We start from the raw sequence: 230,686 nt of genomic DNA on the forward strand, positions 1-230,686 counted from the left end.
CGTCGTCCGCGGCAAACACGCCGCCCCATCAGACGACGGGATGGGACGCGCCGCTGGCAGCGGACCCGGCCGTTAGACCCGGTCGCCCCGGCGGTGCGACCCTACCTCCGCGGATCGCTGCGAAGGTAGGGTCATCTCGCCGAGATGACCGGGCGGTGGACGTCGTCCGCGGCAAACACGCCGCCCCATCAGACGAAAGGATGGGACGCGCCGTTGGCAGCGGACGCGGCCAATTAGACCCGGTCGCCCCGGCGGTGCGACCCTACCTTTACGGCCCGCCTCTGGAGGTAGGGTCATCTCGCCGAGATGACCGGGCGGTGGACGTCGTCCGCGGGAAACACGCCGCCCCATCAGACGAAGGGATGGGACGCGCCGTTGGCAGCGGACGCGGCCTCTTCCCCCCGGTCGCCCCGGCGGTGCGACCCTACCTCCGCGGACCGCCTCACCGCTTCCCCGCGAATAACACCACCGTGGAAAGCGGTCCCACCCGGAGATCCCCGGCTTCCACTTTCTTTCCGCTCACGAGGTCGACCGCGTCCTTGTAATCCTCTGGAACATGCAGCGTGTAGTTCCGATCCTCGGTCGTATTCAGGCCGATGAGGTAGTCGCCATACGGCAGCGTGTAAAAGGCCGCCTTGCCGACGAACGGCCCCCACTCGCCATAGGCCGGGGATTTCGCGTCATCGGGCCGCTTCGAAATGGGCAGCACCTCACCGGCCCAGGCCTGGTGGAGATCCTGGCCGGGTGGCACCACGCCGCGGCTGCGGATGCGGTCGATCCAGTCCGGACGGGTGTAGGTTTCCCCGCTGCCGATGATTTCCACCTCGCTGCGGACCGTCGCGATGCGGGTGATGTCCGGCGTGAGTTCGAACACGCGGGCCACGCGGTTCACGCCACGCTCGGCACGATAGTAGAGGTTCACGAAGAGCCGCGTGTCGCCATGCTTGAGCGCGAGCACGGCGTTCTCCTCATCGGCGAACACGAAGTCGGGCTGGCCCGGGGTCATCGGCAGCCGCTTCGGGCTCTTCGGCAGGGCGGACACCTTCTCCCAGTTGGTGACGTTCCGCATCATCCCCACCGTGTCGCGATCCTTCAGGCGCCCCGCGATGTGGTCGAAGTACTGGCCGTCCTCCACCGATTGCTGCGCCGCACCCACCACATAGGGATCGTCCGGCAACAGCGCCGCGGTTTCCATCCACCACGCTTCCCGTACATCGGGGGAATTGTAGGCGCTGCCCTCGTAGGGATAGTGGGCGACGCGATTGTCGATCTCGCTGGCGAGCTTCATGCAGCGGTAGCCGTCGCCATCGGTCGAGGGATAGCGGAAGGCCAGCCGCGCCAACTGCATCCGGCGTGCCTGCTCGCGCAGCTTGCGGTCGCCCGTCAGCATCGCCATGTCGCGCGCGAAGGGCAGAATCGTTTCGCCATACGACGCCACGTAGCCGAGCTCGCGGGACAACCCCTTCCGCGTGATGAGCCGGTAATCCTTGCCGAATGGCATTTCGCTGCCGCCGGAAACGAGGTCGCTGCCGACCCACGGTTCGATCCCCACCGATTGATAAAGGAACTCCAACGTGCGGGACCGCGGCAGCGCGCTCTTCGGATCGAGCAGCGCCACCGCCTCGTTCGCGGAGTAGATGCCCGCGTCCACGATCATCGACTGGTTCGTGTAGGAACGGCGGTGGGTGCGCCAATAGTCCACGCTGTACTTCAGCATCGCCACCCACGCGTCCTTCCGCGAAACCTTCGCCCCATTCAACATCAAGCTGCCGTTCAGCACCGGACGCAGGCCGTCCCACGCGTGCATCACCGCCTGGCCGAGCGCGCCGGTGCCCCCCCAATCGTCATCGATGAACTTGCGATCCTTCGCGAAGTCCTGCGCCATCGCATCACCAAGGCGGAGAATCCTTTCGACCGCCAGCCGGTTCCGGTAGGCCGGAGTCCACGGCGTCTGGTAGGCCTCGGAGAGCAGCATCAATTCCTCGGCGCGCCCCTTGTGGGTGGCTGGCACGTCCTGGCTCGCGAGCAATTTCGAGATCCGCTCGATCACCGTCTTCTTCGTCTGGTCGATCACCTCCGGTCCAGCCGTCGAGCGGACCACCGCCTCCGGCATCCGCCCTTGAGTTTCCGTGTCCGACGGCACGAAGCGGTTCACCGTATGGGTGTAGGCCCGGTAGATGCCGCGCGAGGGCCCGGTGAAACCCTTCTGATACTGCGGGAAATTGCTCCCATAGAACCAGATCGGCCCGGTCGACACGATCTTCAGGTCGAGGCTGGTCAGGCCCTTGGTGAGCATCGGCGGCAGCGGCACCGTGACGTACACGAAACGCCCGGCGGCCAGCGGATCGGCGTCGCACTGGTTGAGGAGATCGTGGTCGCTCTCATGCCGGTAGCCCACCTGCAGGCCGTTGGCGAAGAGGATCAGCCGCCCGGTCTGAAGGCCCTTGTCCGAGCCCCACAGTTTCACGGTGACGTAATTCTGCTGCCCGGGATCGACCTTCATCGTCCACTCCACCGCGCCACCCTCCCACGAGTTCGGCCCGCCCGCGACCAACCGCCGCGCGCGCTGCTCCAGCCCGCCGGTGACCACCTCGCTCCGGGTTTCCTTGAACGCGTGGGCCCGCTCCGACGCCGCATCCGCGAACACCACTTGATCCAGGCAGAACGCGGGCAGCGCCGCCAGCGGGGAAGACGTTTCCTGTTTCGCCTCCGGCTTCCACTCCGCACGCGGGAGGATCGTCTCCTGCGGCGATGGCGATGATTCCTGCGGCACCGCCACCCCCGCGGTCGCTCCCGTTTCCGGCGCCAGCCCGGGCGTGGCGGATGGGCAGCGGACCACCACCGGCATGCTGAAATACTTCAATCCATAATAGACGCCCGCCCCACTCGCACAGAGGCAGACGAGACCGGTGGCGATCCTCGCCGCAGTGCCTCCCGACCGCGCGCGGAGGCTCCCGGCGGCCGACCGCGCCTGCACTTTCCGCACCGGTGGCTCGGCCCCTCCGAGCTGGAACGAGCGCTGGCAATTCGGGCAATCGAACGCTTCACCGGGACGCGGATCCTCGACTGAAAGCTTCTGGGAGCAATGGGGACATTGGAACTTCATGGCTTTTGAAAAGGGGGATGATTTTTCACCTCGAAGGTCGGCTTGCGGGGACCTCAACCCGACAAGCGGTCACCACCACGGGATCATCATCATTGGCTGGGGACGGCGCGCATGAGGGCCTTGGAGAAGGAGAGGCGGATGTAAAGCGAAGCAGCCTAGAGGTCGCCACCATTCCCCCACAAACGCCGCCACGGTTACCCTGTTCATCTCCACCCCGCCCCGACCGACGCGAGTCATGCACAACACGGAAACCTCACCAACCCGTTGCCGATCGACCACGCGACCGTGCCAGCGTGCAAGGTGAAATCCCGTCCTCTCATCCGCCCCACACCCATGTCCGGGCGGACGGTGGCGGGATTCATCCACAACCCAAAACCCGAACATCCGAAAACCCATGACCATCCATCGCACCCTGCGCGCCACGCTGTGCCTCGCCTCCCTCTGTCCGGCCGCCTTGTCCGCCGCCACCGCCACCGTGAACCCCGGCCAGAGCATCCAGGCCGCGCTCGATGCCGTCGGCAATGCCGGTGGCGGCACCGTCTATGTCCAGCCCGGCAACTACGACATCACCGCCTCGCTGAAGGTCCCGAACAACACCCGGCTCAAGGGCGTGACCACCCGCCCGGTCATCACCATGGCCGCGAACGCCGACAAGCCGGTGATCCTGCCGAAGACCGTGCCCTTCACCGCCGTGACCTGCGATTACCTCTCGCTCAACGGCGGCCTGACCAATGCCCAAATGGACGCCGGCACCTACTGGGGCGCGGTGGGCATCCAGTTCGGCGGCGGCAACAACGGCACCGCGGGCTACATCTACAACTGCAACATGACGAACTGCACCGCCGGCGTGGTGATGGGCTACGTCACCGACGGACTGATGCAGGGCGTGAACATCACCAACTGCGGCTGCACCGGCACCACCACCCCGGGCATGCACAACGTCTACATCAGCAACACCGATCCCTTCCGCGCCAGCTACTGCACCTCCACCTACTGCCGCACCGGCATGGGATTCAAGATCACCGACTTCTACGGTGACCGCACCGAGACCAGCCAGATCGTGGACCACTGCAACTTCAGCAACAACCAGGGCGGCCGCGGCACGGCCATCTACGACATCTCCCCGATCGTCTTCAAAAACAACACCTGCGACAACAACACCCAGAGCGGCATCAACATGATCCGCTGCGGCAATGTCACGCTCACGGACAACCACGCCACCGGCAACCCCGACCAGGCGGACGTGTCCTACGACATCTGGCTGAACAACTGCACGGCCACCACCATCAGCGGCAACGTCTACGGCACGAAGCGCGGCTTCTAAGCCATCGCCCGCCTCCGTGCACCACACGCTCCACCCGCCCCGCGCGGGTGGAGCGTCTTTCCATGCCACCCTGATGAACACCCGCCGCACCCTCGCCGCCGCCAGCGGCTGTACCCTCCTGCTGCTGGCCTCGCTGGCCGCACGCCACTTCCACGGACCCTCCTTCCGCGGACCCTCCTTCCGCGGACCCTCCTTCCGCGGACCCTCCTTCCGCGGACCCTCCTTCCGGGACGCCGCCTCCCGCTCCGCCTCCGCCCATCGGCAGCCGGAGCCCTCCGGCGACCATGATGCCGACCTCAACCTGCTGGCGAAGACCCGCGCCCTGGCCACCGCATTCGAGCGTTTCCACGCCCACCCCGACGACATCGACCTGTTCCGGAAGGCCGCCGAGATCGAGAACGAATTCACCCAACACCTCGATCCGCGCTCGGCCGCCATCCTCGTCCGCAAGATGCCCGCCGGATTCGTCGACACCCGCTTCGGCACCCTCGCGCTCGCGAAATGGGCCACCGCCGATCGGCTTGAAGCCGCCGGTTGGATGGCCGTTCATCCGGGAACCACCCCCACCGCGACCTCCGCCCTGGCCCGCGGCTGGTTCGCCGAAGCCCCCTGCTCCCTCAAGGCCCACCTTGATGCCTTGCCCAGCGGCGATTGGAAATCGCACCTCGCTCTAACAGCCAGCGAGGACGCGCTGGTGTCCCGGGATTCCCAGGCCACGCTCGATCTCCTGGACCGCGTGGACACCCGCGATCCGCACCGCGCCCAACTTCAGGAATGGACGTTCACCTCGTGGGCCACCATCGATCCCTCCGCCGCGGCCTCGCAAGCCGCCCGTGAACCGGATGCCAAGCGGCGCGAGGTCCTTCTGGCCGCGGTGGTCATCGGCGAGGCCAATCTCTCTCCGGAGGCCGCTGCTGAAAACCTCGCTCGCCAGGTGATGACGCCGGAAACCAGAAAGCCCGCGCTCGAGGCCATCGCCCGGATCTGGGGCCCTCAGGACCACGAAGCCGCGTACCGATGGATGCAGAGCCTGCCGCCAGGGGAAGAACGGGAGTTTGTCCGAACCGAATTGATTCAAACCACCGAAGCGCCCTGACATCCGCTGGGCGGAGCGTTGTCCGATGCGATCCCCTTCCTTGTTTGCCCGCCGGTGGGTCTGCTCGCAGTCTGGTCACCTCACGGACCGCCCACTTGAGGGCGGTCGAGGTGCACCGGCTTGGCCTGGTCACCCGCAATCTCGGGCGAATCGAGAAAGGGATCGTAGGGCACGATGCCCCTCCCCCTCAACACAGGCAGTTCCGCGTGCAAGCGCCGCTGGAACCCCGCGAAGCTCTTGCCCGTTTTCGGCGTCCAGGCGGATTCAGCCATGGCGATCAACCGTGGCCAGACCAGAAACTCGCGGCGTTCACGGCTCGCGGCATTCTCCGTCCAGAGGCAGGCCTGCATGCCAACCACCTGCCGCTCCTGTTCCGGTGAAAGTCCCAGCGTATCCGGGAAGGCATACACGTCCTCAATCGGATTGAATCCATTCCAGGTCCGTCCGGACTTGTGCGCGGCGTTCTGGATGAAGTCGAAATACAAGGGCCGCCGTGGGCAAAGTACCACCGGATATCCCGCGGCCAAGGCGTCCTTCAACACTTCCGGCTTGTCGTGCCGCCACCAGAAAACCGTCGTGCGATCCGCTGGCAGCCCGTAGCCCGTGATTTCATCCCAGCACGCGGCGTGAACCCCCAGCTTGTACAGGGAGGCAGCCGTTTCACGTGCGAACCAGCGCTCGACCGCGGCATTGTCCGCCAGACTCTCACGGGTCATCAGTTGCCGCACCTCGGGAAAGGTCTGCCAGGCACCCCAGCCGAAATGCACCTCATCGCCACCGAAGTGGATCATGCCCGCGTCTGGGAACAACTCCGCGACCTCCCGGAAGACCTTGTCGCGGAACTCCCACACGGCCGGTGAACCCGGATTGTAGGTGAATCTCGGCCATTTTCCCGGGGAAGCCGGCTTTTGATAGCCGCCTCCGTCCAATTCCGGATAGGCCCGCACCGCGGCATCCGCGTGCCCCGGCAGGTCGATCTCCGGGATGACCTTGATCTGGCGTTCCGCGGCGTATTTCACGATCCCACGGATCTGCTCCTTGGTGTAGAAACGCGCGCCGCCCTTCCCCTCGGGATCGCCCTCGTTGCCGCGACCACCCACCTCGGTCAGCTTCGGATAGGCGTCGATCGCCAGGCGCCATCCGGGGGAATCGGTCAGATGCCAATGGAAGCGGTTCAGCTTGTAGCGGGCCATTGCATCCAGCAGCCGTTTCACTTCGGTCTCCCCAGCGAAATAGCGGCTCTCATCGAGCATGAATCCCCGCCAAGCGAACCGGGGAGCATCGGAGATGGTCAGGCATTTCAGGCGAACCCGGCCATCCTCCCGCGGGGAGGCCGCGATCAACTGCGTGAGGCTCATCGTCCCATAGAACAAACCAGCGGCATCACCGGAGATACGGATTCCCCCACGGGTGATCGCCAGTGTGTAGGCTTCCGTCGGCGAGCCCGGAGCGGCGTTCTCACGAACGAACTTCACACCCGGAGCGCCATCATGGCGGGCACCCTTTCCGCGCTCCCCCAGTGCCTCGGCCATCCACTTCACCAACCGGCTGCCATCGGGCAGGCCTTCCATCGAGATCGGGGCGTCCGGAGCCAGCAACAGCTCTCCTTCATGCTCGGCAACTTCGACCGGAGCCGGTATCAACGGTAGTTCGACAGCGGCGACGGGAAGGGCGGCCCACAACAAGACCCATAGAATACGGTGTGGCATGAGGCCTGAATCATGCTCCCGGGCAGGCCCCCCATACAGTCGGGTAAACTACCCATCCGCACGCCGGGGGGAGCCCATCTTTCCCGCCGCCCTCCCCATGGGCAGAAATGCCAATTACGCGAAAACCGGGCCAGGCGCATGGTTTACGGCGTAATGTACCCGAAACCCCTCATCGCCATTCTCCTCGCCTTGGCCGCCGGACCGGCCACCGCCACCACCTTCACGTGGACGAACACCGCCGGAGGCTCCTGGGCCACCGCCGCCAACTGGAGCAGCGCGCCGACCTTCGCCGCCGACGACGTCCTCGATTTCTCCACGCTCAACATTACCGCCGACAGGACGGCCACGCTCGATGCCGACCGCATCGCCGGTGCGCTCAAGTTCGGCGATGCCACCACCGCCTCGAACAATTGGATCGTGAGTGCCGGCACCCCCAGCACCAGCAAGCTGACCCTTTCCACCACCAGCGGCACACCGACCATCGAAGTGGTCAATCAAACAGCGACCATCAGTGCCCAGGTCGTCGGCACGCAAGGCTTCCAGAAGATCGGCGTCGGCACGCTGTCGATCAACAACGGCAGCAATAACGGCACTTTAAGCGGTCTCATCACGGTCAGCGCCGGCGTCTTGTCCGCCGCAGCGGGTTCCGTTACCACCAACCAATTGGGCACAGCGACGGTCACGGTAAGTGACGGAGCCACGCTCAACCTCAACTCGTCCCGCGGGACTTATTCAGCCATCACCCTCAATGGCGCTGGAGCCTCCGGACTTTCCGGGGCTCTGCTCCTGGGCGGAAGTTCGTCATTTTCCAGCATCACCGTCACCAACCTCACCCTCGGCTCCAATGCCACCATCGGCACGGCCAATTCACAGGGCAACGGCAACGGCATTGCAGGGGCCATCTCCCTCGGTGCCAATACGCTCACGTGCAATCCACTCACCCCTGCCGGTGCCGAAACCAGCGAAGCGCTGACCCTCAGCGCTGCCATCACCGGGACGGGTGGCATCGTTCAGAACGGCCCCGGACAAACGACACTCAGCGGCACCAACGGCTACACTGGCACGGCCACCGCTTTGGCGGGAGCCTTGATCGCCAGCAAGTCGGCGGCACTGCCCGGATATGACGCGGCGGGCAAGGTCGTCTTCCTCGGCGGCACGGTTGGCGCGCAGATCGGCGGTGCCGGTTGGACGACCGCCCAGGTGGATACCCTGCTGACGAATGCCACCAAGACCAGTGGCGCGCTGGGCATCGACACCAACAACGCCAACCTCACCCAGTGGACGGCCTTCACCACCAGCAACCTGGGCCCCCTCGGCCTGAACAAGCTCGGCAGCAACACACTCACGCTGAACCAGGCGAACACCTACACCGGAAACACCATCGTCACGGCGGGAACGCTGTTGCCCACCACCGCGGCGGCCCTGCCCGGATATGACGCGGCGGGCAAGGTCGTCTTCCTCGGCGGCACGCTGGACCTGCAGGTCGGTGGAGCCGGTTGGACCACCGCCCAGGTGGATACCCTGCTGGCGAATGCCACCAAGACCCGTGGCACGCTTGGCCTCGATACCACCAACGGCAACGTCACCCAATGGGCGGCCTTCACCAACACCAACCTCAGTTCGACCCTCGGCCTGATCAAGCTGGGTAACAACACCCTCACTCTGGTCCAGACGAACACTTATACCGGCGTGACCACCGTCAGCGCCGGCACGCTTCAGTTCGCCAAGAAGGCCTCCCTTTACAACGGCACCACGGCAAGCTGGACCGCCACCAACGTCAACGTGAAGAGCGCGGCAACGCTGGCCCTCAATGTCGGCGGCACGAATGAATTCGCCTCCGGCGATGTGGACACCCTGCTGACCAACATCTCGGTGGCAGGCAACGCCAACGCGGGCTTGCAATCCGGCGCGATCCTCGCCTTCGACACCACCAACGCCACGGGTGCCACGTTCACCCAAGGCAACCTCATTGCGAACTCGACCGGGACTAGTGGCGGAGCGATCGGGCTCACCAAACTGGGCACCGGCACACTGGTTCTGGACAAGACCAACACCTACACCGGCGTGACCAAGGTTGGCCGGGACGGCGGCACCAGCGGCGGCACGCTGACGGTCAGCGGCGATCCGTCCGCGGCCAACGGCGGCTGGGACATCCAAAACGGCACGGTGAACTTCCAGAGCGGGACCACCATCAACGTGGCCAGCGGCAAAAGCATCAACACCGGCGGCGGCACCAACAACAATCTGCGGAACCTGAATGTGGCCGGGACGGTGGTGAATGCCGGATCCTTGGGCCTCAACGGCGGCGCCGTCTTCACCCTCAATTCGGGGGCGGGCTGGACGCAGTCGGGGACGGTGAACATCAAGCCGAACACCACCTTCACGAGCAACGTCCTGACGGTGAACACGGGTGCCATTTTCAAATACACCAACATTTCCACCGCGTTCGGTCTTTCCGCCTCGGCGGGGAGCAACGGCGGCAGCTCCACGCTGTCCATCGCCGGCGGCAGCTTCGAGACCGGGATGGGCTTCGTGAACAGCGGCGGCACCAATGGCTCGGCGAACCTGCAGATCTCCGCTGGCGGCACGCTGAAGCTGACCGCCAATGTGCCGGACTTGGCCTCCAACAGCGGCACGACGACGCCCTTCAATGTCCAGGTCGGCACCGGCGGCGGCATCGTCGACACCAACGGTTTCAACACCACGCTGAACCTGGCGATCACCGGCACCGGCGGTCTCACCAAGGCGGGTGCGGGAACCCTGACCACCGCCGTGGCCAACACCTACACCGGCAACACCACCGTCACCGGCGGCACGCTCTCGCTCGCCGCCGCGAACCTCGATGACGCGTCCTCCGTGACCATCGCCACCGGGGCCACGCTGACCCTGAACTTCGCCGGCACCGACACCGTCGCCGCCCTCTCCATCAACGGCAGCGCCCTTCCCGCCGGCACCTACAACAGCACCACCCACCCGGGATCGATCAGCGGCACCGGCCAGATCACCGTGACCGGTGGTGCCAACTTCGCGAGCTGGGCCTCCGGTCTCGGCCTGAGCGGCAACCCGAACGCGGACTACGATCACGACGGTATCTCCGATGCCGCCGAGTACGTACTGGGCACCGATCCGAAGGTGGCGAACACCGGAGGTTCCGGCATCCAGATCCAGAAATCCGGGAACAACCTGGTCGTCACCTTCAACCGCACCGATGCCTCGGAAACCTCCGACATCACCCTGACCGTGGAAGCCGGTAACAATCTCCAGACCTGGACCCAGGTGTTCCAGATCGGCGACACCACCGCCCACTCCACCTCCGGCGTGGTGGTGACGGAAAACGGCGCTTCACCGGACACCGTGGTCGTCACGATCCCCACCGCCGGATCGCCCAAACTCTTCGCCCGCCTCAGGGTCGCCGTCAGCGGCTCCTGATGAGGCACGATCTTCCTGGCAGGTAATCGGCTCGGGGGGGCCGATCTGGAAGAAGCATGGATGCGCTGGCTTTGCCCGATGAGGGGAACAAAGCCGGCGCATTTCATTTCCAGCCCTTTCCCGAAGCATGGGGAGAATTGCCCACTAGCAGAATATCTACCCGGAAATCACGCTGGCCGACGCAATGGGTCAGAACCGTTCCTTTCCCCTTTCCTTGGCATGTCCACCCGATCCCAAGCGGCGGCGTGCCCGACTCCTTTGCCCGCCCCGGAGCCCGGATCATCCACCCATGATCTGAAACGAACCAGCATCCCGCTGCCAGGCTCCGGGGGGAGGCCGACACGGAAGACACACGAATGCGCCGGTCTTTTGCCCCCCGCGGCAAGACCGGCGCATTTCGTTTTCCAGAGCCATTGTCCGTTCCCCGCTCGCCATCCCCACTCATCCGAAAAACCCATGACCAAAAAACCGAAACCCACCGCCATCGTCCCGGCGGCCATCCTGGTCCTGCTGCCATTCGCGGCATGGTCCACCCCGGCCTACACCTGGGACCTTCGAACCTGGCACCCGCACGCGGAGGCACTGCCATCGAGCCTGACGTCCCAGCAACTCGCATCGCTCGACCAGCTCGATGCCTATTACCCGACAGCGATGACCACGGCGAATGGCACGGGGCTCACCGCTGCGGAACTGAACGAAGTGGCGGCGATGCCCGCCTACTTCGCCTTGAGCCGCGATCCTTCCACAGGGGCTCTCACCGGCCGCGACATCGTGATGGATGGGGATGAAAGTGCCGTCGCACAGCCCGACGTGGGCAAGCCCGCGAGCTTCTACGCCGACTTCACGCTCAAGGTGGAGCGGCTCACCGAGCTCTACGCCAAGGCCACCACCGCGCAGGCCCCGCAGCTCGAGCAGGTGTATTCCGACCTGATCGAGCACTTCCTGGATCTGAACTACCTGCCAGGAGGGCGGGTGCCCGGCTATCTGCCCGTGGGCAACGGCTACCTCTGGCGGGACCATGGCTGGAAGACGCTGCGGATGATGAACAAGCTTTCCGCGGACAAGCGTGACCTCTATGCGATGAGCCTCGCCCACGTCTGCGGGTTTTCCACCCTGCTGCCGGAGAACTCGTGGTCCTCCACGGATGTCTATTACAACTACTACGCGACCGCGAACAAGGCCCTCGCGCTGATGTCGGACACGCCTGCCAAATGGCAGCTCGTGAGACTGGTGCGCCGCGGCATGGATGTCTCCACCATCGGCTGGGAGGATGACCCGGTTTCGCCTCTGGTGCCACGCGATGGCTCCGTCATCCACCACAATGGCTACGCCAGCAACTACACATCCTATTCCTATGCCGGGCAGTTGGTCATGCACACCAACTGGACCACGGCAGGTTTCACCAGTTCCTATACAGCCCAAGCCATCTCGAACATGCGCCGGGCTTCGCTGGCGTGGTGCTTCACCACCACCGGTGGACTGAACCCTTTGCACCAGATCAGGGAAGGAAATTTTCCGTCCGGGACCTCGTTGGGGGACGGTGGAGCGGGCAACGGCCCGGACTTCGCCCTCAAGGCGGCCAATCTCACCAGCGCCTACTACGGCACCCCCATCGCCAATGACCTGGAGATGGCTTATGCCGCGATTTCCAAAACGGGCGTGGGCAGCACGACGCTCCCCACCCAATGGCGGACGATCACGCCGCCCTCCAATCCCGAGCCCAACTCGCCGCTCTACACCGCCACCCTGCAAGGACACTATTCCCGCACCACCACCGGTACCTCCATCCAGCGCGGACCAGGCAATTGGGTTGCCTCGCTCCGCGGCCAGCCCTCCCATTGGACCGGTGCCGAGTCCCGCTCCGCCATGGGGCTGCCGCCTCATTTCATCAAGAAGATGCTGCATGGGTCGCTGGAACTGATCACCACCGGCAAGAACGGTCGCAAACCGAACGAGGTGGATTCCGGCTACCGCTACGAGGGCTGGAATCCCAGCTACTATCCGAACGTGACCTGCCCGGACTACGCGCCCGGCGATCTCCTCTATTGGCAAGTCTGGGCCTATTTCGGCGGTGAAAGCAATCTCATGGGTGGTGCGAACCTGCGGGACAGCGGCATCTGGATGAACGCGGGCACGGCCAGCAAGAGTGCCTTCTTCCTGGGCAACCGCATCGTGCTGGTGACCAACAACATCACCGGCAACGGCCTTCACACCGGCCTGATCCAGACCGCGCACGATACCCCGGCCTCCGAGCCGCTGGTGCTCGACGGCACCTCCAACACGGCCGATGGCACCTGGACGCTGGCCGCCGGTGGCAACCACAAGATCGTGGACCCACGGGGCAATGCCTACTACGTGCACGCGGACCCCGCCACCCCGCAGATCCAGGCCCGCCGTGGCAACCAGGACTGGACCTACGCCCTCGCCAGCCAGTGGACCGGCACCGGCACCGCGCCAACCTTTACCTACGCCTCGGATTTCCTCGCCCGCATGAACGAGTTCACGCCCACCACGGCGAACTACTCGCGGGTGTGGTTCGACCACGGCGCGACCGCGACCAACCAGGCGCTGGAATACACGGTGCTGGTGAAGCCCCAGGCGGGAGATCTGGACACCTACGCCGCTGCCATGGCCAATCCGGCCACCGCTCCGGTCACCGTGACCCAAAGCGCCAAAATGCACCGCTACCGAGACCGCTCCACCGGCACCCATGCCATCGCGGTGTTCGATCCGAATGAAGCTGTGCAGATGGGCGGACTCGCCACGGTGAATCGTGCCGGCGCTTACATCTGGCGCACCGATGGAGATCTGCTGCGTCTCAGCGTCAGCTCCTCGGAGACGGAAAACACGGCGGCTTTCCAACTCGCGCTCACCGGCGAATGGACGCTCGATTCGCAGCAGGACACCTACAGTGTCACCGTGACGCCGAATGCCGGAGGCACGGCGGTGTCGATCTCCTACCGGGACACCCCTCAGAGCCTCGTCCTACGCCGGGTCATGCCGCAGGTGGTGGTGACCGTGCCCGCGAACAATGCCACGGTGAACGCACCCGTCAGCCAAACGATCGGCGCGGATGTGACCACCCATGGCCACACCATCGCGAAAGTGCAGTTTTTCGATGGCACCATCTTGATCGGGGAGGACGCCACCGCGCCCTATTCCGTGACATGGACGACGACCACGCTCGGCAGCCACAACCTGAGCGCCCGCGCGGTGATCTCGGCGGCATCGTCCGTGGACTCGGCACCGGTTGCCGTTTCCGCGGTGAACACGGCACCGGTCTTCAACTCGGATCCCGTCCAGGCACGGGCGGTCGTAAACACCCCCGCCACAGGCCAGCTCGCGGCCACGGATTCCGGAGCCTCCGAAACCTTGACCTACGCGAAAGTCTCCGGTCCCGCCTGGCTCACGGTAGCGGCGGATGGCACGTTGGGAGGAACGCCCTCCAGCGCCAACCTGGGAAGCAACACTTTCACCGTCCGGGTGACGGACAGCTACGGCGCACAGGCTAGCGCCACGCTGACCATCACCGTGGGTCAGACAAATGCCGCCCCGGTCTTCACCGCCAACCCGATCACCAAGCCCGCAGCCATCGAGGATACGGCCTACACGGGCACCTTGGCAGGTTCCGCCACGGACGCGGACGCCGGTGACTGGCTCACCTACTCGAAAGTCAGCGGCCCGGCTTGGTTGCAGGTGGCGGCGAACGGCGCGCTCGGCGGCCCTCCTTCCAACGGCGATGTCGGTGCGAACACGTTCGTCGTGAAAGCAACCGATGGCGCCGGTGCTTCCGTCCAAGCCACCTTGAATCTCAACGTCACCAATGTGAACGATGCTCCTTTGTGGACGAATCCGGTCCTCACGAAGGTGGATGCCACGGCGGGAACCCCCTATTCCGCCAGCGTCACAACCGACGCGAGCGACGCGGACCCGGGCGACACGCTCTCGTTCAGCAAGGTCGCGGGCCCGGCTTGGCTGAACGTGGCGGCGAACGGCGCGCTCTCGGGCACACCCACGACTCCCAATGACAGCGGGCTGCCCTTCACCCTCCGGGTCATGGACTCCGCAGGGGCCAGCGCGGACGCCACGCTCACCCTCATGGTAAACGTCAATACCGGAGATGGCACCTGGCTGAACGCAGCAGGTGGCACTTGGAACACGGTCACCAACTGGAACTCGGCCACCCTCGCCGATGGAGCGAACCGGATCGCGGACTTCAGCACGCTGAACCTCACCACCAACGCGATCGTCACGCTCGATTCGCCACATACCATCGGCCAATTGAAGTTCGGAGACACCACACCCAGCCACAATTGGACGCTGAATGGCTCCTCGCTCACACTTTTGACGACGACCGGGAATCCGACCATTCAGATCACCAGCGGCACCACCGGCATCGGCACGGTGCTCACGGGCTTCCAAGGCTTCACGAAAACCGGTGCCGGAGCGCTAACCCTATCGGGAGCGAACACCTATACCGGCGTCACGACCATCGCGGACGGCTCCGGACTGGTCACGGTCAATGGCAACCAGACCGCGACGACCGGCGGTTGGCTTATCGGATCAGGTTCCAGCGCCACCACCACCGTCACCTTCGCCGCGGGAAGCCAGATCAATGTCAATGCGGGCAAGCAAATCCGCATCGGCAACACCAGTGCCACCGGCACCTCAAGCCAAACCCTGAATGCTGCCGGCACGGTGGAGAACGCTGGCAGCCTGCTAGTCGGTCGTCCGGCGGTGCTCAATTTGAACACCGGCGGCACTTGGGATCAAAGCGGCACCATGAGCGTGGCGGCACAGGGCGGCTATTCAGCCAGTTGCTATGTGAAAAGTGGCTCCATATTCTCATATTACGGAACTTCCACGGTGAAATTGAACGCCGCCGGAGGGTCCGCATACCTGACGATCGATGGCACATTCGCCACCACCGCCGGCTTTGAACAACCCAATGCGCAGGCCACCGGAGTCGGACGAACGACTTTGCAGAATGGCGGCACGCTCAAACTCGCGGCCGACGTGTCGGCGCTGTCAACCGGCGTGCAGTTCACCCTCGGCACCGGTGGCGGAGTGATCAACACCAACGGCTTCACCGCCACCCTCAACCAGCCGCTCACCGGCAACGGCGGCTTCACCAAGGCGGGCGCGGGCACCCTGTTCCTCACCTCTGCGAGCGCCTACACCGGACCGACCTTGATCGGCGGCGGCTTGCTGGCGGTGAATGGCTCGCTTTCCAACGGAGCGGTCACGGTGGGCAATACCGGCACGCTTGGCGGCGGCGGCACCATCGGCGGCGCGGTCACCGTGCAGGCCGGCGGCACGCTTGCTCCGTCCGGCGCCATGACCGTGAACAACACTGTCGGCCTCGCGGGTAACACCGTGATGACCCTGGGCCGAACCGGCGCCATGCATTCCAACACCCAGGTGAAGGGCGTGACCACGCTCACCTATGGTGGCACGCTCACCGTCACCGACGTCGGAACGGATGCGCTGGCCATGGGGGACACGTTCCAGTTGTTCAGTTCCTCCGCTTACACGGGAATCTTCAGCGGCTTCACGTTGCCAGCGCTGCCCGGCGGCTTGAGCTGGCACACCGGAAGGCTCGCCATCGATGGCACCATCACCGTGGGCTCGCTGCCGCTGGCGGTGAATGACAATTTCACCACCACGGAAGACACCGCAGGCACGTTCGCGGTGATGGCGAACGATAGTGATCCGGATAACGACACCCTCACGCTCCTCTCCGTGACCCAGGGGGCACACGGCAGCGTGACGATCTCCGGAAGCAACGTGACCTACACTCCGGCCGCGAACTACAACGGTACCGACAGCTTCACCTACACCGTCACCGATTCCAGCGATGGCACGGCGATGGCGACCGTTTCGGTCACGGTCACGCCGATGAACGACGCGCCGACCTTCACCGCGAACCCGATCACCGGCGGCAATGCCACCGAGGACAGCGCGTATTCCGGATCGATCGCCAGCTACGGCTCCGACATCGACGCGGGCGACACGCTCACCTTCTCGAAGGTGTCCGGTCCGTCGTGGCTCACCGTGGCTTCGAATGGCGCGCTCTCCGGCACGCCGCTCAATGGCGACGTGGGTGCGAACGCCTTCACCGTGAAGGTGACCGATGCCGCGGGTGCGAACGTCAATGCGACGCTGAACATCGCGGTGGCGAACGTGAACGATGCTCCGGTCTTCACGGCAAACCCGATCACCGGCGGCAATGCCACCGAGGACAGCGCGTATTCCGGATCGATCGCCAGCTATGGCACCGATGTGGATGCGGGCGACAGCCTCACCTTCTCGAAGGTGAGCGGTCCGGCCTGGTTGTCCGTTGCCTCGAATGGAGCGCTCTCCGGCACGCCCGGAAATTCCGACGTGGGAGCGAATAGCTTCACCGTGAAGGTGACCGACGCCGCGGGTGCGAACGTCAACGCGACGCTGAACATCACCGTGGTCAACGTGAACGATGCCCCGACCTTCGCCTCCGCCCTCACGGCACCGGACGCGACCTCGGGCATGCCCTACACCGGCAACACCATCGGCAGCTCCGCCAGTGACGTGGACGCGGGTGACGCGCTTACTTACTCGAAGGTTTCCGGTCCATCCTGGCTGGTTGTCGCTTCCACCGGCACGCTTTCCGGCACCCCTGGGCTCGCCGATGGCGGCAGCGCCAACGTCTTCACGGTGCGCGCCACCGATGGAACGGGGGCCTATGCCGAGACCACGCTGACGATCAACGTGATCATCCCCGACCTCGCCGCCGATCCGGATGGCGATGGCTCGCCGACCGGCTTGGAGTTCACCGTTGGCACAGCGCCGTTCGACAACGCTTCGGTTCCGGGTTCGATCTACACCAACCTCCGCGGCTGGTGGAAACTTGACGAAACCTCCGGCACCAATGCCGATGACGCCACCGGCCGCGTGCAGGATGGCACCCTCGCCGGCAGCCCGGCATCCACCGCCGGCATCGTGGGCAATGCCCTGAACCTCGACGGCACCGATGACGGCATCACGCTCGGCAACGCCCCGTCGCTGTCCGGCACCGGTGACTTCACGGTCGGTGCCTGGGTGAAGATCGCTCCGGGCTCCGGCACGGGCGTGATCATCCAGCAGCGCGATGCGACCGGCTCCGGCTACAACGGGGAGTATGGACTCCAGGTGCTGTCCAACGGCACCGTCGAGTTCTACATCTACAACGGCGGCTACCAGTTCGACATCACCACCCCGACGACCTACGGCCTGGTGAACGACAACCAGTGGCACTACGTCGCCGCCACCCGCAGCGGCACCACCGGCACCGTCTATGTGGATGGCAACCCGCTGGCCACCGCCTCCGGCACGGCCAAGAGCCTGGTGTCCACGCTCACCATGTCGATCGGCTGGGACCAGCGTGACAACAACAAGCGCTTCAAGGGCCTACTCGACGAGGTCCGCCTCTACACCCGCGCGCTGAGCGCCAGTGAACTCAATGGCATCCATGACGGCCTGATCGCCAACCGCGCCCCGGCCTTCACCGCCGGTTCGTATACCCTCACCAATGCGACCGTGGGTTCCACCTACGCTGGCACCCTGGTGGGCAAGGCGACCGACGCCGACACCGACGTGCTGACCTTCGCCAAGGTCTCCGGCCCGTCGTGGCTCACGGTCGCCTCGAATGGCACGCTGTCCGGCACACCGGCGGCGGGCGACGCGGGCACCGGCAGCTACTCGGTGAGCGTCACCGATCCGGATGGCCAGAGCGCCACCGCCTCGCTGAGTGTCACGGTCTACGGCGCGTTGCCCTCCGGCTGGACCGCCGGGGACATCGGCAGCACCGGTGTCGTGGGTTCCAGCGGCTACACCTCGGGCACCGGCCTCTACACGATCAGTGGAGCAGGCGCGGACATCTGGGGCACGGCCGATGCGTTCCAATATGCTTCCACCTCGATGACGGGTGACGGTGAGATCCGCGCCCGGGTGACCTCGCAGTCGAATACCGGTGGCTGGGCGAAGGCCGGTGTCATGATGCGTGACACCACCGCCGCGGGTTCCGCCCACGCGATGATGGTGGTGACGCCGTCCAACGGCTTCGCCAACCAGTATCGAGCGACCACGGGTGCAAGCAGCAGCCACATCGCCGGACCGGCGCTCAACGCCTACCCGAACAACTGGGTGCGCGTGACGCGCTGCGGTTCCCTGTTCACCACCTACGTGTCGTCCAACGGCACGACGTGGACGCAGGTCGGCCAGGAAACGGTGACGATGGGCAGCACGATCCGCGTGGGTCTGGCGGTGGACTCCACCTCCACCACCACGGCCAGCACGGCGACCTTCGACAACGTGACGGTGACGCCGTATCCCTCGCCGTGGGTCACGGCGGACGTCGGCACCACCGGTGTGGCGGGCCGCTCGGAGTTCTTCAACAACGTCCATACCTTGAACGGCGCGGGCGTGGTGGGAGGCACCGCGGACGGACTGCGCTACACCTACCAGGCGCTGACCGCGGATGGCGACATCACGGTGCGTATCCCGAGCTTCGCCAACACCGGCTCCAGCTCGCGGATCGGGGTGATGATTCGTGACACGCTGTCGGCGAATTCGGCGCACGTGTTCCTCGGTACGGATGGCTCGGGTGCCTTCACCTGGACCTACCGCACCACGGCGGGCGGCAGCACGACCACCGCGAACAGCGGCACGGCGACGGCTCCGAACGTGTGGGTGCGCCTGACCCGCGTGGGCAATGTCATCACGGCCTACAGCAGCACGAATGGGACGAGTTGGACGACGGTGGGCAGCCAGACGGTGACGATGGCGAGCAACTGCTACATCGGCCTGGCCGTGGGCAGCGGCAACACGACCGGGCTGAACGCCTCGACGTTCGACAACGTCACGGTCACTCCGTAAACGCTCGATCGAATCCACGCGGGCGGCGGCTCCGGTTTGCATGATGCGAACTGGTCCGCCGCCCGCTTCGCTTCCGTTCCACTGGACGAGGGCTACTCCTTCCTGTCGTTCTTGCGGTCCCGGTCCGCCTCAGACTGGGCGGGTGTCTGCCACACCCGAACATAATCCACGATGAATGCATCCGGTAGCGCGGCCTTGGCGATATCCCCAGCCCATTTCTCACTTTCGCAGGAGAGGATAAGATATTCCGGAGCCTTGGAAATGGGGACGCTCTCCGGCCAGCGGCCCGTCTCCGCGCCATCGATGTAGAACGCATACCCCTTCTCGTCCCATTTGACGGCAAAGGTGTGAAACCCCTTCGTCATCCCCGGCACCTTCGCCTCGATTCCGACCGACTTGTGGAATTCCTTGTAGCCGCCCCAGTGCGCGGTGTGGTGCATCACATCCCCATTGTAGGCTAAGTGCTCCATCACATCGATTTCCACACCGGACTTGGCCGGATCCTCAACCGGCTTCCCGAAAGTCGGCGAAGCGAGCCAGAAGGCGCTCCAAAACCCGTTTTCCTTCTGCAACTGGCACCGGCATTCGAAATAGCCGTGCGTGGCTTCGAATTTCCCCGCCGTGCCGATGTAGCCGGTCTCATAGCGGTCTCCGTTCTTCCGCACCACGATCTGAAGATGGCCCTCACCATCCTGTCGGCAGGCGTCCTCCATGTTCCACAGGTCCCGCCATTTCCCGCCCATCATGGGTGACCAAACCTTGGGATCGGGAGGAGCACCTTTGGCACCATTGAATTCGTCGCGAAACACCAGCTTGTATCCCTGATCCAGGATCGGCTTCGGCACCTCGGCCTCGGTGGACGCCTTGGCGGCGGGCATGACGGCGAACAGGGCGATGGCGGGCAGGTGACGCATGGAGCCGATATGACGTCCGAGGGTTTCGCGAACTTACATGAGATCCCGTCAGATCCCGGGTCCGGTCGATTTACGGCCGAGCTTCCACACCGGCCCGGAGGGATCGAAGGGCGCGGCCATCTCCTTCGCCTTCACCTCGGGCAGACCGGAATCGAGACGGAACAACGGCAGGATCGGCGCGCCGGTCGACGCCTTCTGATAAGTCGCGCCGATCTCCTCGATGTAAAGCAGAGCCCCGAACGATCCGCCCGGCACCTCGCTGATGAGGATCTCCAGTTCGTATTCCGATCCGGCGTTCGCCTCGAACTCGGTCCCTACCGCCAGCCCGCCGATGGCATCGTTCCATCCGCCGAGCGTGTCGTATTGATAAAACGTCACCGGAAGCTTCATCGGATAGTCCCGGCGGATCGCCTTCTTGAGATCCTGGTTCTCCGCTTCGCCACGCAGCACCGCCCGGGTGTTCTTGTCGGAGAACGACATCGGCGCGGTTCCGGAAGTCCAGCCGTGATCGAGCACCGCCTTGCGGTTGAACCGGACCACCATGATGTCATCGGCGGCTCCCACGAAACGGTAACGCGCCGTCTTGGGCGGAATCACGCTGCCCCGGTAGAGCACCATCCAGCGGCTCGGCTGAACCTCCTTCTCGCACTTGAAGGCGGCCGGTGCCGCATCCGCGGACATCCTTGGAATGTAGACACGGGTCTGATAAAGCTTCTGCGGAGCCTGATAGTATTTCCTCAGGGTGCTGTCCCGCCAGCCATCGTTCACGAATTCGCGGACGATCTTCACCATGTCACCGGGAGTCACATCGGTGGACTGCCGCTTGTCCGTCTGCTTCATGTCATAGAAGGTGCCGACCATCGCGCCGGCATTGGGATCGACGAGGCCGAAGGGGCTCATCCCTCCCGCGGCACCACCACCGAGGCCCGGCCCCATGCCGCCGCCGAAACCGCGGCCATTGCCATCCCCGCGGCCGCCACCGGCGCCGCTGCCACCCAGCCCGCCGGACAAAGCACCCGAGCTCAGGGAGCCCACCGAGGACATCGACGCGGCGGGATCGACTTCCGGCAGGGTGAACGACGAGGACGATCCCTTGGCGGAGAGACGTGGCGCGTTCGCCGTGGTCATCGTGGCGCGCTTTTTTTTCTGGCTCACCTCCTTCACCCCCGAAGAGCCCCCTCCACCGCCCTTCGGCATGAAGTCGATCTCCGCTTTCTTCGCCGGAATGATCTGGAACACCCACACCACTCCCACCGCGAGCAAGATGGCGTGGACGATGATCGACACGGACAGCGAGCCTCCCCCGAGCTTTCGCCAGACGGACGGCGGGCGGTGCTTCGGGCGGACGGTTTCAGGGAAAAGATCGAGGGACATGGAGGGGCTGGGTTGTGGGAACCACAGGGGGATTCCCTTTCCGTCCACTGTATCCTCCTTTCCCATCCCCGGTAGTGGGTAAAACTGCCAGTGCCTCCCGGGATGGCGGCACATGGAAAGGGGAGGCTCGAAGCCTCCCCTTTCTGGATGGCCCGCCCTCTGGTAAGGACAGGCGGAAACCACCCGCGGATACACTTAGGCAATAACAAATGAACGGAGCCAACCTACCTTCCGGCTCCAGTGCCCCACCATTGGCAATACTGCCCATGGGAAACCGCCGCTTCCCCGAATTGGAAAGATGGGTAGAATTGCCGAATTGCACGAACCCTCCCACATCGCGATACTTGACTGAATCATGAGCACACCCGATCACCCGAAACCCGCCTTCGTGGGAGACAAGGCGGCCACCACCCCACGCCCGCCCATCACCGTCGCAGTCGTGGAAGATGACTCCCGTATCCGCTGGAGCCTCACCGCCATCCTGGAAGAGGAAGACGATCTTGAATGCGTGGGCGCCTTCGCCAGTGCCGAAGAGGCCCTGACCCATCTGCCGAAGCTCGCCCCCCAAGTCGTGCTGATGGACGTGAACCTTCCCGGCATGACCGGGATCGACTGCGTTCGGCAGCTCACCGCCCGCCCGAAGCCGCCGCAGATCATCATGCTGACGGTGCGCCAGGACGCCGAAATCATCTTCGATGCACTGGCCGCCGGCGCCAGCGGCTACCTCCTGAAGCCCCCCACCGCCGGTGAACTGGTCAATGCCGTGCGCGACGTGTCTTGCGGCGGGGCTCCGATGACCGCATCGATCGCCCGCCGTGTCGTCCAGTCCTTCAACAAGGTACGCCCCAAGACCGCGGAGACCGAGGCCCTGTCGCCCCGTGAAATCCAGGTGCTCGAACTGCTCGTGAAAGGCTTCGCCTACAAGGAAGTCGCCGCGGAACTCGGCATCAGCTACTCCACGGTCCAACGCCACATCGAGAGCATCTACCGAAAACTCCACGTTCACTCGCGCACCCACGCGGTCACGAAGTATCTCGGGGCCTGAGGTCCCCATGGGCAGTTTTGCCCGCTACCCGCAGCCCGGTTTTCCAGGATGATGGTCACATGCACGCCAATCCGCCTTCCGCCGGATCCGCGTGAACCCTTCATCCCATGTCCAACTCCCCTTCCTTCCCAAAGTGGGGCCTCGCCCTGGCTCTCCCCGCGCTGCTCGCCACCACCGGATGCGACTCCCCGGCCAAGGCCAAGCAGGCATCTTCCCCCGGACAAAACACCCGGGCGGATGAAACCGCCGTGCCCCCGGGCATCCAGCCCGCCGCCGCGGACCAATGGCAACTCGTGTGGCGGGATGAATTCGAGGGTGCCGCGTTCGACCCCACCAAGTGGGACTACCGTTACCTCGGCCCGCGCGACGGCGCCATCATGACCAAAGACTGCATCACCGTGGAGAACGGGCTGATGCGCGTGTGGGTCCGCGAAAAGGATGGCCAGCTCCTCAATGGAATGGTGAGCACGCACAAGAAGTTCGAAACCCTCCACGGCATCATCGCCGGGCGCATCCGCTTCCCGCGGCAACAAGGACAGCATGGCTCCCTCTGGATGCAGCCGTCCAAGGGCGAGAAGATCCCGGACAATCCCGCGCGCAGCGGCGCCGAGATCGACATCGTCGAATGGTTCGGCCATGGCCGCAAGGATGGCGGCATCGCCTCCAACCTCTATTGGCCCGGCGTGAAAGACGGCACGCTCGACATCAAAGCGAACCACGCCGGCGGCACCCATCCCTACCCCCTCTTGCCGGCGGGCGAAATCCTGAGCGACAACTTCCACGTCTTCTCCGTGGAATGGACGCCGACCGAATACGTCTTCCGGATCGACGGCAACGAAACCCAACGCGTTTCCCAAGGAGTCTCCCAAGTGCCGCAATATCTCATTCTCAGCCTGTTCTCCGCGGCCTGGGAAGCCCCGCGCCTCGACCGCACCCAGCTCCCCAACAGCATGGATGTCGACTGGGTGCGAGTGTGGCAGCGGAATTCCGCGCCGGCCCAGGAGGTGACGCGAAAGTAATCGGGCGAAAGGACCGGAAGTTCGCAGCGCGAAGCCGGGCTTCGCGCTGCACTCACTTTGTCTCCCACGCGATCGTCGGCAGCAGCGTGAACGCCAACTCCCCGTCATTCGGACGCTGGTAAAGCAGCCCCAGGTTCCTTTCATCGAAACGGATCGCGCGCCGTGTGCTCACACGGGAAACCCATTCCTCCTTCTCCCGGTCGAAGATCTCGATCGGCATCTGGTAGTCCGTGAAGGCCGCCACCGAGAACACCGCGAGACTGTTCGGCGTGAGCACCTTTTTCTCGATTCCCACCCGGACCCCCAGCCCGCGGTTCGCCGCATTGAACAAGAGCATCTGCCCTTTCGCCACGCTTCCGGCATCGTAGGGAAACACCAGGAGCCGTGGGGCCTTCACCCCGCCGTCCATGAACAGCACGTAGCGCCCGCCGCCGGTGGGCAGCAAAGTCTCCGCCACCGGTACGAAGGCCGCCTCGTCTGGAGTTCCGCTCCCCTTGCGGAAGAGTTGGAACTTCCGTGGTCCTTGGTAGTGGATCGGCTCGGAGTAGGACTGGGGCACGCATTTCACTGCCTCGTATTCCTTGCCCTTTGGCACGAAGTACTCCCTCTGCGCGGTGCCATCCTCCTTCGCGGCCGGAGCCTTCGCTTTTTCCGTCCACAGGGCGCTGCCCACCGTGTTCCAGAGATACAGCCGGACCTCGGCCTGCACGGTCTCGTTGTCGGTCGTGGCCTGGGCCTTGGCCGGCACCGCGCTCCCACTGGCAAGCAGGCCCGAGGCGAGAAAGGAGCGGAGGATGGTTGAAATGGGTTTCATTGGATTTTCAGATTTCATCGGAGGTCATCCAGCGGAAGGACACCACGCGGAAGGTTCGCCCGAAGCGCTCCTCCATGGAGCCCGCCGCCGGTTTCGCGGTCGGTTCCAGTCCACCACCGACCCACTGCGGCTCGCGTTGCACGATCGCCTCGCAACGGGCGCTCGCCAGCAGCTTGCCGGCCGAATCGCGGGCTTCACCGTAGGTTTGGATCCGGAACGTGTCCGAGCGCACCGTCAGGAACGGGCCGATCTTCGCGAGGATGTCCGATGGCATCAGGTAGAGCGGCGCGCCGAATCCGCGGGCACCGGCCGCAGCCTCCGGATACACGTGCCCGGTCTCGCTTGATCCGTAGAGTTTGACCGAGGGGCTCAAGTCTCCCGGCTTCACCCAATCGGAGCGGGAGATCGACTGGTTCACATCCTCGCTGCCGTCCGATTTCTTTCCATCCAGCGCCGCCTGCAGCGCCCCTTGGTTGCAAACCTGGTCCGCCGTGAGCCCGCTGCGGCCGTGCGATGCCGGATCGATGCTACGGTTCACGAACGCCGCGAGCGTGGGAAACGGTCCGCGCAATTTCACCTGTTCCACCAGGTGCTCCGCCAGCAGATCGAGCGAGCGCTCGTCCAGCATGCGGGCATCCTGCAAATAGGGATCCGCGCTGGTCGCTGTCATGCCACCATCGATCGAGCGGAATGCGGTGTCCGCCTGCGGAATCCGGTTGTAGCCGGGCAGGTCCGCCGCCTTGCCGTCCGCCGTATTCCGGATGCCCACCGTCGAGGCCAACAACGCCTTCCACGCCGCCTTCGAAGTCGAGTTCACATTGAAACCTCCATCCAGATACACCTTGGAAAGGGCGGCCAGCGGGTCGTTCATCGCCGCCTTGGACTCGCGATCCTCATGCCCCCACTTCAGTCGGGCGTTCAGGAACCGTCCCTTGTCCTGCTCGTAGCCGCTCAGGTAGTAGGTGTCCCACAGCGCGTTGTTGTAGAGAAACGAGGTATCCGCCCGGTAGATGTAACCGACTTCCTTCGGCACGCCATGGTAGTTCACGGACCAGTCCCATTTCGCGACGGTATAGGCCCGCAGTTGGTCGGCCGGATGGTGCGGCGGACGCACCGAGTTGCCGATGGGATAGGTCGGCTCCAGATCCTCGCCGCCGCTGCTGCCACGGTGGGCCTCGGCGTTGTAGTCGAAGGGACGCACCAAGGCCGCATGGCTGAACTGCGCAAGCGAAAGAACCGGCTCCGAATCCCGCGGCACATGGAACAGCACGCAACGGTCCGCGCCCCCAAGATCGGAACCGCCCACGAAGGTGTAGTGGGGGCCGGCTGCGGAAGGATTCGTGAGCTGCGGCTTCAAGTAGGACGAGACATCCGTGCCCGCGCGGAGCGTTCCGGTGACGAACTGCGGGGGCGTGCTGGCAGCATCGCCGACGTAGGAATAGTGGTGAGCCCGGAGATTGTAACCCGCCAGGCCTTTCGCCGGATAACCGTTCGCCTCGGTCGGGGAGGCCAGCGGCTGCAATTGGTTCTCGATCAGCTTCCGCGCCATGACCGCGCCCCACCGCGGCGTGCTCGGCCCCATCAACGGGGCGGCGGCAGGACGGATCTGCGGGATGAAGGCACCGGCCGCATCGGCGGCGTCATCGATGTCCCAGGCAAGCCCCGCCACGTGGATCCCCAGTTCATTGGATAGAAGGCGTGTCTCGCTCCCATAGTTGTTGTTGGTCGCACTGTCGCCATCCGAATCCGTCCGGGTGACTTGAATCGAGGGAGGGGACGCGGGAGCGAAGGCCACCGTGGCTGCCTTGGTGTATAGGCCGAACCCGTCCTGCCATTCCGGCACAAGCTCCTGTCCGGCATTGGAGGTGTTGAAGGGGATGTGCTTCTTCGGCGTGGTCAGGATGATGGACTTCCCGGCCGGGATCTCGATCGGTTTCGAACTGAAGAAGCAGAGCGGCCTGAATGTCACCGTGGAGGATCCCGGCGAACCCACGAAGGAATAGGTGCCCTTCAACTGGTACCCGAAGGTCAGTTCATACCAGCCGGTGGAAGCGTTCTTGTTCGCCATCAGGTTCACCCGGAACGGGGGCACGCGCATCGGCTGATCATAGGGATTCCACAGCACGATCATCGGAAAGAGGTGGAACATCACGTCATAGGTCCCCGCTCCCACCTCCTGGTAGGAAACGTCGAAGAACATCTGCGCGCGGTTCAGCACCGGGTAGAACTGGGACACCGCACCCAGTTCACGGCCGGTGATGTTCGGGCTCTGGTTCGCGCCCAGCGTCGGCACCTTGCCCAGCCAATCCCGGACATCCATCACCTGGGAACCGGACGAGATCCGCTTGCCATAGTTCACATAGTCCTGGAGCACCGACCACGGCACACCGCCGGGACGCCAGGTCAACGGCCTGCCGGTCTCCCCATCCGCGGGCGTCCCCTGCTGCGGGAAGATGAGCTCGGAATCGAACACCTTCTTGTCGATCATGCCCTGCAGGTCGCCCTGACGAAAAGCCGCCGTCAGGTCGCGGCGGAAGCCTCCACGCTGCATGTCCACCAACAGCGAGCGGGAACTGGTTGTCAGATCCGACCGCAAACGCTTGAGATCCTCCCGGCACGCCATGGGATCGTTGCCAGCGAGGGCGACCGTCTCCATCGACGCCAGTTTGCCATAGACCGGATCGTCTCCGCCCTTGGGAAGGGATGCCAAAGTTGCTCCCGGTGGGTTACTGGAACCCGCCCCCTTCGTGACCCAGTCCACCCGGTTGCGATGTCCCAGCGCGCCGCCAGCCAAAGCCCCCACCTTGTCGCTCGGCTCGTCATAGGGATGACGCAGGTCGAGCCGGGCTTTCACTCCCTCATCCTCCACCCAATAGGCATAGCCCCCCTGCGTCGAGTTCGCGGTCTTCACGGCCATCAGCGGAGCGCGCACCACCTGCTCGCTCCCCGCCCGGGAACAATGTCCCACCACGACGTCTCCCGGACGGTCGGCTCCCCCGGCAGGCAACGATTGATCGGGCGTGAGGTAACCCGTCGGATAGCCATTTGCCTGCCCCCCGGCGGACGAAAGGTCAAAGCGCTCGTTTCCCGACACCAGATACGCCGGAAACTTCTGCGGACGCCTCAGGTGCAGGTCCCGCCCCAGCTTGTCCGAAAGCGGGTTATCCTCCGTCCTCCACACTCCCGTCAGCCATGGCTGCTTCAACGCGGCGCTGTTCCCGGCGGGCTCCATGATGTCAGCCCGCGCGGTGACGCGCTGGTCCGCTCCGGCGTGTTTCTGAAGTTCCGCGATCGCCAGCATCAATCCCAGGCGCGCATTGGCCCGTGCCTCCTCCCGTGCCACCCCCGCTTGGGAGCCCCGCAACGAGATCGACGAAAGCGACAGCAATCCCAGCCCCAGCATGGCGAGCAACATCATCAGGAGCAGGACACACACGAGAGCGAAGCCCTGCTTTCGGCCCTGCCCGTGGTGAATGGAGACGTGGGTTTTCATCGACTGGAGTTTTCTTGCGATCCCGCGCGTCACCGTTCAGAGGAGCGCGTTTTCACGAGCGGACCGCTTCCTTTCCCACCACGGAAAAGAAGCCGCCCGTCGCGATTGAATCATCCACCCACTCCCCCATCCTGCCTATTGGCAGTACTGCCCATGTATTTACCAACGTGGACCCTGCGACCTCTTTGTCGCAGGGCCAGCCGCCTCCCGGATCCCATCAATAGGAAACCTGAAGGCGAAGGAAGCGCCTCGGACTCGTGCCGATGGTCTGGACATCCGTCACCGTCACGACCCCGGCGGTATTCTGCGCCCCGGTGCTGGACCAAATGGTGGTCCACGTGTCGGCAATCGAATCCGCGGCGAGCACCCGGTAGGTCAGGGTGCTGTCCGCGATGCGGGTAAAGGTCAGGGTGAAGCGGGTGCCATCCGTGGTTTTTCCGAGGACGGCGGCCGCACCGGAGGTGGTGACATCGGGACGGGTACCCGTCGCATACTCGAGCAGATTCGAGCGACCATCGTTGTCGGCGTCCGCCGTATCGGAGGCGGTGGCGCTCCCCAGATAGGCCGTCCTCCAGGTCTGGATCGCGGAGGGCGGCGGAGCGGCGGCGGCGACATTGAGGGTGAGCACACCGGAGGCAGCGCTCAAGGAGCAGGCATAGCCGGACGGCTGGGTGCCGATGGCAAATCCGGCGGCACTGATGCCGGTGGCCGTGGCGAGGGTGTAGCTGCCGCTGGTGAAGCCCGCCCCGGCGGTGACGTTCACGGTCACCGTGCCGCTGGCGGGGCCCGTGTAGGCGCCTGCGATGACAAGCTTGTCCGTGACGGTGCCCGCCTCGACCGCGAGCACGGCTCCGCCATTAAGCGTGGCTGCTCCGTTGCACGTCAGCGTTCCCGCGCCCGCGTTGCCCGGGGCGATGGTGCCGCCGCTCGCGACGGTGACCGCACCGGTGATCGTGCCGGTCCCCGCGAGCGTGCCGCCCGCATTCACCGTGACCGCCCCGGCCCCGGTGAGGCTGCCGGTCAGGTTCAGGGTGCCCGCGTTGACGGTGGTGCCGCCGGTGTGGGTGTTGGTGCCGCTGACGGTGAGCACGCCGGTGCCGACCTTGGTGAGCGCGATGCTGCCGGTGTTGCTGAAGGTCCCGGCCCATGTGCTGTTGGTATTGAGCGCGCCCGCGCTGACAGTGGTGGTGCCGCCGCCGCTCTGGCGCACGTTGCCCGCGCTGCCGCTGAGCTCGCCGAATTGGATGGTGCCCGTTCCGAAGAGAAACGAAGGCGAGTCGGTGGTGCCATTGAGCACCCACTTCGCCTGCGTGCTGCCCGCGGAGGCGCTGCCGAACTTGTTCCGCGCGGCATTCCCCGCGTTGAAGGTAAAGGTGCCGGTGAAGTTGCTGTTGTCGCCATAGAGACGGGTGCCGCCGTAGTTCACCGCGGCGCTGGTGGCGAGGTTGCCGGAGCCGGTGATCGAACCATAGAGGTCGAGGTTGTTGCCGGTGGAAACCTCGTAGATCGTGGTGGTCGTTCCCGCCTGGGCCACGATGTTGTTGTAGAGCACGCAGCCCGAACCGTGCTGGAGATTCCCCCCGGCCAGCGTGAGCGTGCCGGTGCCGAGCGCGCCCGCGGTGGAGGTCCCGGTGCCGGACACCGCCAGGGTGCCCGCGGACAGGGTGACGCCTCCGCTGAAGGTGTTCGCGCCGCTCAGGGTGAGGAGTCCCGTCCCCGCCTTGGTGATGGCGCGGCTGCCGCCCGATTCACTGATCACGCCGCTGATGGCGATCGCGCCGGTGTTGCTGGTAACGGTCGTGTTCTTCAACAGCACCAGCGGCAAGCCCAGGGTCTGGGTCGCGGTCGAGTTGTTGGTGATGTCCCCGTAGAGCTTGAGCGCGTTTCCGGTCAGCGTGTAGGCGCTCGCGCCGCTGTTGAACGTCAGCCCACGGGTGGTGAACCCAGTGAGATCGTTGGACAACGCGGTATTCGCGGAAGTGCCGAAGGAGAACAGATCCTGCTCGAGCGGCGCGGTGCCTCCCCAGTTCGCCGCCAAGGATAGACTCCCCGAGGTCGTGCCGGTCCAGGTGGTGGCGACGGGCGTGCGGATGGTGAGATACAGCGTGGTGCCGCTGACCGAGAGCGAGGCGATGTGGGTGTCCGGCAGCGAATTGAGCACGAAGGTGCCCGCGACGAGGCCGGCGGCATTGGTGAGGATCGGATAGGTGCCGCTCGCGAAGCCCGCAATTGGGCTGACGTTCACCAGGACCGTGCCGCTGGCGGGAGCGGTGTAGCTTCCCGTCGCATCGATCGTCAGACAATCCGCCGTGGCCCCCACCTCGATGGCGAGAATGCTGCCCGCGGCGGGCTTGTAGGCCCCGGTAAGCGTGAGGGTGCCCGCCGAGGTGGCAGCGGCGGTGTTGTGATTGCCCGGGGAAACGAGGCTGCCCGCGGCGGCGGTGACAGTGCCCGCCACGCTGCCGGTGCCCGCCAGGGTGGCCCCGCTGGCGATGTTCACCGCGCCCGATCCTCCCGAGGTGCCGGTCACGTTGTAAATCCCGGCATTGATGCTGGTGGTGCCGGTGAGACCGATGCCGCCGGAGATGGTCAGCGAGCCCGCTCCGACCTTCGTCAGCGCGACATTGCCCGGAGAGCTGCTGATGCTCCCGGAGAAATTCGAATCGGTGCCAAGGTCGCCGATGCGGAGCGTGGCCGTGGAGCTGCCGACATCGTTGCGGATGCCGCCCGCCCCCGCCAGCGACCCGAACGAGATCGTGCCGTTTCCAAACGAGGTGGCGGTTCCGGCCGAAACCGTGTTGTTGAAGATCCACGCCGCGGAGGCGCTCCCGGAGTTCAAGGTGGCGAGCTTCAGCCGGTTGGTGCCGCCGCTGTTCTGGGAATTGAACGTGCCGGTGAATCCGGTGTTGTCCCCGGACAGCACCAGCGAGTTGACGTTGCCGCTCTCGATGACCGTGCCACCGCCGGTGAGATTCCCGGCCAGGGTGCTGGCGGAGGATTTCACGAGGTTCGCGGTGACCCCGGTGGGAACGACGATCGTGTTGTAAACCGTGGCTCCACCGAGTTGGAGCGTGCCGCCATTGAGCGTGACCGTTCCACTTCCCATTGGCGCGCTACCGGTGACGACGAGGGTTCCCGCGTTGACCGTGGTGCCACCGGTATAGGTATTGGTGTTCGAAAGCGTGAGCGTGCCGGTTCCCGCCTTGATGATCGAAGCATTCATTCCCGCGTCGCCAAGCGATCCGCCCAGCGTGATCGCGCCGGTGTTGGCGGTCATCGTGCGCGTGCCCACCAGCGTCATGTCCAGATTCAGGACCTGCGCGGTGGTGGAGTTGTTCGCGATGTCACCGGTGAGGGTGATGGCGTTTCCGGAGATCGTGAAAGCGCTCGCGCCACTATTGAAGGTGACGCCACCCAGCGTGAGCCCGGAGAGGTCGTTGGTCAGGTTCGTGGCGGATGAGCTGCCAAAGGTGAGTGCGGCATTGTTCACCGGCGCGTAGCCGCCCCAGTTCGCCGCGAGACTCCAGTTCAGCGATGTCGGCGCGGCGATCCAGGTGTTGCTGGCGGGCATCGCCGCGACCGCGGTGGATTGCGCACTTTCACCATAGGAGTTCACGCCGCTGACCACATAGTAATAAGTGGTGCCATTCGTCAGCGATCCATCGGTGTAGGAGAGAGTGGACGAGGTGCCGACCTGGGCATAGCTGCCGGTGGTCTTCCGGTAGATCTTGTAGCTGGTGGCACCGGTGGCGGCATTCCACACCAACGACACGGAGGTGCTGCGGGCGTAAGCCGTGAGTCCATCCGGGATCGAAGGCGGACCGGTGACGGTCAACGTCAGCGTGCCCGAGGCCGCGGAGAGCGCGTAGGTGTAACCGGACGGCGCGGCGCTGCCGAGGGTGAAAGACGCGGCGCTGATGCCGGAGGCTCCGGTGATCAAATTGTAAGTGCCGGGTCCAAAGCCCGCGATGGCGGAGGGCTTCACCGAGACGGTTCCGCTGGACGGCCCGGTGTAGCCGGTGCCGCCGATGGCGATCCGGTCGAAGGTGGCCGCGTTTCCGATCTCGAAATCAAGGATCGCACCGCCATTCAAGGCCAGGCCCGCGGTCGTGAACGCGCCCGCCCCGGCATTCCCCGGAGCAAGGTGGCCACCGCTGTTCACGGTGGTGGTTCCCGCGGTCGAACCGTCCCCGGTGAGAATGGCGGTGGAGTTCACCGCGATGCCTCCGGCGTGCGTGCCGAGGATGGAAAGCGTGCCTGCACCCACGGTGGTGGAGCCGGTGAAGGTGTTGTCGCCACCGAGGGTGAAGGTTCCCGCACCCGCCTTGACCAATCCACCGGTGCCGCTGAGGACGCCATCGTAAACGGTGTCCGACCCGTCGCCGCCGACCGTCAGCGTCACCGAGCTGTTCGTGGCGACCGGCCCCGCACCATGGACCCCGCCATCGGTATTGAGCATCACCACCGCCCCTTCCACCCCGGACAGGCTGCCGATCACCGGCGCGGTGGTGTCGAACCAGACCGATGCATTCACCGCGTTCACGTTCTGGATGTCCACCGCCGCGTACTGCAGCGCGGTGTTGTGGCCGATCGAGAGCGCGGCTTTTCCGGAAACCGTGTCATCCAGCACGATGGTGCCGTTGTAGGTGTTCGAGCCATTGGTGAAGTCGATGGCCGAAACCTGGTTGCTGTTGGCGTTGTTCAGCACGATGGTCCCGGATCCGGTGACCACGCCCGCGAGCTGCATCCACTTCCCGGACCACTTGCTCTGGAGCGTCACGTCGCCATTGATCGCAATGGTGCGGGCGCTGGTGCCGAGCGTGATCTTCCCGTCGCTGGGCAACACCAGCGAGCCGTCGTTGAAGACGAAATTGTTCCCCAGCGTGTTGTTCGAGTTGCTGCCCATCTGGAAGCGCAGCGTGGAGGCATTGAGGGTGACGGTGCTGCCCGCCGCTCCCAGTGAGGTCACCGAGCCTGACGCGCTGGAGCTGGTGGACGTGCCGAGCTGCACCACGCCGCCGCTGACGGTGAGGCCGCCATCGAAGGTATTCGCGCCGGTGAGGGCGAGGATGCCGGGGCCGGTTTTGGTGACCCCATAAACACCGCTGCCGTCGCCGATGACGCCGCTGAGCACCAGAGTGCCCACATTCGCCACCACCGTGCCCGGCCCGGTGAGCACGAGCGGCAGGCTGATGGTCTGGGTATTGACGGCATTGTCCACGATCGAGCCACCGAGCGAGAGCGAGTTCCCTGCCAGGGTGAAAGCACTGGCCCCGGTCTTGAAGGCGATGGCGGAGACCGACAGGCCCGTGATGTTGTTGCTCAGGCTGACATTGGTGGCGGTGCCGAAGGAAAGTTGGGCTCCAGAGGCAGGCACGAGGTTCCCGCTCCAATTCGTGGCCGTGTTCCAATTGGCCGAAGTGGTGCCAGTCCACGTGTAGGTGGATTGGACCGCGCTGGCCGTCGACGAACCCACGCTGGTGCCGCCGCTGTTTCCAGCCGTGACGTAGTAGGTGTAGGTGACACCGAGCGTGAGTCCCTGGTCGATGTAGCCGGTGTCCGTGGTGGTCCCCGCCAACACGTAGGCACCGCCCGATGCCGAGCGATAGATCGAATAAACCGGCACGCCCGTGGACGCATTCCACGCCAGGCTCATCTGCCCGGAGTCCGGTCCGCTGGCAACGGTGAGGCCGGTGGGCACCGATGGCACCGGGGTGCCATAGACCGCGCTCACGTAGGAGGTGGCGGCGCTGGCTCCACCCGTGCTCACCGCATTCACGGTGTAATAGTAGGTCCCGGACGCAGGTGCCGTGGAGTCTTGGAAATAGGGACGGTCACAGGTGCCGATCTGGGTGTAGCTGCCACCGGACGAGGTGGCACGGTTCACCCGGTAGGACGTTGCGCCGCCGGAAACGTTCCATGAGAGGAACACCCGGCTGCCCGAAGTGGCAGCGAGTCCGGTGGGCACCGCCGGAATGGGCACGGTGCCCTCCCCGCTGGCGTAGAGCCCCAACTCCGCGACCTGCATCTCGTAGCCGATGCCGCCGTTCACGGCCGTGACATTGAGCCGATGGTAGCGGTAGCCGGTGGTATTGGTGAAGGTGTAGCTCTTGGTCAACGCGCGGGTGGCGAAGGTTTCACCGCTGCGGCTGTCGAGCGTGGTCCATGTGGTGCCATCGTTGGAACCCTGGAACTGCCACGTGGCGGGATCGCGGAGGGTGGTGTCCGCGCTGGTGATGTCATAGCGGGTCACCGCCCACGTCATCGCGAATCCGAAATCATACTGAAGCCATCCGCTGACTCCGGAGACGCCGTTGTTCCACTTGGTGGTGGTGCTGGCATCGAAGGCCTGCGAGGCGGCATAGCCGGAGGCGCTGGCACTGGCGGAGGCAGTGCCGCCGCTCGCGCGGTTCAGCAAACCCGCCGTCTTGAGCGTGGCGGACGCTTCAATCGAATCCCCGCCATCACCACCGGCACTGACACCACAGACGACGTAGTAATAGGGCGAGGCACTGGCCGGTGGAGTGTCCACGTAGTTGCCCACCGCCCCCACCGTGGTCACCAGCGTGTAGCTGCCGCCGGGAGTGGTGGAGCGCTTGATCTTGTACGACGTGGCTCCCGCTGCGGGCGACCACTGGAGGACCACCTTGTTCACCGAGGAGGCCGCGGTGAGCGTGACCGGACGCGCCGGACGCGCGGAGACATCGACATCGTCCGGCAGATAGAACACCACGGACGTTTGCGGCTGGAGCGTGACCGTTCCCGTCTTCGTGGTGTTCGAGATGAGGTCCGTGGCCGAGGTGAAATTCGACGGCAGGATCATGTCATACGTGGCGCTGTAGTGGCCGTTGATCCCCACCAGCCAGTGGCCGTAGCGCAACGTGTAGCCGGTGCCGCGGCCCGCGTCCGGATTTCCCCCGGAAATGCTTGTCAGATCCGAGCGCATCGGGATCGGACAAACGATGCCATTGTAGGCGTTCGTCGGATTGTCCGGAGGCGTGCGCGTGGAGTTTCCCTCCACCGCGGGCCCCAGCGTGCGGAAAGTGCCGCTCGGCTTGTAACGCACGTCCTCCATCTGCACCTCGGCGAGGCGCGGCGTGTTTCCGGCGAGGTGGAAAACCTTCGCGAAGCCATTGATGTGGTCCGGCGACCGCCAGTAGAGGTTCGCGAAGAAACGTTCCTCGCCATGCTTCGCCGCCACCACCATGTTCTGCTCGTCCGCCCACGCGAAATCCGGCGCACCGGGATGCATCGGCAGGGGGATGTTCGTGGCGGCCATCGCCTTCACCAGCGTGTAGTTCCGGGCCGAATACGGCCCGTAGGAGGACGCCAGCATCTGGAGCTGCTGGCCATCCGCCACGGAGGTCTGGTAGTAGCCGAGCAGGTCGGAGATATCGAAGTTCGTCGCGCCAATGGTGAACGACGGGCCTTTCGAAACCACGCCGAGCCCGCCATCGCCACGCTCCAAATAGGCCCAGTGGCCGGGCATGTCGTTGTTGCGATCGCCGATGGGCTCCGCGCCATACATCATCAGCGCGCCGCTGCCATCGTAGTTCGGATAGCGGAACACGCAACGGGCGCGATAGACTTGGAGAGCCTTTGCCATGAGGGCCGCATCACCGGCGGAAAAGGCGACATTGAAGAGATTGCCCCCCATCTCGCCGTAATCGCTGGCCACGAATCCTCCACCATCCTTCGTCGTGCCGCGGCTGGTGGTGATGTACCAATTCTGGTCCGTGCCGCGCACGGGCGTGGGTCCGGAGCCGGTCTGGTCGCTCCCCTTGTAGGTCTCAACACCGGCGGCCTCCCGCATGTAACGGGTGGACTCGGTGAGATAGAGCGCGTTGACCGGATCCACCACCAGCAGCCCGCTGTTCGCGAGGTAGATGTTCCTCGCCACATCGATCTCCTGGTTCGCGGTGCGGGACTCGCCCCGGCGGTTGTAGCGACCGTAGTCCACGCTGGCCCGGAGCGCCTTCGACCAACCGCTCGTGCGGGTGATGGTCCCGTAGGTGCCGCTGTAGGCCACCTGCGTGGACATGATCGCGCCCGCGCTCAACTGCGGCCACAGCAGCTTCGCCGTCGCCCCCAGCGGCGCGAATCCCCCTCCCCAGCTATCGTTTCCGAACGCAGCCACCTGGCTGCCGGTGATGCTCTGCTTCGCCACTTGATAATCGATGGCATCGACGATGAGGTTGAGCAGGTCGGTGGCCGTCTTCCCGCTGGGGTAAGTGATCCAGCTTTCACCGAGGTTCTCCTTCGCATCATAGCACTGGGCCATGTAGAGGATTTTGTTCGGAATGAGGCCGCTGGCGGCGGTGCCCATGTAGCCGGAAAGCGTGCTGTTCACCCCTGCCTTCACGGTGGCCAGCGTGGTCGCCTCGCTGTCCCCGGTGCGCGCCACGAACGCCGGTGCCGGCGTCTGCGCCTCGCCGGACACATCGAGCTGCGACCCGACGTGTGAGTAGAGCCGGTACAACCCGATCGAGGGCGAGTTCATCAGCTTCTGGTATTTGCTGAAATACGCGCCCGCGTCGTAATCATTCAGCCAGCCGGTCGAGCGCAGCTTCAGCGCCACGCTGGTCTTCCCCTGCGTGAGGTGCAGCGGAAGCGGGACCGTGCGGTAAAGGAACTGGTTGGCCGCCCAGCTCACGCCATCCGCAATGAACTGGTCCGGCGCCGCCGAACCTCCGCTATGCCGCAGGCCCACCTCGTAGTCCTCCACATTCAGGATGAAATAATGCTGCGGATTCGGATCCGATCCCCAGATCTTCACCGTGAGGTAATTCTGTTTCACCGGATCAACAGCCATGCTGAGCGATCCCTCTCCGCCATAGATGTCCGCATACGGCGTGCGCGGCAGGAACCGCCGGGCCGTCTGCCCGAGCGCCCCGGTGATCACATCGCTGGGATCGTCGCTGGAAGGATCGGACGGATCGATGCCTCCGGCCTGGGCCACCCACGAGGAAGGCGTCACCGGCCCCCAACCCAAGGTAAGGCCGTGGGCACTTTCCGAGGTCGAGTTCCCGAAGACAACGGTGTCCACCGTCTGCGCAGGCAGCGGCGACATCATGCCGGTCGCGACGAAGGTCGCGAACGCAGCTCGCCGCAAATTGGAAATCCAACGACGGGTGCTCCTGGACACGATGGTCCCGGGGCCATGACACGGTTCATCCGTAATCCTCATGGGAAGTTTTTTCCTAACAGGGTTTTGAAAAGCAGGCGGCGGAAAATCCGCATGACATGCCCGCGGTGGGTTTTGTGAGACGTATGGCATTAGCCAGTTCCGCCCGCATCGATGCAATCCCGCGCCTGAAACATGTGGTTTGAACTGGTAACCCGATAACGACACCGGACCATCCACACCTTCACGTCCCGTTGCTGACCAATCCGCAACAACGACCGTGGGGCCACCATCGAACAAAAGGACAGGCGATCCGGTGATGGAAGCCATGACATCGGATCGTTCAGAAAGAACACATGATCTCCTTCATCCACCCGTCTCCCCGGAAGCGCGCGCTCCTCGCTCTGGCCACGGTTCTCTCCGCCGGTCCGCTCCCGGCGGCGACGATCGACACCTTGATCCTCGGCTCACACGACTCCGAAGACCTCCATGCGGTGAAGGCCGACCACGCCGACATCATCGCCGGCGGACTGGGCACCGTGGCGCGCCGATTGCTACCGCTTGAAGAGGCCACCTGGCTCGGAGGCAAACTCACCGCCACGTTGAAGGTCGATCCAGTGAAGCAGAACTACGTCACCGTGCGGCTGTGGGGATCGGACGTGAACCACAACCTGCTGATGCTGGAACTCGATGGCAAACAGATCGGCTATCGCCACCTCGGCGACTACGACTGCCTCGATGTCGGCGCGGACGCCCCGGCTTACAACGATCGCTTTTACTACAAGACGCTGCCCCTCCCCCTCGACAAGACCACGGGCCGCAACACCGCGGAACTGACGATCCGCGCCAATGGACCGATCTGGGGCTATGGCAAGTCGTTCGCCGAATACCAGAAGCCGATGACGGAACCGACGCGCGGCATCTACGCGGTCTACACCCATGACGACGGCTGCTTCATTCCCTCCTCACTGGAGAAGCAGGGCGTGTTTCCGAAGGATGCACCGCTCCGAAAGGAACCCGGCGAGGAACTGATGGCGCAAGTGAAGGACCGGGTGAACGGCGAACTCACGAACCTGCTCAAGCCGGACCGCATGCCGAACCAAATGCAGACCCTCTTCCTCGCCAAGGCCTACCACACGAAGTGGACGGTGGCCGCGGGCAAACCGGAAACGGCGGCACAAGCGCTGCGTTCGCTCGACAACCTCTACCGCGGCTACAAGAAGAACCCGAAGCTCGCCCAGGAGGAACCTTCCACCTGGAATCCGGATTGGTTCGGCCTTGGACCGAGCGGGCAGGTCATCACCTTGCTCGCGGAGCCATTGAAGGCCGAGTTCGACAAGACCATCGACGACGGCACCGGCACGCAAATCACCCGCCGCGCGGCCTACACCGAGATGCTCCTCGCCTGCCGCGACTGGCACCGCGAGAACCGCCGCCAGTACACGAACCAGTCGATGATCAACGACCTCTACGGCATCTATCTGGCGAACCGCGGCATCGCCGTGCTCACTCCCGCGAAGGCGCTGCCGGAGAAGCAGGTTCAGCGTTACCTGCGCGAATCGATCGGCCTCGAGCCGTGGCTTGGCAGCGAGGTGAATGGCAAACCGGTGGAACCGCTCGGCAAGGACTTCATGCAGATCACGAAAAAAGGTCTCACCCGCGAACTCGGCTTCGTGGGGAATTACGGCGAGGTCATCGACTGGGTCAGCCAGATCTACGAGGCCACCGCACCCGCGTGGGGAAAGCCCGGGGACCCGGCGATCAAGGCCCAGCTCGTGCGCATCGCGCGGGCACGGGCCCCATTCCGCTACCCCATGCTCGATGACCAGGGCAACCGCACCATGGTTCAGGAAACCGTGGTCGGCTGGCGGGACACCCACTTCCCCGGCAACGTGACCTACGGCCAGCGCCCGTCGTGGGACGGCTCGCCCTTCGAAGCCGCCGCGCTCACGCTCGATCCGAACCTCGTCGGCTACGCGCAACAGCAGATCGCGGACAACCAGTATTTCTCCACCGTGGCGGAGCAGGCGAAGAACAAGGGCTTCCGCGTCACCTTCGGCCTGCTCCAGGTGCCGGAGCAATATGAGAAGATCAAGGGCCAGCCGCCGTCGGCGAAGCGCCTGCCGATGTCGTGGGACCAGCCGGACTTCGCCTTCACGGATGAGGAGGACGGCGTGATCGCGATCAAGCATGGCAACGAGATCTTCTACGCCTCGCTCTATTGGCGCGCCCGCCACGCGGTGAACTTCCTCGCCCGCGTCCATTACCTCACGCCGGACTTCGACCGGGTGGCGGTGGTGAAGCAAAGCACGCTCTACACCGCCAGCGGCATGGAATACACCCGCCCGGATTGGACGAACTTCGGCTTCGGCAACGGCGGCCACCGCTATCCGGCCGCCATCGTTTCCGCCCATACCGGCGAGAAGCTTCCGATCGCGAAGATCCCGGACGGCATCAAATTCAAGCCCGGCGACGAAAACCTGTATGCCGGCCGCGGCGATCTCTACGAACTGCGGTATGGCCCTTACTTCGTGGCCATGAACATGTCGAAGGACAAGACCTTCGACGTGAAGGTGCCGGAGGACGGGGGCAATGCCATTGAGCTGGTGGACGACCGCAAGGACGTCAAACCGGGCACCGTCTGCAAGGTCGCACCGCGCACCACGCTGGTGTTCCGGTTCGAAGACAAAAAATAACCCCGCAGGGAAAGGGCGCCCACGGCGGGGATCCGCGGGCGCTCCGATGTCATCGGGACGCCCCCCGAACGGATGGTGTTCAAACCCCAACAAACACGGTAGGCTGTCCTTCTGCGCCCCTGCCGTGACCCCACCCGGGCGGCCACGAGAAAACCCTCCACATGGTCCGCCCGCTTTCATTTCTCAAAACTTCATGCGTTCTCGCGATCGGCTGGCTGGCCGCATTACCCGCGGCGGCCAATGAGGGCCGGGCATATCTGAATCGATTCTGGCAGACCAGCGAGGGCATGCCGAGCAACGTGGTCTCAGGCGTCGCCCAGGATCACGATGGATTCATCTGGGCCGCCACCGGCGCGGGAGTCACCCGCTTCGACGGAGTGCGCTTCGAGGTGATCGGTACTGCGGCCGACTTGCCCGACACCCACATCCACTGCATCCTGGTGGATCGGGCCGGCCGGGTCTGGGTCGGATCCCGCCGCGGTGTGGCGTATCGCGAGAACGGTGTCTGGAAGATCCCCGCGAACAGCCCGAATGAAACGGTGTATGCGCTGGGGGAAACCACCGATGGCACGATCTGGGCCGGCTGTTTCCGCACCTGTTTGACGATCCGCAGTGGCATCGCCAGCAAAGTCGACCTCGGGGTGGAACCGGATGTCCGCTGCCTGCTGCCGGATGATGCAGGCGGAATGTGGATCCTCACGCGCAATCACCTCCATCACCGCACGGCGGGCAACAATGGAACGGAACTGACCGGCCCATGGAGTGGCCGCGACCTGACCGGATTGACCAAGGACGCACAGAACCGGCTCATCCTCTGCGGCAGTGGCGTCCTGTTCCGCCAAAACGGGACGGATTGGGAAAACCTGAACAGCCTCATTCCCGGCAGCGAGGCGAACTCGAACCTCGCCTGCGCCGTCGATCACGAGGGCACGCTCTGGATCGCCACCCGCAACCGCGGCGTCACGTTCCTGCATGGAACCGAACACGGTCGCATCGACGCCTCCGGCCAGCTTTCGCTCGATGACGTCCGCGGCCTCCTCGTCGACCGGGAGGGCAACGTCTGGGCCGGCACCAATGGCGGCGGCCTCAACCGGCTGCGCCGCCGCGTATTCGACACCTACGGCGTGACGGAGGGCCTCGGCCGGACCGTGACCTCCGCGATCACCGTGGATCCCATGGGAAAGGTCTTGGTCGGCACGGATGGCGCTGGCATATTCCGCCATCAGGACGGCGGCTTTGTGCCGGACCTGCGCGAGACGGGACTGCCGGAGCGGGAGCCCATCTGGTCGATGCTCCATGATTCGCGCGGCACCCTGTGGATCGGGACGTTTCGCGCCGGACTTTACCGAGTGACGAACGGCAAGGCCGAAGCCGTTCCCGCATTCCTGGACGATCCGGCTTCCGAAATCTGCACGATCCAGGAATGTCAGGATGGCAGCCTCGTTCTGGGGCTCTACGGCAATGGCATGAGGAGGCTGAAGGATGGCCATGTCGAAAGGATCACCATCAAACCGGAACTCGATCACGCCACGGTTCTGAGCACGCTCGAAGACCACCGCGGCCGCCTGTGGGTGGCCGCCGGGCCGGCGGGCCTCTGGCTCCGGGAAAACGGCACATGGCGCGATCTGCGCACCGTGCCCGGCGCATCGGATCTCCAACCCACCATCCTCGCGTCCACCCCGGACGGGGATATCTGGGCCGGCACCCTCGGCCAGGGATTGATCCGCTGGCACGACGACAAGCCCACCCGCTGGACGGAAGCGGACGGCCTCATCAGCCCCACCATTTGCCAGATCGAATCGGACGATCATGGTTTCCTGTGGCTGGGCTCCGACCGCGGATTGCAACGAATCCCGGTAGTCGAGCTCGTCAATCCTCCCGGAGGCCCCTCCGGTGGGAGAATCCACGGCATCCGCTTCAGCCGCCCGGACGGACTGCCCACCCCCCAGTTCAGCGGCGAGCATGGCAACCTTTCGACAAAAGGCCCGGACGGCGCGCTGTGGTTTTCCCTGGCCGCGGGAGCGATCCGCGTGAATCCGGCCGAAAACCTCCAGGCTTCCGAGCCGCCGGTCGTGCACATCGAAAGCGCCACCACCGACAAAGGACCGCTTTGGCAAACCGATCTCCCGTCGACCCGCAACCGGATCGTCAAGGAGCCCGGCACCGGCACCCTGCAAATCCGCTTCACCTCGCCGAGCTACAACCGGCCGGAAGAAACCCGCTTCCGCTACCGCATGGATGGCCTGGAAGAGGAATGGCAGGACACCGATGGCAACCGCCTGGCCAGCTACGCCTCCCTTCCGCCAGGCACCTACCGCTTCGACGTCATCGCCTCCACCCCGGACGGCCGCTGGAGCGCCAGCCCGGCCTCGGTCACCCTGGAGGTCAAACCGTATCTCTGGCAAACCCTCGGTTTCCGCATCGTGGTCGGCACCTTGGTGCTCGCGGCGCTGGCCATCCTCGTCCGCAAATGGTCGGTGCGGCGATTGAAGCGACGGATGGCCCGCCTGCTGGAAGAGAGCCGCCTGGAGCGGGAGCGAACCCGCATCGCACGGGACCTCCACGACGATCTCGGAGCGAGTCTCAGTGAGATCAATTTCCTCGGCACTTTGGCCGCCGACACCCTGGGCGAGCATCCGGTCCGCCCCCGGGTGGAGGGCATGGTCGATCGCGCGCAGAGAATGGCCAAGTCCCTCGACGAAATCGTGTGGACCGTGAACCCCGCCAACGACAGCCTTTCCTCGACCGCGAACTACCTCTGCTCCCGCAGCCAGGAAAGCCTGCGCACCGCGGGCATCCGTTGCCGCCAAGACGTGGCGGATCATCTGCCGAACATCTCCTTTGACTCCCAGCTCCGCCATCACCTGCTGATGGCCGTGAACGAAGCCGTTCACAACGTGTTGAAGCACTCCCGCGCCACCGAATGCACGCTCACCATCCGTCTGGACGGCCCGGACCTGCTGGTCCAGGTGGCGGACAACGGCAAGGGCTTTTGCCCGGAAGACGTGCCCCCGAATCGGAACGGTCTCACCAACCTGGCCCGCCGCATGGAGTCGTCCAAGGGCAGCGTGGAGATCACCAGCCACCCGGGCCAAGGCACGGTGGTCACGCTCCGCACCCCGGTGGCACCCGCCGCGTGAGCGGGCGCTCAATCCGGAAACAACACCTTCACCAGCCGTTTGATTTCCTCGGGGTCGGCGGGTTTCGAGAGATGCGCGTCGAACCCGTGCTCCGCACAGCGATGGAGCATTTCCTGATCATCGTAGCCGGTGAGGGCAATCACCACCACCCGCTTGGTGAAGGGATGGCGGCGGATTTCACGGGCCACCTCGAGCCCGTTCATTTCGGGAAGCCCCAGATCCATGAGAATCAGGTCCGGAGGCTCCACCACCGCCTGCTTGAGCGCCTCCGCGCCGTCATACGCCACCCTCACCCGATGTCCCTCGGCCTCGAAGAACATTCCGAGAATGTCCGCGGTAGCCCGGGCATCCTCCACCACCAGCACGGAAAGCTCGGTGGGAACAGGACCTTCGCCCCGATCGGATAGGTCAGCAGCCGGATTCTTCAGGAGGTGCATGGCAGGCTTCCACACTAGTAAGGGCTCCACCTGACAGCAATTCAATACCCCGCGACGGCGATATTTCGAGCCCGCATGCCTGCCGTCTATAAGGAGATGGTGAGAGACGAGCCCGTGTATTCCACCACCTTCGCGGTGCCCCCGGGAACCAGCTCGATGCGGAATGCCTGCGGCTTCGTCTGGCGGGCCTGGGTCGAAACCCGCGGCTCGATCACCAGTTTGCGCTCCCGGTCATTCCAGGAAAACGAGGTCACCGCCGCTTCGCCTTTCAGATAGCCTTGGCTGCCTCCGTCGTCCTCATACAGGACGCCGCTTCCATCCGCGCCCGTGTGCACCCGGATCACGCGCGGCTCAGTCACAGGCTCCGCCGTATACTGCCGGACCGGATCGAGCGGCAGGATCGCACCGGCTTTCACATAAAGCGGCATCGTCCCGAGATCAACCGGGCGGGAAACCGTGCGCCCGCCGTCCACGATCTCGCCCGACCAAAAGTCATGCCACTTGCCCACGGGCAGATAGACGTCCCGCGAAGTCGCGCCTTTTTGGAACACCGGCGCCACGAGCAGATCGCCGCCCCACAGGTATTCGTTTCCGATTCCCCGGGCCTTCGGGTCCTCCGGGTAATGGAGCCACAGCGCGCGCATCATCGGCAGGCCTCCGTCCCGCGCCTGCCAGGCCGCGGTGTAATTGTAGGAGAGCAGACGGTAGCGGAGCTCCGCGTAGCGCCGCACCAGCGGCTCGATGGCGGGATTGTTCAGCTCCGAAACCTTCGGCGGCTCGCGGTCCTCGACCGGACCCAACGAATCCAAGCCCCACCCCCACGGCAACCGTGTCCACCATGTCCGCCCATGCGAGCGGAACGACGGGCAGAACGCGCCGAACTGGAACCATCGTAGATACAGCTCCCCGGTCAGCTCCGGCGTGGAGAAGAACCCGCCGATGTCGGAACCCCAGAACGGGGACAGGCTGAGCGAATGGTTGATGCCCACCGCGATCTGGGCCTCCAGGCTTTTCCAAGTCGATTGCGTGTCGCCGGACCACACCCACCCGCCCCACCGCGCGATGCCGAGGTAGCCATTGCGGTGCAGGCTCCACGGCCGCCGGTCCGGCTGGCTGCTCAACGGCCCCTGGTAGTATAGCTGGTGGCGCGTGAGCCGCTCATGGAGATCGAACCAATCGCCCTCGTCCGGCCACCAGCCGTCTACGCCCGCCTTCACCAGCGCCTCATGCTCCTTCCAATAGGAGCCAAGGTGGGCGTCATCGAGAACCGGCAGGCGGTCGCGGTCCCACGGCACCATGTGCAGCACCACTTTCGTGTTCCGGGCATGGAAGTCGGAGAGCACCGTGGCCGGGTCGTGCTTGAACACCTCCGGGTTGAACTCGAAGGAGGGCTGCGGCTTGTTCCAGCCTCTCGGCGTGAACCCGGTGCCGAGATAGATCACCGCATCCATCGGGATGTGCTTCTCCCGGAAAGTGTCCACGATCTGCAGCATCGCCACGTCGTCCTCCAGCGTGCGGTGGGACTGCATGTAACCCAGCGCCCACTTCGGCGGCAGCACCGCCGGTCCGCTGATCGCGGCAAGGTCCTTCATGAACACCGCCGGCTGGCGCGCATCGAACACGAACACGTCGAGCAACCCAGTTACCACCGATTCCGCCGGAGGCAGCCCCTTGCCGAGCTGTTGCTGCTGGTTGCCAACCGTCTGACGTGGTCCGGCCACCCTTGGTTCATTGGGAACGAACAAGCCGCGGTCGGGCTTCGACAGGTCGATCTTTCCCCATGGGGCCGCGAAATAGAGCCCCCATCCGCCTGTCCCCGCCAGCACCGCCACCGGATTGCGCGAACCATAGGCATCGGACTGCCAGCGCGGCACCATGTCCTCCATCCGCCCGCGCCGGTCGAACTCCACCGGTGCGTGCTGCCAGTCCTTCCCGGGCCGCGGGCCGCCCTCACCCAGTCCCAGCACCGGCTGCCCATCCAAGGCGAAGGCCACCTTTCCCGCGGCATCCACCACCAGTTCCTGGATCAATCGCCCACCCGCTGCCGTCACCCGGACGGTCAATGGCACGGGCCTAACCAAAATTTGCAGCTCCCCCACCCTCGCCTCCTGCGGGCCATCGAGATCCCGCCAGCGCGCCACAGGTGCAGCCGTGGAATCCAACAACGCCGGGTTCGCGGGCAGCTCCGGCGCGAATTCCACCGGCTTGAGCGTCAGCCGCACACCCCGCTCCCCAGCGGCGCGGACGCTCAATTCCACCGGCTTCCCCGCCGTGGTTAGAAGCTCCGCGGCCAGCGGGCCGGAGAAGAAGATCAGGAGCGGAAAAGGGAGCAATGGCAGTTTCATGGGCACGGTCTAACCGGTTTCCGGGGATTACAGGCGGTCCGGGGACACTTTTTCGGCCTCCTCCGTCCGCTCCATCCTTGACTCCAGTGGATTCCTCGGAGAATCGTTCGACGAACTATGGCTAAAAAAGCAGCTCCCGTAAAAGAACGTTTCAGCAAGACCCAGATTCTCGATGAGATCGCGGCCAGCACGAGCCTCACCCGCAAGCAGGTGTCCGCCGTGCTCGACAGCCTCACCGACGTCATCGAAAGCCACGTCAACAAGCGTGCGGTCGGCGAGTTCGTCCTGCCGGGCCTCCTCAAGATCAACACGATCAAGAAGCCGGCCGTGAAAGCCCGCAAGGGGATCAACCCATTCACCAAGGAAGAAGTTACCTTCAAGGCCAAGCCCGCCTCCACGGTGGTCAAGGTCCGTCCGCTCAAGAAGCTCAAGGACATGGTCCTCTGAGCGGTCTGACGAACCGTTTCCATTCCCGGCCGCCGCGACCTCGTGTCCGGCGGCCTGTTTTTTGCCCGTAGGGCTCAGAGCTGCTGCTTGAGCTTCTGGAACTTCGCTTCCAGCGCCGTCAGCTCCTTGCGTCTCGCCGCGATCTCGTGGTCCAGCGAAGCGAGCTGCCCCAGCAGCTTCGAACGCGCGCCATCGCCGCCCTTGGCCGCGGCCTTGCCAGCCTTGCCGGGTTTCGAGGCAACACCGCCCTCGGCTTTGACCCACGAGGCGACAGTCAGCGCGCTGACTCCGAACTTCTTCACGGCGGCGGCGACACCACCGCGGCCCTTGTCGCCGTTGGCTTCGCGCACGAAATCCACGATCTGCTGCTTTTCCTCCGCGGTGTAGCGTTTGCCCTTACCTGGTTTCTTGTTGGCCATAAGCGCGATACTTCGTTCAGACTTGTTAGAATTGCAAGTCATCCGGGCCGCAAATGTTGGAAAACATTCCATCGGATAGCGATATCGACAATCGCGGAACTCCCTATTCGCGCAAGGTCGACACCTCCGCCAGATAAGCAAATGGCAATATCCACACCTCATCCAATGGCACAAAAACGGCCAATCACTGGAATATATATTTTCCCAAACAAGATGATTGCCACTCCACGCTGATCCATGACAGATGAACCATCATATTCATCTCTAACAAACCATATCAGCACCCACCCGATTGCATGAAAAACCTGGAAGCCACGCCCGATGACGCGCCCGTCTGCGACTGCGCCACGAACCCCGACAACTCGCTGGTCACCATGTTCGTGGACATGGTTCAGAAGGGCCGGATCAAGGCGGGCCAATGCCCGGCGCTGCGTCCCGTGTTCCTGAAGCCGCACTGCGTGGCGCACGGGGTTTTCCGCATCAATCCGGACATTCCAGAGGTTTTCAAGGTGGGCGTCTTCGCGGGCGGCGAGTATCCGCTGTGGGCCCGCTTCTCGTCCGACACCCTGCCCACCCGCAACGACTACGAAAGCACAATCGGCATCGGCCTGAAGCTCTTCGGCACCCCGACCCCGAAGATCTTCGGCCTGCCGGATGACACAACCTTCGATTTCATCATGCAGAACATGGACGTGTTCTTCGTGGATACGGCGCGGGACATGTGTGAGTTCACCAAGGCGGGGGTGATCGATGGCGACTACGGCCCCTATCTGGAGGCCCATCCGAAGACCAAGGAGATCCTCGACGCGATGGCGAAACCGGTGGGCTCGGCGCTGGCCTCCCCCTACTGGGCGATCCTACCCTTCGCCCTCGGCGGCAGCCACTATGTGAAATACAAGCTGGAGCCCACCATCGAGGTGCCAGTTCCTTCCACGCCGCCGCAGGATCCCTGCTATCTCGCCGCGGACCTTGCAAAACGCCTTTCCGAGGGAGACGCGGTGTTCCGTTTCTGCATCCAGCTCCGCACGAACCCGGCGACGATGCCGCTCGACCAGGCCACCGTGGCATGGCCGGAGGACGAAAGCCCCTTCGTCCACATCGCCGACGTGATCTTCCCGAAGCAGGACGTGACCGAGCGCGGTCAGGCGGCCTACGGCGAGAACCTGAGCTGGAACATCTGGCGCGTGACCGCGGACCACACCCCGCAGGGCTCGATCGCCGACGCCCGCAAGGTGGTCTACGCCGCCTCCGCCAACGAGCGCCGGAACGTCAACGGCATCCCCGATGGCGAGCCCACCGTGCCGAAGCCCGCCGAGGACCTGCCACCGGGCAAGGACACCCGCGTCGTCCGCGCCGCGATCCATCCGGCGATCGGCGTGGCACGGGTGGGTGACGCCGAAACCGAATACTTCATCGGGCCGGAGGTCACCGAGCCCCCGCTCGGCGAATACACCAACCAGTACCGCACCGCCGGTGGCGAGCTGAAGCGCCAGGCCGCGCGCTTCCGCCTCTATGGCTACAATGCCGCCGGCGAAGTGGTGCGCGAGCTCACCCCGGACAACGCCGACATCTCGTGGACCGTGCACGTGGCGAACCGCAAGGCCGATTGGTTCCGCTTCATCACCGCGATGGATATTCCGGCGACCAAGAACCTGACGGTCCCCCGCCGCAACGCCAGCATCACCGGCCCGGCCCGCGCCCAGCTCGTGATCGATCCCGGCCCGCGCAGCATCAGCGGCCGGAATGTTTCCGGCGGAGCCGAGCACCGCTTCGATACCGGCGAGTTCAAGGGTGTGACCGTTCCTCTGGGAGAATTGCAGACCGACGACCAGGGCCGCCTGCTCTTCCTTGGCGGCCACGGCAAGTCGGCCTCGCCGAGCGGTGCCCCGCCCTTCGATCCCGCCGATCCGGACACCTTCAACAACGCGGACGATTGGTACGACGACATGTCGGACGGCCCGGTGGACGCCACCGTGTCGATCAACGGCCGCTCGATTCCCGTGGAAGGCTCGTGGGTGCTGTGCGCCCCTCCGAACTATGCCCCGGACGTGATCGGCTGGCGGACCCTTTACGACCTCCTCGTCGACACCTACGTGGACGCCGGAATGCTGCCGCTGCCGGACCAGACCTCGTTCACCCGCGACATCCAGCCATTGCTCGGCCGCCTTTCGAACCTGCAGTGGGTGAACAAGGGCTTCGCCGCGATGTATGGCAAGGGCCGCCCGATGGACTTCGAGGACCCGGCGTTCATCCGCGAGCTGTCGCTCAACGGCGAGTCCGGCAAGCCCTACGAGGAACTCCGCCGCACCATTCTGAACACCTTCCGCGCCTTCGACACCGAGGTGAACGAGCCGCGCCTGTGGCCGTGGATCTATGGCGATGACTTCGGCGGCGATCTCTTCTCGCCCTCGCCGCAGACCATGCTGGCGCTGCCGCAGCTCCAGCAACTCCATCTCCAGCGTTGGGTGGCCGGCACCTTCGTGGATGACTGGGATCCCGCCGCCACGCCGCCGCACACGCTGGCGGACGTGCCGCTGGCCGAACAACCGGCGATGCTCGACAAGGCCGCGCTGCACTACTGCCTGGCGGACGCATTCCATCCCGGCTGCGAGACCACCTGGCCGATGCGCCACTCCACGCTCTACAGCGCGCCATTCCGCATTCGCCGCCGCTCCGATGAACCGGCCGATACCTACGGCAGCACCCTCGACCAGCAAGAGGCGCTGGCCCTCACCGGCCCGCTCTATCGACAGGGGCCCGGCAACATCACCTGCTGGATGGGCCTGCCGTGGCAAGGTGACACCGCCTACTGCCGCTCGGGCTATGATCCGCAATACGATCCCTTCCTTCCCACCTTCTGGGCGGCCCGCGTGCCGAACTGGGTGCTGACCGAAGAGGACTACGTGATCGTGATGAACGAGTCGCTTCCGCGTGAGGAACGCATCGCCGCCTACAACCGGCGTGCCTACTGGTTCCGCGCCATCGATGAGGCTCCGGACATCCCCGCGCGCATGGAGAAGATGGTCGCCGAGTTCGGTGCCCAGGGCATCGTGGAAGCCCGCCCTGGCATCGCCGATGATCCGGATTTCCCGGCCACCATCTTCGTCGAGAACCTCAGCAAGGACCAGCAGCAGCGGTTCGCCGCGGCCAGGGCCAGCCTCAAGGCGCTCCGCACCGCCGCCGCTCCGAACTCTTACCAGGAAAAGGTGCACGCCGCCGGTTGGAACAGCGAGCAGCACCTCCGCGAAGCCATCAACCTTCGAGCCCGCCGCAAGTCATGAGCCAAACCTGGGATGCCATCATCGGTGGTGCCGGACCGGCTGGACTGATCGCCGCGACCACCTTGTCGCGGGCGGGCGGGAAAGTCCTGCTCCTCGATCCCCAATCATCCGGCCGCCACAAGGTCGGCGAAAGCGTGCCGGGCGCCATGGCCCGACTGCTGGCGAAACTCAACCTGCCGCCCATCGGCGGGCCGGGTAGTCCCCACCGCTCGGTCGGAGGCATCGTCTCCCACTGGGCGGGCGAACTGCGGACCGAAGATCACCTTTCGAAACCCGAGGGTGGTGGCTGGCGGCTCAACCGCGGCGCGTTCGAAGCCGAACTCGCCCAGGTGGCCGCCGCCGTGGGAGTCATGAGAAAACCCGCGCGCGTCACCGGTGTGGAACGCATCAACGGTGTCTGGCAGATGGACACGGAGGCCCACGGCAAACTCGCCGCGGATTTCCTGATCGATGCCACCGGCCGCAATGCCGCCATCGCCCGGCGTGCCGGAGCCCGTCAGATCCACGGCCCGCCCTTGGTCGCCGTCTGGACCATCGGCCGCAACACCCGCGAAACACCGCCCAACCGCACCTTCATCGAATCCACCGCCGAGGGTTGGTGGTATGCCGCGTATCTGCCGGATGGTCGACCGCTCACGGTCTTCCACACCACCCCGGCCCTGGCCGCGGATCTGCGCGCCCATCCCATGCGATGGCTCGAGCAACTGCGCGCCACGCGCCACATCGCGGCACAGGTCGATCCCGAGGCCTTCTACCGGATGGCGCTGAAGGTCCACGACGCCCGGTCCTGCCATCTGGAGTCACCCTGTGGCCCGGGCTGGGCCGCCTGCGGTGATGCCGCGCTGGCATTCGATCCCCTCGCCTCGCAGGGCATCTTCAATGCCATGGCCTCGGCCGACATGGTCGCCACCGCGCTGTTGGGAAATACGACCTTGGAACACTACCAGCGAACGGCCGAGGAGGTGAGATCCCTCTATCAGCGCCGCAGGAATCCGCTCTACGCCGCTGCCGCGCGCCACTTCGGCACACCGTTCTGGCAACTCCACGCGGATCGGGATCCGATCGCGGATGGCGTGACGTCATGATCAAACGACGCCCGGAGGTCTCGGCCTCCGGGCGTCCTCATCGCAGTTACCCGATTAAAGCATCAAGGGATCACCGCCACCCGTTTGCCGGGACTGGCGTTCGCGGACGCAAAGGCTTCGTTGACCTGTGCCAATGCGAACGAGCCCCCGGCCAGCGACGCGTAAGGATAACGCATGCCCGCCGTCGCGAGGAAATCCACCGCGGTCACCAGATCCTCCGGTGCGTAGTTGTGCAGCCCTTTCAAGGTGAGCATGCGCCGGACGAGATCGTTCGGATCGAGTGCCACCGGCTTGTCTGGCATCGTGGTGCCCGCGATCACCGCCGTCGCGCCGGTCCTCATCACCTCGATCGCCGTGGCGACCGACTGGGACGCACCGGAAAACTCCAGCACCAGATCCGCACCGCGGCCGTGGGTGGCCTCCAGAACCACCTCGCGCAAGCGCGCCGGATCGCTGAAGCCTGTGGCCCCGAAGGCACGGGCCGCCTCTTCACGGGCCGCGCTCAGATCACAACCGATCACCTGCTCCGCTCCCGCGGCGGCCGCCATCGCACAGGCGGTCAAACCTAGAACTCCACAGCCGATCACCACCACGGTCGCTCCCTCCGCCGGTTCAGCACGACGGTAGGCCGCGGCCACCGTGGCCACGGCACAATTCGCAGGTGCGGCGATGGCGTCCGGTAACTCCTCCGGCAAGCGCAGCACCCCGGTGCCCGCGGTGAGAATGCAGCACTCCGCGAAACCACCGCTGAACTCCCGGCCCGGAGAGATGGCAGCGTGGCCATACTTGAACAAGCTGCCGCACTTCTGCGGCAAGCCACGCTTGCAATAGAAACACTCCCCACAAGAGGCCGCCAGCGTCCACGTCACCCGATCGCCCACGTGGAGCGGAACTCCCCGCAAGTCCACCCGCGAAGCGCCCTCACCGAAACCGGCGACGCGTCCGGTGATCTCATGACCGAGCACGCATGGCGTGGGTTCATTCCGGCGACCATGCCACGTGTGCACATCGCTGCCGCAGATGGTGGCACAGGTGATCTCCACCAGCAGCTCACCGGGTCCCGGGCGGGGCACGGCAAACTCCATTAACTCCAGCGGCAGACCATGCCCCCTGAAGACGGCGGCCAAGGCCTTTCCATTCGATCGTTCGGTTTTCATCGGATTAACGGCGGACAAAAAGCATGAGCGAGGCCCCCGCCGCGCAGGCCACCGCGATCACGGTGAAAGCGATGGAGGTGGTGTGCGCGTGTTCGATCAGGGCTCCGATCAACGGTTCCCCCAGACCAGCGAAGAGATACGCGCAGAAATTCATGATCCCGATGCCGGTGCCAGCGAAACGGCGACCGAGCAGATCCGGGCACAGCGCCCAATAACCGGACTGCGGCCCGTAGACGAAGAAACCGGTCAGGAACAACAACGGCAGCGACCAATGGGATTCCCTCGGCACCTGGCTCGTCAGCCCGGCGAAGATCGCCGCGAGGAACAGGAAGATCACGATCGCGCTGGAGCGCCTGCCCTTGAACACCCGGTCCGACATCCAGCCCGCGCTCACCGCCCCGATCGCCATGCCCAGCGGCAAGGCCATCGCGACCCACCGCATCGGCGAGTTTCCCTTGTCCCAATCCGTGCCCAGCAGGTGGACCGGAACCCACACCAGCAATCCGTAGCGCGCGAGATTTTGAAAACCGATCGAGAAACACCCCAAGAGGAACGGCACGCAGGTGAGGCCAACCCGGTAACGCTGCCAGATCGAAAGCCCGGCGATCGATTCCACCACCATGCCACTATCCCCCTTCTCGTCCTCCAAATCCGGAAACCCGCTGTCCGATGGACGCTCGCGCGCCACCAGCCAAAACACCACCGCCCCCACCACCAGCAGGATCACCGGCAGTCGGAAAATCCACCGCCACCCAAGCGGGAGCACCAGAGCAGCCAGACCATAGGTAAGTACCGAGGAACTGCCCGCGGCGAATAAATACCAGCCGAACACCCGCCCTCGATGCTGCTTGTCCCACCAGTTCGAAAGGATCCGGCTCCCCGGTGCCCAGCCCATCGACTGGGCCATTCCATTCACCGCCCACGGCACCATGAGCGTCGTCAGGCTGGTCGCGCCGCTCAGCACGAGATTCAGCACGAATGAAAAACATGCCCCCATGGTCATCATCCGCTTGCCGCCAAAGCGGTCGGCGAGCTGCCCGTTCACCGCTTGCCCCAGCGCGTAGCACCACAACATCGCGGTACCGCACCAACCCAACTGCGTCTTCGTGAGGCCAAGCTCCTTCATCATCCCGGGGATAGCGAATCCGAAGGTCTGCCTGCCGGTGTAATAGAACAGGTAGCAGAACATCACCGCCATCAGCGTGCGCAGGCGCGCGGTGCTGAACTCGGGGGAAACAGAATGGAGGGATGGCGACGTCATCGAAGCGACTGGGTGGTGGTCACACGTTTCCAAATCACTTGCAACTTTGTTTCCCAAAAAACAACTTCAATTCGGTGTCAGTTTTGCTTCTCGAGGGGCATTTTTCTCCAACTCCAACTTGCCCCGTCATCATTCTCCTTCACGGTCAACTCACAGCCAATAGGTTGGGAGCAGCCCCTCCCATGGATGCAAAACCGGACCGACCAGCGCACTCTTGACAGTTGACGGCGGATGAAAGGAAGTTTCCCGAAATGAATCTCGTGGAATTGGCATCGCGGATCCGGAACACCCGCCTCAGCCGCGGCTACACCCTCGATCGCGTCTCCGAGCTTTCAGGCCTGGGCAAGGGACTGCTTTCCAAGGTCGAGAACTTCCGGGTGACCCCATCCCTGCCGACCCTCGCCCGCCTCTGCGAGGCTTTGGGAATCCGTCTTTCAGAATTGGTCGAAGGCTTGGATGAAAGACCCAATCTCAGCATCATCCGCCGCGGCGAACGCAAGGCCGTGGATCGGGACAGCGACCAATCCGACATCTCCTATGAGTCGCTGGCCCATGGTCGCCCGGATCGCAAGATGGACCCCTTCGAGCTGACGATCCCAGCCGGGGGCGGCCGTCGGGATCCGATGCCTCACGAGGGCGAGGAGTTCCTGACCGTGCTCGAGGGAGCCGTGACTTTCGAGTTCAATGGTGAGCTCCACCAATTGGTGAAGGGCGACAGCGCCTACTTCGACGCGGACATCGCCCACCGGGTTTTCAATCCGGGTGCGACCGAGGCCCGGATCCTCTGCGTGTTCCTCGGCCGGTCTCTTTGACCCCGCGGTTCGCCTGTATGTTCGCGAAGCTGACGTCGGAAAGATACTAGTGTGACCACTGGACTGGGTGTAGGGGTCCAAAAGCATGCCTTTGCATGCATCTAAACCCACCTTGGTCATTCAGCTCACCTGCCGTGGTGTCTTCTGAAAAGACATCCTCTTCCGCCGTTGCCCGATTGCGGAGCCCCATGGCGAGGCGAGTGTTCCATGGATCGCCCCGTCATGCTCGTCCGCCTTCTCAAGCTCGTTCCTGTTCCGCTGTGCCTTGCAGTCGTCCTCTTCTCAGGCCGCCTTCACGCACAAGTCACCTATGTCGATGCCAGCACCGGAAACACGACTAAGGCCGACGGCAGCTCGCTGGGCACGCCACCCGCGACGGCAAACCTCTACACCGACAGCCTGTGGTCAATTCGCACCGGTCTGGCCAGCGGCGGCACCATCTTCGAGGCAGGGGGCGGTGAGGCCGCTCCAGTCCTGCGTCAAACACTGACCAACGTACCCGCCGGCACTTACGACATCCACGTGTTCTTCTGGGTCTCCACCGGCGCGCGTTGGCAGATCAACGCCGGATTGAACAGCGGATCGCTTTCCAATTTCTACGGCTACGGCATCCAAACCGATGGTTCGCTCACCACCTCGCCGACCGGCTCAACCGCCTACGCGGGCTCCTCGACCTACACTGGCGGCTCGGCACCGACGACCTTTCTCGAAGTGGACCGCACGCTGGTGCGCGCGAGCATCGGACAAGCCACCGTCGGCGCCAATGGCATCCTCCAAGTCTATGTCTCGGTGGGGCCCGTGACCACCGGCGGCCAGACCGGCCCGCAGGCGACCCGCACCTGGTTCGATGGCGTCGGCTACAGCGTGCCGATCCCGCTCCCGGGCAATGCCGTTGAAATCGCTCCGGACGGCGCGTGGACCTGGTTCAATGACGAACGCTCGATCATCCACCAGGGTTCGCTTTATGCCGGTTACATGAAAGCGAACGGACTCGCCGGAGTCACCCGCTACAATCTCTCCACCGGCACGAGCCAGCACATGGTCCTCGGCACCGCGACCTCCCAGCAAGTCGACGACCACAACAACCCCTCCTTCACGGTCCTGCCGGACGGTCGCATCACCGCCCTCTATTCAAAGCACGCCGGACCCGCCGTCTTCTACCAGCGCACCTCGACCATCACCCAACCCTCCACCGACGCCGACTGGGGAGCGGAGCAAACCCGCACGGTGCCCGCCTCGAACACCTACGCCAACACCTACCGCCTCAGCGGCGAGAACAACGCGATCTACAACTTCCACCGCTGCATCAACTTCAACCCGACCCTGACCATCTCCACCGACAACGGCCAGACCTGGGGCACCTCCCGCCAGCTCGTCGGCACCGGCAGCGGCTCCACCCGCCCCTATCCGCGCTACTGTTCGAACGGCGTCGACCGCATCGACGCCATCTACACCGATGGCCACCCGCGCGACGTCAACAACTCCGTCTACCACCTCTATTACCAGAACGGCGTGCTGAGAAAAACCGACGGCACCGCGATCAAGAACCTCGCCGACATCCCGCTGGACCATGACGGAGGCGAACGCGGCAGCGTGATCTACCAATACTCCGCCGCCGCCTGGGGCACGGGCCAGGGGCCGGACGACTGGATCCCCACCGGCCGCGGCTGGACCTGGGACGTCCACTACGGCAAGGACAACGCGCCGGTCTGCGTGTTCCAGGTGCAGAAGGACGAGGCCGCGGGCACCGGCTGGAACAACGACCGCATCTATTACTACTACGCCCGCTGGACCGGAACCGCGTGGCAGAAACGCTTCATCGCGCAGGGAGGCCGCCCGATCTACTCGTCCGAGGACGACTACGGCGGCGGCATGTGCCTCGATCCCGAGGACCCGCGCATTGTCTATATTTCCACCAACGCCGCTTCGCCCTTCTCGCTCGGCGAGATCAACGCCGTGCCGCTTCGCAGCGGGGAAAAGTACGAGATCTACCGTGGCTTCACCGCGGATGGAGGCCTGACCTTCACGTGGACGCAGATCACCGTGAACTCGACCTCGGACAACCTGCGCCCGATCGTGCCCGTCCACCACGGACGCCAGGAGTGCCTGGTGTGGTTTTACGGCACCTACACCAGCTACACCAATTACTCGGCGAAGGTGCTCGGACGCATCGGCGCACCGGTGGTGTCCTACGCGGACTGGGCCGCGGGCTTCGGACTCTCCGCCACCTCGGGCAACGACGATCCGGACCACGACGGGCAATCCAACATCCTCGAATACGCGCTGCAGAACCACCCACTGAGCGCGCAGAACGCGGAGCGTCCGGTGTTGGCGGGGAATACGTTCCAATTTTCAATCGATCGCAGCCGCGCCGACGTGGAGTGGGCGGTACTGCAATCAACAGATCTGGTGAACTGGCAGGAAGCGGCGGTGATCCGCTCCGCCGGCCTGCCCACCACCACCGCGGCGGGCTTCAACGCCACTGTCCCGGACACCACGGGAAGCGCCGCGGTGTCCACCGTCACGCCACCAGCAGGCGGGAAGAGCTTCTTCAAACTCACCACGCGCGCCGTGCGCTGACGAGACCCACCCGGTTGGGGGGTATACGAAAGATCACCGCCGACTACCTTGTAGTTCGCAAACCCATGACACACCTCCTTCCTTCCGCCTGGTTTTGTGGCACCCTTCTTCTCGCCTCGGGAATGCTTTCCGTCTCGGCCAAGGAGTCCGCTCCCGCCTCCGCGGCCCCCGTCACGAAGTTCCGCCCCGGGGCGGTGTGGCCCGACACCACCGGAAAACCAATCAACGCCCATGGAGGCGGCCTGCTTTATCACGAAGGCACCTACTACTGGTATGGTGAGATCAAGCAGGGGGAAACCTACCTCCCGAAGGTGAACGCCTCGTGGGGCGGTACCCGGGTCGATGTCGTGGGCGTCTCGTGCTACTCCTCGAAGGATCTCCTCAACTGGGAACCACGCGGCAACGTCCTGCCCGCCGTGCCGGGAACCGATCTGGATCCGAAGAAGGTGCTCGAGCGGCCGAAGGTCGTCTACAACGCGAAGACCCGCAAATTCGTCCTCTGGTTCCATGCCGACAGCGTGGACTACGCCGCCGCCGCGTGCGGAGTGGCCACCTCGGATTCCCCCACCGGCCCCTTCACCTACATCCGGAGCTTCCGGCCGAACATCCAAAGCTGGCCGGTGAACCTCAAGGAGGGCGAGAAGGACGCCAAGGGCAGCCAGCTCGTCAAAGACTTCCCCGTGGGCCAGATGTCCCGCGACATGACCGTGTTCGTGGACGACGACGGCAAGGCCTACCTGTTCTCGGCTTCGGAAGGCAACCCGACGATGCACATCTCCGAGCTGACCGACGACTACCTCGGCACCACCGGCAAGTTTCTCCGCATCTTCGAAGGACGCTCGATGGAAGCTCCCGCCGTCTTCAAGCGGAATGGCAAATACCATCTGATCGCCTCCGGTTGCACCGCCTGGGAACCGAACGCCGCCCGGTCCTGCATCGCCGACTCCATCTGGGGTCCGTGGAAGGAACTCGGCAACCCGTGCAAGGGCGACAAGGCCGGGATCACCTTCCAATCCCAAGGCACCTACGTCCTCCCCGTGGCCGACAAGCCCGGCTCCTTCATCTTCATGGCGGACCGCTGGAACAAGGACAACCTGGCCGATTCCCGCTACATCTGGCTTCCGATTGAATTCGACGACAAGAACGCGCCGGTGATCCGCTGGCAGGACGAGTGGCGCTGACCGCCCCTCCGATGGGCGGAAATTCCCCCCGCATGGGTGGTTTTTATTTCCCCATCGTCTGGTACACTCGCTGTGATACCATTCGTCATGCCATCGAAAGTCGTCATCGTGGAGGACAATGACATTGTCCGCGGATGCTTGGAGGAACTGGTGAATTCCGTTCCCGGTTGTGAATGTGTCGGCACCTTCAGCACCGCGGAGGATGCGATCCGGATCGCGCCCCGGCTGGCTCCCGATCTGGCGATGATGGACATCCACCTGCCGAACCTCTCCGGCATCGAGTGCGCGTCCCGCCTGAAGACCGTCCTCCCACAGCTCCAGATCCTGATGCTCACCGTCTATGAGGACGAGGACAAGATCTTCCAGGCCTTCAAGGCCGGTGCCAGCGGCTATATCCTGAAGCGCAGCAGCCCCCATGAGATCACCCGCGCCATCCAGGACATGCTGGGCGGCGGCGTGCCGATGACCAGCGCCATCGCCCGCAAGGTCGTCGATTCCTTCCGCCCCACCGGCGTCCGCAATCCGAACGACCCCGAACTCTCCCGCCGCGAGACCGAGGTCCTCCAGAGCCTGTCCAAGGGACTCTCGAACAAGGAGATCGCGGACGACCTCAGCATCACCGTGGAAACCGTGCGGTGGCACCTCAAACAGATCTACGAAAAGCTCCATGTTCACGGTCGCACCGAAGCGGCCCTGAAGTTCATGGGGATGCAGGGCAATCGCTGACGGCGGCCCTTCGATCCCACCTCCTTTGATGAAACCGTCCCTGTCCCTTGCCCTTTTCATCACGCTGGCGAGCCAAGCCTCAGCCCGCACCTATCATTTCGACGACACCTCCGGGGACGATGCCAAGGACGGCCTGACGCCCGCCACCGCGTGGCGATCGCTGGAGAAATTCAACGCCACCCGCTTCACGCCCGGGGACGAGATCCTCTTCAAGGCGGGCGGCAAGTGGCTGGGCCAGATGAAGCCGAGCGGCTCCGGCACCAATGACTCCAAGCGGGTCCCGATCATCCTCGGCCGCTACGGCAAGGGAGCGGCTCCGGAGATAGCGGGCGAGGGCAAGGTCCTCGACACGCTGCTGGTGGAGGACGTGGAGCACTGGGACATCACCGGCCTGGCCATCACCAACCAGGGAGCCCAGACCGCTCCCGGCCGAACGGGCATACGGATGCTCGCGAAAAAGCTGCCGGTGATGCACGGCATCGTCCTGCGCGGCCTGTGGGTCCACGACGTGAACGGCGACCTGCGGAAAAGCCATGAGGGCACCGGCATCCTCTTCGAGGCCGACGCCGCCACCGGTGCCAGCTACGACGGCATCCTGATCGAGCAGTGCAAGGTGGAGCGCACCGACCGCAACGGCATCTGCCAGCGCGCGACGGGCCGCGCCCGCAGCCGCAACGTGATCATCCGCGGCAACACGCTCGACGACATCGGCGGTGACGGCATCAAGCTCTGGGGAACCAATGGCGGACTGATCGAGCGCAACATCGTCCGCAAATGCCGGGCCCGCGCCCAAGATATGGCGGCGGGCATCTGGCCCTTCGCCTGCGATGACACCGTGATCCAGTTCAACGAGGTCAGCGGCACCAAAGGTACCGCCGACGGCCAGGCCTTCGATTCCGACTACATCTGCAACCGGACGATCATCCAGTACAACTACAGCTACGAGAACGAAGGCGGCTTCATGCTGGTGTGCTCCCCTTCCCGCTCGTTCAACCGGGACACGGTCATCCGCTACAACGTCAGCGTGCACGACGGGGTCAACAGCGGCCGCGTCATCCAGATTGGAGGCAATCCGTCCAACACCCGATTCCACAACAACACGATCATCCTCGGAGCGAACCAGAACCTCCCGATGGTCTCCTTCAACGAGTGGGACGGGGGCAAGGCGAGCGGCACGCGGTTCGACAACAATCTCTTCATCGTCGCCGAGGGCGGCCGCGCCACCTACCGGCTCGACTCCAGCACCGGGACGGCCTTCACGAACAACCTTTTCCTCGGAAAACACGAGGGCTTTCCGGCGACGGCATCGCCTCCAGTCTTCACCGGCCCCATCGTTCCGTCGGAAGGCGTGGCCTTCTTCCGCAGCCTGAACGCCACCTCGCGTTCGAAATTCCCCAAAGGCATCAGCACGCCGAACAGCCCGGGCAAAGACCTGTTCGGCAGCGTGATGGGTGATCCGTGAGACCTCCGGCGGAATAACTTCCCGCTCGAACATGCGAGAAGCCGGGCAGCCATATTGCCCCTCGCCCACACAAGCCCGGCGCCTCAGATCGAGGTCTGAGTCGACCGCTTTGACGATCGGGCCCGCGCCACGGAGGCCAACTCCACCCTGAACGGACGCCTTCCGTCCGATTCCACAATCCCGACGAACTCGATGAACCCGCCCCCGTGTTTCGCACTGGGGAGTGCGGCACATCGCTCCGGAACACGTCCGAAGAACGGTCCACCGGGAACCATCCGCCCAAAAAAGTGGCCGCCGTGGAACCCATGACCCACGGCGGCCGGCACACACTTCGCGCGAAAAAACGCGTCTTACTTCGTCGCCTTGAGACGGACGAACAACTTGCCATTCACCGCATTGCTCTTCGGAATGGCCACGCTGACCGTATCGTCGAACGCATCGTTCTCCTGGACGAAGACAGAGGACGAGGTGGTGGCGGTGACGGGAATGTCTGTCCAGGTGATGAGGTTGGCGCTCCACTCGACGTTCAACGTCACATCCCCTTCGGACGCATCGGAGCGGGAGAAGGTGAGGACGATGTTGGAACCGTCATCCGACTGCACTGGCCGGACGGACGCCAGCGAAGCCAAGGGATTGCCGCCGAGCACATACTCCAGCAAGTTCGGGATGCCATCGTTGTCCGGATCCTGCGTGGGGCCGTTGTTGGCGTTGGTGAGGCCCTTGGAGAGTGCCCAGGAGTCGTAGGCGGTGGGGCTGCTGGTGACGGTGAGGACGCCGGTGCCGCTGAAATGGGTATTGTCGATGAAGGTGGCCCCCGAGCCGGTGGCACCGTAGGTGCCGGCGAGCTGCTGGGTGGTGCCGAAGAAGAGCTTGTCGACGACTTCGTTTCCGGTGACATCGACAAGGCCGCCGTTGACGATGAGGGCACCGCCATTGGCGAGGGAGGAGCCGTTGACGGCGAGCTTGCCCGCATTGACGGTGGTGCCGCCGGTGTAGGTGTTCACGCCGCCGAGGGTGAGGGTGCCGGCGCCGTCCTTGGTGAGGCCACCCGAGCCGGAAATGACATAGGAGGCGGTGTGGTCGGTGGTCCAGTTGTAGGCGAGGGTGCCGTTGTTGGCGACGCCGCTGGTGGCGGCGATGGTGCCGTCGGTGGTGCCGTTGCCCAGTTGGAGGATACCGCCGTTGATGAGGGTGGCACCGGTGTAGGTGTTGGTGCCGGTGAGGACGAGGGTGCCCGCGCCGGTCTTGGTGAGGAAACCGGTGCCGGAGATGACGTAGGGAGCGGTGTGGGCAGTGCTCCAGTTGTAGACGAGGGCGGCGTTGTTGGTGACGCCGCTGGTGTTGGCGATGGTGCCATCGGTGGTGCCATCCCCAAGCTGGAGGGTCCCGGCGCTGACGGTGGTGGCGCCGGTGTGGACGTTGGCCCCGGTGAGGGTGAGGGTGCCGGTGCCGACCTTGTTGATGGCGATGATCTTGGTGGTGCCGTTGGCAAAGAGACCGGCGAAGGTGGTGCTGGTGTTAAGGTTGCCGATCTGGAGGGTGGTGGTGCCGGAGACGGAGTTGCCGCCGCGGAAGAGCGAGTTGGTGACCCCCGAGAGGGAGCCTAGCTCAAGGGTCTGGTCCCCTGCCCCCCCGGCGATGAAGCCCTGGGCGCTGCCCTGGTTGGAGGCGAGGACGTAGGCGGCGTTCTTGCTGGTGGCGGTGGCGTTGGAGAACGAGGTGGAGGCGAAGCTGTTATTGTGGGTGACGGTGCCGGAGAAGCCGCTGAAGTTTCCGGAGACCGTGGCGCCGGTGGTGGCAATGGCGCCGGTGCCGGTGACGGTGTTGGACAGCGTGTAGTTGTTCCCGACGGACCAGGTTCCGGCCGCGCCGATGGCGACGGCGCCGGCACCGACGGAGCCGGTTGAATTGGTGGTGAGGGTGCCGCCGTTGATGGTGGTGCCGCCGGAGTAGGTGTTCGCGCCGGTGAAGGTGAGGTTGCCCGCACCGGTCTTGGTGACGACACCGGTGCCGGAGATGATGTAGGGGGCCGTGTGGTCGCCGGCCCAGTTGTAGGCGAGGGCGGCGTTGTTGGTGACCCCGCTGGTGTTGGCGATGGTGCCATCGGCGGTGCCGTTGCCCAAGGTCAGGGTACCGGCGCTGATGATGGTGGCTCCGGTGTAGGTGTTGGCGGAGGTCAGGATGAGATTGGCGGCACCGGTCTTGGTGATGGCACCGGAGGCAATGCCGAAGCCGCCACTGCTGCCGATGGTGTAGACCTTCGTGGCGGTGTTCACGGTGACACTCGCGGTGTTCACGTTCGCCGCGGAGATGTCGACAGTGGTGGTGCCGGTGGCGGTGTCGTCGAAGAGGACTTCATCGCCGGCCAAGAAGTCGGTGGGTGTGCCGGAGGACGGGATCTTCCAGTTCTTGGCCCCGGCGATGGTGTTGGTGCTCCATTCGCCGCTGGTGGCACCGGTCCAGGCGGGCTTGTCGCCGGTGATGGAGACGGCGATGGCGGAGCCGGTATCCACAAGCGAGGCGGTCTGGCGCGGACCGAGGCCGGTGAGGGTACCGAGGGCGAAGTCGGCAAGGGTGCCGCTGAAGCTGGTGTAGCTGATCAGGTTGTAGGTGGAGCCGATCGACCAGTTGTTGACCGGAGTGAGCACCACCGTGCCGTTCGCGCCAGTGGTGGTGAGCGCACCGGTGGTGATCCCGGCGGTGGTGCCGGCGGTCTTCAGGTTGACATTGGCCCCGCCATTGAAAGTGAGCGAAGCGGTGGCGAGGGCGGTGGTACCGCCATTGCCGTGGGTGAGGATGGCCCCGCTGTCATCGCCGACGGTGACCGCGCCGACCGAGCCGGTGCCATCGAGTGTGCCGGTGGTCACCGTGATGGGGCGGGTGCCAGCGGTGGTGCTGGCATGGAGATACTTCGCGCCGGAGCCGTTGATGGTGATGCCACTCGTGGCATTGATGGCACCCGTGCCGGTGACCGTCAGCGTGCCGCCGGTGATGTTGGTCGCGCCGCCATAGGTATTGGTGCCCGCCATGGAGAGGGAGCCCGCCCCGACCTTGTTGAGGGCGAGAACCTTGGTGGTACCGTTGTTGAGAGTGCCGGTGAGGGTGGTGCTGGTCCCGAGGTGGCCGACCTCGAGGGTGGTCGTGCCGGTGGCGGTGTTGCCACCGCGGATGTTGCCGGCGGCGCTGGCGAGCGAGCCGAACTTCACGGTGTAGTCTCCACTGGTGGCAAAGATCAATTCCCCGGCGGTGAGGGTGTAGGCGGCGTTCTCGCTGGCCGCGGTGGCGGAGTTGAACTGGGTGTTGTTGCTAGCCGCATTGTGGGTGAAGGTGCCGGTGAAGCCGGTGTGGTCACCGGTGAATAGAACGGTGCTGCCGGTGTCGTTGAGGATCGCACCCGCGCCGGTCACGGTGCTGCTGGACGTCTGGCTGGCGTTGAAGGTGAGGGTGGTGCCGGTGCCGATGCTGATGGGGCCGCCGTTGAGACTGTTCGGTGCGGCATTCAGGCGACCACCGCTGATGGTGGTGCCACCGGTGTAAGTGCTGGCCCCGGAAAGGGTCAGCGTCCCGGCACCCTGCTTGGTGACGCTGCCGGTGCCGGTGATGGGATAGCCCGCGGTGCGGGTGCCGGTCCAGTTGAACACCAGGGCTCCGTTGTTGGTGACGGAGGCAGTGTTGGAAATGGTGCCATCGGTGGTGCCATTGCCCAGCGTGAGCGTACCGCCGTTGATGGTGGTGGTGCCGCTGTAGGCGTTGGTGGTAGTGAGGGTGAGATTCGCCGCGCCGGACTTCACGAGGCTGCCGGAGGAGATCCCGAAGCCGCCACTGCTGTTGATGGTGTAGGCCTTGGTGGCGTTGTTCACCGTGACCCCGCTGGTGTCGACGTTGGCGGTGGAGATGTCGATGGTGGTGGCTCCGGCGGCGGTGTCATCGAAGACCACATCGTCCGCGGCGAGGAACTCGGTGCCGGTGCCGGCGGTCTGGGTCTTCCAGTTCTGGATGCCGCCGATGGGGTTGGTGGTCCAGGCACCGCTGGCGAGGCCCGTCCAGACGATCTTTTCACCGGTGATGGCGAGGCCGATCGCGGTGCCCGTATTGACGAGGGTGGCGGTCTGGCGCGAGCCGAGGCCGGTGATGGTGCCCTTCGTGAAGTCAGAGAGGGAGCCGCTGAAGCTGGTGTAACCGATCAGATTGTAGGTGGCGCCGGTGCTCCAGGTGTTGGTGGCATTGAGTACCACGGTGCCGTTCGCGCCGCTGGTGGAGAGGGCTCCAGTGGTGAGGCCGGCCGCGGTGGTGGCGGAGCGGACATTGACGGTGGCACCGCCATTGAAGGTGAGCGAGGAGGTGGCAAGCGCGGTATTGCCGCCGTTGCCATTGGCCACGACCGCGCCGGTGTCATCCCCCACGGTGACCGCACCGACCGTGCCTGTGCCATCGAGGGTGCCGGTGGTGAGGGTGATGGCGCGGGTGGAGGCGACGGAGCTGGCGTGGAGGTACTTCGCGCCGGAGCCGTTAACGGTGATGCCGCTGGCGGCATTGATGGAGCCAGCACCCGCAACGGAGAGCGTGCCACTGGAAACGGTGGCGGGGCCCGTGAAGGTGTTCACGCCATTGAGGGTGACCGTGTTCGGCCCGCTGACAGTGATACCAGCACCGGCGGCACCGGAGATGATGCTGTTGATGGTGAGGCTGGCGGCCGGGGTGGCGAGCACGAGTTCATTGGTGCCGCCGATGGCGACATTCAGGATGCTGCCGCTGCCGGCGGTGGTCTGGACGACGAGGGTGCCAGAGCCGGCGTTCATCAGACCATTGAAGGTGTAGGTCTGGGTGGAGTTCGAGGCCAGGGTACCGGCGGGGCCAGTGTAGCGGACGGTATTGACGGAGCGGCTGGAGCCGAAGGGGCCAGCAATGGCGGTGACCTCGTAGTTGGCCGCGGCGTTGGTGGTGTAGCCGAAAGTGGCACCTGTGGTGCCGATGACGGGAGAGCCGCCGGAGGCGGCATAGGTGCCGCCGACGATGGAGGAGCCATTGACGGTGGCGTAGCGGGCGGAGGTGCCGGTACCAACGATGGCCCACGGGCCGAGGATGTTATTGGTGAGGGCGGAGAGGCCCGTAAGGGAGGACGTGACGGTACCCGCGCCGCTCAGGGTGAGGACGGCCTTGCCATTGCGCGTGAAGGTGCCTCCGCTCAGGGCGAGCGTGGAGCCGGTGCCGACATTCCACGACTGGCCGGAGGAAAGGGTCAGGCCGCCGGTGAGGGCGGTGGTGCCGCTGGAGAGGGCGCTGGCATCGATGCCGGAGGGCCCGAGGGTGAGGGTGCCGCCGCTGAGCGTGTACCCGGGGGCGGTGAAGACAAGGCCCTTCGCCGCCAGAGTACCGGAGAGCGTGACAGTGCCGGCAGTGCCGCCGAAGGTGGCGGTGTCCGCGTAAGAGACGGTGTCCGTCCAAGGCAGATCAGACGCTCCATTCGACCAGTTCGCGGTGACTAGATCCCAAGTGCCGGCACCACCGGAAGGGATGGCAGGAGTCAGCGAGGGATCCCAGGACAACTGGGCGGCATGACCTAGCTGCAGGGAGGAGGCGACTGCGAGGAAGACAATCAGCTTGCGGGTTTTCTTCATGGGTTTCCGGGTAGGCTAAGGTGGAAAATAATTCCGAATGCCCCCCTTCGCTACCCCCCAACCGGGTGGATATGAGCCACTCTCTTATCCGAACCCATTCGACATGAATGATTTTCGGACATCCATTGAACCCGCCACTTTATGCACGATATTGCTCACAGATTGGCCTCATGCGAACCGTGCATTCCGCATCCCGGAAACAAAACGCCCGCCACCCCAAAAGGAGCAGCGGGCATTTGGGATAAGCTGGATCACTTCGCCTCGACGGCGACCTCCGTGGCCTTGAGTCCCTCGGACTCGGCCTTCACGCGGATCGTTCCCGCCTGCCCGGGCTTGGCGCGGACAATCACCAACGCGAGCCCGTTGTAAGCCTTGCGGTCCGGGGATTGGAACGACTCGAAGCTGGTGGCGTCGCCATTGTCGGTCGCCACGATCTCGCCCGGGCCCTGCACGCTGAAGCGCACGGCATTCTGGCTGCGCGGCACGGTAAGGCCGTCCTTGTCCTCGATACGGAGGGTGAGGAAAGACAGATCCTTGCCATCGTCCTTGATCGTCGCACGGTCGGCGGACAGGCCGAGCTTCGCCGCCTCCCCGGTGGTCTTCACGACATCCTTGGCCCACTCCTTGCCGTCCTTGTACGCCACCACCCGTACTTCACCGGGTTCATACACCACGTCATCCCAGCGCAGGCGGCATTCGCCCGGGGCCATCGACTTCTTTCCGAGCGACTTGCCGTTCAAGAACACCTCGGCCTCGTCTCCGGAGGTGTAAACGTGGATCGGCGTGACCTGTCCGACCCGCTCCGGCCAATTCCAGTGCGGCAGGATGTGCGCCATCGGCAGGTCTTTCCGCCACTGGCCCTGGTAGAGATAGAAGCGGTCCTTCGGGAACCCCGCGAGATCGACAATCCCGAAGTAGCTGCTGCGGGACGGCACCTTGAGCTTGCCCAGTTCCTTCAGCTCCTTTTCCAAGGCCGCACGCTTCGCCGGATCGCCGCTGAAGTTCAGCAGGTTCGCGGCATCGCCGTCATAGGGCGTCGGCTCGCCGATGTAATCGAAGCCGGTCCACACGAACTCACCGAAGAACTCCGGATGCTTCTGAAGCGCGCGGAACTGCGCATCCGGCTCATAGGCCCAGCCCGGGGCATCGACGTCGTAGGAGGAAACCTGGAAGTTCACCTGCGAATCGCGGCCGCGCTTCACCGGGAAGAAATACTCGCCGCGCGAGCTGACACACGAGGAAGTCTCGCTGCCGTAGACCGGTTTGTCCGCATAGCGCGGGTTCTTCAGGAACGGCTCGTAGAAGGACAGATGGTAGTTCACCCCCATCGCGTCCACCTCCGAGATGAACCCGCTGGACGCCGCCTTTTCCGGATTGTGGCAGCCCACGCTCACCGGCCGGGTGGTGTCCTCGGAATGCACGATGCCGACCAGCTCCTTCGGAAACGCGGGCTGGTCCTGCTCCACCACCTCGTTGCCGATGCTCCACATGAAGACGCTCGGGTGGTTCCGGTTCTGCCGCACCATGTCGCGCAGGTCCTTCTCATGCCAGTCCTTCCAGAGGCGGTTGTAGTCCTTCGCCACCTTGCCGTGCGCCCAACAATCGAAGGCCTCCACCTGCACCAGGAAACCCATCTTGTCCGCCAGGTCGAGCAACTCGGGCGCGGGCGGATTGTGCGAGGTGCGGATCGCATTGCAGCCGAAGCTCTTCAGGATCTCGAGCTGGCGCTCCAGCGCGCGGTCGTTCAGCGCGGCCCCGAGCGCGCCAAGATCATGGTGGTTGCACACGCCGCGGACCTCCACTCGCTTGCCGTTCAGTTTGAAACCCTCGCGGCTGAAATCGAGCGTGCGAATGCCGAAGGGGGTGTCGTAGCAGTCGACGGCCTTGCCCCCCACGGTCACGGTGACACGAGCGAGATAGCGGTTCGGCGATGCGGTGTCCCACAGCTTCGGCTTTGAGACTTTCAAGGTCACCCCGGCAGCGGGAAGATTCCCATCTCCTCCCGAAGACATGGCGCTACCAATTTCACCATTGCCTTTCGCCACCACCGCTCCCACGGAGTCGTTGGCACCCAATTCGTGAAGTGCCACCTGCACTTCAACCTTTTGAGCGGCATCCACCGAGGTCGGCATCCCTTCCAAACGGGCCACCACCTTCACGGTAGTCGAGTCCGGGGTCACCTCCGGAGTCGTCACCGTGGTGCCATAGTGGGCCACGTGTACCGGCTGGGATTTCACCAACCACGTATGCCGGTAGATCCCCGCACCCGGATACCAACGGGAATCCCAGTTCTCCGTATTGAGGCGCACCGCGATCGTGTTCTCGCCACCGAAATTCAACGCCTCACGCAAGTCCACCCGGAAGGCCGAGTAACCGTAAGGCCGCGCTGGCAGCTCCTTCCCGTTGACGAACACCTGCGCGTAAGCCATCGCCCCATCGAAATCCAGGAACACGCTCTTCCCCTTGTCCGCCGCTGGCAGGGTGAACATCTTGCGATACCAGCCGATCGCCTTCCACGGCAGTTTGCCGGTGCCGCCCGGCAGATCCTGGCGGAACGGTCCCTCGATGCCCCAGTCATGCGGCAGGTCGAGCTTCCGCCATGCGGAGTCATTGAACTTCGGATCGCTGGGAGCGGGCGACCCGTCCTGCAGCTTCTCCTGCTTCACCGGCTGGCCCTTGTCATCCAGCAACTCGATCTCACGGATGCTCGCCCACTGGCCCGTCGGCAGCGAGGTGGTGCGCACCCGCAGGAACCGGCGCGCGGCGGAAGGAGACTCCCTCGTGGGCTTCACCTCGGTCCAAGCCTTGCCATCCTCCGAGGTTTCCAGCACGGCGACATACGCGCCTTCCTTTTCCCAAGTCACCTTGATGTCTGAAAACGCGGTCGGCTTCGCGAACTCCAGTTGCAGCCATTGCGCGGGAGCCGGACCGGAGGCACACCAGCGGGTCTCCGGATTGCCATCGAAGGCGTTCACCGCCGGGTTGCCCTTCTCCCCTTCCTCCGAGGACGCGAGCACCGTGACGGCGAAGTTGGAGCCGCCCGGCTCCGCCTTTCGCGATCCATCCGCCTGCAAACCATAGCGGGAAAACGTCCAACCGGAATCGAACGACTCACGGGTGCGTAGGGCGGCGAGCTCCGCCGGTTTCGGGAACTCGAGGTTGGTGGCGGACGCAATCAGGGGCGTCATGATCGCCAAAGCCGCGAGCGTGGTGAGTAACGGAGGGGTAGTCATACAATGGAGTGTTGCGGAAATACCGAATGTACCGGTGCTTCGCAAGAACGGGCGGGAAATGTCGCAGATCGTGGCATCCATCACCTCCCGCAGCCCTATCCCCCGGAACGCAAAAAGCCCGGTGGCGCATGGCACCACCGGGCCGGAGAAACAGTCCTTACACTCAGATCGCGGCGAGGATGCCATTGAGCGTGGCGCTCGGGCGCAGCGCGGCGGAAGCCTTCGCATCATCCGGCTGGTAGTAGCCGCCGATCTCGACCGGCTTACCCTGCACGGCGATGAGTTCCTCCACGATCTTCGCCTCGTTCGCGCGCAGGTCGGCGGCGGCCTGGGTGAAGAGCGACTTCAGCTCGGCGTCGTCGTTCTGGGCGGCCAGCGCCTCGGCCCAGTAGAGGGCGAGGTAGAAGTGCGAGCCACGGTTGTCGATCGTGCCGAGCTTGCGGCCCGGCGAGCGGTCCTCATCGAGGAACTTGCCGGTGGCGGCATCCAGCGTCACCGCCAGCACCTTCGCCTTCGCGTTGCCGAAGGTTTCGCCAAGGTGCTCGAACGAGACCGCCAGCGCGAGGAACTCGCCGAGGGAATCCCAGCGGAGGTAGTTCTCCTCCACGAACTGCTCGACGTGCTTCGGAGCGGAACCACCCGCGCCGGTTTCGAACAAGCCGCCGCCATTCATGAGCGGAACGATCGAAAGCATCTTCGCGCTGGTGCCCAGCTCGAGGATCGGGAACAGGTCGGTGAGGTAGTCGCGCAACACGTTGCCGGTCACCGAAATGGTGTCCTGGCCCTCCTTGATGCGCTCCAGCGAAAACTGGCAGGCAGCGGCCGGAGCGAGGATGCGGAGGTCCAGGCCGGTGGTGTCGTGGTCCTTCAGGTAGGTGTTCACCTTCGCGATGATCTGCGCGTCATGGGCGCGGTTTTCATCGAGCCAGAACACCGCCGGAGTGCCGGTGGCGCGGGCGCGGTTCACGGCCAGCTTCACCCAATCCTGCACCGGGGCGTCCTTGGTCTGGCAGGCGCGCCAAATGTCGCCTTCCTCCACGGCGTGCTCCAGCAACACCGCGCCGGAGGCATCGATCACACGGACGGTGCCGGGGGACGGGATTTCGAAGGTCTTGTTGTGGGAGCCGTATTCCTCGGCCGCCTGCGCCATCAGGCCGACGTTCGGGACCGTGCCCATGGTGCGCGGATCGAAGGCGCCATGCTGTTTGCAGAAATCGATCGTGGCCTGGTAGATGCCCGCGTAGGAGCTGTCCGGAATCACGGCGAGCGTGTCCTGAAGCTTGCCTTCCGCGTTCCACATCTGGCCGGAGGAACGGATCATCGCCGGCATCGAGGCATCCACGATCACGTCGCTCGGGACGTGGAGGTTGGTGATGCCCTTGTCCGAGTTCACCATCGCGAGGGCTGGACCGGCGGCGTAAAGCGCGGCGAGGTCAGCCTCGATCGCGGCCTTCTGATCGGCCGGAAGCGCCTGGATCTTGGCAACGAGGTCACCGAAGCCGTTCTTGAAATCGACGTTCAACGGCGCGAGCACGGCGACGTGCTTGGTCACCAGGTCCTTGAAGAACACCCCCACGGCGTGGCCGAAGATGATCGGGTCGGAGACCTTCATCATCGTCGCCTTCATGTGCAGTGAGAACAGCACGCCCTCGGCCTTCGCCTTGGCGACCTGCTCTTCTAGGAAGGACACGAGCGCCTTCTTCCGCATCACGGTGGAGTCGAGGATCTCACCGGCCTTGAGCGGGGTGCTGGCCTTGAGGATGGTCACCGCACCATCGGCGGCGGTGAACTCGATTTTCACATCGGTGGCCGCCGGAACGGTCACGGACTTCTCGTTCGAGAAAAAGTCGTCCTGGCCCATGGTCGCGACCGTCGTCTTCGAGTCGGCGGACCACTTGCCCATCGAGTGCGGGTTCTTGCGGGCGTATTCCTTCACCGCCTTCGGCGCGCGGCGGTCGGAATTGCCCTCGCGCAGCACCGGGTTCACGGCGGAGCCCTTCACCTTGTCATAGCGGGCCTTCGCGTCCTTCTCGGCGTCCGTCTTCGGATCTTCCGGATAGTCCGGCAGGGCGTAGCCCTTGGCCTGGAGCTCGGCAATCGCCGCCTTGAGCTGCGGGACGGAGGCGCTGATGTTGGGAAGCTTGATGATGTTCGCCTCCGGCTTGGTGGCGAGTTCGCCCAGCTCGGAGAGCGCGTCACCGATGCGCTGTTCGGCGGGCAGCAGGTCGGCGAAGTTGGCGATGATGCGGCCCGCGAGCGAAATGTCCCGGGTCTCCACCGCGATGCCGGAGTGCTTCGTGAACGCCTGCACGATCGGCAGGAACGAATAGGTCGCGAGCGCGGGAGCCTCGTCGGTCTGAGTATAAATGATGGTGGGGACCTTGGACATGGGCGTGGGGTCGGATTTGACCGGCCACCGACTAGGCCATCCGCCCCCCCGGGTCAATCCCAGTCGACACCCGGCCCCGTGCTTTCGCATCCAGGAAACATTTTTTCCAATCGACCGTTTGACTTTCTAACATCTCGCGCCACTTTTCGGCGGCTTCCGGCGCTCGGCCTGGCTTTTTTCATGACAAAAAATCGCCCGGTTCAGTACGGGCCCGGCTAGCCACCTCCTTTCCGGAGGAGCCCTCCTCCGAAACGTATTTCCCCCGGTTCCCTCCTCCTGACGGAGCCGGGGGATTTCTTTTGCCCGAGTTCAGGCCAATGCCTTCTCCCAATCCGCGGCCTTGAACCCAGTCAGCGCCACGCCCTCGCCGACCACGAACGGGCGCTTCACGAGGTTCCCGTTCGACGCCAGCAGGGCGAACGCCTCGTCCCGCGACATCGTCGGCAGCTTGTCCTTCAACCCCAGCTCCCGGTAATCGCCGCCGGAGGTATTGAAGAGCTTCTGGAGCCCCACCGCATCCGCCACCGCCCCCAGCTCCCCGACCGCCGGGGGCGTTTCACGGATCGCTTTTTCCTCAAATTCGATTCCCCGGGCCTGCAGCCATTTCTTCGCATCCCGGCAGGTGGAACAATTCTTGTACAGGTAAACCTTGAGCACGGCGCAGTTTCACCGTCCTCTTCCCGCCACCGCAAGCGCCGATGTCCGCCCTCCTCTCCGCCAACGAACTCCGCCTGTCCTACGGTTACCAAACCCTCCTGGACGGAGTGACGCTCGCCGTCTCCGCGGGGGAAAAGGTCGGCCTCGTCGGGCGCAACGGCTGCGGCAAGACCTCCCTGCTGAAGATCCTCACCGGTGCCCAACAGGCGGACTCCGGCGATCTCTCCCTGCGCCGCGACATCCGCGTGGGCTACCTGCCGCAGGAGTTCGAACTCGATCCTACCCTCAGCGTCCACGAGAACATCGCCGCCGGGGCCGCCGACCTCGTCGAGGCGATCCGCCGCTATGAACACGGCGAGGGCAGCGACTCCGAACTGGCCGAGCTGCTCCACCTCATCGAGCACGCCGATGGCTGGAACCTGGACGCCCGCATCAAATCCATCTCCACCGCCCTCGGCACCGCGCCGCTGGAGGCCCCGGTCGGCCCGCTGTCCGGCGGGGAAAAACGCCGCGTCGCCCTCTGCCGCGCGCTCGTCTCGCAGCCCGACCTGCTGCTGCTCGACGAGCCGACCAACCACCTCGATGCCGAGTCGATCCGTTGGCTGGAGGATTTCCTCAAGGGCTTCCCCGGCGCGGTGATCTTCGTCACCCACGACCGCTATTTCCTCGATGTCATCGCCACCCGCATCATCGAGATCGACCAAGGCCGCGCCTTTTCCCATCCCGGCAACTACACCGCCTATCTGGAATCGAAGGCCATCCGCAACCAGATCGCCGAGCAAACCGAGCGCCGCCGCCAGCGTTTCCTCCGCGAGGAGTTGGAATGGGTGCGCTCCGGCGTGAAGGCCCGCGGCACCAAGTCCCGCCACCGCCTCGACAAGTTCTACGAGATCGAAGGCCTCCAGGCCCCGCCCGAGGAGCGCGAGATGGACCTGCTCATTCCCCCGCCCCCGGAACTTGGCAACACCGTCGTCGAGTTGGAAAAGGCAGGCATCAACGTCGGCACCGCTGCCAACCCGCGCTGGCTCTTCCGCCACCTCACGCTCTCGATGCGCCCCGGCCAATGCACCGGCATCGTCGGCCGCAACGGCGTCGGGAAGACCACCCTCATCAAGCTCTGCCTCAACCAGCTCCAACCGAGCGAAGGCACCGCCGAACTCGGCAAGAAGGTCCGCGTCAACTACATCGACCAGACCCGCATGGCCCTCGATGGCACCGGTTCGCTGCTCGATGAAATCTCCGACGGCAACGAGAAGCTCCAGTTCGGCAACCAAACGCTCGGTGCCCGCGCCTACCTGCGCCGCTTCCTCTTCAACGACCAGCGCATCAACGAACGCGTCGACCTCCTCTCCGGCGGCGAGCGCGCCCGCCTCATGCTGGCGAAGGTGCTGAAAACCGGCGGCAACCTGCTGGTGCTGGACGAACCGACCAACGACCTCGACCTGCCCTCGCTGCGAATGCTGGAAGAAGCGCTCGCGGACTTCGACGGCAGCGTGCTCGTCGTCTCCCACGACCGCTATTTCCTCGACCGCATCTGCGACCAGATCGTCGCTTTCGAAGAGGACGGCATCGTCGTCCAGCCCGGCAACTACTCCTACTATCTCGAAAAGCGCCAGGCCCGCGAGCAGCGCGACAAGATGTTCGCCGCGGCCGCCGCCCGGGAAGCCGCCGCGCGCCAGAAGGCCGTCGAACCGCCGAAGCCGCGCAAGCTCACCATGGCGGAGAAGAAGGAACTCGAGGGCATGGAAGACGCCATCCTCCTCGCCGAGGAAAAGGTCGCCGAAATCGAAAGCATTCTCAACGACCCGGACTTCCAGATGAACCGCTTCGCCGAGATCCCGGAGACGATGAACCGCCTCGAACTCGCCCGCGAGGACGCCGCGAAGCTCTACGCCCGCTGGGAAGAGCTGGAGGCGTTGAAGTAGTAGCGCAAGTTTCCAACTTGCGTATGGGTGCACCCACCCCCACGCAAAAACTTCCGCTGGGCATCTAGCGCCCCCTCACCTCAACCGATACTCTCCCTCCCTCAGCTTCGCCTTCGCCGGATTGTCCCTCACATATCGCACAAACCCCTCCAACGATCCTGCATCGCGCACCAGATGATCGAAGGATTCATGCTGCCATAGCTGACCATCCCGCCCGATCAGCCGGTTGATCTCCCGCGCCGTGAACCTCTTCCACGAATGCAGTACCTCCGTGAGCGAATGCCCCTCCCGCGGAGCCACCAACACGTGCACGTGATTGGGCATCACCACGTAGTCGGTCAGATCATACCGCTCGCCATCGAAGTGTTCCAAGGCATTCGCCACGATTGAGGAACAATCGGGATCCCGAAGCACACAAGCACCGCTGCCTGCATCAAGCAGCTCATGGAAGCGCCGGCCGAACTCGCGGAAATAGCGTCTTCGCTCCTCTTCCACCAATCCGAGCAGTGTCTCCGAAAGCCCGCCTTCTCCCGATACCCCTCTCGCCAACAACCATCGCCTCCGGTCCTCCGCCCACATCCGCATCGACCGTGCTGGTATCGCATCGGCGAGCCGGAACGTCACGAACGTGATCGCGTCTGTCTGCTGCCAGTGCGGAAGGTTCCGGAGACTTCGTTCGATTGGATTCTCGGGATCGAGAAACATGCTGGAGAAGTAGCGCAAGTTTCCAACTTGCGTGATCTCAAAGCGGACCTCGAAGCAAAATCCCGACCGCCTCCCCTGATCGATCCGTCCCCATCCGCAAGTTACAAACTTGCGCTACTTCACCAAATCTTCCCGTCGCGGATCACCAGCTTGCGGTCGCCGTTCGCGGCGATGGTTTCGTCGTGGGTCACCACCACCAGCGTCACCCCATGCTCGGTGGCGAGGTTGAGCAGGATGTCCATGATCTGCTTGCTGTTCACCGAATCCAGGTTGCCGGTCGGCTCGTCCGCGAACAACACCTTCGGTTCGTTCACGATCGCCCGCGCGATCGCCACGCGCTGCTGTTCGCCGCCCGAAAGCTCCGCTGGCAAGTGGTCGGCACGGTTCGCCAATCCCACCCGCTCCAACGCGGCCATCGCCGCCTCGGTGCGGTCCTTCTTCCCGAGCAGGCCCGGCACCAGCACGTTCTCCAAGGCCGTCAGTTCCGGCAGCAAGTGGTAGTTCTGGAACACATAGCCGATGCGGCTGTTCCGGAAACGCGCCTGCTCACGGCCGCTGAGACCGTAGAGGTCCTGGCCATCGATGTGCACCGAGCCCTGCTCCGGCCGTTCCAGCCCGGCGAGGGTGTAAAGCAGCGTCGACTTCCCCGCTCCGCTCGGACCGCAAAGGAACACCTTCTCACCACGGGCGATCTTCAGATCAATGCCGTGAAGCACCTCCACCAGCTTCTTTCCGAGGCTGTAGCTGCGGTGCAAGTTCCTGGTTTCGATCATCGGCGCGTCGGACACGCGGCGAACCTAGACGCCCCTGTTGGAAACCGGAACTGAAATTTCTCCTCACAACCGCCCACAAAGAGAAGGACCGCAGATGACGCAGATTTGAATAAGAAGATCATGCTTCGATCTTATCCTCTTAATCAGCGTCATCTGCGAAATCCGCGGTCATCGCCTCCTTCCCTTTATCAGCTCAACCGGTCCCCCATGAAAATCGACACCCGCGCCGGCGAACCGGACGCGGGTGTCTTTCCTTGCCTCCCTGAGAATGGAATCCCGGTTTACTGGTCGATCAGCGGATCGGGAGCGCGGGAGCCGAACTGGAGCCGGAGCCCGCCGCCTTTGAAATTCATGTCGAGCTTCAGCGCGTCCACCCGCTGGCGGACGTCATCCGGAGCCTTGCCGCGGTCCTTCTCCGTTTCCCACGGACCGGACCACACGACCGATCCACTCTTGTCGAAGACCTTCACTTCCTTGGCGCCGTTCTTGTTCTTGATCTCCACGGAACCCTTGTCGTCCATCAGGCGGACGGTGCTCTCGCTGTTCAAGTTGAACTCCTTCGGCGCGACGGCATCTGCTCCCGGATTGCCTTCGAGCATCCTCTGCATGCGGTTCTGCATCTCGCGGACCACCTGATCGATCTCGGGCACCTGCGTGTCCATGCCCATGTCACCGGACAAGTCATGGATTCCCGCACGACCGCCGAGACCGCGTTCGAAGGACTCACGGAACCGCTTCGCCTGCTCCGGTGGCATGCCCTGCAAAAAGCGTTCGTAGGACGGCTCCTCGCGTTGCGGCATCATGCCGATCTCGTTTTCCGGGCGGGTGCCGAGGATCACCTTCCGGGAATCCTGCTTGCCCGCGTGGATGAAATCGACCGCCAGCTCGTCGCCGGGATGCTTTGCCGAGACGGCACCGGAAAGTTCCGCGTGGCTCGCGATCGCCTTGCCATCGATCTTGAGGATCACGTCGTTGATGGCGAAGCCGGCCTTCGCCGCCGGACCGGTGGGATCGAGCGAACGGACGATCACGCCCTCGCCGGGTTTGAGCCCGATGTGGGCGGAAAGGATTTCGGGAACGGCACCACTGCCGAGGCCGAGGTAGGCCCCGTTGGCCACGGCCTGGCGGACCTCCGGACGGCGCTCGACGCGACCGCCGCGGAGAGGGACCACGGGCGCCGGATCTTCGGCGGCGGGTTGGGAGGCCTCGGCAGGCGCCTGGATGGACGGCACTTCTTCCGGCGGACCTTCGATCGCAAATGCCGGAGTCACCAGCGCCACAAGGCTGGCGGAAAGAATGGCGTGTTTCGCGGTTTTCATCGTTGACATACTAGGAGCGTCGTAGCAGCCCGGATTTGTCTTTTTTGATATCAGTCGATTTTCTCGGGCACCAGGATGAGCTCCTCGCGCGGCTGCTCGAACTCCACCTTCTTGCCCTCGGCATTCGTGAAGCTGGCCTTCTCCTTGTAGGTCGTGCGCATCACCCGGTACGGGCGGCCGTTCTTCCAGACCACGCCCTCGTCCTTCGCGTCCTGCACATCGCGGCCGTAGCCGGAGGGAGCGAAGGAAGCGGAAGCCACCCCGTCACGCGCGCCGGACACCATCGCGGCGGCCGGATCGGACTGGGCCACGCGGGGACCATTGCCGGAAGTCGTCTTGCCCATCGGCATGAACAAGGCCGTGAGTCCACCCAGCAGCGCCACCGCTGCGGCAGCAGCCATCGGGCGATAGCGGCGGGCCTTCTCCGGCGCGGCGTTCGGCTTCGTGAACATCACGATCTTCTCGTCCACCTGGAACGGAGCGGCGGCGACGATGTTCTCCAGCGAGCGCATCAGGTCCGGCGGCAACGTCAGCGGCTGATGGTTGCCCAGCAGGGCCTCCATCCGCAGCTCATCGGCGGTCGGCCGGACCAGCGATCCGTGCGCGGCCTCTTCAAGCCGCGCGAGCAACGCCGCGTCGGGCACGGCGGGCCGCAGGGAGGCCAAGCATGCTTCGATGTCGTGGAATTCGTCGTTCATGGATGTTCAGATGGAAAGGTCGCCTTTGCGGCGGGCACCGCCCAGTTTTCGTTTAAGGGCTTCAAGTCCATAGCGATACCGGGAGGCCGCTGTGTTTTGGGAAATGTCCAGAGCCTCACCTATTTCCGCAAAGGTGCGCTCGCCCCAGATCTTCATCACGATCACTTCGGCGAATTTCGGAGGCAGTTCTTTCAAGCCTGCTTCAAGCAAGGCGCGGGTCTCATCGTCCGAAGCCTCGCTCTCGAACCACGGGTGGTAGGCGTCCTTCTGGTCGCTTTCAATTTCCACGCCCACCGTGTCCTCGCGGCGCTTGCGGCGATCGTCGCGGCGGCTCAGGTCGATCGCCAGCCGACGGATCGCGGTATAGAGATAAGGCATCCAGGCCTCTTCGCCGCCCACGAATTCGCCGCTGTTGAGCTTGTCCACCAGCTTCACCAGCGCATCCTGCAGGATGTCCTGGGCATCCTCGTTCGACCGCGTCTGCTGGCGTGCAAAAAGCAACAAACGCGGTCCATGCTCCTGCAACCACGAACGCCAGGCGGTCGCGGAGGGTGAGAGATCGGTTGCAGCGGTCACCGGTGGGGAAGCTTCTTCCATGGAGCGATGCCGGTTTCAGGATTTGTTTGTCCGAAGCCGCGCGAAATGCCGCTCCAGCGCTACCCCGGTGGGAGAACCGGTCTTTTTCGCCAACTGCGCCGGGGTTCCCTCCCCCACCAGATGGCCACCGTGGACCCCGCCTCCCGGCCCCAGGTCCACCACCCAATCCGCCGCCGAAATCACATCCAGATGGTGCTCCACCACCACCACGCTGTGCCCGGCATCCCGCAGCCGGAAAAACGCCGCCAGCAGCCGCTCGACGTCGCCGAAATGCAGGCCGGTGGTGGGTTCATCGAACAAATACAGCGTGTGCGGAGCCTGCGGTTTCGCCAGCTCCACGGCCAGTTTCAGCCGCTGCGCCTCCCCGCCCGAAAGCGTGTTCGCGGCCTGCCCGAGCCTCACGTAGCCCAGCCCGAGATCGACCAGGATCTCCAACAGGACCCGCAACTTCGGTACCGCCCCGAAAAACGTCCGCGCCTCCGCCACTGGCAAATCCAGCGCATCGGCGATCGACTTGCCCTTGAACGTCACTTCCAGCGTCTCGCGGTTGAACCGCCTCCCGCCGCACGCCTGGCACGGCACCCACGCGTCCGGCAGGAAATTCATCTCGATCTTCAGCCGCCCCGCGCCCTCGCAGCGTTCGCAGCGACCGCCCGCGGTGTTGAAGCTGAACCGCCCCGGACCGTAACCGCGCTGCTTGGAAAGCGGCAGTTTCCCATAAAGCTCGCGGATGTGGTCGAAGGCCCCGGTGAAGGTCGCCGGATTCGAGCGCGGGCTGCGGCCGATCGGCGATTGGTCCGCCACCACGAACTTCCCGATCTCCTCCAGCCCGTCGATGCCATCGTGTTTCCCCGGCACATCCCCCGCCCCGTTGAAATGGCGGGCCAGCACCCGCCGCAGGATGTCGTCCGCCAGCGTCGACTTGCCGCTGCCGCTCGGCCCGGTGATGCACACCAGTTTGCCCAGGGGCAGCGAAACATCGATCCCCTTCAAGTTGTGCTCGCACGCGCCACGGATGGTCAGCGAGGCCAGGGGCAGCCCCACGGCGGGCACATTCGGATACGGCGGGATCTCGCCGCGCAACCACTGCCCGGTGGGAGAGGCCAGCGTGTCCGGATCCCCCTCACCGGTGATGAGACCGCCCTCCACGCCCGCACCCGGCCCCATGTCGATCACGCGGTCCGCCGCGCGGATGATCTCCTCGTCGTGTTCTACGACGACCACCGTATTTTCGAGATCGCGGAGACGTTTCAATGCCCCGATCAGCCGCTGCGTGTCCGCCGCGTGCAGCCCGATGCTCGGCTCATCCAGCACATAGAGCACGCCGGACAGCCCAGCCCCGAGCTGCGTCGCCAACCGGATGCGCTGCGCCTCGCCGCCGGAAAGCGTGCCGCTCGCCCGGTCCAGCCCGAGATAGCCGAGGCCCACCTCCTCCAGGAACGACAGCCGCTTCCGCACGTCGTCCGCCAGCCGCTTGCAAATCTCCAGCTTCGCCGCGTCGATCACGATCCCGTCGATCCACCCCAATGCGTCGTCCACCGGCAGCCCGCAGAAATCCTGGATGCCCAGCCAGCGGCCGCCACCGCCCTCGATCCGCACCGCCTGCCATTGCAGCTTGAGACGTTTCCCTTGGCACACCCGGCACGGCCGATGCGCCATCACCCGCAACAGCCGGCGCCGCGCGGCCTCGGACTTCGCCAGCCCGATCTTCCGCTCGGCCTCCTTGCACAGGCCTTCGAACGCCTTCTTCTGGCTCTTCTTTTCCCGCCCCACCTTCCAGCCGGTGTCCAGCTCGCCGCCTTCGAACAACAGCCGCGCCAGCTCCACCGGCAGGGCGTTCACCGGAGTCTCCGGCTCCACCGAAAACATCCGCCCCATCGCCTCCGCCTCACGCTTGAACTGCGTGTGCCGTGGCGAACCGTCTTTCCACCAGCCACGGATGCCCCCGCCCGTCCACGGCTTCGCCGGATCGCCCACCAGCAGCGCCGGATCACAGAACGATTCCGTGCCCAGCCCCTCGCAGCCCGCGCAGGCCCCGAGATGCGAGTTGAACGAAAAGTGCCGCGGCGAAAGCTCCTCCACGATCAGCCCGGTCGTCGGATTCCGGTAGCTGGTTTGGAACGAAAGGTCCTTCCACAGATCCCCCTGCTGGATCGAGGCCCGCGCCTCGCTGCCGCAAATCTTAAGCGCCGTCTCCACGGAATCCGCCAACCGAGCCTCACCGCCGGGACGCACCACGAAACGGTCCACCACCACCTCCACCGCGACCGGCTTCTCCGGCCACTCCGCCGCCGCTTCCTCGATTTCCAAAAGCGAGCCATCCACCCGCACCCGCACGAAACCCTGCCGTTTCAGGTCCCCCAGCAACCGCTCCGGCTCGCTCGCCTCCTCGATCGGCACCGGGGCCAGCAGCACCACCCGGCTGCCCTCCGGCAGGGCCGAAAGCGCCGTCACGATGTCCGCGGACGTCATCCGCTCCAGCCGCTCGCCCGTGGCCGGATCGTGCGGCACCCCCACCGCAGCCCACAGCACGCGCAGGTAATCGTAAATCTCCGTCGCCGTCGCCACCGTGGAACGCGGGCTCAGGCCACCGCTCCGCTGCTCGATCGCGATCGCCGGGCTCAGCCCCTCGATCGAGTCCACGTCCGGCTTCTCCAATTGGTCCAGGAACTGCCGCGCGTAGGCCGAAAGCGACTCCACATACCGCCGCTGCCCCTCGGCATACAGCGTGTGGAAAGCCAGCGACGACTTCCCGGAACCGCTCGGTCCCGTGATCACGACGAGTTTCCCGCGCGGGATGTCCACATCGACATCCCGCAGGTTGTGCTGCCTCGCCCCTCGGATCCGGATCGCTTCCACTCCGTTAGGAAAAGGCCCCGCGTCCCGGCTGCCAAGTTCCCAGCGACGAAAAAATCCCCACCTTCCGCTTGGCAGGACGCCCCCGCCGCTCTCTCTTTCCCGCGTGCTTCTCGAACGCTTCCTCGACCCCGGCTCCCCCTCCCTGAAAATCTGCGGCGTGACCCTCGCCGAGGACGGACAGCGGCTGGTCGATCTCGGTGTGGAGGCCCTCGGCGTCAATTTCTGGCCGAAATCGAAGCGCTACCACAATCCCAAGGCCGCCACCTGGCTCAAGGACCTGAAGGGCAAGATCCTGCGCGTCGGCGTGTTCGTGAACCCGGACATCAACGACGCCATCGAACTGGTCCGCGCCGGCATCATCGATGCCGTCCAGCTCCACGGCGATGAATCGCCGCTCCAGGCCAGCTTCCTCGAGGACTGGGCCATCCCTTTCTTCAAGGCCTTCGGCGTCAACACCGCCGCCGACCTCACCCGCGCCGGCGACTACCACGCCACCGGCATCCTCCTCGATGCCCCCGCACCGGGCGTGTACGGCGGCACCGGTGAAACCTTCGATTGGTCCGTCGCCGCCTCCTTCGTCCAGAACCACTCCGACCTCCCGGTGATCCTCGCCGGCGGCATCGTCCCGGACAACGCCGCCACCGCCCTCACCAAGGTCCGCCCCGCCGCCCTCGACGTCGCCTCCGGTGCGGAAATCTCCCCCGGCATCAAGGACTTTGACAAGGTCGAAGCCCTCCTCAAGGCCGTCCGGAGTTGAGCCTTCAAGCGAGGAAGGTCCTCCGGGAGGCGAAGGCCACGGGGATTTTAGCCGCAAAGAGGCTCAAAATTGGCAGAAGGAAGAGCAGAAGGAAAGGGCGGGAGATCGTGGCCAATTCTCCGCACCAACCACCCCTCTTCTCTTCCTGAAAACTGAACACTGCCAACCAGCAAACTCCCCGCACCCTCTCCCTTCGTGAAAACCCCCATCTTCACGTACGGACCTCTCCTCGACACCCGCCCCAACATCGGCGATTCATACTCACGATGAGTGCCCGGACCCGCTCCGATCTGTGCGATTCCCCCCGCGAGGAACTCGCCAGCAGCATCACCCACGGCATTGGGGCCGCCCTCAGCATTGCCGCCTTGGTGGGCATGCTGCTCGCTGCGAAGGGCGAGCCTTACAAGATCGTCTCCGCCTCGGTCTTCGGCAGCACCCTGGTCCTTCTCTACCTCTCCTCCACCCTCTACCACGCCTTCAGCGGTCCTCGATTGAAGGCGCTGTTCCAGCTCTTCGACCACGCCTGCATCTACCTCCTGATCGCGGGCTCCTACACCCCGCTCACCCTCGTATCGCTCCGCGGCCCCTGGGGCTGGTCGCTGCTCGGCATCGTCTGGTTTCTTGCCCTCGCCGGGGTGATCATCAAGAGCGTCTTCGTCGGCAAGAAGGACCACTGGATCTCCACCGCCCTCTATATCGCCATGGGCTGGCTGGCGGTCGTCGCCCTCGGCCCGATGATGAAGGCCCTTTCGCCCGGCGGCCTCGCCTGGCTGGTCGCCGGCGGCCTCTGCTACACCCTCGGCACGATCTTCTTCGCTTGGAAACGGTTGCCCTACAACCACGCCATCTGGCACCTCTTCGTCCTCGCCGGTAGCGCCTGCCACGTCGCCGCCGTCCTGCTGCACATCCTCCGCTGACATCGTGCCGGAACTTCCCGAAGTCGAAACCACCCGCCGGGGCATCGAACCCCACCTCGTCGGAACCACGCTCCGCGAGATCATCATCCGCCGCCGCGATCTCCGGGAGCCGATCCCCGAGTCCATTTCCCAAGCCGAAGGCCGCCGGGCTCTCGCCATCCGCCGCCGCTCGAAATACCTCATCGTCGACCTCGACGACGGCTCCTCGCTACTGATCCACCTCGGCATGTCCGGCAGCCTGCGGGTGATCCCGCCGTCCGAGCCGTGGAAGACCCACGACCACGTCGGCCTCACCCTCTCCTCCGGCCTCCAGGTCCGGTTCCACGATCCCCGCCGCTTCGGCATCTTCCTCCATCTCCCGTCCGGCGATCCTCTCTCTCACCCGCTGCTTGGCAACCTCGGCCCCGAGCCCCTCGAAGACGGCTTTACTGTCGACATCCTCGCCAAGGCCTGTGCCCGCCGCTCAATCCCGATCAAGCTCGCCATCATGGACGCGAAGACCGTGGTCGGCGTCGGCAACATCTACGCCTCCGAAGCCCTTTTCCGCTCCAAAATCCGCCCCGACACCCCGGCGAGCACCGTTTCAAAACTTCGATTGAAACGACTCACCCAAGCCATCCGGGACGTCCTGAGCGATTCGATTGCCGAGGGCGGCACCACCCTGCGCGATTTCCTGAAATCCGATGGCGAGCCCGGCTATTTCCGCCAGAAGCTCTTCGTCTACGATCGCAAGGACGAGCTCTGCCGCCTCTGCGGCACTCCGGTTCGCCACGCTGTCATGGGACAGCGCTCCACCTACTGGTGTCCGAAGTGCCAGAAATAACGCGGCTTCACGCCCCCGTCACGATCTCGCAATTCGGCAGCTTCTTCTTCAGCTCATCGATCGCCTGCGGCGTGACCTTCGTCTGCCACAGGTAGAGATGCTTCAGGTTCGGCAGGCTGGCGAGCTTCTGCACGCCGCCATCCGTCACCGCGGTGCCGTAGAGGTTCACGGATTCCAGCTTCGGCAGCTTCACCAGTGCGTCGATCGAGGCATCGGTCACGCCGGTTTCGGACAGGCGCACCATCCTCAGGTTCTCCGCGCCGGACAGCAGCGCCACGCTCTTGTCCGTCACCTTGGTGGCGGAAAGGTCGGCCGTCACCAGGTGCTTCACCACCGGAGCCAGCTTCTGGAACGCGTTGTCATCGAGGTGCTCGCGCAGCGACACCGCCGTAAACGTGAGCAGCGGTGACTGCTGGGATTCGAACGTCAAGGCACCCGGGAAATCCTTCGCGAACCCGGCCACCTGGTTCTTCAACGCCGGATCGGCCGGAGCCGCCTTCGGGGCAGCAGGCTTCCCGGCAGCCGGAACACCGCCGTCGTTCTTCGCCACGGCTCCGGACTTGGACGAACCGCCGCCCAGCTTGGCCAGCGCGGCCTTCACATCGGCCGGGGGATTCAGTTCCGCCACCGTCTTCTTCGGATCGGCACCGGACGCCACCCACCACTTCAGAACGGCGAGCTCATGCTCTTCCACCTGGGGCTTTTCCTCCGGCGGCATGTGCTCTTCATCGTCCTTCGGCAGGAGGATTCGCGCCACCAGGTGGCTCTTCTCAAGATTGCCGGGCTCGATCGACGAGCCGTTCTTGCCGCCCTTCACGATCAACTCGTAGGTGTCGAGGCGCAGCTTGCCCTTCGACTTGTCGGCATTGTGGCAGTTCGTGCAGCGCTTCTCCAGGATCGGAGCGACGAGGTCCGTGTAAACGACCAGTTGCTCGGGCGATGCCGCCGGAGCCCCCGGAGCATCGCCCTCGGACTTGCCCTTGCCGTCCTTCGCGGGAAGGCCGAGCACCTTGCGGATCGGCGCGGGAGCCTCCTCCGTGAGATAGTTTTCGCCGTGGGTGAGCGAGCCGCCGTCATGGCTGGCCAGGCCCATCACCACCGAGGAACCGAACAGGCCCGCCTTCGAAAGCCAGGCCCCGGAACCGCCCGCGGCGTCCGACCACATCTTGACCAGGAAGGTCACGACCATTGCCCCGGCGAAGAAAATCCCGCGCCACATGTGCTGCTCGGCGAGCTTCGATTCATCCCAGCCGCCGCCTTGGTAAAGCAGGAAGCCCAGGATCACCGCCACCACCGAGGAGGCCGCGGCAAAGCCCAGCACCAATGCCCCAGCGCCACCGCGGGACTTGTCCTTGTCCTTCGAAAAGAAGCGGGTGATTTCCAAAAGGATCGCCAGCGTCACCATGCCGATCGGCAGGTGCAGCACCAGCGGGTGGAAACGGCCAACAAAGCGGACGAGGTCCGGCACCTTGTCTCCATCCGGTTGTCCGGCCAAGAGGGGCATGGCGACCATGCCTGCAATGGTGATCAGACCGGCCAGCGTGAAGGCGACCGGTTTACGTGGAGAGGAAGACGATTCAGCCATGGGACGAGTTACGGAGCAATTACCACCGGACTACCCGGATCTTACACCGCATCTTTCAACCCCGCGAACGGGAACAGTACTCAAATATCGACAGTCTGTTCCGAGGCTTTGGCCGGTTCAGTCCTTGTTTTGCGTCCCAAAAACGGCACGAACCGCGAAACATCGATCCCCAGGACCGACAACGACTTCACCAAAATGAGCAGCGCCGTGGCCTCGTCCACGAACGGCAACGGATCGGGCGCGATGCCGAGGGTGAGCAAATAGCCCCCGGACATGAGCGCGGCCAGGAGGGCAAAAGCCTTTTTCATGGCACCATGGTCGCACCGAAATCCCCGAGCGCAATTGGACAACCCGCCGGATTTTCGAACCGCCATACGGTCGTTCGGCCTTGCCTCCCGGTCCCCCGCCCGGAAACACTGGCCGGGCAACCACCTGAACCATGGACCCACTTCTTCTCAAGACCCTCCACGTCGCCGGCGTCATCGGCCTTTTCACCTCGATGGGCTCGATCATCGCCGGAGCCTGCGAGGACTGCAAAAAGAAGGCCGCCATGCTCCACGGCATCTCGCTGCTGGTGATCCTCCTCATCGGCTTCGCCATGCTGAAAAAGCCCCCCATGGGCCAATACTGGTGGGTCGCCAAACTCGTGATGTGGCTCTTCCTCGGTGCCGCCCCGGCCCTCGCCAAGCGTGGCGTGGTCGCCCGCCCGGTGCTGCTCGTCCTCTGCCTCGCCGCCGGCATCTTCGCCGCTTGGCTGGGCCTGGCGAAGCCGTTCTGAAGTAGCGCAAGTTTCCAACTTGCGCATGGAAACGGCCACCCCACCGGTGCGTCCGGTTGTCGCAGCCGTGCTCGATCGCGGGATCTGCAGCGCCAAAGGCGCGCTCCATACCAGCCCAGGCCGCAAGGCCTGATCTTTATGCACCTAGTCGAGACTGGGCACTCTTTCGCCCCGGCAGGGGCAGGAGAAATTAGCCGGTCGGCAAGGAGCGTAGCGACGCCGCCACCGGGTGACCCACGGACCAATGATGGCACCCCGGAGGGCGTGCGAGAAGCGTGCCTCGGCTCCGCGGAAGGAATGGGAAAGGGAGACATTCCCAGCCCTCGCGGGCTGGGCTGGCATGGAACGGATCGCAGGCCCTGAGAAGGCCTCCGAGGACACTTCGAAGCTTCACGAGAAGGAAACGCCGCTGATCACCCCAGCAGCCACCGTTTCCCAGGCAACCGCGACACCAGCTTCGCCACCACCCACGAGGCCGCGAAGGTCGTCGTCGCCACCAGCAGGATCGCCGGGCCCGCGCCGAGCTGCGGCAGCACCTTCACCAGCGCCCAATCCCGCATCCAAAGCAGCATCCAGTAGTGGATCAGGAAAATCCCGAAGCTCATCGACGCGAGCTTTGTCATCGCCGCGCCTGCCGCCCCGGACAGCGGAAACGCCCGGCACAGGATGAACAGCCCGGCGGTCATCAGGGCCACGTTCGGGGACAGGAACTCGATGAAGAACTCCAGGTCCTTGCTCTTCGTCTGGTGCAGCACCGTCCACAGGAAACCCTGGTGGGTGATGGTCCATCCCAGCGCGAACATTCCGACCGCCAGCGGCACCGCCTTCCCCGGCGACAGCGCGGGCAGGCGCGTCAACAAATGCCCTAGGACCAGGTAACCGAGATAGCCGCCGAAGTAGTAGGTCATCCCGCGCGAATTCCAGTCGCACTCGCCGTGCAGCGCCGGGAACCACTCGTGACCCGGCACATGCTGGAGATACGGGAGGCACAGCGTCACCACCCACACGCCGAGAAACGCGCACAGCCCCTTGATCGAAGCCTGCCGCACCCATGGCGAAATCACCGGCACGAACAGGTAAAGCCCCAGAATGATGTAGAGGAACCAGAAGTGGATGTTGCTGTTCGTGAAATTGATCGGAAGCATCCCGATGTTGTAGAGGATCTTCCCCGGCGCGCTGTGGGGCAGGTCGTGCACCCGCGCCTCGAACGCATTCACCGGTGCCCATTCCGACTCCCCCTTCGGCAGCGGCAGCAACGCGAGCACCACGCCCCAGATCAGGAACGGCACGATCACGCGGGAAAAGCGCCGCTTGAAGAACTCCTCCGCCGAGCCGCGCATCGGCAGCAACAACGCCCCGGAGATCATCACGAACAACGGCACGCAGGCCCGCACCCCGCTCACGAACAACGCCGCCGTCCCATCGATGCTGCCGTCCGGCGTCTGGACAAAGGCATCCGTGGAATGGCAGACGACCACCAGGAAACACGCGAGGACGCGGACGGTATCGAGCCAGGAAATACGGGCGGCGGGAGCGGGAAATGGAACGAAACTCATGAAAAAAGCGGAAAGGCCTAAAGAACCTTCCCGCTACGGGTTCGCTCCGCCACATGTTGCGGCCGCGGGCTACGGGTTTTCCAGTAGCCCTGTCTCCGGGAAAACTCCCGGCCTCCCCTCAATACTGCCAGCCGGGCTGGTACTCGGTCGATTTCACCAGACCGCGCTCGTCCTTCAGCGGGCCTTTTTCCGCGGTTTCATCACGCTTCGACCACGAGGCACGGCCCGGGGAATCCTCCGGCGCAAGCGAGGCGCAGGAGACGAAAAGGGAGGACAGGGCGGCGGCAAGAAAGAAGCGGGTCACGTCCGATTCTCTAACGCCGCAGCCGGGGTTTGTCTAGAGGCGGATCGCCCGAATGGCTCCCATCGGACACAAAAACGCCCGCGGGAGAGTCCCGCGGGCGTTTTCTCGAAAGTCAGTCGATTGGTCCGGAAGATCAGTCCTTCTTCTCCTTGTGGGTCGACTGGACGTAGACCTCGCGGAGCGTCTTGAAGTCGACCTGGCAGGGGCTGTGGGACATCAGGTCCGCACCCTTGTTGTTCTTCGGGAAGGCGATCACCTCACGGATGCTGTCCTCACCCGCGGCCAGCATGGCGATGCGGTCCAGGCCGAGCGCCAGACCACCGTGCGGCGGCGCGCCGAAACGGAAGGCATCGAGGATATGGGAGAACTTCTCCTGCTGCTCCTCCGGGCTGATGCCCAGCACCTCGAACATCTTCGCCTGCAGGTCCTTTTCGTGGATACGGATCGATCCGCCACCCAGCTCGTAGCCGTTCAGGACCACGTCGTAGGCCACGGCGCGAACCTCCTCGAACTTGCCGCCGTCCATGAGCGGCACGTCGTCGGCGTTCGGGCGGGTGAAGGGGTGGTGCACGGCGGCCCACTTGCCGGTCTCGGTGTCGAGAGCAAGCAGCGGGAAGTCCACGACCCACAGGAAATTGTAGGCGGTGCTGCCCTTGGTCAGCTCCATCATCTCCGCGATCTCCAGGCGGACGCGGCCGAGGATGGTGCTCACGGAATCACGGCTGCCCGCGACGAAGAAGACGATGTCGCCTTCCTCGATGTTGAGCTTGGCGGTGAGCGCCTCCTTCTCGGCATCGGTGAAGAACTTCCACAGCGGGCTCTTGAACTCGCCGTTCTCCAGCTTCACGAACGCCAGCGTCTTCACCGGCAGGCCGGCCTGGATGGCGATCTCGTTGAGACGGTTCATCTGGCCGGTGGTCACGCCGGCGAAGCCCTTGGCATTGATCGCGCGGACCACGCCACCGTTGTCGAAGGTGCCGCGGAAGATCTTGAACTCGGTCGCGCCGAAGACATCGGCAAGGTCCACGATCTCATTGCCGTAGCGGGTGTCCGGCTTGTCGGAACCGAAGCGGTCCATCGCCTCGCGGTAGGTCATGCGCGGGAACGCCTGCGGCACATCGATGCCCAGACCGGCCTTGAACATCGAACCAAGCAGGCCTTCGACCAGCTTGATGATGTCTTCCTGCGTCACGAAGCTCGCCTCGATGTCGATCTGCGTGAACTCCGGCTGGCGGTCGGCGCGCAGGTCCTCGTCGCGGAAGCAGCGGGCGATCTGGAAATACTTCTCCAGACCGGCGACCATGAGCAGCTGCTTGAACTGCTGCGGGGCCTGCGGCAGCGCGTAGAAGCGGCCGGGGTTCAGGCGCGACGGCACGAGGAAGTCGCGGGCACCTTCCGGGGTCGGGTTGGAAAGGATCGGGGTCTCGACCTCGATGAATCCGGCCTCGTCCAGGAAACGGCGGGCGGCGGAGGTGATCGTGTGGCGCAGACGGATGTTCTTGTTCATCCGCGGGCGGCGCAGGTCGAGGTAGCGGTACTTCATCCGCAGGTCCTCGTTGGACAGCTCCTTGTCGAGCTGGAACGGCAGCACGTCCGCCTTGTTCACGATGTTCAGTTCCGTCGCGACGATCTCGATCTCACCGGTGGCCAGCTTGTCGTTGGCGGTGCCTTCCAGGCGCTTCGTCACCCGGCCGACCACCTGGATCACGTCCTCGTCGCGGAGCTTGTGGGAGACCTTGGTCGCATCGGCATTCTCCTCCGAACGGAACACGACCTGGGTGACGCCCTCGCGGTCGCGGAGGTCGACGAAGATGACACCGCCCTGGTCGCGGACGGTATTCACCCAGCCGATGAGCGTGACGGTTTCACCGATGTGGGAGGCGCGGAGTTCGTTGCAGTGATGGGAGCGCATGGGAAGAAAAGGGGCCGGGGGCCAGGGGCTAGGGATCAGGAAGAGAAGAAAAATGAAAAGCGGAGCGGGCGGCGGATGGGATCTCTTTCTGACCCCTGAATCCTGGCCCCCAGCCCCTCAGACGAGGAGCGGACCATCGGGTTCGAGCAAACGACCGGTGATCCACTCGACGGCGTTGTCCGCCTCACCGGATTCCTCGGTGCGGGCAGAAAGGACCTTGAGCTTCAGCAGCGGGTATTCGTTGCCGACGACGAGGGCGAAGCGGGCGCGGGATTGCTCGGCGCGCTTGAAGAGCTTGCCGACATTGCCGGGGACCAGCGGGAAATCGACGGACACCCCCGCGCGGCGGAGGTCGGTGACGAGCTTGAGCGCGTTCGGGCGCTTGGTTTCGTCCGCCACCACCACGTAGACATCGCACGCGGCGCCCTGACGCTGGAGCCAGGCCTGCATCTGCATGTTCGTGTGGGTGGTTTCCTCGATGAGATTGCGGATGACGTAGTCGCCCATCGCGAAGCCGGTGGCGGGAAGGTCCACGCCGCCGTCCGAGATCGTGGAAACGAGGGTGTCGTAACGGCCGCCACCGGCAACCGCGCGCATCGACTTCTTCGAGTCGAACACCTCGAACACCACACCGGTGTAGTAGGCCAGACCACGGACGATCGAGAGATCGAGCTCCAGATAGGAACCGAGCCCACGGGCGGTGAGATCCTCCTTGATCGCGTTGTACGCGGAGGAAGCGTTCGCCGGATCGGCGATGAAGCCTTTCACCAGATCGGTGGTCAGGCCGAAACCTTGGAGCTTGGCCTCCAGCGCATCGGGTTTCTCACGCTCGATCTTGTCGACCACGTTCAGGAAATCCGGGATCACCTCCTCGGCCACGCCATGCTGCTGGGCAAAGGCCACCCACGCCGCGCGGTCGGAGACGCGGACGACGAAATCGCCCTCCACAAACCCGAAGGCGAGCATCGTTTCGATCGCCAGCGAAATCAGCTCGGCATCGGCCACCGGACCTGCTTCACCGAGGATGTCCACGTTGAACTGATGGAATTCACGGCCACGGCCCTTCTGTGGGCGCTCGTAGCGGAAGCACTGGCCGACCTCGAACCACTTCAGCGGCTTCGGGAAATCGCGCTGGTGCTGTGCGGCCAGACGGGCCAGCGAGGCGGTCACCTCCGGACGCAGGGTGACATCGCGGCCGCCCTGGTCCTCGAACCGGTAAAGCTGCGAGGAAAGCTCGCCGCCCGACTTTTTCAGATACAGGGCGGTGTCCTCCAGGATCGGAGTCTCATACTCCACGAACCCGAAACGGCGGGCCACCGAGCGCCAGGTCTCGAACAAATAGTTCCGCACCGCGCATTCTCCGGGGGAGAAATCGCGGAAACCGGGAAGTGCTTGGAATGTAAGGCCTGCCATGGACGGGCGGCGAGGATGCACGGGAGGACTTGGTTTTCAACCCCGAATGGCCGCCGGGCACCCTTGAGCCGACTTTCTGTTTCCCGCGCCCGCCATTCCCGCGTAAGCCCTGTGCGTGGTTCGCACCCTGCGATTGTTGGATTTCCGCTGTTTTTCCGGTCTCGATCTCGAGCTCCCGGCGGCGGGTGGCGTCTTCACCGGCGAAAATGCCCAGGGAAAAACCTCGATCCTGGAGGCAATCTGCGTCCTGACCCGCCTCCACTCGCCCCGCACCCACCGGATGGCCACCATGGCACGGGTCGGCACCGGCCATTTCGGCATCGCCGGGGAAACCTGGGACCACGAGCGGAAGGTCCGGTTTTCCAAGGACGGCCTGGAACTCACCGTCGATGGCGAGCCCCGCGACGGCCAGGCCCGCTACCTCGCCGATGGCGGGCTGGTGGTGTGGATGGGCAATGAGGATCTCGATCTGGTCCGTGGCTCGGGCGAGATCCGCCGCCGCTACCTCGATTTCCTCGGGGCCCAGCTCGATCCCGGCTACCGCCGCGCGTGGTCGCGCTACAAGGTGGCCCTGCGATCCAAGAACCTCCTGCTCAAGGAGCCCCGCCCCCGCGATGCCGAAATCGCCTCCTACGAGGAAATCCTGATCGAGCATGGCACCGAGCTGACCACCAGCCGCGCGAAACTCGTCGCCGCGCTGGAACCCCTCGCCGCCGCCGCCCAGGCCGCCGTCAGCGGCAAGGCCGAGCCCCTCACCCTCGCCTACCGCCCCGCCGGCGGCACCTGCCTGCGGACGTCCCTCGAACAGGCCCGCGAGCGCGAGCGCCGCCTGCGCCAGTGCATCGTCGGCCCGCACCGCGACGACCTCGAACTCCGCCTCCACGGCCTGCCCGCCGCCGATTTCGCCAGCGAGGGCCAGCAGCGCACGCTCGCCCTGGCCCTGAAGCTGGCCCAAGGCACCCTCCTGGAACAACTCGGCGGCAAGCTCCCGGTCTATCTCATGGATGACATCTTCGGCGAGCTCGACCCCGGCCGCCGCAACGCCCTGATGGCCCATCTCCCCGCCGCCGCGCAAAAGTGGATCACCACCACCACGCTCGACTGGCTGAGGGAAACCCCGGAGTTGGAAAATCTCGCGAGGTTCACAGTTGGCAGCGGTCAGGTGACCCGCTAATTCCAGCGCCAATGCCGCTCTCCTTCGCGCTGGCGTCCCTGGCCGCCGCCACCCTCTGGCTGGTGCTCACCGGATGGATCTGGATATCGGTGCCTTGGAAGCGACGCATCTTGAAGATCACCCTTGGCGTCATCTCCCTTTCCGGCACCGTGGCGATCATCATCGGGGGATCGGTCGCCTCCTTGTTCCTCAATGACCGCGGCAAGGCCCGGCAGGAACTTTCGAATGCCAGCGACTACGCGGCGTCCGAGGTCAGGTGGACTCCCAAGCAGCGCCTGCAGATCGAAATCATCGATTCCAACCGCGTGGCCCTCAATGGCACCACCGTCCCGATCGACCGGCTGGGCAGGCAATTGAAAACCGACCTCAAGGTGCCGCCGTCGCAGGCTTCCGTCTCGTTGTCCACCTCGTCCGCCGCCACCGCCCAAGACGTGGTCGCGGTGAAAAAAGCCTGCTCCCGCGCTGGGATCACCGAGGTGACGGAAGCACCGAAAGAGCCGCTCGCCCGCTCCTCGCGCCTCTGACATGGACCCGCTCGCTCTCCCCCTCTCCTACCACGCCTGCTACCTACTGGGCGCACTGGCGTGGCTGGTGGCGGCCGGGGCCGTATGGCGCTCGCTACGGAGTCCAAATTTGAAGATCATCGTCGGCATGGGCGTGATCGGCACCACCGTCTGCCTGCTCATCGGTGGCCGGATGATGGCCAATCTGATCTGGGCCTCGAAGCTCGTCACCGAAGCCCGCTCAAAGATCGCACCTCCCGCCAAGACCGCCGAAGCGGAAACGGCTCCGCTACCGGTGGACATCCGGATCGAATGCCTCGACGACAACCAACTCCGATGGAATGGCCGACTCATCCCTCTGGCCGATATGGAAAACACCCTGCCGGAGCTGTTGAAAGACGCGCCGCCGGACCCGGAGATCGAGATCCTCGCCGCCGCCAGCGTCTCTTACTCGATCGTAACACGGATTCTGGAACTCCTTGAAAAATCCGGTATCCACCGCGTCAGTTTCCAAGCTGGCAAGCAGTCCTGAGGCACTTGACCATTTGCCAAGGTCCACCTGCCCAAATCGCCAATCCCGGCGGGCGCTGAAATATCCGGGCCGGACGAGCCTTAGAAGGTGAGACCTTCCGTTTGTCCGCCATGTTCTCCCGACGCGATTTCCTGAAACGAGCCGCCATGCTCTCCGGCGGCCTCGGCACCCTCGCCGCGATTCCGCCCTCGATCCTGAAGGCGCTCCAGATCGATCCCGCCGCGGGCAGCACCTTCCTGGATGCGGAGCACGTGGTGATCCTGATGCAGGAAAACCGCTCCTTCGACCACGCCTTCGGCACCCTGCGCGGCGTGCGCGGGTTCGAGGACCCGCGGGCGATCACCCTCCCCGATGGCAACCCGGCCTTTCTCCAGACCAATGCCGCGGGCGACACCTACACGCCCTTCTGGCTGGACCTCCACGGCTCGAAGGCCACCTGGATGAGGGACCTCCCCCACGACCGCGGCTCCCAGGTCGCGGCCGGAAACAAGGGCAAGCACGACCGCTGGCTGAAGTCGAAGAAGCCCTCCGCCAGCGCCTACTCCGGCATGCCGCTCACGCTCGGCTACTACGACCGTCGTGACATCCCGTTCTACCACGCCTTCGCCGATGCCTTCACCATCTGCGACCAGCACTTCTGCTCGGCCCAGACCTGCACCACGCCGAACCGGCTCTTCCTCTGGACCGGAACCTGCCGCGATCCGCGCGATCCGAAGGCCGCCGTGCGCCTCAGCAACGGCCAGATCGACCACGACTCGCACGCCGATTGGACGACCTTCCCCGAGCGGCTGGAGGATCTCGGCGTGCCGTGGAAGATCTATCAGAACGAGCTCGACCTCCCGACCGGTTTCCAAGGCGCGGAAGAGTCGTGGCTGGGGAACTTCGGGGACAATCCGATGGAGTATTTCTCCCAGTATCACGTCAGCCAGCACCCGGCTTACGGATCCCACCTCAAACGGCGCGCCGCCGTGCTGCGGAAGAAGCTCGATACCTCGCCGGCCTCCGACGAATCCCCGGAAAAGGCCAAGGCCGCCCGCAACCGGGCCGCCAAGGAACTCTCGGAGATCGAGGAGAAACTGCTGCGCCTCGCCCCCGGGGATTTCTCCGAACTCACCCCGCGCGAGCAATCCATCCACCGGCGCGCCTTCGCCACCAACACCGGCGACCCGAAACAGCGCCAGCTCGCCAAGCTCCGCTACCGCGAGGGAGCGGAAGAGCGCGAGATCCAAGCCCCCGCGGGCGATGTCTTCCACCAGTTCCGCAAGGACGTGAACACGGGCAAACTCCCCACCGTGTCCTGGCTGGTGGCCCCGCAGAACTTCTCGGACCACCCGAGCGCCCCATGGTTCGGCGCGTGGTATGTCTCGGAAGCGCTGGAGATCCTCACCCGCAATCCCGAGGTCTGGAAGAAGACCATCTTCATCCTCACCTACGACGAGAACGACGGCTACTACGACCACGTCCCGCCGTTCCAGCCGCCGCATCCCGATTTCCCCGGCAGCGGCGCCGCCTCCGCGGGCCTCGATACCCGGTTGGAGTTCGACGAACGCGGGCACCCGGTCGGCCTAGGCTACCGGGTGCCGATGGTCGTCGCCTCGCCGTGGAGCCGCGGCGGCAACGTCTGCTCGCAGGTCTTCGACCACACCTCGGTGCTCCAATTTCTCGAAACCTTCGTTGGCCAAAAGCTCGCGAAGCCCCTCCACGAATCCAACATCAGCGACTGGCGGCGCACCGTCTGTGGCGACCTCACCTCGGTCTTCCGTCGCCATGAGGGCGAAACCGATGCCCATCCCCTGCCGCTGAAGCGGGACGAGGTGGTGGAGCAGATCCACCGCGCGAAATTCAAGGACGCACCCTCGGCCTACAAGAACCTCACTCCCGCCGAAATCGCCGACGTTCACGCGAACCCGAAGACCTCCCCCGCCCTGCCCCTTCAGGAACCCGGCACCCGCCCGTCCCGCGCCATCCCTTACGAACTCCATGCCGAGGGAGGCTTGAACCGCGCCACCGGCGTTTTCGAGATCACCCTGGAAGCCGCCAACCAAGGCTTCGGCGACAAGGCCGCCGGAGCACCCTTCCAAGTTTACGCCCCGGGCGGCTACCGCCCCGATGACGCCGCCAGCTACACGGACGCGGAATTCACCCACGAACGCGCCCGACGCTGGTCCTATGCCGTGAAGCCCGGGGACCGCGTCAGCTACTCGTGGCCGATCGACGCCTTCGAAAACTCCATCTACCACCTCCGCACCTACGGCCCGAACGGCTTCTTCCGCGAATACCGGGGCGGTGCCACCGACCCGCAGGTGGAAGTCGCCTGCGCCTACGGCAGCCATTCGGGATCCCACCTCGTCTTCACCCTGACCAACCGGGACACCTCGAAACCGGCGACCCTCGTTCTCACCGACACCGCCTACGGCACCGAGCCGCTGACCCGCACCCTCGCCCCGGGAGAAACCGCGCAGGTCCCCGTCGATCTCTCCTCCAGCACCCGCTGGTACGAGCTCGAACTGACCGTGGACGGAGCCCCGGACTACATCCGCCGTTACGCCGGCCGCGTGGAAACCGGCGAGGACGGCCAAAGCGACCCCCAGATCGGCCGCCGCGCCGCCCTCACCGCCCGCCGGGAAACCCCGGCTGGCGATGCGAGAAAGGACTGAGCCCGGAGACCAAGAAGCCTGGAAGTCTGCCTCTTTACCCCGGTAGGGGTATGGGATGGTAGCCGGTGGCGGAGGAGCCCAGGCGACGACCCCACCGGTGTGGCGGGAATATGGATCGGCGCTCCGGCAGGAGCGCGGGAGGCCCCCGTCGCGGATGAACGACCGTCCATAACGCGAAGAAGCCCTCCTGCGTCCCTGCCGGGACGCGAAATTCACAACGACGTTTACCGGTGGGAGCGTCGCTTCGCTCCTTGCCACCGGCTACCCTCCCATGCCCCTACCGGGGCAAAGAAGGAGAGCACCATCCAGAACCGCTCCAAACAAAACGCCCCGTCCGGCCGAACCAGACGGGGCGTGTTTGAAAAACAAACCGATCAGACTCCGGCCGGAACCGACGCGGGCGGGAGGCTGGCGGCGGCGACCGCTTGGCCATGGCGCTTGGTCTTCTCGTCCGGCACCACCAGCTTGATGCGGAGTTCCGGGAACTCGTTGGCGAGCACGGTCTCCGCCTCGTCGATGATGATCTGGCCACCGTCACCGGAGGTCACGCGGCCGAGGATCAGGAGGTTCGAGATGTCGTAGAACTCGGCATAGTGGGCGATGGCGTAGCCGAAGCAGACACCGATCGTTTCATAGATCTGGGCCGCGCGGGAATCGCCTTCCTTCATCGCTTCCTGGACCTTCACAAGTTGCTCCGGGAACGGCATCTTGCCGAAGTCGAAGCCCGCGGCGGGAGCCAGGCGGGCCACGGCCTGCTGGGAGAAATACTGCGCACCGCAGCCGATGTCGCCGGACCACTCGTCGGACGGGGCATCGTCGCGGTAGTCCACCGGGGCGAAGGCGAGCTCATTGAGCCACGGCAGGATGTGGCCCTTGCCATCGACGTAACCAGCGGCCTGGGAAGTGCCCATCGCCACGCCGAGCACGCGGTTGGCATTGAGACCCATCGAACCGGCCAGCGCGGTGACTTCACCGTCGTTGACGACCTCGAACGGGATGCCGCCCCAGCGCTCCTTCAGGGTGAAGAACACGCCGCGGATGTGCTTTTCGAAATCTTCCTCGCTCACCCCACGGAACAGGGAGGCCGCGCGGACCTCGTTGTTCACGTAAACGCCGGCGGAGGAGCCACCGATGGCATCGACACGCGGCAGGTGAGCCGCGGCACGCTGGAGGGAATCGTGGATGCCCTCGATGTGATACTGCGGGTCGCTCTGGAAATAGGGATCCCAGACGACCTCCTCGGAATACACCACCTCACCGTCGATGAGGGCGGCGCACTTGCGGTCGGAACCACCGAGGTCGAAACCAATGCGGCAACCTTCCAGATTGCGGCCCAGCGTCATCGCGCCTCCGTTTTCCTCCGGCAGGTCGTCCGCGGAGGCCACGGTTTCGATGGCGATCGGCTCGCCGAAAATCTTGGTACCGATAAACTCGCGGTCGAACTGGCGGAGGCCACCCGGCGCGTAGATCTCGGTGAGGGCCGCGGCGACATCCGGCGCACCGGCCACGAGGATGCGACTGCCACCCTTCTGCCAGAGCAGGAACTTGACGAGGCGCTCGACGAACTTGCGGGTCAGGGCGTCGTTTTCACCACCGGCGGAGAGCACCTTGCCGGACCAACGGAAGGCCGTGCCGTCCTGGCGGACGAGGGCCAGATCGAGCGTGCGGGCACCGGAATCCTTCGCCGCTTTCACAGCGTAGGCGCGGTTCCAAAGCACGGCGGGAACGAAACCGGGATCAAGCACCGGCTTGAATTGAGGCGATACGGTCAGTGACATATGCGTGTAAGACAAAAAAACGGAACGCGGGAAGAATGAGCCAATGTAGTGGAAATCCAAGCCGAAAGCCACGCGTTTTGGAGAGGTTTGGATTCCCGACCGGACACTCCCACATTCCCCGAAAGAGGTGGAATTTTCGTATTGCAACGACGTCTCAATAGAGGATTCTTTCCCGCACCCATGCCCCACGCGCTCGCCAACGAACTCGCCGCGGACAGCGCCATGACGCTGAACCAGGCCAGCGTGGGCTGTGATCTCCGGATCAAGCTGCTGAGCGGTCCCTCGTGCGATCGCCTCCGGGATCTCGGTTTCTGCGAGCAATTGCAGGTCAGGAAGTTATCCGGTGGCCGAAACCTGATTTGCTCGGTCTGTGGAACGCGCATGGCCATCAGCCGCGAGCTGGCCGAGCAGGTGCTGGTCGCTCCGGTCGCCTGAAACACGGCGGTTTTCCCGCGCTTTCCCCGATGTCCGCTCCCACCTTCGAAACCATCGCCCTCGTGGGCAATCCCAACGCCGGGAAGACGACTCTTTTCAATGCCCTGACCAAATCGGCCGCCCACGTGGGCAACTACGCCGGGGTCACCGTGGCGGTCAAATCGGGCGAGATGTTCACCCCCCACGGCAATAAGCTGCGGGTGCTCGACCTGCCGGGTTGCTACTCGCTGCGCTCGACCTCGCCGGACGAGAAGATCGCGCGGGACGCCCTGATGGGCGAGCTGGAAGGCACCCCGAAGCCGGACCTCGCCGTCTGCGTGGTGGACGCCTCGTCCATGGAGCGCCAGCTCAACATCGTGCTCCAGACCATCGAGCTCGGCGTGCCGGTGGTGATCGCGCTGAACATGGTGGACGTGGCCGAGAAGCAGGGTCTGCGCCTCGATCCCGCGAAGCTTTCCGAGGAACTCAACGTGCCGGTGGTGCCAATCCAGGCGAACGCCGGCAAGGGCCTCATCGACCTGAAACAGGCGCTGCGCCACCCCTTCCCTCCTGCCGCGGAAAGCCCGTGGATCGAAGGCGCGGAGGATCCCGAAGCTGCCCGCCGCGAGATGATCGGCCGGCTCTGCGAGCTGACCGCCCGCCGCCCCGGCGAGCACCAGCAGACGCTCTCGGACAAGCTCGACCAGGTCTTCCTGCACCCCGTTTTCGGCTGGGTCGCGTTCGTCGCGATCATGTTCTCAGTCTTCTGGGCGATCTTCTCGTTCGCGAAGATCCCGATGGACCTCATCAACGGCGGCATCGGCAACCTCGCCACTTGGATCGGCGCGAAGATGCCGGAGGGCGACCTCCATTCGCTGATCGTCGACGGGGTCATCCCCGGCGTGGGTGCGGTGGTGGTGTTCGTGCCGCAGATCGTGCTGCTGTTCCTCTTCATCGGTCTGCTGGAAAGCTCCGGCTACATGGCCCGCGCGGCCTTCCTGATGGACGGCCTGATGGCGAAGGCGGGCCTGAGCGGCAAGGCCTTCCTGCCGCTGTTCAGCTCCTACGCCTGCGCCATTCCCGGCATCATGGCCACCCGCACCATCGACTCCGCCAAGGAACGGCTGGTCACCATTTTCGTCGCGCCATGGATGAGCTGCTCGGCGCGCCTGCCGGTGTATTTCCTGCTCATCCCGCTGCTGCTGGATGGCAAGGGCGGCACCTGGAAACAGGCCGCGGTGCTGTTCTGCTTCTACGTGCTGGGCACCCTCTCCGCCTTCGTGGTGGCCCGCGTGCTGCGTGGCCGTCTCGGCCCGGACGAGCAACCGAACCACTTCATGCTGGAGCTGCCGCTCTACCGTGGCCCGCAGTGGAGCTACATCCTCCGCCACGTGGGTGACCGCGCCCTGGCGTTCCTGAAGAAAGCGGGCACCCTGATCCTCGGCATCTCGATCCTGCTGTGGGCGCTCCAAACCTTCCCGAAGACCGACAGCGAGGACAAGGGCGAGCAGCTCGCCCACAGCGTCATGGGCCGCGTCGGCGCCTTCATCGAACCGGTGGTGAAGCCGCTCGGCTTCGACGGCCGCACCGGCACCGCCATCCTCACCTCCTTCGCCGCCCGCGAGACCTTCAACACCACCATGGGCGTGATCTTCCACGTCGAGGAAACCGGCGACGAGGAAGCCGATCGCGAGAGCATCCGCGGCCAGATCTCGGCGGCGACATGGCCGGACGGTCGCCCGCTGTTCACCCCGCTCTCCGTGGTCTCGCTGCTGGTGTTCTACGTGTTCGCGCTCCAGTGCCTGGCCACCTCGGCGGTGGTGACGCGCGAGGCCGGTTCGTGGAAATGGGCGGCAGGCCAGTTCGCGTTCATGAGCGTCTTCGCGTATGTTGCCTCGTTGATCGTGTATCAAGGCGGTCACCTGCTCGGCCTCCACTGAAATCCCTGACTCCGGATCCCCATGCCCCACTGGCAATCCCTCGTCGCCCTCGGCATCGTCGCCGTGACCCTCCTGATCTTCTGCGTGCGCCTGCTCGGCCCGAAGAAAGCCAGCGGCTGTGGCAAGGACTGCGGGTGCGGGAAACCGCAGATCGGACCCAAGGAGTAGGGACATTCTTGTCCCGTTCTTCAGCTCCTTGGAAGCCCTCCACCTCCACGCTCTTTTTTGCAAAGAACGGGACAAGAATGTCCCTACTCCTTGCTTCTCCCTCCGATCACGGTCCCACCACGATCCGGTAGAACCATTTCGCCCCGGTCACATTCGTGTCCGAGAAGGTGAGGACCGTGGCAGATCCATCGCTCTGCGAAACCCCGTTCTGGACGCTTCCGACGTCCTGCCAACTGCCGGCCCCGGCCATATTCAGACTCCGCTGGAGCTTGTAGGTGTGACCGGTGTAGGAATTGACCGTGAGGGTGAAGGCCGAACCGGATTTCTGATACGATTTGACCTTCGCTTGGCTGGAATCAATCACGACCCCCTTGTTGACGAGATTGGCGGGCAGGGCGCTGGCACTGGTGAGGAGGTCGAGGACACCGTTGTTGACGAAGTTCCCTTGGGCGCTGAGCTGGCCACCGCCGGTGAAACGCATGACGCCATCGTTCACCACATCCCCCTGGACGTTGATGGTTCCGCTGGCGCAGGTGACCGTGCCGCCGTTGTTGAAGTCGCCCTTGATCGTGCCATTGCCGGAAAGGCTCGATCCCACCGAGATGTTGAGCGCATCGGACGCCAACGTGCCCCCGGCGAGCACCATCGCCGCGCCGGAGTTCACGTTGGTGGCCGCCACGCAGGTCACCGAACCGCTGATCTTCAGCGTGCCCTGCTCGACGGTGGTCCCGCCGTTCCAGGAACAGGTACCGCCGAGGGTCCACGTTCCCGCACCGGTTTTCACGAAGCTGGTGGTCGTGCCGGTGTTCTGTTCCTGGATTGCTCCGGCGAACACCACCTCGCCGGCCACCGCGGTTTTGCCTCCGATCCGGTAGGTGAAATTGCGGCCACCGGTAGCACCGCCCATCAGCTTCGAAAGCGATCCGCCCGCGAGCTCCCCGATTTCAATCGTCGTGCCCGCGCCTTGGGAAAGGGTGCCAATGTAATACGCCGAGACCCGGTCGGCGAGGTTGACCGTGGCCAGAGGAAAGCCGGGGAAGGAATAATTGGTGCCCATCCGGAAATCGCCGCCATCGGCGTCGGTGGTCACGTTGATGACCCCGGTGAAGGCCGACCAATCGCTGAAAAGCGTGGTGCGCACCCACGGTGCCCGGAAGTTGAAAGTACCGCCACCGGTGAGCGTGCCATAGAAATCGCAGCGGGAGTCCGCGTTGACCGTGCCGGTCTGCCCCGCGGGCACGGCGAGGTTCAGCGTCGCGTTGTTGTAGCTGCTCGCGTTGTCATACAGCGTGACCGTCCCGCCATTGAGCGTGACCAGGCCGGTGCCGAGGCCGCCCGCGTTCGCCGTGTCGTTGCCGAGGAAAATGGTGCTGCCGGCGTTGACCGTGGTACCACCGGTGTAGGTGTTTGCACCGGAGATCGTGAGGAGACCGGTGCCGGATTTGACCAAGCTGGCAGCGCCGGTGATCGAACCGGTGCCCCCCAGCGTGTAGGCGGTCGTGGTGTTGTTCACGGTCACGATCCGCGGGGAGACCGCCCCACTGATGTTCACGGTGCCGACTGATGAAGTGTCGTTGAACGTGACGGTGTCGTTGTTGAAAAAGGTGGCGGTGGGACCTCCGGACCAGTTCGAGGTCGATTGCGCGTCCCAGGTCCCGCCGTTGTTGGCACCGGTCCACACCAGCGCGGCGGTGTTGCCGGTGACGGACAGTCGGAGGGTCGTTCCCACCGGTGTCAGGCTGAAGGTCTGCCGCGTCCCGGTCGGCAGGTTGTGGGCGAGCGTCGCCGTGCCGGTGAGCGTGGCGGCACCGGTGATCAGATCGTAGTCACCCGCGGTGAGCACGCCCTCCAGAGGCAGGATCTGGAAGGTCTGCGTGCCGCTCAACGCCAGCGTGCCGCCGTTCATCTGGATTTTGTCGTTCGCTCCCGACGCCGAGCTGGAAAGGTCGATGTAGAGCGTGTTCCCATTCAGGGTCAGCCCGTTGTTCAGCGTCATGGTCGCCCCGGTGAAGGGCACGGTGCCCGGCGACAGGAAAGCACCGGCGGCCGCGGTGACAGCTCCGCCGAAGGTGCCGCCGCCCGCGAGCGTGGTGCCGCTGGCGAGGGACAGCGCATTGGCCAACGAGCCCGCCACGTTCAACGTGCCGCCATTGACCGTGGTCGCCCCCGTGTAGGTGTTCGCGCCGCCGAGGGTGAGCGAGCCGGTGCCGGTTTTCGTGAAGGTGGCGTTGCCGGTGATGGACCCGGCGAAAGTGGTGTTGGTGTTCTTGGCCCCCACCACGTAGGCCACCGTGCCCGCCGCGCCACCCGCGAGGTTCGCTGTGGCGCTGGAGCCTGAGAGAGCGCCGATGTTGAGCGTGTTGCCCCCGGAATTCGTCTGCGGCTGGACGCTGACGCTGCCGCCGATGTCCACCGCCGAGTTGTCGAAGCCATTGAACGAACCACCCACGTAGAAGAGCCGCACACCGCCGCTGTTGGTGAAATTGATGTTTCCCGTGAAGGCCGCGGTGGCGCTGTAGATGTCATTGCGGGTCACCGTGGTTTCGGCCCGGTAATTCAGCGTGCCCGCGCCTGTCCAGGCCCCGGTCATGCTGAAACGGTTGCCCGCCTTGATCGTGGCGCTGCTGCCGGCCGGCACCGTGATCGGCGCGGCCAGAGTGAAGCTGTTACCGGTGGGATAGAGGTTCGCAATGGAGGTGCCATCGAGCATCGTCACCGCCCCTCCCCCCAGGCTGCCGCCCGAGGTGATATTGATCGCCCCTGCCTCCAGCGAACCGCCCGCGGCGTAGGTCTCCGCATTGGCGATGGTCAGCGTCCCGGTGCCGCGCTTCGTCAGCGCTCCCGAGCTGTTGATGCTACCGGACGACAACGTGTAGTTGCCGGTGGCGTTCACCTCCACGGTGCCCGGAGCGAGTGCCCCGGAAAGCGCGACGTTCGGCTGTCCGATGCCGCTTTGGTCGAAGGAAACGCGGTCGCCATCCGAATACACCACCGTGGTGTTGTTCGACGGCCGCAGCCAGTTGGTGGTCGTGGTGGTGTCCCAGGCGCTGCCGGTGGCCTTCCAGATCAGGTTCCGCGGCAAGGCGGTGTTCGCCACCACGATGGCAAAGGTCTGGGTCCAGGTGCTGCCCTGCGAATCGGTCACCGTGAACTCGAAGCGGGCACGACCGGAAGTCCCGGCGGTGGGCGTGAAGGTCGCCTGTGAGTTGCCGGTGCCGCTGAGCGCCACCGTGCCGCCCACCACGTTCGACACCGTGAACGAGGGAGTGGAGGAAAACCCGGCGGTGTATTTGCCGAGGTCGATGGCGAGCGTGGTCGGCGTGTCGCCGCTGAGGTATTTCGCGACCATCCCGTGCGGGATCGCGAGGTAGTGCAGGTACTCCTCCAGGCGGGTGTAACCGGAGGGCGTGCTCGCCGGGAAGAACGTGGTCCCGGTGATGACGCCGCCGCTGTTCGCGAGCGCCGTGGTGTGGTCGTCGACCGCCTTCGACCAACCCAGGGCATCCTCGTAGAAGTCCGGCATGCCGTCCTTGTCGGTATCGACCGGGGCGGCGGTGCTGGACAGGACGCCGAAGCCGCTGTTGCTCGCACCGGTATCGCTTTCGCGCGTGACGTGGAAGGTGGTCTGGCTGGTGAGCTTGTTGAAGAGGATCGTGTCCACCTCGTCGCGCAGGGCTCCGCTGTAGCTGGCATCGAGACGGAGCGCCCCGGCGTTCGAGACGACCTTCTTGTAGGCGGTAAGCGGGTTGTCGGTGGTCACCGCGGCGGTGGATCCCGTGGCGATGCCCGGCAGTTGGTAATAGGCTCCAGCACCCGGCGTCAGGCCCGTGGTTCCCGGCGCGTAAGCGGTGCCCTCGACGATCGAGTATCCCTTGTCGGTGCCATTGAGGAGGCCGTCGCCATCGGTATCGATGTAGTTGCCGCTGAGGAAGACGCTGAAATTCGGCTTGCCGTTGTCGGCCACCGTGCCCTTCACCAGCGCCTTCGAATGGGTGTTCCCCGGCGGCCCGATGAAGTAGTTGTTGATGACATTGGCCGTCCAATTCTGGTTCGACTGCGAGTCGCCCATGATGAAGCCGATGTCCCAGTCGTAAGTGACGTTGTTCACCCACTCGAGCAGCCCGTTCGGACGCGCCTTCGGATTGCGGGTGTGGTTGTGGGCCCACAGGTTGTGGTGGGAGGTGGCGTGGTTCTGGTCCCACAGGCCGCCGCAGGAGTGGCTCTCCAGCCCCCAGGCATTGAGCGAGTACTGGAGCGTCAGGTTCTCCGGCGGGCTGCCGAAGCTGGACATGTTCTCGTCCGTGCTGAACTGCATCGAGACGTGGTCGAGCACGGCATTGAGACAGCCGCTGTCGAGGTCCACGCAGTCGCCGCCGGAGCCGTATTTGCCGTGGCGGAAACGGACGTGGCGGACCACGACGTCATCCCCGGAGATGCGGAAGAAATTGTTGTAGAACCCGATGCCATCCCCCGGCGCGGTCTGGCCGGCGATGGTCACCTTGGAACTCGTCAGGCGGGTCCCGTTCGAGCCGCTGGGCAGGCGGATGTAGCCGCTGACGTCGAACACGATGGTCCGCCCCGCGCTGGGCACCGTGGAAATCGCCTCCGCGAACGACCCCGCCCCGGAGGCGTTCAGATTGGTGACATGGTAGACATCGCCATTCCGGCCACCGGTCGCGTAGGCCCCGTAGCCCTCCGCCCCCGGGAAGGCAGGGATCGCCGCCTGCGCGCGGTCCGGAACCAGCACCAGCGTCCCCCAGGCCGGGGCCAGCAGGGACAGGGCGAATCGCCAGCGGGAACGGCCGGAGCGGACGGACTGGATCAAAAATTGCATGGGTTTACCCGTTCATCGGCGCATGCACTCCAAACTTAGCAGAAAATCTTCAGAACGGGGAAACCGGGTTGGCGGCCCCCCGGCCCGGAAGGAAAATCGAAGATTCTTTGCTAAGTCCCCCGCTTTCCGTGGATAATCGGTAGATGCCGGACGCCCCGTCACCCGAGCAAACCGCCCACGTGCAGGGACAATTCGTCCAGCATCTGCCCGCCCTGCGCGGCTTCGTGCTGTCGCTGGTGAGCAATTTCAGCCTGGTGGACGACGTGGTGCAGGAAACCTTCATCACGGTGACGAGGAAGGCCGGGGACTACGAACCGGGCACCAATTTCCGGGCCTGGGTCTGGACCATCGCGCGCTTCAAGACGCTCCAGTTGATCGAGAAGCACGGCAAATCCGAGGAATGCCTTTCGCCGGAGGTCATCGACACCCTGTGCCAGCATGAATCCGCCGAGGAGTGGCCGATGGAGGAGCTGCTGGGCAAGCTGCCCGGTTGCATGGCAAAGCTGGCCCCGAAGGCCCGGCAGGCGATCGACCTGCGCTACATGCAGGCGATGCGCCCGCCGGAGATCGCCGAGGCGATGCGCTGGACCGTCGATGCCGTGCACGTGGCCCTGGCCCGGGCGCGGGTCACCCTGCGGGATTGCGTCAACGGAGCCATCGCCGCTGATGCCGCGGCCGAACACTGAACGCCATGGACCACGACCGCTTGGAATTCCTGCTGAACCGCTACTTCGACCAAGCGCTCGCGCCTGACGAAAAAGCGGAGTTCGAGGGACTGCTGCTGGCCTCCAGCGAGGCCCGCGACTTGTTCTGGGAGCGGTCGCGGTGGAACAGCGCGATCCGCCAGTGGGCGGAGGAAGAAGGCGGCCGGATCGATCCCGCCGCCGAGCCGCTGCCGGTTCCCCAACCGGCCCGCGGCGTCCTGCGTCCCCTGCCCCGTCGACCGGTGGCGGCACGCCCCGTTTTCCGATCGAAGCCCCGCACTTCCCACGCCGCCACTTGGGCGCTGGCCGCCGCGGCCGCGGTCGTGTTCGGCTTCGTGGGGTGGCAGCATTGGGGGCCGAAGCCGCCCGCGAAGGCAGCGGGCTTCGCGAAGCTCGTTCGCAGCGAGGCAGTCGCGTGGGCGGAGGGCGCGTCCCATTCGGATGGGGACACGCTGCGCGGCGAGGTGCTGGAATTGAAGTCCGGCGTGGTGCAGCTCGATTTCTCCCGCGGGGCGCGGGTGGTGGTCGAAGGCCCCGCCCGTTTCGAGATCCTTTCCGACAACTCGGCGGCTCTGCGCGAGGGCAAGCTCCACGCCACCGTGCCGCCCTCGGCTCACGGCTTCAAGGTCGAGGCCCCCGGGTTCGTGGCGGTGGATTACGGGACGCAGTTCGGCTGCTCCGTCACCCCTATGGGAACGCCCGAGGTGCATGTGTTCGAGGGGGCCGTGGGAGTCGCTGCGAACCAATCCAAGGAGGTGATGCTGAATCAAAACCACGCCGTGCGTCTCGCCGGTCAGGCATGGGATGACATCCCGGCGCGGCCGGATGCCTTCGTCAACGAAACGACTTTCTCCGGCTACGAGGAGGCCAAGCGGCAGCTCGAACAATGGAGTCGCAATCACCACGAACTCAGCAACCTCCCGGGGACGCTGGTGCACTACGATTTCGAAACGCTCGAGGGGGAAAGCCGCGACACGCTGGTCAACCGGGTTCCCCAGGCGCTGCCCGGGACCAACGGCAGCATCACCGGCTGCCATTGGACGGGCGGCCGCTGGCCGGGCAAGCGGGCGCTGGAATTCAACTCGCCGGACGACCGGGTGAGGCTGGCCCTGCCCGGCGACTATCCGGCCATGACTTTCCTCGCCTCCGTGAGGGTGGCCAACACTTTGCTGCGGGTGAACAGCCTCGTTCGCTCCTATGACGAGGAGCGGATCGGCGAGGTCCATTGGTTCATCTCGGACAAGGAAACCATGGCCTGGAGCGTGCGTGTCAGCCCGCGCGGCACGGCAAATCAATTGCAGCACGCCTTCTCCGAGCCGGTGATCCAAGGCGACGCGGTGGGATCGTGGATCCTGCTCGCCACCGTCTACGACGGCCACCAGGTGACCCATTACCTCAACGGCCAGCCGGTCGGCACCGCCGAAGTTGACCAGACAAAATCCGTCAGCCCGAGCCAACTGGACATCGGCAACGGCAACCTCATCCGCGCGCCACGGTCGGAACGCGAGACCGCCACGAATTTCTCCGGCTGCATCGACGAGCTGGCCATCCTGTCCGTGCCGCTTTCAGGCGACGATATCAGGCGGCTTTACGAGCGGAATCGCCAGGCTCAATAAACGAAGACCTACGACACCCACCGTAGGATCGGCGGCAGGGCCTGCATCCAGACCTCGGCCTCGGCGCAGGCGATGACCGCATCCTCGTCCTCGCGGCGCGGAAACAGGTGACGCTCGCGCGCGATGCGGCAGGCCACCGCCACCGCCTTCAGTTCGGAACCGATCGACACCAGGCCGAACATCGTGGCTAGCGCGGTGGCGGCCATCACCACGGCCAATCCCGTGAAAATCGCCAGCTTCGCGACCATCACCGCGAACACCACCGCGACGAGCGTGAACGGCGGCACGCCGAGACCGAAACGACGGGCCGCCTCGCGGGCACGGGCCGCGGGCGGGTCGTCGCGATGCCAGCGTTCCAGGGCAGCCTCGCGGAGCGCACGGCCATGCTCTTCCGCCGTGGCCTCGGCCGGAAGGGCCTTCGGCTCCTCGCCGAAAACCCCGCGCCAGACCTCGACATTCACGCGACCGCGGCGGCCGCCGTAGCCGATGAGGATCCGTTTGCCATACCAGCCGCGGGCCAGGATGGCGCCGGCGATCAGGAGGGCGGCGAGCAGGAAAAGAATGCGTGGCATGGGATCGGGAAGCGCAGGGTTTCACTTCTTGCCGCCGGAAGCCAGCCAAGCCTTCGGGTCATCCGGCCAGGGATGGCGCGGATAGCGGCCCGCCACCTCCTTCTTCATCTGCGCGTAGCCGCCCGCCCAGAAGCTCTTCAGGTCCTTCGTCATCTGCCACGGCTTTTGGCCCGGCGTGAGGATGTGCACCACCAGCGGCACCCGCCCCGCGGCGATGGTCGGGGTTTCCCACACTCCGAAAAGGTGCTGGGCCTTCACCGAGATCCACGGGTCCTTCCCCGGCTCGTAGGTGATCTTCGCGGACTGGCCGCTGGCCAGATTGATGCGCTCCGGTGCGTAGGAATCGAGCGCCGCGCGCTGCGTGCCGCTCAGCCACTCGCGGAGCACCGGCCAAACGGAACGCTCCTTGATGTCCTTGTAAGCCACCGCGCCGTGACAGATCTGAGCGATCGCGGCGGCGCGGTCTTCATCGCCCCAGCCGGGCATCTCGAGCTCCGGCATCCACTTGCCGAGGCCGGACAGGCGGGCGGTCCATTGCTCCACCTGAGCGTCCCAGTTTTTTAGGATCAATTCGCCGGACAAGACGCGGGCGGCGAGAATCTCCGCCGCGGCATCGAGGTTCACATGATGATCGCTCTCCTTCGCCTCGATCACCAGGTCACGGAACTTGGTTTCCTTCCGCGACACCACCCGGCGGCGGGTTTCGTCATACGCCGCGCCATCGGTGAGGGAGAAGTCCTCCGGAAACAGTTCGCGCAGCCATTCCGGGTCGATGCCAGTGGCACGACGGAGATGGACGATGATCTCGCGGGCCTCCACCTCGGTGATCTCCGCCGCCACGAAGGCGGGCGAATGGCGGGCGCAGGAATCGTCGTCGAGCTTGCCCTTGCGGCCGCCGACCATCTTGCAGGCGAGCGTTCCCTGCCCCAGCCGGATGCCGAGGCGGTCGCTGAACGAGGCCAGCATCGCTTTCGCGACGCGCTCGCGGTTGCCGCGGAAATCGATCGCGTTCCACTCCCAGCCCGCGCGCTTGGCGAGGGCGGCGAGGCGATCGAAACCCTGGGCCACCTCGCGGGCGCCGCGGCCATGGATGCCGAGTTGACCACAACGCTGGGGATCGAAGTTCATCGCCTCGGCGGACTCGAAGGCGCGCCACTCACCGGCGAAATCGCTGCCATCCTCGGCGAAGATGAAATCCTTCCGGCCCGCGCTGCCCGGTCGACTGGCGAAAATCCCCTCCCCCTGCACCGCCGCGGCGATGAAGGCGGTTTCAGCGACGCAGCCCTGCTCGGTGCCCGCCAGCATGAGCCGGGAAAAGCGCGGCTCCAGCGGCAGGGCGGCCATTTTCCGGCCTTCGTCCGTGAGCACTCCGTGGACATCGAGCGCCCCGAGGTCGTGGAGCAGATGTTCGGCCCGCTGCAGCGCCTCCTCGGCGGGGGCATCCAGCCAGCGGAAGTCCCGGATCTCCGGAACGCCCGCCGCCTTCAGCAGCAGGACGCACTCGCCGAGATCGACACGCCGGACCTCGGCCGCCTCGAAGGCCTCGCGGCGCGCATGCTCGGCCTCGCTCCACAGCCGCAGGCAGCGGCCCGGCGCGGTGCGGCCCGCGCGACCCGCCCGCTGTTCGGCGGAGGCACGGGAGATCTTCTTGATGTGGAGGGTGTCGATCCCGCGGCGGGGATCGAACGAGGCAACCCGGGCCAGCCCGGAATCGATCACGGTGCGGACGCCATCGATGGTCAGCGAGGTTTCCGCAACATTGGTGGCGACGATGATCTTCGGCCGTGGCCCCGGCGCGATGGCGGCCTCCTGGGCGGCGGGCGGCAGGCTGCTGTAGAGCGGGAAAACGTCCCATCCACGGGTGAACGAACTGTTCTGGAGCGCCTCGATGGTCTTCCGAATCTCGTGGGTGCCCGCCAGGAACATCAGGACGTTCCCCGGATCGGGCATCGCCATCGCCTCCCGGCAGACGGCGGCCATGCGCTCCCACACCGGCGTTTCGCGCGGCGGGCCGCCCCGGCGATCGTGCTGCGGCGCACGCTCCGGCCGGTAAAGAATCTCCACTGGAAAAGTGCGGCCACCGGCTTCCAGCGTCTCCGCAGGCGCGAGGTAATCGGCCAACCCGGCGGTTTCGAGGGTGGCGGACATCACCAACACCTTGAGATCCGGGCGGCGGCCGTCCTGGAGGTCCAGACAGCGGGCCAGCGCCACATCCACCGCCAGACGGCGTTCGTGGAATTCATCGAACACCACCGCGCCGACATCCGAGAGCAGCGGATCGTCCTGGAGCCAGCGCTGGAACACGCCGTCGGTGACGTAGACGATCTTCGTGTCGCGGCCGTAACGGCTGTCGAAGCGGACGGAATAGCCCACCCCGGCCCCGAGCGGCGTGCCGCGGAGCTTCGCCACCCAGCCCGCCAGCAGGCGGGCGGCCATCCGGCGGGGCTCGATCACCACGATCTTCCCGGGGATCCCGGCGTCCGCGATCATCCCGGGCACGGCGGTGGACTTGCCGGAACCGGTGGGGGCCTTCAGCAGAAGCCGGGCGCGGTCCGGCACGGAGACGGCGGAGCGAAGGGCGGCTTCGATTTCGAAAACAGGCAGCGACACAGGCCGGATTTGCCGGAAATGGCGGAAAATCGTAATCGAAAAAGACGCCGATTCCTTTTTCGCTGAACAAAACCGGAATTCCGCGACGGTCCCTCATCGACGGCGGTCATGCGACGGGACCATAAATCCATTGCAAGTCCGCCCCCCGCCACTACGTTTCTTCCCGACCTCAAACCATCATGGGACCGCTCGGCACACCTGAACTGATTCTGATCTTCATCGTCATCCTTCTCCTCTTCGGGGCGAAGAAGCTTCCGGAGCTGGCCCGCGGCATCGGCAAGAGCATGGGCGAATTCAAGAAGGCCCGCGACGATTTCGAGCGCGAGATCACCCGCTCCGCGGATGAAAGCGCCCGCGTGAAGGAAGCTCCGAACAAGGAGCCCCGCCAAGAAGGCGAATACAAGAAGGACGCGACCGACGCCTGATCGGATGTCCCGCAAGGTTTTCCACCACATCAACGCTCCGGGGTTCCTCGGGGCGTTTTTGTTATCCGCCCTGTGCCTGGTTTCCGGCGGGTGTGAACGGAAAGCCACAGGCACGCCGGACTGGAGCGCGGCGGGCGCGACGGAACCCGCCCCGGTGGCCACGCCCCCCGCCCGGGTTCCAGCCCAAGCGGCGGACGCCACCGCCACGGGGCCGCTGCGGTTCGTGTCCTACAATGTCGAGAACTGGCTCGACCGCAGCCGCTACTCCGGAAACCCGGCCACCTCCGGCGGCACCAAGCCCGAGAAGGCGAAGCAAGCGGTGGTGGCCGTGCTGGCCGCGGTGAAGCCGGACATCCTCGGCGTGTGTGAAATCGGCGAGGCCGCGGACCTTTCCGACCTCCAAGCCCGCTTGAAGGCAGCGGGCTGCGACCTGCCGCATGTCCACCACACCGGCGGAATCGATCCGGCCCGGCGGCTGGCGTTGCTGTCCCGGTTTCCGATCACCGCCACCGCGAAGGCGGAAAAGACCACTTACCTCCTCAATGGCCGCACCCACGGCATGCAGCGCGGCATTCTCGACGCCACCGTAAGGGTGAACGGCAAGGACTACCGCTTCCTCGGCGTGCATCTGAAATCCAAGCGCGACGTGCAGGACGGCGACCAGGAACAGATGCGGGCAAGCGAGGCGCATCTGCTGCGCGATCACATCGAGGGGATTCTCGCAGGCCAACCGGAGACCCGGCTGGTGGTCTACGGCGATCTCAACGACACCAAGGCCAGCGCCGTGGTGAAAACGATCCAAGGCTCCGGCAACCGCGCCGATTCGCTGGTGCCGCTGGCACTCAAGGACCACCACGGCGAGGCCTGGACCCAGCATTGGGACTACGAGGACATCTATTCCCGCTTCGATTGGATCCTGGTGAGCAAGACGCTCAAACCCGAGGTCGATGTGAAGGCATCGCGCGTGGTGGACGAACCCGCCTGCGACGACGCCTCCGATCACCGGCCGGTGATGATGGTCCTCGAGTGATCCCTCAGCGGCGGCGGCGCAGGATCACGAGCAATCCGAGACCACCGAGGACGGCGGTGCAGGGCTCGGGAACCGCGGTCCAGTTCAGGGTCACGCCGGTGGTATCGTAGCTGAGTCCCCACGATCCCTCGGCGGCGAAATCACCCGCGCCGGTGGTGACGAGGGTGAAATTACCAGAACCATCGTAGCTACCGGTGCCGCCCACGTTCACCACCTTGAAACTGCGGTTCGCGTCCCAGACGGATGCCGTGTAATCGGTGCCGGAGGCGAGCAGATTGAGGATCGCGCCGGTTTCCAGCGTCAGGGTGCCGCCGGTGACGTCCACGCCGTCGTAGTCCGTGCCACGGGTCGCGAGGGTGTCGCCGCTGAACTGCCAGTCGAGGTTCGATCCGGCCTGGAGGGCGAGGCTGTTGGAAAAGGTGATGATGCCCGGCGAGTTGCCGGGGGCCAGGGTGCCGCCGCTCTGGATGGTGGTGGCCCCGCCGATGGTGCCGCTGCCCCCGAGAGCCGCGCCGTTCTGGATGGTGGTGGTCGTGTTGCCGAGGCTGCCATTCACCACGAAGTTGCCCCCGGAAATGGTGGTCGTGCCGGTGTAGCTGTTGATCCCGCCCAGGGTGGTGGTGCCGGACGCCTGCGAGAAATTCCCGGAGCCACCGAGGCTGGCGGAAATCGTGCCTCCAGTGGAGGTGTAAGAGGAACCGGTGAGCGTGCCGTTCTGGATCGTTCCGCCGCCGAGGGTGACCGCGCCCACCGTTTGCAAGGTGCCACCGAGATCGAGGATGGAGGAGCTGCCGGAAACCGACACCCCGACGGTGGAAGCCCCCAGCGTGCCGGAACCCGAAAGCGCGAGCGTGCCGCCCGAAACCGTGGTGGTGCCGGAATGGGAGTTCGCACCGGAAAGCGTCAGCAGCCCCGAGCCGGTCTTGGTGAGCGAGGCCCCCGCCGCAGCCTCGCTGATGACACCGGACACCGTGCCGGCGCGCCCCGTCCCGATGTCGAAGGCGTGGGTGCCGGTGGCCGCGAGCTTCAGCGCGCTGCTGACGGAGAGATTGGTGGACGCGTCGTAGTTTTTGATCGTGCCATCGTTCCAATTGAACGTGCGGGTGGCGGTGCCGCTACCGTTCTGGATGGTCTGCGCGGCGAGAATGGCGCCGCCGTTCAGGTTGAAGGTGGCGGCCAAGGTCCCCGCGCTCTGCGTCCCCATGGTGAGCGTGCCCACCTTCACGGTGCCGCCGGTGACGGAGAAGGTGGAATTCAGCCCGGTGCCGCCGGAGATGTTCCCGAGATTGATCGCCGTTGCGTCCAGCGTGCCGCCGCCCATGCTGAAGGTGGCGGAATGGGTGCTGCTGCCAGCGGTGCGGCTTCCCACCTGCAAGGTCCCGACCATCGCGTCCAACACACTGGTGGTGGCACCGGTGTAGAGATCCATGCTGCCCGTGCCCGTGCCGCTGTTGGTGCCGTTCGCACCGGTGGCGATGTTGATGTTGGCCCGGTCGGAGTCGGTGCCACCGGTGCCGCGGATCTTCAGCGTGGGGCCGGTGGCCAAGCCGGTGCGGAACTTGAGATTGGCGCTGTCCTTGCTGTTCCCACCGAGGATCGTGATTGTGTTGGCATTGATGGTGGTATTGTTGCCAAGGAGCACCTCGCTGAGACGGGCGTCGCCGCTGGGCGCGCCCACGTTCTGGATCTCAAAGCTGCTGGCGGTGAACTTGGCATTGGCACCCAACGTCATGCGGGCCCCGCGGTTGTTGGCCGTGGCACCTCCATCCACCCTCACCTTGTTGGTGGAACCCTTGTACTCGAAATTCGTCAGCCCCGACATGTCGAGGTGCGAAATGGCATCGCTGGTCGTGCCTTGGCTCCCGCCGCCATTATGGGTGACCACGAGGTCGGACGCGCCATCCACCGTCAAGGTGCCCGTTCCCGTGATCAGGGCCGCGGACGTCTGGCCCGCGCTCGGCCCGTATGAAACGGAAAGGCTTTTGATCGTCTGGCTGGTGGAACCAATGGCCAAGGTGCCGAGCGTGCCGCCGGTGGCCGCCGGACCGCTAAACGACACGCCGGACGATTGGGCGATGGCGTCGTTGACCGTGAGCTGCAAGGTTCCGCCCGCCGTCGTGGAGTTTCCGATGATCGTGGATCCGGTGTAGGTGTTGACTCCGGACAACACGAGGGTGCCGGTCCCGACCTTCGTGAAGCCGGTGGTGCCGTCGATCACCGCGCTGATGGTGGCGGACTTGCCGGTGCCCAGAGCATTGACGGTGATGGTCGGCGTGGTCCCGGCCAGCGTCAGGATGTTGGCCGCGTTGCCATTGTTATCGAGAATCCAGCTGCCGGCGGACGAGGTGGTGGTGTCCCCGAAGATCAGGTTGGTGAGCGTCCGCGCGCCATCGAGGTGGACGGTGTTGTCCGCGGTGATGTTCAGCGTGTTGAAGTTGGCGGTGGAACCCGAACCATCCGCCACTGTCCCGCCCGACCAGTTCGCCGTATCGCTCCACAAGCCCCCCGAGGTCAAGGTGGTCCAGGTGCCATCGGCGGCCCGGGCTTCGAGGGAAAGGCACATGACCACACACAGGGGGAGAAAACGAGACTTCATGGATACCGATGCAGTGCGCTGCGAAATTGCACGCCACCTGCATCCGGATCAAAACCGGCCCTCTCCCAAAATCTGCACAAGCGGGTCTAGCAGATACCCGCCAGACCCGCCCTTCTAAATGCTGTTAGAACGCCAGGATGCGGACCTCGAACGGGGCGAGATCCCCCACCGGCAGACCAAGACCCGGCAGGCTCTGGGTGAAGGCATCGATCTCCAGTGGATGGGACAGCCGCTCGGAGAAATGGATGGACGCGTCTTGGTCCCGGCCGAGCCCGTGGAGGGCATCATAGGGAATGCGGACATGGACGTTCCGCAGCGTCTCGCGGCCATTGAGGTTCGTGATCACCAGGAAGGCCTGGCCGCTGGCCGCATCGTGGCGCAGGAACGCGAACAACCAGTGACCGCTGTAGGACTCGTTGCCGACGCGGCCGAAGTTCGGGTTGTCGCCATTGGCGAAATTCAAGCCGTAGAAGTCACCGGCGGTGAAAGCCGGTTCACCGACCAGCCCGAGCAGATCCGCATACCACTGGCGGAGATCGATCTGGGACGGGGCGAGCCCGCCTTGGCGCATCTTCACCACCTCCGGCATACTGCCGTAGTCGAAGATGCTGGTGCGTCCGTCGCCACCGCCGAAGCCCATGCGCTCGGTCGCCTGTTCCCCGACCTCCTGGCCGTTGTACATCATGATCGGACCGCGGCTCATGCCGAGCAGGATGGCGGACACCGGCTTCCCGACCGGCAGGCCGAGCCCGCCCCAGTGGAGGAAACTGGCGAGGCGGACCTCGTCGTGGTTCTCCGCATAGCGGACGGAATGGTGGAAGTGGGTTTCGAAGGGCAGCGGGTTGAGATCGTTCGCCCAATTCGAGCCGTCGTAGATCCCCTTGAGCACCTTGTAGGGCGGGTGGTCGTAGATGGCGTCGAACCCGGCATCGAGCAGCCCTTGCAGGACGTCCGAGTCGGTGAGCTTCATCGGATCGCTGTCGTAGGCCTCGCCGAAGAAGAAGACATCCGGATCGCGCTCGCGGCAGCGTTTCACCGCCCAACGCCAGAATTCCAACGGGATCATGTGGGACATGTCGGTGCGAAACCCGCTGACGCCGAATTCCTGCCAATGGGACAGGATCGCGTCCATGGTGCGCCAGGTCTTCGGCACCTGGTCGATCGGCGCGTCGATGCCCGGCAGGTGCGAGGTGTTGCGGCCGGTGGTGAAGTCATGACCGTAGTTGAGTTTCACCGTCTCATACCAGTCGTTGATCGAGGGTGCCCAGGAGATGAGATTGTTACCCGTCACCTTGCCCACGAAACGCTCCGGCTCGAACAAGCCGTCGGCCACCGGCAGGCGCAGCGGCGGGCCGCCGCCGGGATCGGTGGGGCGCAGGTAGAAGAAGTGGTTGTCGGTGGCGAAGAACACCGAGGTGTCGTCCCCCGCCCCGAAGGTAAGCTCCGGGCGAACGTCCGAGGCGTAGGTGCGGGCCACGTGGTTCGGCACGAAGTCGATGACCGGCTTCAGGCCGTGGCGGGCACACCGCGCCAGCAGGGTCTTGAATTCATCGAGACGCTTGGTGGGATCGACGGCGTAGTCCGGGCAGACATCGAAGTAATCGCGGATGGCGTAGGGGCTGCCCGCGATGCCCTTGAGGATCGCCGGATCATCGGCCGGGCGGTCCGGATAGGAAGTGCCGGAGGCCTGCTCGAGCACGCCGGTGAGCCAGACGTGGGTGAAACCGGTGGCGGCGAGGTTCGCGAGAGCGGCATCGTCGATGTCGTTGAACTTCCCGCAACCGTTCTGGTCGAGGGTGCCCCCGGGCACGGTGGGACGGGTGTTGCCGAAAAGGCGGACGAAAAGCTGATAGATAACAGGTCGGCGGGACATGACCTATCTAACAAAGCAGGGACAGGGCCAACCGGCAAACCGGATCATGTGGCGATCGCGGAAGATTTGCGGGCCCTCCTCAGGACGACGCCGCCCCCTTTTGTTCGTCGCTCCTGCGTATTTTCCGGCGGCATCCGGCGAAAAGACGCCTTCCGCGCGCAACTTCGCGATTTCCCGCGCGTTCTTGAAACGAGCCGGGGCCTGTGAAACGCTATGGGGTTGGGAAATCTCCTTGCCGGTTCCTGTGCACCGAACAGCATTGCCAAGCTCAGCCTATCATCCGATGACGACCGAAGAATTGCAGGATCAGATCGCCGCGACCAGCGGCTGGCTCCACGCCGTGAAAGATGAAATGGCCCGCGTGCTCGTCGGGCAGGACCGCCTGGTGGACCGCCTGCTGATCGGCCTCCTTTGCAACGGCCACATCCTGCTGGAAGGTGTTCCCGGCCTAGCGAAGACCTTGGCGGTCAAGGCCCTGTCCGGCTCGCTGCACGCCAGCTTCGCCCGCTTCCAGTTCACCCCGGACCTCCTGCCGGCGGACCTGCTGGGTACCATGGTCTACAACCCGCAAGAGGCGACCTTCGCCCCGAAGCTGGGCCCGATTTTCAACAACCTGATCCTGGCGGACGAAATCAACCGTTCCCCCGCCAAGGTCCAGTCCGCCCTGCTGGAAGCCATGCAGGAACGCCAGGTCACGCTGGGCGACCGCACCTACAAGCTCCCCGAGCCGTTCCTGGTGCTGGCCACCCAGAACCCGATCGACCAGGAGGGCACCTACCAGCTCCCGGAAGCGCAGCTCGACCGCTTCCTGCTGAAGGTCACCGTGGGCTACCCGACGAAGGACGAGGAGCTGACCATCCTCGACCGCATGGCGACCTCGGCGCCGACCTATCAGACGAAGTCGGTGGCCACCCCGGAGCAGGTCGGCACCTCCCGCTCGCTGGTGAACCGCGTCTACATCGATTCCTCGGTGCGCGAGTACATCGTCCAGATCATCCACGCCACCCGCTTCCCGCTCACGGTGGACGCGCCGCTGAAGAACCTGATCCGCGCCGGCGCCTCGCCGCGCGGCACGATCAACCTCGCGCTCACCGCCCGCGCCCGCGCCTTCATGCAGGGCCGCGCGTTCGTGACGCCGCAGGATGTGAAGGACATGGTCCACGACGTCCTGCGCCACCGCATCCTCCTCAGCTACGAGGCCGAGGCGGAGGAAACGACCACCGATTCGATCCTCGACCGGATCATCTCGAAGGTGCCGGTGCCCTGAGCAAAACCCCGCTTTCCGGAGTCCAGAATCCAGACAGACAGGACATGCTGACGGACGCCCAGATCGAGGAAATGATGTCGCGCGTGCGGAAGCTCGAGCTGAAGGCCCGCAGGCTCGTGCGCGAATCGTTCTCCGGCGAATACCACTCGTCCTTCAAGGGACAGGGGCTCGATTTCGACGACTTCCGTGAGTACCAGCACGGCGACGAGGTGCGCTTCATCGACTGGAACGTGACCGCGCGGATGAACCAGCCGTTCATCCGCAAGTTCCGCGAGGAGCGCGAGCTGGCACTGGTGCTGGCGGTCGATGTCTCCGGATCGGCGGACTACGGCAGCGTGGGCCTGAGCAAGCGCGAGTTGGCGGCGGAAGCCGCGGCGATCCTCGGATTCAGCGCCTTGCAGAACGGCGACAAGGTCGGGCTGCTGGTGTTCGCGAAGGAACCGATCCTGTTCGTGCCACCGGGCAAGGGCACCCGCCACCTGCTGCGGCTGGTGCGTGAGATCCTGATCGCCCGGCCGGCGCAACCCGGCACCTCGGTGGCCGAAGCCTGCGATTTCCTGGTGCGGACCCTACGTCGGAAGTCGCTGGTGTTCATGATTTCCGATTTCCAGGACGACCCGATCGAAAAGCCGCTCGGCAAGCTGGCGCGCAAGCATGAGACGCTGGCACTGCGGGTGTCCGATCCGCTCGAATCCGAACTGCCGAAGGCGGGCCGCGTGGTGATGATTGATCCGGAAACCGGGCTCGGCCTTCAGGTGAACACCAACAGCGAACGGGTGCGCCGGGAATACGCCGAGCTGACCCGCCGCCAACGCGAGCAGGTCTCCGCGGTGTTCAAGAAGCACGGCATCGACGTGGCCGAGCTGGACACGCGGACCGACTCCCTGCCCGCCCTCCACAAGCTCTTGAAGAAGCGCAGCCGCAAACGCACGGCCTGACCATGGACGCGAAACCGTCATTCGAGCTCCGTCCCCCGCCCTCTCCGGAAAAGCTGCTGCCCTCCGGGGGCACCGGCATTCCACCATGGCAGATCGCCCTGGCCGGCACCGCGCTGCTGTTGCTGGTAGCGATCTTCGTGCTGGTGTTCCGCAAGAAGAAGCCGCTCGACGAAATCTCCATCCGCAAGCGCGCCTACCGCGATGCCCTGCGATCGCTGGACGAGGCCCGCCCGACCGGCAGCCGCGAGGCGGCCACCCTCTCCTCCTTCATCCTGCGCCGCTACCTGGCGGTGGTGGCGAGGGATCCCTCGCTTTACGAAACCCACGAGGAATTCGTGGGTCGGCATGACGTGCTCGCGAGCTTGTCCCCGGAAACCCGCGAGCAAACCGTGGCGGGCTTCGGCCATCTCGCGTCCTTGAAATACGGCAAGGAAACCCGGGCCGGAGAAGGTGCTCCCGTGATCGAGTCCTCCCGCACGCTGCTCGAAACCCTCAACCGCGCGCTGGCGGCATGACCAACCTGCTCGAACATTTCCGATTCGCCCAATGGCAGTGGCTGCTGCTCCTGCTGCCGTGCCTGCTGCTGCTCGTGCTGCGGCGTGGCCGCGGTGCCTCGGCGGCGATTTCCTTCCCGAACGTGCCGGTGCTCGCCGCCCTGGGTTCGAAGGTCCGCCAGGGAGCTTGGAACATCGGCCTCCCGCTCGCCTGGATCGCCCTCGCCGCGGCCATCGTGGCCCTGGCCCGGCCGGTGTGGCGGAACGAGTATCAGAGCCGCAGTGCCAGCGGCATCGACATTGTCATCGCCTTCGACCTCTCGCTGTCGATGGAGATCGATGACTTCATCAAGGAGGACGGCACCCCCTTGCAGCGCATCGATGCCGCGAAGTCGGTGGTGAAGGATTTCATTTCCGGCCGTCCGGACGACCGCATGGGCCTGGTGGTATTCGCCGGCAAGCCCTACAAGGTCAGCCCGATCACGCTCGACCACCAGTGGCTTCTCAATGGCTTGGCCAAGCTCAGCCTCGGCGGGCCGAACAGCCCGGAACCCGGCACGGTGACCGAGCAAGGCACCGCGATCGGCTCGGCCCTCGCCGCTTCCGCGCTGCGGCTGGATGCCCGCGACGCGAAGAGCAAGGTAATCATCCTGGTGACGGACGGTGCGAACAACTCCGGCAAAATCGCGCCGCTGGAGGCCGCCGAACACGCCAAGACCCTCGGTATCAAGATCTACACCGTGGCCATCGGCACCAAGGAGGGCCGCGTGGCGGGCAACGTCCAACGCTTCCCACGCCAGGAATTCGACCTGCCCACCCTCCAGAAAATCGCGGAGATGACCGGCGGCGAACACTACTACGCACAGACCTTCACGAAGCTGAAAAACGACTTCAAGACCATCGACCGCCTCGAAAAAACGGAGGCCAAGTCGCTGACCGTGGTCGATGATACCGAGTTGTTCCCGTGGGCTGTCGGGGCGGCCACCATGCTGGCGCTGCTCTCGGCAGTGATCCTGGCCCTCAACCCGCCGCTTTCCTCCTGACATGAGCCTCGCCCACCCCCAATGGCTGTTCCTGCTCGCATTGATCCCGGTGCTCGGGATCGTGGCGCTGCTGACCGCACGGCTGCGGAGCCAACGCTGGCAGGCGTTCGTGGCGAACCGGCTGCGCCCCGCCTTGCTGCGGAAGACGGCGGTTTTCGGCCGCTGGCTGTCGCTGCTGTTCCTGCTGGTGGCGCTCGCCCTCCTGGTTGTCTCGCTGGCCCAGCCACGCGGGGATGCCGGCACGAAGTCCGAGACGGTGAAGGGCCGGAACATCCTCTTTGCGCTGGACCTCTCCCGCAGCATGCGGGTCACGGACGTGAAGCCGGACCGCCTCTCGCAGGGCAAGGCGATCATCTACGAGATGATGGAGGCGATGCCGAACGACCGAATGGGCCTCGTCGGCTTCGCGGGCAAGCCCTACCTCTTCGCCCCGCTCACCGTGGACCACGGCGCAGTGAAGGAAACGGTGGAGCAACTCGATGAAACGTGGATTCCCACCGGCGGATCGGACGTGGTGGGAGCACTGAAGTTTTCCATCGAAACGCTCAAGAAAACCGGCGTGCAGAACAACGCGCTGGTGTTCATCAGCGATGGCGAGAAACACGACGGTTCGCTCGACGCGGTGCTGGCCGAAGCCGAGAAGGCGGGCGTCTACATCTTCACCGTGGGGGTGGGTACCGAAAACGGCGCCTACGTGCCACAGACCGGCATGCCCGACGACAAGTTCCGCGACCGCGGCGGTCGCACGGTCCTGAGCCAGATGCACCCCGAGATCCTCAAGCAGATTGCGGACGGCACGAAAGGCCGCTTCGTCGTCGCAGGCTCCGGCGTGGACATCCCCGCCTTGGCGGAAACGGCGCTGGCGGGCATCGACCAGTTCGAGCTCCAAGGCCGTGAAAAGAAGGTCGTGATCGAGTTCTATCAATGGCCCCTCGGGATCGCGATCGTCTCCCTGATCATCTCCATCCTGACCGCCACCCGCTGGCGTCCGATCGCCGCACGCACGGCGGTGGCCGCCACCATGGCCGGCACTATCTCGACTTCCGGGGCCGCCACCCCGCAGGACGCGACGGCCTCGCTCGCCGGCGGGCATTTCGATGAAGCCCGGCAGCATTTCCACGATCTGGCGGAAGGCTCGAAGCGGGAGGAAGACGCGTCCCGCTACCGCCTCGGCGAGGCGGAGGCTTCCTACAAGGCGGGCGAATACCGCAAGGCGGCGGAGGCTTACAGCCGCGCGCTGATGTCCGACAACAAGGCGGTCGAACGGAACGCCCACCTCGGAGCCGGAGCCTCTCTTTTCCACCTCGGTTGGCAATCGCTGGGCAGCGGCGAATCCTATCCGGACCCGGCTCCGGAGGACACCAAGGCCTTCGACGACCTGGTGAAAGCGAAGCTCAAAGAGCTGGCGGAGAAGGAAGTGCCCGATGGTGGCGAAACCGAAAGCTTCACGTTCTTCAACGCGCTGATCGTCAACTGGACCGACGCCGTCCGCCATTTCAACTCCGCGCTCAAGTTGTCCCCCGGCGACAAGGATGCCTCCCAGAACCGCGCCCTGACGGTGCGCTATCTGGAACGGCTGGAGGAACTGCTCAAGGAGCAGTCCGAGGAATCCCAACAGCAGATCCCCCAGGATCAAGGGCAGGGACAAGGCCAGCCGCAGGAGCAGGAAGGCGAGGGCGAAGGCAAGGGCCAGCCGAACGAAAACGGCCAAGGCGGCGAAAAGGACGACAAGGGCCCGAACGGCGACAAGGACCAGAAGGACAAAGGTCCGAACGGCGACAAGGAGCAGGACAAGGGCAAAGGCAAGGGCGACAAGAAGGATCGCCCGGGCGAGACCCCACAGGAGCGCGCCAAGCGCCTGCTGGAGGAGAACGAGGACATGCAGAAAGGTCCGCTCGCTCCCGGCCGCAGAGAGTTTCAAATTCCCGAAAAAGACTGGTGACATGATGATTCCAGATTTCATCCGCACCGCCGGACGCGCCCTCGGGGTGCTGGCGATCCTGACGTCGGTGGCAGCCGCCCAAGCGGCGGTGCAGGCCACCATGTCGAGCCGTTTCCTCGCCCGCGGAGAGACAGCCGTTTTCGAGATCGCGATCTTGAACGGAATGCCCCGCATCGAATCGAAACCCGCGGTCGCGACGGTGCCGGACGTCAAAATCGAAGCCGCGGGATCGGGACAGCGAATGGTGCCAGGTCGCCGCATGGCCTACGTCTTCCAATACTCGGTGTCTTCCTATGCGGTGGGGCACCACGTCATCCCGGCCGTCACCTTCCAGCTCAACGGGAACCCGGTCACCACCCAGCCGCTCGAGTTCGAGGTCTTCAATCCGGACGACCTGAAGTGGGCGGAAGCCACGGTGAGCCAGCAGAAGTTCCGCTACTCGGCCTCGTTTCATCCGCTGAAAAGCAATCCCTACGAAGGCGAAACGGTGCCGGTGGAGATCAAGCTCTACGTGCCGCGCGACCTAGCGGTGGCGGACTGGGGGATTCCCGAGTTCGAACGCGACGGGGTGGCGTGCTGGCGCTTCGAGCCGAACGACATGGCCGGTGACATCAATGTCCTCGGACGCGCCTACAAATCCATTTCCTATCCGAGTTCGATGACGGCCACCCGCTCGGGCACTGTCAGCATCGGCCCGGCCAATCTCCGGCTCATCATCCAGGAAACCGGCCTCTTCGGCCGCTGGGACCACACCGAGGTCTTCCTCGCGATCCCGAAATCCGACCTCCAGGCCAAGAAACTCCCGCCCGGCGCACCGGATGGCTTCGCCAATGCGGTCGGCTCCTTCACCATGACCTCCCGCACCACCCAAACCGAACTCCGCGAGGGCGACCCGCTTTCGGTGGACGTCACGGTGAGCGGCCGGGGCAATCTCGACGGCATGGCGGCCCCGAAGCCGAAGGATTCCCAGGGTTGGAAGATCTACGAGGCGGCCGCCGGACAGCGTGGCGACGAGCGCCGACAGGAAAGCGGCACCATCACCTTCAGCCAGTTCATGCGCCCGCTCGGCGACAAGGCGGCGGTGCCAGCCTTCCAACTGGTCTATTTCGATCCGGCACTGGAACAGTACAAGACCATCGAAACGCCGCCGATCCCGCTGAAGCTGCTGCCCTCGCTGAAGGAAAAAGCGCCCGCCGCGGCCGCGCTCGCTCCCCCGCCCGCCTTGGACATGCCGGTGGAGAAGATGAATGACATCCTCGGTCTGCTCCAACCGGCGCAGGTGCTAGTGCCCGGCACCACCGTGCTTCCGCCCTGGACCGGCCATGCGGTGGCCGGACTGGCTGCCCTTCTCCTGATGATCAAGGCATTCTGGATGCGAATCGCGCCAAAGGTGCGCAAGGATCCCGCCGAACTGGCCCGCCGCCAGGCGCTTCGCGATCTCGAACGCGCCCCGGCCAACGACCACCCGGCATTCTTGCGCTTGGCGGGCCGTTTCATCGAGCAGTGGCTCGGCAAGGCCTCCACCCAGAATCCGGCCCTGCACGCGATCCTGGAGGAACGCGATGCCACCTGCTACCGGGCGGAATCCCGTGGCAGCGATGCCAAGACCGATCGCTCCCGCCGCAGCGAGATCCTGAAGGTGCTGCGGAAAGCGACCTGGGTGTGGCTGGCCGTGGCATGGATGGGCCTTCCCGTCCGCTCGGAAGCCGCCGGGGACCAGCAGCTCCAATCGAACGCCGTCTCCGCCTACGACTCCGCCGAGTATGAGAAGGCGATCCAAACGTGGCTGGACGCCGGTCCTTTCGACCGCCTTTCCGCCGACACCCTCTACAACATCGGCAATGCCTGCTACCGGCTCGGTGCCCCGGGCCACGCCGCGCTCTACTACCGGCGGGCGCTCCAGAAGGACTCTTCCCACGCCGAAGCGCTGCAAAACCTGCGCTTCATCGAGCGAAAGAACGGAGCCGTGACCGTGAAGTGGAAGGAATACCAGTACGCGCTGGCCAAAATCCGCCTCGAATCCTGGCGGAACACGCTCTGGACCGGCGCGTGGATGGTCGTGCTCGGCCTGCTGGTGTGCCTGGCCACCCGGACAGGCTCGAAGGCCCGTGTACCCGCGGTGGCGGCCCTGATTTTCGGTCCGATGGTGGCGGCGGTCGGCGCACTGGGATGGCACTACTACCCGGACGACTCGCGCTTCGCGCCGGTCGAAAGACAGGCCGTGGTGGTGGGCGAAAAGGCCACCCTGCATTCCGAGGCCTCCCGGACCTCGTCGGAAATCATCGACGCGCCCGCCGGCTCGCTCTGTGAGATCGTCAAGGATCGCGGAAACTGGCTCTACGTGAGCTTCGCGACCAAGACCCACGGTTGGATCCCGGTGGAGAACGTCGAGAAGATCATCCCGGACAAGAAGCCCGAGCCGCCGAAGCTCCACAAACCGGACGCCGACAGCCGCAGCACGTGAAGCGGCCCTGCGGGACGAAATTCAAAATCCTAAATCTAAAATTCTAAACGGAAGAGTCGCCGAAGAACTCCATCTGGGCGGTGGCGTCCGGGTCTTCGAAACGGAGGGCGACGCCGATCAGGCGAACCGGCTTTCCCTCTCCCCGCTTCCAAGCCTCGGCGAGGAGTTCCTCGAAGATCTCCTCGTCGATCCGGGGATGAGCCCGTTCGGCGGTGGTGCGGGTGAAGTCGGAGAACTTCAGTTTCACCACCAGGCTCTTCACCACCCGGTCGGAGTGGTGGCGGGCGAGATCCTCCTTCAGCCCCTCGAGCAGCGCGCGCATCGGCGGAATCGCCGCCTGGGCGGTGAGCACGTTCTCGGAGAAGGTTTCCTCGGAACCGAGTGACTTGCGGGTGCGGTCGGGCTGCACCACGCGGTCGTCGATGCCGCGGCAGAGGTTCCAGAGTTCCAGCCCCCACTTGCCGAACCGGCGGGCGAGTTCGATACGGTCGAATTTCCGAAGGTCGGCGCAGGTTTCCACGCCCAGCACCGCCAGCTCTTCCCGGCCGCGCTTGCCCACGCCCCACAGCCGCCCAACCGGCAGGGCTGCGACGAAGGCATCGACCTCTTCCGGCGTCACCTCGAACTGGCCGTCCGGCTTGTTCCAATCGCTGGCGATCTTCGAGACCATCTTGTTCGGCCCGATCCCGGCGGAGGCGGTGAGGCCGGTTTCCTCGCGGATCTGGGCGCGGATTTCGCGGGCGATGGCCGCGCCGCCGCTCTGGAGGTGGGAGACGTCGAGGTAGGCCTCGTCGAGCGACAGCGGCTCGATGGCATCGGTGAAACGACCGAAGATGGCGCGGATGCGGGCGCTTTCCGCCCGGTAGAGGTCGAACCGGACCGGCACCAGCACGAGTTGGGGGCAGAGCTCCAGCGCCTTGAACACCGGCATGGCGGAGCGGCAGCCGAATTTCCGGGCCTCATAGTTCGCGGTGGTGAGGACCCCGCGGCGGCGGCTCCCCCCGACCGCGACCGGCCGACCGCGCAAGGCCGGGTTCTCCCGGACCTCAATGGCGGCGTAGAAGCAGTCCATGTCGATGTGGATGATTTTCCGCATGAGGGTCTCTTGCGCGGGCGGCGGGTTTGACCTAGGGATGTAGACGATGAAACGACGTTCCGCCATTTTCGCGCTCGCCCTGCTTCCGCTTTGCTCGTTCGCCGAGGAAGCCAAGGACAAACCAGCCGCCGAGGCCAAGCCGCAAGCCCCCGCGAAGGTGGAAAAAGTGCGCTTCAAGACCAACAAGGGCGAGTTCGTGGTGGAACTGAACCGCGAAAAGGCCCCGATCACGGTGGAGAACTTCCTGAGCTACGTGAACAAGAAGCATTACGACGGCACCGTCTTCCACCGCGTGATCCCCACCTTCATGATCCAAGGCGGCGGCTTCTCCCAGCAGTCCGGCCGGCTCTTGGAAAAGGCCGTCGACAAGCCGATCAAGAACGAGGGCCAAAACGGCCTGAAAAACCTGCGCGGCACCATCGCCATGGCCCGCACCAATGACGTCGACAGCGCGACCAGCCAGTTCTTCGTGAACGTGAAGGACAATCCGGATCTCGATTACCCGACCAATGGCGGCTACGCGGTCTTCGGCAAGGTCGTGGAGGGCATGGACGTGGTCGACAAGATCAAGGCCGTGCCGACCCACACCGCCGACATCTCGATGAAGCATCCGGTTACCGGCCAGGCGATGCGGATCCCGGCCCAGGATGTACCGGTGGAGGACGTGGTGATCGAATCCGCAAAGGCGGAATAAGCCCCCGAGCGGCGCAGGCATTCCAAAAGGCACGGGCCGCGCGGCCCGTGCCTTTTTCGTTCCCGGGGAGGCCAGCTAATGGGGGTGACAGCGGGGCGGGTTTCCATTACCCAAGGCGCCGATGCAACTCTGGCTCTGCCCGCTCATCGCCTTTCTCCTCGGTTCCGTGCCCTTCGGCCTGCTCATCGCGAAGGCGAAGGGCATCGACATCCGCCAGCACGGCTCCGGCAACATCGGTGCCACCAACGTGCTGCGGGTGGTGGGCAAGAAATACGGCATCACCTGCCTGTTCCTCGACGCGCTCAAGGGCCTGATCCCGACCATGTTGGGCCTCACCCTGATCCGCTACACCGGGGCGTCCGAGGCGATGACGATCAAACCGCTGCTTTCCCAAGCGCTGGAGCTCCCCTCCGATCTCCAATGGAAGGCCCAGTTGTTCCAAGTGGTGACCGGGCTGTGCGCCATCCTCGGCCACAACTACTCGCCGTGGGTTGGCTTCAAGGGCGGCAAGGGCATCGCCACCTCGGCCGGGGTGCTGATCGCGTTGATGCCCGCCGCGGTGGTGATCCTGATCGTGGTGTGGTTCATCCTGTTCAAGACCACCCGCTACGTCTCGGTGGCCAGCATCGGAGCCGCCGCGTTCCTGCCGATCCTCACGATCGGAGGCTCCGCCTATCACGGCAAGCTGGCGAACGGCAACTGGAACAAGCCGTTGTTCGCGTTCTCCGTGGTGATCGCCGTGCTGGCGATCTGGAAACACCGGGCGAACATCCATCGCCTGATGAAGGGCACGGAAAACCGTTTCCAGCCGAAGTCGAAGCAGACCAACGCCTGATCCCGATTTCATGTCCGCCATGACTTCCGCCGCCATCCTCGGCTCCGGCTCCTTCGGCACCGCCCTTGCCACCCTGCTCGCTCCGAAGCTGCGTGAGGTGGTGATCATCAGCCGCGATCCCGCCACCGCGGAGACGATCACGACCGGGCACCGGAATCCGCATTACCTCAAGGACGTGACGCTCGCGGACAACATCCGCGCCACCACCACCCTCGCTACCGCGGTGGAGCATCCGCTGGTGGTCTTCGCCGTGCCGACCTCGGCCACCCGCGGTATCGCAGTGGACTTGGCGAAGCTCGGACTCCCCTCCTCCGCCGTGCTGCTGTCCTGCGCCAAGGGCATCGAAAAAGCCACCGGCGAGCGCATGAGCCAAATCCTGCGCGACGTGTTTCCGGGCAATCCCATCGCCGCTCTTTCCGGCCCGAACCACGCCGAGGAGATCGCCCACCGGCTGGCCACCTGCGCCGTGATCGGTTCGAATGATGCCGCCTTGGCCATTCGCCTTCAGGAGCTCTTCACCCTACCGCATTTCCGCTCCTACACCAGCGATGACGTCGCCGGCATGGAGCTGGGAGGAGCGGTAAAGAACGTCTTCGCCATCGCCGCAGGGATCGCCCACGGATTGGGAGTGGGCGACAACGCCGTGGCGGCGCTGGTCACCCGTGCACTGGCCGAAATGACCCGCCTCGGCGTGGCGCTCGGCGGCCAGATCGAAACCTTCGCGGGACTGTCCGGGATGGGTGACTTGATCGTGACCTGTTTCTCCGAGCACTCGCGGAATCACCGTGTGGGCTTCGCCCTCGGCCAGGGCAAGACGCTGGAAGAAGCCGTCAACTCGCTGGGGATGGTGGCGGAAGGCGTGCCTAACACGCTTTCGATCCACGACGCGGCCCGCAAGGCCGGTGTCCGCACCCCGATCATCGACGCCGTCCACGGCATCCTCTACGAAAACAAACCGGCCGCCCGGGCCATGCACGAGCTGCTGACCCGCGATCCCCGCCCGGAGACCGATTCCAGCCAGTCCTGACCCTCTCCCCACCATGAAGGAAATCCTCGATCTTTTCCTGCACCTGCAGGATCACCTGAACGATTTCACCCGCGACCACGGTTCGCTGGTCTACGGGCTGCTGTTCCTGATCGTGTTCTGTGAAACGGGGCTTGTGGTAACCCCCTTCCTGCCCGGGGACTCGCTGCTCTTCGCCATCGGCGCAATCTCCGCCAACCCGGCCTCCGGCCTGAACGTCTGGATCGCCGCGATCACCCTGCTGGCGGCGGCGGCCATCGGCGACACCACCAACTACTGGATCGGTCGTACACTCGGCAAATGGCTCACCCGCCGGTTTCCGAAAGTCGTCAAGCCGGCCTATCTGGAGAAGACCCACCGGTTTTACGAAACCTACGGTGCCAAGACCCTGATTATGGCCCGCTTCGTGCCGATCGTCCGCACCTTCGCCCCGTTCGTGGCGGGCAGCGGCACAATGCCGTTCCGCAAGTTCATCTCGTTCAGCTTCTGCGGCTCGCTGCTGTGGGTGGGGCTGCTCGTCCCCCTGGGATGGTTCCTCGGGGGATACGAATGGGTCAAAGCCCACTTCGAATCCGTGGTCATCATGATCATCGCCATCTCGCTGCTACCGATGGTGATCGAGGTGATCCGCGCCAAACTGCGCGCGAAGAAGAGCATGGAAGGCGCGGCGGAATAAACGCCGCGCCATGGGAGCCCGGAACCAGTTACCGGCTCAGATCCTCCTGATACATCAGCTTGAAGCCGCTGGTCTGGAGCACGGTGACGGCGAATTCGTAGTCCTCCACGTGCATGGCCAGCATGGAACGCCCCTCCGGGCCGGGCATGAGCGAATAGGCGAAGTCGATGTTCGTCTCCGCGCCCATCAGGTGGTCCAGACACTGGAGCAACCCCGGACCGGATTCACGCAGGGCGACGACGATGACCTCGCAGGTGGTGTGCGGGATCCCCTTCTCGATGAAGATGTGTTCGGCGGTGTCCGGATCGCTGAGAATCAGACGGGCGATGGTGGCATCCCGCGAGTCCTGGACGCTGAGGCCGAGGACCTCGATGGCGGACGTGCGGAGCAGTTTCACAAGCGCGGCCAGAGCTCCGGCGCGGTTCGGCAGCATGACGGCGAACTGCCGGACAGGGGAGCCGGGTTCAACAATGACGGGTGGTTCCATGGATGAAAATCGTTTCAGCCGCGCGGGCCACGGAGCGGCAGGGTCTGCACCGCGCCGGTTTCCTTGTTCTCGATGACGATCTGGTTCGGCCGGACGTCGGCGACCGTGTAGTGGCTGCCGTCCGCACCGGTGAAGCGCTGGCCGGGGGAAGCGAGGTAGCGTTGGCCGGTGGCCGCGTCCTCGACGAGCGCGACCGGATCATGAGCGCTGGAAGGCGTCCCGGCGATCAGATTCCGCCGAACCCCGCTGGCGGTGTCCTCGACCTCCACGATGGAGACCTCGGCGGGCTTCGCGGCGCTGTCCTTCACGCTTTCATAGCGGCGCTGGACGCGGATCACCTTGAGGCGGGAGCCGGGAATCACCTCCCCTTCCGACACCTTGATTTCACGCGCCCCGCCACCGCGCACCTGGAGCCGGGCGGTGGTCCCCTCGACATGCTGGACCTCGATCGGGAGTTCCCGCTGGCGGAAATGGCGCATCACCAGACCCACCGGACCGGTGGCCGGGGAAGTCGCTGGAGCAGCCCCCACCGGGCTGGAAACCCCGAGGGCGCGACCTTCGATGGCAACCGCCGGGTCATGCGGACGCCCCTGACGGGCTTTGGGAGAAGAGGAGCCGGTTCCAGCGTCCACCGGAGCATCGCCCGCCTCCGCTTCATCCACGAACGAGGTCATCTCCTTGCCGATTTGCTCGTCGGACTTCAGGGCGAAATCCTGCTGGCCGGGCTCCGAGGAAAGTTGCTTGGCAAGATCGGCATGGCCCGCGGCGGCAGCCAGATCCGCGGCGGTGTGCCCCTCCGGATCCTTGGTGAAACGGTTCGATCCGATGTCGACGAGCAACTTGGCCGCCTCGGCGTGACCGTTTTCCGCCGCCACCATCAGCGCGGTGCGGCCATCGTCCATGCGGGCATAGACCGAAGCACCGTATTTGGTGAGTTCATCGATGACGGCTGCCTTCCCGAGCAGGGCGGCGGCGAGCAAAGCGCCATCGAGGTCGTCGCGATCGGAGGCAGCGAGATCGCCGATCATTTCGGCACGGCCCTCCTTCACCGCCAGCATCAGCGGCTTGTAACCCTCGGCGTCCTTGGCTTTGGGATTCGCTCCCTGGCGAAGCAGCCAGCGAACCATGTCCACCTTCCCCGCCCGGATCGCCTCCATCAGCGGGGTTCGGCCACCGGCACCGGGCTCGTCGATGGCCAGTTTCCGGTCGAGGAGAAACTTGGCGGCCTTCTGGGCACCCGCCGCCGCCGCCACATGTAGGGCCGTATTGCCCTCCGGATTCTTCGCCCCGAGGGCGATTCCCCCTCGGAGGAACTTCTCCAAGGCGGCCGCATCGTCGTCGGCCGCGGCCCGGAACCAATCGTTCTCGGTCAGTTGGTACCCAGCGTCGGAGAGATCCCGCTTGCTCGCCTTCTCCTTGTCTCCACAGCCCGCCAGCGTGACCGCCGTGGCCAGGAGCAGAATCCGGGGCAACCGCTGGAGATTCGCCTTCATGACGGGAGATTACTTAGGGTTTGTTAATCATGCAAGACGGGCCTGCCCGGTTTCCCATCATTTGAGGCGGGAAAGGGAAACGATCTCACAACTCCCGCCGGTGATGCGGAATTGCACGTCGTGGCCACAGAGTTTCGCCCCGAAAACCCGGTCCTCCTTGGCGGTTTGCACGGCGGGACGCGGGTCTTGGGCCAAGCACTCCCGGAGCACGGCCTGGGCGCGGGCCGGGAGGCGCTCGAACGCCTTTGAAGCAGCGGCCGAAACGATCACCTCCAGCATGGGAGGGGCCTCCGCCGCGAACCCGCCGACCGCGTCCGGCAGGGCCTCCGCGTAGGGCAGGTAGGGCTTGATGTCGTAGATGGGCGTGCCGTCGATCAGGTCCAAGCCTCCAAGCCGCAGGATCGGCCCCTCATCCGTGGAAGGCTCAACCGCCTCCAGCCGGACCAAGGACAAGCCGAGCCCATTCGGACGGAAGGTCGAGCGGCTGGCGAACACCCCCACCCGCTTGTTTCCTCCGAGCCGCGGCGGGCGCACGGTGGGAGTCCAGCCCTGTCCCGCGGTCCCGTGGAAGCCGAAGACCAGCCACACATGGGAGAATCCCTCCAATCCGCGAACCGTGGACGGATCCCGAAAATCCTCGTGGAAGACCAGTTCGCCCCACGCGCTGGGGCACAAGCCGGGCTGACGAGGAACGGCGAACTTTTCGCCGAAACAGGAGCGCACGGTGCCGATCGGGACGATTTCCATGGGGAGTGAAATGAAACAGCGGAGCCATCCCCGGGGACGGCTCCGCCATGGTCGAGGTCACCGCCTTTCCGGCGGGACCGTGATTGAAACTCAGTGGGTCTTGAAGTGGACCGTGCCGCGGAGGCGGCCGTCCTCACGGCGGACCCAGCTCGAGACCGAGTCGTAGTCCTCAAGGGCCTTGATGGCCTTTTCGATCTTCGGCTTGTTCTCGGTGAACTGCTTGAGCTCGTCCTCGTTCTCCGCGAAGAGCTTGGCGGAGTTCTCATCGACGAGCTTCACCCAATCGAGGCTGAACTTGCGGAGCGGATCGAAGCGGAAGGTCATCGTGAAACCGGTGCCCGGGGTGCTCTCCTTGTCGGCGGCCTGGCCGAGCTCGATGGCGTGGACCTTCGAAGTGGAGGCGATGAACCACTTGTCGCTGACCGTCACGGACGGCATGAACTCCTCGTTGAAGAACGGCATCGAGAAGAACCAGGTGGTGAACCCGGCCTTCTCCGAGCTGACCGGCTTCTGCATCGGGATCTCCTTCCCGTTGATCTCGCTGATGGTCTTGAGGATGTTGGTGGCGGAGCCGTTGATCTTGTTCCAGGAGCTCTCGATCTTGCTGCGGTCGGCGACCGGAGAGATCCACGAGGCGCGGACGAACTTGCCCTTGTCCGCGACCTCCTGCGGAATGCCAGGAACGGTCGGCACGCCGCCCTTCAGGTCCACTACGATGGCGGACTCGTTGCCGAGGGCGTCGGAAAGGTCACCACGCAGGGCATCGACGAGGGACACCGTGTCCGTGCGGAACTTGGTGTCGAACAGCTTCATGCCTTCCTGGAACTTCTTGAACTCCGGGTTCTCGGTCTTGATCGGCGCGTCCGAGAATTTTTTCGCCACGGCGTAGCTGGTTTCCACGAGGGACTCGGCGTATTCGCGGGCCTTGGTGTCGTAGGTCGTGTCCGTGCCGAAGTTCGCGAAGAACAGCACCTCGTTCGAGCTGCCGAGACCGCCGAGGCGGGTCGGGGTCTTCCAGTCGATCACGCCCTTGTCGATGCCGCCGAAGGTCTCGATCTTCAGGCCCTGCTCGAAGAACGCCACCACGCCGGAGGTGTCGGTGGTGGTCAGCTTCTGGAGCGCCTGTTCACGCTCGCCGACGATCTGGAGCATCGCCTCGATGTCGCGGGTGTCGCCCAGGCCCTCGGCACCGGCGAGACCGTCGCGCAGGCCGTTGGTGAGATCGGACAGGCCGGTGTTGAGCTGGCCGGCAACCTCCGAGAGCGACTTGGTGTTGTAGGTCAGCGCGGCGAGTTCCTTGCCCGCGTAGCCATCGACATAGGAGATATCATTGGAGGCGGCGAGGCCGTCCTTCGCCTCGGCGACGAGCTGGCAATCCTCCGTCGAACCGCCGATGAAGGCGATCACGTAGTCACCCACCACCGCGGAGGCGCCCACGATGTTCTTCTTCGCGATGGCGGCGAGCATCTTGTCCACGGTCTCGGGATCGAGGTCCTTCTCCATGTCCGCGCGGGCCTTGGCGAGCTGCTTGGAGAACTTCTCACCGAGCAACTTGTAGCCCTTGAAGGTGGCACCGGCGGAGGTGAACTCGACCGGCTCGACCATGTCCTCGGCCATGCCCATGTATTCGACGACGGAGGCCACCATCTGGGCGACCTGTTCACGGTCGGCCTGGGCGGTCTTGAAGCCGATGTAAACCGGCGGGAGCTGGACCTTGTCGAACAAGGCCATGCCGGACTGCGGATCCTTCGCAAGGTCCAGGAAAGTTTGCTCGCTGAGCTTGGAGGACTCCTCCATGCCCTTCTCCTCGCCCTTGGCGGCGGCCACGAGCATCTTGGCGAACATCTTGCCTTGGAAATAGTTCATCCGGTGGCTGACGGTCACGAGGTGGCCGAGCTGGTCGGACGTGCCCTTGCCGGTGGCGAGGAACACCTCGTGGCCGAGCAGCGCGCCCGGGCCGGAGGGGGCATCCTTCGCCTCGCCGTCGGCGGGCTTGTCCAGGTTGTCCAGGGCACCGTCGGACTCCTCCTTGATGACCGTCCAGAGTTTGGTCTTCTTGAGGCGGTCCGCCATCTTGATGCCGTCATAGACGGAGAGAAGGCTCTCGGTGTTCTTCGGCAGGTGCTTGATGATGCCGAACTTCGCGGCGCGCTCGTCCGCGGAAAGGGCCGGGACGGCGGGTTTCGCGGCGGGAGCGGCCTCCGCTCCCTTGCCAGCGGCAGGTGCCGCCTTCTCGGCGGCGGGTTGATCCTTCGCGGCGGCGGGCTCTTCCTTCTTGCAGGAAGCGGCGATCACGGCGCAGGCGGGCAGGGCCAACCAGAGGGGACGAAATTTCATAGGTGCCCAAGCCTAACAACAGATCCCCCAACTTCGCAAGGAGAATGGTTGGACTCAAAAATCACTCCCCACCGCCGCCACATCCGCTAACATCCCCCGCACATGGCGAAAGGATACGAGATCCATCAGGCCCGGGCCGCGGCCCTGCAGGCGCTGGGCAAGGACCTGGCACGGCGCGCGAAGTCGAAATGCGAGCTGACCGGCGCGGCCGGGGTGCCGCTGCGTGCCTACGAAGTGCCACCGGTGGGGGCTGAACCGGACCTCGACCGCACGCTGCTGGTGTCCGAACCCTGCCTGGAGGCGCTGGAGCGCCCGAAATCGCTGGCGGGCCAGGAATGGCGTTGCCTGGTGGAAACGGTGTGGGCGGAACTCCCTGCCGCCCAGGTGGTGGCGTGGCGGATGCTGAAAGTGCTCGCCGCCCGCGAGGACTGGGCCCGCGACGCGCTGGATGAAGTTTTTCTCGATGACGCCGTCCAAGAATGGGCGGAATCTTCACCATTGGAGCCCTAATCCGCAACTTTCCGGCGCGCCGCGGGTTGCACACGCAATCATGTTGAGCGCCGGAGTCGCCACACTGCCGCAGATCGCCATGGCCGACACGGACACGCCATCCCTACCCGCTGAGGAATCCCTCGACGCGGTACTGATGGCGCGTGCCGGCAACGGGGATCACGCGGCCTTCCGCCAGATCGTGGAACGCCACCAACACGCGGTGGTGGGCACGGTGGCGAAGATGCTCGGGGATCCGGCCGAGGCCGAGGACATCGCCCAGCAGGTGTTCCTGCGGCTGTGGCGCCACGCGAAGCGCTACCGCCCCGAGGCGAAGTTCACGACCTATCTCTTCACCATCGCCCGCAACCTGGTTTTCAACGAAAGCCGCCGCCGCGGACGCCGCAAGGAAGTCTCGGTGGAGGAACGCGAGGACTCGGCGAATTTCCATCTCCCCGCCCCCACCGAACGCGAACCGGATTCCGCGCTGCTGCAGGGCGAACTCCAGGCCGCTGTCGACAAGGCCATCCAATCGCTGCCGGAAGCCCAGCGGGTGGCGGTGATCCTGCGCCGCTACGAGCAGATGCCGTATGAAGAGATCGCCAAGGTATTGGAACTGACCGTGCCGGCGATCAAGAGCCTGCTGTTCCGCGCGCGAACGACGCTGCGCGAGGCGCTGCGGGATTATTTGGACGATTGATGGGGAGCGCGGCGAACAATCGCCGCACTCCATGAAAGAAGACGGGACAAGAATGTCCCGTCTTCCAGCTATCATCACTTCCGCCTGCGGCGGAACAGCACCACCGACCCAACGCCGAGCAGGGCGAAGGCCGAGGGCTCCGGCACCGCGACCACGGAGCCGACGGTGATCGCCGAGCCGTTCGTTTCGTAGGCCCAGTCCCGGATCAAGCCCGCCGAACCGTCGTTGGCGAAGGTGACGCGCATCCAGCCGTAGAAGGTGCCGCTGTTGTCATTCGGAGTGAACTGGAACCCGATGTAGCCCTCGCCGCCGGAGGTGAACTGCCCCGGGCCCGTGCCGACATGCGTTTCCGACCCGCCAAAGCCGGTCAGGAAATTCAGCGAGCCATCAACCGTGGAGCCGAGGGCGAGATTGAGGATCGGGGCATCGAGTGCGATGGTGGTGCGGGCGGGCTGGAAGGCGGCGCTGTTCGCCACGCCTTCACCGCCGAAGAAGGGATTGATGTCCCAGCCGGTGGTCTCGCTGCCACTGGTGGTGCCGGCATCGACGTCGAGATAGACGCCGTCGAAGGTCGTGGTGACCGGGATGTCCCGCAGGCCGCTGTAGACGATGGCCGCATGGGATGAAGCCGCGGAGAACAGGGCAGCGAAGACGAGGGAGGAGATGGTTTTCATGACAAGGAGAGGTTTCAGGGTTTCCTCAGTGGCTGGTGCTGACCTTCACCCGGAAGAACCGGGCCTTCTTGCCTCCCACGAAGAGCGGATAGCGGATGCTCACCGCCTCCACATCACCGCCATCCGCCACCACCGTCGGCGTGGCCGTGCTGTCCGTCCAGGTGGTGAGGTCACCGCTGAACTGCGGAGTATAGACGAGGCCCTCGTCCTGATAGGTCTTGCGGCGGACAAAGAGCACGCGGAAGTCGGTGCCGTTGTTCGTGGCCTGATACCACGTGGCCGGCATGCCGCGCTTCGTCAGGGAGTGGGAGCCAACGTTCACGTCGATCGGGGTGGTGTCGCCGGTGACACTCGCGTTCAGGCCGAAGGCGAACTGGAGGAAGTTCGAGACCCCGTCGGCATCCTTGGTGGAGGACGCGTCGTCCGAGTAACGGTTGAGGCCGTTGGCGAGCTCGTATTCATCCGGAATGCCGTCGCCATCGGTGTCCGCGGCACCCTTCTTGATGATCGTGAAGTTGTCGGGAGTGGCGCCGCCGGACTGCACGTAGGTGGCCTTCAGCGTGGTGCCGTTGACGTCGATGTTCACCGTGCCGACGGTGTTGTAGGAGATGTACATCGCGGCGTGGTTGATCGATCCGGCGTCGGCCAGACCGGACATGCCGGCGGTGTTGTAAACGGTGCCGAAGTGGTCGCGCGGGCCGGTGAGGGGCTTCACATAGGCGCCGTCACCCGGGATCACGGTCCCGGCGGTGGTGGCGGTGGCGGTGAAGTTCGGAGCCTGGCGGATCACGCCGGACGCGCCGGTGGTGATGCCGGTCACACTGCCGTTGCCGGCGTTCTTCTTCATGCCGCTGGTGATCGTGCCGCTGGTACCGTAGTGGCCGTCGATGAGGAAGCTGCGCTCGTAGTTGTGGCTGTGGCCGACGAACACAAGGTCCACCCCGCCCTGCTCGAGGATCGGATTGAAGCGCGTGCGCATGTTCACCATCTGCGTCTCGCTGTCCGAATCGTGGCTGCCCTTCGAATACGGCGGATGGTGCCAGAAGGCGATGATCCAGGTGGCGGTGGTGCTGGCGAGGTCCTGGCGCAGCCAGGCGGCCATCGGGCCGTCCTCGTTCACGCCGGTGGTGGCGGCGTTGTCCACGGTGGTGTCGCTGGCCTGGGAGTCCAGGCAGATCATGTGCACGTTGCCGTAGTCGAAGCTGTAGTAGTGCTCCGTGCCGGACGCCACGCCGCCGCACTCCGCCGCCTTCGGGAAGGTGAACATGTCGAAGTAAGGGAAGTTCGCCGTGGTGCTGGTGGAACCGTTGTTCGCGTCGTGGTTCCCGAGCGTGCTCCACTGCGGCATCTTCCGGAAGTAGTCGGCATACATGTTGAAGTAGCCGGTCTGGTATTCAGTGTCGGTGCCGCTGTTGTAGGCGTTGTCGCCGAGCTGGAGGTTCAGGTCCGGGACGCGGGAACCGGCGAAGGTGTAGTAGGCCTCGCGACCGTTCGCCTGGATCTGGGTGCCGCGGCCGCAGTCGCCGACCACCCAGATGCGGGTGTCCACCGCCGTGCCGGGAACCGGCGAGGTACGGAAGGTGTAGTCGGCCGCGGTTGGCAAAGGAGAGCCGGTCGGCTTGAAGGATGTCGTTTCCGCGGATTCCGGCGTGAGGGCGTCCTGCGACGAACCGACGCTGTAGTAGTAGCGGGTGTAGGGCGTGAGGCCGGTGAGGCGGATCTCGTGGTCCGTCTTCGCGCTGGCTTCATCGGTGCTCAGCGTGAGCGCATCCGGGGTAAGGCCGTAGCGGACACGGCCGATCACGGACTGGCTGCTGCGCCAGCGGACGACGATGCTGTTCTGGTTCGCCATGTTCAGATACGGCCCGCGCTGGAGCGTGCCGGACGGACCGGTGCTGACGGTGATGCTTACCGCGGACGAGGTGCCGGTGCCGCCAAGATCGTCCGTGGCGACCGCGGTGAGGCTGTAGGTGCCGGCGGTGACGCCGTTCCACGTGTATTGCCACGGGGCACTGGTCGCCTGGCCAAGCTTCGTCGCACCGTTGTAGAACTCCACCTTGGTGATCGTGCCGTCGCTGTCGCTGGCGTCCGCGGTGATCTGCACCGGATTGCCGAGGAACGACGTGCTGCCATTGGCCGGGGACGTGAGCTGCACCACCGGCTTGGCATTGCCGCCTTCGGTGATCACGTTCAGGTCCATGTCGAACCCGAGGTCCGAGCTGGTGTTGTCCCGCTGGTGGATTTCCACGGCGATGGTATTGGTCCCGGTCACCAGCGAACCGAACGGCATCGTGAGCGGGAAGAAGGTGGTCTCATCCGTGCTGTCGACGATCGTCGAGGAATTGGTGAGATAGTTGATTGCCCCGGAAGGCATGTTGCTGCGGGCAACCTCCACGCCATTGATGTAAATCACCGCGCCATCATCCCGCTGGAGCGTGGCCGAAAGGCCGATCACCTTCGACACGTCCGCGACGGTGAAGGTCTTGCGGAAGTAGTAGGTGATGTACTTCGTGCTGCTGGTCATGCCGGACGGCCCCTGGCGGAGCAGCGTCACCTGCGTGTCCCCGTATCCGAGACGGGCCGCACCGGAAGCCCAGGCGCTGTCATCGAACGCCGTAGCCGCCCAGGCGGTGCCTTGGTCGGTGCCGTCATCGAGGTACTTCCACGTCGCACCGCGGGCGAGCGCGGCGTTGTCGGTGTAGGCGGTGGCGATGACGTTCACCACGGTGGAGGTGGTGATGCCGCCGTCGTTGTCGGTCGCCTTCGCGGTGAGGGTGTAGTTACCCACGGCGATGCCGGGCAGCGTGAGGGTGTAGGGCGCGGTGGTGCTTTCACCGAGCTTGGTCGCGCCGTTGTAAAACTCGACCTTCGAGATCACGCCATCGGTGTCCGAGGCGGAGGCTGTGAGTGTCAGCGACGACGCGGGAATCTTCTGGCCGTCCGTGTGCGAGGTCAGCGCCACCGTGGGAGCGACGTTCGAAGGATTCGTCACCGTGATGTTCACCGCCGTGGAGGTGGTGGACGCGCCGTCGTTGTCCGTGGCCTTCGCCGTGAGCGAATAGGAGCCGGAGATCATGCCGGTCCACGAGTATTGGAACGGCGACGAGGTGGCCTCACCCAGCTTGGTGGCGCCTTGGTAGAATTCCACCTTGGCAACGGTGCCGTTCGCGTCGGCGGCGCTGGCCACGAGATTCACCGGTGCGGGGATGGCCACGGTGTCTCCGTTCGTCGGAGCGGTCAGGCTGACGGTCGGGGCTGGTTGCCCGCCGCTGATCACCACGTTGTCGAGGCCGATGATCTGGTCCGGGGAAGTCTGAGTGGCGTTGTCATCCACCCAGCGCAGCAAAAGCGTGGAACCGGCGGCCCAGTTGGCCGAAAGGCTCACCGTCGTGGCCGCCACGGAGGTCACGCCCGTCGTGTTCGGCACCACCACGCCGGAGGAGCCGGAAACCGTGGGGTTCAGCGCGGAGACGTTGGTCCAGGTGGTGCCGTTGTCGAGGCTGTAGAACAACCAGTAACCGGGCAATTCGTTGACCGTTCCAGCGACCGTGTAGCGCCGGGTATCGTAGGCCACCGAAATGCTGGAAACCGCGCCGCCGGTGCCGTTGGTCAGGGAGAGCTGCGACGCCACCCCCGAAATGCTGGTCGGGGAAGTCGCGAACACCCGGTCGGAGGACGACGCGCCTTGCGCGTTGTAGCCACTGTTGTTTGAGACTCCCGATGGGGCATTGCTCACCGTGAGCGCGCTGGCGGTGGTGCCGGTGGCGGAGAGGGAACTCGCGGTGATGCTGGATGTCCAGGTGGCATTCGTTCCAGAAGGAGCGATCCAAGTGGTCCACCCGGTAGGGCGGGTGGTGCCGGCCGTTCCCATCGAATCGAAGTTCTGGGAATACGTGCCGGTGAAGCTGACGGACTGGGCGCGCGCCACACCGGACAGCGTGGCGATGGCGACCGCCAGCGGTGGGAGGAATCGGAGGTTCATGGGGCTTTCGTGGAGACGAAGGGATTGGGGGAGGTCTGGGGGGAAAGGGAATCGAGCGCGGCGATCGCCTCGCGGGCCTGCTGGGCCAGCTTCGACATCGAATGCGAACCACGCTCGGCCTCGGGCAGCGCCTTGAGGTGATCGGAAAGCGCCAACCATGCGGCCCGGGCTTCGGTCAGCCGGTTCGCCTCGGTGAGAATCGACGCGCGGCGCGCCATCCACGGCTCCGGGCGCGGGGCGAGGCGCTGCAAGGTGGACACGCGGACCAGCGCGGCATCGAAACGCTCCGCCAGCACCTCGATCTCCAGCACTTTCATCTGGAGCGACGGAATCGGGCCGAGACGCTTGAGGCCGTTTTCCAGCACCTTCACGGCTTCATCGGTGTGGCCGTTCGCCGCCATGCACGCGGCGGTTTCCTGCACGAGATCCGGCTCGGCCTCGCGGTTCGAGGCGAGCGCGGCGGCGTAATCGAGCAACGCCTTCTCGTGGAGGGACAGCTTCGTTTCCACCCGGGCACGGGAAGCCAGCGCGCCCCAATGGGTGGGGTTCGCGGCGAGATGGGTATCGAGAGCCGCCTTCGCTTCCTCGGGCTTGCCCTGGGCATCGAGCACCTGGCCCTTCACCCACAGCACCGGGAACTTGCCCGGCGCGCACTCCTCGGTCTTCTCCAAATCGCGCAGGGTTTCCTCGTAATCCTCGTGCTCCAACTCCAGTTCGGCCCGCCGATACCACAGCTCGCCGTTGCGGGGCTCTTTCTCTAGCTGCGCGTCCACCAGCGCCATCAGGTCGCTGTGGACCCCATGCGCGTGCGAAACACCGGCCAAGGAACCGATCACCGCGACCAAACACATCAACGCGAGGCGTTTCCGTGAGATCGAGGCACGACATTCCAAGGCCGGCTTTCTTCCACACAAAAAAATGAGAATCCCGGGGGGCAACACGGGTGCGAAATGAAGCACCGATTCCCCATCCGCCTAACATTCCATCGTGACGGAATAATCAGTGAACACCGCGTCACCTCCCGGGAAAAACCGCGAAACGAAACCGTCACCAACGAACGCGCATTTCCGCGAACCCGCCGGATTATGAGAACGCCGTGTCCCGTCGCTCCCCCGCCCTGCTGCTGCTCACTGCAGCCGCGTTGATCCTTACCGCGCTTCCTGCCCGCGCCTGCCCGTGGTGCCAGGTGAATCCGGTGATGAAACCCACCGTGTTCGAAGGCGACCCCGATCCCGGCGGCAAGTACTTCGGCCGGACGCCCGACCCCGCGCGCGTCCGCCACTACTACCTCGCCGCTGAACCCGAAATCTGGAACTACCTCCCGGAAGGCAAGGATCCGGTGATCGGCGCGAAGATCCCGCCGCAGATCACCGCGAACCCGAGCTACCCGAAAATGCGCTACCGGCAGTACACGGACGCGACCTTCACCACCCGGTCCCTGCCGGACGACCGCCTCGGCATCCTCGGTCCGGTGCTGCGCGGCATGACCGGGGACTACATCGTGGTCACGCTGCTCAACCGCCTCTCCACCCCCGTTTCCCTCCACCCCCACGGCGTCCGCTACGACAAGGACAGCGAGGGCTCCAGTTATCTCACGGAACGCGGTCTCGGTGCCGCCATCGCCCCGCAGGCCCGCTTCACCTACGTGTGGTATCTCGACGAGGCCAGCGCACCCGGACCGGACGAACCGAGTTCGAAACCCTGGCTCTATCACAGCCACGTGCTGGGCGATGAGGAGATCAACTCCGGACTCTCCGGGTTCATCGTGGTGACCGACGCCAAACGAGCCCGCCCGGATGGCACGCCCGCCGACATCGACCGCGAGATGGCGATGCTGCTCCAGAACTACGATGAAAGCGGCATGAAGGAGAGCACCGAACTCTACGAACAGGTGACCGCGCCGGATGGCAAGGGCATCGACGGAGGCCCGCCCCCCGCCGGTCCACCGCCGTGGGCGGAAGCCGCGGAACTGCGCGAACTGGCGATGCGCCACGCGATCAACGGTCGCATCTTCGGCAACACCCAGGGCTTCGACATGAAGGAGGGAGAACGCGTGCGCTGGTATCTCTTCGCCCTCGGCAATGAAGCGGACGTCCACACCGCCCATTGGCACGGTGCCCGCTTGCGCGGACCGGGCGGGCACATGACCGACGTGGTGGAGCTCATGCCCGGCACCATGAAGGTGGCGGACATGGTGGCGGACAATCCCGGCAGTTGGATGATCCACTGCCACGTGGGCGAGCACATGATGGAAGGCATGTACGGCCACTACCAGGTGCTCAAGAAGGACGGCCCCGCCATCGAGGCAGCCCCCTTCTTCGGCCTCCTGAAGGAAAACCAGAGCGTCGAGTGGATCTCGGCCGAAGGCAAACTCGACCCCGCCAATCCGTCCCTGAAACTGCGCGCCACCCTCACCGCCTACGCCAATCTCCCGCTGTGGAATACCCGGCTCGGCCTCACCCTCGGCGAGCGCAAGGCCGGCACCCGCCTCGACCGCAGCGGTGCCGGCGCGAACAACGGCGTGAAGTTCAAGGTCCTCAATGGCGATCCCTCCGGCCTGGTGCAGAGCGACAAGCTGGACGTCGAAATCACCTTCGAATCGAAGGAATGGGGCGATGATTTCAAAAAGCGGATGGAAGACAAATCCCCGCAACCACTTCCCGTGAAACTCTCACTCGACGATACTGTGCACGAGGTTCCGCTCTCCATTGAGATCAAGGACCAGGCGCTACGACTCAAGGCGCTTCATTGATCCCACATCCCGGATCCCGTGCCTCCGGCCGGACTCGAACCGGCACGCCCTTGCGGGCAACGGATTTTAAGTCCGCAGCGTCTACCATTCCACCACGGAGGCGTGGGATTCCCGGCGCGGGCCGGTCAGGTGACGGGGACGCTAGCGGTCCGGCCTCCGGGCGTCCAGAGGCGAACCGCGCGGACATGAAGATTCCCGGTTACCTCAACCGCGCCTCGGGAATCACGAGCGTCTGCACCGACTTCTCCGGCATCGGAAAGGACAGCACGGAACCCGCCAACGGCACCTGCGGCAGCACTTGATAGCGCGCTTGTCCCTCCGGCTGGGTGAGCCACACATCCGCCTTCCGCCCCACCGCCGCGAATTTCGAAAGATCCACGCGAACGGTCCGCGCCTGGGAGTTGTCATTGAGGCAAACCAGCGTGAGACGGCTCTGATTGGCCTCGTAAGCAGCCACCACCGACTCGTCCCCGGTGGTGAGAATGACAGCCCCCTCCGGAATGCCACGCGTGTAATGCGCCAGCACCTGCCACTTCGGGTTCACCTGGACCATGCGTGCCCGCCGCAGATCCCCCGCGATGAGCCCCCAGCCGCCGCCATCCACCACCTGCCAATACGACCACGACACCGGCTTCAAGTGGGACACGTCGCGATGGAGATTGCGGGCCATGTTCAGCCCGGTCGGATCGCCATCGCCATATTCCGAGTTCCACACCACCTTGCCATCGGCCTCGGCCAGGCGATGGAGTTCCGCCCGGTTGCCCTTCGCTTCCTGATACCCGTGCACGTTCAGGTGGCTGACGAGGTTCTTCACCGCTGGCGTGAAACTCCGCCACGTTTCGATCGCATGATCGTAGTAGGTCTCCTCCGAGGCCGTAATGGGCAACGACTTCAAGCCGCGGCGGTCCAATTCCTCCCGCACCAGCGGGAGGATCCGGGCCTGCGCGGGCGCGGACACATGGCAGCCCTCCTGCTTGCAATCGGCGAACCACCAGTCCGAGCGGGGCTCATTGAAGGGCGCCACCGAGGTGAACGTGATCCCCCAATGGTCCGCGGCGCGGCGGGCGACGGTCGCCAGATAGATCGCGAAATCCCGCTCATGGGCCACGGCGAGGTTGTCGTCCGTGGGCTTTGGACCGCCGGAGGGATTGTCGTTCTTCGTCATCCACCACATCGGCGAGTTGGAGAACAACTCGAAGTGCTTCACTCCCCGCTCCTTCGCTTTCCCCAGCATCAGGCGTTGGTTGGCATCCACCGACCAGTTCCAGGATGACGACTCCGGATCGGAACTGCGGCCATCCAGCCAGAATCCTTCCATCTGGCGGTAGCGGTGGATGATCTTGGAAGCGACCATCTTCCGTCCATCGATCTCGTTCCAACTGCATGCCCCGGCGTTGTAGCGGACGAAATTCAGCCCGAGCCCGGGAACCAGCCCCGGCCCCACCTTCACAGCCTTGGTCGTGAAAAGCGCGTCGGCCAGATCGTCCCGATCGCCGAAGACCCCGGCCCACCAGGCAAGCGAAACACCCCAGCCCTGCCAGTTGCCCTGTCGTGCCGCCGGATCGATCGTCACCACTCCGGAACCGGACTCCGCGGCGGATGACACAACCGGCAGAGCCACAAGACCGAAGCAGAGAAGAATGGAAGAGAAGCGGATCATCGTTCGGCCTTTGGGTCCGGAAACAACGATTCAACCCCGCTCCACGTTTCGCGGATCAGCCAAAATGCCGATATTGTGGTTTTCCTTGGGTTTCATCCTTCACCGATAAAATCGGCCCCCTCCCACGGGTGGAGGGGGCCGATTCATTGCATCGTACCCGGGAAAGCCGTGTCGCGCGCGAGTCAAAGCGCCTTCATAAGGGAAGGGCGGCAATCCACGGCGAAACCCGACACCGGCGTATGACTTTATCGGCAGGACTGCCCTATTCCCCTACGGGAGCCGCCAGATGGCGGCTCAGATTCTCCAGCTCGTCCCGTGCCCGCGCACGAAGACCCGCATCGGTGAATCCGTCCGCCCAACGACCTGCCGCGGCGGGATCCCGGAGACCCCATTGGTGCAGGACCGCCATGGCGGCCTCGCCCTGCAATGGCCCCGGCTCAAGCCCCGCCACCAGGCCTGCCGCCGCCATCGGGTCCGATTTCGCCACGACAAACGATGCCCTGGCCAGAATGCGATCCCGCCAGAGGCCCGGAGGCTGATCCCGGCCCCATTCCACCACGGCCTCCGGCTCCCGGGCCGCCCACTGCATCGCCAGGTTTTCCAACAGGCTATCTCCCCCCGCTTCATCGGCATGATGGGCCACGGCGCGCTCGATCGCTACACGGGGGTCCCGTTCCGCCACGGCATAACAAACCACGGAGCGGGTGGAGCGGCGTTCACCGGAATCCTCCAGCCCAGCGCTCCAGGCCAAGGCGTCATCGGGCGCTTTCACCGCCCACCCGCGGAGCAGATCCCGCATCAAGGCGGTTCTCTCCTCCCCTGCCACGAGCCCACGGGCAAACGCCATGGCCCCCTGCGGATCGGCATCGATCCAGCGGGACGCCAGTCTCCGCCGCGCTGCGGCCGCCGCCACGGAATGCCTATCCGCCATGATACGCCGGTATTCCAACTCCGGTGCAAACCGTACTTGGACCCGTCCACCCGGAACACGGCCCTCCGGAACGGTAAAGCCGCTTCCCTTTCCCGAGGTGAAAAGAGCTGCCCACACGCAAAGCGATGCAACTCCGGCGAGCGGGACCAACATGATCAGGCGTTTCATCTCCAGAAGAAAAGCCGCGCCCCGGATGAGGCGCGGCGGTGGATAAGTAGTGGATTCAAGGAGCGATGGAGATCAGCCATTGCTGGTTGGTTCCGCCGGTGTAGTTCCATTGGATCACGGACGCGCCATCGGCGGTGCTGGCACCGCTCACGTCCGCGGCCTTGCCGGTGGCGTGCATCGGGGTGAGGCGGTAGAACCCGTCGCCCGCCGGGGTCACCGTCCACTTCTGGTTGTTGCCGCCATTCCACGGCCAGATGTCGATCGCGGGCCCGTCACCGGTTCCATTCCCCATCACCTCGAGCGCCTTGCCACTGGCCACACCCAGGATTTGATACTGGCCATTGCCCTGATCGGTAAATGTCCACTTCTGGTCGCTGCCGCCATCATAGCCCCACTGGACCGCCGGGGTGCCATCGGCCGTGGAACCGCCGTTCACATCGAGCGCCTTGTTGCTTTTCCGGTTGAACAACCGGTAGGTGCCGTTCGGAACGGTGCGGCCCTGGTTGGTTTCCAACGCGATCTCGCCGACCTGCAAACCGGTGGCATCACCGTTGTTCGCGGTGACGTTGAGGCGGTAGTAGCGGTAGGCGGTGGTGTTGGTGAAGTCGAATGACTTCGTCTGGTAGCGGTAGGTGAAGCTCTGGCCGCTCCGCGTATCCAGCGTGGTCCATGTGGTGCCATTGTTGGAACCCTGGAATTGCCAGGCCGCCGGATCACGCCCCGCGACATCGCCCGCGCTGGTGATGCCATAACGCTTCACCGTTTGCGCGAGGCTCGCTCCGAAGTCGTATTGCACCCAGCCGGTGGTGCCCGCATTGCCATTGAACCACTTCGAGCCCGGATTGCCGTCGAACGCCTTCGCCGCGCCCTCGGTGCCGGAACCACCGTTGGCACTCGCGGTCGCGGAGCCATTGACGGCGACGTTGGTCATGGCGGCGATCGGAAGCGCGGCGTCCTGCGGGGAATTCGAGCTGTCCCCCGCGGCATTGGCCGCGGTGACGACATAGTAGTAGGTCGTTCCATTGGCCGCCGTGGTGTCGATGTAGGCCGTATTGCCCACCGTGGCCAGGGTGGTGTATCCGCTGCCGCTGGTGGTCGAGCGCTTCACCTTGTAGCTGGTGGCTCCAAAGGACTCGGTCCAACGCACGGTGACCTGATTGTGGCCGGGAGAGGTCACGATCGCCGAAGGTGACGCCGGCGTGACCGCGCCCTGCCCGCCATCCCCGCCGGTCATGCAGACGTTGGTGAACGTCGAGGTGCTGGAGGCGCCGGTGACCTGCGAGGTGCCGAAAAGGCCGGCATACACCGTGGATGGCATCCCCGAGAAATCCGCCGTGCCCGCGGGACTCCAACAACCACCGTCCTTCGAAACGAAGGTCTGGATGCGGTTTCCGACACGCTCCATTTTCACCCAATACGGCAACGACTGCACGGCGAAGGACAGCGAGGCGGCATTGCTGCCATAGGGCAGGGTCGTGTAACCGCGCATCCCGCGCTCGTAGGTGCTGTTGGGCGTGATCGCGACAAATACCTGCCGCGCCGCGGTGCCGGTGGCCACGTCACGCAGCAGGATGCCCGCCTTCGCGCTGGTGCTGCCGACATTCGCCACCGAGGTGACCTTCGCCAGCAGTGTGAAGTCACCCGTGACCGCGCGGTAGCTGAAGTGGACCGAGGGAGCGCTCGATCCCCAGATATCCACCCCGTTGTAACCGCCGCCAAGCGTCCAAGTCCCGCCACTGTATGAACCGCTGCCCGCGGGCGTGCTGCCGTTGAGATCGGCATTGGTGAGACCGTTCGTCACCGTCGCCACCGCGGGGTAGACGGGTAACGTCGGCGGCGTGGCGGTGGAGGAATCGGCGCTCTTCAGAAAAAGGAAGCTGTTGCCATCTTCCGTCTGATCCACCCGGTAACGCTGGATCCACGGTGCGCTGATCCCCTTCCGCACGGCATAGGCTCCGTGCAGGAGGTTCAGGGCTCTGCGTCCCTGCACCGTGGAACGCGGCGCGCCGCTGATGCTCGGGAACGTGCCCCAGAACGGCGCGCCGAAACTCACGAAACCCGGCGCGGTATCCGGCAGGTTATAGCGCGCATAGTATTCCCCCGCCGCGAGGATGCGGTTGTCCATGATCGAAAACACGTCGATCCCTTGCTTCCAGAGGATCTCCCCGATGAACGCGAGGTTGTTGACGAATAGCGAGGTGTGTCCCTGATCGCGCCCGGTGTCGCCGACCTGACCATTGGGAAGGGTGTCCCGCAACCCGGCGTCCCCATCCCTGAGAAGCGCCGACACCACCTGATCCAGCTTCGTTTGGTCATCGTTGAACACCGCGATCGCCGTGGCCGCCAGCAGCGGCTCCATGCCCTGCGAGCCCGTGGTCAGCGGTCCCGGCAGCGAAAGATTGGGCCAATACACATTGGAAAAAAAGTTCTGCACCGTGGTGGTATCACTGGCCGTCCAGCCGGGCCAGGTTCCGCGCAGGATGTCCGCCCCGCCCACGTAACAATAGGCGTAGTCGCCGATATCGAAGGAGCTCTCCACCCCGGTGAATGCCGTCTGGGTGGTGGCCCACGCCAGCAGGATGTCATGCGCCTTTTGCGCGTAGGCATTGTTTCCGGTGAACTGCCACATCAGGGACAGGTTGAAGATCGCCTGCATGTCGTTCTTCCACGCCCCTTCATTCGCATAGGATCCCGCGTCATTCCGGCTCACCGTCGCGAACGGTCCCTGCATCGTGTAGCTGGCGGAGGAACGGCCATCCGCCTGCAAGGCCGCGTAACCGGACTTCCACGGTTCGGTGTTCAGATTCGCCTTGAGGGTATTCAGGTCATCCACGGTCAGCGGGATACCGGGATGGGTGAAGGCATCGGCGGTGGTGATACCGGCCCCGGCCAATGGCCAGGCGACAGCGGCAAGCGTCCTCACGGACGCCAGGAGGCGTTTTTTCATGTTCTGGGTTTTGGGTTGGGTTTGGGGAGAGCCACCAGGCGGTCACCCTCCACCACCTTGCCGGAGGAAAAGGCTCCACTCCGTCAACATGGCATCTAACACCTGCCCAATGGCCCTCGCCGAAACCACCGCCCCGGCAGGCACACTGGTAAATGCCGTCTTCACCCATGCCCGGCCGGTCTTCCGGAAACCGAGCCCTTCAAAAAATTGGATGAAACAATTACCCTCCCGGATTCGTTTTGAGGGATGGTCTTCCATCCGACCGGTCCATGATGAATCCCGTCCTTCGCTCCGTGCGACGATGCGCCTTGAGCCTCGCCGCCCTCCTGTTGGGAACACCCGCGTATTCCGTGGAACCCGCGCACAAGCCCAACCTCGTCATCTTCATCTCGGACGACCACACGGCGGGCGACTCCACGGTTTATGGCTCCAAGGACATCGCAACGCCGAACATGTCGCGTCTCGCCGCCGAAGGCATGACCTTCGACCGCGCCTTCGCCGCGTCCCCCACCTGTGCGCCCAGCCGTGCGGCGATGCTCACCGGCCTCATGCCCGCCCGCAACGGTTCCGAGGCGAACCATTCGGCTCCCAAGCCGGAGATCAAGAAGCTCCCCGCCTACCTGAAGGAACTCGGCTACGAGGTGGTCGCCTTCGGCAAGGTCGGGCACTACCAACAAACGAAGGACTACGGTTTCGACCTCAGCGAGCACAACGGATTCCACGACGATGTCGCCGTGCCCGAGGCGCTGAAATGGCTGGAAGCGCGGAAGAGCGACAAGCCGCTCTGCCTCTTCGTCGGCACCAACTGGCCGCACGTGCCGTGGCCCGACACACCCGAAGGCCACGAGCCAAAGGACGTCAACATCCCTCCGAACCACGTGGACACCCCCGCCACCCATCAGGCACGGGCGCGCTATTACGCGGCAATCACCCGCATGGACAACGAGCTGGGGCAGGTGCACGACCTCGCCCGCAGGAAATTCGGGGACGATCTGTGTTTCCTGCACTTCTCCGATCAGGGGGCGCAATGGCCCTTCGGCAAATGGACGCTCTACGACGAAGGCATCCGTGTTCCCATGATCGCCGTGTGGCCGGGCCATGCCAAGGCCGGCTCCCGCAGCAACGCGTTGGTCTCGCCGGTGGACGTGCTGCCGACCTTGGTCGACGTGGCCGGAGGCAAGCCACCGGAGACCATCGATGGCCGCTCGTTCGCCGGAGTCCTCACCGGAAAGACGCAGGATCTCCGCGAGCGGGTCTACGTCACCCACAGCGGCGACGGCGATTTCAATGTCTATCCGGACCGCTGCGTGCGTGACGGGCGTTGGAAGTACATCCTCAACCTCCATCCCGAGTTCAAGTTCACCAGCCATATCACCAAGGCCGGGGAAGCCGGTTCGAAATACTGGGAGAGCTGGATGAAGAAAGCCCAGGATAACCCGGTGGCGGCCGCCAAGGTGGAGCGATATCAACGGCGTCCGAAGGAGGAGCTTTACGATCTCCAAGGGGATCCGCTCGAGCTGCACAACCTGGCGGAGGAACCGGCCCAAGCCGACCGGCTTTCCTCCATGCGCGCCGATCTGGAACGGTGGATGAACGAACAGGGCGACCAGCGCACGGTCTTCGGGAAGCCGACCCTGTTGGAGGCAAAGTGACTCAAACGGGCTGCCTGGCAGGCGCGACGATCGCTCCCGCCATTTGCCCATCCGAGTGAAGAATCGCCAAGTTGTAGCAATCCACGACATCCACCCCAGTCACCGCTGCACGAGCTGGATCGCTGGTTAGTCGACGAGGTGATCTTGGGGGCAGGGGCTCATCAGGGAAAGCGCCAAACCGTGGTTGCAAGCCTGGCCAGTCTTTTCTGGCGCTCATTGATCGCCGCCGGAGTCCATTCATCCAAGCTACCGAGTTCTTCAGTCAGCCCATACTGGCTCGTTTCGAAAATAGCCGTTTTATCGGCGAACGGCTGTTGCCCGATTTTTTTGTTCTTCCCGTATTCCAAAAGGGCGTAATTACCGAGCCGCTCCACATAACGGTCGTGTTCGACCTCGGAAAAAATCGTCGCCCAATGATCATCTAGGCTATCAGGAAGGATGTGCTCGATTGTTGCGTTCGCGCTGCTCCAGCTCAGATCCTGACCGGAGTTCTGTCGCTCAAGTTCACAGAGAATATACCGGATAATCTTCTTTCCCTTGCTGTTGACGGACTGCCGAAAAACCTCGAAATCCGCCCGAAACTGGTCGTCGTCCACATAGACCGCGTGCAGTAATCCACGAACCTCCGACGCCTTGGTCACGCTTCCATTTTGCAACCCGAGGGCGGCTTCGTTGAAACGCTTCTCCAATTCGTGTGTTCCTAGCCGACTGATTACATTGAAACGGAACGAGAGAGTCACACAGTCTTTGAGAACCTTTACCCCTTCATCGCCCCCAAGCTTTCGAAACGCAGCCAACGCAAGCGGCTTGTATTGACTCACGCCAAACAACACCAAAGCGCGAACCTGTTCCGTCGCGCCGGGGAAATCGAGCCAAAACTCGTCTTCAGCGTCGCCAAGCGCACGATAGCATACTGAAGCCCGTTCCAAATCCTTAACCAGTTCCATCGCACCCTCCGCCGAAGAAACCTCCTCACGGATTCTGCGGAAAAGTCTCTCCTGCCGGACAAATCGATAAAGCGAGTTGAAATAGTGCCTCAAAAACTCCGGCAGCCGCCGCACGCCGATCTGGCCAGTCACCCTCTGCCAGCGCTTGAGCACATGTTCGAGATCTCCCTTGCCCTTTTTGGACACGAGCGACATCAGGTAGTTTTTGATCAGATCGCTGGCCGTAAGTTCCAGTCCGCGCGCATTGAGTGTCTCAAAAACCGTGTAGGCTCCCATATCGTCCTCAACGACGACCTGAATGAAAAGCAGCCGCACTGATACCAGCGCATCGATCCACTCCGCCAATTGCTGCCCGCTGTAATCCGAAAGCTCCTCACCGATGCGTTTGGAGAAATATTTGAATGCTCCCCACAGCTGCTTTTCGGAATCACCCAGCGAACGCTCGCTGACCGGCTTCTCAAGCTGCACCAGCGTGCCTTGATAAAAATCATCGTCGTTCCGGTTAAGCGTGAGTTTGCTCGCCTCCACCAGCGAACCGGGTTGCTTGGCTCCAATGAAGCTGCCCCGCAACAACGTCGCCCGCTCCCTGTTTGCGTCCGGCTCCACTCCAGCATCTGCGAGTTCCCTCAACCTGGCGATCACGCAAAGAATGAGAATGCTCAAGGTCGCGATCCGCTGCTGGCCATCGATGATGGTGTATTCCTCCGGATTCTCGTTCTGCATCAGAACCAGCGATCCCATATAATGCTGCAATGATCGCTTGGCCGTGAGATCCTGCAAATCCAGCCACAGATCCTCCCAATGCTCCTCCTTCCATGAGTAGTCCCGTTGAAACGACGGCACCCGGTAAGATCGCCCATTCCCAAGCAGGTTCTTGAGGTTCGGGGTGCTGGTGGCGAGAAGATTTGAGGCAGCCATCGCGTTGGGCCTGAACTTAGTGGAAAAATGGTAGGTTGCCAGTCTCGGAATCAACGACCTCAAACTCAGCGTTTTCGGAAGCTGAGGCGGCCTTTCCTTGCAAGGGTGGGCGGAATCCGAAGCACGCATAGCCCCCTGTAGCAGCCCCCAAAGTATCAAGCTCCATTGCCGAGAAAAAGGCGAAGGCCCTGATTCGTTGAGAATCAGGGCCTTCAATTGGCTCCGGCGGTAGGGCTCGAACCTACGACCTAGTGGTTAACAGCCACCCGCTCTACCGCTGAGCTACACCGGATTTGCCATTGTCGCCCCGGCTTGCGGGGCGGGCGGAAGATGATCGGGGACCCGGGTTTCGCGCAAGGCAAAAATGACACGAAACCCGATGATTTTATCCCTTCGCGTAACGTTCGCGGAATTGACGCAGCAATTCATCCACGCGATCGGTTTCCGGAGCGGGAGTATCCGGGGAAGCCGAAGGCGAAACCGGCACCGGCGGAGGAATCACGGCGGCCGTCTCCAGCGGGGTCGGAGCGAAAACGGGCACCACGGCGGGCACCGGAGATTCCCCCATGGGCTGGAATGGAGAAGGAGAAGACTGCCCCACGGGAGCAGCCTGCGGAGAAGGCCAGGACAACGGAGGTGCCTCATGCGCGGCTTCCGAGGCCAACACATCCGCCAATGGAGTTTCGTGGAACGCGGCCGGCGCGGGAGCGAACGAAGGTTGAGGCGCTTCGTCCACCACGGGCCAAGCCGACGGCAAGGACGGCTCGGGCGCGGAAACCGGCGCCGCCGCCTCTGGAACCAACGTGGCCACTGGAACTGGAGCCGCTTCCGGAACCACCGGCTCGTACACCACCGTCGCGACCGGGATCGGAGGCTCCGGAAGTGGCGGAGGACTCACATTCCAGACGATCGCTTCCGGCTCCGGAGCAGGAACAAACGCCGCCACGGGTTCGGGAGCGGGTGGCACCTCGGGTAACACGACCGGCTGCTCGACGGCGTGGGCCACCACTTCGTCCCGTGCGAGGACGGGAGGCGTTTCGTCTCCGGTTTCCGAGGCTACGGCGGCGGAGGCAGCCGCCATCGCGGCGGCCACTGCGGCCGGAGGAGTCACCGTGACCGCATGGGCAGGCTCCGGAGCGGGAAGATCCAATTCGGGCTCCGGCACCTCCTTCACGTGATGGTTCGGCTTGGACTGTGGTTTGTTCTGACGGGCAGCCTGAACCCAAGCCTCGCCGGCGGAACGCAGGATCCCGCGCGCATGATGAATGCCGTTGGTGAGGTCCAGCCGGTCATAGACCCGCTCTCCCAGTCCGGGCGCGCGGGCATCCAGCAAAGCAACAATCTCATGGCGCGTCAGTGGCTCCAACTCCACCACCACCTCGGCCAGTCGATCCGCCAAACCGGCACTGAGCCGCGGCAAGAACGCGCTGTCCCAGATGTCCCGGTTGACCGACACGATCGCGTCGATGCGGCCCGCGGCGTGGCGCAGCGAACCAAGGAATGCGGCCAAACGCAGCGCCGAGGATTCATCCGCCGAAAAGCCCTCGAGGTCGTCCGCCACCAGCACCACACGCACAAGCTGGCTCACCAGATCCAGCAGCGTCGCAAGGCGCTCGAAAACCTGGGCGTCCGGCTGGCCGGGAACGGACACCGCTTGAATCAGGGCACCGGTACGCAGCGGATGATCGACCGGGGTGGAAGCGAAGCGAAACAAGGCGTCCACCCAGAACATCACCTCCCGCAGCGGGGTGCCATCGCGCTGGGCCAGCTCAAGGGCCAAGCGCGGCCCGAGCACCTCGAAATTTTCCTTCGCCCAATGGGCGGTCACCGCATTCGGATGATGGAAATCAAAGGTCTCCACGGGACGATTGCGGAGCGCCGCCAAAGCCCCTTCCCGATCCTGGCAAGGCACCTCGCCGGATCGCACGAGCGGCTGGAGCGCCTGGGCGAACAACCGGCGCACCAGTAGATCGAGTACCGTCAAACCACCGCCAGCCGGCAACGCGCGGCCCAACCGGGCAAGGGTGTCCGCCATGACGGTGGAAGCATCGATATGGCTGCCATGCGCCGCGTGGAGGGCGATGAACTCGTGCCCCTGCCCGAGATGATGCTGAAGACGGGAAAGGAGATGGGTCTTGCCATGACCGGCCCGGGGCGCGCGCAGGAGGATGCAACGCCCGGGATGCTCCGTCTCGACGGCGAGCAGATCCCACAATTGCTCATAGGCCTGCTGGTTGACGGGCTCGGCATGAACGACCGGCAAGCGGCCGAGGGTTTCGAAAAGAGCTTGGAACGGGTGCTCGATGGCCATGGGGATCTAGGTCCGAGTCGGACCCGAACACCATGGCTGCGGGGACGGTTTCTCACAAGGAAGAAACAACCTTGGCACTCTCCAACAATCCGTTGGATCCCTTACCGGGGCTGGGTCAGCTTCTCGAACTCGGAGGCAGCGGGCTCCTTCGGAGCTTCCCCTGAAGAGCGGATCGCCCCTTGGGCAAAAACCTTCTTGTCGAAATCATCGACAGGTGCGGCGACCGTTCCGGACACCGTCACCTCCAGCCAGCGCATATCCTCGCGCTTCGGGCCGAAAGCCGCGTCAAGCCGCGGCTTCCCCGCCACCAGAGGAGCGGGGAGGCCCACTTCCAGACGCCCCGAGAGCGCCTTGCCGGCGGACATCGAAATACCTCCTCGGATCATCAAGCGCCCTTTCGATTCAAGGCGCAGATCATCCAGCGAGGTCTCCGCGCCGTTGATCCGGAGCACCCCGGACGAGCCGCTTTCAAGATCCAGGTCCTGGAACCCCTCATCGTTGAACATCGTCCGCAATTGCGCCAAAAACGGCAGTTGCGCCAACTGCATCGAGGAACCGAACCCGCCTTGAAAGGAAATCACCACACGCTGCGCATCCGGCTTCGCGGGATCGAAGGTCAGGAAATTCGAGTTCGGCGTGCTGCGGGTCTCGATCCGGCCATGCAGCAGGCGGCCAAGCTCCGGTCCAGCGAGATACTCCAACGGCAGATCCTTGGCGGCGACATCCAACGTGGTGGCCCGGCCCGATCCGCCGGATTCCACCTGCCCGACCAACTCCACCGAGCCTTTCCCGTCACCGGACTCACGAAGACGGAGGCTCACGATATCAAGCTGGCGTCCCGTCACCCCGATCAAGGCGCGATCCAGGGCGAAGTCCGGCAGGTTTTTACGGAACTTGACCGTGCCACGGTTGAGACGCAGCTCCGGACGGCCGTCCGAACCTTTCGGATAGAGCGAGACCTCGCTGCCCAGGATCGACATCGCCGGCCCACGGGGATCGCCGAAATACATCGAAAGGTTCGAACACCGGAACCGGTTGAACTTGAAATTGGAGCCGCCGGTGCTGGCGATTTCACTGCCCTCCGAAGGAACACCAACCAGCAGCTCGCCCTTCTGGGCCGTCACCTCCTCACCTGTCCAAGGCTGGCCGAGGAAGCTCGTAACCCTCAGCTCCGCCGATACTCCCTGGAGATTGAGTTTTTTGAGCGGCACGGAATCGGGCCAATCGAACGAAAGGGTCATCGCGTTCGCTCCGATGGGCGTCACCCGGAACTGGGTGGCATCCACCTTGGCTCCGGAAGCGGCCCCGGCCTTCGCCATCACGCCGTTCCGGTAACCCGAGCCATTCATGTACACCACCACGCCCCCGGCCACCACCAGCAGCAATCCCAGCACGACCACGACGGCCACAAGCTGGACGGCGCGCATCCGCCGGGCCCGCTGCTCGTTCTCACGGTGCGGCTGGTGGCTCCGGCGCTTGCGGCTCCGGACCTTGATGGCCTGGGTGCCATCGGCGCGGGTGACCAGTTCGCCGTTGGAACGGTCACCATTGGACCGCTCCTTCAAGCGGTCCATCATCTCACTGATGCTGTAGTTCTCCGGCTCGCGGGGATCGGAAGACATGGTCTCTTGGAATGATATCAAATCCCGGTTTGCCCCGGGGCAGCGGAACTACTGATCAACGCTGATTGATCGGCCGTCCAGTCGGATCGACCAATTTCACGTTGACCATGAAAAGCACGACCTTCTTGACCGGAGCCTGGACGTGGGACTGGAACATCCGTCCCACCACCGGAAGATTCCCCAGCAGCGGGGTCTTGTCCTCCACCCGTTGCGCGCGCTCCTGCACCAATCCGCCGATCACGACGGTGGCACCATCGGCCACCGCCAGGCTGGGCGTGTTGATCGCGATCTTGCTGAACACCGGCATCAGGATCGCGTTCTGCGTGATCGGGGTGTTCTGCGCCGCACCGGTGGCATCGAAACCGATCGTGTTGATCGGAGTGCCGTAGTTCACAAAGCCATCGAAGTCCTTGATCGTCGGCTTCAACTGCAGGTCCACCGTGCGCTTGTCCGCCGAAACCGTCGGCAGCACCTCGAGAACCGTGCCCACTTCCGCGGTCTCAAACGCCGTCGGATGGGACGGCGTCACCGGGAAGATGCCCCCGCTGTCACCGTTGTTGTTGTTATTGCCGTTGTTGTTGTCGAGATCCGAGAACCCCACCCGGTTCGGGACTTCCGGGGGTTCGTATTCGGTCGGATACTTCATTTCCTTCACGACCCGGATGCTGGCCGCTTGGCCGCTGCGGGTGACCACGGAAGGAGTGGACATCAGGTCGATCCCGCGCTTCTGCGCAAGGCCGCGCATCACGCCTTCATAGGCGGTGCCATTGAGCATCCCGTTCAAGCCGAGCACACCAGGTGCGCGCTTGGGGGTGCTGGCAAAACCCTGGGCGTTGTTGGCGATCGCTTCATCGATCGCGTCCGCGGTCACCGCGTAGTCGCCGCTGCGGTTCCCCGCCGTGATCGGGTGGCGGTTGACGCCGGTCGGCACCGAAATGTCGCTGAGATCGCCGCCGTTCCCCTGGGTGCCACCGGAAAGGATGAGTTCGTTGGAGATCCCAGACTCGTTGAGCAGCCAGTCGAACCCGAGTTCGTCCATGCGGTGCTCCTCGGCCTTCAGCATCGTCACGGTGACCACCACCTGGACCGGCTCGGTCTTCGCGACCAGCTCCACCAGTTGGGCCACCATGTCCTGGTTCGCCTCGGTATTGCGCACCATGAGCAGGTTGGTGGAGGCATTCAGGGTGGCCGTGGCCCCCTCCGGGAAGGTGATGCCCTTCGACTTCAGCACCTCGAGGATGCCGCGTCGCTTGGCCAGCAAGCCTTCCGCCGGTTTGTCGCCCGTGCTGGCGAAGGGATCCTGGGTCGTCGAGGCCGAGCCAGCGGTCGCGCCACCCTCGCTGATGTTGGAAAGGAAATCCGGCGGCACCCGGTAGGTCCGCGTGGTCAGCTCGGTGGTCATCGCCCCGAGGGAACGGATGATCACGGAAAACTCGTCGGTGGTGTAGGCCGTCTGCGTCAGCTCGTTGATGTATTTCAACGCACCCGAGATCGGAATGTTCTTCAGACGGAGATTGAAGCGCTTCTTGGAAACCCGGTCCGCGACCTCGCTGCCCGGCGGGCCGAGGTCGATGTTGATGTTCACGCCCTTGTGCTTGGGATCCAATTCGAAGGTGTCGAGCTTGGTCGCCTGCGCACGCAGGTATTCCACGGCCTCTTCGAGGTTCACCTGCTCCAGGGTCATCGACGGCAGGATCATCCGGTCGATCTTGTTGGAAATCGAAATCCGGCCCGCATCCGCCGCCTGACCTTCCGCCAGGCTGCTGATCTTATCGCCCACATACGGCGGTTGCAGCTCCCAGGCCGCGTCCACCTGCCCGAGCATCTCGCCGCGGGTGTTGTCATAGGCGGCGCGCAGGTAATCGCTCTTCGCCCCGGCCACGCGCTCCATGCCACGGCGGGCGGCGGAGTTGGTGGCATCGATGCGGAGCACCTTCTCGTAGGTGGACTTGGCCTCGTCGTATTTGCCGAGGTTGAAAGCGCCTTCGGCGGTATAGAGCAACTTGCGGACCTCCTCGACATTCTTGCCGTGGTCGCCAGTCATCGCCGGATTGGTCCGGATCGGATCGTTGAGCTGGTTCTTGAACTCGACAGCCCCCAGATGGTTCGGAGCGACGTTTTCCGCCAGCACCTTGTCCACCGCGGCCTTGGCCCCGGCCACATCGCCCTTGCGGACCAGTTCACGGCCATACTCGACGGACGCCTGGGCATAGCGCTCGGTGGCGGCTTCCCGCAGTTCGACGGTGACGGGCGCGTCCGGGATCAGATCCCGGGCGCCGGAGTAAGCGGTGACGGCGTCGCTGTAGCGACCGGCGGTGTAGGCTTCATCGCCCTTTTTCAAGAGCTCCTGGGCCTCCTCAACACCTTGATAACGCTTGGCTTGCTCTCGCTCAAACAAGCCGGGCGTGTCTCCGCCGAGCACCGGCACCACCAGAAAGGCGGTAGCCAGGAGCGCGGCGCGACCGCACGAGGGTAGGATTCTGCAAACGGATGCCATGGATGGGTTTCCCGGGCTTATAGAGGGCCATTTCGGGGAGGGTAAGCGGAAAATCCGGAAAAACGGGAGAATTTCGCCCTTCCCGCGCCGTGCATTCCGCCCGGCCGCCGCCACCGCCCCGGCACTGTCAGGAAATCCAGCAGGGGCGCGGGTTTTCGCCTCACCCTGGTTACTCACAGAGACCGAGGACACACGCCCCCTACCCCGCCCGCCCCCGGACACCCTCACAAGGTGCCAACCCGGCGGATGAACAGGGTTTCAGGCATTCACTGCCCATCAAGACTCCACCGTCGGATCGTAGTCCTTCGGCGCACGCACGATCTTCTCGATCGCGTGCTTGGTCACCAGGTTGCCGCCGGAGGAGCGCCCCTTGATCGCGAACTCGGAGAACAGCAGCGGGCGGATCAGGTTCCGCATCCGCAGCGCGGGCTTCAAGTGGACCAGCAGCATCTGGGACTCGCTCTCCGCCTCGCTCTTGTGAAGGGCGAAGTAGAGCACGCGGGTGCCCGGGGTGCCCTTGGTAAGGTCGTATTCCTTGTCGCGGGTGATGCCACCGAGCTTGAAGCGCTTGGCGAGGATCGCGCCGTCCTTGCCATCGCGATAAATCATCGAATAGATCAGATCCTCGTCCTTGCGGAGAATTGCGACGTGGATCGGCTTCTGGCCGACGAAGACCTTCTCCGCGACCTTCACCACGCGCATCTTGCCGTCCTGGGTGAAGGTGACGAGATCATCGAGCTTCGAGCACTTCTCCAGCGGTTCCTCCTTCTTCAGACCGTAGCCGGCGAAGCCGTTCTTGCGATCCAGATAAAGCGTCTCGGTGGCCAAGACGACCTGGGTCCGGTCCACCTTCTCAAAGGACGAGATTTCAGTGCGGCGCTCCCGGCCCTTGCTGTATTTTTTCCGGATTTCCTCGAACCAGCGGATGGTGAACTTGGTGAGATTGCGGAGGTTCTTCTCCGCCTCGTCGATTTCCTTTTCCAAGGACTTGATCTCCTCATCGGCCTTGAAGGCGTCGAACTTCGAGATGCGCTTGATCTTGATCTCGGTGAGGCGGACGAGGTCGTCCTCGGTCACCTCGCGTTTGAGCAGCTTCTTGAACGGCTTCAGGCCATCATCGATCGCCTTGAGCACCGCGTCCCAAGTCTCGCACTCCTCGATGTCACGGTAGATGCGATTCTCGATGAAGATCTTCTCCAGCGAGCTAAAGTGCCATTTCTCCGCGAGTTCGGCGAGGCGGATCTCCAGCTCCTGCCGGAGGATGTCGCGGGTGTGCTCGGCGTTGTGTTTGAGGATCTGTGAAACCCCGAGGAACTGCGGCTTGCCATCGGCAATCACGCAGGCATTCGGCGAGATCGGCATCTCACAGTCGGTGAAGGCGAAAAGCGCGTCCCGCATCGTGTCCGGATCGGCGCCAGACGGCAGATGGACGAGGATATCGGCATCGGCGGCGGTGTTGTCCTCGATGCGCGCGATCTTGATCTTGCCCTTGTCCGCGGCCGCGACAATCGAATCCATCAGCGCACCGGTGGTGGTGCCGAAGGGAATCTCGACGATCCGCAGGGTGCCCTTCTTGTCGGCATCGATGCGGGCGCGGACCCGGACCTTTCCGCCGCGCAGGCCATCCCGGTAATCGGTGGCATCCATGATCCCGCCGGTGGGAAAATCCGGCAGCAGGGTGAAAGGCTCGCCGCGCAGCGCCGCGATGCTGGCATCGATGATCTCGATGAAATTGTGAGGCAGGATCTTGCACGCCAGGCCGACCGCGATGCCCTCGACGCCCTGAGCGAGAAGCAGCGGGAACTTCACCGGCAGCGTGAAGGGCTCCTTGCGGCGGCCGTCGTAGTTCGTGACCCACTCGGTGACCTTCGGGCTGAAGACGACGTCCAGCGCGAATTTCGTCAGACGGGCCTCGATGTAACGGCCGGCGGCCGCGCCATCCCCGGTGAGGGTGTTGCCCCAGTTGCCCTGGGTATCGATCAGCAGGTCCTTCTGACCGAGCTGGACCATGGCGTCCTTGATGGAAAGGTCCCCATGCGGATGGTAATTCATCGTGTGGCCCACCACGTTCGCCACCTTGTTGTAGCGCCCGTCGTCCAGCTCGTCCATCGAGTGGAGGACGCGACGCTGGACCGGTTTCAGGCCGTCGTTCACGTGCGGGACCGCGCGCTCCAGGATCACGTAGCTGGCGTAATCCAGGAAATAGTCCGAGTACATCCCTCCGAGGGAGGTGTGCTGGTCCGGGTCGTGCATCATGTGGGCGGAGGATGTAGGGGCCGGACCCGGCCGGTGCAAGCCCGTCGTTCTTCCCCCACCCTCAGGGAGCCGGAGCCAGATCCGCGCTCACGTCCAACGAGTAAAGCTCGGTTCCCTTCGCCGCCGTGGTGGCCCGGAACAGCAACCGATTGCCCAGCAACGACAAGTTCAGCGGCCTGGACCCGTCGATGTCCGCCGTGAGATCGCTCACCTGGCGGGTTCCCTCCGGGGTTCCGTCGCTTTTCCACAACTCGTAGCCATTCAGATCGCTGAAAGCCGTGAAATAGAGCCTGTTGCCAACCGCCAGCAGACCCTCCGGCAAAGACGCCCTCGGTCCAACATTGAGGTCCTTGACCATCATCGTCCCCGCCTCCGTTCCGTCGGTCCTCCACAATTCGACGCCGTGCTCAGCATCCTCGCCCACGAAATACATCAAGCCGCCGATAGTCACGAGATCCGAGGCATGGGAAGTCCTCATGAAGGCATTCTCCTCCGTGGCCGGATGGAGCAATCGGGTGCCTCCAGCCGTCCCATCGCTCAACCACAACCCCTTGCCGTTGGTGGCCCCATTGGCGAAAAAGAGAACCGTTTGACCCAGCGTTCCGAGCCTGGGAATCTCCGCTCCCGGGCTGGTTTCATACGGCCCGGGATGACCGAAAATGGGATCAACCGGGTTGATGTCCTTCACCATCCAGGTTCCCTCCGTTGTTCCATCCGTCCGCCACAGCTCCTCGCCGTGGGCGGCATCGCTCGCCAGATAATACCACACTCCGCCGATCCGGTGGAAATCCCTGGCCTTGTAGCCTTGGGGTGGAGTTCCATACCCGTTTGCCTGGACAAACCGGGTGCCAGCCACCGTGCCATCCGTCATGACCAACGAACCGTTGGTCAGCGAAATCTCCGGAAAGAACAAGGTCCCGGCGGAAGCGGGCGGCATATTCGCCACCGGATAATTGGTCGTATCGTCGGAAGGCGTCGCCGTCGTTCCGGCCCTGGTTCCATCCGTCAGCCAAACCACCCCGTCGAAGTAGTCCTTGCCATTGATGAAGCAGGCCTTCCCCGAAATACTTCCGATGAAAGATGGCATCGGTTGGGTGTATGCCGGTTTCCCCGCCATGTTCAATAGCGCCACGGTTCCCCGGGTGGAACCGTCCGAGCCCCACACATTCACGCCCTTTTTTCCATCGGAAGCGACAAAGCACGCCCGGCTGCCTGCTGGAGCGATGTCATAAATGATCCCCGTCGGCCATTGGCTGGTCACGGCCTTCAACATCGTAGTACCAGCGGCGGTGCCATCCGTCACCCAGAAGCCGGTGCCGCGGGATCCATCCTGGGCACAGAAGTAAGCCTTGTTTCCGGCAGCCACGATCTTGGGCGTGTAGGACGCGACCGAACTACCCGTCCCCGCCTTGAACTGGGTCAGCCGGACGGTTCCTTTCGTGGAAGCCGTGGCATCGGTTTTCCAGAGTTGGCCCGCAGCCACGAAAAACAAGTTCGCCCCCAAGGCGGTTGGCTGGCTGGCATTGGAGCCAGCCTTGCCGGACTGAATGTCTTTCACCAGCCGGGTACCCTTCGCGGTGCCATCCGTCGTCCACAGCTCCCGGCCACGGGTCGGTTCGTTCCGGGAAAAGAACACCCGCCCCCCGAGGGCTCCCACATCCCCCACGCCGATATCGGCTGCACCGGCAGCGCGCGAATCCTTGAGATCGCTCACCACCACGGTGCCCTGGGCGGAGCCATCCGATTTCCACAATCCCGGCCCGATGCCGGATCCGTAAGCCCGGATGTACATCACTCCGCCCGCCGGGGTGAACCCTCCCAGAAGAGGTGTGTCTCCTCCTCCGTAGCAGATGATGTCTTTGACGAACCCCGTTCCGGCCGGGGTTCCATCGCTCTTCCACAAATCAACCCCGTGGTTCGCATTCAATCCGCCGAAAAACAACGTGTTGCCCACTGTCCCCGAGGAAGCATTGCGATACCATCCCCCCACATCCGCCAACTTCGAGGTGTTGCCGACAGAGCCATCCGTTCTCCACAGCTCCATCTGAACCGCGCCGCGGCCGAAGAAATACAGGAAATCCGCCGCCGGGGCGAAGGAGTAGGTCGTATCGGCCACCCCGCCGTTGGCAACCACCGCGATCCGGACGAATCCGGTGCCCGCTTCATTTCCAACCCAGAGCTCCTGGCCGATTCCCACGAAGATCCTGCCACCATATCCAGCCATCGACCCGATGGTGTCGGTGTCGAGCGGGGATGGATTCGCAGTGAATCCAATGACCGGCACCGTGCCTCCGGTCGTCCCATCGCTTTTCCAGAGCTGGTCATCCTCTCCTTCGATATCGGAGGGCATCACGAAAAACAGCGTGTCACCCACCGCGGTCAGCAGTTCGGGGGCGACTTCGGGAGCCCCGCCACCGAAGTCCTTCACCAGAACGGTGCCCGCGGCCGTGCCATCGGTCTTCCAAAGCTGGAAGCCATGCACCCAGTCATCCGCCACGAAAAACACCTGCGATCCCACCACCGTGGGATTCCGCGGAAACGAGGATCCCGGCCCCGGATTGAGATCCTTCACCAGCACCGTGCCGGCGGGCGTGCCGTCGCTTTTCCATAACTCCTCCCCCACCGCCGCGTCGTAGGCGGCAAAAAGCAACGTGTTCCCGAAGGGAGTCAAGGCATGCACATCGGTTTGCATGCCAGTGGCATCGATCACCGGGTTGATATCCTTGACCAGGACCGGAACCGGCTCCGCCGCCATCGCTCCCTGGGAGACGATGGAAACCAAGGAGACAAGACAGGGGAAGCGATGAAGATGGATCATCTTAAGGTAATGTCGCGCGCAGCTATCCAAGCCCTACCAACCAAATACGAGCGAAATCCTCTGCCGAACAAAATTTGGCTTTTTCTGCTAAAATCTCCGCTTGCCCGTGAATTGGGATGCGCCATGCTGGGGGTCGAATGAAGTCCGCTACCGTTTTCAGCTCGTTCCCGAAAGTCGGGATCCGTCCCACCATCGACGGCCGCTACGGCGGCGTCCGCGAATCCCTCGAAGGCCGCACGATGGACATGGCGAAGTCCGCCGCCGCGCTCATTTCCAAGGAGCTGCGCAATCCGGACGGTTCCCCGGTGGAGTGCGTGATCGCGGACACCTGCATCGGCGGCGTGGCCGAGGCCTCCGCCGCCGCGGACAAGTTCCGCCGTGAAAACGTGGGCCTCACGCTGACCGTGACTCCCTGCTGGTGTTACGGTTCCGAGACCATGGACATGGACCCGCTGCACCCGAAGGCGGTGTGGGGCTTCAATGGCACCGAGCGTCCGGGCGCGGTCTATCTCGCCGCGGTGCTCGCCGGCCACACCCAGAAGGGCATTCCGGCCTTCGGCATCTACGGCCAGGACGTCCAGGCCGCCACCGACACCTCGATCCCCGAGGACGTTTCGGAAAAGATCCTCAATTTCGTCCGCTGCGGCCTGGCCGTGGCGAACATGAAGGGCAAGGCCTACCTCTCGATGGGCGGCACCTCGATGGGCATCGCCGGGTCGATGGTGGACTACGCGATGTGGGAGAAGTACTTCGGCATGCGCGTCGAGGACATCGACATGACCGAGTTCGTGGGCCGCATGAACAAGGGCCAGTTCGACCAGGCCGAGTATGAAACGGCGCTCGCCTGGGTGAAGGAGCACTGCAAGGAGGGCGACGACTACAATTCCGAGGCCACCAAGCGCAGCCGCGAGCAGCTCGACGCCGAGTGGGAAACCAACGTCAAGATGGCGCTCATCGCCCGCGACCTGATGGTGGGCAATCCGAAGCTCGCCGAAATGGGCCTCCACGAGCAGGCGCGCGGCCACCACGCGATCGCCGCCGGTTTCCAAGGCCAGCGCCAGTGGACCGACCACTTCCCGAACGGTGATTTCCTCGAGGCGATCCTCAATTCCTCCTTCGACTGGAACGGCGCGCGCGCGCCCTACATCGTGGCGACCGAGAACGACGCGCTCAACGGTGCGGGCATGCTGATGGGCTGGCTGCTCACCAACACCGCCCAGATCTTCGCCGACCTGCGCACTTACTGGAGCCTCGATGCGATCAAGACCGCGTCCGGCGTGGAGCTGGACCATGAGCTGATCTCGGACGGCATCCTCCACCTCATCAACTCCGGCCCGGCCGCGCTCGACGGCACCGGCCAGTGCACCGACGCCGAGGGCGAACCGGCGATGAAGTCCCACTGGGACATCACGGCGGAGGAAATGAAGAAGTGCCTGGAAGCCACCACCTGGCACCCGTCCATCACCGAGTATTTCCCGGGCGGCGGCATGAGCACCCGCTACAAGACCCGCGGCGGCATGCCTGCGACCATGATCCGCCTGAACCTCGTCGACGGCCTCGGCCCGGCGCTCCAGATCGCGGAAGGCTACACGGTCGAGCTGCCGGAGGACGTCCACAACTCCCTCGACCAGCGCACCAACCCGACCTGGCCGACCACCTGGTTCTCCCCGATCCTCACCGGCGAGGGTGCCTTCACCAGCGCCTACGACGTGATGAACAACTGGGGTGCCAACCACTGCGTGATGACCGCCGGCCACGTCGGCCACCTCTACATCACGCTGGCCTCGATGCTCCGCATCCCGGTCTACATGCACAACGTCGAGGACCACCGGGTGTTCCGCCCGGCCTCGTGGCGAGCCTTCGGCACCGCCGATCTGGAGGGGGCGGATTTCCGCGCCTGCCAGACCTACGGTCCGCTCTACGGCCGCCGTTGATTTCAGCCGATCTTCATTCCCATCTTCGAGAGAGCCACGCGACCCCGCGTGGCTCTTTTTTTGCCCCCGGAGCACCCGCCCTGTCCGGAAATACCAAAAACCGGAGAATTCATCGGACGCTGATCGCGAATCAGCCAACCGCCCTCAAATAGCCACATTTCCGGCCATAAGAAGAAGGCGTTCCCCACGGAGGCCCTTGACACACGCCGCCGATGACACCAGTAAGTAACTGATTTTTAGGTCAATTCGTCTTTGTTCTTCGTTGCATTCCCCGTTTATGGAAACCCAGATCCCGTGTTTGGCGGGCGGACCATCGCGTTTATCGCGATACCTGCCGCTTCTCCTCCTTGGTTCGGCTCCAGCCGCCTTGGCCCAGTACCACAACTTCACCGGTGTCCCGAGCAACTCGGACTGCATCATGCAGGACTACCGGTCCCCGAATGTCCCGGGTGGCATCTATGATGCGATCCACGAGGAGAACGTAAGCAGCTCCGATGGTGGATCGGGCTACTTCTACGGCGGTTACACCCACCAGAACCAGGGGGGCACCAAGACGCTGGTGCAGTATGTCTGCTGGCCCGCCAGCGGCGGCACTCCATCCTACGCCCAGCAGATCCCCGTGTTCGCCGGAGCCAACATGGTCGGCAACATCCAGATCGGCGAGGGCAGCAGTTGTTCGATCAAGGGCTACTGGCCGCAATTCTCCTCCAGCCAGTGGTACCGCTCGGTGGTGCGCTACTGGCAGCCCGCGGATGGCACGGCCCATGTCGGCTACCAGGGGATGTGGATGAAGGAACCGGTGAGCGGAAATTGGTACCACCTCGGCACCTTCCAGTATCCCTTCGCCGTCACCGGCGTGAACGGGATGAGCGGCTGGCAGGAGAATTTCACCGGCTACACGGGCGACTACGTCGTGGACCACGCCAACGGCTACTACCACAAGAGCGGCGCGTGGCAGCGGGCGAACCAGATTGGTTTCACGTCGAACGGGTTCTCGAGCATCCTCGATCCCGGCACCAACACGGTGGCGCGTTCGCAAGTGGGGCCGACCTACGCCGCGTCCTACAACAACCCCATCACCCTCACCCTCTCCGGCCAGCCGGTGGCACCGACCTTCGATCCGATCGTGGTCAGCAGCTCGACCGCCACGGCCTACGGATCGCAGTTGCTGGTGAAGTGGGACATGCCGCTGACCAGCTCGCCGCAGCTCAGCTACAAGATCGAGGTCTTCAACAATTCCGGCTACACCGGATCGCCCTCGCTGACGTTCACCGAGAATGAACCCGAGGTCCGGCAGAAGGTACTGAACACCACCGGCATCGCCACGCCCTATGTCCGACTCACGATTTCGGACATCTTTTACAACAGCGGCACGCCGATCCTCATCACGCCAGCCACCGCCACGCTGACGCCAGCCGTCGCGGCTTCCGGAACCGTGGCGGGTCTGAATTACCAATACTATCAGGCGGCCTCCGGCACCTGGACGGCCCTGCCGGACTTCACCACGCTCACCGCGAGCCGCCAGGGAGCCGTCAGCATTCCGGACGCCACTCCGCGGCTGCGCCGCAATGACTACGGCTTCACCTACACCGGCTATTTCAATGCCTCGTCCGATGGCTTGTATGCCTTCACCCTGCGTTCCGGTGACGGCAGCGTGCTGGTCATCGATGGCACCACCGTGATCGACTTCGACGGGCTGCACGACTCCACCCAGTTCAAGAGCGGCGGCATCGCGCTGGCCGCAGGCAAGCACTCGGTGACATTGAAATACTTCCGCGGAGCCACCAATCCGGTCCACACCGCCGCCTACAACGATGGCATCGGCCTGAGCTATGAAGGCCCCGGCATCGCGGCGGCGGACGTTCCTGCCTCGGCATTCTCACGGACACCGGGCGCGAGCGAGCCGGTCATCACCATGAGCGCGCCCGCGAACGGGGCGACGGTGGTGAACTCCAGCCCGGGCCTGAGCGCGGCCGTCACCGCGAACGGTGCCACCATCAACAGCGTCCAGTTCTACATGACCGGGGACAAGCCCTACTACCCCAGACCGGACAAGTCCGCGGGGTATTTCATCGGGCAGGACACCACCGCTCCCTACGAATTCAATTCGCAGGTCTGGACGGCGGGCACGAACCAGGTGCGCGCGCGTCTGGTCTACAATGGCAACCGCACGATCGATTCGGAGCCGATCACCATCACCACCACCAATACCGCGCTGGGGTCCTGGACCTGGGATCCGCTCGAGGTGCACAACTACTCCACCGGAGCCAGCGTCCTGGGAGACAAGGTTTCACTCATTGGCGATGGCATGAACCTGATGAGCCGCCAGGCAACCGGCGATTGCACCATCATCGGTCATCTCGCGAGCCTGCCCGCCAACACCGCCGGACCGGACGGTGTCGCCCCGGACTCGGACTGGCGCGCGGGCTTCATCCTGCGCAGCACCCGCAACGCGACCGTGGGCGAACCGCTCGGCAATGGCAGCGGCACCCGTTTCGCCGCGATGTTCAGCAATGTCGGTGGCGGCACCTATTTCGAGGACGACACCATGACCAACGGCAACGGCGACGCCAACCGCTGGTCGAGCAATCTCGGTGGAGCCAACCGCTGGTACAAGATCCAGCGCGTCGGCGATGTGTTCACCAGCTCGGTCTCCTCGGACGGAGCCAGTTGGAGCGTGGTCAACACCGTCACGCTCTCCGGCTTCGGCTCGACCCTCTATGCCGGTCCTTTCATCCACGCCGTCCAATCGGAGAACCCGAACGTCCACAGCGCCAGCTTCGACAGCATCAGCATCATGGGGCCGAATGTCAGCGGCCCGGCCAGCGTTTCGGTGAGCCCCTCGACCAATGCCGTGGTCAACGGCCTGCCCGCCACCTTCACCTCGTCCGTCATCGGTGCGGTGCCGACCGGCTACCAATGGCAATTCAACGGGGTCGACATTCCGGGCGCGACCGGTTCCACCTACACGATCTCCAGCGTGGGTGCCGCCAATGCGGGCAGCTACACGGTGGTGGCCAATGGCGTCACCAGCGCCGCGGCGACACTGACCCTCAGCACGCCGCCGGGCTCCGGTGTCTGGACGAATGCGGCGGGTGGCTCCTGGATCACGACCACCAACTGGAGCGGCAGCACCATCGCCAGCGGCACCGATGCCGCGGCGGACTTCAGCACGCTGAGCCTGACCGCCGACCGCACTGTTTCCCTCAATGGCGCGCGCACCGTGGGTGTCCTCGTCTTCGATGACCTGAACGCGACCAAGCACACGTGGACGCTCGCCACCGGCAGCGCCGGACCGATCACGCTCGCCACCAGCAGCGGCACGCCGGACATCGCGGTCAAGACCCCGACCATCATCAGCGCGGTGGTCGCGGGCAACCAAGGCTTCGATAAAACCGGCAGCGGCTACCTGACGCTCACCGGCACCAGCACCTTCACCGGCACCGCGCAGGTCAATGCGGGCACGCTCGAAGTCCAGAAAAAATCCGGGGACGTCCCCTACACCATCGCCCACGGTGCCACGCTCAAGATCGGCTACAGCACCGGCGGCGGCTATGCGAACACCAACCTGACGCTTCGCGGCAATGGCACGGCGGCCACCACCGGTCTCTATCTCGCGGGCGGCACCACCTACAACTCCAGCGGCCAGATCGTCCTCCAGTCCGCGCCCACCACCATCCGCCAGTATGGCAGCGGAGCCGCCAAGATCGGCACCTACGATGTGAACGGCGACGGCCTGTGGTGCACGGGCGACGCCTCCGGATCGATCATCGATGCCAATATCCAGATGGTCAGCTCCGGCTACGGCATGTCCGTCCAGGTGGACCCAGGCGCGGCGACCGCCACCGGCGACCTCGTCATCAATGGCCCGCTCAGTGCCGGCAGCCTGGGCTTTTACAAGCGCGGCACGGGATCGGTCCGGCTCAATGGCACCGCCACCGCCTCGAACCTCGGTGTCAAAGCATTGGAAGGAACCGTGATCTGCGGCACGACGAACTGTCTCGGTTCGGCCGCCGCCGTTCCGGTCTCGTCGGGAGCGACCGTAGCCCTGAACGGTTTTTCGCAGACGGTCGCATCCATCAGCACGGTTTCCGGAGCAACCCTCGCGTTCGGGGGCACCGGCACGCTGACCACGGCGAGTTCCTCGCTGGCGGGTTCCCTGCAGATGACCCTCAACAAGGGAGCAGCCCCCGCGAACAGCAAGCTGACGCTTTCCACCGGCACCCTGACCTACGGCGGGACGCTCTCGGTCAATTCGATTGGAGCTACGGCGTTTGCCGTAGGCGACAGCTTCCAGCTCTTCAGCGCGCCCTCCTACGGCGGATCGTTCACCTCCATCAGCCTGCCATTGCTGCCACTCGGCCTGATCTGGGACACCAGCACGATTGCCACCGATGGCACGATCAAGGTCGCCGATCCCGGCACCAGCTTCTGGAATGGCGGTGGCGCGGACACCTCCTGGAGCACGGCTGGCAACTGGAACGGAGTGCTGCCGGTGAACGGCCAGTTGCTCACCTTCCAAGGCAGCACGAAATTGGCCTCCACAAACAACCTCCTCACCGCGATCGGCCAGGTCACCTTCGCCAGCAGCGGATTCAGCCTTTCCGGAAACGCGGTCACCTTGCAAGGCGGCCTCATCAACCAGACCGGCACGAATACCTGGGCGATCCCGACGACCTTGCTGGCCGACCAGACCTTCCTGAGCAGCGCGGGAACGCTGACCGTGAGCGGCACGGTGAACACCAGCGGCAGGGATCTCACGCTTGATGGTGCGGGTGCCATCACCCTTTCCGGCGTCATCTCCGGCTCCGGGGATCTCATCAAGAACGGCGCGGGAACGGCCACCGTCACCGCCCAGAACACCTTCACCGGCATCGTCACGGTGAACGCGGGGACGCTTCGGGCGAATGGCGGCAATTCATCGCTGGGATCGCTCGGCTCAGCCAGCTCCCTCGTCGTCAACAATGGCGGCACGATCTCCGTCGGCACCACCGACAATGGTTTCACCGGCTCTTCGAGTTCCGCGGCGAAAAGCGTGCAGATCAACACCGGCGGCCTGCTCACCAACACCGGCAGCACCACCCACCACCTGAACGCGATCGTGATGAACGGCGGCACGATTTCCGCCACCACCGCGAATGCCACCTACGGCAACTGGAACTTCGATCGCGGGATTTCCACTCCGGGCAATGGAAGCACCTCCACCATCAGCGGTGGCAATGCCGCGCTGACGCAGACGGGAGGCACCGCCTTCAACGTCGGCACCGGAGACACGCTGAACGTTTCCACGCTGCTGGCCCACGTGACCAACGCCTCCACCGGTGACACCGGCGTGGTGAAGAGCGGCGCGGGCACGCTCTCCCTCACCGCCACCAACACCTACACCGGCGGCACCATCGTGAATGGAGGAACGCTCGCCGCCGCCTCGGTGACGGACGCCGGTGGGGCGATCGGCAAATACACCTCCGGCACTCCCGGCGCGCTGACGATCGCGAACGGGGCCGTGTTCAAGTTCACCGGCTCCGGCACCCAGACCACCGCCCGCAACCTCTGGATCAACACCGGCACCAGCGGTGCCATCGATGTGACCTCTCCCGGCAGCCTGACCTTCACGGGCACCGGAGGCGCGATCACCGACCCCCTCACCAAGACCGGCAGCGGCATTCTCCAGATCAACGATGCCCTCACCGGCAGCGCCTCCGTGACCGTGAACGGAGGCACCTTGAAGCTCGGCACCAGCAACAGCAGCTATTCCGGAGGCACCACCGTCACCAGCGGCACGCTGGAGCTCAGCGGCTCCAACGATGCCTATGGCAAGATCACCGGCGTCATCCATATTGCCCCCGCCGGCACGCTGAAGCTCTCCAGCGCCAATGCCCTGGGATACAACGGCACCCAGGTGACCATCCTCAATGTCAACGGCGGCCTCGTCGACAACGTCGCGGCCGGAGACAACGGCTGGGGCCAGACCTTCAATCTCACCGGGGGCACCCTGCGGTCGAACGGCGGCACCAGCAGCGGCACCGCCACCCAGCTTTTCGCCATCGGCAATGGCACGGCCATCAACAGCTTCGCCAGCAGCACGATCTCGGTCATCGCCGGCCGCCTCACGATGCGCCAATCGTCCACGACGTTCACCGTGGAAGAAGGCACCGCCACGGTGGACCTCGATGTCTCCGCGGCGATGACCGAAAACGCCACCAACAGTGGAATCACCAAGGCCGGGCCCGGCGTCCTGCAGCTCAGCGGAGCGAACACCTATGCCGGAACCACGACAATCGCCGCGGGCACCCTGAACCTCACCGGTTCGATCGCCGCGGGAGCGGTGACGGTGCAAAACGGCGGCACGCTCGGCGGCACCGGCACCCTCGGCGGGGCCACCACCGTGCAAAGCGGCGGATCGCTCGCTCCGGGCGCGAACGCCATCGGCACGCTGACCGTCAACAACACGCTGTCGCTCGCGGGCACGGTCCGGATGGAACTTTCCAAAACCGGCACCACCCTGGCGGCGGACAAGATTTCCGGCATCACCACCGTGACCTACGGCGGCACGCTGCTGGTCACCGCGCTGGGACCCGACCCGCTCGCCACGGGCGATACCTTCCAGCTCTTCAGCGCCACCACCCGGACCGGCTCCTTCGCCACGCTTACCCTTCCCGGCCTTGCCTCCGGGCTCGCCTGGGACACCAGCGGCCTTGCCACCAGCGGTTCGATCACCGTGGTTTCCTCCGCCAGCGTGGCGTACAATGCCTGGGCATCGAACCTCACGCCGGGAGTCAACGACGCGAAGAATCAGGACCCCGATCACGATGGGCTCAACAATCTGGGTGAATTCGCCTTCGACAACAACGCCCTGTCCGGCAGCAACGCGGGCAAGATCGTGACCAAGTCCGCCGTCATCGGCGGGGAGAAATGCGTGGTCCTCACCGCGCCGGTGCGGAACGGGGCCCTGTTCAGCGGCACCACCGCGCAGGTGTCCGATCCGGTGGACGGCTTGGTTTACCGGATCGAAGGGAGCGCGGACTTCGGCACGTGGAACCTCGGCGTGGCCGAGCTCACCGGCACCGCCGCCGATCCCTACAAGGCCAACCTGCCGGTCCTCGACAGTGGCTGGAGCTACCGCTGTTTCCGCACCCTGGGGAATCTCCAGAAGAGCTTCCTGCGGGCGAAGGTCAGCGAGAGCCAGGCGGCGCAATGAGCACCGCCGACAAGGATCGCCTTGTTGTTGAACGCAAAAAAGAATGAAATAATGTTGGGGCATCTGCGTATTTTTGGATATTTCTGCGATACGCGAATTCCCCAATCCCATGCGCCGTCATCTCTCGCTCCTCCTGCTGGCCTCCGCCACCTGCCTGCACGCCAAGGAACCCTCGATCACCGGTGACCGGACACCGCCCACGGAGCCATCGAGCCTGTGGTTCACCGCCCCGGCCCGGGTGATGGACAAGCCGCGGGTGGCCATCGCCGAGGGCACCCAGTCCGAGATCGCGAAGGAAGCGCGGAAATACGATTTCTGGGAGTCGCTGCCGGTGGGCAATGGTCGCCTCGGTGCGATGGACTGCGGCGGCGTCGACCTGGAACGTGTGATCCTGAATGAGTCCAGTGTCTGGTCCGGGGGCGATTACGACGGCAACAAGTATGACGCGAGCAAGAGCCTGCCGGAGATCCGCCAGAAGCTGTTCGCCGGTGACATCGCGGGCGCGGAGGAGGCGCTCAACAAGAACTTCGGCTGGGTGGGCAAGCGCTTCGACCCGACCCAGTTCGGCAGCTATCAGACGCTCGGTGACCTGCTGCTGAAGTTTCCGGACAGCGAGGAAGCCGCCACCGGCTACCGCCGCGATCTGAATCTCCGCACCGGCGTGGTGACCACCACCTACCAGCGTGGCGGCGTGACCTTCACCCGCGAGCTGGTGATTCCGAAGAAGGAAGAGGTCATCGCGATCCATCTCAAGGCCGACAAGCCGGGCGCCCTCACCTTGCTGGCGACCCTTGCCCGCCCGACGCAGGTGAAGACGCGCAAGGACGGCGACCGCTTCGTGATGGAGGGCCAGCTCACCTTCGACTGGCCCGGCAAGGAGGGCGTCCGCTATCAGGCGCTGCTCGGCGCGAAGACCAAGGGCGGCAAGGCCGTGACCGGGGACGACGGCATCCAGATCACCGGGGCAGACGAGGTGACGCTCTACGTTTCCGCGGGCACCGACATGCGGACGAAGGATTTCACCGCGCCGATCGCGAAACGCCTGACCGGGGCGCTGGCCGCGGATTTCAAAACAGTGCGCGATGCCGCCGCGAAGGATCACCAGGCCTACGCCGACCGCTGCCAACTCACGCTGCCCGCCACCGACGCGGCGAAGCTGCCGACGCCCGAGCGCGTGAAGCAGGCGGAGAAAACCGCCGATCCGGCGCTGGAGGCGATCTACTTCCAATACGGCCGCCACCTTCTCATTTCCGGGTCCCGCCCGGACTCGACCCTGCCCACCAACCTCCAGGGCATCTGGTGCGAGGAGACCAAGGCTCCGTGGAACGGCGACTTCCACAGCAACATCAACCTCCAGATGAACTACTGGCCGGCGGAGGTGACGAACCTTTCCGACTGCCATCTGCCATTGTTCGACCTGATCCGGCTCACCGCGAAGCAGGGCGTGAAGTCGGCGAAGGCCTACTACAATGCGCCGGGCTGGCTGTGCTTCCACACCCAGAACCCATGGGGCTACTCGGCGCCGACCAACCTCTCGGCGGGCTCCGGCTCCACCTGCGGCGCCTGGCTGGCCCAGCACATCTGGACCCACTACGACTACACCCGCGACGAGGCTTTCCTGCGCGAGAACTATCCGGTGCTGCGCGAGGCCAGCCGCTTCTTCCTCGCGACCCTGGTGGAGGAGCCGAAGAACCACTGGCTGGTGACCAGCCCCTCGAACTCTCCGGAGAACGACTACGTCATCCCCGGCATGAACAAGGATGACAAGAAAAGCCACACCTCGCTGACCTACGGCGCGACCTACGACATGCAGATCATCCGCGACCTGTTCGCCAATACCTCGGCGGCCGCCAAGGTGCTGAAGACCGATGCGGATCTGGTGAAGAAGATCGAAGCCGCCGAGGCGAAGCTCGCGCCCACCCGCGTCAACAGCGAGGGCCGCATCATGGAGTGGATCGAGGACTACCAGGAGACCGACATCCACCACCGCCACAGCTCACCGCTGTGGGGTCTGCACCCCGGCAACCAGATCACCGCCGGCACGCCGGAGCTCTTCAAGGGCGCACGGCTGCTCCTCGAGCGCCGTGGCGATGCCTCGACCGGCTGGTCGATGGCGTGGAAGTCGAACTTCTGGGCACGCCTCCGCGATGGCGACCGCAGCCGCAAGCTGCTCTCGATGCTGATCGGCCGCGGCGCGGGCAACCTCTTCTGCCTCCACCCACCGTTCCAGATCGATGGCAATTTCGGCGGCACCGCGGCGATCGCGGAAATGCTGCTCCAGAGCCAGCAATCGGACGCCAAGGGCGCGCCGGTGATCGACCTGCTGCCCGCCCTGCCCACCGCGTGGTCGGATGGCAAAGTCAGCGGGCTGAAGGCGCGCGGCGGTTTCACCGTGGACGTCGAATGGAAGGACGGCAAGCTGGTGAACGCGACGATCGTGTCCGCGCTCGGCGGCCCTGCCACCCTGCGGAACGGCGACACCACCGTGACCGTGACCACCGCCAAGGGCCAGACGCTCAAGCTGGGTGCCGACCTGAAGTGATCTCCTTTTCCCTCTGCATCGCATGTCTTTGAAACAGTCCCTCGTCGCGCTCGGCTTCCTGTGCACGCCCGCGCTGGCGGCCGACCTCTACGTTACCCCGTCCGGAAAAGACACCAATCCCGGCACCCAGGCCGCGCCGCTGGCCACGCTCGATGGCGCCCGGCTGAAAGTCCGCCCGCTGGCGGGCAAGGAGAAGGTCACTGTTCATTTCGCCAAGGGGGTCTACTACCTGCCCGCCACCGTCCGCTTCACGGCGGAGGATTCCGGCGCGGAGGGAAAGCCCGTCATCTATGAAGGCGAGGACGGCGCGGTGATCAGCGGCGGCAGCCTGCTGAAGCTCGATTGGCAACCGGACGGCAACCGCTTCAAGGCGACCACGCCCGCCGGACTGGAAATGGACCAGCTTTGGATCAACGGTCGGCGCGAGCCGATGGCCCGCTTCCCGAACCGCGAGGAGGGCAAGAACCTCTTCGATGCCTGGGTGCTGGAGCACACCAGCACGCCCGATCCGGAAAAGGATCCGCTCAAGCCGGAACGCGTCGCCAGGTGGTCGAACCCCGCGGGAGCCTATCTCCACGCCATGCACATCTCGCTGTGGGGCGACATGCACTGGCTGGTGAAGGGCAAGAAGGCGGATGGCTCGCTGGACATGGAAGGCGGCTGGCAGAACAACCGCCCGTCCCGCATGCACCCGCGCTACCGGATGGTGGAGAATGTGTTCGAGGAACTCGACGCGCCGGGCGAGTGGTTCCACGACCGCGCGGCCAACACACTCTATTACCAGCCGCCCGCGGGCACGGACGTGAAATCCGCCGCCGTGGAAGTGGTGCGGTTGCCGCGGTTGCTCTCCTTCGAGGGCGAGCAGGGCAAACCGGTGAAGTTCATCGGCCTGCGCGGCCTGACGTTCCGCCACGCCGCCCGCACCTTCATGGCGAACAAGGAGCAGCTCCTGCGCACCGACTGGACCGTGTGCCGGGATGGCGCGGTGTTCCTCCAGGGCGCGGAGAACTGCGCGGTGGAAAGTTGCACCTTCGACCAGGTCGGCGGGAACACGGTTTTCGTGAACGACTACAACCGTCGTATCACCGTGCGGAGCTGTTACATCCACGACAGCGGCGCGAACGGCGTCGCCTTCGTCGGCAACCCGGAGGCCGTGCGCAGCCCGCTCTTCCGCTACGGTTCACAGGACTTCGCGAAGATCGACCGCACGCCCGGCCCGAAGAACGACCGCTACCCGGCCGATTGCCTGGTGGAGGATTGCCTGATCACCCGCACCGGCCGCGATGAAAAGCAGACCGCGCCGGTGGAGATCGACATCGCCGCGCGCATCACCGTGCGCCATTGCTCGCTCTACGATGTGCCGCGCGCCGGACTGAACATCGGCGACGGCTGCTTCGGCGGCCACGTGGTGGAAGACTGCGACATCTTCAACACCGTGCTCGAGACCGGCGACCACGGCTCGTTCAACTCGTGGGGCCGCGACCGTTTCTGGGACCCGGGCATCGGCAAGTTCTCCGCGGAGGTGGCGAAGGACCCCAGCCTGCCGTTCCTCGACGTGATCGAGCCGATCACGCTGCGCCACAACCGCTGGCGCTGCGACCACGGCTGGGACATCGACCTCGACGACGGCTCGACCCGCTACGTGATCGAGAACAACCTGCTGCTCAACGGCGGGCTGAAGATGCGCGAGGGCTACAAGCGGATCGCCCGCAACAACGTGATCGTGAACAACGCCCTCCACCCCCACTGCTGGCCGGTGGACAACGGCGACCTCTTCACCGGCAACATCGTTTCCGCCGCCTACAAGCCCGCCGCGATCCACGGCGGCAAGTGGGGCGAGACGGTGGACAAGAACCTCTTCACCACCAGCGACGCGGACCGGACGAAGTACGCGAAGAACGGCTGCGACGCGAACTCGATCGTGGGCGATGCGCTGTTCATCAACCCGGCCAAGGGTGACTTCCGCGTGAAGGACGGTTCACCCGCCTTCAAGATCGGCTTCAAGAACTTCCCGATGGACAACTTCGGCGTCACCAGCCCGAAGCTGAAGGCCATCGCCAAGACGCCGGACATCCCGGAACTGCGGAAGGCCGCCACGGAGGCCGCGGGCGCGGACGAGAAGCAGGTGACATGGATGGGTGCCCGGCTGCGCGACATTTCCGGCGAGGAGTTCTCCGCCTACGGCGTGAGCAAGGAATCTGGCGGCGTGGCCGTTGCCCAGGTTTCCGGCCCTCTCGCCCAAGCTGGATTCAAGCCCGGCGACCTGATCCAACAGGTCGAGGGCAAACCGGTTTCCAACCTCGCGGCCTTCAAGGCGGCGCTGGAGAAGCTCCCCGCGAAACCGGAAACCGCCTTCGGCATCATCCGCAACCAGATGCCCGCCACCCTCACGGTGAAGGGCAAGGTCGAGCCGTTGAAGTAGGCCTCACGGCGTTTCCTTCGGATCACGCTTCAGAAGCAGCATCACTCCCCGTGCGGGAACCGCCTCGTGGAGCGTGATCATCGTCTGGCCACCGGCCTTTTTGGTATCGTTGCTCAGTGTGGAGATCGTGGACACGTGGCCGATGGCGTTTCCGCAGGCATCGACAAGCGCCGCGCCACTGGAACCGGGAGCCCACTCGGTGCTGGCGTTCATGCGCAGCCGCACGGCGTCCTCGAACTTCATCGCGTCTCCGCTCTCGCCCTTCTTCCAGTAGAAACGGCTCACCACGCCTGCGCTGAAATAGCCGAGGTGACCGAAGGGCTCGCTGTAAAGGTAGGCGGCATCGCCCGGTGACACCTGGTCCTGCAGCGGCAGCGGTTCCAAGGCGGAGCCCTCGATCCGCAGCACCGCGGCATCCAGTTCCTTTTCCGCGGCGATCACCGAGGTGACCGCGTAGACCTTTTCCTCCGCGTCCACGGCGATCAGGTAGCCCTCCCGCATTTCATGATCCGGACGCACGCAGTGATGGCAGGTCACCACCGCGCCCTTGCGGTCGATGACGTAACCGCCCGCGAGGTTGAGGTGCCAGTGGTCGCACTTCGGGCACAGGTAGAACCAGCCGATGCGGACGAAGCCCTTGGTGGCGGCGATGGCCACGTCCCGGCTGACCAGCGGTTGGGTCTTGGCGGGAAGGAGCTCGACCGGTTCCGCCACCGGTTTTTCGACCAATTCGGCGATCTTCTCCTTCGACAGCAGCTTACCCGCGTCCTTGAGCGCCTCCGCCTGCTGGACGATGCCGGGGTTGTTCGAAAGCGGCACGCCGGGTTCGATCGGAACGCCGGGGGCCTGGGCGAAGGCGGGAAGCGCACCGGCCGCCAGCAGCACGGCACAAACGGAGGAAACGGATTTCAGAAACATCGGAGTCGAACGGTGAAACCTCCATTCCAAAACCGCCGGACCACCGAACGCCCGCCTTTTCTTCAAAATTGCATCCCACGCGAGGTGCTAAGGATTTCTCCGGATGGGTTTCACCCAAAAAAGAGACCCTCAACAGCGTTACCTGTTGAGGGTCAAATGGTGGAGGCGAGGGGAGTCGAACCCCTGTCCGAAACGCCTTCAGCACTGGCTTCTACACGTTTAGTCCGCGGTCTGGTGTTTCGGAAGGACTGGGCCCGCGAACGGCGTTGTCTTTCCTAGAAACCTGTTTGATCTCGACCGGACGCCCGGTTACCCGGCTTCCAGCCCAGCCTGTTGAGTGTCGTCTTCTCCCTTAACAGGCGTCAGGGGTCGGACGTGGCCGTCAATTAAGCAGCCAATGCGAGCTCGTGAGAGTCTGCATTTATTTGTTTTGATCGGCTTTTCAAGAGGCCAACCGATCAACCTCCACGTGCCACCAGCGCGTCAAACATCCCGTCGAAACCGGAACGCCCCCGTTTGCTGTGTGGGGTGAGGATACACCGCCCGGACCGGGGTTCAACCGGAATCCACGGATCCAGGCCGCGGATTTTCCCGCGCCGATTGATTCTGAGCCATCTGCGGCGCGGAAAAAGCACTTCCGGCTTGCTTCGACCCGCTCCGCCGCCTATCCCCCGCGCCAGCCATGGCCTCAACGCCCGTCATCAACCTCCGCAAGGGACACGCCGTCCGCCACAACAACGAAGTCTGCGTCGTCGTCAGCCACGAGCTGAAGACCCCGCCGCGCATGGCCTCCTACGTCCAGATGTCGATCCGGAGCGTGGGCACCAAGAAGATCTTCAATCTCCGCCTGACCTCGAACGACTCGATGGAAGGCGTGCTGCTCGAGCGCATCCCGCACGAGTATTCCTACAAGGACAGCAGCGGCTACCACTTCCTCAACCCGGAAACCTACGAGGATGCCGCCGTGTTCGAGGACATCGTGGAGCCGGTGAAGGATTACCTCATGGAGGGTTCCATCTACACTCTTCTGTTCACCGACGGCACCGTGGCCTCGATCGACCTTCCGGCCTCGATGGTCATGACCGTCACCGAATCCTCGGAAGGCGTGAAGGGCGACTCCGCCAACAACGTCTACAAGCCCGCCACCATGGAAACCGGCCTGATCGTGCAGGTGCCGCTTTTCATCAACGTCGGCGAGAAGATCAACGTGAAGACCGAGGACAACAGCTACCTCGGCCGCGCCTGATCCCAGCCCAGCCCCATTTTCCAAAGCCGGACTCCAACAGGGGTCCGGCTTTTTTGTTGGATCTGTTGGACGGCGAACCCTTGCGCCTTGTGAAACTTTTCACAAAGTGGCTTGCCGGGACGCGGAGCGGCCACTCATAGTTTGGATCGAATCTGGCGGGCTACGTTCCCGTCCGGGACCCATCGAGCCATGAGCGAAAACCCTTCTGCCACCGCGGAAAAGAAGCTGCCCAAGGACCTTGCCGCTGAAAAGGGCATGGTCAACGTCCAGATCGACGGCGTTTGGCACCAGTTTCCCCGGGGAACGCGCATGATCGAGGCCTGTTCCCAGGCGAACATCCACGTCCCGCGCTACTGCTACCACCCGAAGCTCTCCGCTCCCGGCAACTGCCGCATGTGCCTCGTGCAGATGGGCATGCCCCCCCGCCCCGCCCCCGGCCAAGAGCCGGCGCGCGATGAGGATGGCTATGAGATCATCGGCTGGATGCCGCGCCCGGTGATCGCCTGCGCGAACACGGTGGGCGAGAACATGGGCATCCGCACCCAGGGCGAGCTGGTGGAGAAATGCCGCGAGGGGGTGATGGAGTTCCTGCTCATCAACCACCCGCTGGATTGCCCGATCTGCGACCAAGCCGGCGAGTGCCGCCTCCAGGAATTTTCCGTCGAACACGGCCGCGGTTCGTCCCGGTTCGTGGACATGAAGGTGAAGAAGCCGAAGAACGTGGACATCGGTCCGCGGGTCCGGCTCGACGACGAGCGTTGCATCATGTGCAGCCGCTGCATCCGCTTCATGGACGAGGTGGCCGGTGATCCGGTGCTCGGATTCACCCAGCGCGGCACCCACACCACCCTCACGGTCCATCCGGGCCGCCTGCTGGACAGCAACTACTCGCTGAACACGGTCGACATCTGCCCGGTCGGTGCGCTGACCTCCAATGACTTCCGCTTCCAGATGCGTGTCTGGTTCCTGAAGGAAACCAAGTCCATCGACGTCAACTGCGGCACCGGCACCAACATCATCGTCTGGGCCCGCGGCAACAAGGTCCACCGCATCACCCCGCGCCGGAACGACGAGGTGAACTCGACCTGGATGCCGGACTCGCACCGCCTGGCCTTCCACGCGCTGGATTCCGACGCCCGCCTGACCGAGCCGCTGGTGAAGGTCAGCGGACCGCACACGCCGCTGGCGTGGAAGAACGCGCTGGAGATCGCTGCAAACAACCTCAAGACTTTCCAGTCCGGCGAGATCGCCATCGTCGCCTCCGGCCGGATGACCAACGAGGAGCTTTTCATGGCCCGCGCACTGGCCGCCGAGATCGGCACCAATGCGCTGGCGATCGTGCCGCGCCACGGCGAGGCCGACACCCTGCTGGTCGCCGCCGACCGCAACCCGAACACGACCGGCGCGAAGCTGGTGTGGGAAACGGAGGACCCCGCCGCCGCGCTGGCCAGCATCCGCTACGGCCTCGACAACGGCTCGATCAAGGCGCTCATCGCCCTTGGCGAGGACCTGCTCGGCGACGCCGGGTTCACCCGCGAACAGGTCGGCAAGGCCACCTTCCTTCTCCAGATGGCCACCCTGGCCAACCCCACCGCCGAACTCGCCACCGTGGTGCTGCCGTCCGCCGGCTTCACCGAGAAGCGCGGCTCGATGGTCAATCTCTCCGGCCGTCTCCAGCGCCTCAACCGCGCCGTCGAACCGCCCGCGGGTGCCCGCGACGACTGGGAAATCCTCCGCGACCTCGTCCTCACGCTGAGTGGCGAGAAGAACGAGGTTCACATGATCGAGGACGTCTTCAAGGCCATGGCCGAGGCGATTCCCGCGTTCAATGGACTCTCCCTTTCCAAGATCGGCGACCAAGGCAAACCGGTCGTCGAAACCGGCTACCAAATCCCGCTTCTCGTGAACGAGCGCGCCCGCAAGGCCGCTGGCATCATTAATGGTTAAAGGCTAGAGGTTAAAAGTTATTGGAAAGAGAAGCGATGGACCACGAATCATTGAGGACATTCGAAGATCTGGAATGCTGGAAAGCATGCCGGGAACTTCGTGTTTTCGTGGCGAGGACCATTTGCAAAGCCCTCCCGAAGGAAGAGAGCTTCCGACTGGGCGACCAAATTCTACGAGCTGCACGGTCCAGCACAGCCAATATCGCCGAGGGCTACGGTCGCTTCCACTACCTCGATAATGCGAAGTTTTGCTCCAACGCCCGGGGTTCCTGCTGGGAAGTAGTAGACCACCTCATTACCGCCCATGACGAAGGCATCATCGCCACGGACATGCTTGAGCAAGGACGTGCTCTCGCGGCAACGGCCATCGCGCTGCTAAACGGCTACATTTCGTATCTCCGGCGTGCATCACGGGAAAGAGACACCCAATAACCTCTAACCCATAACGTCTAACTTTCCCCATGGACCCGCTTCTTCTCACCATCCTCATCACGCTGGCGAAAATCATCGGCCTGACGTTCCTCGTCGTGCTGCCGTTGGTGCCGATCTCGGTTTACTTCGAGCGCCGTTTCTCCGCGGTCATCCAGGACCGCGTCGGCCCGAACCGGGTTGGCATTCCGCTCAGCCTGATCGGTCTGAAGGACTTCTCGTTCGCCGGTCTGATCCAGCCGATGGCGGACGGCGTGAAGCTGTTCTTGAAAGAGGACTTCACCCCGACTCATGTCCGCAAGGCCTTCTACTGGCTGGCTCCGGTGCTGACCGTGGCCCCCTCCCTGATCACGCTGGCCGTGATCCCCTTCGGTTCCTCCATCACCCTTGGCGGACAGAAGATTGACCTCGCCATCGCCAACCTCGACGTCGGTCCGCTGTTCATCTTTTCGATCGCCTCGCTCTCGGTTTACGGCATCACGCTCGCCGGGTGGTCTTCGAACTCGAAGTTCCCGTTCATCGGCGGCGTGCGCTCCACGGCCCAGATGATCTCCTACGAAATCTGCCTCGGCCTCTCGATCATCCCGGTGCTGCTCTATTTCGGCGACCTGAACCTCGGCAAGATCGTCCAGGAACAGTCCGAGCACGGCTGGCTGCTGCTGCCGTTCTGGGGCCATGACGCGGCCCATCCGCTGTCCTCGAAGCTGCTGTTCTGGATCCCGGCTTTCATTTCCTTCCTGATCTTCACGATCTCGATCTTCGCGGAAACCAACCGCATGCCCTTCGACCTTCCGGAATGCGAAACCGAACTCGTCGGCGGCTACCACACGGAGTACTCCTCGATGAAGTTCGCGATGTTCTTCATGGGTGAATACGCCGCGATGGTGGTGGGCTCCGCGCTGATCATTACCCTTTTCTTCGGCGGCTGGTCGGCGGGCCCGCTCGACCCATACATCAACGATTTCTCGTTGTTCGGCGCCAAGCTCGGCGGACTGCTCCATCTGGCGGTATTCCTGACCAAGCTCATCGTCTTCATCCTGTTCTTCATCCTCGTCCGCTGGACGGTACCCCGCTTCCGCTACGACCAGCTCATGAAGCTCGGTTGGGTGATCTTCTTCGAAGCCGCGCTGGTGAACGTCTTCCTCGCCGCCCTCGTCATCGCCGCACCTTACCTTTCCGCCGGGATCATCGTCCTCGGGTTCATCCTGCTGGTGATCCTCTGCGCCGCCATCATCTGGGTGGCGAAGGTGTCCGAGGAGCCATCCAAACCCAACTCGGGCCTTCTTGGACAGAACTGACCCGGGTTTAGGATTTAGTGCTTTAGATTTTAAATTTTCTTCCCATGGCTGTCATCAAGGTCAAACGCCCGCAACTGAGCTTCGGTGAGAAGGTCTACTTCGGCGCGCTCATCAAGGGCTTCCTGCTCACGATGAAGCACGCCGTCGATTCGATGCGCGGCAAGTCCCGCGGCGCGAAGGAACTGGCCTCGTCCGGCCTCGGCGTGACGATGCAGTATCCGGAACAGAAGTGGGACGAGCATCTGCCGGAGCACTACCGCGGCGCACCCGCGCTGGTGACGGACGAGCAGGGCCGTGAGCGCTGCGTGTCCTGCCAGCTCTGCGAGTTCATCTGCCCGCCGAAGGCGATCAAGATCACCCCGAGCGAGATTCCCGCCGAGGACCAATGGGCGAAGGTCGAGAAGCGCCCGCTGGAGTTCGACATCGACATGATCCGCTGCATCTACTGCGGCATGTGCGAGGAAGTCTGCCCGGAGCAGGCCATTTTCCTGCGCAAGGACTACGCCATCACCGGCCTGACCCGGCAGGACATGGTCCACAACAAGAAGAAGCTCTACGAAATCGGCGGTGTCCGCGAGGGCCTCGTCAACAAGTGGAACGAGCTGAAGTAAGCACCCGACGACCCATGAAAGCGATCTCCTCCTCCATCGTGGTAGCGGCCGGCGTATACGCCATGACCCAATCCATGCCGCTTCTGGCCATGCGGGCGGGCGGCGTCCTCCCGAGCCTCTTCGCTTTCGCAGCGTCCCTCGTGGTCATCGGCCTTGGGCTGACCGGCTGGTGGGCATCCTTGAAATACGACCGCTGAGATCCCTTTCCCCCATCACTCCCATGCCTTCCCCACTCTTCTGGATCTTCGCCCTGCTGATGCTGATCGGCGGCGTGGCCGTCCTCTGCTTCCGCAACCCGGTCTCGAGCGCGCTGTCGATGGTGGTGTCGTTCGTCGGCATCGCCGGCCTGTTCGTCGGGTTGGACGCCTACTTCACCGGCATCATCCAGATCCTGGTCTACGCGGGCGCGATCATGGTGTTGTTCCTGTTCATCATCATGCTGCTGGACCTCAAGGACGAGGTGAAGCGCAAGACGCGGATCGCGCCGATCGCTGCCGGGCTGGTGCTGGTGCTGGCCTTCGTCATCCAACTCGCGGGCGTGCTTTCCAGCACTCCGGACGTGCAGGCCCATAAGCTCGATCTCGCCAAGGGCGCTGCTTACTACGCGGAGCAAAAGAGCCCGAAGATCGCCGAGTCGCTCGCCCCGCAGGACCCGACCAAACCGGCGAAACTCCCGGACGTCCACATCGTCGGCCAGACCCTCTTCACCGGCTACAATCTGCCGCTCCAGATCCTCGGCGTGCTGCTGCTGGTCTCCACCGTCGGCGTGGTGGTCCTCTCCAAGCGGCAAACCACCTAACTGACTCTTCCGTTTAGGATTTTGGATTTAGTGCTTAGTGCTTTCCCCATATGGCCAGTCTTCACCAATACCTGCTCGTCTCAGGCCTCCTGTTCGCCATCGGCTTGGCGGGCGTCGTGCTGCGCCGGAACATCATCATCGTGTTCATGTGCCTGGAGCTGATGCTCAGCGCCGCGAACCTCTCGCTGATCGCATTCTCCCGCTTCCACACCGCGAAGACCGGCCTGCCCGATCCCGCCGCCCAGATGCTGGTGTTCTTCGTGATCACCGTGGCGGCCGCCGAGGTCGCCGTCGGCCTCGCCATCATCGTCGCCCTCTACCGCGCCAGACAGACGATCCACACGGACGATCTGACGTCGATGAGAGGCTGACAAAACCGAGATTCGAACCGCTTTTTTGAAATTCGAAACAGAAACCACTGATTACACTGATTTACTGATTAAGAAAAACAGAAGATCTCAAACCTGAGTCCCTGCATTCCCTCTTCCTCTTAAAATCAGTTAATCAGTGTAATCAGTGGCCATCCCGACTCCCGCCTAGCAAGCCTCGCCATGTCCTTCGACTCCACCCAGTATCCGCATTCAAGGCTCACCGAGAAGATCATCGGTGCGGCGATGACGGTGCATCGCACGCTCGGACCGGGGTTGGACGAAAAGATTTACGAGAACGCGCTTTGTTTGGAACTAGCCGAACAATCCCTCGGGTTTTCCCAGCAGGAACAGTTCCCAGTTTTTTATAGAGGTCGCATCGTCGGCAAGCTGATCGCCGATCTAATCATCGAAAACAAGGTGATCGTCGAAGCCAAGGTCGTGGACCGCATCGCGGATGTCCATGTCGCCCAAACGCTCAGCTATCTGAGCATCACCGGACTGAAGGTCGGTCTCGTTCTCAATTTCAAGCCCGTGTCACTGGCCTTCAAACGAGTCGCCAACATCTACTTGGACACCATTTCTTAAAGTTCGACCCATGACCTTAGCCTGGATCCTTCTCTTCCTCCCGCTCGTTGTTGCGGCGGCCAACCAGCTGTTCCTGAAGCGGACCGGCCTCGCGCACCTGGCATCGGTGGCTTCGGCCGCGGCCACGTTCGTCATCGCCGTCCTGCTGCTGGGCAAGACCGGTTCGCCCGATCCCATCAAGTGGGCGACGATCGGCGACTTCTCGGTCGAGATCGGCATCACCTTGGACAAGCTGTCCACCGGCATGATGATCGTGGTCACGGGCGTGGGCCTGCTGGTGCACATTTTCTCGCTGGCCTACATGAAGGACGATGAGGCGAAGGCGCGCTATTTCACCGGTCTCTCTCTGTTCATGTTCTCGATGACCGGCATCGTGCTGTCATCGAACTTCATCATGACCTTCATCTTCTGGGAACTGGTCGGCCTGAGCTCCTACCTGCTCATCGGTCACTGGTACCAGAAGGATTCCGCCGCGGATGCCGCGAAGAAGGCCTTCATCACCAACCGCATCGGCGACTTCGGCTTCATGGCCGGCATCCTCATGCTGTGGGGCATCACCGGCGCGCTGACCTTCGACAAGATGCACGCGGGCGTCCTCGCCTTCCAGTCGGCCAATCCCGCGATCTTCGCCTGCGTGATCTCCACCGCCCTGCTGTGCGTGTTCTGCGGCGCGGTCGGCAAGTCCGCCCAACTCCCGCTCCACGTCTGGCTGCCGGACGCGATGGAAGGCCCGACCCCCGTTTCAGCCCTGATCCACGCCGCGACGATGGTGGCGGCGGGCGTTTACATGCTCTTCCGCGTGCAGCTCTCCCTCGAGCTGCCGGAGGAACTCCTCCACACCCTCGTTTCCAGCAAGGTGATCGCCTGGACCGGTGGTCTGACCGCGCTCGCCGCGGCGCTGATGGCTACCCAGCAGGACGACATCAAGCGCGTGCTGGCCTACTCCACCCTCTCCCAGCTCGGCTACATGGTCATGGCCGTGGGCCTCGTGGCCGGTGAGGCGGGGATGTTCCACCTCTTCACCCACGCCTGGTTCAAGGCCCTCCTGTTCCTCGGCTCCGGCGCGGTCATCTATGCCTGCCACCACGAACAGGACATCTGGAAGATGGGCGGCCTGCTGAAGAAAATGCCGATCACCGGCATCACCTTCGCCCTCGGCACCGCGGCCCTCATCGCCGTGCCCTTCGTGACCTCCGGCTTCTACTCGAAGGAAGAAATCCTCGCCGCCGCCTACGGCAACAACAAGGCGCTGTTCGGCATCGCCGTGTTCGTGGCCTTCCTGACCACCTTCTACATGACCCGCGCCTTCGTGGTGGCCTTCCTCGGCAAGGCCCGCTCGGAGAACGCCGACCACGCCCACGAGGTCGGCCCGCTGATGTGGCTGCCGCTGGTCCTGCTCGCCGCCATGGCCATCTGCTCTGGCTTCGGTTGGATCAATGGTCCGCTGAACGCGATCAAGCCGCACGCCCACGAGCACGCCGAAGGCCACGCGCTGATCCTCGGAGCCTCCATTGGTTCCCTGATCCTCGGCCTGCTTGCCGGCTTCGTCCTCTACAACGGCAAGGACAAGGACCCGGTGGCGATCCCGCTGTTCCGCAACCGCTTCTACATCGACAGCTTCTACGACAATTTCGTGGTCCGCTTCTTCACCGACGCCTTCGCCGCGTTCGTCCACTTCTTCGACCGCTTCCTGATCGACGGCCTCGGGGTCGGTGGCCTGAGCCGTCTCGCCGAAACCTTCGGCAACGGGTTCCGCCGCATCCAGTCCGGCAACCTCCAGGGCTACGCCTTCTTCTTCGGTCTCGGCGTGATCGCCGTCATCTACTTCACCGTGTTCTACTGAAGCCGCTGAAAATCGAATCCTGAACACCAGCCATCCCATCCGATGCTCGCGCTTCTCGTCCTCCTTCCGGTTCTCGGCTTCATCGCCATCCTCTGCGGTGCCCCGGCACGCCTGACTGCCATCGCCGCCTCGTTGGCGAACCTGGCCATCGGCCTTGCCGCCGCGCTCTCGCCCAAGGCCACTTGTTGGGCCGCGTCGTTCACGGTGCTGAAAATGCCGGAGCTTCACCTGTCCTTCGGCCTGATCGACGGCATGAGCGTGGTGATGATCCTGCTTTCCGTGATCGTCACGCTGGCCGCCGTGCTCACCGGCAAAGCCCCCGAGGGCAAGGACAAGCTCTGGTATGGCTCTTCCTTGCTGATCTCCGCGGGCGCGCTCGGGGCCTTCGCCGCCACCGACCTGTTCTTCTTCTACGCCTTCCATGAGCTGGCGCTGATCCCCACCTTCCTGATGATCGGCATGCTTGGCCGCGGCGACCGCAAGGACGCCGCCTGGAAGATCACCATCTACCTCGGCCTCGGCTCGATCATCCTGCTGGCCGGTCTGGTCTGGCTGGCGAACGTCACCGGCACCTACGACATCCAGAAGATGCTCGCCAACAAGGTCGCCATCGACCCGGCGGTGCAGAAAGGCATCGCCGCCCTGCTGCTGGTCGGCTTCGGCACGCTGGTCTCGCTCTTCCCCTTCCACTCCTGGGCCGCTCCGGCCTATGCCAGTGCTCCGGCCCCGACCTCGATGCTGCACGCGGGCGTCTTGAAGAAGTTCGGCCTCTACGGCCTGCTCCGCCTCGCGATGCCGCTGCTGCCCGAGGGCATGCACGCCTGGCTCACTCCGCTGTTGGTCCTGCTGCTCGGCAACATCCTGTGGGTCGGCTACGTGACCGTCAGCCAGAAGCGGATCGACACCATGCTCGGCAACTCCTCGGTGATGCACATGGGCTACATCTTCCTGGCCATCGCCGCGCTCGCCGCCAGCCCGGCCGCCAACACCATCGCCTTGCCCGCCGCCGTGACCCTGATGTTCGCGCATGGCATCTCGATCGCCCTGCTGTTCTCGCTCACCGACAAGATCGAGCGCGCCACTGGATCCCTCGATCTCTCGGACCTCGGCGGCCTCGGCCGCGCCACCCCGCGCCTGGCCTTCATCTTCGGCCTCGCTGCCATGGCCTCGATCGGCCTGCCCGGTCTCGCCAACTTCTCCGGTGAAGTCCTCGTCTTCCTCTCCGCCTTCCAGAACTACAACCCCGCCGCCGGTCTCGGCCCGGTCCAGATCGCCTGCATCCTCGCCATCTGGGGCGTGGTGATCAGCGCGGTCTACATGCTCCGCGCCTACCGCCAGATCTTCCAAGGCCTGTCCGTGCCGATCACCAAGTCCGCCGCCGACCTCACCCTCTGCGAGCGCATCCCGGCGGTGCTGCTGGTGGTGGCGCTGTTGGCCGTCGGGCTGTATCCGAACCTACTGCTGGATCTGCTTCGCTGATCAAATCCTAAATCCAAAGCACTAAATCCTAAACAAAGACCCTTACAGCACGCGCGTTCACAAACGACCTCTTCCTCTTCGTTTAGGATTTTAGATTTAGTGCTTAGAGCTTTCCCATCCCCATGCCCGCTTACTACCTCGAAGCCCTGACCGTCGCGCTCGGCATCCTCCTGCTGATGGCCGAGGCGTTTTCCTCGAACCGCTCGAAAGCCTGGGTCGGCGGCGCGGCCGCGGTCGGGCTGGGATTGATTCTCGTGGCCCTGTTCTGCGCGGTCGGGCCGGAGGCGAAACCGGACGCGGCCTGGGCGAAATGGCCGCTGTGGAACTTCTACAGCTTCGATTCGCTCGCTCGCTTCTACAAGGGCTTCGCGCTGGTCTCCACCCTGCTGGTGGTGCTGCTTTCGATCGACTTCCGCTCCGTGCTCGCGCGCTTCACCGATCACCCGGGCTCCGAATCCGGCACCGGTGAGTTCTACGCGCTGCCGGTCTTCGCCTGCGCGGGCATGATGTGGATGGCCTCCGCCAAGGACCTCGCCGGTGCCTTCGTGGCGCTGGAGCTGGTGACGATCACCTTCTACATCTTGGTGGCCTACATGCGCCGCAATGTCGGTTCGCTGGAGGCAGGCGTTAAATACCTCATCCTCGGCGCGCTCAGCACCGGCTTCCTCGTTTACGGCATCGCCTGGATCTACGGCACCACCGGCACGATGAGCCTGGCGGGCATCAGCCAGTGGATCAGCTCCCAGCCGTCCGTGCAGGAACCCGGCCAGAGCTACCTGCCGCTGCTCTTCGGCATCGCGCTGGTGATGGTGTCGCTTGGCTTCAAGGTCGGCGCCACGCCGATGCAGGTGTGGATCCCGGACGTCTATCAGGGTGCTCCCACCCCGACCACCGCCTTCCTCTCCGTCGGCTCGAAGGCCGCGGGCTTCATCCTGCTCATTCGTTTCCTCCAGCCCTTCCTCGCCCCGGAGTCGCCGGTGCGCGGCCCGGTGCTGGTGCTGCTGCTGGTGCTCGCCTGCCTGACGCTGGTCTTCGGCAACCTCGCCGCGATCCCGCAAACGAACTTCAAGCGCCTGCTGGCCTACTCCTCGATCGCCCACGCCGGATTCCTCCTGCTGGCGCTCGCCGCCTGGAACACCGACGAAGCCAACCTGCTCGGCTCGGTGAAGACGGTGTCCTTCTACCTCGCCACCTACCTGCTGATGACGCTCGGCACCTTCTTCGTGCTCGGCCAGATCCGCATCCAGAGCGAGGGCGAGCGCATCGAGGACTTCAACGGCCTCGGCCAGCGCAACCCGCTGCTCGCGCTCGCCGTGACCGTCCTGCTCGCCGCGCTGGCGGGCGTGCCGCTCACCGCCGGGTTCTACGGCAAGTTCTTCGTCTTCTCGCTGGCCGTGAAACAGCAGCTCTGGAGCGGCGTCGGCCTCGGCTTCATCGCCGCGGCGGCCGGCTTCTACTACTACTTCAAAACGATCCGCGCGATGTGGTGGCAGCCGTCCGCCGAAGGCGCGAAGGCCCTGGTCCTGCCGACCGTCACCCGCGTGGTGGTCGCCGTGCTGACCGTGCTGGTCCTGCTCCTCGGCGTGTGGCCGCAGCCGGTGCTGTGGCTGCTGGGCTGATCCGGCCTCCCAAATTTGAAATCTCATGTCGAACAAGGCCCCGGGGTTCAGCGCCCCGGGGCCTGTTCCTTTGGTGGAGAGTGACAAATTTGCCTTTCCCGGCAGGGAGTTGCCTCCAATGCTTCCCGCCACCCCATGACCGCCGACTTCCTTGTCATCGGCACCGGCATCGCCGGACTGAGTTTCGCGATCCGGGCCGCCAGGCACGGATCGGTCATCGTGCTCGCCAAGGGCGGCGTCTATGAATCCAACACCGCCTGGGCCCAGGGCGGCATCGCCTCGGTGCTGCCACCCGGCTTCTGCGACGATGGAGACACGATCGAGAAGCACGTGGCCGACACCCTCGACGCCGGCGCGGGGCTTTGCGACGAAGCGGCCGTCCGCACCATCGTGGGGGAAGGCGCGGCCACCATCGACGACCTGACCGGCTACGGCGTGGCCTTCGACCGGGAGAACGGCCACTACCAGCTCGGCAAGGAAGGCGGCCACTCGCAGCGCCGCATCCTCCACGCCCGCGACACCACCGGCCGGGAAATCGCCCGCGCGCTGGTGGAACAGGCGCGGAAGACCCCGAACCTCACCATTCTCGAGCACCACTACGCCATCGACCTGATCACCACCGCCAAGCTCGGCGCGGTGATCGACGACCGCGTGCTGGGTGCCTACGTCCTGGACCGCCGCAGCGGCGCGGTCCGCGTCTTCCGCTCCGACCGCGTGGTGCTCGCCACCGGCGGCTGCGGCAAGGTCTACCTCTACACCACCAACCCGGACGCCTCGACCGGCGACGGCGTAGCGATGGCGTGGCGGGCCGGGGCGAACGTGGCGAACATGGAGTTCATCCAGTTCCACCCGACCTGTTTCTACAACCCCGCGGCCACCGGCCCCGAGGCCCGCTCCTTCCTCGTCAGCGAGGCGGTGCGCGGCGAGGGCGGCGTGCTGATCAACGCCAAGGGCGAGGATTTCACCAAGAAGAGCGACCCGCGCGGCTCGTTGGCGCCGCGCGACATCGTGGCCCGGGCGATCGACCGCGAGATCAAGCGCACCGGCGCGCCCTGCGTCTATCTGGACGTCACGCACAAGCCCGCCGGGTTCATGCGGGAGCACTTCCCCTTCATCCACGAGACCCTGCTCAAATACGGGATCGACTGCGAGAAACAGCCGATCCCGGTGGTGCCCGCGGCCCACTACCAGTGCGGCGGCGTGGTCACCGATGTCGACGGCAAGACCAGCGTCCGCGGCCTCTACGCCATCGGCGAGGTCGCCTGCACCGGCCTCCACGGCGCGAACCGCCTGGCCTCGAACTCGCTGTTGGAGGGCAATGTCGTCGCCCGCCGCGCGCTGGAGGAGATGCTCAAGTTCTACTCCCCCGGTAAACCGCACGAGGACGAGCCGCCCGAGATCCCGGAATGGCACCACGGCGACGTGGCCGAGCCCGACGAGCTGGTGGTCATCTACCACAACTGGGACGAGATCCGCCGCCTGATGTGGGACTATGTCTCCATCGTCCGCACCGAGAACCGCTTGCGCCGCGCCGCCGCCCGGCTCCGGAACCTGAAGAAGGAAGTCCGCGAGTTCTATTGGGGCCACCGGGTCAACGCCGACATTCTCGAGCTGCGGAACCTGGTGGCCGTGGCGGGATTGATCGTGGACTGCGCCATCCGCCGGAAGGAATCCCGCGGCCTGCATTTCACCCTCGACCACCCGCAGGCGGTCGAACGGCAGAAGCGGGATACCATGTTGCGGAAGTTCTAACGTCGGCTGGTTTCAGCGGCAATGGCTGCGCATATTTTCCGATATTCCTGCATGATGATAAGGCTGCCTTAATTATCATCGGGAAGGGATAGCACGGATTCAGACAAATCGAACACCGTCACAATCTACTCATTTCGAGTAACTTGTGATAACAGAATCCGTATTTCCACGGCATTCCCGGTCCTTGGGCTTGATCCGGGGTGGGGTCTAACGTTTCACTACGACCCTCCCCCCACATGAAAACGAAACTGCTGCTAGGCGTGGCAGCGATCGCTGCGGCCGTGCTGTCTGGCCGATCCCACGCCCAAACCCTCCAGGCGCATCTCATCGATGCGAGCCCGCAGATCTTGGTGTCCGTCACTTTCGACGGCAATCCAAGCCACGCCGAGGCCCAGAACGCCGGCCAATTGAATTTCGACTTCGGCCCCGCCTTCTGCGTGGAGCCGCTGGCCGGCCTCTCGTATGGCGAGACGCTGGTCTACGACATCCAGAGCCCGCAGTCGCTGGCCCAGTATGACACGATCTCGCGCCTCGTCGGCGGCTACCTCGCCTCCGGCAAGACCGACATCGATGCCGCCGCGGTGCAGGCCGCGATCTGGGAAGTGGTGATGGGCGACAATGGCAACCTCTCCACTGGCAATGTGAAGCTGCTCGATTCGCCCGCGGTGGTGACGGCAGCCAACAACTACCTGGCCAATGTGGCCACGTACACCCCGGTGACCCTCACCTACCTGACGAACAACACCCGCCAGGACGTGGTGACCTGGAGCACCGTGCCGGAACCCAGCTCCGTGCTGCTTCTCGGCCTCGCCTCGCTAACTGTTCTTCGCCGGAAACGCTGAAGCGGCGGGCATTCCACGGCCGGCGGGCCTCTAACCACCGGCTTTTGCCTTGCGCCAAATCGCGGAATCCGGAGAATGCAGCACTCATTGGCAACCCTAACGGGGTTGCCCGGACGTCCCTCCGCATGATCACGACCCGTACCCAACTCGCCGTGACCCTCCCGCTGCTCCTCGCGGCGGGTTCTTTTTCGCAAGCCCAGACGGCTGCGACGGCTAGCGGTGTTCCCCGGGTGATCGTGCCGACCAGTCCCCAGCCCAGTGTGGGCACCGCCACCTCCGGCGCCGCCCCGCGCGTGGTCATCCCGACCAGCAACCTTTCCGCCGCCCCGGCCCGCCCGGTCGACCCCACCGCCCGGGTGCTCTATCCGTGGCGCATGTCGGTGACGGCCACCGTGTTCTGGGTCGGCGAACTGCCGTCGCAGAACAACCCCACACCGAACACCAAATCCTCGTGGGACCAGGCGTGGTCCTCGAACTTCGGTGGCTATGACGACCCCGAGCCGTCCGGCCGGGTCGCGGATTTCAAGACCGGGGATTTCCGCCCGAAGTCCTTTTCACCGAAGCTGAACCCCTTCTACATCGCGTTGCCCTACAACGACGTGATCAGCTCGACGATCCACAAGCCCGAAGCGAGCAAGGTGATCCCGTGGTTCAGCCGCCTCAGCCCGGAACCGGGCAAGACGGTCTGCAAGGGCCGCTGGCTCCAGATCTACTACAACAACCGCAGTTGCTACGCCCAATGGGAGGACTGCGGCCCGTGGGTGACCGACGATTGGGAATACGTCTTCGGCAACAAGCCGCCGAAGAACACCTCCAACCAGTCCGCGGGCATCGATATTTCCCCGTCCGTGCGCGACTACCTCGGCGTCGCCTCGGGCCAAAAGGTCCACTGGCGCTTCGTGGAAGCCGGCCAGGTGCCCTACGGTCCGTGGAAAAAATACGGCCAGGACAACGCCACCGATCCGAATCTGGAAGCCCAGCGCAAGTATCTCGAATACCTCCGCAAGCTGCGCGACGAGGAGTTCCAGAAGAAACCGATCGGACAGTAAGCCGCACCCGGCGGACAGACGTGGGCGTTCGCGCTACTTTTCAGCTGGGGCCTCATTGGCCGTCACGCCCTTGTAGAGCGTGGCGAAAATCACCAGGCAGAGCAACAGGATGCCAGAAAGCACGGCCCAGAACAGGGTCCAGCCGCCGCTGCCACCGATCACCGCGAGGCGGTAGAGGTAGCCGACGAACAGAGTCCCGGTGAGGGTTCCGACTCCCGCCGACATCAGGGTGAGCAGCCCCTGGGCCTGTCCGCGGAGCCCCGGCGGCACCCGCCGGTCCAGGAAGATCTGGGCGGTGATAAAATAGAACGTGTAGGCGATCCCGTGGAGCGAGACCCCAGCGATCAGCCAGCCCCGGACACTGTTGGCCCCGGCCACCGTGAAACAAACGAAGCGGGCAAGCGTGAGCCCAAGCGCCCAGATCAGCACGGTTTTCACCCGGCAACGCGCCATCACCGCGCCCACGAATACCATCGCGCCCACCTCCGACCACTGGCCGAGTGTCATCGTGCCGGACGCGTGGAGATCCCCCAGCGCCTCCAGATGGCGGGGCACGAACATGTAGAACGCCGACATCGGCACCGATAGCAGCGCCGTGGTGAGGAAAAACACGAAGTGGTCCCGCTCCTTCAGCAGGCTGAAGGCCTCGAGGCCCAACAGGCTGGTCCACGAGCGGCTTTTCGAGGTCGGATGGGTCGCAGGCAGCAGGAAGGCGATGAGGCCGAGCATCACCCGGGTGATCACGGACGCGTAGCCGGAGGTCGAGGAGCGATCGCCATGGAGCAGATAGCTGGTCGCCAGCCCGGCCACCATCCAACCGATGGTGCCGCCGAGGCGGACCAGCGGGAACTGGCGCTCGCCGTGTTTCAGGTGGGTGAGCGCCACCATGGTGCCGAGCCCCCACATCGGACCGGCGAACAGGGCGTGGAGGGCGAGGAAGCCGATGAACCACCACGTGTTCCAGCCATGATCGAGCGACCAAAAGGCCACCAGCAACAGGCCTGCGCTGGTCATGGCAATGATGCCGAGCAAACGCTCTGCACGGATCCGCTGGTCCGCGAGGGCTCCGGCGATCAGCGGCGACACCATCGCGGCGCAGGGCGACACCATGAAGGCGAGCGTGATCCACTCCCCCAGCCCCTTGGCATTGAGGATATTGGTCAGGGCGGCACCCCAGAAGCCCGGCGACAGGCCGAGGAAAAAGCACATCACCCACATCATCGGGAACACCGGATAGCGGGAGGAAGGTGCGTCGTCGGCCACGGGGCGACGCTAGGATTCAAGCGCCGCCGGACAATCCTGGAATCGAGGAAGTTCGGAAATGCCTGCGTCAGATAAACCGCTGCACCACGCTGGCCGCTCCTTCCGACCACTCCACGCGGGCCAGCGCGCCATTGACCAACACCATTTGGGGTGGACGGTGGCCAATGTCGGCATCGATCAGCACCGGCACGGACAGGTCCCCGACCACCGATTCGACCGCCTCCCGATAGCCCAGTTCACCGACACCGGAAACGTCCGGTCCAGCCGATCGCCCCAACACCAGTCCGCGGACGCCCTCGAACCAACCGGCGAGCCGCAGTTGCCAGAGCGAACGCACGACCTCGACGGGGGCCAGTCCGCAATTTTCCAGGAACACGATCACGCCGTCCTGCCGGTGGCGCTCCAGAAAGGCTGGCACATGGCCGTAGGGGGTGCCCGCGAGATGCACCACGGTATCGAGGCAGCCGCCGATCAAGCGCCCGGAAAACCGGCACGGCGTTTGGTCGCCGAGACGTTTCCACTCAACCGGCTCGGTGAGGTTGAACTTCGCGTCCATCTGCGCCTCGTAGGGAATGTAATCGACTTGATAGCGCTCGAAGCTCCGCTGGCTGAACCTCGCTCCGGCTTCGCTGCCCAGCATCTCGAACGCCGTCTCCCAAACGCTGGCCACTTGATCGCGCACCAGATCCATCAGGCCGGGACCGTGGGCCGTGGCGATGCCGGTGGTCGCCGTGATGGCGAGAAGCAGCGTCGAGATGTCCGAATAGCCCATCACCCATTTCGGAGTCGCCGCCAATGAAGTGAAATCCAAATGGGGTAGCATCCCGATCAGCAACTCTCCACCCCACGGCGGGATGATCGCGCCGACCTGAGGATCATTCCAGAGAGCGGTGAAATCGGCGGCCCGCTGCTGCGGAGTGCCGCTGACGTGCTGGTGATCGGCGCGCAGGCACTTTCCCTCGATCACGCCGTAGCCCGCGGCGCGGAGCTGGCCTTCGATCAGCTCCAGCCGCTGGAGATGGGATTCCACCACCACTCCGCTGGAAGGCGCAGTGATGCCGATCGCGTGGCCTGTGCGAAGCGGTTTCGGAAAGTGGATGGTGGAGTCCATGGTGCGGGAGAGCGGAGGAAAAGACGCCGCTTGGCTTCCCTTTCGATCCGGATGGGAGCAGCCTAACGGCCATGCGCGCCGTCGTCCAACGTGTCCTCGAAGCCTCCGTCCGCGTGGACGGCCACCTGGTGTCCCATTGCGGTCCCGGCCTGCTGGTGCTGCTGGGCATTGAGGACGGCGATGGCGAGGAGGATGCCGCGTGGCTGGCGGCGAAGATCACGGCGATGCGGATTTTCGGCGATGACGAGGGCAAGATGAACCGCTCGGTGATCGATTGCTCGGGCAACGTGATCGTCGTCAGCCAGTTCACGCTCCACGCCTCGACGAAGAAGGGCAACCGCCCGTCCTTCATCCGCGCGGCGCGGCCGGAGGTTTCCGAACCGCTTTACGAACGGTTCTGCGCGATGATGGAAGGCCACCTCGGCAAGCCGGTGGGACGTGGGATCTTCGGTGCGGACATGAAGGTGGCCTTGGTCAACGACGGGCCGGTCACCATCGTGATGGACAGCCGGGCGAAGGAATAATTCGGTCAAAATCGGGTCAAATCACAGATTTTCCCGCACAACTGCAAGAATCGGCAGCCCGCGTTCGGTATTTCCGGAAGCTTCCGGAGAGTCTGTTTCGTTTGTTGTGTTCTCCGGAGGCCCATTTTCTCCGGCCATGATTTCCCGCTACCATTCCCTCTTCGGCATCGCCCTTGCCCCGTCCATCTGCCAAGTGGCGACGGCGCAGGAATCCCCGCTCCAACTCCAGAAAGGCGATCACATCGCCATCGTCGGCAGCGGTCTGGCGGATCGCCAACAACACCAGGCCTGGCTGGAGGCCCTGATCCAGCGCGCTTACCCGGATCTGGATCTCACGATCCGGAACCTCGGTTTCAGCGGAGACGAGATCAACGTGCATCCGCGCTCCGAGGACGTGCCGCCCACAAGCTATTTCCTTTCCATGAAGAAGGGCGACTTCACGCCGCCCGACAACACCAAGGTGACCTACAAGGCCGGCACCGATTTCGGAGCGGACGTGATCATCGCTTACTGGGGGTTCAATGAGTCCTTCGACGGCGAGACTGGGCTACCGAAGTTTAAGGCGAACCTGGCAGCCTACCTGAAGGCCCAGCTTTCCGCCAACTACAATGGCAAGGGCACCTGCCGCCTGGTGCTGGTCTCGCCGATCGCGCAGGAGCCGCGGCCCGGCACCGACCCGGCGCAGAACAACCGCAACCTGGTGCTCTACACCGGTGCCATGGCGGAGGTGGCGAAGGCCAACAACGTCCCCTTCGTGAACCTTTACGACGCCTCCCGCGAACTCTACGCGAAGGCCAAGTCCCCGCTCACGCTCAACGGCATCCATCTCACCGACGAGGGCGACAAACTGCTCGCCCCGATCCAGTTCAAGGCGCTGTTCGGCCGTGATCCCGGATCGCTGGACGATCCGAAGCTGGCCCGGATCCGCGAGGCGGTGCTCGACAAGAACGAGCAGTGGCACCACCGCTACCGCACCGTGGATCAATACAACATCTACGGTGGTCGCTCGCTGATCTCCTACGAGGGCGTCACCAATGCGAAGATCCTGAACCAGGAAATGGCGCAGCGCGACGTGAAGACCGCCAACCGCGACCAGCGGGTGTGGGCGGTGGCGAAGGGCGGCGACCTGGTGGTGAAGGACGACAACCTGCCGCCGGTGGAAGCCACTCCTCCGAACCGCAAGGAGCCGGTCCCCTACACCGATCCGGAGGAAGCCATCAAGCACCTCAAGCTCCCGGCGGGCTGCAAGGTGGAACTGGTCGCCTCCGAAAAGACCTTCCCCGAACTCGTCAACCCGGTGCAGATGGCCTTCGACACCAAGGGCCGCCTGTGGATCTCCGCTTGGAAGAACTACCCGGAAACCAGTCCGACGACGAAAGACTTCGACAAGCTGCTGGTGATCGACCTCGATCCGAAGACTGGCAAGGCCGCCAAGGTGACCACCTTCGCGGACGGCCTGAACTGCCCGACCGGATTCCAGTTCTACAAGGACGGCGTGCTGGTCATGCAATCGCCGGACCTCTGGTACATCCGCGACACGGACGGCGACGGCAAGGCGGACACGCGGGAGCGCGTGCTCACCGGCCTCGATGCCGCGGACTCCCACCATGAGACGAACTCGATGTGCCTTGAGCCGGGAGGAGCCGTTTACCTCAGCGATGGCGTGTTCCACCGCACCAACGTGGAAACGCGCGACGGCGTGGTTCGCAACCAGAACGGCTGCATCTACCGCTACGAACCCGGCACCGGGAAATTCATCCGCCACGCCGCCTACGGATTCGCGAATCCCCACGGCCGCGTGTTCGATTACTGGGGCAACGACCTGATCACCGACGCCACCGGCAATGTGAACTACTTCGGACCGGCGATGAGCGGCTTCCTCAGCGAAGGAGCCCATCCCCAGATGCAGCCGTTCTGGGATCGCCCGTCCCGCCCCTGCCCCGGCACCGCCATCCTGAGCAGCCGCCATTTCCCGGATGACTGGCAGGGCCTGTTCCTGAACACGAACGTGATCAGCATCCAGGGCATCTTCCGCGCGAAGCTCACCGAGGAAGGTTCCGGCATCAAGGGCGAGACCATCGAGAACCTCGTCTCCACCGACATCCAGCAGAACCCCAATTTCCGCCCCTCCGGCATCACCGTGGCACCGGATGGCTCGCTCTACTTCATGGACTGGTCGCAGATGCTCATCGGCCATCTCCAGCACCATCTCCGCGATCCGAACCGCGACCACCAGCACGGCCGCCTCTACCGGATCACCTACGAGGGCCGTCCGCTGCTGGTACCGAAGAAGATCGACGGCCAGCCCGTCGCCGCGCTGCTCGACCTGCTGAAGGAGCCGGAGAACGACGTCCGCCTCCGAGCGAAAATCGAACTCGGCAAACATGACCCGCAGGAAGTCATCGCCGGCGTGAAGCACTGGATCGAAACCCTCGATGAAAAGGACCCGGCCTACGAGCACCACCTGCTGGAAGCCCTGTGGGTCCACCAGTGGCACGACACCGTGGACACCGGCCTGCTCAAACGCATCCTTGCCTCGAAGGAACCCCGTGCCCGCGCCCAAGGCATCCGCGTGCTCGGCTACTGGCGCGACCGTGTGCCGGACGCACTCGCGCTGCTCAAGAAGGCCGCCGCGGACGAAGCCCCGCGCGTGCGGTTGGAAGCGGTGCGTGTCGCCAGTTTCTTCCGTGAATGGGAAGCCGCGGACATCGCCCTCCTCGCGCTCAAGCAGCCGACCGATTACTACCTCGACTACTGCCTGAAGGAAACCATGCGCCAGCTCGCGCCGTGGTGGAAACAAGCGATCATGGATGGCAAGACCGTGGCCGCGGGCAATCCGGAAGGAGCCGAATACATCGTCGGCTCCCTGAACGGAGCCGAACTCGCCAAGCTGCCCAAGTCCCCCTTCACGCTCACCGCGATGCTGACGCGTCCGGAGATCTCCGCCGACCAGCGGAAGACCGCCCTGGCGGATCTCGCGAAGCTGAAGAACCAGCCACCGGTGAAGGTGCTGTTCGAAATCCTCGCTCCGATGGCCAAGACCGGCGGCAAGGCCGCGGATGAGCTGGCCAAGCTGCTCCTTTCCGAATCTCCCGCCGACCTGAAATCGGTGCGGGCAGAGCTGGACGACCTCGCAGGCGCGGGAGCCGAGGAAACGCTGCGCCGTTTCGCGATCGCCGCCCTGATCCAAGTCGATGGTTCGATCGAACCCCGTTGGAATATGGCCGCGAGGTCCTCGACGGATCTGGTGGATTTCCTCGAATCCCTGCAACTGCTGCCCGATGCCACCCTGCGGGCTTCCGCCTTCGACAAGGTGATGCCGCTGCTCGGCACGCTGCCGCCCGCCATCAAAACCTCGCTGGCCACAAACGGTTCCGGTGCGGCGCGCTACGTCCGCATTGAACTGCCGAAGGGCACGCTCACCCTGGCCGAGGTGCAGGTGTTCTCCGGCGACAAGAACATCGCGGGCACCGGCACCGCCACCCAATCGACCACGGCCTTCGGCGGCACCGCCGACAAGGCGATCGACGGCAACACCAACGGCGTGTTCGAGTCCGGCACCCAGACCCACACCGAGGAGAACTCGAAGCGCCCATGGTGGGAACTCGACCTGAAAACCCCGCAGGCGATCTCCGCCATCACGGTCTGGAACCGGACGGGCTATGAGGACCGCCTCGACAAGTTCACCCTCACCGTCCTCGATTCGAAGCACCAACCGCTGTTCCGGAAGGCCTCCATCGCCGCGCCGAAGCCGTCGGTCCGCATCCCGGTGCCGCTGGATCCGGCCGGCTCGATCCGCGAGTCCGCCATCGAAACCCTGGTGGCGATGAAGAAGGAGCCGGGCCTGGTCTTCAACGGCCTCGCCGACATGATCGCCCGCGGCGAGGAGATCCCGCTGGCTTTGAAAGGGATCAGCCGCCTGCCGCACAACGCGTGGTCCGGCGACAAGGCTGCCAAGGTGCTGGACGCGGTGACCGACTGGGCAGGCCATACCGCGGAGGCCGATCGAGCCACACCGGAATTCGTCGCCGCGCTCAAGGTCGCCCGTGACCTCACCGGACTGCTGCCCGCGGCGGAAGCCACGAAAGCCGGTTCACGTCTCGATGGCCTGACCATCCGCACCCTGGTGGTGAAGACGGTGCCGGAGCAACTTCGTTTCGATACCACGAAGCTGGTGGTGGCAGCGGCCAAACCGGTGTCCCTCACCTTCGAGAACCCGGATGCGATGCCGCACAACATCGTGTTCGTGAAACCGGGCACCTTCAAGGAGGTGGCGGAAGCCGTCCAGGCCCAGCCGCCCGGCAAACTCGATTCCCAGGGCCGGGCCTACGTGCCGGACAAGGATCCGCGCATTCTCGCCGCGACCAAGCTGCTCGAAGCCGGAAAGAAAGAGACGATCCAATTCACGGCCCCCGCCGAGGAAGGCACCTACGAGTTCGTCTGCACCTTCCCGGGCCACTGGGCCGTGATGCACGGCCAGTTGATCGTGACGAAGGATGTGGAGGCCTACCTCAAGGCGAACCCGAAGTAAGGAATCTCCAGACAACTCAATCTTCTCTTCAAGCCCGGACGTCTTCCGATGTCCGGGCTTTCCATTGCTCCGATTCCCAGTTGGCTCTGCCCTCTGGAACTATTCCGCCACGGAGTGGCATCCGATTGTAGCCGTCGGTTTCAACCGACGGAAAGGTGATCGTGAATGATGGAGTCGCGGAGCGACGATTGATGTGCCGGACGACATGATTCAGGCCAACATGGTGATGACATCCCGCCCTTTCCATCATCGCTCCGCGACTCCGAATCCATTACGACATCTCCCGTGGGTTGAAACCCACGGCTACGATCATGACGTCGCTCCGCGACTGGAAAATTTCAATGATCAACGGACGCTTGTGACTGGAAGCGTTACTTTTCTTCTTCCTGAGTATGATTCTCCGGTTTGGGCTTGGCGTGGGGATTCGACGTCTTCGCCAATGGCGTGCCGAAGCCGATGTCAGTCCAAAACTCGCCGTCTTCATCGCCGTAGCGATCACGCTCCACGATCATGCGCTCGCGCAGCGTCTTCAGGCGGTCCACCTGCGCGGGGTCGGCGGATAGATCCTTTTCCTCGGTCCGGTCCTCCGTGAGGTGGAAGAGCTGGGTGTGGCGCTCGCCCTTCACATGATACTCGATGAGCTTCCAGCCATCGACCACCACCGCGCGCATCAGGCTGGTGTAGCCGTGGTAGGTGGCATCCCGGCCTTGCGTGGCCTTGCCTTCGAGGATCGGACGGAGCGAACCACCCTCCGCTTGGGCGGGAGCCATGGCCCCTGCGTAGTCGGCGATGGTGCGGTAGAGCTCGTAGTTGTAGACGGCACTGTCGGTGCGTTTTCCAGCAGCGACACCCGGGCCGCTGATGACGAAGGGGATCTTCAGCGTGTGCTCATAGACGTTCTGCTTGCCGAGCAGTCCGTGGCTGCCGCGGGCGAGGCCGTGGTCGCTGGTGAAAATGACCACCGTGTTCTGATCCAGGCCGCGGGCCTTGAGGTGGTCCAGCAGCTTGCCGACCCAGTGGTCGAGGTGGCTGATCATGCCATCGTAGGTGGCGTTCTGATCGGCCAGCGCCGCGGGATCGAGCGGGCGGGGCAGCAGCACCTCGTCGCGGATCTTCAGCACTCCGGGATCGAAGGCGTGGACAGGACGGAATGCGGGCGGCGAAGGCACCGTCGACTTGCCGGAGGCATCGCGATACCGGGCCTCGTATTCCTTGTCCGCGGTGTAGGGATCATGCGGCGCGTTGAAGCCGACGTAGAGGAAAAACGGCTTCTTGTCCTCGTAGCGGGTGAGGAAATCGAACGCCGTGGAGCCGATGAGATCGGAGGAGAGACGCGGCGGCACATTCGCGCCCTTCGAAACCTTCCCATCGTGGATCGCCAGAGTCGGGAAGGCGCTGTCATGCCCCTTCGGCAGGAATCCCGGCGTGATGTTGTCCGCGGCGGTGAAGGAGCGCTTCAGCGATTCGTTGCCATTGTGCCACTTCCCCGTGCCGTAGGTGTGGTAGCCGGCTTTCTGAAGCAGCTCCCCGAGGGTGACGCGACCCTGGAGGTTGTCGTCGTAGTGCCAGAGCGATTGTCCGGACTGGAGCATCGAGCGGCTCGCGACACAGACGGCGGCGTTGTAGGATCCTTGGTTCCGCGCGTTGGTGAAGGCCATCCCATTGGCGACGAGACGGTCGAGCCCCGGGGTCTTGACCGTCGGATTGCCGAGAGCACCGATCGCATCGGGCCGCTGGTCGTCGGACTCGATCAGGATGATGTTCGGGCGCTCCGCATGGAGGGCCGAAGCCAGAAACAACAGGCAGAGGGAAACACGCTTCAACATCGGAACAAAAAAAGAACCAAGGGAACGCAAACCGCGACCCGGATCTCTCAAAACAATCCAGAAATTGCCAGCAATTTCCCAACCACTCCGGGACGGAGCGCGTCGTCGATCGAAGAACTACTCCTTCAACCGGACCGGGGTGCCGCAGTAGGTGCAGCGGAACCAGCGGAAGAACAGCATGTGGAGCGCGGTGGGAATGATGTAGCCGATCCACTTCACGTGGTGTGCCTTGGCGTTCTTACGGCAGTTCTTCGGCACAAACAGGCGCTGGCCGCAGATGCGGCACTTGCCAGCTCCCACGCCCCAGATCAGATAGGCCAATCCGGTGACCGGCAGGGCGATCGGGAAAGCGAGGAACCACTTCGGCACCCAGCCGAACTGCTCCGGCTGCATATCGCTGAGCAACAGCAACCCCGCGGCGACGATGGCCAGCGGCAGCACCACCATCATCACCAAGGTCACGACCGCCCCGAACATCACCTGGAGCGGGTGGGTGTGGAGCACGCCACGGATGAAGAAACGCGACTCCGGATTACGCCCGCGGTTGGTGCTTTCACGGGGCGCGCGGATCAGTGCCACTCGGTCGTTGCCAGAGTCCGAAGAAGAGGTGCCGGGCTTCAAAGCGACCGGCGTCATGTCCGCGATGGTCCGGATGCGGGAAGCATCGATCTCGCGCTTCGGAGCGGGAGCATCCCCCACCTGCACGGAGCCACCGGCGGGCAGCTTCACCGGCTTGGAAGAGGCGGTTTCGGTGACCCGGACGTCCAGATCCCCCACCACGCGGCTGAGAAGCACGGCTGGAGGGATGTCGGAAACGGCCAGCTCGTTCTCGATGAGCAGGCGCGGTGGCAGCGGCTGGGCGGAAGGCGACCGGGCCAGCATGGCTGCCACTTCGGGATTCTCTTCGTAGTTCACCGCCACCAACGGCTGGGCGCCCTCGTCTTCCTCGTCGGAACCCGGAGCGGCAATCCCCGTGCGGTCCCGCGCGGCGGAAAGCCATTTCTCCACTTCGGCGCGACGCGGAGCCCGCTTGGCGATCTTCAGGACCGAATTCGCCCGCTCAAGCTCCGCCACCAACTGGTCCAGCCCGGCTTTCGCCAAGGAATTTTCATCGAGGAATCCCGCGGCTTCGAGCAGCTCGACCGAGGATTTACCGATGCCGGGGATGGTTTCGAGTTTCGACATGTAGCAACTGCGCGCCGCCACACTGACAGTCTGGCGGCGCGTGACAAGCGATCAGGCGAGTGCGGCGAGCATCTCCTGGAGCTGAGCGAGCTTCGTTTTCCAATCGGCGAGGCGGGCCTTCTCTTGTTCAACGACTTCCGGCGGCGCGCGATCGACGAAGCTGGCGTTGCCAAGTTTGCCTTCGCTTTTTGCAACCTCCTTGGTGGTCGATTCGATCTCCTTGGAAATACGCAGGCGCTCGGACTCGACATCGATCAGCCCTTCCAGCGGAAGATAGATCTCCCCGACCGGAGTCAGGGCAACCGGCGTGCCTTTCGGTGCCTCGTAGGCGGCATCGATCCGGACTTCCTTCGAGCCGGCCAGCAGCGCGAGGATGTCGGTTTCCTCGCCCAGCCAATCGACGGACGGCTTCACCACGAAGGTCACGTCCTTGCGGGACGCGAGCTTGTATTCGGCCTTCAGGTTGCGGAGGCGACCGGCGGCTTCATACACCGCACCGGCGACGCCCTTGGCATTGTCGATGCCTTCCTGCTCCAGACCTTCCAGCAGCGGCTCGTCCGGCAGCTCCTTTTGCATCAGGAACTCCCCTTCCTCCACGAAGCCCATCCGGAGCGACAGCTCCTCGGTGACGTGGGGCATGTAGGGGTGGAGTAGCTGGAGGTAGCGGCTCATCACGGCATCGAAGGTCGCGAGCGTGGCATTACGCGCATCCGCGGTGGCGGTCTCGCGCAGGTCGCCCTTCACGGCTTCGAGGAACTTGTCGCAGAACTCGTTCCAGAGGAATTCGTAGAGAAGCTGGGCTACTTCACCGAAACGGTATTCGCCGTAGGCGCGCTCCAGATCGACGGTCAGCTCATCGAGCTTCGCCATGATGTCGACGTGGTGCGGGCGCAGCTCCAGCTCCTCCCACTCGCTGTCGTCCCCGGCCATCTGGCGGAAACGGCAGGCGTTGTAGAGCTTGTTGGCGAAATTGCGGCCTTCCTCGACGTGGGCTTCATCGAAACGGATGTCGCTGCCGACCGGCGCGATGCGCAGCAGGCCGAAGCGCAGCCCGTCCGCGCCATACTTCTCCATCATTTCGATGGGATCGGGCGAATTCCCCTTGGACTTCGACATCTTCTCGCCCTTGAGATCGCGGATGATCGCGGTGAAATAGACGTTCTTGAACGGCAGCTCGCCGGTGAAGCGGAAGCCCGCCATGATCATGCGCGCCACCCAGAAGAAGATGATGTCCGGACCGGTGACGAGGTCGTCGGTCGGGTAGAACTTCTTCAAGGTCGGCGTCTGCTCGCCCACGTCCGCCATGGTGGCGAACGGCCACAGCCAGGACGAGAACCAGGTGTCCATCACGTCCTCGTCGCGCACCCAGTTTTCCGCGTCGGCGGGGGAGTCCACGCCGACGTGGATGTCACCAGCCTGGAAGTCCGCCATGTCGAGCGCCTCGGCACCCTTGAGCGCTTCGAGCTTGTCCTTGCGGTACCACACCGGGATCTGGTGGCCCCACCAGAGCTGGCGGCTGATGCACCAGTCCTGGAGGTTCTCCATCCAGTGGGCATAGGTCTTCGCCCAGCGCTCGGGACGGAACTTGATGTCACCGTTGGCCACGGCGTCCGCGGCTTCCTTCACGCAGGGATACTTGAGGAACCACTGCATCGAAATGCGCGGCTCGATCGGCACGCCCGCGCGCTCGGAGAAGCCGACGTTGTTCTCATACTCCTCCACCTTGATGAGGAGGCCGAGTTCCTCCAGCTTCGCCGCGGCCTTCTTGCGGGCCACGAAGCGGTCGAGACCGTGGAGATCCGGCACCTCGGGGCAGTTGATGTGCGCCTCGGGCGTGAGCACGTCGATGATTGGCAGATTGTGGCGCAGGCCGATCTCGAAGTCCGCCTTGTCATGGGCCGGAGTGATCTTGAGCGCGCCGGTGCCGAACTCGATGTCCACGTGATCGTCCGCGATCACCGGAATCTCCGCATGCGGGAACGGGCGGAACACCTTGCGACCGATGTATTTCGCGAAACGCTCGTCCTTCGGGTTCACGGCCACGGCCACGTCACCCATCAGGGTTTCCGGACGGGTGGTGGAAATTTCCAGGAACTCGCCGGGAGCGTCCGCCAGCTCGTACTTCATGAAGTAGAGCTTCGAGCGCTGCGGAGTCATGATCACCTCCTCGTCGGAGAGGGCGGTGAGCGACACCGGGCACCAGTTCACGATGCGCTTGCCGCGGTAGATCAGGCCTTCCTTGAAAAGCTCCACGAACACATGGCTCACCCACTTCGTGTAGGACTCGTCCATGGTGAAGCGCTCGCGGCTCCAATCGCAGGAGCAGCCCAAGCGCTTCAACTGTTTGATGATGATGCCGCCGTACTGGTCCTTCCAGTCCCAGACGCGCTCGAGGAACTTGTCGCGGCCGAGGTCGCGGCGACCCACGCCTTCGTTCTTCTTCAGCTCGCGTTCCACCTTCGATTGGGTGGCGATACCGGCGTGATCGGTGCCGGGCAGCCAGAGGACTTCCTTGCCCTGCTGGCGAGCGCGGCGGGCCAGCACGTCCTGGAGCGTGTTGTTCAGGACGTGGCCGAGATGGAGGATGCCGGTGACGTTCGGCGGCGGGATGACAATGGAATAGCCCTCCTTCTCGGAGGAAGGATCGGCTTCAAAGCACTTCCCGTCGATCCAAGCGGCGTACCACTTTTCTTCGACCGCTTGGGGTTCATAGGCTTTCGACAACTCGGACATGGCGGCGGAGGGATGCCAGAGGGGCGGGCGTTTGTCCAGCGGAGGAAAGGAAACCCGTCGATGGCGGCCCACGGCCTCAATTGGCGGCGGCGTGAAATGACCCGATCCCCGCCGCCGTATGGGAAGGCTTGCCCCGCCAAGGCCGATGACCGACCCATCCGAACCCCAACTGGCCCCCCTGCCCGTACCCCGGAAACGCCCGCGGTTCCCGCTGGGGCGGGCCTGCGCACTGAGCTCCCTCCCGGGAGTGGCCGCGGTGGGGGTGGTGCTGTGGATGGCCTTCCACCACCACGCCCATTTCCGGATTCCCCTGATCCGGGGGCTGGAGGACTGGATCTACTGGCCGCTCGCCGGCCTGTTCTGGTTCGTGGTGGCCTCCGGCATCCCGCTGCTCGCGTCGTTCGTGCTGTGGGTGGCATCCCATCTCACCCCCCAACCTTGATTCATCGCATTATGACCCAGAAACACATCGCACTCGTCCCGCTGCTGGCTTGCCTGGCGGCCGGTTCCCTCCACGCGGAAACCCCGGCTCCGGCCGCGGACAAACCCGCCCCGCAGGTCGTTCAGGCCGGCTCCTACACCTACACCTTCGATCCCGGCACTGCCCCCGACCTGAAGGGCTGGCTGGAAACCGAGCTCACCCCGGTGGTGAAGGAGTGGTATCCGAAAATCGTGGCACTGCTTCCCAGCGAAGGCTTCACCCCGTCCTCCACCGTGACCTTCCGGTTCCAGGACGACATGAAGGGGGTCCCGGCTTGGGCCGCCGGGACCACGATCTCGCTGAATGCCGGATGGTTCCGCAACAACCTCAAGGGCGAGGCCCGCGGCTGCGTGGTGCACGAGATGGTCCACGTGGTGCAGCGTTACGGCCGCGGCAAGAACCCGACGCCCGGATGGATCACCGAGGGCATCCCGGACTACATCCGCTGGTTCCTCTACGAACCGCAGACCAAGGGCGCCGAACTCAACCGCGGCAACATCGCCAACGCGAAATACGACGCGAGCTACCGCGTCACCGCGAACTTCCTCGACTGGGTGGTGACCTCGAAGAACAAGGACTTCGTGGCGAAACTGAATGCCGCCGCACGCGCGGGGAACTACACCGACGAGATCTGGAAAGAACACGCCGGAGCCCCTCTCGAAGAGCTCGGAACGCAATGGAAGAAGGCCCGCGAGGAGAAGCTGGCTGGCAAATAAGCATCGTTTTTCGAAAACATCCGCGCCTCCGGGCGCGGGTGTTTTCCGGCGATCCCGCTGATTTTCAGCGCATCGCACAACCGCCCATCCAGCCGGGCAAATCGCGAATTCAAGAAGTTCGAGGTAAGGGCTGGACAGCCCGCGGCCCGATGGTTTTAGAAATCGCGCATGGGCGCATGGGGAACCGGCAGTTTTGAAAATGACGACGCGATGGACTGGATCTGGGATCTGGACGACGCGGACGACACGACGCTTTTGAAGGACATCTTCGAGGGATGCATCCAGTCGAAGGATTATCTTGAAGCCACCGATTGCTCGATCGTGATCGCCGCCGCCGATGTGGTGGCCGCGCTGCTCGGCAAACCGGTCGAGGAACTCCCCGATGGCGTCGCCGCCTACGTCGAGAAACTCGGTGCCACCGCTCCCGCCGATGTCGTCACCCTGGCCCAGAAGGCCGTGAAGAAGGTGACCAATGACTCCGAACTCAAGGAAGTCTGGGAAGAAAGCGGCAACGCCGACGAGTGGCTCAAGGACGTGGCCGGCCTCCAAGGCCGCCTCAAGTAAGCACGACCCTTAACTCCCGAATCGCAACGAAGCGGAGGCTCCATCGCCTCCGCTTTTTCTTTGGGTAGTTCGCCCGTTTACTTCGCCGGCACGAAATCGAACTCCGCGGCGGAGGCGAAGTCGCCGCCATCGTGAGCCCCGAGCGCGGTGAACTTCACGAAGCGCGCCGCGGCGGGTGCCGCGAAACGGATCTCGTGGAGCTTTTCATCGTCTGCCAGCTCTCCTTCGGCAGCCTTGTCCCATTTCTGGCCATCGGCGCTGGTTTGCACCGAGTAACCCTTGATGCGGCCATTGCGGCTGTCCTGCCGCGGTAGCACGGTCATGGCGGCAAGGTTGACCGGCTTGCCAAGATCAACGGTGATCTCATGCGGGTATTTCGCGAGGAAGAGTCCGTATTGGGTGTGCCAGAAGGTGTCGGGCTTGCCATCGATGAGGTTCTCCGCCTCGCCCTCGCCGGGCTGCTCGCTGCTGGCTTTGGAAATCGACCAGTCATCGCGGGCCTTCGGAGCTTCCATCGAGCGGAGCGCGATCACATCCAGTTCGGCGATGGAGGACCAGGAATTGCCGCGGATCTCGCTGAGCGCGACGAGCCGCACGAACCGCGTTTCACGAGGCTTCTCGAACATCACCCGCTCCAAAGCCGAACCGCCGGTGAACTTGCCCTTCGCCGCGGGAGCTCCCCATTCCGTGCCGTCCAGGCTGGCATAAACCTCGTAGTCACCAATGCGGCCGTTTTCACCGTCCTGGCGGGGCAGCACCGTCACGCCGGCCAGCTCCGCGTTCACTCCGAGATCGATGACCAATTCGTGCGGCAAGGGCGGAGTCGCGCCCTGCCATTGGGTGTGCCAATAGGTGTCCGGTTTGCCATCGATGGCATGGCTGGCCTCGCCCTCGCCCTTTTCCTGGCTATCGGCACGGACGAGTTTCCAGGTGTCACGCGGCAACACGAACGGGAACTCCCGCGAGGTGACCGCCGATCCCACGTAGCCCTCCAGAGCGGCGACCGCCTCGATCTTGCCCGCGGTCTTCAGCACGAAGGGCGCGCTCCAGTTCTTCCATTCGCCACCATTGATGCGGTAGCGGATCACCGCTTTCGCCGTGGCCGAAGTCAGCTCGATCAATCCGCGGCGGTTCCGTTCGATCACCACCGGCTCGGTCACCGGCACGGTCGGACGGGCCACCTCGACCGGGTTCTGACCCGCCTTGAGAGGGCGAAGGACAAAACCGAAGCTGTAGGGACCGGAGCGGATGATATCCCGCGGCATCGGCGGCGGACCGCAGCTCGCGCCACCCAAGCCGAGCACGTGGTCATCGAGATTCAAGAAGGTGCGTTTCGATTCGGGAAGATCCTGCGGATGGCGCGCGCCCATCAGTTCCATCGCACTCCACGACAAGGCGGAGGCGGACATGACGTCGTCGCGGGGGATGGCCACGAATCCGTTGCCCGCGTCATCGCTGAGCGCGCACCAGCGCACGTCCTCGTGGTTCGCCATGTCCATCGGCTTAGGATAGCGAACGAACAGGTCCTTCACCGCCTTGGAATAGAGGCCGATATCCGAGCCGGTCTTGCGGTCCGGGTAGTTCTCATCGCCACCGCGGCCATACCAGGTGAACTTGCCGAGTTCAGGCGATACCTCGAAACGCTGGCCGAGGCGCGGCACCACGATCACCGGCCCGACACCGCTGCCCGCGACATCGAGCGCCACGGTGCCATCTGGAAACACGGTCCACGCATAGACGCTCTCGAAATGGAAATCCCCCGCCCCGAGCGCGCGGCCGGTGACGAGCTTGTGGTAGCCGCTGTTCTGCTCCGGCACCTTGTCCGAGGTCACTCCCTGGGACTTCACCCGCGCGACGATGCGCACGGCCTCTTTCACCTCGGGATCGATCTTCACCTCGTCCGCCTTGTCGGCCAGGGTGTGGAGCCCGTTGTTGAACCACGCGTTGGCGGTCCACTTGTCATTGTCGGTGAAAGCCCGGAAGGCGTTGAACTTCGATCCACCGGCGAGCACTTCCTTGCCACCGTAGACCAGCGAGACAAGACCGCCCGATTTCGTGTCGAAGGCCGCGGTAAAACCCTCGCCGCTCACCACGATCCGGCCATCGGCCTCGGCGGTGGTGAGCTTCCCTTCCGCCTTCAGCACCGGCCGCGACGGCTTCGCCTGGGACGGGCTGGTGAACTGGCTGGCAGCCACCTCATAGCCCTTCTTCTGCCAGGCGGCATCCTCCTTCAGGTGGAAGGAGACCCGGAGCTGATAGTCCGCCCACGCCACCCGCTCGATCTTCTTGAAGGGAATCGTGACGCGGACCTTCTGCCTCGGTCCGGGATTGACCGACGTCAGCACGCCGCCATCGATCTCCTTGCCGTCCTCGCTGAGCGTCCAACGCGTTTCAAAGCCGGAGAGATCGCGGAAGAAGTGCTTGTTGAAAATCTCCACCTGTCCCGGGTCCCCGGCCACCGCGCTGGCGGTGATGTCCTGATACACCCGCTTCACCTCCCAGAACGCCGGCTTCGGATCGCGGTTCGCGAAGACCACGCCTTTCAGGATGAACAGGCCGTCGTTCGGCTTGTCGCCGAAATTGCCGCCGTAAGCCTCGATCTTCTTCACTCCAGGCTCGGGCTTGCCGCGTTCCAGATCCACCACCGCCTTGCCTTCAATCTCCTTCGCGTGGATCGCCTGGTCCTGCCACTCCCAGATGGAAGCGCCGATGATGTTGTCGCTCGACTCGATGGCCTCCCAGTAGTCCGCGAGGTTGCCCATCGCGTTGTTCATGGTGTGGGCGTATTCGCAGATGTAGAACGGCTTCTTGCGGTTCTTCTGCGCGGCCAGGCCCTGCACCCAATCGACGCCCGGATACATCGTGCTGTCGACGTCCACGATCGAGCTGTTCCGCTCGTAATGGTCGGGGCGCGAGGTGTCGATCGCCTTGAGCGCCTCGTGCGCGGCTTGGAAATTCTTGCCGGGACCAGCCTCGTTGCCTAGCGACCAGAACACCACCGAAGCGTGGTTCTTGTCGCGCTGTACCATGTTCACCACCCGCTGCACGTGGGCGGCCTTCCATTCGGGCGGGTGGGACAGCGATTGCTCGCCGTAGTAGTAGCCGTGCGACTCGATGTTCGCCTCGTCCATCAGGTAGATCCCGTAGGTGTCACAGAGCTCATACCAATACGGATCGTCCGGATAGTGGCAGGTGCGGACGTGATTGATGTTCGCCTCCTTCAGCCGGATGATGTCCTGCACCATCTGCTCGCGGGTGACCGCGTGGCCGGTGTCGGGATTCATCTCGTGGCGGTTGGTGCCCTTCAGCTTCACCGGCTTGCCATTGATGAGATAGATGCCGTTCTTGATCTCCACCTTGCGGAAGCCGGTGCGGAAGGACACCGCCTCGTCCGCGCCCTTCACCACCACGGTGTAGAGGTTCGGCGTCTCCGCGGTCCATTTCGCAGGATCGGAAACCTTCAAATCCAAGCTGACCACCTGCTCGGCTCCCGGAGCCAGTTCGCCAGCGGCCTCGGAATCCGCCGCCGCCACGCTCTTCCCCGCGGCATCGAACAGGGACACCGACAGGGCGGGCACCGGCTTCGCGGCATCGCCCAGATTGCGAACCGTGGTCTTCACCGAGAGGGTGCCGTCCTTGTAATCGCCATCCAGATCCGGCAGCGCGAACACATCGCGGACCTGCACCTTCGGCGTGGCCTGGAGGTAAACGCTGCGGAAAATCCCGCTGAGCCGCCACATGTCCTGGCACTCCAGATAACTGCCATCGGAATACCGGTAGACCTCCACGGCGATGATGTTCTCGCCCGGCTTCAGCTCCTTGGTGATGTTGAAGTCGGCGGGGCTGCGGCTGTCCTTGCTGAAGCCGACGTACTTGCCGTTGATCCAGAGGTAGAAGAACGAATCGGCCCCGTCGAAGTTCACGAACACCTCCTTGCCATCCCACTCCTTCGGCACGGTGAAGGTGCGGCGGTAACTGCCCACCGGGTTGCGGTCCTTGAAGGCGGGCCAGTCTTTCGGTGGCTCGCCCATCACCCGCGGCCAATCGCGTTTGAAAGTGTAGGACTGGTTCGAATAGATCGGCACGTCGTAGCCTTCGAGCTGCCAATTCGAAGGCACCCGGATGTCCTTCCACTTTGAGACGTCAAACTCGGGCTTGTGGAAATCGGCGGGGCGTTCCGAGGGGTTGCCCACCCAATTGAATTTCCACGGGCCGTCCAGCGATTGGAACCACGGCGACTTCTCGCGGGCCACGGCCTTCGCAGATTCCACATCCGGGAAGGCCATGAAGGTGGCGCGCGGCAGCTCCTTGTTCCGCGAGAGGTTCTGCTCCTGCTGCCACTCCTGCCCCGTGGGCGCGTCCTGGGCGAACGCGGCGGTCAGAAGGAGAAGGGGGAATGCAATCGAACCAAGTTTCACGCCCATGAATCTGCACCCGCCTTTGCGGCGCGCCAAGTCCCTGTTTTCCGACAACAGCTCCCGCCAGGCACTCGCCATTTCTTTCACCATATCGTGTAAAAACCGCGAATCCCGTCAGCCTGTCTCCACCGGCGCTCCGACCGGCACGGCGGAGAATGTGTCGATCCCCGCCGCTTCACACGCGACGCGCAACCGGGCCGGTGGCTCGGACATCGGTTCATCCGTGAGCCGGAACGTTCCCCAATGCATCGCCACCGCCCGCTGGCACCGGGATTCCTGGAAAATCTGCACCGCCTCCTCCGGCGTGATGTGGACGGACCGCATGATCACGCGCGGATTGTACGCGCCGATCGGGATCATCCCGAGATCGATCGGACCGAAGCGCTCTCCCACTTCCCGGAATGCCGGGCACCACGCGGTATCGCCCACGTGCCACAGTTTTTGCCCCGCGCCCTCGATCACCCAGCCGCACCAGTGCCCGCGGTTCCGATCCCATGGCGTGCGGGCGGTGAAATGCTGGGCCGGGGTGGCCGTGACTCGAACTCCGGGCGCGATCTCCACCGTTTCCCACCACGGCACCTCGGACACGCGATGGAATCCCCGCCGCCCCAGCCAGCCGGCATGACCATCCGCCACGATGAGCCGCGTGTCTTTCCCGAGCCCCCGCAAGGTCGGCAGATCGAGGTGATCATAGTGGCCGTGGGTCAGCAGCACGGCGTCGATCCGCGGCAGGTCGTCCGAGGCGCAGGGCACCGGCACCAACCGTTTCAGGGACGCGATCGGAAACGGCGCGCAGTGATCGGAAAACACCGGGTCGATCAGCAGGTTCAAGCCCGCTCCCTGCACGAGGAACGAGGCATGCCCGAGCCAGATCGCCCGCCAGCCAACCGCAGGCTGAGCGGCGATGGTTTCGCGGGCCAGCGGCTGCCACGGCGCGGGATCATCGCTGGCGTTTCCCGGCCACGGGGGTTCCGCGATTTTTCCGAACTTCCACTTCAGGATGTCCAGAAAGCTGTGGTCATCGTGCGACCAGGGATTGGAAAACCGGCGGCTCATGCAGGGGATAGCTTTCCCCATAGCACGGTCTATCCGGCCCGCCACTGGATTCGGAGGCTGGACGCCCCGCCATCCCGGATTCAGTTTGGCGCATGCACGAGGGCCTGCTGTTGGAGACGGAACGCTTCCTTCATGACCGCATCCCCCTGTCGAAGGCGATGGGGGTCCGGCTGGAGTCCTACGACGCGTCCGGCCTGACTCTGACTGCTCCTCTGGAAGCGAACCACAACCACCTCGGCACCGCCTTCGGGGGCAGTCTCGCCGCCGTCGCCACGCTCGCGGGCTACGCCCTGCTATGGCTGGAGCTGGATGACCGGGACAGCCACATCGTCATCCGCGCCAGCCGGATCTCCTACAAGCACCCGGTCGCGAGCGAACTGCGCGCCACCTGCCTGCATCCGGGTCCCGAGGCGATCACCCGCTTCAAGGCGCGCTTCGCCAAGGCGGGCAAAGCATCGATTCCACTCACGGTCGTCCTCGGTCCGGAAGATCGCCCGCAGGTTGAATTCGAGGGGACCTACGTGGCGATCCGCTGAGCGACCTCATTTCGCGCCGTCGCGCAGCACCCGGAGTTCCTCCGCCATCGCGGTGGTCAGGGTTTCGAGTTGTTGGAGATGCTCATTCGCCGAGCGGACGGCGAAGGCATGCCAGATGAAACCGGCGGCAAACAGAACGCCACCGAGGATGTGCCCGACCGGCTGGATCGTCATCGCCTTCACCGCCAATGTGTAGGCACCGGCACCGCGCATCAGGAAGAACCCGATGGAAATCACCGCCGCCAGTGTGGACAACAACGTGCCGGCCACCATCAGCCTCCATCCCCCTTTCTTGAAAGTCCCCATGGACAAAAGGCCGATCCACTGCGCGGCAAGAACCAGCAAGGAGGGCAGGAACATCACGATGTTGTACAGACCGGAACTCATTCCCATTCTCTAACATCCCCCGCCCCCTGCGGCCCAGTGGGATCGAAACCGGGATTTCCACCCGTTCCGGCGCCGTGTCCATCCAAGCCCAAATGCGCCATTTGCAAGCAACCCGCCCTCCCGTCGCATTCCGTGGTTGGATTGCCTTGGTTTTCCCCTTCCCTCCCCCGCTGCGCCCTTCGTAGAAACACAGCGTAATGCCTGAAAACGCCAATCGTCCCGCGAAGCTGCTGGCCGCGAACCGCGGCGAGATCGCCATCCGCATCTTCCGCGCCGCCAACGAACTCGGTCTGCGGACCGTCTCGATCTATGCCGAGGAGGACCGTTTCTCGATCCACCGCTTCAAGGCCGATGAGGCCTACGCGCTGAACCGCGAGAAGGGCCCGGTGGGCGCCTATCTGGACGTCGAGGGCATCGTGGCGCTGGCAAAATCGAAGGGCGTGACGATGATCCACCCGGGCTACGGCTTCCTTTCGGAAAACGCCGCTTTCGCCCGGGCCTGCGCACGCGAAGGCATCATCTTCATCGGCCCGTCCCCGGAGCTGCTGGAGAACATGGGCGACAAGACCGCGGCCCGCACCTTGGCCGCGAAATACAACGTCCCGACCCTGCCCGGCACCGAGGAACCGATCACCGATGCCGACGAGGCCTTCAAGGTGGCCCACGAGATCGGCTTTCCGCTGATCATCAAGGCGGCCTTCGGTGGCGGCGGCCGCGGCATGCGCGTGGTCGAGAAGGCCAGCCAACTCCAGGGCCTGCTCACGGAGGCCCAGAACGAGGCCCAGAACGCCTTCGGCAACCCCGCTGTCTTCCTCGAGCGCTACATTTCCCGCGCCAAGCACATCGAGGTGCAGATCCTCGGCGACCAGCACGGCAACGTGGTCCACCTCCACGAGCGCGATTGTTCCGTGCAGCGCCGCTACCAGAAGGTCGTGGAAATCGCGCCGTCCATCGGCCTCGATCCAGTGCTGCGGAAGGAGCTTTGCGACGCCGCCGTGACCCTCTCCCAGGGCATCGGCTACAACAACGCGGGCACCGTGGAGTTCCTCTACGACATGGACCGCAAGGACTGGTTCTTCATCGAGATGAACCCGCGCATCCAGGTGGAGCACACCGTGACCGAGTGCGTCACCGGCATCGACCTGGTGCGCTCGCAGATCCTCGTGGCCCAAGGGCACTCCCTTTTCGGAAACGAGATCGCCATCCCGCCTCAGGCCGAGATCCCGTGCAACGGCTACGCCATCCAGTGCCGCGTCACCACCGAGGACCCGGAGAAGAATTTCGCGCCGGACTACGGCCGTATCCTGAACTACCGCTCCGCCGCCGGCTTCGGCATCCGCCTCGACGCGGCCTCGGGTGACGCCGGTTCGGTGATCACGCCGTATTACGACTCGATGCTGGTGAAAGTCACCGCCATGGGCCGCAGCTTCGAAACCGCCTGCCAGCGCATGGACCGCGCGCTGCGAGAGTTCCGCATCCGCGGGGTGAAGACCAACATCCCGTTCCTGGAGAACGTCATCCGCGACGACACCTTCCGCACCGGCCAGGCCCACACCAAGCTGATCGACACCAAGACGGAACTCTTCCGCTTCAAGGCCAAGCGCGACCGCGCCACCAAGACGCTGTCCTACCTCTCCGACATCACCCTGAACGGCAACGCGGTGGCCAAGGGCTGGAAACCCGCCGCCATCCTGCCGCCCGCCCGCCTGCCGGACTCGATGATCATCGAGCACCACGCCGAGGTGCCGAAGGGCTCGCGTGACCTGCTGCTGGAACTGGGCCCCGAGAAATTCTCGCAGTGGATCCTCGATGAGAAGCGCCTGCTGATCACGGACACCACCCTGCGCGACGCCCACCAGTCGCTGATCGCCACCCGCATGCGCACCTTCGACATGCTGCGCGTGGCCGAGGCGATCGCCCATCGCACGCCGCAGCTCTTCTCGCTGGAGAACTGGGGCGGCGCGACCTTCGACACGGCGATGCGCTTCCTCAAGGAATGCCCGTGGGACCGCCTGCGCCGTCTGCGCGAAAAGGTGCCGAACATCTGCTTCCAGATGCTCTTCCGCGGTTCGAACGCCGTCGGCTACTCGAACTACCCGGACAACGTGGTGGCCGGATTCGTGAAACACGCCGCGGACAGCGGCATGGACATCTTCCGCATCTTCGACTCGCTCAATTTTCTCCCCAACATGGAGGTGGCGATGACCGCGGTGCGCGAGCACGGCAAATCGCTCTGCGAGGCCGCGATCTGCTACACCGGCGACATCCTCAACGAGAAGCGCGACAAGTTCAACCTGGCCTACTACATCGCCAAGGCCAAGGAGGTGGAGAAGATGGGCGCCCACATCCTGGCGATCAAGGACATGGCCGGCCTCTGCAAACCGCAGGCCGCCTACAACCTCGTCCACGCCCTCAAACAGGAGATCGGCATCCCGATCCACTTCCACACCCACGACACCTCCGGCCTCAACGCCGCCTCGGTGATCGCCGCCGCCAAGGCCGGGGCGGACATCGTGGATCTGGCCATCGCCTCGATGTCCGGCTCCACCTCGCAGCCGAACCTGAACTCGGTCTGCGCCGCCCTCGCCGGCAGCGAGCGTGACCCGGGTCTCGACGCGAACGCGCTCAACGAATTCTCCGACTACTGGGAGGAGGTGCTGGCCTTCTACAAGCCCTTCGACTCCGCCCCGCGCGCCGGCACCGCGGAGGTCTACGAGCACGAGATGCCCGGTGGCCAGTACACCAACCTGCGAGAGCAGGCCGTCGGCATGGGCCTCGGCCACCGCTGGCGCGAGATCGCCCGCACCTACGCGGACGTGAACCTGCTGTTCGGCGACATCGTGAAGGTCACCCCGTCCTCGAAGGTGGTGGGCGACATGGCGATGTTCCTGATCACCCGCGGCATCAAGGCGGCGGACGTCCCGAACCTGAAACCCGGCTCGATCGACTGGCCGGAAAGCGTCATCGACATGCTCTCCGGCGGCCTCGGCCAACCGGACGGCGGCTGGCCGGTAGAAGTCCAGAAGGTGGTGCTAGGCAACCGCAAGGCCACCACCAAGCGCCCCGGCGAGCTCGCCGAACCGGTCGATCTGGAAGCCACCCGTGCCGAGCTTTCCAAAAAAATCGGCCGCACGGCGGACGAGGACGACCTCTACTCGCATCTGATGTACCCGCAGGTGTTTGCCGAATTCCACGCCTTCCGCGGGAAATACGACAACCTCAGCGGCCTGCCGACCCCGGCGTTCTTCTACGGCCTACACATCGGCGAGGAGATCGAAATCGAAATCGACCCGGGTAAAACACTGATCATCAAGCTCATCTCCATCGGAGAAGCGGATGGAGAAGGCCGCCGCGCGCTCTTCTACGAGCTCAACGGCATGCCGCGCGAGAGCGTGGTGGCGGACAAGTCCCTCCAATCCGTGTCCAAGGCCGCCCGCGCCAAGGGCGATCCGTCCGATCCCGCCCAAGCCTGCGCCCCGATGCCCGGCATGGTCACCGAGGTCGCCGTCTCCCCGGGCCAGGAAGTGAAGGAGGGCGACAAGCTGGTGGTCCTGGAGGCCATGAAGATGCTCACCACTGTCAGCGCCAGCGCCGACGGAACCGTGAAGTCGGTGCTGATCCAAAAGGGCGACCAAGTCGACAGCGACGACCTGCTGGTCACCCTCGCTTGAGAGCGGGTGCCCGTGAGGCACCGGCCCTGAAATAATCTTCCGGCGCGTTGGCAACAACGCGCCGGTTTTCGTTTTATTCATTAAGTTTTCTTTACCTTTTGAATCTAAATGCGTTTCATTCTCATAAAGCATTAGTCGATGGATCGGGCGTGATTCCTGTCCAGAAAACGGATAGGATATCCGCGTCGGTGAAAATTTAAAAAAGATTGAACACTTTTTGAAATTTGATAATTTCCGACCGCTGTTCCCTGTGAAACCCCCAATGAAAAACCTCCTTTACCGGCGCCTCGTCGGTGGCGCCACGCTGGCCCTGATGGCGTGGCTCACCGCTCCTCCGGCGCGCGCCGTTGAAGAAACGCTGATCGCGAACCCGATCGGGCGGGTGGCGCGGATGTTCAATTCCCGGCTCGTGGAGTCGGAAGACCGCGTTTCGTGGATCCGGAAGCGTGTCGGTTCCTTGGCAGAAGCCCAGGAACACTCTCTCAAAGCCGCGGACGGCTGCCGCATGGCCCGCCTGACCGCCACTTCCCCCGATCCGGTGATCATTCTGGATCTGGGAAATGAATACCCGCTGGACTGGATTTACCTGGTCCCGGCCCAGCGGGAACCCGCTGAGCCTGAGGGCCTCTTCCCAAAGCGGTTCACCCTGGAAGCCTCGCAAGCGGCCGACTTCGCCAACAAGAAGGTCATCTACACCTCCGGTCCCACGGCGTTCCCCAATCCTGAGCTTTCCCCCGCGCGCTTCTCGGCCCGCGGTATTGCCGCCCGTTATGTGCGCCTCACCGTCCACGCCGGCCGGAACCGCGGCGTAGCCGACCTTTTCGCCCTTTCCGAACTCGTGGTGCTGTCCGGCACCCGGCCGGTTTCCTTCGGCAGCCACGTGGATGCCCCCGGCTCCCTGACGATTCCCGGCCTGTGGGCTCCGGAGTATCTCACCGATGGCCGCATGCCTCTCGGCATCTGGCAGTCGGGCGCCTGGAGCCCGAACCGCGGCGACCTCGTCGACGCCGCTAGCCCTACCGACGAGGTCTCGTGGTCGGTCGACCTCGGCCGGAAGATGCCGCTCGAGCGACTGGTGCTTTTTCCCTACGAAATCAGCGAGCTTTCCGAAGGGGCGGTGCTGCCGAGCCAGCTTTCCGTGTGGATCTCCGATGAGGCCGATGGCAGCAATGCCCGCAAGGTGGAAGGCATCGACACGTTGAAGAACGAACTCAGCGGCAAGATCCCCTTCGTCATCCCGCTTCAAAATCTCCAAGCCCGCTCGATCCGGATCACCGGCGACCGGGCATGGTCCATGGGCAGCCGCAATCTGCAGGGGCTCTCCGAAATCCAGGCTTGGTCCGAGGGCTCGAACGTGGTGCTTGGCAAGCCAATCACCCGTACCCACCAGGGCACCGCCACGGAGGTCGCGACCCTCACCGATGGCTTCGCCAGCATGCGTCAGATCATCGGCGTGGACGTGTGGTTGTCCCAGCTATGGGAGCGCCAGAACCTGGAACGCGAACTGGCTACACGGATCCCGATGTGCACGCAGATGGCCCAGGAAAGCGAGCTGAACGCCACCTGGGGCACCGCCGTCGCGCTCGGCCTGACCTTCCTCATCCCGGTGGTGATCGTCGAACGCCGCCGCCTGATTTCGAAGAACCAGCTCGACATGCTCCGCAAGCGCATCGCTTCGGACCTGCACGACGACATCGGCAGCAATCTCGGCAGCATCTCGCTGATCGCCCGCACCGCGAAGAAGGACCTCGTGCGCCTGCAGGGCCCCGAGGAGGTGCTGGAGGACCTCGGCGAGGTGGAATCCATCGCCCGGGAAAGCTCGCTCGCCATGCGCGACATCGTGTGGCTGCTGGAGCGCCGCCAGGACTCGATCGGCGACCTCGTGCAGCGCATGCGCGAAACCGCCGGGCGCCTGCTCCGGGAAGTCGACTACACCATCGAATGCCAGTCCACCAAGGTGGCCAGCAAGCTCACCCTCGATGCCAAGCGCCACCTGTTCCTCTTCTACAAGGAAGCGGTGCACAACATCGTGAAGCACTCCCGCGCCCGCAACGTCTCGATCCGCCTGGCGGACCAAGGCGAGCGGCTGGTGCTGGAAGTCCACGACGACGGCATCGGCCTGCCACCGGATGGCGACGCCCGCACCGGCACCGTCCACAAGCTCCAGGAACGCGCCCGCGTGCTGGAAGGCCAGCTTCACGTCGAGTCCGAATCCGGAGTCGGCACGCTTCTCCGCCTCGTCGTTCGACGGGCACACCTCATTGCTCGCCCCAACTTGTCATGAACGATACTTCCACCACCGTGACCCAAGTCTGGATTCTCGAAGATCATCAAGTGTTCGCCAAGCATGTCCGCCGCTTGCTTGCGGGCGAGCCTGACATCGATTGCCCGCACCATTTCTCCCACCCGGATGAGCTGTTCGAAAAACTCCGTTTCACCACGGAGCGCCCGGATGTGCTCCTGCTCGACCTCGGCCTGCCGGGCCGGGACGGGCTCCAGGTGCTGGATGAAATCCGCCAGGTGCTGCCCGAGCTGAAGGTGTTGATCCTGTCCGCCTTCGACGACCGTGAACGCGTCTACCGCGCCATCTGCAACGGTGCCTCCGGCTATCTCCTGAAGACGGCCGATCCGGATGAAATCCTCGGCGGCATCCGCGATGTGGTCCACGGGGCCTCCGCGCTCAGCGCACCGATCGCCAACATGATCCTCCAAGGCTTCGCCCGCTACGGCCCGGTCCAGAAGATCGAGCCCCTCACCACCCGTGAGGAGGAAGTCCTGCGTCTGCTGGTGAAGGGTTTCATCAAGAAGGAGATCGCCGACAACCTTGACATCTCCCAGCACACCGTGGACATGCACCTGCGCTCCGTTTACCGGAAGCTGCACGTCCGCACCCAGACCGAAGCCGTCTCGAAGGCCCTGCGCCAAGGCTTGGTCTGATCTGATTTTGTTCGCGTGATGTGGCGGCGCGGTTCCACCAGGAGCCGCGCCGTTTCACATTCACGGAATGACCGTGGGATCGTGGCGATGGAGCGGCGCGATTTGGTTCCGGAAGCCGGAGGATGGCAGGAGGCGGATGGCATGGTTCCGCAGCTTCCAGAGCCCCGGCGTTCCAAGCTGGGACACCCGCCCCATCCGCGCGGAGAGTTCCACCACCCGCCGGGTTCGGGCTCCACGACCGGCTTCATAGAGGCGGAAGGCGGTGGTGATGTCGGATTGGCTCGAAAGGCAGCGGGCGAAATAGAGAGCATCCTCCAAAGCCATTCCCCCACCTTGTCCAAGGTTCGGGGTAGAGGGGTGGGCGGCATCGCCCAACAGCGTGCAGGCACCGCGCCCCCAACGCCGGAGGACCGGACGGTCCCGGATGTCATGCAGGAGGATGCCGTCTTCCGGCGTGGCTTCGATGGCGGCGGCAACCCGGGGCTCCCAATCCGCGAAGGTCTCCAACAACGCCGGTCGATGCCGATCCGGACGATGGCCTGCGGCTGCATTGAGTGTGGCATACCAGTACACCATGCCGTCTCCACAGGGAGCGAGCCCGAAGCGCCGTCCCTCGCCCCAGGATTCGAAGAAAATCCCCTTCTCCACCGGCACCCGCGCCAAGCCTCGCCAGCAGACATAGCCCGCGTAACGGGCCGGACGCTCACCGTGGAGCCAAGCGCGCACCCGGGAATGAATCCCATCCGCTCCCACCACCGCGGGATGCCATGCGTCTTGTCCATTCTCAAACGTGAGCCGATAGCCACCACCCTCCTCCTGAATCCCGGAGAGAGCATGATCGGTTTTCAGACGCTCCGGTTGGACGGACGCCGCCAGACACCGGATCAGGTCCCCACGCGGCACGCACAAGGGACTCCCCCCGAAATCCGCCAGATTGGTCCGGCTCAACACCTCACCCTTCGGATTCCGGAGCTGGAGTTCCGTCAGCCCCGAACCACAGCGCAGCACCTCGGGCAAGATCCCGAGAGCCTCCAAAACCCGACCCGCATTCGCCCACAACGTGATGCCCGCCCCGGCATCAGTCAGGCGCGGAGCGGCCTCGTAAACCATGCACGGAATCCCCGATTGCACCAAGGCAACCGCGGTGGCCAAGCCACCAATTCCGCCGCCAACAATCGCCACTCCCGGCTCCCCCCTTGGATTCATCGCCATCACTGTGCCCGCCCCTATTTTCATCGACAAGCGGCCCCCGCCGACGGGTGACGATATTCATTCATCCCGGAGATGAGCCTTCCCCAGCCTCCGCGTCTTTGGGATTTACACAACGATTTTAATCGTTACGACTTTTCTCGTGACGGAGAACTTCGTTTCTATTTTCCAAGCGCTGGGTGACGAGACGCGATGGCGCATCGTCTCGCTGGTGAAGGATGAGGCGCTGTGCGTTTGCGAATTGGCGGACATCCTGGTGATGCCCCAGTCCTCCGTCTCCAGCCACGTGCAGATCCTGCGCAAGGCCGGGATGTTCGAAAGCGAACGCTGCGGGAAGTGGACCTACTTCCGGATCGAACCCCGGACCCGGGCACTGCTGGGCGATATCGCGAGGCACTTCCCCACCACTCCCGGTCCGCGATTGGAAGCGGATGCGGCACGCGCCGCCGCGCGCCTCGAAGTGCGGGCACAAAGCTGCTGCCGGGGACCCAAGGCTCTTCTCGGAAAAAGCTCCACCACCGACTGCTGCCAGCCATGACCCTCTCCGAACTCAAGGACCTGCTCGCCCATCATGGAGAGCGCCTCTTCCGGATCACCTTGCCAGGAGGGAAAGCGGTGCCGCTTTCGTTCCACGTCACCGAGGTGGGAAGGCTGCACAAGACCTTCCTCGATTGCGGGGGCAAACGCCGCGAATCGATCACCTGCCAGCTCCAGGTGTGGGTGGGGCCCGACTACGACCACCGGATCGAAACCGGAAAAATGGCCGCCATCCTGAACAAGGCCCGGGAGATCGTCCCCGATGGCTCGGTCCCGGTGGAGATCGAATACGAGGACCAGGTCATTTCCCAATACACCATCGCCCGCCACGAGTTGACCGGGGAAGCCGTGATCCTCCACTTGGAACACAAGCACACCGAGTGCCTCGCCCCTGAATTGTGCGGCCTGCCCGCCCTCGAACGCCTGCCGGCGATCGGAGGAAAACCCCATTGCGGTCCACGTGGCTGCTGCTGATCCCATGAAACGCCTGCTCGCCGAATTCCTCGGCACCTTCATCCTGCTCTTCGCAGGGACCGGGGCCATCGTGATCAACCAAGCCTCGGGAGGTGCCATCGGTCACCCGGGCATTGCCCTGGTGTTCGGCCTCGTGGTGCTGGCGATGATCCACACCTTCGGCGACGTCAGCGGGGCCCACTTGAATCCGGCGGTGTCGCTGGGATTTGCGGTGGCGGGGCGGTTTCCCTGGCGGGATCTCCCGGGTTACGTGGCAGCCCAGTTCGCCGGGGCTTTCGCCGCCAGCGGCCTGCTGAAGCTCTTGTTTCCGGCTTCTGCCACACTGGGCGCCACCCTGCCCGCGGGAAGCGGGACACAGAGCTTCATCCTCGAAATCGTCCTGACCGCCATCCTGATGCTGGTGATCCTCAGCGTTTCCACGGGCGCGAAGGAAAAAGGCATCACGGCGGGCATCGCCATCGGCTCGGTGATCGCGCTGGAAGCGATGTTCGCCGGACCGATCTGCGGGGCATCGATGAACCCCGCCCGGTCGCTGGCCCCGGCGCTGGTCAGCGGACATTTCGAACATCTCTGGCTCTATCCGGTGGCGACCGTCCTCGGCGCGTTGATCGCCATCCCTCTCTGCATCGGCGTCCGCGAGCCGGGTTGCTGCGGCGGCAAATGCTGAATCCTTTCCCACTCATGACCACCCCTCCCACCATCCTCGTCCTCTGCACCGGCAACAGTTGCCGTTCCCACCTCGCCGAAGGCATCCTGCGTCGCGCGCTGGGCGACCGCTACCGTGTGGCCAGCGCGGGCTCCAAGCCCGCCGGCTACGTGCATCCGCTGGCGATCCGCGCGCTGGACGAAATCGGCATCGATATCTCCGGCCACCGCTCGAAGCACCTCGAGGAATTCCTCCACGAGCCCATTGAAACCGTGATCACGGTGTGCGGGAATGCCGACCAAGCCTGTCCGATGTTCCCCGGGCAGGCAAACCGCCACCACTTCCCCTTCGACGATCCGGCCCACGCAACGGGCACCGAGGACGAGCAAATGGCGGTATTCCGACGGGTGCGGGATGAGATCCGCGCGGTCTTCGGCGCCTACGCTGCCGGACGGTTGGATGAAGGGAAAATTTGATATCTTTCCACCTCGAACCCACAACTTCCCGCGATTCCCTTCAACCTTGAAGGGGATGACCGCGGGCACCAGATCCCTTGCTTCCGATGCCCGCGGGCCCTTTGGGGGGCAGTGCTATCCCTTACGAGGAAGAGATTCTCATGATTCGGGCCTGATCACAACTCCGTGATCGCGTACAAACCGATGTCCGATTTTGTCACCGTTTACAAACGGGCCGCCGCCTTGATGTCGAGGTAGCGGTTCGCCAGGGAAATGGCGAGCTCTTGGGCGGTGGTGTCAAGAGTGAGAATCCCGCGCGCGCCCAACTCGGCGAGAACCTCGCGGCGCTCCGCCAGATAGCGGTCGGCCGCCGCGAAGCGCAGCGCATCTCCAAAGGAAGCCACGGGCAGCTCCTTGGCCTCGTCCACCGTGCGTTCGCGCAGGCTGGCGAGCAGGACAAGATGTCTGGACGAAAGCACCTGAAGGGCCGGGACCAGCTCCTTGCCATCCTCACCGCGGAGGTTGGTGAGCACCACCACCAGCGAACGACGCCGCTGGTGGGTCATCAGGGCCTCCACCGCGCCGGCGAAATCGCTGGGCTCGGGGGTGGTCTGGTAATCGTAGAGGTGGTTCAGCAGCACCGGCATGGCATGCAGCCCCTTGAGCGGCGGCAGCCAGCGCTGGGTGCCACCGAAGGACTGGACGCCGACATGATCGCCCTGACGAAGCGCCACGTGCGCCACCAGCAGCATGGCATTCAGGCAGTGATCGAACTGCGGGAGATCGCCATCCATGGCGCGCATGCGGCGGCCGGTATCCACGAGGAAGACCACGGATTGGTTACGCTGCTCCTGATAGGCCCGGCTGATGAGTGCCTGTTTCCGCGAGGTCGCCTTCCAATCGACCTGGGCGAGGGAATCGCCCTCGCGGTAGTCGCGGAGCTGTTGAAATTCACGGCTCGATCCAGGGCGCGAGCGGCGGACGATGCCCATCGGGTTCTCGCGGTTCTGCATGCCGAGCAGCGCCAACCGGACCACGGGTTCGTAGTTCGGATAGACCCTCACCGGCTCGGCGTCACCCACCCGATGGAGGCGCTTCCAGTAGCCCCAATCGGAGCGGACCAGCATCTGGATCGGGCCGAAAACCACCTCGCCACGCACCCCGACGGTCACGGGATGGAGGACCCGCATCTCCCGCCCCCCGGGCACCACTCCAGCCCACGGCATGGTGGGAGCCATGGCGGAGGTCGGGATGCCATCGAAGATCTCCAGATGCTGTTCCTTCCGGAGCGAATTCCGGAGGGTCAGTCTCACCTCCCCCGGCTCCCCCAACGCGAAGCGGCCCGGCAACCGCCTGGCGATCTCCACGGGCGGACGCGACCGGAGACGCAGGGCATCCACGAGCAGCACCAGCGCGATCACCCCGCCGATCGAAGCCCACGGCCACGCGACCACGGGAAACCACGACACCAGCAGTCCGGTGAGCCCCCAGACGAAGATGAGCCAGGTGGTGGTGGAAGTGGGACGCATTCGAAGAAAGCACTAAGCTCGAAATCCAAAATCCTAAACGGAAGAGGAAGATGCGGAAACGGAGACGAGGGAGAGGATGATTCAGGAACGCGGGGCGGGAACGGCGTCGATGATGCCGCGCAGGACCTCGTCAACTTCCTGGCCGCTGATCGCGACTTCCGGAGTGAGCTGGACGCGGTGGCGGAGCACCGGCAGGGCGGCGGATTTGATGTCATCCGGGATGACGAAGCCGCGCCCCTGCATGGCGGCGTAGGCCTTCGCCACGCGGACGAGGGCGATGGCTCCACGGGTGCCCGCCCCCAAAGCCACCTGCCGGGCGTCACGGGTGGCACGGGCGAGGGCCACGGCATAGCCGACGACCTCCGGAACGGCCTGGATGGAGGCGGTGGCAGCTTGGGCGGCGACAATGTCCTCCGGGCGGCACACGATCTGGATTGGCGCATTGGTGCCAGGGCTCTCGGATGCGGCACGGGCGACGATCTCGCGTTCGTCCATCTCACGCGGGTAATCGATGACCACCTTCATCAGGAAGCGGTCGAGCTGGGCTTCGGGCAGCGGATAGGTGCCCTCGTGCTCCACCGGGTTCTGGGTGGCGAGGGTCATGAAAGGCGGAGAGAGGGAGAGCGTCTCACCATCGATGGTGACCTGGCGCTCCTGCATCACCTCCAGCAGGGCGGCCTGGGTCTTGGCTGGGGCGCGGTTGATTTCATCGGCCAGCAGCAGGTTCGTGAAGACCGGGCCCTGCCGGAGCTGGAAAGTCTGGCTGCGCATGTCGAAGAGCCGGAAGCCGGTGACATCCGATGGCATCAGGTCGGGCGTGAACTGGATTCGGCCGGAATGCCCGCCGAAGGTGCGCGCGAGCGCGGACACCAGGGCGGTCTTCCCAAGGCCGGGCTTTCCTTCCAACAGCACGTGCCCACCGGCGAGCAGCGCGGCGATGACCTGATCGATCACCGTGTCCTGGCCGAGGATCACACGGGCGATCTCGGAACGGATGGCCGTGATGAGCGGAGGCGGTCCGGCGGGTTGCGGAGCGGCGGGATAGGCTTCGTCTGACATGGCGGGATGGAAGTGGAGAAGGTGGAGATGGAATCGTTCAATCGAGAGCCCGGCGGATGGCTTGGAGATCGGCGACGGTGCGGGTGAAAACGGCGGCATCGGCCGGGGCCGGCTCCGCAAGCGAGCGATGGGCGCGCTCGCGGCTGATGCCGGCGCGCTCGGCCAGCACCTGGAAAATGTCCGCGTCCTGGCGTCCGATGCGGACGAGGAGGCGATGAGCCTTTTCGATGATCTCCTCGCGGATCGGACCGAGCATGGTGGCCGCCTTGTCGAGACGCCACTGGAAGTCACCGAGGGCCTCGAGGTGGTGATCGTAGCCGCGCATGGGCGAAGGCGCCTCGGCAGCTTCGAGCGGGCCGAAGCGCGGCAGGTTCTTCCAGAGCCAGAAGGCGAGCACGATCGCACCGCCGAGCACGACCGCCCAGGCCCGGTCCCAAAGCAGCTTCCACAGCGAGAGGGTGGCCGCGCGGACGAAAACGATACTGCCCCGCGCCGGAGCCGCATCGGTAAGCGCCTTGAGCAGCTCGGCGTGCTGCTTCTCGTCAATCCAGCGATTTCGGAACAAACGCGCGTCGCAGACCACCGTCATCCGCCCCTGGCCCACGACCGCGGTGGCGAACTCACCGGAGGTGGCATTCAGCACCGAGACGTTCCAGCCGGAATCGGCTCCGGTTTCGTACTTTTTGCCACGAAACTGGACCGAAACGGGCGGCTTCACCGGGGACTTCGGAGAGGGCGGAATCCACGACGAATCCGACTCGATCGAGAACCCGTGCCAGCCCAGCAGTTTCTCAAACGCGGGATCGATGTGGGCATTCGAGTAGAGATCCCAATCGCTGGCGGCAGTGGAGTAGTCGACCAGACACACGAGGTGGCCGCCGTTCCGCATCCAGTTGTCCAGTTGGCGGGCGAAGGTTTCATTGGCGATGACATGCGCCGGCACAAACCAGACGGCTTCATCGGGTTCGGGCGGATGCCATGAGGTGATCAGGGACACCTCATGGCCGTAGCTTCCGAGGAAGCGCTCCGCGCCCAGCCAGGGATCGATCTCGGCCGCGCCCTTGTAGCCGCGCTCCTCTTCATGATACTTCGCGGGCGTGCAGGTGGTGAGAGCGACCGCCATAGCCAGCAGCAGGATCAGGTTCCGCAGGATCACGCGGACCGCCTTTCCACATAGGGCCATTGGCGGCATAGCGCCTCCACGGCGGAATCCGGCGGCAGGGTCTTGGCATAGGCCAGACCGATCCACACGCCGGTGAGATCCTGGAAATACGCAGGCTCGGTCGCGCCGCCCGCATCCCGGACCCGGCGCAGGCAATCGCCCTCGGTATCGGATTCGGCGATCTCGACACGGCCCGATTCGATGATGCGGGAAATCGCACCGCGGTAGAGCAAGGCGAGGGCCTCCTGGCGACGGCCCGCCATCCAGAGTTTCCACGCGCTGGTCGGGATGTCGTCCGGCAACGAATCACGGGTGACTTCCATGCCCATGACCACACGGGCGGAGGGGCGGAAATCGCCCCTTGCTCCCGGCAATCCACGGTTCATAAAGACATGCCGGAACGTCCACAGCAGCCACGCGATCCCGGCGATCAGCGCCGCCACCGCCACACCGGCCACAAGATAGCCGAAGCCACCCACGAGCCCCGCCAGCCAATTCGGCGGGGAGGAGGAAGAGGACGAGGAACTCGTCGAGGGATCGGGGTCGCGGACCTTGATCCTGCGGGTTTCGAAATCGGGATGCGATTTTACCTCTCGGATGACCTCGGAGGGCGGGCGCGGCGCGGCTTGGGCGGGCGCGGGAGAGAAACACAACAAGATCGCCAGCACCGCCGCGGCGGCACCGCCAAGACGGTTGGCCAGGCGCTTGAACGCGAGCTCCACATCCCAGCCCTCGATCCAACTACGGCTGTTCACGTAGAGACCGAAGCCCCCGCCGGTCACGAACACATCGCACAGCGACACCGAAAGCATGAGGCAGCCGACGATCATCCAGCAGGACGCAAGCGGCAGCAGGGCCAGGTTGCCCGCGGAAAGAGCCTGCCTCGCTTGGGTGTAGATGCCGTCCTGGCCTTCCGGCAGCAGCATCTGGAACAAGCCGATGAGCCCGAGCGCCAGCCACACGGCCATGAACGCGCCCCCGGCGGAGAGTCCGAAGGCCACGCTTTCGCCCCGGCGCAGGAGCAGGCGCGTCCGCTGGCGGCAGGTGGCGCCGCGGAGCCCTTCGAGATCCTCCACGGCCATCGTGATCGGTGCCCACGGCGAGAACCGGGCGAGCAGGAAGCGGTGAAAAAACCGCCGCCACCAGGCACGGGGAAGCTGGGGCCACACCTGCCGCCACACCGGCTTCTCGCCGAACAGGCGGCGGCTAAGTTCGAACAGGACCATGCGGGCCCCGGCGGGCCGCCACCACCAGAACAGGGCCACGAACCACCACGGATGGTTCCGGAGCAGGACGATGCCCACGACGGCGGGCACCAGC

General features: G+C 64.5%; 143 protein-coding genes, 2 tRNA genes and 1 other RNA gene (1 of these 146 cut by a window edge). 78 read left to right on the plus strand and 68 right to left on the minus strand.

The features are described from left to right. Positions 1–442: 442 nt before the first annotated feature. Complete coding sequence (locus tag llg_RS22095; protein ID WP_338287244.1) at positions 443–3,106, minus strand: hypothetical protein; 2,664 nt, start codon at positions 3,104–3,106, stop codon at positions 443–445. A gap of 394 nt (positions 3,107–3,500) precedes the next feature. Between llg_RS22095 and llg_RS22100 the strand changes: the two genes are divergently transcribed. Both llg_RS22100 and llg_RS22105 read left to right on the plus strand, forming a co-directional pair. Then, complete coding sequence (locus llg_RS22100; protein ID WP_338287246.1) at positions 3,501–4,430, plus strand: right-handed parallel beta-helix repeat-containing protein; 930 nt, start codon at positions 3,501–3,503, stop codon at positions 4,428–4,430. Between the two features lie 73 nt (positions 4,431–4,503). Next, a complete protein-coding gene (locus llg_RS22105) occupies positions 4,504–5,526 on the plus strand; it encodes a hypothetical protein (protein ID WP_338287247.1) in 1,023 nt (340 codons plus the stop codon). A gap of 80 nt (positions 5,527–5,606) precedes the next feature. On the opposite strand, the gene llg_RS22110 is transcribed toward llg_RS22105, so the two are convergent. Continuing rightward, positions 5,607–7,235, minus strand: coding sequence for a beta-N-acetylhexosaminidase (locus llg_RS22110; RefSeq protein WP_338287248.1), 1,629 nt, complete (start codon positions 7,233–7,235; stop codon positions 5,607–5,609). A gap of 153 nt (positions 7,236–7,388) precedes the next feature. On the opposite strand from llg_RS22110, the gene llg_RS22115 reads away from it, so the two are divergent. Both llg_RS22115 and llg_RS22120 read left to right on the plus strand, forming a co-directional pair. Beyond that, a complete protein-coding gene (locus llg_RS22115) occupies positions 7,389–10,664 on the plus strand; it encodes an autotransporter-associated beta strand repeat-containing protein (protein ID WP_338287249.1) in 3,276 nt (1,091 codons plus the stop codon). 456 nt (positions 10,665–11,120) lie between these two features. After that, positions 11,121–19,556: a tandem-95 repeat protein gene (locus llg_RS22120; RefSeq protein ID WP_338287250.1), complete on the plus strand. Its 8,436-nt coding sequence runs from the start codon at positions 11,121–11,123 to the stop codon at positions 19,554–19,556. Positions 19,557–19,648: 92 nt separating this feature from the next. Here llg_RS22120 and llg_RS22125 read toward each other — a convergent pair whose 3' ends face one another. Next, the gene (locus llg_RS22125) at positions 19,649–20,470 is read right to left on the minus strand and encodes a glycoside hydrolase family 16 protein (RefSeq protein ID WP_338287251.1); all 822 of its coding nucleotides are present in this window, start codon (positions 20,468–20,470) and stop codon (positions 19,649–19,651) included. A gap of 48 nt (positions 20,471–20,518) precedes the next feature. Continuing rightward, complete coding sequence (locus llg_RS22130; protein WP_338287252.1) at positions 20,519–21,844, minus strand: hypothetical protein; 1,326 nt, start codon at positions 21,842–21,844, stop codon at positions 20,519–20,521. A gap of 355 nt (positions 21,845–22,199) precedes the next feature. Here llg_RS22130 and llg_RS22135 point away from each other — a divergent pair, with 355 nt between their 5' ends. Beyond that, on the plus strand, positions 22,200–22,889 hold the full coding sequence (locus llg_RS22135; protein ID WP_338287253.1) for a response regulator transcription factor: 690 nt from the start codon (positions 22,200–22,202) through the stop codon (positions 22,887–22,889). Between the two features lie 107 nt (positions 22,890–22,996). After that, the gene (locus llg_RS22140) at positions 22,997–23,908 is read left to right on the plus strand and encodes a glycoside hydrolase family 16 protein (protein WP_338287254.1); all 912 of its coding nucleotides are present in this window, start codon (positions 22,997–22,999) and stop codon (positions 23,906–23,908) included. 52 nt (positions 23,909–23,960) lie between these two features. Here the strand turns inward: llg_RS22140 and llg_RS22145 are convergent, their stop codons facing one another. From llg_RS22145 to llg_RS22155, 3 genes are all read right to left on the minus strand, one after another. Beyond that, positions 23,961–24,722, minus strand: a complete 762-nt coding sequence (locus tag llg_RS22145) for a hypothetical protein (RefSeq protein WP_338287255.1) — start codon at positions 24,720–24,722, stop codon at positions 23,961–23,963. 7 nt (positions 24,723–24,729) lie between these two features. After that, a complete protein-coding gene (locus llg_RS22150) occupies positions 24,730–28,215 on the minus strand; it encodes a hypothetical protein (RefSeq protein ID WP_338287256.1) in 3,486 nt (1,161 codons plus the stop codon). A gap of 217 nt (positions 28,216–28,432) precedes the next feature. Further along, a complete protein-coding gene (locus llg_RS22155; protein WP_338287257.1) occupies positions 28,433–37,327 on the minus strand; it encodes an autotransporter-associated beta strand repeat-containing protein in 8,895 nt (2,964 codons plus the stop codon). Positions 37,328–37,695: 368 nt separating this feature from the next. Between llg_RS22155 and llg_RS22160 the strand changes: the two genes are divergently transcribed. Both llg_RS22160 and llg_RS22165 read left to right on the plus strand, forming a co-directional pair. Next, positions 37,696–40,035 carry a hypothetical protein gene (locus llg_RS22160; RefSeq protein WP_338287258.1) on the plus strand — a complete coding sequence of 780 codons (2,340 nt, stop codon included), beginning with the start codon at positions 37,696–37,698 and terminating at the stop codon, positions 40,033–40,035. Positions 40,036–40,322: 287 nt separating this feature from the next. Further along, complete coding sequence (locus tag llg_RS22165) at positions 40,323–43,175, plus strand: two-component regulator propeller domain-containing protein (RefSeq protein WP_338287259.1); 2,853 nt, start codon at positions 40,323–40,325, stop codon at positions 43,173–43,175. An 8-nt stretch (positions 43,176–43,183) separates the two neighbouring features. Here llg_RS22165 and llg_RS22170 read toward each other — a convergent pair whose 3' ends face one another. Together llg_RS22170 and llg_RS22175 are read right to left on the minus strand one after the other, a co-directional pair. Beyond that, the gene (locus llg_RS22170) at positions 43,184–43,612 is read right to left on the minus strand and encodes a response regulator (RefSeq protein ID WP_338287260.1); all 429 of its coding nucleotides are present in this window, start codon (positions 43,610–43,612) and stop codon (positions 43,184–43,186) included. 86 nt (positions 43,613–43,698) lie between these two features. Then, positions 43,699–45,957: a TIM-barrel domain-containing protein gene (locus llg_RS22175; RefSeq protein WP_338287261.1), complete on the minus strand. Its 2,259-nt coding sequence runs from the start codon at positions 45,955–45,957 to the stop codon at positions 43,699–43,701. Between the two features lie 117 nt (positions 45,958–46,074). Between llg_RS22175 and llg_RS22180 the strand changes: the two genes are divergently transcribed. Beyond that, positions 46,075–46,404, plus strand: a complete 330-nt coding sequence (locus llg_RS22180; protein WP_338287262.1) for an HU family DNA-binding protein — start codon at positions 46,075–46,077, stop codon at positions 46,402–46,404. A 74-nt stretch (positions 46,405–46,478) separates the two neighbouring features. Here llg_RS22180 and llg_RS22185 read toward each other — a convergent pair whose 3' ends face one another. Then, positions 46,479–46,823, minus strand: a complete 345-nt coding sequence (locus tag llg_RS22185) for a hypothetical protein (RefSeq protein ID WP_338287263.1) — start codon at positions 46,821–46,823, stop codon at positions 46,479–46,481. 296 nt (positions 46,824–47,119) lie between these two features. Here llg_RS22185 and llg_RS22190 point away from each other — a divergent pair, with 296 nt between their 5' ends. Continuing rightward, positions 47,120–50,104, plus strand: a complete 2,985-nt coding sequence (locus tag llg_RS22190) for a LodA/GoxA family CTQ-dependent oxidase (RefSeq protein WP_338287264.1) — start codon at positions 47,120–47,122, stop codon at positions 50,102–50,104. After that, a complete protein-coding gene (locus tag llg_RS22195; RefSeq protein WP_338287265.1) occupies positions 50,101–51,189 on the plus strand; it encodes a tryptophan 7-halogenase in 1,089 nt (362 codons plus the stop codon). The genes llg_RS22190 and llg_RS22195 overlap by 4 nt, the downstream gene beginning before the upstream one ends. Positions 51,190–51,251: 62 nt before the next feature. Here llg_RS22195 and llg_RS22200 read toward each other — a convergent pair whose 3' ends face one another. Further along, positions 51,252–52,346 (minus strand): zinc-binding dehydrogenase, encoded by a 1,095-nt coding sequence (locus llg_RS22200; protein ID WP_338287266.1) that lies wholly within the window; start codon positions 52,344–52,346, stop codon positions 51,252–51,254. A 4-nt stretch (positions 52,347–52,350) separates the two neighbouring features. Further along, positions 52,351–53,607, minus strand: coding sequence for an MFS transporter (locus llg_RS22205; RefSeq protein ID WP_338287267.1), 1,257 nt, complete (start codon positions 53,605–53,607; stop codon positions 52,351–52,353). A 251-nt stretch (positions 53,608–53,858) separates the two neighbouring features. Here llg_RS22205 and llg_RS22210 point away from each other — a divergent pair, with 251 nt between their 5' ends. From llg_RS22210 to llg_RS22230, 5 genes are all read left to right on the plus strand, one after another. Beyond that, positions 53,859–54,419 (plus strand): cupin domain-containing protein, encoded by a 561-nt coding sequence (locus llg_RS22210; RefSeq protein ID WP_338287268.1) that lies wholly within the window; start codon positions 53,859–53,861, stop codon positions 54,417–54,419. Positions 54,420–54,641: 222 nt separating this feature from the next. Next, positions 54,642–56,999, plus strand: coding sequence for a BNR-4 repeat-containing protein (locus llg_RS22215; RefSeq protein WP_338287269.1), 2,358 nt, complete (start codon positions 54,642–54,644; stop codon positions 56,997–56,999). Between the two features lie 122 nt (positions 57,000–57,121). Continuing rightward, positions 57,122–58,180 (plus strand): glycoside hydrolase family 43 protein, encoded by a 1,059-nt coding sequence (locus tag llg_RS22220; protein ID WP_345789209.1) that lies wholly within the window; start codon positions 57,122–57,124, stop codon positions 58,178–58,180. 87 nt (positions 58,181–58,267) lie between these two features. Further along, positions 58,268–58,906, plus strand: a complete 639-nt coding sequence (locus llg_RS22225; RefSeq protein ID WP_338287271.1) for a response regulator transcription factor — start codon at positions 58,268–58,270, stop codon at positions 58,904–58,906. Positions 58,907–58,934: 28 nt separating this feature from the next. Continuing rightward, complete coding sequence (locus tag llg_RS22230; protein WP_338287273.1) at positions 58,935–60,368, plus strand: right-handed parallel beta-helix repeat-containing protein; 1,434 nt, start codon at positions 58,935–58,937, stop codon at positions 60,366–60,368. Positions 60,369–60,718: 350 nt separating this feature from the next. Here the strand turns inward: llg_RS22230 and llg_RS22235 are convergent, their stop codons facing one another. The 4 genes from llg_RS22235 to llg_RS22250 all read right to left on the minus strand — a co-directional run bounded on the left by llg_RS22235 (position 60,719) and on the right by llg_RS22250 (position 72,265). Beyond that, positions 60,719–65,986: an autotransporter-associated beta strand repeat-containing protein gene (locus tag llg_RS22235; RefSeq protein ID WP_338287274.1), complete on the minus strand. Its 5,268-nt coding sequence runs from the start codon at positions 65,984–65,986 to the stop codon at positions 60,719–60,721. A gap of 251 nt (positions 65,987–66,237) precedes the next feature. Continuing rightward, positions 66,238–69,219, minus strand: a complete 2,982-nt coding sequence (gene galB / locus llg_RS22240) for a beta-galactosidase GalB (RefSeq protein ID WP_338287275.1) — start codon at positions 69,217–69,219, stop codon at positions 66,238–66,240. Positions 69,220–69,382: 163 nt separating this feature from the next. Beyond that, complete coding sequence (locus llg_RS22245) at positions 69,383–71,608, minus strand: NADP-dependent isocitrate dehydrogenase (protein WP_338287276.1); 2,226 nt, start codon at positions 71,606–71,608, stop codon at positions 69,383–69,385. A gap of 309 nt (positions 71,609–71,917) precedes the next feature. Continuing rightward, entirely contained in the window at positions 71,918–72,265 is a 348-nt protein-coding gene (locus llg_RS22250; protein ID WP_338287277.1) for a Spx/MgsR family RNA polymerase-binding regulatory protein, read from the minus strand. Between the two features lie 41 nt (positions 72,266–72,306). Between llg_RS22250 and llg_RS22255 the strand changes: the two genes are divergently transcribed. Further along, the gene (locus tag llg_RS22255) at positions 72,307–74,190 is read left to right on the plus strand and encodes an ABC-F family ATP-binding cassette domain-containing protein (RefSeq protein ID WP_338287278.1); all 1,884 of its coding nucleotides are present in this window, start codon (positions 72,307–72,309) and stop codon (positions 74,188–74,190) included. A 75-nt stretch (positions 74,191–74,265) separates the two neighbouring features. On the opposite strand, the gene llg_RS22260 is transcribed toward llg_RS22255, so the two are convergent. The 6 genes from llg_RS22260 to uvrA all read right to left on the minus strand — a co-directional run bounded on the left by llg_RS22260 (position 74,266) and on the right by uvrA (position 81,141). Beyond that, positions 74,266–74,895: a transposase gene (locus llg_RS22260; protein ID WP_338287279.1), complete on the minus strand. Its 630-nt coding sequence runs from the start codon at positions 74,893–74,895 to the stop codon at positions 74,266–74,268. Positions 74,896–75,014: 119 nt separating this feature from the next. Then, positions 75,015–75,683, minus strand: a complete 669-nt coding sequence (locus llg_RS22265; protein ID WP_338287280.1) for an ABC transporter ATP-binding protein — start codon at positions 75,681–75,683, stop codon at positions 75,015–75,017. A gap of 266 nt (positions 75,684–75,949) precedes the next feature. Then, positions 75,950–76,987, minus strand: coding sequence for a PDZ domain-containing protein (locus llg_RS22270; protein WP_338287281.1), 1,038 nt, complete (start codon positions 76,985–76,987; stop codon positions 75,950–75,952). A 50-nt stretch (positions 76,988–77,037) separates the two neighbouring features. Continuing rightward, positions 77,038–77,685 carry a hypothetical protein gene (locus llg_RS22275; protein ID WP_338287282.1) on the minus strand — a complete coding sequence of 216 codons (648 nt, stop codon included), beginning with the start codon at positions 77,683–77,685 and terminating at the stop codon, positions 77,038–77,040. A 6-nt stretch (positions 77,686–77,691) separates the two neighbouring features. After that, complete coding sequence (locus llg_RS22280; protein ID WP_338287284.1) at positions 77,692–78,282, minus strand: sigma-70 family RNA polymerase sigma factor; 591 nt, start codon at positions 78,280–78,282, stop codon at positions 77,692–77,694. Positions 78,283–78,297: 15 nt separating this feature from the next. Further along, entirely contained in the window at positions 78,298–81,141 is a 2,844-nt protein-coding gene (gene uvrA / locus llg_RS22285) for an excinuclease ABC subunit UvrA (RefSeq protein WP_338287285.1), read from the minus strand. 103 nt (positions 81,142–81,244) lie between these two features. Here uvrA and llg_RS22290 point away from each other — a divergent pair, with 103 nt between their 5' ends. From llg_RS22290 to mutM, 3 genes are all read left to right on the plus strand, one after another. After that, entirely contained in the window at positions 81,245–81,898 is a 654-nt protein-coding gene (locus llg_RS22290) for a phosphoribosylanthranilate isomerase (RefSeq protein WP_338287286.1), read from the plus strand. Between the two features lie 266 nt (positions 81,899–82,164). Beyond that, a complete protein-coding gene (locus llg_RS22295) occupies positions 82,165–82,815 on the plus strand; it encodes a hemolysin III family protein (RefSeq protein WP_338287287.1) in 651 nt (216 codons plus the stop codon). Positions 82,816–82,819: 4 nt separating this feature from the next. After that, a complete protein-coding gene (mutM, locus tag llg_RS22300) occupies positions 82,820–83,638 on the plus strand; it encodes a bifunctional DNA-formamidopyrimidine glycosylase/DNA-(apurinic or apyrimidinic site) lyase (RefSeq protein ID WP_338287288.1) in 819 nt (272 codons plus the stop codon). Positions 83,639–83,645: 7 nt separating this feature from the next. On the opposite strand, the gene llg_RS22305 is transcribed toward mutM, so the two are convergent. Both llg_RS22305 and llg_RS22310 read right to left on the minus strand, forming a co-directional pair. Beyond that, positions 83,646–85,223 carry a c-type cytochrome domain-containing protein gene (locus tag llg_RS22305; RefSeq protein ID WP_338287289.1) on the minus strand — a complete coding sequence of 526 codons (1,578 nt, stop codon included), beginning with the start codon at positions 85,221–85,223 and terminating at the stop codon, positions 83,646–83,648. 80 nt (positions 85,224–85,303) lie between these two features. Then, positions 85,304–85,531, minus strand: a complete 228-nt coding sequence (locus tag llg_RS22310) for a hypothetical protein (protein WP_338287290.1) — start codon at positions 85,529–85,531, stop codon at positions 85,304–85,306. 131 nt (positions 85,532–85,662) lie between these two features. On the opposite strand from llg_RS22310, the gene llg_RS22315 reads away from it, so the two are divergent. Continuing rightward, positions 85,663–86,001 (plus strand): hypothetical protein, encoded by a 339-nt coding sequence (locus llg_RS22315; RefSeq protein WP_338287291.1) that lies wholly within the window; start codon positions 85,663–85,665, stop codon positions 85,999–86,001. 413 nt (positions 86,002–86,414) lie between these two features. Here the strand turns inward: llg_RS22315 and llg_RS22320 are convergent, their stop codons facing one another. The 4 genes from llg_RS22320 to hisS form a co-directional block, all read right to left on the minus strand. Further along, entirely contained in the window at positions 86,415–87,557 is a 1,143-nt protein-coding gene (locus llg_RS22320; protein WP_338287292.1) for an acyltransferase family protein, read from the minus strand. A 118-nt stretch (positions 87,558–87,675) separates the two neighbouring features. Further along, positions 87,676–87,861 carry a hypothetical protein gene (locus llg_RS22325; protein WP_338287294.1) on the minus strand — a complete coding sequence of 62 codons (186 nt, stop codon included), beginning with the start codon at positions 87,859–87,861 and terminating at the stop codon, positions 87,676–87,678. Positions 87,862–87,994: 133 nt separating this feature from the next. After that, the gene (aspS, locus tag llg_RS22330) at positions 87,995–89,773 is read right to left on the minus strand and encodes an aspartate--tRNA ligase (RefSeq protein WP_338287295.1); all 1,779 of its coding nucleotides are present in this window, start codon (positions 89,771–89,773) and stop codon (positions 87,995–87,997) included. A 117-nt stretch (positions 89,774–89,890) separates the two neighbouring features. Then, positions 89,891–91,186: a histidine--tRNA ligase gene (gene hisS / locus llg_RS22335; protein ID WP_338287296.1), complete on the minus strand. Its 1,296-nt coding sequence runs from the start codon at positions 91,184–91,186 to the stop codon at positions 89,891–89,893. A 115-nt stretch (positions 91,187–91,301) separates the two neighbouring features. On the opposite strand from hisS, the gene recF reads away from it, so the two are divergent. From recF to llg_RS22355, 4 genes are all read left to right on the plus strand, one after another. Then, positions 91,302–92,360, plus strand: a complete 1,059-nt coding sequence (gene recF, locus llg_RS22340) for a DNA replication and repair protein RecF (RefSeq protein ID WP_338287297.1) — start codon at positions 91,302–91,304, stop codon at positions 92,358–92,360. Positions 92,361–92,371: 11 nt separating this feature from the next. Further along, on the plus strand, positions 92,372–92,884 hold the full coding sequence (locus llg_RS22345) for a biopolymer transporter ExbD (protein WP_338287298.1): 513 nt from the start codon (positions 92,372–92,374) through the stop codon (positions 92,882–92,884). A 1-nt stretch (position 92,885) separates the two neighbouring features. Beyond that, entirely contained in the window at positions 92,886–93,395 is a 510-nt protein-coding gene (locus tag llg_RS22350) for a biopolymer transporter ExbD (protein ID WP_338287299.1), read from the plus strand. Between the two features lie 110 nt (positions 93,396–93,505). Then, positions 93,506–96,052, plus strand: a complete 2,547-nt coding sequence (locus llg_RS22355; RefSeq protein WP_338287300.1) for a phospholipase C, phosphocholine-specific — start codon at positions 93,506–93,508, stop codon at positions 96,050–96,052. A 374-nt stretch (positions 96,053–96,426) separates the two neighbouring features. Here llg_RS22355 and llg_RS22360 read toward each other — a convergent pair whose 3' ends face one another. Then, a complete protein-coding gene (locus llg_RS22360) occupies positions 96,427–97,830 on the minus strand; it encodes an ROK family protein (protein WP_338287301.1) in 1,404 nt (467 codons plus the stop codon). A 180-nt stretch (positions 97,831–98,010) separates the two neighbouring features. On the opposite strand from llg_RS22360, the gene llg_RS22365 reads away from it, so the two are divergent. The 3 genes from llg_RS22365 to llg_RS22375 are packed head-to-tail and all read left to right on the plus strand — an operon-like array spanning position 98,011 to position 100,352. Further along, positions 98,011–98,265, plus strand: a complete 255-nt coding sequence (locus llg_RS22365) for a FeoA family protein (protein ID WP_338287302.1) — start codon at positions 98,011–98,013, stop codon at positions 98,263–98,265. 29 nt (positions 98,266–98,294) lie between these two features. Continuing rightward, positions 98,295–100,184, plus strand: a complete 1,890-nt coding sequence (locus llg_RS22370) for a ferrous iron transporter B (protein WP_338287303.1) — start codon at positions 98,295–98,297, stop codon at positions 100,182–100,184. 21 nt (positions 100,185–100,205) lie between these two features. Then, positions 100,206–100,352 (plus strand): hypothetical protein, encoded by a 147-nt coding sequence (locus llg_RS22375; RefSeq protein ID WP_338287304.1) that lies wholly within the window; start codon positions 100,206–100,208, stop codon positions 100,350–100,352. A gap of 106 nt (positions 100,353–100,458) precedes the next feature. Here the strand turns inward: llg_RS22375 and llg_RS22380 are convergent, their stop codons facing one another. Next, positions 100,459–105,186, minus strand: coding sequence for an autotransporter-associated beta strand repeat-containing protein (locus llg_RS22380; RefSeq protein ID WP_338287305.1), 4,728 nt, complete (start codon positions 105,184–105,186; stop codon positions 100,459–100,461). 143 nt (positions 105,187–105,329) lie between these two features. Here llg_RS22380 and llg_RS22385 point away from each other — a divergent pair, with 143 nt between their 5' ends. Next, a complete protein-coding gene (locus llg_RS22385; protein WP_338287306.1) occupies positions 105,330–105,872 on the plus strand; it encodes a sigma-70 family RNA polymerase sigma factor in 543 nt (180 codons plus the stop codon). A gap of 5 nt (positions 105,873–105,877) precedes the next feature. Continuing rightward, a complete protein-coding gene (locus llg_RS22390) occupies positions 105,878–107,506 on the plus strand; it encodes a LamG-like jellyroll fold domain-containing protein (RefSeq protein WP_338287307.1) in 1,629 nt (542 codons plus the stop codon). 8 nt (positions 107,507–107,514) lie between these two features. Here llg_RS22390 and llg_RS22395 read toward each other — a convergent pair whose 3' ends face one another. Continuing rightward, positions 107,515–108,078 carry a hypothetical protein gene (locus llg_RS22395; protein ID WP_338287308.1) on the minus strand — a complete coding sequence of 188 codons (564 nt, stop codon included), beginning with the start codon at positions 108,076–108,078 and terminating at the stop codon, positions 107,515–107,517. A gap of 21 nt (positions 108,079–108,099) precedes the next feature. Continuing rightward, entirely contained in the window at positions 108,100–110,688 is a 2,589-nt protein-coding gene (gene hrpB / locus llg_RS22400; RefSeq protein WP_338287310.1) for an ATP-dependent helicase HrpB, read from the minus strand. 179 nt (positions 110,689–110,867) lie between these two features. Here hrpB and llg_RS22405 point away from each other — a divergent pair, with 179 nt between their 5' ends. Both llg_RS22405 and llg_RS22410 read left to right on the plus strand, forming a co-directional pair. Next, positions 110,868–111,113: a twin-arginine translocase TatA/TatE family subunit gene (locus tag llg_RS22405; RefSeq protein WP_338287311.1), complete on the plus strand. Its 246-nt coding sequence runs from the start codon at positions 110,868–110,870 to the stop codon at positions 111,111–111,113. Positions 111,114–111,117: 4 nt separating this feature from the next. After that, the gene (locus llg_RS22410) at positions 111,118–112,143 is read left to right on the plus strand and encodes an endonuclease/exonuclease/phosphatase family protein (protein WP_338287312.1); all 1,026 of its coding nucleotides are present in this window, start codon (positions 111,118–111,120) and stop codon (positions 112,141–112,143) included. Positions 112,144–112,147: 4 nt separating this feature from the next. Here the strand turns inward: llg_RS22410 and llg_RS22415 are convergent, their stop codons facing one another. Continuing rightward, on the minus strand, positions 112,148–114,706 hold the full coding sequence (locus llg_RS22415) for an autotransporter-associated beta strand repeat-containing protein (protein ID WP_338287313.1): 2,559 nt from the start codon (positions 114,704–114,706) through the stop codon (positions 112,148–112,150). A gap of 157 nt (positions 114,707–114,863) precedes the next feature. After that, positions 114,864–116,612 carry an alpha-amylase family glycosyl hydrolase gene (locus llg_RS22420; RefSeq protein WP_338287315.1) on the minus strand — a complete coding sequence of 583 codons (1,749 nt, stop codon included), beginning with the start codon at positions 116,610–116,612 and terminating at the stop codon, positions 114,864–114,866. 283 nt (positions 116,613–116,895) lie between these two features. Here llg_RS22420 and llg_RS22425 point away from each other — a divergent pair, with 283 nt between their 5' ends. Genes llg_RS22425 through llg_RS22450 form a run of 6 tightly spaced genes read left to right on the plus strand, consistent with a single transcriptional unit; the run spans position 116,896 to position 124,760 of the window. Next, complete coding sequence (locus tag llg_RS22425; protein WP_338287316.1) at positions 116,896–117,879, plus strand: MoxR family ATPase; 984 nt, start codon at positions 116,896–116,898, stop codon at positions 117,877–117,879. Between the two features lie 44 nt (positions 117,880–117,923). Continuing rightward, entirely contained in the window at positions 117,924–118,817 is an 894-nt protein-coding gene (locus llg_RS22430) for a DUF58 domain-containing protein (protein ID WP_338287317.1), read from the plus strand. Positions 118,818–118,819: 2 nt separating this feature from the next. Beyond that, the gene (locus llg_RS22435) at positions 118,820–119,332 is read left to right on the plus strand and encodes an LPXTG cell wall anchor domain-containing protein (protein WP_338287318.1); all 513 of its coding nucleotides are present in this window, start codon (positions 118,820–118,822) and stop codon (positions 119,330–119,332) included. Beyond that, positions 119,329–120,354 (plus strand): VWA domain-containing protein, encoded by a 1,026-nt coding sequence (locus tag llg_RS22440; RefSeq protein ID WP_338287319.1) that lies wholly within the window; start codon positions 119,329–119,331, stop codon positions 120,352–120,354. Before llg_RS22435 ends, llg_RS22440 begins: the two co-directional genes overlap by 4 nt. Position 120,355: 1 nt before the next feature. Further along, complete coding sequence (locus llg_RS22445) at positions 120,356–122,296, plus strand: VWA domain-containing protein (RefSeq protein ID WP_338287320.1); 1,941 nt, start codon at positions 120,356–120,358, stop codon at positions 122,294–122,296. A gap of 1 nt (position 122,297) precedes the next feature. Beyond that, positions 122,298–124,760 (plus strand): tetratricopeptide repeat protein, encoded by a 2,463-nt coding sequence (locus llg_RS22450; RefSeq protein WP_338287321.1) that lies wholly within the window; start codon positions 122,298–122,300, stop codon positions 124,758–124,760. 43 nt (positions 124,761–124,803) lie between these two features. On the opposite strand, the gene dinB is transcribed toward llg_RS22450, so the two are convergent. Continuing rightward, the gene (dinB, locus tag llg_RS22455) at positions 124,804–125,856 is read right to left on the minus strand and encodes a DNA polymerase IV (protein ID WP_338287322.1); all 1,053 of its coding nucleotides are present in this window, start codon (positions 125,854–125,856) and stop codon (positions 124,804–124,806) included. Between the two features lie 46 nt (positions 125,857–125,902). On the opposite strand from dinB, the gene llg_RS22460 reads away from it, so the two are divergent. From llg_RS22460 to llg_RS22475, 4 genes are all read left to right on the plus strand, one after another. Then, positions 125,903–126,550, plus strand: a complete 648-nt coding sequence (locus tag llg_RS22460) for a peptidylprolyl isomerase (protein ID WP_338287323.1) — start codon at positions 125,903–125,905, stop codon at positions 126,548–126,550. Between the two features lie 121 nt (positions 126,551–126,671). Next, the gene (gene plsY, locus llg_RS22465; protein WP_338287324.1) at positions 126,672–127,385 is read left to right on the plus strand and encodes a glycerol-3-phosphate 1-O-acyltransferase PlsY; all 714 of its coding nucleotides are present in this window, start codon (positions 126,672–126,674) and stop codon (positions 127,383–127,385) included. Between the two features lie 10 nt (positions 127,386–127,395). After that, on the plus strand, positions 127,396–128,412 hold the full coding sequence (locus llg_RS22470) for an NAD(P)H-dependent glycerol-3-phosphate dehydrogenase (RefSeq protein WP_338287325.1): 1,017 nt from the start codon (positions 127,396–127,398) through the stop codon (positions 128,410–128,412). A 13-nt stretch (positions 128,413–128,425) separates the two neighbouring features. Continuing rightward, a complete protein-coding gene (locus llg_RS22475) occupies positions 128,426–129,085 on the plus strand; it encodes a VTT domain-containing protein (RefSeq protein WP_338287326.1) in 660 nt (219 codons plus the stop codon). Between the two features lie 28 nt (positions 129,086–129,113). Here the strand turns inward: llg_RS22475 and llg_RS22480 are convergent, their stop codons facing one another. The 4 genes from llg_RS22480 to llg_RS22495 all read right to left on the minus strand — a co-directional run bounded on the left by llg_RS22480 (position 129,114) and on the right by llg_RS22495 (position 134,149). Next, positions 129,114–129,572 (minus strand): hypothetical protein, encoded by a 459-nt coding sequence (locus tag llg_RS22480; RefSeq protein ID WP_338287327.1) that lies wholly within the window; start codon positions 129,570–129,572, stop codon positions 129,114–129,116. A 14-nt stretch (positions 129,573–129,586) separates the two neighbouring features. Next, complete coding sequence (locus tag llg_RS22485; protein WP_338287328.1) at positions 129,587–131,065, minus strand: ankyrin repeat domain-containing protein; 1,479 nt, start codon at positions 131,063–131,065, stop codon at positions 129,587–129,589. 57 nt (positions 131,066–131,122) lie between these two features. Further along, a complete protein-coding gene (gene tsaA, locus llg_RS22490; protein WP_338287329.1) occupies positions 131,123–131,812 on the minus strand; it encodes a tRNA (N6-threonylcarbamoyladenosine(37)-N6)-methyltransferase TrmO in 690 nt (229 codons plus the stop codon). Positions 131,813–131,902: 90 nt separating this feature from the next. Continuing rightward, on the minus strand, positions 131,903–134,149 hold the full coding sequence (locus llg_RS22495; RefSeq protein ID WP_338287331.1) for a hypothetical protein: 2,247 nt from the start codon (positions 134,147–134,149) through the stop codon (positions 131,903–131,905). Positions 134,150–134,251: 102 nt separating this feature from the next. On the opposite strand from llg_RS22495, the gene llg_RS22500 reads away from it, so the two are divergent. Both llg_RS22500 and llg_RS22505 read left to right on the plus strand, forming a co-directional pair. Beyond that, positions 134,252–134,659, plus strand: a complete 408-nt coding sequence (locus llg_RS22500) for a hypothetical protein (RefSeq protein WP_338287333.1) — start codon at positions 134,252–134,254, stop codon at positions 134,657–134,659. Positions 134,660–134,699: 40 nt separating this feature from the next. After that, positions 134,700–135,338: a sigma-70 family RNA polymerase sigma factor gene (locus llg_RS22505; RefSeq protein ID WP_338287334.1), complete on the plus strand. Its 639-nt coding sequence runs from the start codon at positions 134,700–134,702 to the stop codon at positions 135,336–135,338. Positions 135,339–135,412: 74 nt separating this feature from the next. Here the strand turns inward: llg_RS22505 and llg_RS22510 are convergent, their stop codons facing one another. The 3 genes from llg_RS22510 to llg_RS22520 are packed head-to-tail and all read right to left on the minus strand — an operon-like array spanning position 135,413 to position 140,845. Then, positions 135,413–136,012, minus strand: coding sequence for a PEP-CTERM sorting domain-containing protein (locus tag llg_RS22510; RefSeq protein WP_338287335.1), 600 nt, complete (start codon positions 136,010–136,012; stop codon positions 135,413–135,415). 25 nt (positions 136,013–136,037) lie between these two features. Continuing rightward, positions 136,038–139,994, minus strand: a complete 3,957-nt coding sequence (locus llg_RS22515) for an Ig-like domain-containing protein (protein WP_338287336.1) — start codon at positions 139,992–139,994, stop codon at positions 136,038–136,040. Then, entirely contained in the window at positions 139,991–140,845 is an 855-nt protein-coding gene (locus llg_RS22520; RefSeq protein WP_338287337.1) for a hypothetical protein, read from the minus strand. Before llg_RS22520 ends, llg_RS22515 begins: the two co-directional genes overlap by 4 nt. Before the next feature lie 245 nt (positions 140,846–141,090). Here llg_RS22520 and llg_RS22525 point away from each other — a divergent pair, with 245 nt between their 5' ends. Further along, complete coding sequence (locus llg_RS22525; protein WP_338287338.1) at positions 141,091–142,746, plus strand: multicopper oxidase domain-containing protein; 1,656 nt, start codon at positions 141,091–141,093, stop codon at positions 142,744–142,746. Between the two features lie 19 nt (positions 142,747–142,765). Here llg_RS22525 and llg_RS22530 read toward each other — a convergent pair. The 4 genes from llg_RS22530 to llg_RS22545 form a co-directional block, all read right to left on the minus strand. Next, a tRNA-Leu gene (locus tag llg_RS22530) sits at positions 142,766–142,848 on the minus strand. Positions 142,849–142,945: 97 nt separating this feature from the next. Next, a complete protein-coding gene (locus llg_RS22535) occupies positions 142,946–144,406 on the minus strand; it encodes a glycoside hydrolase (RefSeq protein WP_338287339.1) in 1,461 nt (486 codons plus the stop codon). 262 nt (positions 144,407–144,668) lie between these two features. Further along, positions 144,669–145,337 (minus strand): hypothetical protein, encoded by a 669-nt coding sequence (locus tag llg_RS22540; protein WP_338287340.1) that lies wholly within the window; start codon positions 145,335–145,337, stop codon positions 144,669–144,671. 223 nt (positions 145,338–145,560) lie between these two features. Next, complete coding sequence (locus llg_RS22545) at positions 145,561–148,452, minus strand: RICIN domain-containing protein (RefSeq protein WP_338287341.1); 2,892 nt, start codon at positions 148,450–148,452, stop codon at positions 145,561–145,563. 269 nt (positions 148,453–148,721) lie between these two features. On the opposite strand from llg_RS22545, the gene llg_RS22550 reads away from it, so the two are divergent. Beyond that, complete coding sequence (locus tag llg_RS22550) at positions 148,722–150,104, plus strand: sulfatase (RefSeq protein WP_338287343.1); 1,383 nt, start codon at positions 148,722–148,724, stop codon at positions 150,102–150,104. A 161-nt stretch (positions 150,105–150,265) separates the two neighbouring features. Here llg_RS22550 and llg_RS22555 read toward each other — a convergent pair whose 3' ends face one another. The 7 genes from llg_RS22555 to llg_RS22585 all read right to left on the minus strand — a co-directional run bounded on the left by llg_RS22555 (position 150,266) and on the right by llg_RS22585 (position 163,473). After that, on the minus strand, positions 150,266–151,969 hold the full coding sequence (locus tag llg_RS22555) for a DUF262 domain-containing HNH endonuclease family protein (protein ID WP_338287344.1): 1,704 nt from the start codon (positions 151,967–151,969) through the stop codon (positions 150,266–150,268). Between the two features lie 217 nt (positions 151,970–152,186). Continuing rightward, positions 152,187–152,261 (minus strand) — tRNA-Asn (locus llg_RS22560). Positions 152,262–152,354: 93 nt separating this feature from the next. Continuing rightward, the gene (locus tag llg_RS22565; RefSeq protein ID WP_338287345.1) at positions 152,355–154,280 is read right to left on the minus strand and encodes a hypothetical protein; all 1,926 of its coding nucleotides are present in this window, start codon (positions 154,278–154,280) and stop codon (positions 152,355–152,357) included. A gap of 101 nt (positions 154,281–154,381) precedes the next feature. Beyond that, positions 154,382–155,902 (minus strand): hypothetical protein, encoded by a 1,521-nt coding sequence (locus llg_RS22570; protein WP_338287346.1) that lies wholly within the window; start codon positions 155,900–155,902, stop codon positions 154,382–154,384. 55 nt (positions 155,903–155,957) lie between these two features. Further along, positions 155,958–158,399, minus strand: coding sequence for an Amuc_1098 family type IV pilus outer membrane protein (locus tag llg_RS22575; RefSeq protein WP_338287347.1), 2,442 nt, complete (start codon positions 158,397–158,399; stop codon positions 155,958–155,960). A 276-nt stretch (positions 158,400–158,675) separates the two neighbouring features. Further along, positions 158,676–160,655 carry a DNA gyrase/topoisomerase IV subunit A gene (locus llg_RS22580; protein ID WP_338287348.1) on the minus strand — a complete coding sequence of 660 codons (1,980 nt, stop codon included), beginning with the start codon at positions 160,653–160,655 and terminating at the stop codon, positions 158,676–158,678. 61 nt (positions 160,656–160,716) lie between these two features. Then, positions 160,717–163,473: an ELWxxDGT repeat protein gene (locus llg_RS22585; RefSeq protein ID WP_338287349.1), complete on the minus strand. Its 2,757-nt coding sequence runs from the start codon at positions 163,471–163,473 to the stop codon at positions 160,717–160,719. Positions 163,474–163,610: 137 nt separating this feature from the next. On the opposite strand from llg_RS22585, the gene llg_RS22590 reads away from it, so the two are divergent. The 4 genes from llg_RS22590 (at position 163,611) to llg_RS22605 (ending at position 177,569) form a co-directional block, all read left to right on the plus strand. Beyond that, positions 163,611–165,407, plus strand: a complete 1,797-nt coding sequence (locus llg_RS22590) for an L-fucose isomerase (RefSeq protein WP_338287350.1) — start codon at positions 163,611–163,613, stop codon at positions 165,405–165,407. A gap of 277 nt (positions 165,408–165,684) precedes the next feature. Further along, positions 165,685–172,605 carry an autotransporter-associated beta strand repeat-containing protein gene (locus tag llg_RS22595; RefSeq protein ID WP_338287351.1) on the plus strand — a complete coding sequence of 2,307 codons (6,921 nt, stop codon included), beginning with the start codon at positions 165,685–165,687 and terminating at the stop codon, positions 172,603–172,605. A gap of 109 nt (positions 172,606–172,714) precedes the next feature. Further along, positions 172,715–175,147, plus strand: a complete 2,433-nt coding sequence (locus tag llg_RS22600) for a glycoside hydrolase family 95 protein (RefSeq protein WP_338287352.1) — start codon at positions 172,715–172,717, stop codon at positions 175,145–175,147. Positions 175,148–175,169: 22 nt separating this feature from the next. Further along, positions 175,170–177,569, plus strand: coding sequence for a PDZ domain-containing protein (locus llg_RS22605; protein ID WP_338287353.1), 2,400 nt, complete (start codon positions 175,170–175,172; stop codon positions 177,567–177,569). Between the two features lie 3 nt (positions 177,570–177,572). On the opposite strand, the gene llg_RS22610 is transcribed toward llg_RS22605, so the two are convergent. Continuing rightward, complete coding sequence (locus llg_RS22610) at positions 177,573–178,487, minus strand: serine protease (RefSeq protein WP_338287354.1); 915 nt, start codon at positions 178,485–178,487, stop codon at positions 177,573–177,575. A 157-nt stretch (positions 178,488–178,644) separates the two neighbouring features. Beyond that, positions 178,645–179,001, minus strand: a transfer-messenger RNA (tmRNA) gene (gene ssrA / locus llg_RS22615). A 168-nt stretch (positions 179,002–179,169) separates the two neighbouring features. Between ssrA and llg_RS22620 the strand changes: the two genes are divergently transcribed. The 15 genes from llg_RS22620 to llg_RS22685 all read left to right on the plus strand — a co-directional run bounded on the left by llg_RS22620 (position 179,170) and on the right by llg_RS22685 (position 194,356). Further along, the gene (locus llg_RS22620) at positions 179,170–179,733 is read left to right on the plus strand and encodes an elongation factor P (RefSeq protein WP_211631804.1); all 564 of its coding nucleotides are present in this window, start codon (positions 179,170–179,172) and stop codon (positions 179,731–179,733) included. A 189-nt stretch (positions 179,734–179,922) separates the two neighbouring features. After that, entirely contained in the window at positions 179,923–181,680 is a 1,758-nt protein-coding gene (locus tag llg_RS22625; RefSeq protein WP_338287355.1) for a molybdopterin-dependent oxidoreductase, read from the plus strand. 35 nt (positions 181,681–181,715) lie between these two features. After that, positions 181,716–182,111 (plus strand): four helix bundle protein, encoded by a 396-nt coding sequence (locus tag llg_RS23035; RefSeq protein ID WP_345789182.1) that lies wholly within the window; start codon positions 181,716–181,718, stop codon positions 182,109–182,111. A 29-nt stretch (positions 182,112–182,140) separates the two neighbouring features. Next, the gene (locus llg_RS22630) at positions 182,141–183,406 is read left to right on the plus strand and encodes a complex I subunit 1 family protein (protein WP_338287357.1); all 1,266 of its coding nucleotides are present in this window, start codon (positions 182,141–182,143) and stop codon (positions 183,404–183,406) included. 44 nt (positions 183,407–183,450) lie between these two features. Beyond that, entirely contained in the window at positions 183,451–184,017 is a 567-nt protein-coding gene (locus llg_RS22635) for an NADH-quinone oxidoreductase subunit I (RefSeq protein WP_338287358.1), read from the plus strand. Between the two features lie 14 nt (positions 184,018–184,031). Beyond that, a complete protein-coding gene (locus llg_RS22640; RefSeq protein ID WP_338287359.1) occupies positions 184,032–184,214 on the plus strand; it encodes a hypothetical protein in 183 nt (60 codons plus the stop codon). 23 nt (positions 184,215–184,237) lie between these two features. Then, positions 184,238–184,816 (plus strand): NADH-quinone oxidoreductase subunit J, encoded by a 579-nt coding sequence (locus tag llg_RS22645; protein ID WP_338287360.1) that lies wholly within the window; start codon positions 184,238–184,240, stop codon positions 184,814–184,816. A 50-nt stretch (positions 184,817–184,866) separates the two neighbouring features. Continuing rightward, the gene (gene nuoK / locus llg_RS22650) at positions 184,867–185,187 is read left to right on the plus strand and encodes an NADH-quinone oxidoreductase subunit NuoK (RefSeq protein WP_338287361.1); all 321 of its coding nucleotides are present in this window, start codon (positions 184,867–184,869) and stop codon (positions 185,185–185,187) included. Between the two features lie 180 nt (positions 185,188–185,367). Continuing rightward, complete coding sequence (locus llg_RS22655) at positions 185,368–185,772, plus strand: GxxExxY protein (protein WP_338287362.1); 405 nt, start codon at positions 185,368–185,370, stop codon at positions 185,770–185,772. Between the two features lie 10 nt (positions 185,773–185,782). After that, on the plus strand, positions 185,783–187,615 hold the full coding sequence (nuoL, locus tag llg_RS22660; protein ID WP_338287363.1) for an NADH-quinone oxidoreductase subunit L: 1,833 nt from the start codon (positions 185,783–185,785) through the stop codon (positions 187,613–187,615). A 42-nt stretch (positions 187,616–187,657) separates the two neighbouring features. Continuing rightward, positions 187,658–189,094, plus strand: coding sequence for an NADH-quinone oxidoreductase subunit M (locus llg_RS22665; protein WP_338287364.1), 1,437 nt, complete (start codon positions 187,658–187,660; stop codon positions 189,092–189,094). A 122-nt stretch (positions 189,095–189,216) separates the two neighbouring features. Then, positions 189,217–190,713: an NADH-quinone oxidoreductase subunit N gene (locus llg_RS22670; RefSeq protein WP_338287365.1), complete on the plus strand. Its 1,497-nt coding sequence runs from the start codon at positions 189,217–189,219 to the stop codon at positions 190,711–190,713. A gap of 135 nt (positions 190,714–190,848) precedes the next feature. Next, positions 190,849–192,465: an L-aspartate oxidase gene (gene nadB / locus llg_RS22675; protein WP_338287366.1), complete on the plus strand. Its 1,617-nt coding sequence runs from the start codon at positions 190,849–190,851 to the stop codon at positions 192,463–192,465. 236 nt (positions 192,466–192,701) lie between these two features. Further along, positions 192,702–193,307, plus strand: a complete 606-nt coding sequence (locus llg_RS22680; protein WP_338287368.1) for a PEP-CTERM sorting domain-containing protein — start codon at positions 192,702–192,704, stop codon at positions 193,305–193,307. A 125-nt stretch (positions 193,308–193,432) separates the two neighbouring features. After that, on the plus strand, positions 193,433–194,356 hold the full coding sequence (locus llg_RS22685; protein WP_338287369.1) for a hypothetical protein: 924 nt from the start codon (positions 193,433–193,435) through the stop codon (positions 194,354–194,356). A gap of 33 nt (positions 194,357–194,389) precedes the next feature. Here llg_RS22685 and llg_RS22690 read toward each other — a convergent pair whose 3' ends face one another. Continuing rightward, positions 194,390–195,619 carry an MFS transporter gene (locus llg_RS22690; protein WP_338287370.1) on the minus strand — a complete coding sequence of 410 codons (1,230 nt, stop codon included), beginning with the start codon at positions 195,617–195,619 and terminating at the stop codon, positions 194,390–194,392. Between the two features lie 67 nt (positions 195,620–195,686). Then, entirely contained in the window at positions 195,687–196,730 is a 1,044-nt protein-coding gene (locus tag llg_RS22695) for a S66 peptidase family protein (protein ID WP_338287371.1), read from the minus strand. A 71-nt stretch (positions 196,731–196,801) separates the two neighbouring features. On the opposite strand from llg_RS22695, the gene dtd reads away from it, so the two are divergent. Together dtd and llg_RS22705 are read left to right on the plus strand one after the other, a co-directional pair. Continuing rightward, on the plus strand, positions 196,802–197,254 hold the full coding sequence (dtd, locus tag llg_RS22700; RefSeq protein WP_338287372.1) for a D-aminoacyl-tRNA deacylase: 453 nt from the start codon (positions 196,802–196,804) through the stop codon (positions 197,252–197,254). 136 nt (positions 197,255–197,390) lie between these two features. Then, positions 197,391–201,785, plus strand: coding sequence for a GDSL-type esterase/lipase family protein (locus tag llg_RS22705; protein WP_338287373.1), 4,395 nt, complete (start codon positions 197,391–197,393; stop codon positions 201,783–201,785). A 371-nt stretch (positions 201,786–202,156) separates the two neighbouring features. On the opposite strand, the gene llg_RS22710 is transcribed toward llg_RS22705, so the two are convergent. The 3 genes from llg_RS22710 to llg_RS22720 form a co-directional block, all read right to left on the minus strand. Next, a complete protein-coding gene (locus llg_RS22710) occupies positions 202,157–203,611 on the minus strand; it encodes a sulfatase-like hydrolase/transferase (protein ID WP_338287374.1) in 1,455 nt (484 codons plus the stop codon). Between the two features lie 117 nt (positions 203,612–203,728). Then, the gene (locus llg_RS22715; RefSeq protein ID WP_338287375.1) at positions 203,729–204,796 is read right to left on the minus strand and encodes a DUF4332 domain-containing protein; all 1,068 of its coding nucleotides are present in this window, start codon (positions 204,794–204,796) and stop codon (positions 203,729–203,731) included. A 51-nt stretch (positions 204,797–204,847) separates the two neighbouring features. After that, positions 204,848–207,529: a valine--tRNA ligase gene (locus llg_RS22720; RefSeq protein WP_338287376.1), complete on the minus strand. Its 2,682-nt coding sequence runs from the start codon at positions 207,527–207,529 to the stop codon at positions 204,848–204,850. 145 nt (positions 207,530–207,674) lie between these two features. Between llg_RS22720 and llg_RS22725 the strand changes: the two genes are divergently transcribed. From llg_RS22725 to llg_RS22735, 3 genes are all read left to right on the plus strand, one after another. After that, positions 207,675–207,971, plus strand: coding sequence for a hypothetical protein (locus llg_RS22725; RefSeq protein WP_338287377.1), 297 nt, complete (start codon positions 207,675–207,677; stop codon positions 207,969–207,971). Positions 207,972–207,982: 11 nt separating this feature from the next. Continuing rightward, complete coding sequence (locus tag llg_RS22730; protein ID WP_338287378.1) at positions 207,983–208,726, plus strand: basic secretory protein-like protein; 744 nt, start codon at positions 207,983–207,985, stop codon at positions 208,724–208,726. A 210-nt stretch (positions 208,727–208,936) separates the two neighbouring features. Next, positions 208,937–209,290: a DUF4259 domain-containing protein gene (locus tag llg_RS22735; RefSeq protein WP_338287379.1), complete on the plus strand. Its 354-nt coding sequence runs from the start codon at positions 208,937–208,939 to the stop codon at positions 209,288–209,290. A gap of 77 nt (positions 209,291–209,367) precedes the next feature. Here the strand turns inward: llg_RS22735 and llg_RS22740 are convergent, their stop codons facing one another. Together llg_RS22740 and llg_RS22745 are read right to left on the minus strand one after the other, a co-directional pair. Next, a complete protein-coding gene (locus tag llg_RS22740) occupies positions 209,368–213,708 on the minus strand; it encodes a glycoside hydrolase family 2 TIM barrel-domain containing protein (RefSeq protein WP_338287380.1) in 4,341 nt (1,446 codons plus the stop codon). A gap of 114 nt (positions 213,709–213,822) precedes the next feature. Further along, positions 213,823–214,764 carry an MBL fold metallo-hydrolase gene (locus llg_RS22745; RefSeq protein ID WP_338287381.1) on the minus strand — a complete coding sequence of 314 codons (942 nt, stop codon included), beginning with the start codon at positions 214,762–214,764 and terminating at the stop codon, positions 213,823–213,825. A gap of 92 nt (positions 214,765–214,856) precedes the next feature. Here llg_RS22745 and llg_RS22750 point away from each other — a divergent pair, with 92 nt between their 5' ends. Next, a complete protein-coding gene (locus llg_RS22750; protein ID WP_338287382.1) occupies positions 214,857–215,300 on the plus strand; it encodes a YiiD C-terminal domain-containing protein in 444 nt (147 codons plus the stop codon). Between the two features lie 6 nt (positions 215,301–215,306). On the opposite strand, the gene llg_RS22755 is transcribed toward llg_RS22750, so the two are convergent. Beyond that, the gene (locus tag llg_RS22755) at positions 215,307–215,687 is read right to left on the minus strand and encodes a hypothetical protein (RefSeq protein WP_338287383.1); all 381 of its coding nucleotides are present in this window, start codon (positions 215,685–215,687) and stop codon (positions 215,307–215,309) included. A 197-nt stretch (positions 215,688–215,884) separates the two neighbouring features. On the opposite strand from llg_RS22755, the gene llg_RS22760 reads away from it, so the two are divergent. From llg_RS22760 to llg_RS22770, 3 genes are all read left to right on the plus strand, one after another. After that, positions 215,885–219,358, plus strand: a complete 3,474-nt coding sequence (locus llg_RS22760) for a pyruvate carboxylase (RefSeq protein ID WP_338287384.1) — start codon at positions 215,885–215,887, stop codon at positions 219,356–219,358. Positions 219,359–219,620: 262 nt separating this feature from the next. Further along, complete coding sequence (locus llg_RS22765) at positions 219,621–221,642, plus strand: histidine kinase (protein ID WP_338287385.1); 2,022 nt, start codon at positions 219,621–219,623, stop codon at positions 221,640–221,642. Beyond that, positions 221,639–222,295 carry a response regulator transcription factor gene (locus llg_RS22770; protein WP_338287386.1) on the plus strand — a complete coding sequence of 219 codons (657 nt, stop codon included), beginning with the start codon at positions 221,639–221,641 and terminating at the stop codon, positions 222,293–222,295. Before llg_RS22765 ends, llg_RS22770 begins: the two co-directional genes overlap by 4 nt. A 60-nt stretch (positions 222,296–222,355) precedes the next feature. Here the strand turns inward: llg_RS22770 and llg_RS22775 are convergent, their stop codons facing one another. Further along, entirely contained in the window at positions 222,356–223,531 is a 1,176-nt protein-coding gene (locus llg_RS22775; protein WP_338287387.1) for an FAD-dependent monooxygenase, read from the minus strand. Positions 223,532–223,646: 115 nt separating this feature from the next. On the opposite strand from llg_RS22775, the gene llg_RS22780 reads away from it, so the two are divergent. Genes llg_RS22780 through llg_RS22795 form a run of 4 tightly spaced genes read left to right on the plus strand, consistent with a single transcriptional unit; the run spans position 223,647 to position 225,637 of the window. After that, on the plus strand, positions 223,647–224,042 hold the full coding sequence (locus tag llg_RS22780) for a metalloregulator ArsR/SmtB family transcription factor (protein WP_338287388.1): 396 nt from the start codon (positions 223,647–223,649) through the stop codon (positions 224,040–224,042). Beyond that, a complete protein-coding gene (locus llg_RS22785) occupies positions 224,039–224,515 on the plus strand; it encodes a DUF6428 family protein (RefSeq protein WP_338287389.1) in 477 nt (158 codons plus the stop codon). The genes llg_RS22780 and llg_RS22785 overlap by 4 nt, the downstream gene beginning before the upstream one ends. A gap of 4 nt (positions 224,516–224,519) precedes the next feature. After that, entirely contained in the window at positions 224,520–225,182 is a 663-nt protein-coding gene (locus llg_RS22790) for an aquaporin (RefSeq protein WP_338287390.1), read from the plus strand. 14 nt (positions 225,183–225,196) lie between these two features. Further along, positions 225,197–225,637: an arsenate reductase ArsC gene (locus tag llg_RS22795; protein ID WP_338287391.1), complete on the plus strand. Its 441-nt coding sequence runs from the start codon at positions 225,197–225,199 to the stop codon at positions 225,635–225,637. 203 nt (positions 225,638–225,840) lie between these two features. Here llg_RS22795 and llg_RS22800 read toward each other — a convergent pair whose 3' ends face one another. From llg_RS22800 to llg_RS22815, 4 genes are all read right to left on the minus strand, one after another. Beyond that, positions 225,841–227,145, minus strand: a complete 1,305-nt coding sequence (locus tag llg_RS22800; protein ID WP_338287392.1) for a DUF58 domain-containing protein — start codon at positions 227,143–227,145, stop codon at positions 225,841–225,843. Positions 227,146–227,226: 81 nt separating this feature from the next. Further along, the gene (locus tag llg_RS22805) at positions 227,227–228,204 is read right to left on the minus strand and encodes a MoxR family ATPase (RefSeq protein ID WP_338287393.1); all 978 of its coding nucleotides are present in this window, start codon (positions 228,202–228,204) and stop codon (positions 227,227–227,229) included. 37 nt (positions 228,205–228,241) lie between these two features. Continuing rightward, positions 228,242–229,387 (minus strand): DUF4350 domain-containing protein, encoded by a 1,146-nt coding sequence (locus tag llg_RS22810; protein WP_338287394.1) that lies wholly within the window; start codon positions 229,385–229,387, stop codon positions 228,242–228,244. Continuing rightward, positions 229,357–230,686: the 3' portion of a hypothetical protein gene (locus llg_RS22815; RefSeq protein ID WP_338287395.1), read on the minus strand. 122 nt of this gene lie beyond the right edge of the window; only the last 1,330 of its 1,452 coding nucleotides appear in the window; its start codon lies off the right edge, out of view — the gene reads right to left on this strand; the stop codon is at positions 229,357–229,359. Before llg_RS22815 ends, llg_RS22810 begins: the two co-directional genes overlap by 31 nt.

This window comes from Luteolibacter sp. LG18, assembly GCF_036322585.1.
Classification (GTDB): domain Bacteria; phylum Verrucomicrobiota; class Verrucomicrobiia; order Verrucomicrobiales; family Akkermansiaceae; genus Luteolibacter.

Excerpts from the sequence above, each read along its gene's own strand:
- llg_RS22095 (WP_338287244.1), bottom strand. The coding sequence starts at position 3,106 with ATGAAGTTCCAATGTCCCCATTGCTCCCAGAAGCTTTCAGTCGAGGAT.
- llg_RS22100 (WP_338287246.1), top strand. The coding sequence starts at position 3,501 with ATGACCATCCATCGCACCCTGCGCGCCACGCTGTGCCTCGCCTCCCTC.
- llg_RS22105 (WP_338287247.1), top strand. The coding sequence starts at position 4,504 with ATGAACACCCGCCGCACCCTCGCCGCCGCCAGCGGCTGTACCCTCCTG.
- llg_RS22110 (WP_338287248.1), bottom strand. The coding sequence starts at position 7,235 with ATGCCACACCGTATTCTATGGGTCTTGTTGTGGGCCGCCCTTCCCGTC.
- llg_RS22115 (WP_338287249.1), top strand. The coding sequence starts at position 7,389 with ATGTACCCGAAACCCCTCATCGCCATTCTCCTCGCCTTGGCCGCCGGA.
- llg_RS22120 (WP_338287250.1), top strand. The coding sequence starts at position 11,121 with ATGACCAAAAAACCGAAACCCACCGCCATCGTCCCGGCGGCCATCCTG.
- llg_RS22125 (WP_338287251.1), bottom strand. The coding sequence starts at position 20,470 with ATGCGTCACCTGCCCGCCATCGCCCTGTTCGCCGTCATGCCCGCCGCC.
- llg_RS22130 (WP_338287252.1), bottom strand. The coding sequence starts at position 21,844 with ATGTCCCTCGATCTTTTCCCTGAAACCGTCCGCCCGAAGCACCGCCCG.
- llg_RS22135 (WP_338287253.1), top strand. The coding sequence starts at position 22,200 with ATGAGCACACCCGATCACCCGAAACCCGCCTTCGTGGGAGACAAGGCG.
- llg_RS22140 (WP_338287254.1), top strand. The coding sequence starts at position 22,997 with ATGTCCAACTCCCCTTCCTTCCCAAAGTGGGGCCTCGCCCTGGCTCTC.
- llg_RS22145 (WP_338287255.1), bottom strand. The coding sequence starts at position 24,722 with ATGAAACCCATTTCAACCATCCTCCGCTCCTTTCTCGCCTCGGGCCTG.
- llg_RS22150 (WP_338287256.1), bottom strand. The coding sequence starts at position 28,215 with ATGAAAACCCACGTCTCCATTCACCACGGGCAGGGCCGAAAGCAGGGC.
- llg_RS22160 (WP_338287258.1), top strand. The coding sequence starts at position 37,696 with ATGATCTCCTTCATCCACCCGTCTCCCCGGAAGCGCGCGCTCCTCGCT.
- llg_RS22165 (WP_338287259.1), top strand. The coding sequence starts at position 40,323 with ATGCCGAGCAACGTGGTCTCAGGCGTCGCCCAGGATCACGATGGATTC.
- llg_RS22170 (WP_338287260.1), bottom strand. The coding sequence starts at position 43,612 with ATGCACCTCCTGAAGAATCCGGCTGCTGACCTATCCGATCGGGGCGAA.
- llg_RS22175 (WP_338287261.1), bottom strand. The coding sequence starts at position 45,957 with ATGAAACTGCCATTGCTCCCTTTTCCGCTCCTGATCTTCTTCTCCGGC.
- llg_RS22180 (WP_338287262.1), top strand. The coding sequence starts at position 46,075 with ATGGCTAAAAAAGCAGCTCCCGTAAAAGAACGTTTCAGCAAGACCCAG.
- llg_RS22185 (WP_338287263.1), bottom strand. The coding sequence starts at position 46,823 with ATGGCCAACAAGAAACCAGGTAAGGGCAAACGCTACACCGCGGAGGAA.
- llg_RS22190 (WP_338287264.1), top strand. The coding sequence starts at position 47,120 with ATGAAAAACCTGGAAGCCACGCCCGATGACGCGCCCGTCTGCGACTGC.
- llg_RS22195 (WP_338287265.1), top strand. The coding sequence starts at position 50,101 with ATGAGCCAAACCTGGGATGCCATCATCGGTGGTGCCGGACCGGCTGGA.
- llg_RS22200 (WP_338287266.1), bottom strand. The coding sequence starts at position 52,346 with ATGAAAACCGAACGATCGAATGGAAAGGCCTTGGCCGCCGTCTTCAGG.
- llg_RS22205 (WP_338287267.1), bottom strand. The coding sequence starts at position 53,607 with ATGACGTCGCCATCCCTCCATTCTGTTTCCCCCGAGTTCAGCACCGCG.
- llg_RS22210 (WP_338287268.1), top strand. The coding sequence starts at position 53,859 with ATGAATCTCGTGGAATTGGCATCGCGGATCCGGAACACCCGCCTCAGC.
- llg_RS22215 (WP_338287269.1), top strand. The coding sequence starts at position 54,642 with ATGCTCGTCCGCCTTCTCAAGCTCGTTCCTGTTCCGCTGTGCCTTGCA.
- llg_RS22220 (WP_345789209.1), top strand. The coding sequence starts at position 57,122 with ATGCTTTCCGTCTCGGCCAAGGAGTCCGCTCCCGCCTCCGCGGCCCCC.
- llg_RS22225 (WP_338287271.1), top strand. The coding sequence starts at position 58,268 with ATGCCATCGAAAGTCGTCATCGTGGAGGACAATGACATTGTCCGCGGA.
- llg_RS22230 (WP_338287273.1), top strand. The coding sequence starts at position 58,935 with ATGAAACCGTCCCTGTCCCTTGCCCTTTTCATCACGCTGGCGAGCCAA.
- llg_RS22235 (WP_338287274.1), bottom strand. The coding sequence starts at position 65,986 with ATGAAGAAAACCCGCAAGCTGATTGTCTTCCTCGCAGTCGCCTCCTCC.
- galB (WP_338287275.1), bottom strand. The coding sequence starts at position 69,219 with ATGACTACCCCTCCGTTACTCACCACGCTCGCGGCTTTGGCGATCATG.
- llg_RS22245 (WP_338287276.1), bottom strand. The coding sequence starts at position 71,608 with ATGTCCAAGGTCCCCACCATCATTTATACTCAGACCGACGAGGCTCCC.
- llg_RS22255 (WP_338287278.1), top strand. The coding sequence starts at position 72,307 with ATGTCCGCCCTCCTCTCCGCCAACGAACTCCGCCTGTCCTACGGTTAC.
- llg_RS22260 (WP_338287279.1), bottom strand. The coding sequence starts at position 74,895 with ATGTTTCTCGATCCCGAGAATCCAATCGAACGAAGTCTCCGGAACCTT.
- llg_RS22270 (WP_338287281.1), bottom strand. The coding sequence starts at position 76,987 with ATGAAAACCGCGAAACACGCCATTCTTTCCGCCAGCCTTGTGGCGCTG.
- llg_RS22275 (WP_338287282.1), bottom strand. The coding sequence starts at position 77,685 with ATGAACGACGAATTCCACGACATCGAAGCATGCTTGGCCTCCCTGCGG.
- llg_RS22280 (WP_338287284.1), bottom strand. The coding sequence starts at position 78,282 with ATGGAAGAAGCTTCCCCACCGGTGACCGCTGCAACCGATCTCTCACCC.
- llg_RS22295 (WP_338287287.1), top strand. The coding sequence starts at position 82,165 with ATGAGTGCCCGGACCCGCTCCGATCTGTGCGATTCCCCCCGCGAGGAA.
- llg_RS22305 (WP_338287289.1), bottom strand. The coding sequence starts at position 85,223 with ATGGCTGAATCGTCTTCCTCTCCACGTAAACCGGTCGCCTTCACGCTG.
- llg_RS22310 (WP_338287290.1), bottom strand. The coding sequence starts at position 85,531 with ATGAAAAAGGCTTTTGCCCTCCTGGCCGCGCTCATGTCCGGGGGCTAT.
- llg_RS22315 (WP_338287291.1), top strand. The coding sequence starts at position 85,663 with ATGGACCCACTTCTTCTCAAGACCCTCCACGTCGCCGGCGTCATCGGC.
- llg_RS22320 (WP_338287292.1), bottom strand. The coding sequence starts at position 87,557 with ATGAGTTTCGTTCCATTTCCCGCTCCCGCCGCCCGTATTTCCTGGCTC.
- aspS (WP_338287295.1), bottom strand. The coding sequence starts at position 89,773 with ATGCGCTCCCATCACTGCAACGAACTCCGCGCCTCCCACATCGGTGAA.
- hisS (WP_338287296.1), bottom strand. The coding sequence starts at position 91,186 with ATGGCAGGCCTTACATTCCAAGCACTTCCCGGTTTCCGCGATTTCTCC.
- llg_RS22345 (WP_338287298.1), top strand. The coding sequence starts at position 92,372 with ATGCCGCTCTCCTTCGCGCTGGCGTCCCTGGCCGCCGCCACCCTCTGG.
- llg_RS22350 (WP_338287299.1), top strand. The coding sequence starts at position 92,886 with ATGGACCCGCTCGCTCTCCCCCTCTCCTACCACGCCTGCTACCTACTG.
- llg_RS22355 (WP_338287300.1), top strand. The coding sequence starts at position 93,506 with ATGTTCTCCCGACGCGATTTCCTGAAACGAGCCGCCATGCTCTCCGGC.
- llg_RS22360 (WP_338287301.1), bottom strand. The coding sequence starts at position 97,830 with ATGTCACTGACCGTATCGCCTCAATTCAAGCCGGTGCTTGATCCCGGT.
- llg_RS22365 (WP_338287302.1), top strand. The coding sequence starts at position 98,011 with ATGCCCCACGCGCTCGCCAACGAACTCGCCGCGGACAGCGCCATGACG.
- llg_RS22370 (WP_338287303.1), top strand. The coding sequence starts at position 98,295 with ATGTCCGCTCCCACCTTCGAAACCATCGCCCTCGTGGGCAATCCCAAC.
- llg_RS22375 (WP_338287304.1), top strand. The coding sequence starts at position 100,206 with ATGCCCCACTGGCAATCCCTCGTCGCCCTCGGCATCGTCGCCGTGACC.
- llg_RS22380 (WP_338287305.1), bottom strand. The coding sequence starts at position 105,186 with ATGCAATTTTTGATCCAGTCCGTCCGCTCCGGCCGTTCCCGCTGGCGA.
- llg_RS22385 (WP_338287306.1), top strand. The coding sequence starts at position 105,330 with ATGCCGGACGCCCCGTCACCCGAGCAAACCGCCCACGTGCAGGGACAA.
- llg_RS22390 (WP_338287307.1), top strand. The coding sequence starts at position 105,878 with ATGGACCACGACCGCTTGGAATTCCTGCTGAACCGCTACTTCGACCAA.
- llg_RS22395 (WP_338287308.1), bottom strand. The coding sequence starts at position 108,078 with ATGCCACGCATTCTTTTCCTGCTCGCCGCCCTCCTGATCGCCGGCGCC.
- llg_RS22405 (WP_338287311.1), top strand. The coding sequence starts at position 110,868 with ATGGGACCGCTCGGCACACCTGAACTGATTCTGATCTTCATCGTCATC.
- llg_RS22410 (WP_338287312.1), top strand. The coding sequence starts at position 111,118 with ATGTCCCGCAAGGTTTTCCACCACATCAACGCTCCGGGGTTCCTCGGG.
- llg_RS22415 (WP_338287313.1), bottom strand. The coding sequence starts at position 114,706 with ATGTGCCTTTCCCTCGAAGCCCGGGCCGCCGATGGCACCTGGACCACC.
- llg_RS22420 (WP_338287315.1), bottom strand. The coding sequence starts at position 116,612 with ATGTCCCGCCGACCTGTTATCTATCAGCTTTTCGTCCGCCTTTTCGGC.
- llg_RS22425 (WP_338287316.1), top strand. The coding sequence starts at position 116,896 with ATGACGACCGAAGAATTGCAGGATCAGATCGCCGCGACCAGCGGCTGG.
- llg_RS22430 (WP_338287317.1), top strand. The coding sequence starts at position 117,924 with ATGCTGACGGACGCCCAGATCGAGGAAATGATGTCGCGCGTGCGGAAG.
- llg_RS22435 (WP_338287318.1), top strand. The coding sequence starts at position 118,820 with ATGGACGCGAAACCGTCATTCGAGCTCCGTCCCCCGCCCTCTCCGGAA.
- llg_RS22440 (WP_338287319.1), top strand. The coding sequence starts at position 119,329 with ATGACCAACCTGCTCGAACATTTCCGATTCGCCCAATGGCAGTGGCTG.
- llg_RS22445 (WP_338287320.1), top strand. The coding sequence starts at position 120,356 with ATGAGCCTCGCCCACCCCCAATGGCTGTTCCTGCTCGCATTGATCCCG.
- llg_RS22450 (WP_338287321.1), top strand. The coding sequence starts at position 122,298 with ATGATGATTCCAGATTTCATCCGCACCGCCGGACGCGCCCTCGGGGTG.
- dinB (WP_338287322.1), bottom strand. The coding sequence starts at position 125,856 with ATGCGGAAAATCATCCACATCGACATGGACTGCTTCTACGCCGCCATT.
- llg_RS22460 (WP_338287323.1), top strand. The coding sequence starts at position 125,903 with ATGAAACGACGTTCCGCCATTTTCGCGCTCGCCCTGCTTCCGCTTTGC.
- plsY (WP_338287324.1), top strand. The coding sequence starts at position 126,672 with ATGCAACTCTGGCTCTGCCCGCTCATCGCCTTTCTCCTCGGTTCCGTG.
- llg_RS22470 (WP_338287325.1), top strand. The coding sequence starts at position 127,396 with ATGTCCGCCATGACTTCCGCCGCCATCCTCGGCTCCGGCTCCTTCGGC.
- llg_RS22475 (WP_338287326.1), top strand. The coding sequence starts at position 128,426 with ATGAAGGAAATCCTCGATCTTTTCCTGCACCTGCAGGATCACCTGAAC.
- llg_RS22480 (WP_338287327.1), bottom strand. The coding sequence starts at position 129,572 with ATGGAACCACCCGTCATTGTTGAACCCGGCTCCCCTGTCCGGCAGTTC.
- llg_RS22485 (WP_338287328.1), bottom strand. The coding sequence starts at position 131,065 with ATGAAGGCGAATCTCCAGCGGTTGCCCCGGATTCTGCTCCTGGCCACG.
- tsaA (WP_338287329.1), bottom strand. The coding sequence starts at position 131,812 with ATGGAAATCGTCCCGATCGGCACCGTGCGCTCCTGTTTCGGCGAAAAG.
- llg_RS22495 (WP_338287331.1), bottom strand. The coding sequence starts at position 134,149 with ATGAAATTTCGTCCCCTCTGGTTGGCCCTGCCCGCCTGCGCCGTGATC.
- llg_RS22500 (WP_338287333.1), top strand. The coding sequence starts at position 134,252 with ATGGCGAAAGGATACGAGATCCATCAGGCCCGGGCCGCGGCCCTGCAG.
- llg_RS22505 (WP_338287334.1), top strand. The coding sequence starts at position 134,700 with ATGTTGAGCGCCGGAGTCGCCACACTGCCGCAGATCGCCATGGCCGAC.
- llg_RS22510 (WP_338287335.1), bottom strand. The coding sequence starts at position 136,012 with ATGAAAACCATCTCCTCCCTCGTCTTCGCTGCCCTGTTCTCCGCGGCT.
- llg_RS22515 (WP_338287336.1), bottom strand. The coding sequence starts at position 139,994 with ATGAACCTCCGATTCCTCCCACCGCTGGCGGTCGCCATCGCCACGCTG.
- llg_RS22520 (WP_338287337.1), bottom strand. The coding sequence starts at position 140,845 with ATGTGTTTGGTCGCGGTGATCGGTTCCTTGGCCGGTGTTTCGCACGCG.
- llg_RS22535 (WP_338287339.1), bottom strand. The coding sequence starts at position 144,406 with ATGATCCGCTTCTCTTCCATTCTTCTCTGCTTCGGTCTTGTGGCTCTG.
- llg_RS22540 (WP_338287340.1), bottom strand. The coding sequence starts at position 145,337 with ATGGCGGATAGGCATTCCGTGGCGGCGGCCGCAGCGCGGCGGAGACTG.
- llg_RS22545 (WP_338287341.1), bottom strand. The coding sequence starts at position 148,452 with ATGAAAAAACGCCTCCTGGCGTCCGTGAGGACGCTTGCCGCTGTCGCC.
- llg_RS22550 (WP_338287343.1), top strand. The coding sequence starts at position 148,722 with ATGATGAATCCCGTCCTTCGCTCCGTGCGACGATGCGCCTTGAGCCTC.
- llg_RS22555 (WP_338287344.1), bottom strand. The coding sequence starts at position 151,969 with ATGGCTGCCTCAAATCTTCTCGCCACCAGCACCCCGAACCTCAAGAAC.
- llg_RS22565 (WP_338287345.1), bottom strand. The coding sequence starts at position 154,280 with ATGGCCATCGAGCACCCGTTCCAAGCTCTTTTCGAAACCCTCGGCCGC.
- llg_RS22570 (WP_338287346.1), bottom strand. The coding sequence starts at position 155,902 with ATGTCTTCCGATCCCCGCGAGCCGGAGAACTACAGCATCAGTGAGATG.
- llg_RS22575 (WP_338287347.1), bottom strand. The coding sequence starts at position 158,399 with ATGGCATCCGTTTGCAGAATCCTACCCTCGTGCGGTCGCGCCGCGCTC.
- llg_RS22580 (WP_338287348.1), bottom strand. The coding sequence starts at position 160,655 with ATGATGCACGACCCGGACCAGCACACCTCCCTCGGAGGGATGTACTCG.
- llg_RS22585 (WP_338287349.1), bottom strand. The coding sequence starts at position 163,473 with ATGATCCATCTTCATCGCTTCCCCTGTCTTGTCTCCTTGGTTTCCATC.
- llg_RS22590 (WP_338287350.1), top strand. The coding sequence starts at position 163,611 with ATGAAGTCCGCTACCGTTTTCAGCTCGTTCCCGAAAGTCGGGATCCGT.
- llg_RS22595 (WP_338287351.1), top strand. The coding sequence starts at position 165,685 with ATGGAAACCCAGATCCCGTGTTTGGCGGGCGGACCATCGCGTTTATCG.
- llg_RS22600 (WP_338287352.1), top strand. The coding sequence starts at position 172,715 with ATGCGCCGTCATCTCTCGCTCCTCCTGCTGGCCTCCGCCACCTGCCTG.
- llg_RS22605 (WP_338287353.1), top strand. The coding sequence starts at position 175,170 with ATGTCTTTGAAACAGTCCCTCGTCGCGCTCGGCTTCCTGTGCACGCCC.
- llg_RS22610 (WP_338287354.1), bottom strand. The coding sequence starts at position 178,487 with ATGTTTCTGAAATCCGTTTCCTCCGTTTGTGCCGTGCTGCTGGCGGCC.
- llg_RS22620 (WP_211631804.1), top strand. The coding sequence starts at position 179,170 with ATGGCCTCAACGCCCGTCATCAACCTCCGCAAGGGACACGCCGTCCGC.
- llg_RS22625 (WP_338287355.1), top strand. The coding sequence starts at position 179,923 with ATGAGCGAAAACCCTTCTGCCACCGCGGAAAAGAAGCTGCCCAAGGAC.
- llg_RS23035 (WP_345789182.1), top strand. The coding sequence starts at position 181,716 with ATGGACCACGAATCATTGAGGACATTCGAAGATCTGGAATGCTGGAAA.
- llg_RS22630 (WP_338287357.1), top strand. The coding sequence starts at position 182,141 with ATGGACCCGCTTCTTCTCACCATCCTCATCACGCTGGCGAAAATCATC.
- llg_RS22635 (WP_338287358.1), top strand. The coding sequence starts at position 183,451 with ATGGCTGTCATCAAGGTCAAACGCCCGCAACTGAGCTTCGGTGAGAAG.
- llg_RS22640 (WP_338287359.1), top strand. The coding sequence starts at position 184,032 with ATGAAAGCGATCTCCTCCTCCATCGTGGTAGCGGCCGGCGTATACGCC.
- llg_RS22645 (WP_338287360.1), top strand. The coding sequence starts at position 184,238 with ATGCCTTCCCCACTCTTCTGGATCTTCGCCCTGCTGATGCTGATCGGC.
- nuoK (WP_338287361.1), top strand. The coding sequence starts at position 184,867 with ATGGCCAGTCTTCACCAATACCTGCTCGTCTCAGGCCTCCTGTTCGCC.
- llg_RS22655 (WP_338287362.1), top strand. The coding sequence starts at position 185,368 with ATGTCCTTCGACTCCACCCAGTATCCGCATTCAAGGCTCACCGAGAAG.
- nuoL (WP_338287363.1), top strand. The coding sequence starts at position 185,783 with ATGACCTTAGCCTGGATCCTTCTCTTCCTCCCGCTCGTTGTTGCGGCG.
- llg_RS22665 (WP_338287364.1), top strand. The coding sequence starts at position 187,658 with ATGCTCGCGCTTCTCGTCCTCCTTCCGGTTCTCGGCTTCATCGCCATC.
- llg_RS22670 (WP_338287365.1), top strand. The coding sequence starts at position 189,217 with ATGCCCGCTTACTACCTCGAAGCCCTGACCGTCGCGCTCGGCATCCTC.
- nadB (WP_338287366.1), top strand. The coding sequence starts at position 190,849 with ATGACCGCCGACTTCCTTGTCATCGGCACCGGCATCGCCGGACTGAGT.
- llg_RS22680 (WP_338287368.1), top strand. The coding sequence starts at position 192,702 with ATGAAAACGAAACTGCTGCTAGGCGTGGCAGCGATCGCTGCGGCCGTG.
- llg_RS22685 (WP_338287369.1), top strand. The coding sequence starts at position 193,433 with ATGATCACGACCCGTACCCAACTCGCCGTGACCCTCCCGCTGCTCCTC.
- llg_RS22695 (WP_338287371.1), bottom strand. The coding sequence starts at position 196,730 with ATGGACTCCACCATCCACTTTCCGAAACCGCTTCGCACAGGCCACGCG.
- dtd (WP_338287372.1), top strand. The coding sequence starts at position 196,802 with ATGCGCGCCGTCGTCCAACGTGTCCTCGAAGCCTCCGTCCGCGTGGAC.
- llg_RS22705 (WP_338287373.1), top strand. The coding sequence starts at position 197,391 with ATGATTTCCCGCTACCATTCCCTCTTCGGCATCGCCCTTGCCCCGTCC.
- llg_RS22710 (WP_338287374.1), bottom strand. The coding sequence starts at position 203,611 with ATGTTGAAGCGTGTTTCCCTCTGCCTGTTGTTTCTGGCTTCGGCCCTC.
- llg_RS22715 (WP_338287375.1), bottom strand. The coding sequence starts at position 204,796 with ATGTCGAAACTCGAAACCATCCCCGGCATCGGTAAATCCTCGGTCGAG.
- llg_RS22720 (WP_338287376.1), bottom strand. The coding sequence starts at position 207,529 with ATGTCCGAGTTGTCGAAAGCCTATGAACCCCAAGCGGTCGAAGAAAAG.
- llg_RS22725 (WP_338287377.1), top strand. The coding sequence starts at position 207,675 with ATGACCGACCCATCCGAACCCCAACTGGCCCCCCTGCCCGTACCCCGG.
- llg_RS22730 (WP_338287378.1), top strand. The coding sequence starts at position 207,983 with ATGACCCAGAAACACATCGCACTCGTCCCGCTGCTGGCTTGCCTGGCG.
- llg_RS22735 (WP_338287379.1), top strand. The coding sequence starts at position 208,937 with ATGGACTGGATCTGGGATCTGGACGACGCGGACGACACGACGCTTTTG.
- llg_RS22745 (WP_338287381.1), bottom strand. The coding sequence starts at position 214,764 with ATGAGCCGCCGGTTTTCCAATCCCTGGTCGCACGATGACCACAGCTTT.
- llg_RS22750 (WP_338287382.1), top strand. The coding sequence starts at position 214,857 with ATGCACGAGGGCCTGCTGTTGGAGACGGAACGCTTCCTTCATGACCGC.
- llg_RS22755 (WP_338287383.1), bottom strand. The coding sequence starts at position 215,687 with ATGAGTTCCGGTCTGTACAACATCGTGATGTTCCTGCCCTCCTTGCTG.
- llg_RS22760 (WP_338287384.1), top strand. The coding sequence starts at position 215,885 with ATGCCTGAAAACGCCAATCGTCCCGCGAAGCTGCTGGCCGCGAACCGC.
- llg_RS22765 (WP_338287385.1), top strand. The coding sequence starts at position 219,621 with ATGAAAAACCTCCTTTACCGGCGCCTCGTCGGTGGCGCCACGCTGGCC.
- llg_RS22770 (WP_338287386.1), top strand. The coding sequence starts at position 221,639 with ATGAACGATACTTCCACCACCGTGACCCAAGTCTGGATTCTCGAAGAT.
- llg_RS22775 (WP_338287387.1), bottom strand. The coding sequence starts at position 223,531 with ATGAAAATAGGGGCGGGCACAGTGATGGCGATGAATCCAAGGGGGGAG.
- llg_RS22785 (WP_338287389.1), top strand. The coding sequence starts at position 224,039 with ATGACCCTCTCCGAACTCAAGGACCTGCTCGCCCATCATGGAGAGCGC.
- llg_RS22790 (WP_338287390.1), top strand. The coding sequence starts at position 224,520 with ATGAAACGCCTGCTCGCCGAATTCCTCGGCACCTTCATCCTGCTCTTC.
- llg_RS22795 (WP_338287391.1), top strand. The coding sequence starts at position 225,197 with ATGACCACCCCTCCCACCATCCTCGTCCTCTGCACCGGCAACAGTTGC.
- llg_RS22800 (WP_338287392.1), bottom strand. The coding sequence starts at position 227,145 with ATGCGTCCCACTTCCACCACCACCTGGCTCATCTTCGTCTGGGGGCTC.
- llg_RS22805 (WP_338287393.1), bottom strand. The coding sequence starts at position 228,204 with ATGTCAGACGAAGCCTATCCCGCCGCTCCGCAACCCGCCGGACCGCCT.
- llg_RS22810 (WP_338287394.1), bottom strand. The coding sequence starts at position 229,387 with ATGGCCCTATGTGGAAAGGCGGTCCGCGTGATCCTGCGGAACCTGATC.